The organism is Agarivorans sp. OAG1, assembly GCF_037076485.1.
In the GTDB taxonomy this organism is placed as follows: domain Bacteria; phylum Pseudomonadota; class Gammaproteobacteria; order Enterobacterales; family Celerinatantimonadaceae; genus Agarivorans; species Agarivorans albus.
Genome location: NZ_AP028990.1, coordinates 1,634,513 through 1,865,198, shown reverse-complemented (window position 1 = coordinate 1,865,198; position 230,686 = coordinate 1,634,513). Strand labels below are relative to the sequence as shown.

General features: G+C 43.4%; 219 protein-coding genes, 1 tRNA gene, 1 pseudogene and 1 riboswitch (1 of these 222 only partly in view). Of the genes and pseudogenes, 55 read left to right on the top strand and 166 right to left on the bottom strand.

Annotation, left to right across the window (positions count from 1 at the left end; translation table 11 throughout):
* Positions 1–107: 107 nt before the first annotated feature.
* From OAG1_RS08755 to pspA, 4 genes are all read right to left on the bottom strand, one after another.
* Positions 108–1,580 carry a TyrR/PhhR family helix-turn-helix DNA-binding protein gene (locus OAG1_RS08755; protein WP_338625791.1) on the bottom strand — a complete coding sequence of 491 codons (1,473 nt, stop codon included), beginning with the start codon at positions 1,578–1,580 and terminating at the stop codon, positions 108–110.
* A 260-nt stretch (positions 1,581–1,840) separates the two neighbouring features.
* On the bottom strand, positions 1,841–2,215 hold the full coding sequence (gene pspC / locus OAG1_RS08750; protein ID WP_016402610.1) for an envelope stress response membrane protein PspC: 375 nt from the start codon (positions 2,213–2,215) through the stop codon (positions 1,841–1,843).
* A complete protein-coding gene (pspB, locus tag OAG1_RS08745; protein WP_338625788.1) occupies positions 2,215–2,439 on the bottom strand; it encodes an envelope stress response membrane protein PspB in 225 nt (74 codons plus the stop codon). The genes pspC and pspB overlap by 1 nt, the downstream gene beginning before the upstream one ends.
* 8 nt (positions 2,440–2,447) lie before the next feature.
* The gene (gene pspA, locus OAG1_RS08740; protein ID WP_338625786.1) at positions 2,448–3,116 is read right to left on the bottom strand and encodes a phage shock protein PspA; all 669 of its coding nucleotides are present in this window, start codon (positions 3,114–3,116) and stop codon (positions 2,448–2,450) included.
* A 171-nt stretch (positions 3,117–3,287) separates the two neighbouring features.
* Between pspA and OAG1_RS08735 the strand changes: the two genes are divergently transcribed.
* From OAG1_RS08735 to OAG1_RS08710, 6 genes are all read left to right on the top strand, one after another.
* Positions 3,288–4,268 (top strand): sigma 54-interacting transcriptional regulator, encoded by a 981-nt coding sequence (locus OAG1_RS08735; protein ID WP_338625784.1) that lies wholly within the window; start codon positions 3,288–3,290, stop codon positions 4,266–4,268.
* A gap of 72 nt (positions 4,269–4,340) precedes the next feature.
* Positions 4,341–5,939 carry an ABC transporter substrate-binding protein gene (locus OAG1_RS08730; RefSeq protein ID WP_338625782.1) on the top strand — a complete coding sequence of 533 codons (1,599 nt, stop codon included), beginning with the start codon at positions 4,341–4,343 and terminating at the stop codon, positions 5,937–5,939.
* Positions 5,940–5,942: 3 nt separating this feature from the next.
* The gene (locus OAG1_RS08725) at positions 5,943–6,908 is read left to right on the top strand and encodes an ABC transporter permease subunit (RefSeq protein WP_338625780.1); all 966 of its coding nucleotides are present in this window, start codon (positions 5,943–5,945) and stop codon (positions 6,906–6,908) included.
* On the top strand, positions 6,895–7,782 hold the full coding sequence (locus tag OAG1_RS08720; protein WP_152781047.1) for an ABC transporter permease subunit: 888 nt from the start codon (positions 6,895–6,897) through the stop codon (positions 7,780–7,782). The genes OAG1_RS08725 and OAG1_RS08720 overlap by 14 nt, the downstream gene beginning before the upstream one ends.
* On the top strand, positions 7,782–8,789 hold the full coding sequence (locus OAG1_RS08715; RefSeq protein WP_016402617.1) for an oligopeptide/dipeptide ABC transporter ATP-binding protein: 1,008 nt from the start codon (positions 7,782–7,784) through the stop codon (positions 8,787–8,789). Before OAG1_RS08720 ends, OAG1_RS08715 begins: the two co-directional genes overlap by 1 nt.
* A complete protein-coding gene (locus OAG1_RS08710; protein WP_016402618.1) occupies positions 8,782–9,561 on the top strand; it encodes an ABC transporter ATP-binding protein in 780 nt (259 codons plus the stop codon). The genes OAG1_RS08715 and OAG1_RS08710 overlap by 8 nt, the downstream gene beginning before the upstream one ends.
* 9 nt (positions 9,562–9,570) lie before the next feature.
* On the opposite strand, the gene OAG1_RS08705 is transcribed toward OAG1_RS08710, so the two are convergent.
* On the bottom strand, positions 9,571–10,434 hold the full coding sequence (locus tag OAG1_RS08705) for a PEP-CTERM/exosortase system-associated acyltransferase (RefSeq protein ID WP_227981214.1): 864 nt from the start codon (positions 10,432–10,434) through the stop codon (positions 9,571–9,573).
* A gap of 294 nt (positions 10,435–10,728) precedes the next feature.
* Here OAG1_RS08705 and fabV point away from each other — a divergent pair, with 294 nt between their 5' ends.
* Complete coding sequence (gene fabV, locus OAG1_RS08700) at positions 10,729–11,931, top strand: enoyl-ACP reductase FabV (protein ID WP_152781049.1); 1,203 nt, start codon at positions 10,729–10,731, stop codon at positions 11,929–11,931.
* 52 nt (positions 11,932–11,983) lie between these two features.
* On the opposite strand, the gene OAG1_RS08695 is transcribed toward fabV, so the two are convergent.
* The 6 genes from OAG1_RS08695 to OAG1_RS08670 form a co-directional block, all read right to left on the bottom strand.
* On the bottom strand, positions 11,984–12,343 hold the full coding sequence (locus OAG1_RS08695; protein ID WP_016402622.1) for a DUF2850 domain-containing protein: 360 nt from the start codon (positions 12,341–12,343) through the stop codon (positions 11,984–11,986).
* A gap of 67 nt (positions 12,344–12,410) precedes the next feature.
* A complete protein-coding gene (locus OAG1_RS08690; RefSeq protein WP_338625771.1) occupies positions 12,411–14,279 on the bottom strand; it encodes a SurA N-terminal domain-containing protein in 1,869 nt (622 codons plus the stop codon).
* 84 nt (positions 14,280–14,363) lie between these two features.
* Positions 14,364–14,636, bottom strand: coding sequence for a nucleoid-associated protein HU-beta (hupB, locus tag OAG1_RS08685; RefSeq protein ID WP_016402624.1), 273 nt, complete (start codon positions 14,634–14,636; stop codon positions 14,364–14,366).
* A gap of 212 nt (positions 14,637–14,848) precedes the next feature.
* Entirely contained in the window at positions 14,849–17,197 is a 2,349-nt protein-coding gene (gene lon, locus OAG1_RS08680; protein WP_163133485.1) for an endopeptidase La, read from the bottom strand.
* Positions 17,198–17,322: 125 nt separating this feature from the next.
* The gene (gene ruvC / locus OAG1_RS08675; RefSeq protein WP_338625766.1) at positions 17,323–17,844 is read right to left on the bottom strand and encodes a crossover junction endodeoxyribonuclease RuvC; all 522 of its coding nucleotides are present in this window, start codon (positions 17,842–17,844) and stop codon (positions 17,323–17,325) included.
* 6 nt (positions 17,845–17,850) lie between these two features.
* Entirely contained in the window at positions 17,851–18,594 is a 744-nt protein-coding gene (locus OAG1_RS08670) for a YebC/PmpR family DNA-binding transcriptional regulator (protein ID WP_338625764.1), read from the bottom strand.
* A 395-nt stretch (positions 18,595–18,989) separates the two neighbouring features.
* Here OAG1_RS08670 and OAG1_RS08665 point away from each other — a divergent pair, with 395 nt between their 5' ends.
* The 3 genes from OAG1_RS08665 (at position 18,990) to OAG1_RS08655 (ending at position 23,166) form a co-directional block, all read left to right on the top strand.
* On the top strand, positions 18,990–19,454 hold the full coding sequence (locus OAG1_RS08665) for a hypothetical protein (RefSeq protein ID WP_338625762.1): 465 nt from the start codon (positions 18,990–18,992) through the stop codon (positions 19,452–19,454).
* Positions 19,423–20,616, top strand: a complete 1,194-nt coding sequence (locus OAG1_RS08660; RefSeq protein WP_016402629.1) for a hypothetical protein — start codon at positions 19,423–19,425, stop codon at positions 20,614–20,616. Before OAG1_RS08665 ends, OAG1_RS08660 begins: the two co-directional genes overlap by 32 nt.
* A gap of 75 nt (positions 20,617–20,691) precedes the next feature.
* Complete coding sequence (locus OAG1_RS08655) at positions 20,692–23,166, top strand: EAL domain-containing protein (protein ID WP_338625760.1); 2,475 nt, start codon at positions 20,692–20,694, stop codon at positions 23,164–23,166.
* Positions 23,167–23,235: 69 nt separating this feature from the next.
* Here OAG1_RS08655 and aspS read toward each other — a convergent pair whose 3' ends face one another.
* Entirely contained in the window at positions 23,236–24,996 is a 1,761-nt protein-coding gene (aspS, locus tag OAG1_RS08650) for an aspartate--tRNA ligase (RefSeq protein ID WP_338625758.1), read from the bottom strand.
* Positions 24,997–25,243: 247 nt separating this feature from the next.
* Here aspS and cmoA point away from each other — a divergent pair, with 247 nt between their 5' ends.
* A complete protein-coding gene (cmoA, locus tag OAG1_RS08645) occupies positions 25,244–25,972 on the top strand; it encodes a carboxy-S-adenosyl-L-methionine synthase CmoA (protein WP_338625756.1) in 729 nt (242 codons plus the stop codon).
* 59 nt (positions 25,973–26,031) lie between these two features.
* Here the strand turns inward: cmoA and OAG1_RS08640 are convergent, their stop codons facing one another.
* Both OAG1_RS08640 and OAG1_RS08635 read right to left on the bottom strand, forming a co-directional pair.
* Complete coding sequence (locus tag OAG1_RS08640) at positions 26,032–26,451, bottom strand: HIT family protein (protein ID WP_338625754.1); 420 nt, start codon at positions 26,449–26,451, stop codon at positions 26,032–26,034.
* 58 nt (positions 26,452–26,509) lie between these two features.
* On the bottom strand, positions 26,510–27,949 hold the full coding sequence (locus OAG1_RS08635) for a hypothetical protein (protein ID WP_338625752.1): 1,440 nt from the start codon (positions 27,947–27,949) through the stop codon (positions 26,510–26,512).
* Between the two features lie 146 nt (positions 27,950–28,095).
* Between OAG1_RS08635 and chrA the strand changes: the two genes are divergently transcribed.
* Complete coding sequence (chrA, locus tag OAG1_RS08630) at positions 28,096–29,262, top strand: chromate efflux transporter (protein ID WP_338625750.1); 1,167 nt, start codon at positions 28,096–28,098, stop codon at positions 29,260–29,262.
* A 43-nt stretch (positions 29,263–29,305) separates the two neighbouring features.
* Here chrA and OAG1_RS08625 read toward each other — a convergent pair whose 3' ends face one another.
* Positions 29,306–31,171: a methyl-accepting chemotaxis protein gene (locus OAG1_RS08625; RefSeq protein ID WP_338625748.1), complete on the bottom strand. Its 1,866-nt coding sequence runs from the start codon at positions 31,169–31,171 to the stop codon at positions 29,306–29,308.
* Between the two features lie 108 nt (positions 31,172–31,279).
* On the opposite strand from OAG1_RS08625, the gene OAG1_RS08620 reads away from it, so the two are divergent.
* The 5 genes from OAG1_RS08620 (at position 31,280) to OAG1_RS08600 (ending at position 36,368) form a co-directional block, all read left to right on the top strand.
* A complete protein-coding gene (locus OAG1_RS08620) occupies positions 31,280–32,002 on the top strand; it encodes a hypothetical protein (RefSeq protein WP_338625746.1) in 723 nt (240 codons plus the stop codon).
* 120 nt (positions 32,003–32,122) lie between these two features.
* Positions 32,123–33,097, top strand: a complete 975-nt coding sequence (gene cmoB, locus OAG1_RS08615) for a tRNA 5-methoxyuridine(34)/uridine 5-oxyacetic acid(34) synthase CmoB (protein ID WP_338625744.1) — start codon at positions 32,123–32,125, stop codon at positions 33,095–33,097.
* 72 nt (positions 33,098–33,169) lie between these two features.
* Positions 33,170–33,883 (top strand): RimK/LysX family protein, encoded by a 714-nt coding sequence (locus tag OAG1_RS08610; RefSeq protein ID WP_338625741.1) that lies wholly within the window; start codon positions 33,170–33,172, stop codon positions 33,881–33,883.
* Positions 33,884–33,888: 5 nt separating this feature from the next.
* Positions 33,889–35,412, top strand: coding sequence for an inactive transglutaminase family protein (locus tag OAG1_RS08605; protein ID WP_040307570.1), 1,524 nt, complete (start codon positions 33,889–33,891; stop codon positions 35,410–35,412).
* The gene (locus OAG1_RS08600; RefSeq protein WP_016403408.1) at positions 35,412–36,368 is read left to right on the top strand and encodes an alpha-L-glutamate ligase-like protein; all 957 of its coding nucleotides are present in this window, start codon (positions 35,412–35,414) and stop codon (positions 36,366–36,368) included. The genes OAG1_RS08605 and OAG1_RS08600 overlap by 1 nt, the downstream gene beginning before the upstream one ends.
* 75 nt (positions 36,369–36,443) lie before the next feature.
* On the opposite strand, the gene purF is transcribed toward OAG1_RS08600, so the two are convergent.
* The 10 genes from purF to fabB form a co-directional block, all read right to left on the bottom strand.
* Entirely contained in the window at positions 36,444–37,967 is a 1,524-nt protein-coding gene (gene purF, locus OAG1_RS08595; RefSeq protein WP_016403409.1) for an amidophosphoribosyltransferase, read from the bottom strand.
* Positions 37,968–37,981: 14 nt separating this feature from the next.
* The gene (locus tag OAG1_RS08590; protein ID WP_016403410.1) at positions 37,982–38,473 is read right to left on the bottom strand and encodes a CvpA family protein; all 492 of its coding nucleotides are present in this window, start codon (positions 38,471–38,473) and stop codon (positions 37,982–37,984) included.
* A 77-nt stretch (positions 38,474–38,550) separates the two neighbouring features.
* A complete protein-coding gene (locus OAG1_RS08585) occupies positions 38,551–39,123 on the bottom strand; it encodes an SPOR domain-containing protein (protein ID WP_338625736.1) in 573 nt (190 codons plus the stop codon).
* Between the two features lie 2 nt (positions 39,124–39,125).
* Positions 39,126–40,397, bottom strand: coding sequence for a bifunctional tetrahydrofolate synthase/dihydrofolate synthase (gene folC / locus OAG1_RS08580; RefSeq protein WP_338625734.1), 1,272 nt, complete (start codon positions 40,395–40,397; stop codon positions 39,126–39,128).
* A 1-nt stretch (position 40,398) separates the two neighbouring features.
* Positions 40,399–41,331 (bottom strand): acetyl-CoA carboxylase, carboxyltransferase subunit beta, encoded by a 933-nt coding sequence (gene accD, locus OAG1_RS08575; RefSeq protein ID WP_152781081.1) that lies wholly within the window; start codon positions 41,329–41,331, stop codon positions 40,399–40,401.
* Positions 41,332–41,465: 134 nt separating this feature from the next.
* On the bottom strand, positions 41,466–42,254 hold the full coding sequence (gene truA / locus OAG1_RS08570) for a tRNA pseudouridine(38-40) synthase TruA (protein ID WP_152781083.1): 789 nt from the start codon (positions 42,252–42,254) through the stop codon (positions 41,466–41,468).
* Positions 42,255–42,395: 141 nt separating this feature from the next.
* The gene (locus tag OAG1_RS08565) at positions 42,396–44,735 is read right to left on the bottom strand and encodes a FimV/HubP family polar landmark protein (protein WP_338625728.1); all 2,340 of its coding nucleotides are present in this window, start codon (positions 44,733–44,735) and stop codon (positions 42,396–42,398) included.
* A 184-nt stretch (positions 44,736–44,919) separates the two neighbouring features.
* Positions 44,920–45,945, bottom strand: a complete 1,026-nt coding sequence (locus OAG1_RS08560) for an Asd/ArgC dimerization domain-containing protein (RefSeq protein ID WP_338625726.1) — start codon at positions 45,943–45,945, stop codon at positions 44,920–44,922.
* Positions 45,945–47,069: a 4-phosphoerythronate dehydrogenase gene (locus tag OAG1_RS08555; protein WP_338625724.1), complete on the bottom strand. Its 1,125-nt coding sequence runs from the start codon at positions 47,067–47,069 to the stop codon at positions 45,945–45,947. The genes OAG1_RS08560 and OAG1_RS08555 overlap by 1 nt, the downstream gene beginning before the upstream one ends.
* Positions 47,070–47,181: 112 nt before the next feature.
* Complete coding sequence (gene fabB / locus OAG1_RS08550) at positions 47,182–48,399, bottom strand: beta-ketoacyl-ACP synthase I (RefSeq protein WP_338625722.1); 1,218 nt, start codon at positions 48,397–48,399, stop codon at positions 47,182–47,184.
* Positions 48,400–48,513: 114 nt separating this feature from the next.
* Here fabB and mnmC point away from each other — a divergent pair, with 114 nt between their 5' ends.
* Positions 48,514–50,556, top strand: a complete 2,043-nt coding sequence (mnmC, locus tag OAG1_RS08545) for a bifunctional tRNA (5-methylaminomethyl-2-thiouridine)(34)-methyltransferase MnmD/FAD-dependent 5-carboxymethylaminomethyl-2-thiouridine(34) oxidoreductase MnmC (protein ID WP_338625720.1) — start codon at positions 48,514–48,516, stop codon at positions 50,554–50,556.
* Between the two features lie 66 nt (positions 50,557–50,622).
* Here mnmC and OAG1_RS08540 read toward each other — a convergent pair whose 3' ends face one another.
* The gene (locus OAG1_RS08540) at positions 50,623–51,195 is read right to left on the bottom strand and encodes a DUF922 domain-containing protein (protein WP_194164089.1); all 573 of its coding nucleotides are present in this window, start codon (positions 51,193–51,195) and stop codon (positions 50,623–50,625) included.
* A gap of 289 nt (positions 51,196–51,484) precedes the next feature.
* Between OAG1_RS08540 and OAG1_RS08535 the strand changes: the two genes are divergently transcribed.
* Together OAG1_RS08535 and OAG1_RS08530 are read left to right on the top strand one after the other, a co-directional pair.
* Positions 51,485–52,531: a response regulator gene (locus OAG1_RS08535; protein WP_040307574.1), complete on the top strand. Its 1,047-nt coding sequence runs from the start codon at positions 51,485–51,487 to the stop codon at positions 52,529–52,531.
* Entirely contained in the window at positions 52,528–53,499 is a 972-nt protein-coding gene (locus tag OAG1_RS08530) for a diguanylate cyclase (RefSeq protein ID WP_016403422.1), read from the top strand. Before OAG1_RS08535 ends, OAG1_RS08530 begins: the two co-directional genes overlap by 4 nt.
* 66 nt (positions 53,500–53,565) lie before the next feature.
* Here OAG1_RS08530 and OAG1_RS08525 read toward each other — a convergent pair whose 3' ends face one another.
* The 5 genes from OAG1_RS08525 to prmB form a co-directional block, all read right to left on the bottom strand.
* The gene (locus tag OAG1_RS08525) at positions 53,566–53,724 is read right to left on the bottom strand and encodes a hypothetical protein (protein WP_016403423.1); all 159 of its coding nucleotides are present in this window, start codon (positions 53,722–53,724) and stop codon (positions 53,566–53,568) included.
* A gap of 46 nt (positions 53,725–53,770) precedes the next feature.
* Positions 53,771–54,988, bottom strand: a complete 1,218-nt coding sequence (locus OAG1_RS08520; protein WP_338625713.1) for an ATP-NAD kinase family protein — start codon at positions 54,986–54,988, stop codon at positions 53,771–53,773.
* A complete protein-coding gene (locus tag OAG1_RS08515; protein ID WP_338625711.1) occupies positions 54,981–55,493 on the bottom strand; it encodes an elongation factor P hydroxylase in 513 nt (170 codons plus the stop codon). Before OAG1_RS08515 ends, OAG1_RS08520 begins: the two co-directional genes overlap by 8 nt.
* 80 nt (positions 55,494–55,573) lie before the next feature.
* Entirely contained in the window at positions 55,574–56,662 is a 1,089-nt protein-coding gene (aroC, locus tag OAG1_RS08510; protein WP_152781102.1) for a chorismate synthase, read from the bottom strand.
* Between the two features lie 11 nt (positions 56,663–56,673).
* Complete coding sequence (gene prmB, locus OAG1_RS08505) at positions 56,674–57,597, bottom strand: 50S ribosomal protein L3 N(5)-glutamine methyltransferase (protein WP_152781104.1); 924 nt, start codon at positions 57,595–57,597, stop codon at positions 56,674–56,676.
* Positions 57,598–57,660: 63 nt separating this feature from the next.
* Here prmB and smrB point away from each other — a divergent pair, with 63 nt between their 5' ends.
* The gene (gene smrB, locus OAG1_RS08500; protein WP_338625707.1) at positions 57,661–58,185 is read left to right on the top strand and encodes an endonuclease SmrB; all 525 of its coding nucleotides are present in this window, start codon (positions 57,661–57,663) and stop codon (positions 58,183–58,185) included.
* Between the two features lie 47 nt (positions 58,186–58,232).
* Here the strand turns inward: smrB and OAG1_RS08495 are convergent, their stop codons facing one another.
* Both OAG1_RS08495 and sixA read right to left on the bottom strand, forming a co-directional pair.
* Positions 58,233–58,442: a DUF1107 family protein gene (locus OAG1_RS08495; protein ID WP_016403429.1), complete on the bottom strand. Its 210-nt coding sequence runs from the start codon at positions 58,440–58,442 to the stop codon at positions 58,233–58,235.
* 185 nt (positions 58,443–58,627) lie between these two features.
* Positions 58,628–59,092: a phosphohistidine phosphatase SixA gene (gene sixA, locus OAG1_RS08490; protein WP_338625705.1), complete on the bottom strand. Its 465-nt coding sequence runs from the start codon at positions 59,090–59,092 to the stop codon at positions 58,628–58,630.
* A gap of 159 nt (positions 59,093–59,251) precedes the next feature.
* On the opposite strand from sixA, the gene OAG1_RS08485 reads away from it, so the two are divergent.
* Complete coding sequence (locus OAG1_RS08485) at positions 59,252–62,038, top strand: insulinase family protein (RefSeq protein ID WP_338625703.1); 2,787 nt, start codon at positions 59,252–59,254, stop codon at positions 62,036–62,038.
* A 341-nt stretch (positions 62,039–62,379) separates the two neighbouring features.
* On the opposite strand, the gene fadJ is transcribed toward OAG1_RS08485, so the two are convergent.
* Both fadJ and fadI read right to left on the bottom strand, forming a co-directional pair.
* Positions 62,380–64,503 (bottom strand): fatty acid oxidation complex subunit alpha FadJ, encoded by a 2,124-nt coding sequence (gene fadJ / locus OAG1_RS08480; RefSeq protein ID WP_338625701.1) that lies wholly within the window; start codon positions 64,501–64,503, stop codon positions 62,380–62,382.
* Positions 64,503–65,810, bottom strand: coding sequence for an acetyl-CoA C-acyltransferase FadI (fadI, locus tag OAG1_RS08475; protein ID WP_338625699.1), 1,308 nt, complete (start codon positions 65,808–65,810; stop codon positions 64,503–64,505). The genes fadJ and fadI overlap by 1 nt, the downstream gene beginning before the upstream one ends.
* A 180-nt stretch (positions 65,811–65,990) precedes the next feature.
* On the opposite strand from fadI, the gene OAG1_RS08470 reads away from it, so the two are divergent.
* The 6 genes from OAG1_RS08470 to OAG1_RS08445 are packed head-to-tail and all read left to right on the top strand — an operon-like array spanning position 65,991 to position 72,715.
* Entirely contained in the window at positions 65,991–66,947 is a 957-nt protein-coding gene (locus OAG1_RS08470; RefSeq protein WP_016403435.1) for a MoxR family ATPase, read from the top strand.
* Positions 66,947–67,861, top strand: a complete 915-nt coding sequence (locus OAG1_RS08465; RefSeq protein ID WP_016403436.1) for a DUF58 domain-containing protein — start codon at positions 66,947–66,949, stop codon at positions 67,859–67,861. Before OAG1_RS08470 ends, OAG1_RS08465 begins: the two co-directional genes overlap by 1 nt.
* A complete protein-coding gene (locus tag OAG1_RS08460) occupies positions 67,854–68,399 on the top strand; it encodes a DUF4381 domain-containing protein (protein WP_338625696.1) in 546 nt (181 codons plus the stop codon). The genes OAG1_RS08465 and OAG1_RS08460 overlap by 8 nt, the downstream gene beginning before the upstream one ends.
* Positions 68,392–69,396, top strand: a complete 1,005-nt coding sequence (locus OAG1_RS08455; protein WP_338625694.1) for a VWA domain-containing protein — start codon at positions 68,392–68,394, stop codon at positions 69,394–69,396. Before OAG1_RS08460 ends, OAG1_RS08455 begins: the two co-directional genes overlap by 8 nt.
* Positions 69,389–71,125 carry a VWA domain-containing protein gene (locus OAG1_RS08450; protein ID WP_338625692.1) on the top strand — a complete coding sequence of 579 codons (1,737 nt, stop codon included), beginning with the start codon at positions 69,389–69,391 and terminating at the stop codon, positions 71,123–71,125. The genes OAG1_RS08455 and OAG1_RS08450 overlap by 8 nt, the downstream gene beginning before the upstream one ends.
* Positions 71,126–72,715 carry a BatD family protein gene (locus OAG1_RS08445; protein ID WP_338625690.1) on the top strand — a complete coding sequence of 530 codons (1,590 nt, stop codon included), beginning with the start codon at positions 71,126–71,128 and terminating at the stop codon, positions 72,713–72,715.
* A gap of 14 nt (positions 72,716–72,729) precedes the next feature.
* Here the strand turns inward: OAG1_RS08445 and OAG1_RS08440 are convergent, their stop codons facing one another.
* Positions 72,730–73,014, bottom strand: a complete 285-nt coding sequence (locus OAG1_RS08440) for a DUF406 family protein (protein ID WP_016403441.1) — start codon at positions 73,012–73,014, stop codon at positions 72,730–72,732.
* Positions 73,015–73,167: 153 nt separating this feature from the next.
* Here OAG1_RS08440 and OAG1_RS08435 point away from each other — a divergent pair, with 153 nt between their 5' ends.
* The 4 genes from OAG1_RS08435 (at position 73,168) to OAG1_RS08420 (ending at position 76,507) form a co-directional block, all read left to right on the top strand.
* Complete coding sequence (locus OAG1_RS08435; RefSeq protein WP_016403442.1) at positions 73,168–73,734, top strand: sigma-70 family RNA polymerase sigma factor; 567 nt, start codon at positions 73,168–73,170, stop codon at positions 73,732–73,734.
* Complete coding sequence (locus tag OAG1_RS08430) at positions 73,703–74,449, top strand: DUF3379 domain-containing protein (protein ID WP_084681985.1); 747 nt, start codon at positions 73,703–73,705, stop codon at positions 74,447–74,449. Before OAG1_RS08435 ends, OAG1_RS08430 begins: the two co-directional genes overlap by 32 nt.
* Positions 74,450–74,747: 298 nt before the next feature.
* Positions 74,748–76,019 (top strand): outer membrane protein transport protein, encoded by a 1,272-nt coding sequence (locus tag OAG1_RS08425; protein WP_338625685.1) that lies wholly within the window; start codon positions 74,748–74,750, stop codon positions 76,017–76,019.
* A 95-nt stretch (positions 76,020–76,114) separates the two neighbouring features.
* On the top strand, positions 76,115–76,507 hold the full coding sequence (locus tag OAG1_RS08420) for a MerR family DNA-binding transcriptional regulator (protein ID WP_016403445.1): 393 nt from the start codon (positions 76,115–76,117) through the stop codon (positions 76,505–76,507).
* On the opposite strand, the gene OAG1_RS08415 is transcribed toward OAG1_RS08420, so the two are convergent.
* The gene (locus tag OAG1_RS08415; protein ID WP_016403446.1) at positions 76,504–77,088 is read right to left on the bottom strand and encodes a thymidine kinase; all 585 of its coding nucleotides are present in this window, start codon (positions 77,086–77,088) and stop codon (positions 76,504–76,506) included. The genes OAG1_RS08420 and OAG1_RS08415 overlap by 4 nt on opposite strands.
* Positions 77,089–77,107: 19 nt before the next feature.
* Positions 77,108–78,688, bottom strand: coding sequence for a Na+/H+ antiporter NhaC family protein (locus tag OAG1_RS08410; RefSeq protein ID WP_338625682.1), 1,581 nt, complete (start codon positions 78,686–78,688; stop codon positions 77,108–77,110).
* 57 nt (positions 78,689–78,745) lie between these two features.
* Positions 78,746–78,916: riboswitch (Lysine riboswitch) on the bottom strand.
* A 176-nt stretch (positions 78,917–79,092) separates the two neighbouring features.
* On the opposite strand from OAG1_RS08410, the gene OAG1_RS08405 reads away from it, so the two are divergent.
* A complete protein-coding gene (locus OAG1_RS08405; RefSeq protein ID WP_016403448.1) occupies positions 79,093–79,500 on the top strand; it encodes an H-NS family nucleoid-associated regulatory protein in 408 nt (135 codons plus the stop codon).
* 54 nt (positions 79,501–79,554) lie between these two features.
* Here the strand turns inward: OAG1_RS08405 and galE (OAG1_RS08400) are convergent, their stop codons facing one another.
* Complete coding sequence (gene galE, locus OAG1_RS08400) at positions 79,555–80,568, bottom strand: UDP-glucose 4-epimerase GalE (RefSeq protein ID WP_338625678.1); 1,014 nt, start codon at positions 80,566–80,568, stop codon at positions 79,555–79,557.
* 47 nt (positions 80,569–80,615) lie between these two features.
* Positions 80,616–81,293: a 7-carboxy-7-deazaguanine synthase QueE gene (queE, locus tag OAG1_RS08395; RefSeq protein ID WP_338625676.1), complete on the bottom strand. Its 678-nt coding sequence runs from the start codon at positions 81,291–81,293 to the stop codon at positions 80,616–80,618.
* Between the two features lie 66 nt (positions 81,294–81,359).
* Between queE and queC the strand changes: the two genes are divergently transcribed.
* Positions 81,360–82,016 carry a 7-cyano-7-deazaguanine synthase QueC gene (gene queC / locus OAG1_RS08390; RefSeq protein WP_220721095.1) on the top strand — a complete coding sequence of 219 codons (657 nt, stop codon included), beginning with the start codon at positions 81,360–81,362 and terminating at the stop codon, positions 82,014–82,016.
* 86 nt (positions 82,017–82,102) lie between these two features.
* Positions 82,103–82,597, top strand: coding sequence for a rhombosortase (gene rrtA / locus OAG1_RS08385; protein ID WP_338625672.1), 495 nt, complete (start codon positions 82,103–82,105; stop codon positions 82,595–82,597).
* On the opposite strand, the gene pyrF is transcribed toward rrtA, so the two are convergent.
* From pyrF to OAG1_RS08340, 9 genes are all read right to left on the bottom strand, one after another.
* Entirely contained in the window at positions 82,586–83,284 is a 699-nt protein-coding gene (gene pyrF, locus OAG1_RS08380; protein ID WP_338625670.1) for an orotidine-5'-phosphate decarboxylase, read from the bottom strand. The genes rrtA and pyrF overlap by 12 nt on opposite strands.
* Positions 83,285–83,289: 5 nt before the next feature.
* Positions 83,290–84,459, bottom strand: coding sequence for a lipopolysaccharide assembly protein LapB (lapB, locus tag OAG1_RS08375; RefSeq protein WP_338625668.1), 1,170 nt, complete (start codon positions 84,457–84,459; stop codon positions 83,290–83,292).
* Positions 84,459–84,749 (bottom strand): lipopolysaccharide assembly protein LapA domain-containing protein, encoded by a 291-nt coding sequence (locus tag OAG1_RS08370; RefSeq protein ID WP_016403455.1) that lies wholly within the window; start codon positions 84,747–84,749, stop codon positions 84,459–84,461. The genes lapB and OAG1_RS08370 overlap by 1 nt, the downstream gene beginning before the upstream one ends.
* A 94-nt stretch (positions 84,750–84,843) precedes the next feature.
* On the bottom strand, positions 84,844–85,128 hold the full coding sequence (locus OAG1_RS08365) for an integration host factor subunit beta (RefSeq protein ID WP_016403456.1): 285 nt from the start codon (positions 85,126–85,128) through the stop codon (positions 84,844–84,846).
* A 112-nt stretch (positions 85,129–85,240) separates the two neighbouring features.
* Positions 85,241–86,914: a 30S ribosomal protein S1 gene (rpsA, locus tag OAG1_RS08360; RefSeq protein ID WP_016403457.1), complete on the bottom strand. Its 1,674-nt coding sequence runs from the start codon at positions 86,912–86,914 to the stop codon at positions 85,241–85,243.
* 104 nt (positions 86,915–87,018) lie between these two features.
* Complete coding sequence (gene cmk, locus OAG1_RS08355) at positions 87,019–87,699, bottom strand: (d)CMP kinase (RefSeq protein ID WP_152781144.1); 681 nt, start codon at positions 87,697–87,699, stop codon at positions 87,019–87,021.
* Positions 87,700–87,913: 214 nt separating this feature from the next.
* On the bottom strand, positions 87,914–89,245 hold the full coding sequence (locus OAG1_RS08350) for a sigma-54 dependent transcriptional regulator (RefSeq protein WP_338625660.1): 1,332 nt from the start codon (positions 89,243–89,245) through the stop codon (positions 87,914–87,916).
* Positions 89,246–89,247: 2 nt separating this feature from the next.
* Complete coding sequence (locus OAG1_RS08345) at positions 89,248–90,291, bottom strand: ATP-binding protein (protein ID WP_338625658.1); 1,044 nt, start codon at positions 90,289–90,291, stop codon at positions 89,248–89,250.
* A gap of 105 nt (positions 90,292–90,396) precedes the next feature.
* Positions 90,397–91,878 carry a sigma-54 dependent transcriptional regulator gene (locus OAG1_RS08340; RefSeq protein WP_152781150.1) on the bottom strand — a complete coding sequence of 494 codons (1,482 nt, stop codon included), beginning with the start codon at positions 91,876–91,878 and terminating at the stop codon, positions 90,397–90,399.
* A gap of 326 nt (positions 91,879–92,204) precedes the next feature.
* Here OAG1_RS08340 and pseB (OAG1_RS08335) point away from each other — a divergent pair, with 326 nt between their 5' ends.
* Genes pseB (OAG1_RS08335) through OAG1_RS08290 form a run of 10 tightly spaced genes read left to right on the top strand, consistent with a single transcriptional unit; the run spans position 92,205 to position 101,047 of the window.
* Positions 92,205–93,206 (top strand): UDP-N-acetylglucosamine 4,6-dehydratase (inverting), encoded by a 1,002-nt coding sequence (gene pseB / locus OAG1_RS08335; RefSeq protein WP_338625655.1) that lies wholly within the window; start codon positions 92,205–92,207, stop codon positions 93,204–93,206.
* Complete coding sequence (gene pseC / locus OAG1_RS08330; RefSeq protein WP_338625653.1) at positions 93,203–94,351, top strand: UDP-4-amino-4,6-dideoxy-N-acetyl-beta-L-altrosamine transaminase; 1,149 nt, start codon at positions 93,203–93,205, stop codon at positions 94,349–94,351. The genes pseB (OAG1_RS08335) and pseC (OAG1_RS08330) overlap by 4 nt, the downstream gene beginning before the upstream one ends.
* Complete coding sequence (gene pseF / locus OAG1_RS08325; protein WP_338625651.1) at positions 94,348–95,043, top strand: pseudaminic acid cytidylyltransferase; 696 nt, start codon at positions 94,348–94,350, stop codon at positions 95,041–95,043. The genes pseC (OAG1_RS08330) and pseF (OAG1_RS08325) overlap by 4 nt, the downstream gene beginning before the upstream one ends.
* On the top strand, positions 95,044–96,561 hold the full coding sequence (gene pseG / locus OAG1_RS08320; RefSeq protein WP_338625650.1) for a UDP-2,4-diacetamido-2,4,6-trideoxy-beta-L-altropyranose hydrolase: 1,518 nt from the start codon (positions 95,044–95,046) through the stop codon (positions 96,559–96,561). It begins immediately after the preceding gene.
* Positions 96,562–96,564: 3 nt separating this feature from the next.
* On the top strand, positions 96,565–97,611 hold the full coding sequence (gene pseI / locus OAG1_RS08315) for a pseudaminic acid synthase (protein WP_338625649.1): 1,047 nt from the start codon (positions 96,565–96,567) through the stop codon (positions 97,609–97,611).
* 22 nt (positions 97,612–97,633) lie between these two features.
* Positions 97,634–98,047 carry a hypothetical protein gene (locus tag OAG1_RS08310; protein WP_338625647.1) on the top strand — a complete coding sequence of 138 codons (414 nt, stop codon included), beginning with the start codon at positions 97,634–97,636 and terminating at the stop codon, positions 98,045–98,047.
* Between the two features lie 43 nt (positions 98,048–98,090).
* Positions 98,091–98,930: a methyltransferase domain-containing protein gene (locus OAG1_RS08305; RefSeq protein ID WP_338625645.1), complete on the top strand. Its 840-nt coding sequence runs from the start codon at positions 98,091–98,093 to the stop codon at positions 98,928–98,930.
* On the top strand, positions 98,930–99,694 hold the full coding sequence (locus OAG1_RS08300) for a phytanoyl-CoA dioxygenase family protein (RefSeq protein WP_338625643.1): 765 nt from the start codon (positions 98,930–98,932) through the stop codon (positions 99,692–99,694). The genes OAG1_RS08305 and OAG1_RS08300 overlap by 1 nt, the downstream gene beginning before the upstream one ends.
* Before the next feature lie 4 nt (positions 99,695–99,698).
* Positions 99,699–100,358, top strand: coding sequence for a hypothetical protein (locus OAG1_RS08295; RefSeq protein ID WP_338625641.1), 660 nt, complete (start codon positions 99,699–99,701; stop codon positions 100,356–100,358).
* The gene (locus OAG1_RS08290; RefSeq protein WP_338625639.1) at positions 100,355–101,047 is read left to right on the top strand and encodes a WbqC family protein; all 693 of its coding nucleotides are present in this window, start codon (positions 100,355–100,357) and stop codon (positions 101,045–101,047) included. Before OAG1_RS08295 ends, OAG1_RS08290 begins: the two co-directional genes overlap by 4 nt.
* Here OAG1_RS08290 and rffA read toward each other — a convergent pair.
* From rffA to OAG1_RS08180, 22 genes are all read right to left on the bottom strand, one after another.
* Complete coding sequence (gene rffA / locus OAG1_RS08285) at positions 101,004–102,158, bottom strand: dTDP-4-amino-4,6-dideoxygalactose transaminase (RefSeq protein WP_338625637.1); 1,155 nt, start codon at positions 102,156–102,158, stop codon at positions 101,004–101,006. The two genes, OAG1_RS08290 and rffA, sit on opposite strands and share 44 nt — an antisense overlap.
* Entirely contained in the window at positions 102,155–103,840 is a 1,686-nt protein-coding gene (locus tag OAG1_RS08280) for a hypothetical protein (protein WP_338625635.1), read from the bottom strand. Before OAG1_RS08280 ends, rffA begins: the two co-directional genes overlap by 4 nt.
* A gap of 60 nt (positions 103,841–103,900) precedes the next feature.
* Positions 103,901–106,774 (bottom strand): 6-hydroxymethylpterin diphosphokinase MptE-like protein, encoded by a 2,874-nt coding sequence (locus OAG1_RS08275; RefSeq protein ID WP_338625633.1) that lies wholly within the window; start codon positions 106,772–106,774, stop codon positions 103,901–103,903.
* Positions 106,775–106,786: 12 nt separating this feature from the next.
* Positions 106,787–107,116 carry a hypothetical protein gene (locus OAG1_RS08270; RefSeq protein WP_338625631.1) on the bottom strand — a complete coding sequence of 110 codons (330 nt, stop codon included), beginning with the start codon at positions 107,114–107,116 and terminating at the stop codon, positions 106,787–106,789.
* A complete protein-coding gene (fliS, locus tag OAG1_RS08265) occupies positions 107,113–107,520 on the bottom strand; it encodes a flagellar export chaperone FliS (protein ID WP_338625629.1) in 408 nt (135 codons plus the stop codon). The genes OAG1_RS08270 and fliS overlap by 4 nt, the downstream gene beginning before the upstream one ends.
* Positions 107,521–107,540: 20 nt before the next feature.
* Entirely contained in the window at positions 107,541–108,968 is a 1,428-nt protein-coding gene (gene fliD, locus OAG1_RS08260; RefSeq protein ID WP_338625627.1) for a flagellar filament capping protein FliD, read from the bottom strand.
* A 12-nt stretch (positions 108,969–108,980) separates the two neighbouring features.
* Positions 108,981–109,403: a flagellar protein FlaG gene (locus OAG1_RS08255; protein WP_338625625.1), complete on the bottom strand. Its 423-nt coding sequence runs from the start codon at positions 109,401–109,403 to the stop codon at positions 108,981–108,983.
* 79 nt (positions 109,404–109,482) lie between these two features.
* Positions 109,483–110,298 (bottom strand): flagellin, encoded by an 816-nt coding sequence (locus OAG1_RS08250; protein ID WP_338625623.1) that lies wholly within the window; start codon positions 110,296–110,298, stop codon positions 109,483–109,485.
* A 557-nt stretch (positions 110,299–110,855) separates the two neighbouring features.
* Positions 110,856–111,674 carry a flagellin gene (locus OAG1_RS08245; protein ID WP_338625621.1) on the bottom strand — a complete coding sequence of 273 codons (819 nt, stop codon included), beginning with the start codon at positions 111,672–111,674 and terminating at the stop codon, positions 110,856–110,858.
* Between the two features lie 211 nt (positions 111,675–111,885).
* A complete protein-coding gene (gene flgL, locus OAG1_RS08240; RefSeq protein ID WP_338625619.1) occupies positions 111,886–113,100 on the bottom strand; it encodes a flagellar hook-associated protein FlgL in 1,215 nt (404 codons plus the stop codon).
* Positions 113,101–113,106: 6 nt separating this feature from the next.
* On the bottom strand, positions 113,107–115,080 hold the full coding sequence (flgK, locus tag OAG1_RS08235; RefSeq protein WP_338625617.1) for a flagellar hook-associated protein FlgK: 1,974 nt from the start codon (positions 115,078–115,080) through the stop codon (positions 113,107–113,109).
* Positions 115,081–115,087: 7 nt separating this feature from the next.
* On the bottom strand, positions 115,088–116,098 hold the full coding sequence (flgJ, locus tag OAG1_RS08230; protein ID WP_338625615.1) for a flagellar assembly peptidoglycan hydrolase FlgJ: 1,011 nt from the start codon (positions 116,096–116,098) through the stop codon (positions 115,088–115,090).
* A gap of 1 nt (position 116,099) precedes the next feature.
* On the bottom strand, positions 116,100–117,200 hold the full coding sequence (locus OAG1_RS08225) for a flagellar basal body P-ring protein FlgI (RefSeq protein WP_338625613.1): 1,101 nt from the start codon (positions 117,198–117,200) through the stop codon (positions 116,100–116,102).
* A gap of 24 nt (positions 117,201–117,224) precedes the next feature.
* Positions 117,225–117,899 (bottom strand): flagellar basal body L-ring protein FlgH, encoded by a 675-nt coding sequence (gene flgH, locus OAG1_RS08220; protein ID WP_016402472.1) that lies wholly within the window; start codon positions 117,897–117,899, stop codon positions 117,225–117,227.
* Positions 117,900–117,925: 26 nt separating this feature from the next.
* On the bottom strand, positions 117,926–118,714 hold the full coding sequence (gene flgG, locus OAG1_RS08215) for a flagellar basal-body rod protein FlgG (RefSeq protein WP_016402473.1): 789 nt from the start codon (positions 118,712–118,714) through the stop codon (positions 117,926–117,928).
* Between the two features lie 16 nt (positions 118,715–118,730).
* Positions 118,731–119,477: a flagellar basal-body rod protein FlgF gene (flgF, locus tag OAG1_RS08210; RefSeq protein ID WP_016402474.1), complete on the bottom strand. Its 747-nt coding sequence runs from the start codon at positions 119,475–119,477 to the stop codon at positions 118,731–118,733.
* A gap of 155 nt (positions 119,478–119,632) precedes the next feature.
* Positions 119,633–120,970, bottom strand: a complete 1,338-nt coding sequence (gene flgE, locus OAG1_RS08205; RefSeq protein WP_016402475.1) for a flagellar hook protein FlgE — start codon at positions 120,968–120,970, stop codon at positions 119,633–119,635.
* A gap of 32 nt (positions 120,971–121,002) precedes the next feature.
* Positions 121,003–121,674 carry a flagellar hook assembly protein FlgD gene (locus tag OAG1_RS08200; RefSeq protein ID WP_016402476.1) on the bottom strand — a complete coding sequence of 224 codons (672 nt, stop codon included), beginning with the start codon at positions 121,672–121,674 and terminating at the stop codon, positions 121,003–121,005.
* 10 nt (positions 121,675–121,684) lie between these two features.
* Complete coding sequence (gene flgC, locus OAG1_RS08195) at positions 121,685–122,104, bottom strand: flagellar basal body rod protein FlgC (protein ID WP_016402477.1); 420 nt, start codon at positions 122,102–122,104, stop codon at positions 121,685–121,687.
* Entirely contained in the window at positions 122,104–122,502 is a 399-nt protein-coding gene (gene flgB, locus OAG1_RS08190; RefSeq protein WP_016402478.1) for a flagellar basal body rod protein FlgB, read from the bottom strand. The genes flgC and flgB overlap by 1 nt, the downstream gene beginning before the upstream one ends.
* A gap of 183 nt (positions 122,503–122,685) precedes the next feature.
* Positions 122,686–123,510: a protein-glutamate O-methyltransferase CheR gene (locus OAG1_RS08185; RefSeq protein ID WP_016402480.1), complete on the bottom strand. Its 825-nt coding sequence runs from the start codon at positions 123,508–123,510 to the stop codon at positions 122,686–122,688.
* 12 nt (positions 123,511–123,522) lie between these two features.
* Positions 123,523–124,434 (bottom strand): chemotaxis protein CheV, encoded by a 912-nt coding sequence (locus OAG1_RS08180; protein WP_016402481.1) that lies wholly within the window; start codon positions 124,432–124,434, stop codon positions 123,523–123,525.
* Positions 124,435–124,602: 168 nt separating this feature from the next.
* On the opposite strand from OAG1_RS08180, the gene flgA reads away from it, so the two are divergent.
* From flgA to flgN, 3 genes are all read left to right on the top strand, one after another.
* Positions 124,603–125,283 carry a flagellar basal body P-ring formation chaperone FlgA gene (gene flgA, locus OAG1_RS08175; protein WP_338625604.1) on the top strand — a complete coding sequence of 227 codons (681 nt, stop codon included), beginning with the start codon at positions 124,603–124,605 and terminating at the stop codon, positions 125,281–125,283.
* Positions 125,284–125,360: 77 nt separating this feature from the next.
* Positions 125,361–125,684 carry a flagellar biosynthesis anti-sigma factor FlgM gene (gene flgM, locus OAG1_RS08170; protein WP_016402483.1) on the top strand — a complete coding sequence of 108 codons (324 nt, stop codon included), beginning with the start codon at positions 125,361–125,363 and terminating at the stop codon, positions 125,682–125,684.
* 7 nt (positions 125,685–125,691) lie between these two features.
* The gene (flgN, locus tag OAG1_RS08165; protein WP_338625601.1) at positions 125,692–126,111 is read left to right on the top strand and encodes a flagellar export chaperone FlgN; all 420 of its coding nucleotides are present in this window, start codon (positions 125,692–125,694) and stop codon (positions 126,109–126,111) included.
* Between the two features lie 201 nt (positions 126,112–126,312).
* On the opposite strand, the gene OAG1_RS08160 is transcribed toward flgN, so the two are convergent.
* From OAG1_RS08160 to OAG1_RS08150, 3 genes are read right to left on the bottom strand one after another with little or no spacing between them, the layout of a single operon-like run.
* Entirely contained in the window at positions 126,313–127,059 is a 747-nt protein-coding gene (locus tag OAG1_RS08160; RefSeq protein ID WP_338625598.1) for a FlgO family outer membrane protein, read from the bottom strand.
* Between the two features lie 58 nt (positions 127,060–127,117).
* Entirely contained in the window at positions 127,118–127,594 is a 477-nt protein-coding gene (locus tag OAG1_RS08155) for an LPP20 family lipoprotein (RefSeq protein ID WP_338625596.1), read from the bottom strand.
* Positions 127,575–128,159, bottom strand: coding sequence for a FlgO family outer membrane protein (locus tag OAG1_RS08150; RefSeq protein WP_152781209.1), 585 nt, complete (start codon positions 128,157–128,159; stop codon positions 127,575–127,577). Before OAG1_RS08150 ends, OAG1_RS08155 begins: the two co-directional genes overlap by 20 nt.
* A 108-nt stretch (positions 128,160–128,267) precedes the next feature.
* On the opposite strand from OAG1_RS08150, the gene OAG1_RS08145 reads away from it, so the two are divergent.
* Complete coding sequence (locus OAG1_RS08145; RefSeq protein ID WP_338625593.1) at positions 128,268–129,410, top strand: flagellar assembly protein T N-terminal domain-containing protein; 1,143 nt, start codon at positions 128,268–128,270, stop codon at positions 129,408–129,410.
* A gap of 75 nt (positions 129,411–129,485) precedes the next feature.
* Positions 129,486–129,561, top strand: a tRNA-Arg gene (locus OAG1_RS08140).
* 232 nt (positions 129,562–129,793) lie between these two features.
* On the opposite strand, the gene OAG1_RS08135 is transcribed toward OAG1_RS08140, so the two are convergent.
* The 9 genes from OAG1_RS08135 to galE (OAG1_RS08095) all read right to left on the bottom strand — a co-directional run bounded on the left by OAG1_RS08135 (position 129,794) and on the right by galE (OAG1_RS08095) (position 136,161).
* Positions 129,794–130,048, bottom strand: coding sequence for an Arm DNA-binding domain-containing protein (locus tag OAG1_RS08135; protein ID WP_338625591.1), 255 nt, complete (start codon positions 130,046–130,048; stop codon positions 129,794–129,796).
* 87 nt (positions 130,049–130,135) lie between these two features.
* Positions 130,136–130,423 carry a hypothetical protein gene (locus OAG1_RS08130; RefSeq protein ID WP_338625589.1) on the bottom strand — a complete coding sequence of 96 codons (288 nt, stop codon included), beginning with the start codon at positions 130,421–130,423 and terminating at the stop codon, positions 130,136–130,138.
* A gap of 20 nt (positions 130,424–130,443) precedes the next feature.
* Positions 130,444–130,623, bottom strand: a complete 180-nt coding sequence (locus tag OAG1_RS08125) for a hypothetical protein (protein ID WP_338625587.1) — start codon at positions 130,621–130,623, stop codon at positions 130,444–130,446.
* Positions 130,624–130,648: 25 nt separating this feature from the next.
* The gene (locus tag OAG1_RS08120) at positions 130,649–130,804 is read right to left on the bottom strand and encodes a hypothetical protein (RefSeq protein WP_338625585.1); all 156 of its coding nucleotides are present in this window, start codon (positions 130,802–130,804) and stop codon (positions 130,649–130,651) included.
* Entirely contained in the window at positions 130,804–131,178 is a 375-nt protein-coding gene (locus OAG1_RS08115) for a hypothetical protein (RefSeq protein WP_338625582.1), read from the bottom strand. Before OAG1_RS08115 ends, OAG1_RS08120 begins: the two co-directional genes overlap by 1 nt.
* 1 nt (position 131,179) lies before the next feature.
* On the bottom strand, positions 131,180–131,575 hold the full coding sequence (locus OAG1_RS08110; RefSeq protein ID WP_338625580.1) for a hypothetical protein: 396 nt from the start codon (positions 131,573–131,575) through the stop codon (positions 131,180–131,182).
* A 1,272-nt stretch (positions 131,576–132,847) separates the two neighbouring features.
* Entirely contained in the window at positions 132,848–134,011 is a 1,164-nt protein-coding gene (gene galK, locus OAG1_RS08105) for a galactokinase (RefSeq protein WP_338625578.1), read from the bottom strand.
* Between the two features lie 11 nt (positions 134,012–134,022).
* Positions 134,023–135,084, bottom strand: a complete 1,062-nt coding sequence (locus tag OAG1_RS08100) for a UDP-glucose--hexose-1-phosphate uridylyltransferase (RefSeq protein WP_152781218.1) — start codon at positions 135,082–135,084, stop codon at positions 134,023–134,025.
* 57 nt (positions 135,085–135,141) lie between these two features.
* Positions 135,142–136,161, bottom strand: a complete 1,020-nt coding sequence (gene galE / locus OAG1_RS08095) for a UDP-glucose 4-epimerase GalE (protein WP_338625574.1) — start codon at positions 136,159–136,161, stop codon at positions 135,142–135,144.
* Positions 136,162–136,778: 617 nt separating this feature from the next.
* On the opposite strand from galE (OAG1_RS08095), the gene OAG1_RS08090 reads away from it, so the two are divergent.
* Complete coding sequence (locus OAG1_RS08090; protein WP_338625572.1) at positions 136,779–138,560, top strand: long-chain fatty acid--CoA ligase; 1,782 nt, start codon at positions 136,779–136,781, stop codon at positions 138,558–138,560.
* A gap of 42 nt (positions 138,561–138,602) precedes the next feature.
* Here the strand turns inward: OAG1_RS08090 and OAG1_RS08085 are convergent, their stop codons facing one another.
* The 11 genes from OAG1_RS08085 to OAG1_RS08035 all read right to left on the bottom strand — a co-directional run bounded on the left by OAG1_RS08085 (position 138,603) and on the right by OAG1_RS08035 (position 150,238).
* Positions 138,603–138,986 carry an ATP-binding protein gene (locus OAG1_RS08085; RefSeq protein ID WP_338625570.1) on the bottom strand — a complete coding sequence of 128 codons (384 nt, stop codon included), beginning with the start codon at positions 138,984–138,986 and terminating at the stop codon, positions 138,603–138,605.
* Positions 138,987–140,885 (bottom strand): nucleoside-diphosphate sugar epimerase/dehydratase, encoded by a 1,899-nt coding sequence (locus OAG1_RS08080; protein WP_338625568.1) that lies wholly within the window; start codon positions 140,883–140,885, stop codon positions 138,987–138,989.
* A gap of 26 nt (positions 140,886–140,911) precedes the next feature.
* A complete protein-coding gene (locus tag OAG1_RS08075; RefSeq protein WP_338625565.1) occupies positions 140,912–142,087 on the bottom strand; it encodes a DegT/DnrJ/EryC1/StrS aminotransferase family protein in 1,176 nt (391 codons plus the stop codon).
* 79 nt (positions 142,088–142,166) lie between these two features.
* The gene (locus OAG1_RS08070; RefSeq protein ID WP_338625563.1) at positions 142,167–142,787 is read right to left on the bottom strand and encodes an acetyltransferase; all 621 of its coding nucleotides are present in this window, start codon (positions 142,785–142,787) and stop codon (positions 142,167–142,169) included.
* Positions 142,784–143,395 (bottom strand): sugar transferase, encoded by a 612-nt coding sequence (locus OAG1_RS08065; protein WP_338625560.1) that lies wholly within the window; start codon positions 143,393–143,395, stop codon positions 142,784–142,786. Before OAG1_RS08065 ends, OAG1_RS08070 begins: the two co-directional genes overlap by 4 nt.
* A complete protein-coding gene (locus OAG1_RS08060) occupies positions 143,396–144,532 on the bottom strand; it encodes a glycosyltransferase family 4 protein (RefSeq protein WP_338625558.1) in 1,137 nt (378 codons plus the stop codon).
* A complete protein-coding gene (locus OAG1_RS08055) occupies positions 144,529–145,638 on the bottom strand; it encodes a glycosyltransferase (RefSeq protein ID WP_338625556.1) in 1,110 nt (369 codons plus the stop codon). The genes OAG1_RS08060 and OAG1_RS08055 overlap by 4 nt, the downstream gene beginning before the upstream one ends.
* Complete coding sequence (locus OAG1_RS08050) at positions 145,635–146,714, bottom strand: glycosyltransferase (protein WP_338625553.1); 1,080 nt, start codon at positions 146,712–146,714, stop codon at positions 145,635–145,637. Before OAG1_RS08050 ends, OAG1_RS08055 begins: the two co-directional genes overlap by 4 nt.
* Positions 146,711–147,802: an O-antigen ligase family protein gene (locus OAG1_RS08045; protein ID WP_338625550.1), complete on the bottom strand. Its 1,092-nt coding sequence runs from the start codon at positions 147,800–147,802 to the stop codon at positions 146,711–146,713. Before OAG1_RS08045 ends, OAG1_RS08050 begins: the two co-directional genes overlap by 4 nt.
* 47 nt (positions 147,803–147,849) lie before the next feature.
* Positions 147,850–148,944: a glycosyltransferase gene (locus OAG1_RS08040; RefSeq protein ID WP_338625547.1), complete on the bottom strand. Its 1,095-nt coding sequence runs from the start codon at positions 148,942–148,944 to the stop codon at positions 147,850–147,852.
* Positions 148,937–150,238 carry a lipid II flippase MurJ gene (locus tag OAG1_RS08035; protein ID WP_338625545.1) on the bottom strand — a complete coding sequence of 434 codons (1,302 nt, stop codon included), beginning with the start codon at positions 150,236–150,238 and terminating at the stop codon, positions 148,937–148,939. The genes OAG1_RS08040 and OAG1_RS08035 overlap by 8 nt, the downstream gene beginning before the upstream one ends.
* 281 nt (positions 150,239–150,519) lie before the next feature.
* On the opposite strand from OAG1_RS08035, the gene OAG1_RS08030 reads away from it, so the two are divergent.
* Entirely contained in the window at positions 150,520–151,161 is a 642-nt protein-coding gene (locus OAG1_RS08030) for a hypothetical protein (protein ID WP_338625542.1), read from the top strand.
* 107 nt (positions 151,162–151,268) lie between these two features.
* On the opposite strand, the gene ppiC is transcribed toward OAG1_RS08030, so the two are convergent.
* Both ppiC and OAG1_RS08020 read right to left on the bottom strand, forming a co-directional pair.
* On the bottom strand, positions 151,269–151,547 hold the full coding sequence (gene ppiC / locus OAG1_RS08025; RefSeq protein ID WP_152781237.1) for a peptidylprolyl isomerase PpiC: 279 nt from the start codon (positions 151,545–151,547) through the stop codon (positions 151,269–151,271).
* 115 nt (positions 151,548–151,662) lie between these two features.
* Positions 151,663–152,829 carry a nucleotide sugar dehydrogenase gene (locus OAG1_RS08020; RefSeq protein ID WP_338625536.1) on the bottom strand — a complete coding sequence of 389 codons (1,167 nt, stop codon included), beginning with the start codon at positions 152,827–152,829 and terminating at the stop codon, positions 151,663–151,665.
* Positions 152,830–153,027: 198 nt separating this feature from the next.
* On the opposite strand from OAG1_RS08020, the pseudogene OAG1_RS08015 reads away from it, so the two are divergent.
* Positions 153,028–154,153, top strand: a pseudogene (locus OAG1_RS08015) (IS3 family transposase).
* Positions 154,154–154,179: 26 nt separating this feature from the next.
* On the opposite strand, the gene OAG1_RS08010 reads toward OAG1_RS08015, so the two are convergent.
* The 70 genes from OAG1_RS08010 to gyrA all read right to left on the bottom strand — a co-directional run bounded on the left by OAG1_RS08010 (position 154,180) and on the right by gyrA (position 229,547).
* Entirely contained in the window at positions 154,180–155,394 is a 1,215-nt protein-coding gene (locus OAG1_RS08010; protein ID WP_338625533.1) for a hypothetical protein, read from the bottom strand.
* Positions 155,372–156,355: a polysialyltransferase family glycosyltransferase gene (locus OAG1_RS08005; protein WP_338625531.1), complete on the bottom strand. Its 984-nt coding sequence runs from the start codon at positions 156,353–156,355 to the stop codon at positions 155,372–155,374. The genes OAG1_RS08010 and OAG1_RS08005 overlap by 23 nt, the downstream gene beginning before the upstream one ends.
* 85 nt (positions 156,356–156,440) lie before the next feature.
* Positions 156,441–157,733 carry a hypothetical protein gene (locus OAG1_RS08000; protein ID WP_338625528.1) on the bottom strand — a complete coding sequence of 431 codons (1,293 nt, stop codon included), beginning with the start codon at positions 157,731–157,733 and terminating at the stop codon, positions 156,441–156,443.
* 51 nt (positions 157,734–157,784) lie between these two features.
* Positions 157,785–158,609: a glycosyltransferase gene (locus OAG1_RS07995; protein ID WP_338625526.1), complete on the bottom strand. Its 825-nt coding sequence runs from the start codon at positions 158,607–158,609 to the stop codon at positions 157,785–157,787.
* Complete coding sequence (locus tag OAG1_RS07990) at positions 158,606–159,514, bottom strand: hypothetical protein (RefSeq protein WP_338625523.1); 909 nt, start codon at positions 159,512–159,514, stop codon at positions 158,606–158,608. Before OAG1_RS07990 ends, OAG1_RS07995 begins: the two co-directional genes overlap by 4 nt.
* Positions 159,507–160,565: a pseudaminic acid synthase gene (pseI, locus tag OAG1_RS07985; protein ID WP_338625521.1), complete on the bottom strand. Its 1,059-nt coding sequence runs from the start codon at positions 160,563–160,565 to the stop codon at positions 159,507–159,509. The genes OAG1_RS07990 and pseI (OAG1_RS07985) overlap by 8 nt, the downstream gene beginning before the upstream one ends.
* Before the next feature lie 10 nt (positions 160,566–160,575).
* Positions 160,576–162,075 carry a UDP-2,4-diacetamido-2,4,6-trideoxy-beta-L-altropyranose hydrolase gene (gene pseG / locus OAG1_RS07980; RefSeq protein WP_338625518.1) on the bottom strand — a complete coding sequence of 500 codons (1,500 nt, stop codon included), beginning with the start codon at positions 162,073–162,075 and terminating at the stop codon, positions 160,576–160,578.
* A gap of 10 nt (positions 162,076–162,085) precedes the next feature.
* On the bottom strand, positions 162,086–162,769 hold the full coding sequence (gene pseF / locus OAG1_RS07975; RefSeq protein WP_338625516.1) for a pseudaminic acid cytidylyltransferase: 684 nt from the start codon (positions 162,767–162,769) through the stop codon (positions 162,086–162,088).
* Positions 162,769–163,932 (bottom strand): UDP-4-amino-4,6-dideoxy-N-acetyl-beta-L-altrosamine transaminase, encoded by a 1,164-nt coding sequence (gene pseC, locus OAG1_RS07970; protein WP_338625514.1) that lies wholly within the window; start codon positions 163,930–163,932, stop codon positions 162,769–162,771. Before pseC (OAG1_RS07970) ends, pseF (OAG1_RS07975) begins: the two co-directional genes overlap by 1 nt.
* Before the next feature lie 8 nt (positions 163,933–163,940).
* Positions 163,941–164,954, bottom strand: coding sequence for a UDP-N-acetylglucosamine 4,6-dehydratase (inverting) (pseB, locus tag OAG1_RS07965; protein ID WP_338625511.1), 1,014 nt, complete (start codon positions 164,952–164,954; stop codon positions 163,941–163,943).
* Complete coding sequence (locus OAG1_RS07960; RefSeq protein ID WP_338625509.1) at positions 164,944–165,705, bottom strand: 3-deoxy-manno-octulosonate cytidylyltransferase; 762 nt, start codon at positions 165,703–165,705, stop codon at positions 164,944–164,946. The genes pseB (OAG1_RS07965) and OAG1_RS07960 overlap by 11 nt, the downstream gene beginning before the upstream one ends.
* Positions 165,706–165,707: 2 nt before the next feature.
* Positions 165,708–166,367: an HAD family hydrolase gene (locus tag OAG1_RS07955; protein WP_338625507.1), complete on the bottom strand. Its 660-nt coding sequence runs from the start codon at positions 166,365–166,367 to the stop codon at positions 165,708–165,710.
* A complete protein-coding gene (locus tag OAG1_RS07950; RefSeq protein WP_338625505.1) occupies positions 166,351–167,970 on the bottom strand; it encodes an aldolase catalytic domain-containing protein in 1,620 nt (539 codons plus the stop codon). Before OAG1_RS07950 ends, OAG1_RS07955 begins: the two co-directional genes overlap by 17 nt.
* 181 nt (positions 167,971–168,151) lie before the next feature.
* Positions 168,152–169,261, bottom strand: coding sequence for a UDP-N-acetylglucosamine--undecaprenyl-phosphate N-acetylglucosaminephosphotransferase (gene wecA / locus OAG1_RS07945; RefSeq protein WP_338625503.1), 1,110 nt, complete (start codon positions 169,259–169,261; stop codon positions 168,152–168,154).
* Between the two features lie 39 nt (positions 169,262–169,300).
* Positions 169,301–170,272, bottom strand: coding sequence for a Wzz/FepE/Etk N-terminal domain-containing protein (locus tag OAG1_RS07940; RefSeq protein ID WP_338625501.1), 972 nt, complete (start codon positions 170,270–170,272; stop codon positions 169,301–169,303).
* A 57-nt stretch (positions 170,273–170,329) separates the two neighbouring features.
* Positions 170,330–173,134 carry an SLBB domain-containing protein gene (locus OAG1_RS07935; RefSeq protein WP_338625499.1) on the bottom strand — a complete coding sequence of 935 codons (2,805 nt, stop codon included), beginning with the start codon at positions 173,132–173,134 and terminating at the stop codon, positions 170,330–170,332.
* 198 nt (positions 173,135–173,332) lie between these two features.
* Positions 173,333–173,842: an outer membrane beta-barrel protein gene (locus OAG1_RS07930; RefSeq protein ID WP_338625496.1), complete on the bottom strand. Its 510-nt coding sequence runs from the start codon at positions 173,840–173,842 to the stop codon at positions 173,333–173,335.
* A gap of 262 nt (positions 173,843–174,104) precedes the next feature.
* On the bottom strand, positions 174,105–175,064 hold the full coding sequence (locus tag OAG1_RS07925) for a DHH family phosphoesterase (protein WP_338625494.1): 960 nt from the start codon (positions 175,062–175,064) through the stop codon (positions 174,105–174,107).
* 14 nt (positions 175,065–175,078) lie between these two features.
* Positions 175,079–175,687, bottom strand: a complete 609-nt coding sequence (gene cysC, locus OAG1_RS07920; protein ID WP_338625492.1) for an adenylyl-sulfate kinase — start codon at positions 175,685–175,687, stop codon at positions 175,079–175,081.
* Between the two features lie 32 nt (positions 175,688–175,719).
* Complete coding sequence (locus OAG1_RS07915; RefSeq protein WP_338625490.1) at positions 175,720–177,447, bottom strand: SLC13 family permease; 1,728 nt, start codon at positions 177,445–177,447, stop codon at positions 175,720–175,722.
* The gene (gene cysN, locus OAG1_RS07910; protein ID WP_338625488.1) at positions 177,447–178,868 is read right to left on the bottom strand and encodes a sulfate adenylyltransferase subunit CysN; all 1,422 of its coding nucleotides are present in this window, start codon (positions 178,866–178,868) and stop codon (positions 177,447–177,449) included. The genes OAG1_RS07915 and cysN overlap by 1 nt, the downstream gene beginning before the upstream one ends.
* Positions 178,869–178,970: 102 nt before the next feature.
* On the bottom strand, positions 178,971–179,876 hold the full coding sequence (gene cysD, locus OAG1_RS07905) for a sulfate adenylyltransferase subunit CysD (protein ID WP_016401676.1): 906 nt from the start codon (positions 179,874–179,876) through the stop codon (positions 178,971–178,973).
* 249 nt (positions 179,877–180,125) lie between these two features.
* Positions 180,126–181,199: a dTDP-glucose 4,6-dehydratase gene (gene rfbB, locus OAG1_RS07900; protein WP_338625485.1), complete on the bottom strand. Its 1,074-nt coding sequence runs from the start codon at positions 181,197–181,199 to the stop codon at positions 180,126–180,128.
* Positions 181,200–181,220: 21 nt separating this feature from the next.
* Complete coding sequence (gene rfbA, locus OAG1_RS07895) at positions 181,221–182,090, bottom strand: glucose-1-phosphate thymidylyltransferase RfbA (protein ID WP_338625483.1); 870 nt, start codon at positions 182,088–182,090, stop codon at positions 181,221–181,223.
* A gap of 34 nt (positions 182,091–182,124) precedes the next feature.
* Positions 182,125–183,126 carry a response regulator gene (locus OAG1_RS07890; protein WP_338625481.1) on the bottom strand — a complete coding sequence of 334 codons (1,002 nt, stop codon included), beginning with the start codon at positions 183,124–183,126 and terminating at the stop codon, positions 182,125–182,127.
* A 220-nt stretch (positions 183,127–183,346) separates the two neighbouring features.
* On the bottom strand, positions 183,347–184,120 hold the full coding sequence (locus tag OAG1_RS07885) for a VacJ family lipoprotein (RefSeq protein WP_338625479.1): 774 nt from the start codon (positions 184,118–184,120) through the stop codon (positions 183,347–183,349).
* A gap of 161 nt (positions 184,121–184,281) precedes the next feature.
* Positions 184,282–185,553, bottom strand: coding sequence for a c-type cytochrome biogenesis protein CcmI (ccmI, locus tag OAG1_RS07880; protein WP_338625477.1), 1,272 nt, complete (start codon positions 185,551–185,553; stop codon positions 184,282–184,284).
* Positions 185,553–186,023, bottom strand: a complete 471-nt coding sequence (locus OAG1_RS07875) for a cytochrome c-type biogenesis protein (RefSeq protein WP_338625475.1) — start codon at positions 186,021–186,023, stop codon at positions 185,553–185,555. The genes ccmI and OAG1_RS07875 overlap by 1 nt, the downstream gene beginning before the upstream one ends.
* Before the next feature lie 2 nt (positions 186,024–186,025).
* Entirely contained in the window at positions 186,026–186,556 is a 531-nt protein-coding gene (locus tag OAG1_RS07870; RefSeq protein ID WP_016401681.1) for a DsbE family thiol:disulfide interchange protein, read from the bottom strand.
* Positions 186,557–188,566: a heme lyase CcmF/NrfE family subunit gene (locus OAG1_RS07865; RefSeq protein WP_338625473.1), complete on the bottom strand. Its 2,010-nt coding sequence runs from the start codon at positions 188,564–188,566 to the stop codon at positions 186,557–186,559.
* Between the two features lie 11 nt (positions 188,567–188,577).
* Positions 188,578–189,072 (bottom strand): cytochrome c maturation protein CcmE, encoded by a 495-nt coding sequence (gene ccmE, locus OAG1_RS07860; protein WP_016401683.1) that lies wholly within the window; start codon positions 189,070–189,072, stop codon positions 188,578–188,580.
* Positions 189,069–189,275, bottom strand: a complete 207-nt coding sequence (gene ccmD / locus OAG1_RS07855; protein WP_016401684.1) for a heme exporter protein CcmD — start codon at positions 189,273–189,275, stop codon at positions 189,069–189,071. The genes ccmE and ccmD overlap by 4 nt, the downstream gene beginning before the upstream one ends.
* A gap of 4 nt (positions 189,276–189,279) precedes the next feature.
* The gene (locus tag OAG1_RS07850; RefSeq protein WP_016401685.1) at positions 189,280–190,032 is read right to left on the bottom strand and encodes a heme ABC transporter permease; all 753 of its coding nucleotides are present in this window, start codon (positions 190,030–190,032) and stop codon (positions 189,280–189,282) included.
* Positions 190,033–190,065: 33 nt separating this feature from the next.
* Positions 190,066–190,731, bottom strand: a complete 666-nt coding sequence (gene ccmB / locus OAG1_RS07845) for a heme exporter protein CcmB (protein ID WP_016401686.1) — start codon at positions 190,729–190,731, stop codon at positions 190,066–190,068.
* The gene (gene ccmA / locus OAG1_RS07840) at positions 190,731–191,366 is read right to left on the bottom strand and encodes a cytochrome c biogenesis heme-transporting ATPase CcmA (RefSeq protein ID WP_016401687.1); all 636 of its coding nucleotides are present in this window, start codon (positions 191,364–191,366) and stop codon (positions 190,731–190,733) included. The genes ccmB and ccmA overlap by 1 nt, the downstream gene beginning before the upstream one ends.
* 315 nt (positions 191,367–191,681) lie before the next feature.
* Complete coding sequence (locus OAG1_RS07835) at positions 191,682–192,107, bottom strand: DUF2802 domain-containing protein (protein WP_338625469.1); 426 nt, start codon at positions 192,105–192,107, stop codon at positions 191,682–191,684.
* Entirely contained in the window at positions 192,108–192,596 is a 489-nt protein-coding gene (locus OAG1_RS07830) for a chemotaxis protein CheW (protein ID WP_016401689.1), read from the bottom strand.
* Positions 192,597–192,734: 138 nt separating this feature from the next.
* The gene (locus OAG1_RS07825; protein ID WP_338625466.1) at positions 192,735–193,547 is read right to left on the bottom strand and encodes a chemotaxis protein CheW; all 813 of its coding nucleotides are present in this window, start codon (positions 193,545–193,547) and stop codon (positions 192,735–192,737) included.
* A complete protein-coding gene (locus OAG1_RS07820; RefSeq protein WP_016401691.1) occupies positions 193,544–194,329 on the bottom strand; it encodes a ParA family protein in 786 nt (261 codons plus the stop codon). Before OAG1_RS07820 ends, OAG1_RS07825 begins: the two co-directional genes overlap by 4 nt.
* The gene (locus OAG1_RS07815) at positions 194,329–195,252 is read right to left on the bottom strand and encodes a flagellar motor protein MotB (RefSeq protein WP_338625463.1); all 924 of its coding nucleotides are present in this window, start codon (positions 195,250–195,252) and stop codon (positions 194,329–194,331) included. The genes OAG1_RS07820 and OAG1_RS07815 overlap by 1 nt, the downstream gene beginning before the upstream one ends.
* 1 nt (position 195,253) lies before the next feature.
* Positions 195,254–196,000, bottom strand: coding sequence for a flagellar motor protein (locus tag OAG1_RS07810; RefSeq protein ID WP_338625461.1), 747 nt, complete (start codon positions 195,998–196,000; stop codon positions 195,254–195,256).
* On the bottom strand, positions 195,993–197,117 hold the full coding sequence (locus tag OAG1_RS07805; protein ID WP_338625459.1) for a chemotaxis response regulator protein-glutamate methylesterase: 1,125 nt from the start codon (positions 197,115–197,117) through the stop codon (positions 195,993–195,995). Before OAG1_RS07805 ends, OAG1_RS07810 begins: the two co-directional genes overlap by 8 nt.
* Before the next feature lie 25 nt (positions 197,118–197,142).
* A complete protein-coding gene (locus OAG1_RS07800; RefSeq protein ID WP_338625457.1) occupies positions 197,143–199,284 on the bottom strand; it encodes a chemotaxis protein CheA in 2,142 nt (713 codons plus the stop codon).
* Between the two features lie 11 nt (positions 199,285–199,295).
* Complete coding sequence (locus tag OAG1_RS07795; RefSeq protein WP_016401696.1) at positions 199,296–200,036, bottom strand: protein phosphatase CheZ; 741 nt, start codon at positions 200,034–200,036, stop codon at positions 199,296–199,298.
* Between the two features lie 13 nt (positions 200,037–200,049).
* Positions 200,050–200,433 (bottom strand): chemotaxis response regulator CheY, encoded by a 384-nt coding sequence (gene cheY, locus OAG1_RS07790; RefSeq protein ID WP_084681816.1) that lies wholly within the window; start codon positions 200,431–200,433, stop codon positions 200,050–200,052.
* 127 nt (positions 200,434–200,560) lie between these two features.
* A complete protein-coding gene (locus OAG1_RS07785; RefSeq protein ID WP_016401698.1) occupies positions 200,561–201,280 on the bottom strand; it encodes an RNA polymerase sigma factor FliA in 720 nt (239 codons plus the stop codon).
* Positions 201,273–202,166, bottom strand: a complete 894-nt coding sequence (locus tag OAG1_RS07780) for a MinD/ParA family protein (protein ID WP_016401699.1) — start codon at positions 202,164–202,166, stop codon at positions 201,273–201,275. The genes OAG1_RS07785 and OAG1_RS07780 overlap by 8 nt, the downstream gene beginning before the upstream one ends.
* The gene (gene flhF / locus OAG1_RS07775) at positions 202,156–203,583 is read right to left on the bottom strand and encodes a flagellar biosynthesis protein FlhF (protein WP_338625450.1); all 1,428 of its coding nucleotides are present in this window, start codon (positions 203,581–203,583) and stop codon (positions 202,156–202,158) included. Before flhF ends, OAG1_RS07780 begins: the two co-directional genes overlap by 11 nt.
* A gap of 37 nt (positions 203,584–203,620) precedes the next feature.
* Positions 203,621–205,732: a flagellar biosynthesis protein FlhA gene (gene flhA / locus OAG1_RS07770; protein WP_016401701.1), complete on the bottom strand. Its 2,112-nt coding sequence runs from the start codon at positions 205,730–205,732 to the stop codon at positions 203,621–203,623.
* A 98-nt stretch (positions 205,733–205,830) separates the two neighbouring features.
* Positions 205,831–206,958: a flagellar biosynthesis protein FlhB gene (gene flhB / locus OAG1_RS07765; RefSeq protein ID WP_338625448.1), complete on the bottom strand. Its 1,128-nt coding sequence runs from the start codon at positions 206,956–206,958 to the stop codon at positions 205,831–205,833.
* A gap of 18 nt (positions 206,959–206,976) precedes the next feature.
* Positions 206,977–207,756, bottom strand: coding sequence for a flagellar biosynthetic protein FliR (gene fliR, locus OAG1_RS07760; RefSeq protein ID WP_338625446.1), 780 nt, complete (start codon positions 207,754–207,756; stop codon positions 206,977–206,979).
* Positions 207,756–208,025 carry a flagellar biosynthetic protein FliQ gene (locus OAG1_RS07755; protein WP_338625444.1) on the bottom strand — a complete coding sequence of 90 codons (270 nt, stop codon included), beginning with the start codon at positions 208,023–208,025 and terminating at the stop codon, positions 207,756–207,758. The genes fliR and OAG1_RS07755 overlap by 1 nt, the downstream gene beginning before the upstream one ends.
* A gap of 16 nt (positions 208,026–208,041) precedes the next feature.
* Entirely contained in the window at positions 208,042–208,785 is a 744-nt protein-coding gene (gene fliP / locus OAG1_RS07750; RefSeq protein ID WP_338625442.1) for a flagellar type III secretion system pore protein FliP, read from the bottom strand.
* Complete coding sequence (gene fliO / locus OAG1_RS07745; RefSeq protein ID WP_338625440.1) at positions 208,775–209,179, bottom strand: flagellar biosynthetic protein FliO; 405 nt, start codon at positions 209,177–209,179, stop codon at positions 208,775–208,777. Before fliO ends, fliP begins: the two co-directional genes overlap by 11 nt.
* The gene (gene fliN / locus OAG1_RS07740) at positions 209,179–209,550 is read right to left on the bottom strand and encodes a flagellar motor switch protein FliN (RefSeq protein WP_016401707.1); all 372 of its coding nucleotides are present in this window, start codon (positions 209,548–209,550) and stop codon (positions 209,179–209,181) included. Before fliN ends, fliO begins: the two co-directional genes overlap by 1 nt.
* Before the next feature lie 17 nt (positions 209,551–209,567).
* Positions 209,568–210,596: a flagellar motor switch protein FliM gene (gene fliM, locus OAG1_RS07735; protein ID WP_016401708.1), complete on the bottom strand. Its 1,029-nt coding sequence runs from the start codon at positions 210,594–210,596 to the stop codon at positions 209,568–209,570.
* Positions 210,597–210,605: 9 nt separating this feature from the next.
* Complete coding sequence (gene fliL / locus OAG1_RS07730; RefSeq protein WP_338625437.1) at positions 210,606–211,115, bottom strand: flagellar basal body-associated protein FliL; 510 nt, start codon at positions 211,113–211,115, stop codon at positions 210,606–210,608.
* 83 nt (positions 211,116–211,198) lie between these two features.
* A complete protein-coding gene (locus tag OAG1_RS07725) occupies positions 211,199–213,271 on the bottom strand; it encodes a flagellar hook-length control protein FliK (RefSeq protein WP_338625435.1) in 2,073 nt (690 codons plus the stop codon).
* Positions 213,272–213,368: 97 nt separating this feature from the next.
* Positions 213,369–213,812: a flagellar export protein FliJ gene (fliJ, locus tag OAG1_RS07720; RefSeq protein WP_338625433.1), complete on the bottom strand. Its 444-nt coding sequence runs from the start codon at positions 213,810–213,812 to the stop codon at positions 213,369–213,371.
* A gap of 32 nt (positions 213,813–213,844) precedes the next feature.
* The gene (gene fliI / locus OAG1_RS07715; protein WP_338625431.1) at positions 213,845–215,188 is read right to left on the bottom strand and encodes a flagellar protein export ATPase FliI; all 1,344 of its coding nucleotides are present in this window, start codon (positions 215,186–215,188) and stop codon (positions 213,845–213,847) included.
* A complete protein-coding gene (gene fliH, locus OAG1_RS07710) occupies positions 215,166–216,227 on the bottom strand; it encodes a flagellar assembly protein FliH (RefSeq protein ID WP_338625429.1) in 1,062 nt (353 codons plus the stop codon). Before fliH ends, fliI begins: the two co-directional genes overlap by 23 nt.
* A gap of 2 nt (positions 216,228–216,229) precedes the next feature.
* Positions 216,230–217,264 carry a flagellar motor switch protein FliG gene (gene fliG, locus OAG1_RS07705; RefSeq protein WP_040307146.1) on the bottom strand — a complete coding sequence of 345 codons (1,035 nt, stop codon included), beginning with the start codon at positions 217,262–217,264 and terminating at the stop codon, positions 216,230–216,232.
* Positions 217,254–218,948, bottom strand: coding sequence for a flagellar basal-body MS-ring/collar protein FliF (gene fliF, locus OAG1_RS07700; RefSeq protein WP_152781330.1), 1,695 nt, complete (start codon positions 218,946–218,948; stop codon positions 217,254–217,256). The genes fliG and fliF overlap by 11 nt, the downstream gene beginning before the upstream one ends.
* A gap of 42 nt (positions 218,949–218,990) precedes the next feature.
* Positions 218,991–219,335 (bottom strand): flagellar hook-basal body complex protein FliE, encoded by a 345-nt coding sequence (gene fliE / locus OAG1_RS07695; protein ID WP_152781332.1) that lies wholly within the window; start codon positions 219,333–219,335, stop codon positions 218,991–218,993.
* Between the two features lie 72 nt (positions 219,336–219,407).
* The gene (locus OAG1_RS07690) at positions 219,408–221,621 is read right to left on the bottom strand and encodes an EAL domain-containing protein (protein ID WP_338626419.1); all 2,214 of its coding nucleotides are present in this window, start codon (positions 221,619–221,621) and stop codon (positions 219,408–219,410) included.
* A 223-nt stretch (positions 221,622–221,844) separates the two neighbouring features.
* Positions 221,845–223,071 carry an HDOD domain-containing protein gene (locus tag OAG1_RS07685; protein WP_338625420.1) on the bottom strand — a complete coding sequence of 409 codons (1,227 nt, stop codon included), beginning with the start codon at positions 223,069–223,071 and terminating at the stop codon, positions 221,845–221,847.
* A gap of 158 nt (positions 223,072–223,229) precedes the next feature.
* The gene (gene aroA / locus OAG1_RS07680; protein ID WP_152781338.1) at positions 223,230–224,510 is read right to left on the bottom strand and encodes a 3-phosphoshikimate 1-carboxyvinyltransferase; all 1,281 of its coding nucleotides are present in this window, start codon (positions 224,508–224,510) and stop codon (positions 223,230–223,232) included.
* Between the two features lie 16 nt (positions 224,511–224,526).
* The gene (gene hisC / locus OAG1_RS07675) at positions 224,527–225,636 is read right to left on the bottom strand and encodes a histidinol-phosphate transaminase (protein WP_338625417.1); all 1,110 of its coding nucleotides are present in this window, start codon (positions 225,634–225,636) and stop codon (positions 224,527–224,529) included.
* A 9-nt stretch (positions 225,637–225,645) separates the two neighbouring features.
* Positions 225,646–226,734 carry a 3-phosphoserine/phosphohydroxythreonine transaminase gene (gene serC, locus OAG1_RS07670; RefSeq protein WP_338625415.1) on the bottom strand — a complete coding sequence of 363 codons (1,089 nt, stop codon included), beginning with the start codon at positions 226,732–226,734 and terminating at the stop codon, positions 225,646–225,648.
* Positions 226,735–226,841: 107 nt separating this feature from the next.
* Positions 226,842–229,547, bottom strand: a complete 2,706-nt coding sequence (gene gyrA, locus OAG1_RS07665) for a DNA topoisomerase (ATP-hydrolyzing) subunit A (RefSeq protein ID WP_016401723.1) — start codon at positions 229,545–229,547, stop codon at positions 226,842–226,844.
* Positions 229,548–229,752: 205 nt separating this feature from the next.
* Between gyrA and ubiG the strand changes: the two genes are divergently transcribed.
* The gene (gene ubiG / locus OAG1_RS07660; RefSeq protein WP_016401724.1) at positions 229,753–230,475 is read left to right on the top strand and encodes a bifunctional 2-polyprenyl-6-hydroxyphenol methylase/3-demethylubiquinol 3-O-methyltransferase UbiG; all 723 of its coding nucleotides are present in this window, start codon (positions 229,753–229,755) and stop codon (positions 230,473–230,475) included.
* Positions 230,475–230,686 carry the 5' end (the start) of an HAD-IA family hydrolase gene (locus OAG1_RS07655; RefSeq protein ID WP_338625411.1) on the top strand. The gene runs 463 nt beyond the window's last position, so 212 of the gene's 675 nt are visible here — the first part of the coding sequence; the start codon lies at positions 230,475–230,477; the stop codon falls past the right edge of the window. Before ubiG ends, OAG1_RS07655 begins: the two co-directional genes overlap by 1 nt.

Here is a 230,686-nt window from a genome sequence, read left to right as displayed (position 1 = left end):
CGAAACAAAGCAGTAAGCTGAAGACGAATTTAACAGTTTGCAGATATAGCTAGGTAGCCACCGAAAGCCTTAGCTTCGGTGACTAACGCTAACATACTAAAGTATGCTTAATTATCTAAGTCGGTTTTGTTACGAATATTGTGTTCACGTAATTTATTGGCGATGGCGGTATGAGACAGGCCTAACTTTTTCGCTAATAGTCGCGAACTAGGGTGCTGAGGATAATGATAACTTAACAGCAGGTGTTCGAACTCCCCCATGGCAGAGTGATAATCTTGCTGCAGCAAGCTCTCTATGCTGACATTGTCTACCACTTTTTCATGATGATATTTAATGTCACTCACTTGCCATTTTTTCATACTGCCAATATCCAAGGAGTCTTGCAGCACTTGATAAAGCTGAGGAATATTGCCCGGCCAACTTAAAGAACTTAAGTAGCGCTTTACTTCTCTGCTTAGAGGTGGCGGAACTTCTTGGTGTTTAGCGTACTGAAAATCCAACCAAGATTGCGCCAATGGCACAATGTCTTCTTTTCGCTGACGAAGTGGCGGAACATTAATGCTATTTTTAATTAGCGAGTAATAACAGTCGCCTCCCCATAGCGCAGCCAATTGTTCAGGCGTATAGCGGCTAGAAAACAGCAGGTGTTTAATCCCAAGCTGAGGCGCGCTTAAAGAGCTAACCGCATCTTCAACTTCGCTGCTTTTAAGCTTTTCGATATTGCTTAACAACACCGTATTGGGTTGTTCAGCTGCAATTTCTGCTAGTTGCTCAGACAAACTATATTCTTGGTTATGACAGCTCACCGCGTGAAAGCGCTCATCACTGCCCATAGAAAGCTCGTTTAACAAACGTGCTAAAAAGCGCTTGCCAACTCCCGCTTCTCCGAATAATAGTGTTGGCATTGGGTGTTCAACTAAACGTTTTAAGCTATTAAGAACATTGCTGGTCTCATCGCTAGTTGCAACTAAACGCCCTTCACTAATCCCAAGTTCAATTTGCGATAAGTCGAAGCTAGCCTCTAACCAATGGGCTGACTTAAACAGCATGATCGCGCCGGGTAGATGCGAAAACAGTGCAGTTTCTGACAGCGGAATAATATCAGCCATGTAGACTCGGCCGCTCAGCTGAATTTCTACTAGCTCTCGCTTACCGGAACCACTACCAAACCAACGTTGGACACTAAATCCACGCAAGAATTTGCTTATATCGCTGTTGGTAAGAGGATGAGGAGTATCACCGCAGGATTGCTCAAAAGCCTGATTAAACTGGCGAATTTCTCCAGATTTATCAATCAGCACCACTGGGTAAGGTACGTTGTCTAATAAAATTTGAACTTCTTTGTGTTCAACTTCAGAAGGTAAGGCCGACACAATACGCGCATCAGAAACACCATTGAGGCAACGAAATTCACTAAGCAATTGCTGTGTTAGAGGAAGCTCTAATTCGGTAAGGTGAAGAAACAAGTGCCCAGTGTCGACACTCTGCATGGCTTGTAGCGCTAAACCATGTTTAACTAAAACGCCGAGAACCGCGCTAAAAACTTCGGTGTTTTGTTGGCAGTTTAACTCTATGCGCATGTTGTTGCCGCTTGCTCTTTTAGTGATGCAGACAGCAGCTGTAGGGCCTGTAAAAACTCACAGCAACACCACATACCGCCTTCTCCAACTATCCATACTAAACGCAAAAAGCACTCCTATTTCCCTATCGGACCAGTGAGTTAGACTGTCCAATTGTGTATATACTTCTTTAGTCTAACCAAAAAAGTAAGCTTAACCCAAGCGTCATTTAACATTCACTTGAGTTAATTTGAACTAGGTATTTGCAAGATGCGCTTGAATTAGAGGTTTTTAAACTGACTATGAAGCTCGAAATCTCGTGCTGTGACCACTTTTTCTACTTTGCGTAAACGCTGTTCGAAATCATCAAACTGGTGCTCTAGCTCGCTAACTGCTTGACTAGGCGTTTCGCCACGTTGCCACACTTTTGACTTAATGGTTACTCCCTCATCCCCTCTTAAATTACTGGGGCGTTTATCCATAAACAACCACGCTGCACCATAGATAATAAAAAATAGTCCGAGGTTAGTAATTGCCAAAGTCACAGCAATGATTCGAATTAACCATGTTTCGGCGCCAAGGCTATGTGCTAAACCAGCACACACCCCTGCAATTTTTCCTTTTTGTGGGTCGCGATATAGCGGTTTATCAAACATTAGCGCTCCCTCCAATGCGGCACGCTTTCATCTAAAATATTCTCTAAAGCATGAATGCGCGCTGACATATCTTTGGCTCGAGTAGCTAAAGTATTTAGCTGCTCGCGCTCTTGTTCACTAATTCCATGTTCTACCTGACGCTTACTCTTGTAATGTAAAATAAGCCACAGTGGGGCCACTATGGCCATAAACAAAATTAATGGCGTCACCAATACGGTAAGCATAAATTCTCCTATTTTTGCTCTAACTTGGCTTTAAGCTTGTCTAGCTCGTCGGCAATTTCAGCGTCAGCACTTAACTCAGCAAATTGCTTGTTTAAGTCAGGGTTGTTATCGCCTTCCTTACCAAATACTTCTGCGCGCGCTTCAAGTTGATCGATCTTAGCTTGAAACTGTTCAAATTTTTCTCGCGTTTTTAACGCGCGTTCGTTATCTAGCTGCTGTCTTACTGCATGGCGGTTTTTGGCTGTGGTTTGACGAGCTAATAAACCAGCTTGACGATTTCTTGATTCGCTTAATTTAAGCTCTAGCTGCTCAATCTCTTGCTGCAACTGCAACAAACTATCGTCCACTAAGCCTAGTTCTTTTTGCTGCTGCTTAATTGACTCTTGTAAGTGTTTTTTCTCAACTAATGCCAAGCGTGCTAAATCTTCTCGCTCGCGGCTTAAGGCAAGTTCAGCTTTATCCTGCCAATCTTCAGCTTGCTCTCCTAAATGCTCAATTTTACGTATCAGCTGTTTTTTATCGGCCAATACTTTTGCTGTACTAGCACGCACTTCCACCAAGGTGTCTTCCATTTCTTGAATGATAAGGCGTAGCATCTTTTGCGGATCTTCAGCTTTATCCAACATGGTGCTGATGTTGGAGTTAATAATATCTGTTAAGCGGCTAAACATTCCCATGGGGACTCCTAATAATGTCGAATAAAAATCAATGTATGTTTTCGAGATAATTGTTTACAAGTCGCATGCCAAGTTATCAAGCAACTGATATTTATGACTTTTATAGATAAATGACAAAACTCAATAATGACTATATAGTTATATCAACCAACTTTTAGTCAGAGAGACCAAATGGATTCCCCTAGCCTATTAGGTAAGGCACCTAGTTTTTTGGAGGTGTTAGACAAGGTATCACTCTTAGCTCCGCTAAACCGACCCGTTCTGGTTATTGGTGAAAGGGGCACCGGTAAAGAGCTGATTGCTGAACGCTTACATTTTTTGTCGGAGCGCTGGGACAAACACTATTTAAGCTTAAACTGCGCAAGCTTGAACCCAAACTTGATTGAGTCTGAGCTATTTGGGCATCAAGCCGGCGCATATACCGGGGCATCTCAACAACGTATTGGCCGATTTGAACAAGCAGATAAAGGCACCTTGTTCTTAGATGAACTGGCCAACATGCCAAATGAAGTGCAAGAAAAGCTATTACGCACTATCGAATACAACAAAATTGAACGCCTTGGCAGTAATAAATCAATTGAGGTAGATGTTCGATTAGTGTGTGCCACTAACCAAGATCTGCCAGAGTTAGTAGAGCAAGGGGATTTTAGAGCGGATTTGCTAGACCGATTATCTTTCGCGGTGATTACCTTGCCGCCATTACGCCACCGCGTCGAAGATATTCAACTATTAGCCGAGCATTTTGCTCACAAAATGGCTAGAGAGCTCAATTTTTCCCAGGTCCCTAGTTTTAGCCCAACGGTGCTAACACAATTAAATGATTATTCTTGGCCTGGCAATATTCGTGAACTTAAAAACGTTGTAGAGCGAGCGGTGGTAGAGAACAGTGATAACCAAGGTTTAGTTGATGCATTAAACCTAGACCCTTTTGCTTCGCCATGGCGCCCACTAAAGCAAGCTCCACAAGATTCGCCAATTGGATCCAAGCAACTCGATTTTAATCAACAAGTGGCCGACTTTGAGAAGCAATTAATTAGTGAAACCTTAGCAAACCATCATTACAAACAAACAGCCAGCGCTAAAGCCTTACAGATCAGCTACCATCAACTAAGGGGTTTGATCAAAAAACATCACATTAATACTCAAGGCTAAGCCTTTCATTGGTTGAGATAAGCAGATGGTTAATGGTAAATTATCAAGCAGTTATCAGGATATCAGCTTCTCATGAATGCATTCTCAATTGGCACAGTGATGTGTCTGGCTTTTTTGCTACTTGGCTGTGACCAGCAAAAAGACGTAAAAAAGCTTGGTTTAGTCTATTGTACCGAAACCGCACCGCATACTTTTAATCCACAACTTGAAAGCTCAATCAATGCGATTGCGGTGACATCGCGACACCTTTATGACCGCTTAGTTGAAGTTGATCCCATTACTCAGCAACTGGTTGGCGGTGTTGCTAATAACTGGCAGGTAAGCGAAGACGGGCTGCGTTATCGTTTCTATTTACGCCAAGGTATTCATTTTCATAAAACCGATTACTTTAGCCCATCGCGCAACTTAAATGCCGATGATGTGATGTTGAGTTTCGAACGCATTCTAGATCCCGAACATCCACTTTACATCTTGGCTAACGGCGATTATCCCTTTTTCAATAATATTGGCTTTGGCAGCAATATTCGTAAACTCACTAAGCTGTCTGATAGCAGTGTTGAATTTGAGTTAAAGCGACCAGATGCGGCATTTTTGGCAAACCTGGCCAGCGACTATGCTGTAATTCTATCAGCTGAATATGCCGATAAACTCAGCCAATCAAACCAACTTGTGCTGCTCGATCAACTGCCCATTGGCAGCGGGCCGTTTTATTACGTTAACCAGCGTAAAGACCACTTTATTCGATACTACCGCCATTGGTTACACTGGCGTGGTGCGCCGCCGATGCAGCAGTTGGTATTTGATATAACCCCAACCTCTTCTATTCGCTTAGCCAAGTTGCTCACCGGTCAATGCGATATTATGGCGCAGCCAGCAGCAAACCAGCTTGAAGTGCTTAAAGCCCGTGAAGAACTGTTGGTCTCGGTGCAGGCTGGACTCAATGTTTCTTACTTAGCATTCAATACTCAAAAGCCTCCTTTTGCCGACGTACGAATTCGCCGAAATGTAGCTGGGCTGGTAAATAAGCAGCGGATTCTAGACTCGGTCTATTTATCAACTGCAGACATTGCCAATGGCGTGCTTTCTCCTTCTTCTTGGGCTTACCGCCATCAATCTCGTTCACCAGAGCAAGACCACCTGGTTTACCCCTACATTGAAAAAGCCAAGCAACAACCCATAGAGTTATGGGTATTAAATGAAGCTAAAAGCTATAACCCACAACCACGAAAAACGGCTGAATTAATCCGAAACGATTTGGTGAATGATGGCTATCAAGTCAACGTGCGCCTGTTAGATTGGCAAGTATTACGCCGTTATTTGCGCGCGCCAGAAGTAAACTACGATTTATTATTGGTTGGCTGGTCTACCGATAACAGTGACCCCGATGACTTTTTCAGACAGCAATTCTCATGTGATGCGGTAGAACAAGGGTATAACTTTAGCCGTTGGTGTAATGGCCACTTTGAACAGCTACTCAATGCTGCAACCGCTTCTCCGCGCCTTGCCGACCGAGTAAGAAACTATTACAAAATCCAAAAAATAATCGAACAAGATGTGCCTATTTTACCTTTAACCCATGCATTAAAAATGTATTCCTATAATGACAGCGTTCACGGTATTACTTGGAACCCATTTGGAGGCGTTTCGTTCAACAACGCCTATAGGAAGTAAGCCATGCTCCGATATTTGATTCGCCGCATTAACCTACTGGTGATTACTTTCTTAATCATCAACTTGATTGCTTTTATTTTTCAGCAGAATCAAAACCTGTTAGTTGAGTCCGATGATTTTTGGTTTAAACAATACGCATTGTTTGTTTTGCAAAATATCAATGGTGACTTGGGTGTATCCAGCATTAGCGGCAAGCCGGTATTTGATGAACTGGTGAGTTTTCTCCCTGCCACCTTAGAGCTTTGTTTTTCTGCTTTTTTGCTGTCGTTTATTATTGGGATACCGCTAGGTACCTTAGCCGGAATTTACCATCAGCACTGGATTAGAAACCTAATTTTAAGTGTGACAATGGTGGGTTACAGCATTCCGGTCTTTTGGCTTGCGCTACTCCTAGTCATGAACTCCTCGTTAATACTGGGATGGTTCCCCGTATCAGGGCGTTATGACTTGCTGTTGGAAATTCCTCAAGTAACCGGTTTTGGCATTATTGACGTGATGTGGTTAGAGCCTCAAGCCCGCTGGCCAGCACTAATGAGCATATTAAGCCACTTAGCTTTGCCTACCCTAGTACTGGCTGTAGTGCCCACTACAGAGGTTATTCGCCAGCTATCCAACTCTATGGCTAAAGTAATGAGTGAGAATTACATTAAAGCCGCTGCTACAAAGGGCTTGTCGAAATGGCAAATAGTCACTCGCCATGCCTTACACAACGCGCTCCCCCCTATTCTTCCTAGCTTAGGTTTGCAATTTGGCAACGTGCTAACTATGGCAATGGTGCTAGAAGTGGTATTTGCGTGGCCGGGCATTGGGCGTTGGTTGATTTCAAGCATCTATCAGCAAGACTACATTGCCATTCAAGGTGGCATGTTAGCTGTAGCAACCTTAGTGATTATCACCTTTGTTTTAACCGATTTGTTTACCGCACTCATCCACCCACTGCGTCGAAGAGAAGTTTATGCTCAGCACTAATGTATTTTCTGAAACGACTATTTCCAGTGCCTTGCAGCAGGTACTGATCCGTTTTAGAGATAACTCTGTTGCGATGGTTGGTTTTTGGGTGTTACTTGGCTTTTTAGTGCTGGCCTTGTTCGGGCCGCTGATTGCGCCCTACCCACTGGATTATCAAGGTGACAACTTATTACAACCTCCATCTTGGAATCAACAGGGCCATGTAGACAACTTTCTAGGCACTGATGACTTAGGCAGAGATCTACTCAGCCGCTTAATCTATGGTTGCCAATTAACCTTTGGTGGCGGCTTTATAGTAGTAACGCTTGCCGCTTTAATTGGTATTCCCGTAGGCATTCTTTCTGGCATGAGCCGTGGAATTAAATCGAGCGTGCTACACCACGTAATGGATACCGCGTTATCGATTCCTTCCCTGCTAATTGCAATTATGGTGGTGTCTTTTCTCGGAACCGGCTTAGAGAATACATTGATTGCGATTGCCCTAGCGCAGATCCCGCAGTTTATTCGCTTTACCTATATTGCCGTTTCAAGCGAAATTCAAAAGGAGTACATTACGGCGATTCGCCTAGATGGTGCTACTAACTACCGTATTTTGAAAAATGGAGTGCTCCCTAATATTGCTGACTCAATTGTCTTTCAAATTAGTCGCAGCTTTTCCTCATCACTTATCGATATTACCGCCCTTGGATTTATTGGCATTGGAGCTCAGGCGCCACTACCAGAATGGGGCGCCATGTTAGGTGGAAGTAAAGATTTACTCTTTTCTGCGCCTTGGACAGTGACCCTACCCGGCTTCGTCATCATGACCAGTATTCTTAGTGTGAATATGGTAGGTGAAGGTTTACGCCAAGCGATGATTCAAGGAGTCGACTAATGGCTTTACTAGATATTCGCAACCTAACTATTGAAATCAACACACCCGCAGGAATAGTTAAAGCGGTAGATCGAGTTAGCCTTACCATGGCAGAGGGCGAAATAAAGGCCTTAGTCGGTGAGTCTGGTTCAGGCAAAAGCTTAATTGCCAAAGCATTATTAGGGGTTACGAAACCCAGCTGGACCATCAAAGCCGACCGCATGCGCCTGGGTGACGTAGACCTAATGTCCTTAACTACCCGCCAACGGCGCAAAGTGCTAGGCCATGAAATTGCGATGATATTTCAAGAACCTAGCTCATGTTTAGACCCCTCGGAAGAGGTTGGTAAACAAATTGAGGAAGCCATTCCCTGCCACAATATTAAAGGTGGATTTTGGCGACGTTTCCAGTGGCGAAAAAAGCAAGCGCAAGCCTTACTGCATAAAGTAGGTGTTAAAGATCACCACAAGGTAATGCGCAGCTACCCTTATGAGCTATCGGATGGGCTTTGCCAAAAAGTTATGATTGCCATGGCCATTGCAGGGCAGCCTAAGTTATTAGTTGCCGATGAACCAACTACAGCCATGGAAGTAACCACAGCCAGCCAAATATTACGCTTATTACACAAACTAAATAAACTGAATAACACCGCCATTTTGTTGATTAGTCATGACTTAAACACACTGTCCGACTTAGCTGACACCATCAGCGTAATTTATTGCGGCCAAATGGTAGAAGTGGGTCGTTCTGATCAAGTGGTAGGAAGTTCTAGGCACCCTTATACCTCAGCTTTACTTAGCTCAGCACCACAATTTAATAAACCTTTTGAGCGCAAAGCATTTTTACCTGGCCTACCCGGCTCAATTCCCGCTTTACAACACTTGCCGATTGGCTGTCGACTTGGCCCGCGTTGCCCAAAAGCGCAGCGAAAATGTGTTACTCAACCCAAACTTAAAAAGGTGAAAGGTCATCAATATGCTTGCCACTACCCTTTAAACTTAGAGAAAAAGGTAAGCAATAATGGCTAATTTGCTGCACGTAAAAAACTTATCTCAACACGTTTATGTTCACAAAGGTTGGTTGAGCAGGCAACGTTTTGCAGCCATCGATGACATAAGTTTCGAGCTAAACATGGGTGAAAGCTTAGCGATAATTGGTGAATCCGGTTCTGGTAAATCTAGCTTGGCAAAAGTATTAGCAGGCATCAACAAACCGAGTAACGGGGATATTTTTGTTAACGGCGAGGCTTTAAAGTTTGGCGACTACACCCGCCGGTGCCGCTTAATCAGAATGATATTTCAAGACCCAAATAGCTCGCTCAACCCGCGTTCTAACATCGGTCGAATTTTGTCTGCACCACTTATTCTGAATACAGCGCTGTCGCAACAAGAGCAACAGCAAAAAGTAATTGCTACCTTAAAATTAGTGGGTTTATTAGAAGAGCACGCCGAGTTTTTCCCCAGTATGCTATCTAGTGGTCAAAAACAGCGTATTGCGGTTGCTAGAGCGTTAATTTTAAGCCCCAAAATCATTGTTATTGATGAAAGCATTGCAGCCCTTGATGTCTCGGTGAGAGCGCAAATCATTAACCTATTACTAGAGCTTCAGCAACGATTTGCAATCAGCTATATCTTTGTATCCAATGACTTAGGGTTAGTTAGACATTTTTCAGATAAGGTACTGGTGATGCAACAAGGCAAAGCCGTAGAATTTAAGCATACCGAAGAGTTCTTTACTCAGCCCGAACACGAGCTGAGTCAACGACTGATAAATGCCTATCAAAATGCCTTTCGTAAGTAGCGAAAGGTATTAAGAATTACCTCGATACAGAATACTTTCTTGCGCCCCCACCACTTGTGACATAGAAAGAGAAGCATTAACTTCGCGCTCAATCATATCCATTAATGGCCTTAAGGTAATGGGCAAATCACTGCGGATCTTTTCAGCAGTAATATAGTATGGCGCGCGTTGTCCATGGTACTCAACAACAGGGCCAATTTGTTGAAATTTAATGCCCAACAGCGCGGTGCTTCGAGCTAAGCGAGGCTCCATCATCACATAAGCATGTTTGATATTATGGCGCTCTACCAACACTGTAGCGGCTAGATACATACTGGCGGTGATAAAAGGAAAGCAGCGCAACTCTTCTTCATAGAGCTCGTTGATGTTAATCCCGCCCACCGCTGAGTCTTTAAATTTGTCGGCTTTACGTCGTCTAAATGTTGCTCTTAATGCTAAACGGGAAATTTCACAAACGTCTTCTCGAGCAAAATTTTGCGGATGTAATTCCTCATCGGTAATAGCACCTTCGCAATATTTTTCCAGAGGTAGTAATTGCTCGCCTGACGGGGCCACAACTCGTACGGTACTAGCGTAGGTATTTGAAGACTTGTGTCGCACTAAGCAATAATCAGAGTAATCGTCAAATTCATCGCGTTCAACTTTTTGCGGGTTAACCGGCTCAAAGCCTAACTCTTCACAATAAACATCGTGACGAAGGTGATAGACACTTTCTACATCTTCGTCGCTGAGCGCAACAAGTGGATGAAAATAGGTTTCATAATGCTTGGCAATCTCTGCAGCTTTCTTTTTAGCAGCATGCTGGGTGGTTTTACTGGTGGGTAAACCAACCACCTTTCCTTTAATGCTGGTCGGCAATATTTTACTTTTCAAAAGCTTAACCCTTATTCCCTTAAGTGTCTTGAGTCTTATTTTTTTATCGCGTTATGTTATTGATACTACCTAAATAAGATAATGTATAGTTCTTTTGATAATAAATTTACATCGCCTAAGATAGTGTCTATAAACTAACGACACAATAAAACTTAATTCCTCCCTATTTAACTGCTCTGATCAGCTAGGCTAAATGCAACTTTAGCGGTAAACATGCTAGAATCACTGCATTTTTTAGCGCTATAACATTCATGTATTCAGCGCCTTATTATCGGACACCTTAAAGGAATTAGTATGATCATCAAACCCAAGATCCGAGGCTTTATCTGTACCACCACTCACCCGGTAGGCTGTGCGGCTAATGTACAAGAGCAAATCGATTACACCAAACAGCAAGGCAAAGTAAGCAATGGTCCTAAGCGAGTATTGGTGGTTGGTTCTTCAAGCGGATATGGTTTGTCATCGCGCATCGCGGCAGCTTTTGGTAGCGATGCCGCAACTATTGGCGTGTTTTTCGAAAAACCAGCCACTGAAAAGAAACCTGGTACTGCTGGTTGGTACAATGCTGCTGCATTTGACCAAAAAGCGCATGAAGCCGGCCTTTATGCTAAAAGTATCAATGGTGACGCATTCTCACATCAAGCAAAACAAGCCGCTGTTGACTTAATTAAACAAGATCTTGGACAGATTGACCTTGTGGTTTACTCGCTAGCCTCTCCAGTTCGTAAATTACCTGACAGCGGAGAACTGATTCGCTCTAGCTTAAAACCTATCGGTGAAACTTATACAGCAACAGCTGTTGATACCAATAAAGATACCATTATCGAAGCAAGCGTTGAGCCTGCAACCGAGCAAGAAATCGCTGATACGGTAACGGTAATGGGTGGTGAAGACTGGGAGCTTTGGATTAAATCCTTAGATGAAGCCGGCGTGCTAGCGGAAGGTTGTAAAACCGTTGCCTACAGTTACATTGGCACCGCGCTAACTTGGCCAATCTATTGGGATGGTGCCTTAGGTAAAGCGAAAATGGACCTAGATCGCGCTGCAACAGCTCTTAATGAAAAACTAAGCAGTAAGCAAGGCTCAGCCAACGTTGCAGTGCTTAAGAGTGTTGTTACCCAAGCAAGTTCCGCAATTCCTGTGATGCCTTTATACATCTCGATGGTTTTCAAAATCATGAAAGAACAAGGTCTGCACGAAGGCTGTATGGAGCAAATCTATCGTTTATTCAATGAACGTTTGTACCTAGAAGGTGAACAAGCTCCTGTAGATGAGCAGAATCGTCTGCGTTTAGATGATTGGGAATTACGTGAAGATATTCAACAAGCTTGTGTTGACCTATGGCCACAAATTACCACCGAGAACCTGAAAGAACATACTGACTATGAATACTATAAAGCGGAGTTTTTGAAGCTATTTGGCTTCGGCGTTGAAGGTGTTGATTACGAAGAAGATGTTGCAACAGCAGTGCCGTTTGAAGTAGTAACCTTAGACTAATAACTAGCTTAACAACCACAAAAGCCCTTAACAGTTGCTGTTAAGGGCTTTTTTAATTAATTCTTTGATAACGAATACGCCCTGCTCTTGGCAAGTATGCATCCAATGTTTGACCATCTTTTGAAATGCGGTATTCAATCACTTTATCCGCTGAGGTCACCACCACGCGATTACCATTTATCTTGTATTTGGTCGCTACCCGGCTGCCAGATTTAACTTGGCCATCCTCTGAGAATACAAGGCGTTCTTTCTTGCCATAAAAATCATGCTCTGCTTCCCAAGTACCTACAATAGGATTTACTTTAAGCTCAGGCTCTATGCCAACCAACTCTGGATAAGCAAAGTAAACAAAAGACGTCACGCCTAAACCGATACCAAGAAGTGCTATAAGCAGCACAATGGATTTCTTCACATTGTTCTCCAAAACTAAAAAAGGACGTAAAACGTCCTTTTTTCAGTATCTTACGTAAGCACTAAGCTTACAACAAGTTTTGGATTTCTGCTTTGCTTTTTAAGACATCAATCAATACTTGATAACTTGCTTCAGTTTTAACATTGCTAAGTTGTTGTAACCATTGATTAGTTTCACTGGCATCAACGGTTTCTGCTTCGTTAACTGCTGTTAATTGAATAACCAGTTGGTCACCGCTCATCGTAGTAATGCGGCTCGCTACTTTTTGCTCTGAAGGTTTTGCCATCATAAATAAATGACGTACCACTTGAGGCTCAAAGTCTTGGCTATCACGAGCTACCTTAAACTTAGAATCCAGTTTAAGTTGCTGCTCATACAACAAAGCATCTATGCCTTCACCACTCTCAAGCGCAGCAATTAGGCTATCTGCATAATCTTGTGCGGCCTTTGTTGAACGAGACTGAGTAAGTGCAGTGTTAATTTGTGCTTTAACCTCTTCATAAGGTTTAACTTCTGAAGCTTGGTGAGCCATAACACGAACAACAATTGAACTGTTGTCTGACAACTGGATTGCATCACTATTTAAGCCTTCAGCGATGAAGTCTAAGTTAAATAGTTGATTAATTACCTGAGGCTCGCCTAAGGCACCATTAGCACTAGCGCGAGTTAAACCTTTAACAGTTTCAACTTCTAAGCCCGTTTCGCTAGCAACATCAACTAATGAATCTGGAATTTCGAAAGATACTTCAGCAAGACGCTGAGCTTGCTCATAGAACGCATCTTGTGCTTGTTCTTGTTGCAGGCGCTGACTAATTTGCTCTTTCACTTCTTCTAAAGGTTGCGCTTGAGATTCTTGAACATCTAGCAATTTAATAAGGTGATAACCAAACTCTGTTTTAACAACTTCACTTACGTCACCGTTATTAACAAGTGCGAATGAAGCAGCATCGAACTCAGGAGCCATTACGCCACTTTCAAACCAATCTAGTTCACCACCTTCCTGACCACTAAAAGTATCTTCAGATTCAGCAGCGGCTAGCGTAGCAAATTCTTCACCTTGATTGATTTTAGCTAACAGCTCTTCAGCTTTAGCTTCATCAGCAACCAAAATATGGGCAACTTTACGCTTCTCTGGTTGTGAATAAGTTAACTGATTTGCATCGTAAAATTGTTGAATGTCTTCTTCGCTAACTTCTATGCTTGCAGCAATTTTCTCGGCATCAACTACGATGTACTCAACATCTACCGACTCTTCAGTACGGAAAGTGTTTTTACGTTCTTCGTAGTAAGCCAGTAAGTCTTCTTCGCTTGGCGCTTCTTGGTTAGCAAACTTAGCAACAGGAACCGTAACGTAGCGCACGTCACGAGTTTGTTGATTTAGCTTAACCAGCAACTCAGCTTCACTTGGTAGCGCAAACTCACTACCTAACAAAGCTTGCTGCAATTGACGACGGGTTAAGTCGTTGCGAATCATATCGCGAAATTGAGCAGGTTGGAGGTTGGCGCGGTAAAGAACAGCTAAGTAACGCTCGTTATCAAAACGACCATCAACTTGGAATTCTTGCATGCCTAAAATTTGTGATTTAACTTGCGCGTCGCTTACGCGTAAACCATAGCTTTCTGCAGCTTGGTCTAACAAGCGCTCACCAATCATTCGGTCTAATACGTTGCTTCTAAACTGGGCCATGTAGCTTGGGTCAGCAGCTAGTTGATTAAACGCAGCACCAAATTGGCTTTCTAAGCGGGCACGCTCATTTTGATAAGCTTGATCAAACTCTGCTCGGCTAATGGACTCACCATTAACTTCAGCTGCTAATTGCTCACTAGGGCTTGCGATGTAGCTACCTACACCAGCCAGAGCGAAAGATAATATGACCAAACCTAGGATGATTTTGGCTACCGGACCTTGGCTTCCTTCACGGAGCTTTTCCAACATGCTTAATTACTCTTTACCACATTAAATAATGAAAAAGCGCATCGAATGGATGCGCCTTTGACAGATCGCAATTGCGTCTGACAGTTAGTTTACAGCGTCTTTTAACGCTTTACCTGCTTTAAACGACGGTACGTTAGCAGCGGCAATTTGGATCTCTGCACCAGTCTGAGGGTTACGACCAGTACGGGCTGAACGTTCTTTAACTTGGAAAGTACCGAAACCTACCAAAGCAACGTTGTCGCCTTCTTTAAGTGTATCTGAAATCGCGTCAATGAAAGAATCCAGCGCACGACCTGCAGCGGCCTTAGAAATGTCAGCGCCTTCAGCGATTTTGTCTACGAGTTGAGCTTTATTCACAATTGGTTCCCCTTGTTGTTATTCCTTTTCTTCTCACCGCAGGGAAGCTTCCCTAATAATCGCGGCTCAGAATGAGGTTCGTCAGTCTACATTTAGTTAAAATATACCATCAATATTGTTATCAACGGCTTCCTTGCCAGCCTTAGGCTATAGCCCTTGAACAAGGCTGGCAAGTACTATTTCACCATTGAATATCGTTTATTTGCATTGACTCAAGCTTTTACTTCAAAGCCTTCAGGATTTTGCTCTAAAGCCGCTTCCAGAACCTGCTCAATCCAGCGAACTGGAATGATTTTAAGGTCGCCAATAACATTTTCTGGTATCTCTTCTAAATCACGTTCATTTTCTTGTGGAATAAGAACGGTTTTAATTCCGCCGCGATGCGCAGCCAATAGCTTCTCTTTCAAGCCACCAATCGGCAATACTTCACCACGTAAGGTAATTTCACCGGTCATCGCGACTTCAGCTTTTACCGGATTGCCGGTTAGGCTAGAAACTAAAGCAGTACACATTGCAATACCGGCACTTGGGCCATCTTTTGGTGTTGCACCTTCCGGTACGTGTACGTGAATATCACGTTTCTCATAGAAGTCGCTGTTAATGCGCCACTTATCCGCGCGGGCTCTGACCACAGTCATGGCTGCTTGAATAGACTCTTGCATCACATCACCAAGAGAACCGGTATAGCTAAGTTTACCTTTGCCTGGCACCGATGCTGTTTCGATAGTTAACAAGTCACCGCCCACTTCAGTCCAAGCAAGGCCTGTTACCATACCAACACGGTTGTTCTCATCGGCTTTGCCATAATCACAACGCTGCACACCAAGGTACTCACTGAGGTTATCTTGGCGTATTTCTACTTTCTTGGTGTCTTTGTTTAGCAAAATTTCTTTTACTGCTTTGCGACACAACTTTGAGATCTCACGCTCTAAGCTACGCACACCAGCTTCACGGGTGTAGTAACGAATAATGCCAATGATAGCGCTATCTTCGATAACTATTTCGTGCTCTTTCAAACCATTGCGCTTGATCTGTTTGCTAATTAAGTGCTGTTTAGCAATATTGAGTTTTTCGTCTTCGGTATAGCCCGACAAACGAATCACTTCCATACGGTCAAGCAATGGACCAGGAATATTCATTGAGTTTGAGGTAGCAACAAACATTACATCTGATAAGTCGTAATCGACTTCAAGATAATGATCGTTAAAGCTATTGTTTTGCTCTGGGTCTAATACTTCTAGCAATGCAGAGGCAGGGTCGCCGCGCATGTCAGATGCCATCTTGTCAATTTCATCAAGCAAGAATAGTGGGTTCTTCACCGCCACTTTAGACATTTTTTGAATCAACTTACCCGGCATAGAACCAATATACGTTCTACGGTGCCCGCGAATCTCAGCTTCATCACGCACGCCACCTAAGGCCATACGTACGTACTTACGTCCGGTTGATTTGGCGATAGATTGGCCCAGTGAGGTTTTACCTACACCTGGAGGACCTACCAAACAAAGGATAGGACCTTTAAGTTTGTTGACTCGGCTTTGCACTGCCAAGTATTCCAAAATACGTTCTTTTACTTTCTCTAAACCGTAATGGTCTTGATTAAGCACCTGCTCGGCTTTGGCTAAATCACGCTTCACTTTTGAGCGTTTAACCCAAGGAACACTAAGCATCCAATCAACATAACCGCGCACTACAGTGGCTTCTGCCGACATTGGCGACATCATTTTAAGCTTGTTGAGCTCGGCAAGCGTTTTCTCTTTTGCCTCTTCAGGCATTTTTGCTTCATCGATGCGTTGAGAAAGCTGCTCAAACTCGTCTTGACCATCTTCCGACTCACCCAATTCTTTTTGGATGGCCTTCATTTGCTCATTTAAGTAATACTCACGCTGGCTTTTTTCCATTTGCTTTTTCACACGTCCGCGGATCTTTTTCTCAACGTGTAGCAAATCGATTTCGGACTCCATCATTGCCATTAGGTATTCAAGACGTTCTGGAATACTGGCAATTTCAAGCACCGACTGTTTGTCTTCTAACTTGAGCGGCATGTGAGCAGCCATGGTGTCGGCTAAACGCGCCGCATCATCTATGCCAGAAACAGAAGTAAGCACTTCAGGCGGAATCTTCTTGTTTAGCTTGATGTAGCCTTCAAATTGGCTAATGGCAGAGCGCACCATTACTTCTTGCTCTTTTTCATCGGGCTGTGCAGATACTACATACTCAGCAGCAGCCACATAGTATTCTTCTTCTTGAACAATTTGCTCGAGCTTAGCGCGCTGACTACCTTCTACCAGTACTTTAACGGTACCATCAGGCAGCTTAAGTAATTGAAGAATATTAGCAACGGTACCTACTGTGTATAGGTCGTCAACCTGCGGGTCGTCATTGCTTGCGTCCTTTTGAGCCACTAGCAATACTTGCTTGTCTTGGCTCATTGCACTTTCTAAGCAACGGATAGATTTTTCACGACCAACAAACAATGGAATAACCATGTGCGGATATACCACCACGTCGCGCAGCGGTAATACGGGAATTTCGAAACGTTCTGAACGCTCTAAGGTCATGTCGTCCTCTTTACCTTAGCTAATAATCTCTATCAGCAATATATTGGGTCAAACTTGGTGGTTTCAATTAGTTACGCAGAATAATTCAAAAAAAACTTCTGACTGTTGTTTTTTCATACAATAAATTAGCGTAGTCGACGCCTCACTGTACCTCGAACTTTACCCGCCATACCAATTAAGCCTTGTCTGGTATGGCAATGACATAAAGCGACAGCAAGGGCATCAGCTGCGTCTGCTTGTGGGCTTGCCGACAAGTTTAGAAGTTGGGTCACCATGTGTTGAACTTGTGATTTATCTGCTGCTCCAGTTCCTACCACTGCTTGTTTTATTTGCCGCGCCGAATACTCTGCCACAGGCAAGTCTTGGCTTACTGCTGATACAATCGCCGCGCCACGAGCTTGACCAAGCTTTAACGCTGAATCAGCATTCTTGGCCATAAAAACTTGTTCTATGGCAAACTCGTCGGGCGAGAATTGAGTGATAATTTCACTCACTCCAGCGTGGATTTGTTTTAACCTGAGCGGTAAATCTTTTTCATTGGTGCGAATACAACCACTGCCCAAATACTCTATTCGTCCATGGGCTTGTTTAACAAGTCCGTATCCGGTGATCCGCGAGCCGGGATCAATGCCTAAAATAATGCTCACGGTTAATTAAAGCTGCGCTGCAACATCATCGGATATCTCGCCGTTGTGATAAACCTCTTGAACATCGTCATCATCTTCTAGCATGTCTATTAGCCGCAGCAGCTTAGGTGCGGTGTTTGCGTCTAGCTCGGCCTGTGTTGATGCAACCATGGTAACCTCAGAGTTAATAGCCACGATACCAGAGGCATCTAGTGCATCTTTAACTCCGCCAAACTCCTCTGGGCTCGTATATACATCAACGCTTCCATCATCGTGGCTTAGTACATCATCGGCACCAGCTTCCAAAGCCACCTCCATAATTGAGTCTTCGTCACTGCCTGCTGGGTAGGATATCACCCCTTTCTTTTCAAAAAGATATGAAACGCTACCATCGGTGCCAAGGTTGCCACCACTTTTGGAAAAAGCATGTCGAACACTTGATACGGTGCGATTGCGATTATCAGTCATTGTTTCTACTAAAACCGCTGTCCCTCCAGGCCCATAGCCTTCGTAGATAACAGTTTCCAACTGTTGTCCGTCGAGTTCACCAGCACCTCGTTGTACTGCACGATTAATGGTGTCGCGCGTCATATTGTTCGACAAAGACTTATCAATAGCGGCACGAAGTCTAGGGTTAGCATCGGGATCAGAGCCTCCCTCTCTAGCAGCTACTGTTAGCTCTCGAATAAACTTAGTAAACACTTTACCGCGTTTAGCATCTTGAGCAGCTTTACGGTGCTTAATATTGGCCCATTTACTGTGACCCGCCATCGAATTCCCCTAAGTTTGGTTTAACCAAGATGATAAACGCTAAGAATATGACAAGCCTAGGATTAATTAATTGAACAATGATCTAGCTCGATAAAGAGCTTTAAGACTGAAGACATAGACATGAAACAAACTAATCGGCCGTTTTAGCTGAAAGCACAAACCACATAAAGTGTAATGTCATTCATATATATTACATAATTATGAGATAACATTTAACTTAAGAAACACCCTTTCTATTGATAATTCTAATAAAAATAATAACAAGCCAAGACTTCCTGTTGGATATTTAAACAATGCTAAACAAAAAATCATTTAGCTTAACTTATTGAAAAAATTAGCCTATATTTAAAGACATAATCTTTAACACAATAGTTATGAGCTAACCACGGAAGGCTATGATTGTAATTTATTGGCGCAAATTATCTCAGTTTTTAAAACGGCAGGCGATTGCTGTAAAAATTGTTGCGTTATTCTCTTTAGTCAGCATTAGCATACCCATTCATGCCGAGGTGTGGCTACTTACTCACTCAAGCCAACAGGCTGAGCTAAGTGCTAAGCAGATCCGTGCCATTTTCTCACTAAGACAAAAAAACTGGCCTGATGGTCAAATCATCGAACTGGTCGTTATGGATGACAACAACGAGTTACATAAACAGTTTTGTTTAGACGCACTCAAATTGTTTCCCTATCAGCTAACCCGAATTTGGGAACGCCAAATTTACACGGGTACCGCTATTGCTCCAACCATCGTGAACTCTGAACAAGAAATGTTAGACACCATAAAAAATAATCCCAACGCTATTGGATACACCAGCCAAGAGGTGAGCAATGAAGAACTTCATTCTACTGTTGTTGACTAGCTTAAGCGTTGTCATTTTTCCCGCTCAGGCTAAAGGTAAACTCTCTTGGGGCGGCTTTGTGTCTGCCAGTTATATCGACGTAAACGCAAACAATTATTACGGTTATAACTCTGGTGATAGTGGCCCATTGTTCGAAGCAGGTCTTCGAGGCTTTTGGTATATCAACCCAAATTGGTCTGTTTCAGGATTAGTGATTGCCCAAGAGAGCGGCGATTGGTTCGAATCTGGTTTAGATGTAGATTATTTAAGCCTTAACTACAAAGTTCCTACAAACGAAGACTGGGAAGTTGGCTTTAAGTTTGGCCGTTTCAAAATTTCCAACGGAATTTATGGTGAAACCCGAGACGTGCCTTTTACTCGCCCCAGTATTGTACTGCCGCTATCGGTTTACCCGCACATCCTTAAAGAACAGAGTTTAAGGGCCGATGGCGTAAGGCTAGACTTAGACTATTTCACGCTAAGTGGCCAACAATACACATTCGCGGCATCCATTGGTAAAGAAGCCTTTGATGAAAGCTTTAGTCGGCGCTTTTTTGGGCAAGACCAAGGGGGCACTTTTGAAAGTGAGTGGAATAGTTCAATACACTTTTCAGCTCGCCCCAACGCCAATTGGTACTTGGGCCTAGAGTATCGTCGTTTAAAAATGCACTTAAAAGACTCGATAGATTTAGCGCCACCGGCTAGTCCGGTGCGTTTACCCTTCGATTTTACTATTGATACCGACCAATACATTGCTTCGCTGCAGTATTCGCAACAGCGCTACGAACTAACGGGTGAATTCACCATGCGACGTGGTGGTACTTATGCTGAAGGAAAAAACGATGCTGCTAAACCCTTAGCGCCAATTTTTGACGGCAGCATCGATATGAATGCCTATTATCTGCAAGGTATTTTCATTGTAAATCAGCAGTGGAATTTGCTCGCTCGCTACGATAACAGCCATTTTATCGATGATGACATTGAAACCAACTTGCGCGATCTCGAAGATTTTACCATTGGAGCAACGTGGAATTTCCATCGTAACTTTCAGCTAAAACTGGAACACCATTGGTTTGTAGGAACCTCAATGCTTCCCCCTGTTCGAGACCTAAACCCCACTCGAACCAACAATCCTGAACGGTATTGGCGCTTGTTTGCAATGCAACTAAGTTACCGCTTTTGATATTTCACTCTATGCTTAGTAAGTAAGCAATTAATTAGTCACTTATTGCCTTATGCTAAATCAATGGAATAGCCAATGAAGTTAAGCAAGTTCCCCTTGGTGGATCTAAAAAATCGCTACGTTAGCGTGCGACTAAAACTCACTTTGGTGCTCATTCTCGCGGCGGGCATTGTTGTCTCTATTTTTGGTTTAACCGCAATGGAGCACTATCAAAAACAACAAGCCCAATTAAAATTAAGCTATTTAGATAACTACGCTTTAGAATTCAACGACCAAATAGAACGCTTAAGCGATAGCATCACATACATTTTTGAAGCTCAAACCCTTCTGAGCCAAGCAGAAAGCATGCAAGACCTGGAACGTTACCTAAATAGGCAGTTACCAGATTTACAATGGTTAATGCCAATTGCTAACGGTTGTACGGTATTTGCCATAGATAATTATGCCTGTAGCGTACTTGACTCTCCTCCTCCCAAAGAGCTACTTGAACAAGTCACCTTGCGCTCTAAACCAATGCGCCTCATCGAATGTTTCGAAGTATGTCATTTATGGATTTCCCTGCCAATTAGAACCCGCAACGCGGAGCAAGGGGTTTTAGCCTTTCAACTTGAATTAGCAGATGCCTTAATTAACGTAACCCAGCGTGATGATATTGAGCTGGCGATAGTCGATTTAGACCGTCCTTTATACAAAAGCATATTGTTAGCCACCAATACTCAGGTATTAAGCCAGCAATGGTTCGACAGCGCCATAGAGTATCGGCATCACGACAATATGGAGTTTAAAGTAGAAGATAAAACCATTGTTGGTAAGCTCTACCCCATTAAAGACAGTTCAAATAGTACCCTTAAGTTGGTGATTCTAAAGGATTGGAGCGAACAAGTTTTCTTACAAACTCGCTTCGAAAACCAGCTAACTATGCTGCTATTGTTTACCATGGCCCTGGCCATTGCGATTGGCCTTTTGCTGATGCGCCGCCCACTGAGTAACCTGCGCTACCACACCGCCAGCTTACCGACTATTTTAGAGAACGAAAGCTACAAGCCACAAAACAAGTTACACCTATTTAATGATGAATTTGATTCCTTAGACCACATATCCATTGAGCTTGCCAACAGCTTTTCAGAAATGCGCTCAAGCATCGCGGCTAATACCAAAGTTCTTGAGAAAATGGCCATGGAAGATCCACTCACAGAGTTGCCTAATCGAACGGCTTTTTTGAAGCAACTTAGTGAAGCATTAGAAGAAGCAGCTAAGCAAGGCGAAGAGCTCAGCCTGATTTACATTGATCTCGACAACTTCAAAACCATTAACGATACCTTAGGCCATGACTTTGGTGATTTACTATTAGTACAAGTGGCCAAGCGCATTATGCGACTCAGTCAATTCGCTTCAAGTACGTTCCGACTTGGCGGCGATGAGTTCACTCTACTTATCAATCAAAAAGACAAAGACAGTGTATTGGGCTTTGCTTATAGCCTGGCTCAAGAGATATCTCGCGACATTACTATTTCCGGTATTTCGATGAAAGTGACTCTAAGTATTGGTATTGCCACCGCCAAGCAAGCCGAATACGAGCCGCAACTGTTAGTAAAATATGCTGACTTAGCCATGTATTCTTCAAAACGTAAAGGTAGGAACTGCTGCACCCATTTTGATATTGAATTAGCTCGTCAGAACGACATGGTGTTCACCATCGAGAACCAATTTCAAAATGCCATGAGTAACAATGAACTAGAGCTATACTTGCAACCACAAGTGTCTATGCAACACCAACGAGTCACCGGTTTTGAATTATTACTCCGCTGGAATCACCCTACTCAAGGTCTGATGAATCCCGGACAGTTCCTCGATACCGTTGAATCAGGCCGCCACATACTGCCGTTGGGTTACTGGGTAATCGACAAATCTTTAGCCTTGCTTGAAGAGCTTACAAGCAAGGGCTACGAAGAGTTAACCATTGCCTTCAATATCAGTGGCCGACAATTTGAAGATAAACACTTCGCTCAAAAACTCATCAGCAAATTTAAAACCGTAAACGTAGGCAGTAATTACCTAGAACTTGAAATTACCGAAAGTGTTGCAGTACAAAGCTACCAGCAAGTTAAATCCCAACTCAATGAAATTAGAGCCGCGGGTATTCGCGTAGCCTTCGATGACTTTGGTAAGGGCTTTACTTCACTCAGCTACTTAAGCAACCTAGCCTGTGACAAAATTAAGTTTGACCGTGAGTTTGGTCATAACGCCATTACCTCTGTGTCTACCCAAAATATTGTATTAAGTATGCGTACGCTAATGGACACTCTCGATTACGAAATACTGGTAGAGGGAGTGGAGACTCTAGAGCATGCCAATTGGCTAAAGAAAAATGGCTTTGACAAAGTACAAGGTTACTTCTTTGGTCGACCGCAAACTAAGCAAGAAGCCTTGGCCTTTTATCAACAATGTAACGAGAAAGGCGCATTATTGGATAAAGATGGCAATGTTTTGCACTTGCATCCCTTGTTCAAAATCCCTCAATCGCCGAGTCACTCTAGTCACAGTAGTTAACTGGTTTTTAAGGGTTAATCGATACAAAAAAGGCGAGCTAAATGCTCGCCTTTTTTACTTTGCTTAAAACTATTCAGGCAGTTTTACATTTAATGCTAACTCTTCGAGAGCTACCGGGTTAGCTGCACTAGGTGCACTAGTTAGCGGACAAGCCGCAGTGGCAGTTTTAGGGAAAGCCATCACGTCGCGAATTGAGCTTGCACCGGTCATTAACATCACTAAGCGGTCTAAACCAAAAGCTAAACCTGCGTGAGGTGGAGCACCGTACTGTAGAGCTTCTAACAAGAAACCAAACTTTTCTTGTGCTTCTTCATCACTAATACCTAGCACTTTAAAGGCCGCAGCTTGCATATCTTGTTTGTGAATACGTACACTACCACCACCAAGCTCACAGCCATTAAGCACCATATCATAGGCATTAGATAGTACACCTGCTGGAGACGCGGCCAGTTGCTCGGCCGATACACCAGCTACAGGAGCCGTGAATGGGTGGTGAATCGCGTGGAATTGACCATCCACCTCTTCAAACATTGGGAAATCGACAACCCAAAGTGGCTTCCACTCATCAGATACTAGGCCTAAGTCTTCACCCACTTTCAAACGAAGTGCGCCCATGGCTTCACATACAACGTTAGCTTTATCTGCGCCAAATAAAATCAAGTCACCATCTTGCGCACCACTGCGCTCAACAATGCCTTTGGCAACTTCTTCGTTTAAGAACTTAAGAATAGGAGATTGTAAGCCCTCAAAACCTGCAGCTAAGTCATTCACCTTCATCCAGGCAAGACCTTTAGCCCCATAAATCCCAACATATTTGCCGTAATCATCAATTTGCTTACGAGAAAGTGTTGCGCCACCCGGTACACGTAATACCGCTACACGGCCTTTTTCGTCATTTGCAGGGCCTGAGAATACTTTAAACTCAACATCTTTAAGCAAGTCAGCAACGTCTACCAACTGCATAGGGTTTCGTAAATCGGGCTTGTCTGAACCGTACAAACGCATTGCTTCTGCGTAAGTCATTTGCGGGAACTCGCCAAGATCTACGTCTAACATCGAAACAAATAGCTCACGAACCATTTGCTCAGTAACAGCCATTACTTCGTCTGAGCTCATGAATGAAGTTTCAATATCAATCTGCGTAAATTCCGGTTGACGGTCAGCACGTAAATCTTCATCACGGAAACATTTTACGATTTGGTAGTAACGATCCATGCCCGACATCATTAGCAATTGCTTAAAGATTTGCGGTGACTGAGGCAAGGCAAAAAACTGGCCTTTGTGAGTGCGGCTTGGCACCAAGTAATCACGCGCGCCTTCTGGCGTAGCTTTGGTTAGAATTGGCGTTTCAATATCTAAGAAGCCATTGTCTTCCATAAAACGACGAACAAAGCCGGTTACTTTGGCGCGGAACACCATACGCTCGCTCATTTCAGGGCGACGTAAATCCAAGTAGCGGTATTTTAAGCGCTGCTCTTCCGAGTTGTCTTGATTGCTATCTAACGGCAATGGTGCTGAACGGTTTAAAATCTCAAGCTCTAAACCTAACAACTCAACTTCACCAGTACGCATATCGCTATTTATCTGGCTATCTGGACGAGCACGCACACGACCTTTTAGTCGAACACAAAACTCATTACGCAAGCTATTTGCTGTGCTAAATACGTCTTCACGATCGGGATCAAACACCACTTGCACAATGCCTTCACGGTCACGTAAATCGATGAAGATCACACCGCCCAAATCACGGCGTCGATTTATCCAACCCACTAAATTTATTTCTTGATCAACTAGCTCTTTGGTTACTTGTCCACAGTAAACAGTGCGCATTTGGCCTTTCCCGTTTTACGTTTTAAAATTTCAGCGAATAATCATCTTGAGCAAAGCACTTGTTAGCTTTGTTCAGTGAAAGGGCGATAGTATAAAGGAAAGCGACTACAAATAAGAATAGTGATAGAGCAATAAATCTAGCGAAGGACTTAAATTTGCCAAAGACAAGCAGGAATTTGCTGGTTACAATAGCTCGCTTTACGATTATTAGCGCTTAATTCACACACGTTTTCTACGAGACTCCGCCATGCAAGGCAAAGATAAACTTTTCTCTCAACCCATTACTCAGCTGGGCGAATTTAAATTTGATGATCAAGTTGCGGAAGTATTCCCCGACATGATTCAACGTTCTGTGCCTGGTTACAGCAACATTATTTCCACCATTGGACACTTAACTGAACAGTTCCACCAGCCTAATAGCAAGCTGTATGATTTAGGCTGTTCTCTAGGTGCAGCCACACTTGCGATGCGCCGTGCGGTAAAACAAGAAAACGTAGAGATTATTGCCGTAGATAACTCACCTGCCATGGTTGAGCGCTGCCAAAAACATTTAGATGCTTTTCGTGGCTCTGTGCCAGTTGCCGTTATCTGCGAGGATATTTGCGATATTGAAATAAGTGAGGCGTCTGTAGTAGTACTTAACTTCACTCTGCAGTTTGTTGCCCAAGAACAACGTTTAACGTTGCTGAAAAAAATTCACAAAGGCATGAAGGCTGGCGGAATATTAATAGTGAGTGAAAAATTTCATTTTAGCCAAGCAAGTATTCAAGGCTTAATTAGCGAACTTCATCTAGATTTCAAGCGAGCCAATGGCTACAGCGAATTAGAAATCAGCCAAAAACGCAGTTCTTTAGACAATGTATTGGTACCAGATACCATAGAGCAACATAAACAACGTTTTGCTGACGCAGGTTTTTCGGCCAGTGAACTTTGGTTTCAGTGTTTTAATTTTGGCTCATTGGTGGCCATTAAGTAACTCTGAGCCAGTTAGTCGAGCCTGCTCTTAAATAAAAGCAGGCTCTAGCTATCATGTCCTTAACTCGCCAATAAGGCTGAGATTTTATCAGCAAAAGGTTGCAGGCTTTCATTGTCCACCATATTTCTAGCATGGCTACGCGCTTCGGCTAAAGAGCCAGGAATAATATGGAAATGAATATGAGGAACCGTTTGCCCAGCAGCTGCACCATTAAATTGCACTAAACTCACGCCTTCAGCATCCATGGCCTGCTTAACCGCATTTGCCACTTTTTTCACCGTTTTAATGGTGGCAGCAGCGGCGTCATCAGACAGGTCGAGTAAGGTCTCGGCAGCTTCTTTAGGAATAACTAAGGTGTGGCCATCTGCTTGCGGCATAATATCCATAAACGCTAAGGTGTGTTCATCTTCATAAACTTTTAAGCAGCTCATTTCACCACGTAAGATTTTGGCGAAGATATTGTTGTTATCGTAACTCATAGTCTTTATTCCTAAATATTTTATATAGTTAGCAAGGTACTAAAGGAAGTGTAAGGCATTATTGCACACCTAAATCTTCTAACAAGTAAGCTTGGTCAAAATACCGTTCGCCTACAAAGCTTATGGCGTGGTCACCAAAGCGACGCAAACTGCCCGGTTGCTTTACTCCCATTGGCCAAAAAAACCAACGCTCCAAGCGCTGCGAGCCATAAACATAGCCCTGCCTATCAAATACGCTTTGTGTCAGATCAGCTTTAGCCAATAAATTTAGTTGTTGCCAAGCTAAAGACTGGTACTCAATGGTTTTTAGCTCAGTATTTTCTTCGGCCGGAGCTAATCCCACAATTTGATGCGTATCGGCACTAATGCTAATGCGCATTTTAGTTTGAGCTTCCACCCTATGCATCAATACTGGCTCTTGGGCACTATCTTGCAAAGCTTGATACGGTTGGCCATTTGGCAGCATGAGGGTATACCAGCAGCCACAAAGATGAATACTATCGTAAGCCAGTATGTCTAAGTGAGGTGTTAAGTGAATACGAAAAATAACTGCATCGTGCTGCCCTGCTACCCAATCAACAGCGCTAAGTTTAGGGCGTTGTTTAAACCACAGAACATAATTAAGTTGAATGGTGGTTTGCTGCTGATATCTGCCATAGCTAATAAGTGAAAAACTAGTGGCTATATCGGTATCTACTTGCAACTGTTCGCCCTGCCAAGCTGGCTTACCGGGCAGGTTGTCTTGACTCGAATTTTCAATTAGCCACTGTGGCGCAAACTTATTCAGCAAGTGCTGAGCTTGCTGCTCATTGCTTAACTGTCCTAAGTGATTAAGGCTTAAAGGTGTAGCCAAGCCATGTTTAAGTGATTTAGGGACATAAAGTACTGCTTGGTCTTGCTTAAATCCAGAATAGGCTTTTAGTGAAGCTTTCTGCCAATGCGCTTGTAAGCTCTGCTGTTCTTTTTTAACGGCACTAGCAAATACTTTGGAGCTAATAGGATAAATGCCAAAAAATTTTGCGGTATCTGAGTAATCATCATCTGATAATAAGCTACCTATTAGTTCTGAGCTTTTTGCTGCTTGAGCTAAATATTGCTGCTTAGCTTGCTCCACACAGCTATCAATAAAAGTACTTTGTGAATACTCTGGATAACGTTGCTTCCATTCACTCGTTTGTTGACTAGTTAAGTTCCGCCACTCTAGCAATAAACCCATTTTAGCGGCATCGCTCATATAGCTGATAAGATCTTGCTGGCCAATATTTAAGCCACTATCTCGCTCATTAATAAAGCTGTAAATAAACCGGTCGTAGCGCAAACCAGGATGCTTGGGTACACGCTTGGCATTGAGCGTTCCAACCTCGCTGCTAAGCAAGTGGTCTAAGTCAGTTAAGGCCCCTTCACAAGAATACCACTCAGGCTTAGTACTACAGGCTTGCATCAGCAAGATACCGAAAATTAATAGCCAATGCTTTAAGGCACTATTATTAGCATTCATGAAAAACGACCTATTCCTTTATTTCGTTCAATGCCAATTAAGCTTATTTCACTGCAGCAACTAAGTACATGCTAAACAATTTGCTAGAGGAAATATTCCTGTAACAAAAGCTTCATAAAATCTGATTTTTGCTTATTACATTAAGAATGATGACAGCAATAATAGAAGTATTTATCACCTTTCTTCGCTTGGGTTTAGTCAGTTTTGGTGGCCCTGCTGCACATATTGGCTTTTTTAAACAAGAGTTTGTTGATAATCGAAACTGGATGAGTCAGCAAGAATATGCAAACTTGGTTGCTTTAAGCCAGTTCCTACCCGGCCCAGGCTCTTCGCAAGTGGGTTTTGCTATAGGTTTGCGCCGAGCCGGAAAGCTAGGTGCAATAGCGGCTTTTATTGGCTTTACACTGCCCTCTGCAACCCTAATGACAGCCTTGGCTCTAGCGGCAAGCTATAGCAATAATACCCCCTTAGTGTTGGGGCTAATCGCAGGTTTAAAAATTGCGGCTTTGGTTGTTGTTGTGGATGCTGTGCGCCAAATGTACGGTCAGTTTTGTAGTAATGTATATTTAAGTTGTGCTTGTTTTATCACTGCTTCTGTTTTGTTACTGCTTCCAAACTTGAGTACTCAATTACTGTGTTTGGCTATTGCGGCAATTGCCGGTTTGTTCTTACACAAGAAACTACTCGCGCTTAAGCCCTTAGAACCCAAACAAAATAAATCATCCGGCACCGTTAAACTGCCTTACTTAGTGGTATTTGGTGCTTTGCTTTTACTGGCCTTTTTAGACCTGCCACAGCTAGTGGCCAGCTTTAGTCAATTTTATCAAGCAGGCAGTTGGGTATTTGGTGGTGGTCATGTTGTTCTGCCACTACTACAACAAACATTGGTTAACGAAGTAAACCAAGAACAGTTTTTAACCGCCTATGCAGCGGCCCAAGCTGTGCCAGGCCCAATGTTCACCATTGCGAGTTACCTTGGGGCAATAGTTGGCGAACAAAATCCTCTTGTTTATGCCTTAGTTGCCACAATAGCAATTTTTCTACCTGGTTTTCTGTTGGTTTTGGCCTTTGTTGATGCCTGGCAAGCCCTAGCCAATCAGGCGAAATTTTCAGCTGCAATGCAAATGGTGAACGCGGCAGTGGTTGGGTTACTTGTTGCAGCGCTATATCAACCTATTTTCACCAGCGCTATCCACTCTAACGTAGAAGTAGTATTAGCCTTGTTAGGTTTTTGCTTGCTGCGAGTGTTTAAATTGCCGCTGTATTTAATGTTAATTTGCCTTGGCGGCGCAGGGTTAGTATTTTTGACTTAAACCCAAAAGGCCTGCTTTCGCAGGCCTTTTAATATTGAAGCACCTATATTTTAAACGCGCCCACTTCTTTATGTAACTTGTCAGCAATTTCATCTAACTCGGTCGCCCGCTGCGAGCTACCAGCAGCTTGTTCAGCGAGCTCTAAAGACGCATCTTGAATGCCTTGAGTATTGCGCCCAACCTCTTCGGTGACCGCTCTTTGCTCCTCAGCAGCACTAGAGATCTGCGTGGCCATATCACTAATGTGAGTAATTGAGTTAGTAATATTCTCCAGCATTTCTGCAGCTTTAGTGGCTTCTTCAACGCTTATTTTTACTAACTGCTGACTTTCGTCCATGGTTTGAACGGTGCTATGGGTATTGCCCTGCAAACGCTCTAACATCGCTTTAATTTCTTCAGTTGAACTTTGTGTACGTTGCGACAAATTACGTACCTCATCAGCAACAACGGCAAATCCGCGCCCTTGCTCGCCGGCGCGTGCAGCCTCAATAGCAGCATTTAACGCCAATAAGTTGGTTTGTTCAGCAATACCCTGAATAGTCGATAAAATATCGCTAATTTCCTGGGTATTTCGCTCAAGCTCTTGCACGGTTTCTGCCGCACCATCTAGCTGACCAGCCAAGCTATTCACTTGCTGTTGGTTTCGACCAATTAATACTTTGCCTTGCTCACAAGAATCGGCGGATTCACGCGCAGCTTCAGCCGTTTGTTCAGCATTGTTAGCCACTTCATTGGCAGTTGCAGCCATCTCATTAACAGCGGTTGCTACTTGGGTCACTTCAGCTTGCTGGCGTTCAATCTGCAAGTTAGATTCACTGGTTGAATTATTGGTAAGCGCCGCCGCTTGCTGCAATCGATCTGCGTCTTGGGCGATATCTTTCATCAGCTCATGTAATTGGTCGATAAAGCGGTCAACGCCATCTGCTAGCGCGCCTATCTCATCATTACGCTGCATGTTAATTCGCTTGGTTAAATCGCCGTCACCCGATGAGAGCTCACTAATTGCCTCGCCTAAAACTTCAATTGGTTTCAACATCGCAGAAATCACTTTAAGCATTACCACAGCAATGATGACAAAAAGAATGACCGCAAAAATCACCGAACTTTGCACCATGGCCTGAACGGGCGCCAATGCTAATTTCTTGTCATAAACAAACATCAAGTACCATTCGGTACCTTCAATTGGGCTTATACTTACAAAGCTATCTTTGCCGCTAACTTGTAAATCACTCAATTCGGCTGTGCGGGCAACTTGCTCAATAAAACTCGCACTAAGCTCAGGAGACAACTCTGTAGCTTTCTTAAGCACCATGTTGTTATCACCATGGATCACCACCAAACCTTGCTGGTCAACAATCACCGGATAAACTTGTTCGCTGGCTAGGTTTAACACGCGTTGAGTCACCACATCTAAACCTAAATCACCAGCGTAAACGCCACCACTGACTCTTTGTGCCACCGATATAACCATTTGCCCAGAAGTGGCATCAACATAAGGGTCCGAAACAAACGAACCATTAGCCTGCGCGCCCTTATACCAAGGTCGGGTTCTTGGATCGTATCCATCTGGCAGGGTTTCGTTCGGGTCATGCATGGTCATTTCGCCTTGGCTGCTGCCAAAGTAAAAATAAATGAAATCGCCACTTTGCTTGGCTTGCACTAAATCAGATACAAAGCTTGATGAATTTGGGTCCGACGACATCCCTCTTGCAATCGCAAGTTTAGAGTCGAACCACAGGCTTACTTGGTCGGTAGCTGCTTGAGCTAACTGCTTTGCATCTCCCGCAATATCTAAACGTGTTTCTTGAGATAAGGTTCTTGCTTGGAACCAAGCTTGCACACCACTTAACACCGCTAACAGGATTAAGATTGTTAAGATTAAACGTTGTTTAATCGATAAATTACCCATCAATTACCCCTTGCCAGCTTCCTGCTGTATTTATTGTTGACCAATTGTCTTGTTACTTTGAATTTGTGCTAGCATCATTGTGTTCACACTAACCCTATGTATTTAATTATGATTTTTATAGAAAGAGTTTTAGCCTCAGTTGCGTTACTTAGCTTTAGCGTTCAAGTTCAGGCCACTGTGCAAGTGGAGCAACTGGATTATGACTCGCTGCTCATCAATGATTGTTCTCAGTCTGCTGTCACCATCAGCGCTACTCAGTCATCTGTGATGACTCAGCTTGAGATGCTTTCAGCTGAAGCGCGCTCTACAATTAATGATAGTATCTTGGTGGCTACTCTTCCCTCTTTAAATATCGACGCACAGCAACAAAACTATAGAACTTATTCACCTAACAACAAAAAGATAAACTTCAACTCAAGTAAAAGTGCTCACTTCCCCATATCTTACGCTTGGCAAGAGCAAAGTTTTGAGTGGTTTAGCGCTTATAATTCTAACCAAAGCCAGCTAAAACTGGCCCCCTACTTAGCACTTGCCCGATATCAGGGACAAACACTGGCACTAGCAAGTATCAGTAGCAAAGATAACCAACAGCTACTTAGCGCTCTAAGTGATGATTTCATCGCTCAACGTAGCCCTTTAGTTTTATTTGTTAGAACACATGAGCCGCTAAATAACTCCGCTATCAAGGCATTTCACCAGCTGGGCATGCGCCTTCACTTTAAAGATCAACTCATCATCGCAAGCAAAGCTATAGATGCCTGTGATAGCGGCAATTGGAGAGATGAAAACGGGCATAGTATAAATTGGATAAAAATCGACAAGGTGAATTAGAACAATTAGTGAACAAATGCCCGTTTTAGCTAAGTATCTTTAGCGCTTTATCACCAAAAAGCGCTAAAGCTTGCTACAATTAGCCGCATATACCTTCGTAATATCAAGCTCTTGTAACCAATGATAGACTTCTCTGACTTTTACCAAATAATTGCCAAAAATCGCCTTAAGCATTGGCTTTATACACTGCCCGCTCAATTAGGTGATTGGCAAAAAGAACATGCTCATGGCGACTTCCCACGCTGGCAGCGTGTACTTAATAAATTCCCTCAACAAACAACTGCTCACATAGAACTTAAAGATAAAGTCAGTATTGGTAAAGCCGAAGAAATGCCTGAAGGTGAGCGTAAAAAAATTGAGAATTTACTGCGCCACTTACACCCTTGGCGTAAAGGCCCATTTGATGTTTATGGGATTAGTATCGACACAGAATGGCGTTCCGATTGGAAGTGGGAGCGCATCCGTAACCATATCTCTCCACTTAAACATCGCTATGTATTAGACGTGGGTTGTGGCAGCGGTTATCACATGTGGCGAATGCTAGGAGATGATGCAGAGTTTGTAGTAGGCATCGACCCTTCAACCCTATTCCTCATGCAATTTGAAGCCATTCGCAATTTTGCCAACAATGACCAACGCGTTCACTTGTTGCCTTTAGGTATTCAAGAGCTCCCTAAATTGCGCGCCTTTGATACGGTATTTTCGATGGGAGTGCTTTATCATCGCCGCTCACCAATGGACCACCTTATTCAATTAAAAGAACAACTGCATAAAGGTGGAGAGTTAGTACTTGAAACCTTGGTTGTTGATGGCGACGAAAACCAAGTACTAGTGCCTGCTGGCCGGTACGGGAAAATGCCCAATGTTTGGTTTTTGCCAAGTACCGCAGCCTTAAAATTATGGCTAGAAAAAGTCGGCTTTGTTGATGTACGAATTGTCGATATTGACGTTACCTCAACCAAAGAACAAAGAAGTACCTCATGGATGACTCACGAGTCACTCGAAGACTACTTAGACCCAAATGATAATTCGAAAACTGTAGAAGGGCTACCGGCTCCCAAACGTGCTGTTTTAATTGCAATTAATCCAGACTAAACAGTTTTCATACGCTATGCTAAAACAAACACTTAAACCGCAGTTTTTACTTTTGCCTAATGGATTTGAACTATGAAAAAGCTTTCGATAATTTCATTGTCTCTTGCACTTACCGCTTGTGCGAGCCAACAAGCCTCTCAATCTAACGACCAAACTCTAGAACAATTATCAGCGCTTTCGGCTCAGCAGACTTCAGTGTTAAGCCAATGTGAGTCAATTTCTGAGCAACTAGAAGCTCAACAACAACGTTTTGATCAGCTTGAAGATAAAGTGGTAGCAATAGCCCCAGTGCCAGTTGCGACTTCCAAATCAACCCCACAGAGCTGCAGCAAGCAAACAAGCTACAAGCTTGGCAACAAAACCGTGTTAGGTGAATCTGAATGGGTAAGCTTAGAAGGGCAAAAGAATGCCTTCCAAGCACGTATTGATACTGGTGCGGCAACGTCATCACTTAATGCCACCGACATTGTGAAATTTGAACGTGATGGTAAGAACTGGGTACGTTTTAACATGCGCCACAATACGCTTGATAGCGATATCATTGTAGAGCGCCCAGTAGTGCGCACTGCAGAAGTCACTCAATCATCAACCAACAAAGTAGATAAACGCCCAGTTGTTTCGATGTTAGTTAAATTAGGTCCAATTTCAGAAAAGACCCAATTTACCCTAACCAACCGCAACCACCTTAGTTACCCAGTGCTACTAGGACGTAGCTTTCTAAAAGATATAAGTGTGGTAGATATAAGCCAAAAGTTTACCCAAGCGAAGCCGACATTTAAGGATTAATGCCCATGAGTTCTCGCAACATATTTTACTTTATTGTCACCCTGTGCATGCTGATAGGAATAAGCATGACACTCTACCGCCATGTTCAATTTGAAGTGCCTTGGTTTCCTGGCGAAAAGCGCCAGATTTGGTCAATTGAAGCCAAGGTAGAATTTGACGCCAAAGGCGAAAGCGTTGAAGCAGTGCTTGCTTTACCATTAACCCAACGTGGTTATACACGTATTCATGAATCAACAGCGTCATTAGCTTATGGTTTATCTTTTGTAAACGACCAAGATAACCCTCGCGCCATCTGGACTAAGCGCACAGCCGACGGCCACCAAGAAATGTACTATAAAGTAGACTTCTTGGTAGACCCTAAAGCGGCAGATATTTATCAGCCGAAAATGCCTGATACACCGTTTACCGAATATCCAGAACCCTACTTCACCGCTGCTAATCACTTAGCTAAGCAAGCCGAAGAAGTTTCAGCTGATGCCTATAGCTTTACTCGCGAGTTAATTAAAGCTCTGACCGGTGAAACTGCCAGTAAAAGCCAAAATACCGGTTTAATTTTAGATTACAAACCTAAAAACCGTTTAGTGGTAGACCTATTAAATAATGCCGATGTGCCTGCACGTATTGTTCGAGGCTTACAGCTAGAAGATGGCCGCCGCCGTCAAGGCATTACTGAATACATTCAGGTTTTTAAAGACGAAAATGACTGGCAGATTTTTGATTTAGCAACCGGAACTCAAGGCCGGCCAGACAACACCCTATTGTGGGAATACAATGGCAATAGCTTGCTAGAAGTTGTTGGCGGTAAAGACTCACAAGTGACTTTCTCAATGTTACTGGTTGAGCAAAGTGCCCAATCAGCCGTTGCCCCTAAAATCAGCGAAGCTGATTTTCTTAACTTCTCAATTGATAGCTTACCTTTAGAAGAGCAAGCGCTATTTAAAGGCATTTTGCTTATTCCAATTGGCGTATTAATGGTGGTTTTGCTACGTGTACTTGTTGGCCTTAAAACCTCGGGTACCTTTATGCCAGTGCTAATCGCCATGGCATTTATGCAAACCTCACTAATGACTGGTTTAATCGGATTCCTACTGGTAGTTGGAACAGGCCTAGTGATTCGTGGCTACCTCTCCCATCTGAATTTGCTGCTGGTATCGCGAATATCCGCGGTGATTATTACGGTGATCGGTATTATCTCTATCTTCAGCGTAATGAGTTTTAAAGTAGGCTTAACGGAAGGTTTGAAAATCACCTTCTTCCCAATGATTATTCTTTCGTGGACCATCGAACGGATGTCGGTGCTGTGGGAAGAAGAAGGCCCTAAAGAAGTAGTGATGCAGGGTGGCGGTAGTTTACTAGTAGCCGTTCTCGCCTTCCTAGCGATGAACAACGAATACGTTCGCCACTTAACCTTTAACTTCATGGGCATTCAATTCATTGTACTAGGTATTATTTTGATTCTTGGTAACTACACTGGATACCGCCTATTAGAACTACGTCGCTTTAAGCCTCTCGCGGATAAGGAGGGCTAATGCTTAGTCAATTCACTAGCCCTTTTAAACTTGCCCGCAAGGGCATCATGGGGATGAACCAACGCAACACTGGCTATATCGCCCGGTACAACCCGCGTAAACTTTATCCACTAGTCGACAATAAACTTAAAACCAAGATTATTGCTCAGCGAGATGATGTCACCATACCAGCACTTATTGGCGTAGTGCGCACTCAACACGATATTCAATCAATCATTCCCTTACTGCACAAACACCCTGGCTTTGTGATAAAGCCAGCTAAAGGCTCTGGTGGTAAAGGTATATTGGTTATTACTAAGCAAGAGTCTGGGGTGTTTTTTAAACCCAGTGGAGCACCCGCTCATGAAGAAGATGTGAAGCGTCATTGCTCTAACATCTTAGCCGGTTTGTTCTCACTTGGCGGCAGCCCCGATGTTGCAGTAATTGAAGCACTAATTGAGTTTGACTCATGTTTTGATGGGTTTAGCTTTGAAGGTGTGCCAGATGTTCGAGTAATCGTTTTTCAAGGTTACCCGGTGATGGCGATGATGCGTCTATCTACAGCAGCTTCAGACGGTAAGGCTAACCTACACCAAGGCGCTGTAGGTGTTGGTATCGATATCGGTTCTGGGCGAGCTTTACATGCAGTTCAATTTGATAGGCCGATAGAAAAACACCCTGATACAGACCGACCACTTAAAGAATTAGTGGTTCCTCATTGGCAGCGTTTGCTTGAACTGGCATCTAGTTGTTATGAGATGTCGGGAATGGGTTATTTAGGTACCGACATGGTACTGGATAAATCGAATGGCCCAATGCTGTTAGAACTTAATGCCCGACCAGGCCTGGCTATCCAAATAGCCAACGGCGAAGGTATTTTGCCTCGTCTTAAACTTGTAGAAAAGATCATTGCCGAAGGCATTGAACGCAATCCGCTCGAGCGAGTTGAGTTCAGTAAAACTGAATTTTCTAGGTAGATTTGCACTTAAGACCAAAAACAAAAAAGCACCCATAATGGGTGCTTTTTTTATTCTAGAGCAATATCAAAAGTATTAGCTACCTTCATTATGCAACTCTAGGTTTGCTACTTCTTCGTGAGCCTGAACAGCCTTTGCATCATTGTTACGTAGCTGATCCAAGTAGTTCAAGTAGTCTTGGTCAATATCGTTAGTTACATATTTCCCGTTGAATACTGAAGTTTCAAAAGTTTGGATCTCAGGGTTACTTTCACGACAAGCCACAATTAGGTCTTCTAAGTCTTGGAAAATAAGACCGTCAGCGCCAATCAACTGGCAAATTTCGTCAACTTCGCGGCCATGAGCAACCAACTCGTTAGCCGAAGGCATATCAATACCATATACGTTCGGGAAACGGATTTCAGGAGACGCTGAAGCAAAGTAAACTTTGTTTGCGCCTGCTTCACGAGCCATTTCAATAATCTGCTCAGAAGTGGTACCGCGAACAATCGAGTCGTCAACTAACAGTACGTTTTTGCCTTTAAACTCTACATCAATCGCGTTCAATTTACGGCGAACCGATTTACGACGCTGGGTTTGACCCGGCATAATAAAGGTACGGCCAATATAGCGGTTTTTAACGAAACCTTGGCGATACGGTAAATCAAGATGCATGGCAATTTGTAAAGCCGTGTCACAGGATGTCTCAGGAATCGGGATCACAACATCAATGTCTAAATCATCCCATTCGCGTGCAATCTTCTCGCCTAACTTGGTGCCCATGTTAACGCGAGCGCCATATACCGAAATTTTATCGATGATTGAATCAGGACGAGCAAAGTATACATACTCAAAAATACATGGGTTGTGAGCCGCATTTTCAGCACATTGCTGAGTAAATAACTGACCATCTTCAGTTACGTACACCGCTTCACCTGGCGCTACGCTGCGCACAAACTCAAAACCAACGGCATCAAGTGCAACACTTTCTGATGCCACCATGTATTCCATTTTCTCTGGATTTTCATCGCTGGTTTTCTTACCCAGTACCAAAGGACGAATACCGTTAGGGTCACGGAATGCCACCATACCTTGGCCAATGATTAACGCAGCTACAGCGTAAGCACCACGAATTTTCTTGTGTACACGGCTAACCGCGGTGAACACTTGTTTTTCGCATAACTCATCTTCCACAATGCTATCTAGCTCATGGGCTAGTACATTAAGCAGCACTTCTGAATCAGAGGTGGTGTTGATGTGACGTCGAGCGCGCTTAGCCATCTCTTCGCGTAACTCTTTAGCATTGGTTAAGTTGCCATTGTGTGCCAAGGCTAAACCAAAAGGAGAGTTAACATAAAAAGGCTGAGCTTCTGCTGCACTAGAGCTACCAGCGGTTGGATAACGCACGTGACCAATACCCAAATTACCACGTAAACGCTGCATGTGTTTAACTTCAAACACATCTCTTACCAATCCGTTGGCTTTGCGTTGTTTAAACATACCTTCGGTAATAGTAACGATACCCGCAGCATCCTGACCACGATGCTGTAAAACTGTTAGCGCATCATAAATCGCTTGGTTAACGGGACTAGCACCGACAATGCCGACAATACCACACATGAAGCTTTTCCTTATTAAGATTGGTAGTTATGTAAAAAACTAGAAGAATCTTTTAAAAACTCAAAAAACCATTGAACAATCACGGTGAATTCGGGAATCAATAACGACCCTTTCCACCATGAGGATTCTGGAAAACCGGTAAACGACAATACAAACAGCAAAGCGCTTACCACTAATGCCCCTCGGATAGCCCCAAAACAGATCCCCAGCACCCTATCGGTACCGGTTAAACCCGTTGAGTTGACCAAGTGACTAAATAAGTAATTAACCAGCGCACCAAGTACAAGGGTGGCTATAAACAGCAAAACAATGGCTACGCCACTGCGATAATAGGGATTTTCAATGAGAGTGAAGTAACTGGATAGGTCGTGATAAAACTGCGATGCGATGAAAAAAGCCGCTACCCAAGAGACCAGCGACAGGGCCTCTTTAACGAAGCCGCGAACCAAGCTAATTAATGCCGACAATACTATTACGCCGATGATGACGTAGTCTACCCAAGCCATAAATTTTCTACTTGTTGAAAAACGCTGCGAATTCTACCAGAAACAAAAATAAAATGCGTGCTTGTATTTTTTCATACTTACTTAAACAAAGGATCAAACTCGCGAATTTTTCCGCTTAAGCCTGTGAGTTCCTTCAATTTACTTTGTTGCTGTTCTAATGTTTTTTTAGATACATTGGGCCCCACAAACACCCTATTTAGCTCCCCTTCTACAGCGGGTTCTGGATATGAGTGAGCTTGAAAACCGGCTTCTCTTAGCTTTGCAACCAAACGCGTAACATTTTGAGAGTTTTTAAACGTGCCCAGTTGAACAATATAGGCCGGCTTAGCAAACTCAAGCTGTGGTGTATCCACTGGCTCAGTGGCTGGCTTTGTTTCACTAACTGTCGAAGTGCTCGTTGCCTGTTCCGAATTAGCTGTTTGCTCGGTGCTACTTTCATCACCTGCAACCTCAGCAGCGACCAACTCTTGTTCATTAGGCAAATCGATAAGCAGAGGGGGGAGTGAGTCAACTTTTGGCGCAAAAGGGATCGCATTGAACTCTTCTTCAACTCGCGTTTTTTTTCCATCAAGAATATCAGGAATAATGATTACTCCCAACGCGACCAAGAAGATGGTGCCCACTAAGCGGTTTTTAAACTGTGCAGTCAATGTTAACTCTCTGCTGTTGCTGAAGAAGACAATTCTAATATCTCGGCCACGGTAAAAAAAGAACCAAACACAATTAACATGGTGTTATCGTCTAATAGTTTGAGGGCAGCAGAATAAGCCTGAGCCAATTGCCGGTAACGAGTTAAGCTTGCTTGAGAGGCAAAGCAACTCGCCAATGCACTACCATCGTCACCGCGAGGTCCCGCTAAACCGCTAATATGCCACTGCTCTACCATGCCAACTAAAGGTTGTACCGACTGTTGCATATCTTTATCACCCAGCATCGCACACAGCGCAATAATTTTACGGCCATTAGCTAGCGAGGGTAATTGAGAGGCTAAGTAGTTAGCAGACTGCGGATTATGTGCCACATCTACCACGACCAGAGGCTTGTCAGAAATAACTTGCAAGCGACCAGCAAGCTGCCACTGTTTGATTGCTTTTGACAAATCGTCGCTAGGTATTTCAAGCCCAAGGTGCTCTAAGGTAGCAATAGCAGTGCCCGCATTCACTAAAGGCAAACGAGGATAAGGCAGACCTTGGTAGTTCAATTTTACACCACGATAAGTCCAGCTATCTGCCTCTTTTTCCAGCTGATATTCTTTCCCAGCGGCTAGTTGATTACAGTTGAGTTGTGCCGAACATTCCAAGACGCTGGCAACTATATTACTGTCCCCTACTACCACTTTACCGTTTTCACGAAATATACCGGCTTTCTCGCGACCAATTTGCTGTATGTCGTTACCCAACCAATCTACATGGTCAACTGCAACGGTTGTAACCACACTCACATCAGGCTCGACAATATTGGTAGCATCTAAACGTCCGCCTAAGCCGACTTCTAAGATGACGTAATCCAAAGACTGCTGGGCAAACATCCAAACGGCAGCAAGAGTACCAAACTCAAAATAACTTAAACTGGTTTCTTGGCGAAGCTCTTCAATGGCAGAAAATGACTGGCAAAATGCTTCGGCTTCGGGCAGCTGACCGTTTATTCTGACTCGCTCTCGATAATCCAGGATATGTGGAGAGCTATAAACTCCGACTTGATAACCTTGCGCAACTAAAATCTGTTCAAGTAGCGCGCAGGTAGACCCTTTACCATTGGTGCCGGCCACCGTAATCACCGTAGCATCTAAATGGCGTAGTTTTGCGTAGTCAGCCACTTTGGCAACCCGCTCTAAACCTAAATCAATCGCGCTATGATGCTGAGCTTCTAAATAACAAAGCCAGTCTGCAAGAGACCGGCTTTGAGCTTCTTTCTTAGACGACATATTATTCTTTTTCGTTGGCAGAAATAGTCGGTCCTAAATCTTCATCAGCATCGATAGGCTCAACTAACACCTCGGTATCCGTGCTTACAATGCCCATCATTTTTGAAGCCATTCCAGCAATGCGGTCACGCATGTTACGGCGGTCAATAATGATGTCGATAGCGCCTTTCTCCAGCAAAAACTCACTGCGTTGGAATCCTTCAGGTAGTTTCTCGCGAACAGTTTGTTCAATAACGCGAGGACCAGCAAAACCAATTAACGCTTTTGGCTCGGCAATATTAATATCACCCAGCATTGCAAAGCTGGCAGATACACCGCCCATGGTCGGATCCGTAAGCACTGAGAAATAAGGTAAACCTTTTTCACGCATTTTAGCCAACGCCGCCGAGGTCTTCGCCATTTGCATTAGTGAGAACAAGGCTTCTTGCATGCGCGCACCACCACTAGCTGAAAAACAAATCAAGGCGCGGTTTTCTGCTAAACACTTATCTACTGCGGCTACAAAGCGTGCTCCCACTACCGAGCCCATAGAGCCACCCATATAGGCAAACTCAAAGGCACAAGCCACTACAGGCAAACCCTTCAGCTCACCTTTCATTACTACTAATGCGTCTTTTTCACCAGTATTGCGCTGAGCGCTAGCAATACGGTCTTTGTACTTTTTGCTGTCTTTAAACTTAAGCTTATCGCGAGGCTCTAGCTCAGCCGCTAATTCTTCGCGACCATCTTGGTCTAAGAAGGCTTCTAAGCGGTCACGAGCGCCAATCCGCATATGGTGGTCACACTTGGGACAAACATTGTGGTTACGTTCTACCTCTGCACGGTATAAAGTTTGCTCACAGGAAGCACACTTGGTCCATACACCTTCTGGAATATTGCGTCGCTTACCAGAAGCACTTTTACTTTTCGGAAGAATTTTCTCTAACCAACTCATCGGGAACCTTACTTCTCAATAGGCGATAAAATCGCCGTGATAACAGAATGCATTGAATGGCGGCAATTAAACCACAATTGGCCAAAATATTTTACATAAAACTGGTCTAACCCTTCATTATCGTACAGTTTTTTTTAACTTGCTGGCAAAAACAACGGTCCGATGGGCAAATTCGGTAAGTCAAATTCTTCGGGATAATCAACTTGCACCAAATACAAACCAGCGGCTTTGGCAGTGGCTGCAGCTTGAGCGCGATCTTTTACTGCCAATAACTCAGCAATCCATTCTACTGGTCGCTCTTGCTGGCCTACTTTCAATAAACTACCAACAATATTTCGAACCATGTGATGTACAAAAGCATTGGCTTTAATGTCCACCACTACATAATCGTTGTAGCGGCTCACTTTTAGATGTTCAACTCGGCGGAATGGACTACGGCTTTGACATTGCACCGCACGAAAAGAGGTGAAGTCTTGTTCCCCTAGCAGCGCTTGCCCTGCTTGTTCCATCAACTCTATATCTAGCGGCTGATGATAAAAGCTCAAGCCTTGATTAAGGATTGCTGGGCGAAATCGGCTGTTATAGATAACGTAGCGATAGCGACGGGCAGTAGCGCTAAAACGCGCATGAAATTGGTCGCTAACCGGTTTAGCCCAGCGCACGGCAACATTTTTTGGCATGTTAGCATTTACGCCTAATGTCCAAGCAGCCATTTTGCGCTCAACGGGGGAATCAAAATGCACTACTTGTCCGGTTGCATGGACGCCGGCATCGGTTCTACCTGCACATTGCACTTCTATCGGGCTATTAGCCACGATAGATAGGCTAGATTCTAATTCTTGCTGGATTGATTGAACGTCTCGTTGGCGTTGCCAACCAAAATATCCGGCACCATCATATTCGATGCCTAAAGCGATGCGCATAAATTACCACTGATTGTATCTTTGGCGGCTATGATAAAAAAATGACAGCACAAAGTCACCGCTTTATCAGCACCCTCTGTTGAATAGCAGATACAAAAAAGGCAGTGATAAGATCACTGCCTCTTTCCGTATAACTAAGTTTTAGCTAAAACGAGAAAGTAACTCCTCGGCTTCTTTCTTCAAACTTTTATCTTCGCTAATTAGCACTTCTTGAAGAATTTTCTTAGCGCCATCTTGATCGTCGATCTCCAAATAGGCTCTCGCTAAATCAAGCTTGGAAGCCATTTCGGCATTTGCGTCAACATCAACGGCAGGTTGCTCTTGCGGTAGTACATCTGGGAACGAATCAAGCTCTACGTCCAGGCTTGGGCTGTCATATGGATCGGCTTCGTCAGTACTGTCTTCGTCTGCATCATTTAAAAGCATATCGATGTCGACAAATTCTCGTTCTTCGATGTCGCTACGAGAAGGAAGTTCATCTTGTTCAGTTGCTTCAGCATTTTCATTGAAGGCATCTGAGCCAAAACTGGCAAACATGCTATCAATGTCATCATCAGAAACTTCATCTTCTTTATCTTCCGTATCGTCACTAAGCGAATCCATGGATAGCTCAGCCGTCTCTTCCTCAGCGAGAGGCTCGAGCGCTAGGCCTTCAAGCTCGCTTTCAAAATCACCAATATCGGTAACGTTATCGGCAACTGCTTCAGCAGCTTCCTCCGCAGCCTCAATAGATGGGTCTTCAAGTTCCAGTTCGGTTAAATCAACAAAGTCATCATCTAGGTCAAAGGCTTCTGGCTCTTCGACAGCAGAACTTTCAGACTCCGCAGCGTCACTTATTTCCTCGGCAGCACTTAATGCTGCTAAGTCAGCGGCGGCGTCTTCAAGCGTTCCTGGTTCACCTTCTAAATTCTCAAACTCATCTTCTAGGCTAGCAGTGGGATCTTCAAGCGTAGTTAGCTCGTCTTCGTCTAGTTCTGCTGATAAATCAATGTTGTCTAAATCGACTTTTTCTTGCTCACTAACTTCCGATAACTCAGCTTCCATTTCTTGCTGCTGTTTAAGCGCATCTTCAAATGAAAGCTCATCGTTATCAGCCGGACCTTCTTCGCTCACTTCAAACAAGTCTTCCTCGTCATCCATGGCTAAGGCAGCTGCAAGGTCATCGGCACTAATTACCGCATCAGGATCTTCTTCCGCTGGGCTGTCTTCCTCAAGTGCATCATCTAGCGAAGGTACAAGGTCGTCAGATTCAAAGGCATCTAAAGCCGCCATTTCACTGTCGTCTAAAGAAATCTCACTAATCGGGTCAGCTTCTTCTTGCGCAGCAGCAAAATCTTCAAAGCTAGCTTCTTCAATTTCGGGCTCTAAATCATCGGTATCATCTTCAAACGATTCAGGCTCCGGGATTGTTTCATCAACACTTAGATCTGGCTCATCTTCTTCAAACTGACTATTTAAGTCTGCGGTTTGTTCATCTTCAGGCTCTAAGTTGTCGCTAAATAGCTGTGAAAACTCATCATTTTCATCATCCATCATATTGATGGTTGATTCAGCCATTTCCTTATCTTGCTCTTCTAGCTCTTTTTTGGCCTTACGTCTAAACAGCAAGGTAATCACTAGTGCAATAAGCAGAATTGGAATAAAAATCACTAAACCAATATTTAATGGCGAAGAAAAGAAGCCCGAGCTGCTTTCTTTGTCCATCTCACTGGCGTCAATTTTGGGTTTTTCTAGCAGTTGCAATATTTGAGTTTGATTGCGACGGTTTTCGTTTAGCTCTTCACGAATACTGGCTAGCTCGTCACTTAGCTCTTGAATGCGCATTTTCATGCGATGGTTTACTTCAGCCAAACCTACCATCTGCTGGCTAGATTCATCCATTTGCTGTTTTAGTACATCAAACTCTTGGCGTTTTAACTGCTCTAGCTCATCAATTCTCGTTTCTAGGCGATCACGTAAGGAGTCTAAATCTTTTTGGGTTTTTTCTAAGGCTCCTGCATCTGCCATTGGGCGAGCGGGAGTAACCGCCTTAGGCGTAGCAACTGGCGTAGTTGTGGTGGTAGTTGTTTGTGCCGCCGGCTTATTTACAACCACTTTAGTGGTTTTCTTCGGCGCTAAGGCTCTTACTGCAGCTTGATGGTTAACCGCTTGCGCTTCTTCAAGCGTAGGAAGCGAAAGGTAGCTACCGTTGATAATGGAATTAATATTGCCGTTATTAAAGGCTTGAGGGTTTTTGTTCAATATTGCGAACATCATTTGATACACGCTGATTGAACGGGAAGGACGATTTAAACTCGCAATAGCCCATAAAGTGTCATTGCTGCGCACCGGCCCATATGTTTGTTGTTCAGGTTCACCAACAACTTCGTCTGGCCCCACTAACTCAACATAAAAGGTACCCGTTTCTTGTGCGATGGCTGTACTGAGAGTTGAAAATGATAAAACAGCCGACAATGCAACGAGGGAAATCTTCCGCCCCATAGTTTTTCCTTGTTTTCTTCCTGGAGACTGAATCGCTTCAATCCTTTGTTATTGCTTTAATATAACCAGCTAACAATCAGCGATCTAGCGAAACAACTAACAGTTTACGCCTAGATCGCATTTTACTACGCTTTTCCTCAACTAGAGTTATCGGCGCATTGACAATTATCTAAACATAAATCGCTTAAATATATTGTTTTATTAAAGTTTCTGCGATTAAAGCGGCGTTCGCTACCACACCTGATTGCGGGTTATTGGCCATTAAAGTTAAGTTAACACCATTTTCTGTATTTAGATTTTGGCGTAAACGACTTAGAACTATCGATTCGCTGTTTGCAATGTTACTTACCGGCGTAACAAGTTCATCCTCTACCAGTTCAAAGGCTTGGTGGTTCGTTAACCATTCTTTAATGCTTAGCAAATCTAAGGAATAGGTTCCGTACAAATGCAGTGACAAAGTATCGCCGTAGAATACCGGAACATGTTGCGCACTTACATTGATGTTAAGCTCATGAGACTGCAACATAGCTCGACACTGTTCACTTAACTCAGCCTCAAATTGGCTAGCACCCAGTAATGCTTCCTCGCCCTGCTCAGGCAATAGATTAAACGCGAGTTGTTGAGCAAACAGTTTAGGCTCAACCGGCAAACCGTTTAGCAAACGCGCTGTTTGCCCTGCTAGCTCATCAACACCCGGCTTACCTTTATTCGCCGCGCTCAGCATAGCATTTACTTCTACTCGATCTAACTCTACATCTTGTTGGATTATGTGCAGTAACAAGGCTAGTTGTCCGGCTAAACTACTTGGGCAATTTAACCAACGCTCAGACAAACCTTCAGCCACTTGCTCAGGGTTAACCGCGGCATGCACCCATGAGTAAGCCTCTTGGTTAGCATGCACCATGTCAATAATCACACAACCAAGTTGGCGGGCTTGCTCAGCCATATCAACGGCAGCTTCTTCACTAGAGAGCAACCAAGCCACACTCACCTCCGACCAATTAACTAACTGTGCTTCAGCAATTTCAAGGCTTTGACCTTGCCACTTTAAGCGACTTTCCTGCTCTTCTTCGTCGAGCTCTTCTGCTACGTCGATGTTTAAAGGGAAAATCTGCGCAGCAGGAAACTCTCGTTGCTCTAGTAGGCTTAGCAACTGCTGACTTTGCTCACTTTCTGCTCCGATAATTGCGACATTATGAAACTGTTGCATTACTTGTTCTCTTGAATGTAAAAGCCAAGCGCACCTAGGTTTGCTTGCTTATGTTGATTAACCACCTGCAAGGCAGAAAACTCTCTGCGTTGCGGATAAAATTTGCGGAGCTTATCAAACCCTGAAGGGCTTGCTCCATGCTGGCGAAAACGGCGATCGTCAGCAAAAATGTTGTAAACCAGTTGGGTCAATTTTGTTAGCTGAGAATCACTTAACTCCCCTTTGAGGGTAATCTGCGAAAACTCAGGCTCAGGTAACAGCTGCTCACTTAAATCGTTAGCTTCAATCTTTAATGCTTGGCACATGGCTTGGTACACCATACTGGTGCCACGCATTTTCCCCTCTAAGCTATAACCAGCAATATGCGGAGTGGCAATAAAGGCATGCTTCACTAACGGCTCAAGTATAGTGGGTTCACCTTCCCATACGTCCAATACCAATAGCGGTGATTGCCCTTGCGCTGCAAGTTCTAGCAAGGCTTGGTTATCTATGACCTCCCCACGACAAGCATTAACCAAAATCTGCTCTGGTGTGAGTTTGCTAAGAACCTGTTGATTAAACAGATGATATGTGGGGTGCTTACCCGTAGCAGTAGATGGTACGTGTAAACTAATAACGTTGGCACCAAGCACCTGCTCAAAGCTTACCGAATTATCGAGAGCTCCTTGCTCAGCAAGTGGTGGATCATAAAGCATTACTTGCATACCTAAAGCTGCAGCACGCTTTGCCACTTGTGAACCGGTGTTTCCGGCACCAACAATCGCAATGGTTTTTCCCGCTAGTGATTGCTGGCGATACTCAGTGGCTGCTAGCAACGCAGTTGCTACATACTCTCCTACGGCAATCGCATTGCAGCCTGGGGCGCTAGCAAAAGCAATGCCTCGCTCAGCTAAGTAGTTTTGCTCTACATGTTCGGTGCCAATGGTGGCGGTACCAACAAACTTTAGTTTGTTGGCTTGAGAAAGTAGCTGCTGATTTACCTTGGTCACTGAGCGAACTAATAAGGCGTCAGCATCAACTAGCTGCTGCGGCTGCATAGTTCGGCCATCTACAGCCACAACTTCACCGTGTTGGCTTAAAATTTGTAGAGCAAAGGGGATATTTTCGTCGACAACTATCTTCATTGCGTATGCTATTGGAGGCTACCTAATTTTTGAGGTGGGCAATCTTACCACGCGTTATAAATTCCATAAAAAAAAAGCTGCCTAAAGGCAGCTTTTTTCAAACAAAATTGATTTAGTCTTGGAAACGTTCGATTACAAGCGTGGCGTTAGTACCGCCAAAACCAAAGCTGTTAGACATTACACGATTTAACTTCGCGCTCTTGGCTTCATTAGCCACAATGTTCAAACCTTCGGCTTTTTCATCCAAGGTATTGATGTTAATGCTTGGTGCAACGAAGTCATTTTCCATCATCAGCAAAGAGTAAATGGCTTCGTGAACACCTGCCGCGCCTAATGCGTGACCAGTCATCGCTTTAGTTGCGCTAATTAATGGGCTGTTGCCACCAAACACTTCTTGAATTGCACCCAACTCTTTCACATCGCCTACTGGCGTTGAAGTACCGTGGGTATTTACGTAATCAATGTCACCTTCTAGCCCTTGCATAGCTTGACGCATACAGCGCACTGCGCCCTCACCAGATGGCGCAACCATATCGTAACCATCAGACGTTGCACCATAACCCACTACTTCACCGTAGATTTTGGCGCCACGAGCAAGTGCATGCTCAAGCTCTTCAACCACAACCATACCGCCGCCGCCAGAGATAACAAAACCATCGCGGTCTGCATCATAAGTACGTGAGGCAAGCTCCGGGTTGCCGTTATATTTAGTCGACAATGCGCCCATAGCATCGAATTCCATGGCTAGGGTCCAGTGAAGCTCTTCACCGCCACCAGCAAAAACAACGTCTTGCTTGCCTAATTGAATAAGCTCTAAAGCATGGCCAATACAGTGAGCACTGGTTGCACAAGCACTGCTAATTGAATAGTTTACGCCCTTGATTTTGAACGGTGTCGCTAAGCAAGCAGAAGTGGTGCTCGACATGGTTCTAGGTACCATGTAAGGACCAACACGACGTACGCCTTTGGCGCGTAAAATATCAGCCGCTTCTACTTGGTTTTTAGACGACGCACCACCAGAGCCAACAACTAAGCCGGTGCGCTCGTTTGATACTAAGTCTTCAGCTAGCTTGGCATCTTCAATAGCTTGTTGCATTGAAAGGTAAGAAAATGCTGCAGCGTCGCCCATGAAGCGCATGGTTTTGCGATCAACATGCTCAGCTGGGTTAATTTTTAAATCACCCCATACTTGGCTACGTAAGTTTTGCTCGGCAAACTCAGGTGAATGGGTAATTCCCGATTTACCTGCTTGTAAGGATGCTAATACTTCTTCTTTATTGTTACCGATACTAGATATAATGCCTAGCCCGGTGATAACTGCTCTTTTCATCAGATGGTCTCACGGGTTGTATTTGCTGCTATGTTACCGATTTTGCAGCCTAATCTGGTCGGATGAGAGTACACGTGTACGCTTAAATTTTCTAGTAAAACTCGAGGTAAAATTTTGTCTTCATCGGATAATGTGAATAACACCACAACAGCCACGATTCATTGGAATCCAGAAGGTACCCCTGTGGCTACCGATTACGACGATGTCTATTTTTCTGTAGACAATGGTTTGGCCGAAAGCCGTTACGTTTTTATTGAACAAAATCAACTCACTGAGCGCTGGCAAAACCATCAAAGCCCTAGCTACGTTATCGCCGAGACCGGCTTTGGCACTGGCTTAAACTTTTTGGCAGCATGGCAGCATTACCAGCAATTTCTCGAAACAAACCCCGATACGGCGTTAACTCGACTACATTTTATTAGCTTTGAAAAGCACCCTTTATCACTAAACGATCTAAGCCAAGCCCTAAAACAATGGCCTGAACTTAAAGAGTTCAGTGACCAGCTAATTGCATTCTACCCTCAAATTATGACGCCAGGATGTCATCGAATTGCCTTTCACCACCCGGTCCCCATTACCTTAGACATTTGGATCGGCGATGTGCACCACAATCTGCCAGAAGTCCCGAACATCAGCGGAGGCTTGGTTAACTCTTGGTTTTTGGATGGTTTCGCTCCCAGCAAAAATCCTGATATGTGGACGCAAAAGTTATTTGAGTACATGGCTCTACTTTCGGCTGAAGATGCTTCCTTAGCCACCTTTACCGCAGCAGGCTTTGTGAGAAGAGGTTTGATTGAAGTAGGCTTTGATACGCAAAAAGCAAAAGGTTTTGGCCGAAAGCGTGACATGTTAGTGGGCCGTTTTAAACAGCAAACGGCGCCTCAAAGCCTAAACTCCCGACTATATAGCCGCAATGGGATAAAAGCGGGAGAAGACCTCGCTATTATTGGCGCGGGCATTGCTGGTGTTAGCCTCGCTTATGCCTTAGTTAAACGTGGAATAAAAGTTAGTTTATATGAAAAAAACAGCGCAGCTGCTTTGGAGGCCTCCGGCAACCGACAAGGCGCAGTGTATCCTTTGCTTAGCCCTAACCAACCGCACGTTAGTGAGTTTTTTCAGCATGCCTTTAATTATCATCATCAAGTGTTGGCGCAATTGGCACAACAGCAGCTAGAAGTTGAACACGATTACTGCGGCTTATTGCAATTGGCTTATAACGAAAAGTCTCAAGCAAAAAATCTCAATATTGCTCAAGCTGGCTACCCTAAAAACTTGGTTTACCCGGTAGATAAGGCTACCGCCAGCGAGCTGGCTGGTGTGAGTTTAGATGATGAAGCTTTATTTTACCCTCACGCAGGCTGGGTGAATGCAAAACAATGTGTGCAAACCATTCTAAAAGCAGCGGAGCAATCTGGTCTGTTAAGTGTGCACTGCGAGCATGAGTTAAGCGAATTTGAACTCGAAAACCAAGGCTGTAGACTACATTTTGGCTCACAGGTAAAACAACACAACAATATAGTTTTCTGTCAGTCTCACCATCTATTGAATTTGCCCCAAGCGGAGCAGCTTCCCATCACCCCTGTGCGTGGGCAAGTCAGCCATATCGAAACCACGCCACAATTAAGTAAGCTCAGTAAAGTATTGTGTTACGAAGGCTACTTAACACCTGCCAACCAACAGCAGCATTGCATTGGTGCCAGTTACATTCGCAATGATTTAAGCCTTGAACTAAAAGCCAACGAAGCAGAGAGCAACTTAAAGGCAATTAGAAAGTGTCAGCCCCAGCCCTGGAATGAACAATTAAAGCTGGCAAATATACCAGGCCGAGCAGCAACCCGCTGCGCAGTGCGCGACCACTTTCCATTGATAGGCCAATTGCCAAATTTAGAGCAATTATTTAGTGAGCAATACCAACAGCAATGGCAAGAGGTGAATCCACCAAGTTTTGGTGGAGTATTTGTTGCTATTGGTTTTGGTTCAAGAGGAATATGCAGCGCACCATTCGCTACGGAGTTGTTAGCCGCTCAACTATGTAACGAACCGATACCACTTAAGCAAAGTACTTTAAATTGCGTTCATCCACATCGTTTTTGGAACCGACGTTTAGTAAAAAAGCGCCCTTTAGCCTTAAATTATCGTGAATTCAAAAATATATAAGCGCGTAGAAATAGCATTCTCATTGGCCAAGTTAACGAAATAGTCTTGGCCAAAATTGCTTATCACTTAAGGTATTGTTAAACCTAAAGACTCACCGTGCCGCGTTTGGCGCTGATACGTACGAACCTTCTGTTGTGCGCTAGCTAAAGCCGCTCTGCCTTTGGCATTGATTAGCGCTTCTAGTTTGTCGCACTCTGTTGCACTTAAGCCTTGAGTTTGCTGAATAAAGCGGTCAACACTTTGTTCTATTAAACGGGTGATTTTTTGGTGGTACTGCTGAGCAGCTGCAATATAGCCAATCCAAGATTGCTGGGCTGCGAAATCTGCATTACTTTGGCTTATCCAACGAGGCATCACTAAATCAGCACTTAGCTGTAACTCCGGTTGGAGGGCCTCACAACGGTCGTTACGAATTTGCACCTTAGGTGTCCAATTCATTCGATATTGCGCAGCAATACTGTAACGATTTCCTTGTTTTTGGGGACCTTGCGCTTTCAGCTGATTACGTAATTGGTTTAAATCATGAGCGCTAACATCATAATACTCTATACTACTTTGCACCGAGGCAGACTGTGCGCATACAGAAAACAGTATACAAACGGCCACTACTCCTTGCCTGATCCATCTTGCTGGTTTCACTTTAGTTCCTCTAAAAGTCCACTTCCGTTTACTAGCTTTAAAGCTAATTAATAGATTTATTTTTATATTTTGACCCTGCAGCATAACAGACAGTCAGCACAAGTTTGAAACTTTAACTAATAATCAATAACTTCTCGACTAAACTTATCTTTACACCGAACTACAGAACAGTTTTTGTGAATCACCTCAAAGCGCGGCATACAAATCTCTGTTTTTTATCAATTGAGACTTAGCAAGGTTGGCATTTAGCTTCATACTGTCAGCATACAAGGAGAGTTAATAGTAAATTATGTCGTTACCAATTCTCATATGCGATGACTCCAACCTCGCAAGAAAGCAAATGGCCCGCAGCCTTCCACCAGGCTGGGATGTAGAGATAAGCTTCGCCAAGCATGGCCAAGAAGGGGTTGACCTGATCCGTCAAGGTAAAGGAGACGTGGTTTTCCTCGATCTCAACATGCCAGTAATGGACGGATATGAAGTACTAGAAGAAGTGCAGAAGAACGATTTACCGGCACTGATTATTGTGGTGTCTGGAGATGTTCAACCCGAAGCCTATACCCGAGTTAAACAACTTGGTGCCCTCGACTTCATTAAAAAGCCTACTAACAAGGCTAAAATTGGTGAAATCTTGGTTGCCTACGGCATTGTTGAATCGCAGCAACTGCTTGAGCTTGAAAACGACTTAGCCGCTTTAGATAAAATGCCGGCACCGGTCAACGATACGCTTTCACCAAAAATTGTCGACTTTAGGGACCATTACCAAGAGATTGCCAACGTAGCGATGGGGCGAGCAGCTGACTTACTAGCGCGCTTACTCGATGCATTTATCGTTTTACCTATCCCTAACGTTAATATTCTTGAAACCAGTGAATTGCATATGGCGCTGACTTCGGTTGAAGAAAACGAAGCGATGTCGGCGGTTTGCCAAGGCTTTATTGGCTCTGGTATCGCCGGAGAAGCCCTGCTTTTGTTCCACGATTCTAGTTTCGCTGATATGTCTAAGCTTATGAATTATCAAGGCGAATTAGATGACAATGGGCAACTAGAAGTGCTAATGGACATTGCCAACATTCTTATCGGAGCTTGCCTGAAGGGAGTATCCGACCAACTAGATGTTGGCTTTTCACAAGGCCACCCAGTGGTATTGGGACAACATTGTAATATCGGCGACTTAATAAACAGTAATACCCAACGCTGGCAAAAAACTTTGGCAATTGAAATCAACTACACTATTGAAAAGCACAACATTCAATGTGACTTATTATTGCTGATTACTGAAGATTCGCTGCCAACTCTAAATAACAAAATTTCTTACTTATTTGAGCACCAATGAGCCAACATCAAAATGAAATGAACGAGTTCCACTGGATGCTGGACATGATACAAACTATCGATGTCGGACTAGTGGTGCTCGATAAAGACTACCAAGTACAAGTGTGGAACAACTTCATGGAAACTCACAGTGGCTTGCGTCCCGACCAAGCCCAAGGTAAAAAGCTGTTCTCGTTATTTCCGCAGCTTCCAGAAGATTGGCTGCGCCACAAAATTGATTCGGTGTTTTTTCTAAAAAACCGAGCATTTACCACCTGGGAACAGCGGCCGCACGTATTCCCCTTTAAAAACTATCGCCCAATCACCGGTACGGTAGATTTTATGTACCAAAACATCACCATCATTCCGCTTACGTCATTAACCGGTATTGTTACTCATATTAGTTTAATTATTTATGATGTTACCGATAACGCAGTGAATAAACTTGAAGCGCAGAAGGTCAATGAAGAGCTAAAAATACTAAGCCGTACCGACAAGCTTACTCAGTTATACAACCGAGGGTACTGGCAAGATAGATTAGAACAAGAGTTTAATCGCTTTGTACGAAACACCGCACCTAGCTCTCTAGTGATGTTTGATATTGACCACTTTAAACAAGTGAACGATACCTACGGTCATCCGGCTGGCGATAAAATCATTACTTTAGTGGGTGATACATTACGCAAGGTTATGCGTAAAACCGATATTGCAGGGCGTTATGGCGGCGAAGAATTTGGCGTTATTTTAACCGATACAGATTCAGAACATGCCAAAATCTTTTGTGAACGCTTACGAACCGCGATTGAGGCCTTAAAACCAGTAGTAGATGGAGTGGAAATTCCATTTACTGTGAGTTTGGGAGTGGCAGAGCTAGATGATCAAACTGCCAGTGCTAAAGACTGGTTAGCTAATACCGACCAAGCCTTATATCAAAGTAAACACAACGGTCGAAACCAAACCAGTCTGTTTGCTCATAAAACACCTGATTAATACTCAGGTAAACAAACTAAAAAAGCAAAGCCGAAGCTTTGCTTTTTTTATTCTTAACTTAATCACTTAGGCTACAGCAGAAACAACTTGCTGTTGACTATCAGCAAATGAAATAGCATCGCGCCATAAAGCCTCTACCTGCGATTGCATAGTTTCGTCTGTTTCACCGTCAAAGTGAGCATCCAACAAGGCAATATGCATTTGTGATTTTAAGCAATGCACCATTGGGCGACCGCTTAATTCAGTTAGTGTTGCAACAACCCCAAGATGATCACTTAGGTATTGAATAACATTTTTTGGTGGAGCATTTAGATTTGTGTCGTGGCTGTTCAGGTAAGTCTGCAGCAGGGTGACATAATTCTTGAGCATCGGTAACCTCATTTTCAGGGTTCGATACTCGATACATAATATAATCTCGGTAACCAGTAATTACCTTGATGCTTCCAGATAAGTTCTTATCTAGTTCTGTATCGCCAGTATCAACAATCAACGGGCGTCCATGCAAAGATTTAAGTTTAGTTTTTGTTGCTACAACTACAATATTTTCCCGGCCAAGCTTGCGAATAACCGCAGGACTTAGTTGTTGATTGCCACGGCCAAATAAATGTCCCTGACCACCAATGGGTGTAATCAATAGCTTAGTTTGTACGTTGCTTATTCTATTAATCAGCTCAGCTTCGGTCAAATCCTCTTGGACAATTTGGTGATCTTTAACCAAATCTACTCCCAGAAGAGTATTAGGCAGTGATAACTCCTGCATAATAGCGGCTACAGTGGAGCCTGATCCTGCGATAAACTGCTCATCTTCTAACAACTCTATCACTTCGGCGGCAATATCCTGTAAAACCAGCTCTTCAGATTCAATACCACCTTGCTTAACCGACTGAACATAACGCAATTCATCAGGCACGATCATCTCGCCAAAACACTTAGCACGCACTCTTCCTTGGCGAAAAGCTTGCTCGTCGATATCCATTACATCGGCGCTTTTAAGGCTTAGCATTTCGCCTTTAACTAGCTTCTCGATAACAATGCCACTAGCGGCAGGCGTAACGCCATAAACGCCAGAATGAATCTTACAACCAGCAGGAATACCTAAACACTTAGTCCCCTCACCCACAGCACTAAGCACGTCTCGAGCGGTACCATCTCCGCCCGCAAACACCAGTAGCTCTACACCAAGCTTAGCCAGCTGCTGCGCAGCTTGTTGAGTATCAAGCGCATCTGAGGGTTGATTAGCTTGATAAATCACTTCATGAGGCAAGGATAGCTTTTGACACAAGTCTTCACCCATTTCGCCTGAGGCGGTATAAACAATAAATGCTTGCTGAACTTGGCTTAGCGCCTGCAAAGCTTGTTCGGCGCGCAAGTTGGCTTTTTTTGTTGCACCCTTAGCAAGTGCCTGTTCACTCACCCCATCAGAGCCTTTTAGCGCAACGCTACCACCAACACCAGCAATGGGATTTACAATCAAACCAAGTTTAATCATTTGCAACCTCAACCAATGCTTGGTTTGCCTTGTTTAACACCGTCATGAATTTTTGAGCCCTTACTGGGAAGCCTTGCTGCAAATATAGCTGATACTGCTCCTCAACCGCAGCAGCAAACGCATGGCGGTCACTTTGAAAGCCAGATAAGTTATCAACACTCACTTGAAAAGTACGTCCTGCAGCACGCGCTAGGCCACACTCCACGGCTTGTGGCTTATATTCCACTTTTTCAAAGTCCAATTGCTGCTGTTGGTTTCGCCCATCTGCCTTATACCAATAGCCATAATCTTCTAACTGTCGGCGCTGCTCACCGGCAATGCACCAATGAGCAATCTCGTGTAAGGCACTGGCATAAAAACCATGAGCAAACACTATTTGGTGCTTAACCCTGCCTTCTCCTGCTGGTAGATAAATCGGCTCTTTTTCTCCAGCAACTAGCTCAGTATTAAAATCAGCAAAGGTTTCATTAAACAGTAAAATAAGCTGCTTTACGTCATCCAGCATCGCTATTCTCTCGTTCTCGCTATGCTACAAAAAAGCCCCTAAATGCAACATTTAAGGGCTTACTGTTAAAGGCTATATGCTTAACGTAGGATCGGCGTTTCTGTCGCTACAGCGCCGTTTTGGCCGCGCTGGCGTAAACAATGATCCATTAACACAATTGCTAACATTGCTTCAGCAATCGGTACTGCGCGAATACCAACACATGGGTCGTGGCGCCCTTTGGTCACAACTTCTACCGGCTTGCCATATTTATCGATAGTTTGCCCAGGTACAGTAATACTTGAAGTGGGTTTTAAGGCAATATGTGCAACAACATCTTGACCAGACGAAATGCCCCCCAACACACCACCGGCATGGTTAGAACTAAAGCCTTCAGGCGTCATTTCATCGCGATGCTCACTACCGCGTTGGTTAACTACCGCAAAGCCGTCACCAATTTCTACCGCTTTAACTGCATTAATGCCCATTAGTGCATGCGCAATATCAGCATCTAAACGATCAAATACTGGCTCACCTAAGCCAACTGGAACTTGTTTAGCAACAATACTTAAACGCGCGCCAATTGAATCACCTTCTTTTTTCAGCGCTCGCATAAACTCATCAAGCTCTTCCAACTTGCTTTCGTCAGGAAAGAAAAACGGGTTCTGCTCGATTTGAGAGAAGTCGATATTCTCAGCTTTTACTGGGCCGAGTTCACTTAAGTAACCGTGGATCTCTACACCGTGATGTTGCTTCAAATATTCTTTAGCGATTACACCCGCCGCTACCCGCATAGCGGTTTCACGCGCAGAAGAGCGACCACCACCACGGTAATCTCGGGTACCGTACTTTTGATGGTAGGTATAGTCTGCATGGCCGGGGCGGAACATATCTTTAATATTGGAGTAGTCTTTTGAACGCTGATCGGTGTTCTCAATCATTAAGCCAATCGAGGTACCGGTAGTCTTTCCTTCAAATACACCTGCAAGAATTTTAACTTGGTCAGGTTCACGACGCTGGGTGGTATAGCGTGATGTACCCGGTCTACGACGATCCAAATCTTTTTGAATCATTGCTTCGTTAATTTCTAGTCCCGGTGGACACCCATCAATAATACAACCCAGTGCAACACCGTGGCTTTCACCAAAGGTTGTTACGCGAAAGAGCTGGCCAATGCTGTTTCCTGCCATTAATTCTATCCTTACTGTTCAAATTGCGAGCGGCAAGCAAGCAATTGCTCGCGGCTAATAATAAATACTCCGTGCCCGCCGTTGGTAAACTCTATCCATGTAAACGGAACATCGGGAAACTGTTGCTGCATATGCACTTGGCTATTGCCAATTTCTACAATTAACAAACCATTTGGAGTTAAGTGATCTGCGGCATCAGCCAAAATCTTTTTAGTTAACTCTAAGCCATCAAAACCCGATGCCAAGCCTAACTCAGGCTCATGCATAAACTCATCTGGCAAGTTACTCATGTCTTCAGCATCAACATAAGGCGGATTGCTGACAATTAGATCATAAGTATGCCCTTTCAACTCGTTTAAGCCATCAGACAAAATAGGCGTAACTTGTTGCTCTAAGCCATGCCCTTGAATATTAATCTCGGCTACAGCTAGGGCGTCTTCCGAAATATCAACCGCGTCTACTTCTGCTTCGGGGAAAGCATAAGCGCAACCAATAGCTATACAAGCGCTGCCCGTGCATAAATCCAGTATCCGCTTAGGCTCTTCTACCAACCACGGCGAGAACTGGGTTTCAATAAGTTCAGCAAAAGGAGAACGAGGCACAAGCACTCTTTCGTCCACGTAAAACTCTAAACCAGCAAACCATGCTTTATTGGTTAAGTAAGCCACAGGTAAGCGTTCTTGAACACGCTTAACCACCAGCTCAACCAATAAACTACGTTCTTGACGAGTTAAACGCGCATGCCTTACCTCTGGATCAACGTCCAATGGTAAATGAAGACTAGGCAATATAAGTTGTACAGCTTCGTCCCAAGCGTTGTCAGTTCCATGACCATAGAAAACGCCAGAAGCATTAAATCGACTCACCGCCCAGCGGATCATATCTTGAATAGTATGTAACTCATCGATTGCTTCTTCGATAAATATCTTTTCCAATTTGGCCTCCAGATTAAGTACAATCACCCACTATATGGCTTCAGGCACAACTGATAATAAAAGATGAAAAAACCAACTGACGAAGATTTCGCTGCTTTCAAAGAAGCGCTCAAAGGCGTTCGCCAGATAAAACAAGATAAAATAAGTCTTGAGCCCACTCGAATCAAGCAAAAAAGCCAACAAAGGGAAAAACAGCAACGTGCGGCCTTAAATAATAGCCAATTCTTCTTTTCTGATGAGTATCACCCTTTACTACCTGACGAAGGGCCAATGCGCTGGCAAAGTGATGAATGCGATCCCTTTGAGCTAAAAAAGCTCCGTCGTGGAGATTATTCCCCGGAGATTCTACTCGACTTACACGGCCTTACTCAGCTACAAGCAAAACAAGAAATCGCCGCGTTAATTATTGAGTGCAAGCAACAGCACTACCACGTTGCCTCCATAATGCATGGTCATGGTCAACAAATTCTCAAAACTAAAGTACCGCAATGGTTAGCACAACACCCGGAAGTGCTCGCCTTTCATAAGGCTCCCAAGGTACACGGCGGCTCTAGTGCGCTGCTAGTGTTAATTAGTTCTCCAAACTAAAAAACCACTCCGAAGAGTGGTTTCTACTTTCTAAACAAAGCCTATTGTTAAGCGGCTTTATTCTTAAATTCGTCGATGTGTTGGTTCACTTCTGCCACTGTTTGCCGGTGTTTAGTGGTTTTGTGATTTGCCAACGTTTCTAATTTACCATTTTTAAACTCGTATGCCCCTCGTCCTTGAATATACAAGCGTCCTTTAAAAAACGCTTTAACGTAACGGGCAATTTTAACTGGAGAATAACGGGAAAATATTTTCATTCATTATGTCCACTGCTGTTTTGACAAAACGAATACTACTAGGAGATATTGGCGAATTCTAAGGAAATCGGCAGCAATTCACTGTTCCGCGAAGAAGATCTCAAAAGCACAAAAAACTGGGAACCTTTGAGATTTAGAGCAATACACCAACAGTAAACAGCTAACCGGTTGATAAGTTTGTTTTACTACAAGCTTATTGGGTGTTGCAGTGAGATAAAGCTGTTTTCTTGCCCTACTTGCAACTCAGCAACAGCCGCAGTGCTAAATAATGGAGCACCAGCTTCAGCCACTAAGCCTTCAACAATAAAGCCCACTAGCGGCAAATGGGATACCACTAGTAAATTACCTTGTGGTTGCTCTAAAGCAAGTTCGTTAATTAAGCTCACCACGGCTACTTCGTCACCAGAGGGCGTTAGCTCGTTTAATTCGATCACTTTAACCGCTTCCGGTAAGCTTTTAGCCAAGCGCTGCCATGTTTGCTGTGCACGCAAATATGGGCTCACTAATACATAATCTAATTGTGGTAGTTTATCCGCTAGATACGCCCCCATTTTACCTACTTCATTTAAGCCAGATTGGTTTAGTGCTCGCTCGCTATCGCTAGCAGCGAACATTTCGGCTTCACCATGACGCATGATAAATACTTGCATAAAAGGGCTCTTCTTAATTAATTGAGACGTGTTAAACGTCTAAGCTTACTAATTTTGGCTGCTAATTTAATTGATATGCCACAAAACATCCATCAGAGTTTGCAAGACCAAGTTAAGCGACTGATAATCATACTATCGCCATAAACAAGGAATGTTGCCTTGCGCACTAGCCCTAACGATCCAAAACAATATCGTTACATAACTTTAGACAATGGTCTTAAGGTCTTGTTAGTACAAGATGAAACAGCGCAAAAATCTGCTGCTTCTCTCGCAGTAAATATTGGCCATTTTAACGATCCCAAAAACCGAGAAGGTTTAGCTCACTTTTTAGAGCATATGCTTTTTTTGGGAACAGATTCTTATCCTAAAGCAGGTGAATACCAAAGTTTCATAAACCGCCATGGCGGTAGCAATAACGCGTGGACAGGCACCGAACACACCAATTACTATTTTGATATTGATAACGAGTGGTTTGACGAAGCGCTTGACCGCTTTAGCCAGTTTTTCATCTGCCCGTGTTTTAACCCAGAGCTGGTTGAGCGTGAACGACAAGCGGTTAACTCTGAATACCAACTAAAGATTAAAGACGACGTACGCCGCATTTACCAAGTACATAAAGAAACGGTAAATCCCGATCATCCCTTTAGTCAGTTTTCTGTAGGTAGCTTAGATACCCTTAGTGATGGTGAAACATCGATTAGAGACGACCTAATCGCCTTTTATCAACAGCACTACTCGGCCGATTTAATGTCGCTAGCAGTGCTTAGCCCCCACGAGCTTGACCAAAATGAAGCCCACGTGCGGCAACTCTTTTCCGCAGTTCCAAAAGTTGCTGTAAATAAGCCTAAAATAGCCCCCTTTTATTTGCCAGAAAACCTGGCATTAGAAACCCATATTCAGCCGGTTAAAGATCTTAAAAAGCTCACTTTATCTTTTGGCTTTGGCGACATGGATTCACTATATCGACAAAAGCCTCTCACTTATCTTGCGCATATTTTAGGTTATGAAGGGCCCGGCAGCTTAGTGGCTCTATTGCGCCATGCCGGTTTAATTAACTCTATGGCTGCGGGTGGCGGAGTCAGTGGCAGCAATTTTAAGGATTTTTGCATTAGCTACTCCTTAACCGATGAAGGTTTAAACTGTATTGACTCAATCATCGACGCGAGCTTCAGTTACTTGGAAATGATTCGCCAACATGGTTTACAAGCTTGGCGCTACAGCGAAAAACAGCAAGTATTTGAACGGGCCTTCCTTTATCAGGAAAAATCACGGGCTATCGACTTAGTCTCTCACTTAGCCATTAACTTACAGCATTATCCCGCAGACGATGTTATCTATGGCGATTACGCCATGGAGAACTACGACCAAGCTCTTATCTCGCAATGCTTAAAACAAATTGTCCCTGAGAGAATGCGTATTACTTTGGTATCACCCAATGTTAAGGGAGATAAAATAGCTAAGTGGTACCACACCCCCTATTCGGTAAAACCCATTGAACCAGAGCGCATTAAACGCTGGCAATCACCAGGTGAGTTAGAAAGTTTGCAACTACCGGCCAGTAATCCATTTTTGTCTTTTAACCAATCGCCTTTGGTTGAGCCACAAGAACAAGAAGCTGAACCTAGATTGCTGTTTGATAAACCTGGCTTTCGCTTATGGTTTAGCAACGAACCGGAATTTAGAGTCCCTAAAGGGCATTTGTATGTGTCTGTAGATTCAAAACATGCGGTAGCTTCGGTGCGCAACATAGTTTGCACGCGCTTAATGGTAGAGTTGATGCTAGATCATCTCAGCGAGATGACTTACCAAGCCGAGATTGCTGGCATGTCTTACCAGCTCTATGCCCATCAAGGCGGCTACACCTTGCATCTATCCGGATTTAGTGACAAACAAATCTTGCTACTCAAGATGATCATGAATAACCGTTTATTTGGTCATTTTGAGCGTAAGCGCTTTGGAATAATTAAGCAGCAGTTAGCAAAACACTGGCAAAACCAGATGCAAGTTAAGCCGATTTCTCAACTGTTTAGCGAGCTAACTTCGTTGTTGCAACCTAACAACCCGCCGCCTAGCGCCTTACTCGAAGAGCTAGAAGACGTTCAATTAGAAGAGCTGCCCGACTTTGTGGCCAAGCTTTATCAAAACATTCATATAGAAATGTTGGCTTACGGCAATTGGTCGGAGCCAACAATTGAAGAGCTGGGTGAGTTTATTCAGCAAGAAATATCCCCTGATACCAGCCCTTCAAAGGAAACACCAAGAAAGCTTATTAGCATTAAAGATCAGGGAAGCTTGTTATACGAAATTAATTGTCAGCAAAATGACTCGGCGCTAATGATTTATTACCAAAGCCGAGACTTAAGCCCTGAGAGCATTGCCTTGTTTACCCTAAGTAACCACATTATGACCTCAACCTTCTTTAATGAGTTACGCACCAAGCAGCAGCTAGGTTACATTGTGGGAACTGGCAACTTGCCGCTTAATCGCCACCCCGGCATTATTTTCTATGTGCAATCACCACATGGACAACCGCAAACACTGCTCGATGCCATTAACGACTTTTTGGATGAGTTCCCGGTGCTGATGTTTGAGCTAAGTGACGCGCAATGGCAACAAAGTAAACAAGGGCTAATTGCCCAAATACTAGAGCGCGAAAGTAATATGCGAACCCGTGCTCAGCGTTTTTGGGTAAGCATCGGCAACAAAGATTTGACCTTTAACCAGCGCCAGCGTGCAGCGGAATGCATTGAACGGCTTGAGCGGGTTGACCTTGTCCGATTTATGATGAGCTTAAAAAGTAAGCAGCGAGACCGGGTTATCGTATACAACCATGGAGCAAGTGAGCAGCAAGCAGAGCCTTTAAATACCCACCATTTAGAGACCGTGCGAGTAGTTAAAAGCCGTAGTGAGTTTCAGAGTGATTCAGCAATTTATTGCTATAACTAAAAGAGATGAGAAACTATAAACAGTGAAGGCTAGATTAAGCCTTCATTCTGCTATCGTTAAAACCTTGGCTGCGCTTTACGTTAAGTTTTTGATGCGTCCATAGCAGTGGCATACACAGTGGCCCAAACAATAAGCCCACCAATGTCCAACGCCATCGCGGCAAAGAAAACTTAATAGCTTCCACGTAGAAAAATAGCCCAAAACAGACTGACAACAACAAAACGAAAAGCATACTACTCGCTCTAATACAGACAGGGTGAAGATGTTAACAGAAATGTCTTAATTACACTAAAGCCAAGGCGAATTATTCACCTTGGCTTTTGTTATGCTTACTTTACAATTTAAGCGTAATAGCTTTGGCCTTTATCAGCCATTGCAACCAAGGCTTCGCAAGGTTTAAAACGCTCACCGTAGCTTGATTCCATCGCTTGAAGCTCTTTCACCAAGTTAGCAATACCAATGCTATCCATAGCGCGGAATGGTCCACCTAAGAAAGGTGGGAAGCCAATACCAAAAATAGCACCTAAATCACCATCTCGCGCACTACGTATAACCCCTTCATCTAAGCAGCGCGCTGCTTCATTAAGCATCATATAAACACAACGCTTAGCCAAGGTAACAGCATCGAGTGAGGTTTTAGGTTTAACACCCAGTACTGAGTACACCTTCTCGTCAACTTGCTTAGCTTTGGCTTTTTTACCTTTGCCGTAGAGATAGAAACCTCGACCGTTTTTCTTACCTAAGCGCTTATCATCGATAAGTTTGGCAAATGCATCTGGCGCTTTAAAACGCTCACCTAGCTCAGCTTCGAGAATCGGAGCAATTTTGGAACCTACATCAATGCCTACTTCGTCAAGCAAGGTCATTGGGCCAACCGGGAAGCCGTAATCTAGTAGCGTTTTATCTAAATGTTCAATGCTCTGCCCTTCTAGCAACAACATGGCGGCTTCATTCATGTAAGGCGCAAGAATACGGTTTACGTAAAAGCCTGCGCCATCTTTCACTACAATTGCAGTTTTACCTTGCTTACGAGCAAACTCTACCGTATCGGCAATGGTTTGCTCATTAGTGCCAGCATGCGGAATAATTTCAGCCAAAGGCATTTTTTCTACTGGACTAAAGTAATGCAAGCCAATCACTTGCTCTGGACGCTCAGCTTTAGCCGCTATTTGCCCAATAGGCAATGAAGAGGTATTGCTGGCAAAAATCGTTTTTTGATTACAATTGGCTTCAATGTCAGCCACCATTTGTTGCTTAAGCGCTAAATCTTCAAATACTGCTTCCACCACAATTTGGCTATTTTGCATGCCAACAAAATCGGTTCCGCCGGTAATGTTGTTCATTTGCTGTTGCAGCTGGGCATTAGTGATAAACCGGCGTTTACGCTTTTTATCTAACAACTTGTAGGCGTAATTTAGGCCGCCTAACACACCCTTTTCGCTAATATCTTTAATACGAACTTGTGCATTAGCTTTGGTCGCCGACACAAAAGCAATGCCCGCTCCCATTAAACCACCACCTAACACAGCAACTTGATTAATTTTTTGAGGCGACACACCTTCAAACAAGCTTTCTTTTTTCAGTTCATTCGACGCAAAAAACAAGCCGCGCAACGCTGCTGATTCAGGGCTTTTCACTAAGTCAGCAAAACGCTTGGCTTCTTCTTGATAAGCGGCCTCGGTGTTTTTCTCTATCCCTGCTTTAACGCAGGCAATGATCTCGTTAGGCGCTGGGTAATTCCCACGCGTTTTACTCATGGTTTGCTTGGTTACCTGAGAAAACAACACATTACGACCAACCGGGTTACCTTCCAATAACTTTGAAATGGTACTTAGTTTAGGTTTTGGTTTACGTTTAGCTTTACCAGCATACTTCTTGGCAACATCTAGCAGCACGCTGTTAGGTACCATTTCATCCACTAAGCCACTCTTAAGGGCTTGCTTAGGGCGTAACTGTTTGCCAGTAAGCATCATCTCTAAGGCTTTTTGAATACCAACTAGCTTTGGTAAGCGTTGAGTTCCACCGCCACCGGGTAACAGACCAAGTTGTACTTCAGGCAAGCCTAGGCTGGTTTTATCGTCGTTACTACATACTCGATAATCACAGGCTAAGGCGACTTCTAAGCCGCCACCTAAGCACGGTCCATGTATAGCAGCGATAACCGGAAACGGTAGCTTAGCTAAGCGGGCGAAAACTTTGTGTCCGTCTTGTGAAAGCTTTTGCGCATCTGCGGCTGTATCACAACTGTCCAACATGCCAATATCAGCGCCGGCGATAAACGAATCAGCCTTTCCGCTGTACACCACCATACCAGTAAGTTGAGACTGAGAAGCTAGGTCATCCAATATGGCATCCAGCTCGGGGCCAAATTCGGCTTTTAAGGTGTTCATGGTTTCACCATGTACATCAATTTTTAGCAGCGCAATATTCTCTTCAATCGTTAAGGTGAAAGTTTGCTGTTCCATTATTCAACCTCCAAAACCATTGCTGCGCCCAAACCACCTGCCGCACAGGCAGTGGTTAACCCTAAACCACCACCGCGACGACGAAGTTCGTTAAGCATTTGCGTAATCATTCGCGCACCAGTGGCGGCAAAGGGGTGACCATAAGCAATTGAGCTACCCATTACGTTAAACTTCTCCATGTCAATTTCACCCAAGGCTTTCTCTCGGCCAATAGACTTAGCAAATTCGTCACTGGCAAACATTTTAACGTTCGCTAGCGTTTGAGCGGCAAAGGCTTCGTGCATTTCAATTAAGTCTAAATCTTGCAAACCAATACCTGCGCGGTCTAAAGCAATTGGGGTTGCGTAAGAAGGCCCCATTAACATGTCTTCCCACACATCGATGCCAGCAAAGGCATAACTCTTTATGTAACCTAGAATAGGTAAACCTTGCTCTTTGGCTTTGTCTTCTCGCATAAGCAAGACCGCGGCGGCTCCATCGGTAAGCGGTGTAGCGTTAGCTGCAGTTACCGAACCATGCTTGCGGTCGAATACTGGTTTTAGTTTGGCCAGTTTCTCTTCACTTGAGTCACCGCGCACATTGTTGTCACGGCTAATAGAGGTTTTAAAAGGCTCGGGGTAAGCGGTCATTACTTCTTCGTCCAACTTACCTTCTTCCCAAGCTTGGTGCGCTAAGCGGTGTGAACGTGCAGCTAACTTGTCTTGGTCGGCGCGTTTAATACCATGCGTTTTAGCCATTTGCTCTGCAGTTTGCCCCATGGAAATACCGGTTGAATACTCAGCAACTGCTGGAGGAACTGGCGCTAAGTCTTTAATTCTTAGCTTTTTAATAATATTCCAACGCTGCCCTGCACTGCGGGCTTTAGATAGCTCAAGTAAACTGCGAGCTAGCTTTTTGCTCACTCCAATAGGTAACACTGAAGATGAATCTGCACCACCAGCAATACCACAATCAATTGTGCCAGCCATAATGGACTCAACTACGTTAACCGTTGCCTGAAAACTAGTAGCACAAGCCCTAGAAACACTATATGCGTCGGTAGACACATCTAATGGAGTACCCAAAACAATTTCACGGGCAATGTTTGGCGCTGCAGGCATTTGTACCACTTGACCAAATACCAGTTGTTGAATTTCTTTCACGTCTAGATCTACACGCTTAATTAATTCATTAACCACCATTTTCCCAAGATCTACGGCTGGAACATCATGATAGGCTGTGGCTTGACGCGCAAATGGAGTACGCAAACCCGCAACTACTGCTATGCGTGCGCCATTCGCCGTTTGTAAAGATTGTTGTTGGTGCATTCAATTTATCCTTAACGAGTTAAGAGGTCAGACCTCATAAGCTTTATATTAACCATTTCTTCACATAATTCAAACAAGCGATTAAAACTAGTAGTAAGCCGTCAAATTTAAAGGAAATTTTTTGAGCCTAACTGAAGAGTGTTTTATCATCCGCATGCGATGAACAATTCAGAGGATCAAATGAGTAACAACACACTATCGGCCATTAGAGATTACCTTAACCAAAGCATAGTTGGCCAAACTGAATTTATTAATCAATTACTTATCGCTTTATTGGCCGACGGGCACATATTAGTAGAGGGTCCTCCAGGCCTTGCTAAGACCCGAGCGGTTAAAGCACTATCGGAATGTATAGAAGGTGATTTTCATCGAGTCCAGTTCACCCCAGACTTATTACCTGCAGATTTAACCGGTACCGATGTGTTTCACCCAGAAACTGCCAGCTTTAGCTTTCAAAAAGGGCCTATTTTTCACAACTTAGTATTGGCGGACGAAATTAACCGTGCCCCTGCTAAAGTGCAATCGGCTTTACTGGAAGCCATGGCCGAGCAGCAAATCACGGTAGGTAGCAACAGCTATAAGCTGCCCAAACTGTTTATGGTAATGGCTACTCAAAACCCGATTGAGCAAGAAGGTACTTACCCACTTCCAGAAGCGCAACTAGACCGCTTTATGTTCAAGCTGTGTTTGAACTACCCTGATGCAGAAAACGAACTCAAAATTCTGCAGCTTACTGAACGTGAAGCCAAGCAAGTGCACTTACGTCAGCCAGAACCGCTCACTCAACAAAAACTATTTGCCCTGCGCCGAGCGATTATGGAAGTACATATTGCGCCGCAGCTAAATCAATATATCGTTGATTTAGTGGTAGCCACTCGCCAACCAGAGCGCTACACCGACGAATTTAGTCAATGGCTAGAATTTGGTGCCAGCCCGCGTGCCAGCATATCCCTAGCCCGCGCTGCGCGTGCTAAAGCATGGCTTGATGGTCGAGACTTTGTTAGCCCAGAAGATATCCAACAATTGGCTTATCCGGTATTACGCCATCGCTTATTGCTTAGCTACCAAGCACAAGCCAAAGGGATTCAAGCCGATGCGGTTATCCAACGTTTGCTTGAATTGGTGGCCTTTGCCTAATGGATACCATTAGTCGCCAATCGCCAGTCAGTTTACAAATTGAGCAGTTGATAGAAGCGCGCGCCATTCATTTAAATATGCCTCCTTGGCGCCAAGTAAGCAGTAGCCGCCATGGAAATCGCTTAAGCAAAGTTCGTGGGCGAGGCATGGAGTTTGACGAAGTGCGTCATTATCAACCAGGAGATGACATTCGTTGCATCGACTGGCGAGTAACGGCGCGTACCGGTAAAACCCATACCAAGTTATTTAGAGAAGACCGCGAGCATCCAGTGTTTATCTTTCTTGATTTATCACACTCCATGTATTTTGGCAGCGGTGACAAACTTAAGTCGGTATTCGCTAGTGAGCTGGCGGCCTGTTTAGGTTGGAATGCTCAACAACTGGGTGAGCGCGTGGCCTTAACTCTGCATTTAGGTGAGCAGGCACACAACCAAAAACCAGCAGCCAGTAAAACCCATTGGTTAGCCCAGCTACAAAGCATCGTGGATGTGCACAATCAACAATTTGCCGCCTTAAGTGAGCAGCAACTACAGGACTCGTCGCCAACTCACAATCTTGAGACTTTATGTCAGTTAGTAAAAACCGGCTACCAAGTACATTTAATTAGCGACTTTTACCATTTCGACAAAGCAGCCTCCTTGCATTTACAGCGCTTAGCTAGCCATAACCAAGTGTTTGCTTGGCAAATTAGCGACCCTTTGGAGCAACAGCTGCCCAAAGCGCATACCGCAATGCAACTGCAAGTAAGCAATGGCAACAGCGAGGGATATTTGCAGCCAGATAACAAAGCATTTAGGCAACAATTTAAGCGTTTAGCCAATCAGCGCCAACAACAGATTGAGCAAATGCTGCAACAAGCTCGCATTCCTCATCAGCATTTTTCAACAGCCTTAGAGTGGCAGGACTATGCCTGAGCAAACTAATCCTCTAGTTGATTTAAAAGACATTATTTTACCCACAACTTACGAAACCGCCCTACCCGCCATTGGTTGGTGGCTACTTGGTGTACTGGTCATACTTTCACTTAGCTTGCTGCTATTTGCAGCTTGGCGTTTTTGGTATTTAGATAAACCTCGACGTGAAGCATTACTTAAGCTCAAGCAACAACCAGCCACCTTGGCAGAGCTCAACGTATTAATGAAGCGCTTGGCCTTGAGTTATTACCCGCGCCAACAAGTCGCTTCGCTAAATGGTCAAGCGTGGTTAGCCTTTTTAGACAGTACTTCACGAAAAAACCAAGCTGAATTCTCAGAGCTACAAGATGTTTGGCAGCAAGCCTTGTACTCAGCTACCCCATCGGATTCTGCCCAACAATGTATTCAACTTGGCGAACAGTGGATTAAACAGCTAAGACCGCCGCTAAATGTGGCTAGCTTGTTTGGCTTTGGTAGGCATCAGCAAAACACCAAACAGCACTTTAACGGCAAAAATAAGGGAGGCCGCGATGTTTGAGTTTGTCTGGCCTTACATATTTGTGCTTGTTCCTCTGCTTTGGCTGGTAGAAAAATTCAGCCAAGCCAAGCAACAACAAAGCGAAGTATTATTAAACAGCAGTTTGCCTTTTACCCAACAGCAAGCTGCTTTGGAAAAAACCAATAGCCCACTAAAAATTGGCCTTAAATGGTTAGTTTGGATTTTGTGCATTACTGCATTAGCGCGTCCAGTGTGGCTAGACGATGAAGTCCAAGGCTTAAATGAACAAGGTCGCGATTTATTATTATCGGTTGATATGTCGGGCAGTATGCAAATCAAAGATATGCAACTTGATGGTGAAGCCGTTGACCGGCTAACAGCCCTTAAGTTTTTGCTCAGCGAATTTATTGAACAACGCCGCGGCGACCGTTTAGGCATGATTTTATTTGCCGACCACGCCTATTTAGCCAGCCCACTAAGCTTTGATTTAGACAGTTTGCTAATTCAAGTAAAAGAGCTAGTACACGGTTTAGTTGGCGACAGAACCGCGATTGGTGAAGGCATTGGTTTAGGTATTAAACAACTAATGAACCACCCAGCAGAGCAGCGGATCCTTATTCTACTTACCGATGGTCAAAATACTTCCGGCTCGGTTGATCCAATGCAAGCGGCAGAAATGGCAGCCAAGAATCAAGTGGTGATTTACACCATTGGTGTGGGCGCCGACGAGCTTTATCAACAAACCCTATTTGGCGCACGTAAGATAAACCCGTCGCAAGATCTCGACGAAGGTGCGTTGATAAAAATAGCTGAAATGACTGGTGGTCAATATTATCGAGCACGCAGCACCGAAGATCTTTCGAAAATTTACCAAGAGATAAATGCCTTAAATCCAATCTCAGAAGCTCAGCAATTCTACCGTCCGCAATACGAGTTGTATTATTGGCCCTTGGCGTTAGCAACCTTGCTATTAGTGGCTAGTTTAGCCAGCCCTATGCTAATGCGCCGTTTTAATCAGGAGGCAAGCAATGTTTGATATAAGCTTATTGCGTCCAGAATGGCTATTGCTTAGTCCACTTTTATTACTGCTGTTGTTTAAAAAGCAGCAGCGCGAGCAATCTGCTTGGAGCAAACTACTTAGCCCAGGCATTGCTAAATATTTGGTGGACTCTCCAAAACAAAGCAAAAGCTCCCAATGGTCTTTAGCCGGCTTACTGGCTCTGATTCTAATAGCCTTAAGTGGCCCAAGCATTATTAGTGACAACGTACCACTCTACCGAGAAGGCTCTGCCCGCGTGTTAATCATGGACATGTCCTACTCGATGCGAGCGCGAGATGTAAAACCTGATAGAGTTGAACTGGCGAAGTACAAAGCACTAGATTTACTCGAGCAATGGAAAGATGGTGAAACCGCACTTATTGCCTATGCGGGCGACGCATTTGTACTTAGCCCCTTAAGTAGCGATACCAATACGCTTGCCAACCTAGTTCCCCACCTAAAACCAGAGTTAATGCCCGCTCACGGTTCGGCCCTTAACCTCGCCATTGAGCAAGCTGCCGAATTAATAAAACAAGCAGGCTACGCGCAAGGCGATGTAGTAGTGATTGGAGACGGACTTACAGAACAGCAAATGCAGTTAAGCTTAAGTAGCTTGCAACTACATAATTTACGTTTTTCTATGTTGGCCTTAGGCACCGAAGAAGGAGCGCCCATTCCTATAGAAGATGGCAGCATGCTAAAAGACCAATATGGCAGCATTGTTATTGCTAAGTTAGAAGCAGATAACTTCCTGCCCCTTTGCCAAAACACCGGCGGTATTTGCCAGCTGATTAGTGCTGATAATAGCGATATTGAGAAACTGAGTTCCTTACGTAGCCGCAGTTTTGATAGCGAACAACAAAGCAACCAACAAGCGCAGGTGAGAAAAGATATTGGCTTTTATCTGCTGCCTTTTATTTTATTGATGCTACTAAATAGCGTGCGCCGCGCAGAGCTATTGCTAGTTAGTTTGTGTGTTAGTATTTTTGCCCTACCAAAGCCCGCTCTGGCTAACTCGGTGTGGACAAATCAAGCTCAACAAGCACAACAAGCTTTTGAAGAAGAACGCTATGGCGAAGCTGCTGAGCAGTTTACCGACCCAAGTTGGAAAGCCTCAGCTCTATACAAAGCTGGTAACTATCAAGAGGCGCAAGCACTGTTTGCTCAAGATGGCAGCGCCAATGGGTGGTTTAACCAAGGAAATGCTCATGCTCAACTTGGTGATTATCAACAAGCGATAGAAGCCTATGAGCAAGCCTTAGTGTTACAAAATGACTTCCCTGCCGCTCAACATAATAAGAAATTGATTGAAGACCTGTTAGAACAACAGCAACAAAACCAGCAACAGTCAGAGCAACAAGATTCTAGCGATACTGATCAGCAATCAGAGTCGGATTCGTCTCAACAACAAGGTGACCAACAGCAGGACGATTCCCAAGCAGAAGAGAATCAAGACCAACAGTCGCCTTCTGAGCAACAGTCCGAGCAAGAGCAAGAGTCTGAACAGCAACAACAGGCACAAGCCGGCGAAGAACAGTCAAATGAAGAACAAGAGCCTGAGCAAAGCGCTCAAGCCAATAACTCGCAAGGTGAACCGAGTGACCAAGAAGAGTTACAGAAATGGCTCGAGGATCTGCCTAATGACCCAAGTTTGTTGCTTCGCAATAAAATGTACCTTGAATATCAAAAACGTCGTCGTCAGCCTAGTAATCAGGAGAACTGGTAAGTGAAAGCGCTTAGTGTATTTTTTATTCTTTTACTTAGCTTTAATGCTTATGCCACGACTAAAGTTACCGCTTCGGTTAGTCAAAACCCTGTGGCAGTTGGACAAGCCTTTACGCTAGAAATAGTGGCTGACGATACCTTAGCAGCCAGTGAATTTGACTCATCGGTATTGTTAAGGCAAAAGTTTGTAGTAGGCAGTACTTCAACTAGCCGCCAACACACCAGCATTAATGGTGAATCATCTACCCAAACTCGCTGGACCACTACCCTATTGGTGCGCGAAGAAGGTAATTACCTTATCCCTAGTTTTAATATTGGTGGGCAAAATACAACGCCAATTCAACTAAAAGCCAAAACCATTGCAGCCATAGAGCCAAGTAAAGACCAGGTACGTATGGAAGTAAGCTTGGATAATGCCCAGGTTTACATTGGCCAGCCAGTAACCTATACCGCCAAGATATGGGTCGCCAATAGCCTAGACCAAGCCAATATTATCGCGCCCAGCATGCTCGGCGCCAAAATAGAAAAGCTAGGTGACGACAAGCAAGATTTAGAGATAATTGATGGCAAACGTTATCGCACCCTTACCCGTCATTGGCTAGTTACCCCAGAAAAGGCCGGTGAATTTGAAGTAAAAGGGCCACGTTTAAGCGGCTTAGCCAACGACATCAACCGCCGAGCAAGGCCGGTAGACATTGCCGCGCAAACCTTGTCTTTAGAAGTAAAAGCACCACCGGCAAGTTTTCCTGGTACGTGGCTACCCTCTAATGACTTATTGCTATATGAAGAAATTCAACCACTGCAAAGTGACTACCAGCAAGGCCAAGCTTTTACCCGTATTATCAACTTAACCATTGCTGGAATAACCGAAGATCAACTACCGGAAATTGATATTGATTATGGAGAAGATTTTCGGGTTTACCCAGAAGCGTACCAAGACCGCACCATAGTTAAAGATGGAATAGTGTTTGCGCAGCGCAGTTTAAATGTGGCACTGATTCCAGTAAACGAAGGCGAACTTACTCTCCCTGGCTGGTCACTACCTTGGTGGGATTTAAGCAAAGATCAACAAGCCAGCGCCGATATAGCACCGCGAACCATTACCGTAGTGGCAGCGCCGGTAAATCAGCAGCTGCAATCATTACCGAGCAATCAACAAGTTCTCCCTGAAGTGCAAGAAAAACCTAGCACCTCATTGTGGACTTGGTTTTTCGCCCTTGCATGGATAATTACCCTAGCGTTGTTGGTATGGGTGATAAAACGTAAAAAAAGCAATGCCAAACAAGAGGCTCAACTAGCGCCAGATGCTAGCGCAGTACATTTAGATGATGACTATTGGACACAGTTTGCTGCGGCCTGTAAAGCGGGCCAAAAGCTGCAAGCTGAACAAGCACTAGCTAAGTGGATAAATAAGCAGCAGCTAACTAGTAATTTTGCCGCTCTACATAAAGAAATTAGCGCCGCGAACTGGGCGAGCGATGATAAAACAGACTTTGATTTACTCGCGTTTTTCCAGCAATGCCAAGCGTTAAAGAAGCAAGGCCAAGGAAAAAAAGAGCGAGAAGAAGGGCTCTCCTCACTCAATCCTTAATATAAAAATACCGCTTAGCGATTTAAGCCTAATTGAAAGATTAGGCTTTCTGCTTGGCAGCAAAAAGTAAACGAAGCAGCCAGTTTAAACCCGCCTTCAACAGCGGTAACTTCGCTGCTAATCTCACAAGGATCAGACTCTGCCTTGCGAGCTTTGTCTACTAAAGCGTTTAAACGGGCTTCGGCTTGTTGTTGCTCGGCAAACACTTCTTCAACTTGTGCTGTACATTCTTCGCCGTCGATAACCGCACCAACATCAACACAACAACAAGTTTTAGATTCTTCTAACTTAGTTTTCATCTATTTTCCTTTCATTTACAACAGGCCTTAGTTATAACTCTTCAATCTAAACCAAAGCGAAATCAGGTGTATAGTGTGTACCATAGACCAAACAAGGTCTCTTTGATGCGTATCATAACAGATTAGCCTTCGACGTTTTATCTAGGAAATTACATGGTTGTTGATTTTTTTCGAAAGAAAAACCAAACCGACTCGGTCATGTCGGATATGGAAGCAAAACAAAAACGTTATGAAGCCTTAGTACAGGCTTACAATAAGGATGTTTACCGTTACGCCTACTGGCTAGTAAAGGATAAGCATATCGCCGAAGACATAGTTCAAGAGACCTTTCTTAGAGCTTGGCGTTCACTCGACAGCCTTAAAGATGAAAAGGCAGCCAAAGCGTGGTTAATTACCATTCTTCGCCGAGAAAACGCCCGTCGCTTCGAGCGAAAACAGTTTAACTTGGTGGATATCGAGGATCATTCAGTTGCCGATGTAAATGCTACATCTACCGAGCAACAAATTGAAAATGAATGGTTACGCCGCCAAATAGATAAACTGGCACCTGAATATAAAGAACCGCTGCTACTCCAAGTGATAGGTGGATTTAGCGGTGATGAGATTGCCGATATGTTAGAGCTAAATAAAAACACAGTAATGACACGGCTTTTTAGAGCAAGAAATCAGCTCAAAGAAGCCCTAGATAATGACCAAGAACGAGGACAAAGCAATGGATGAGCTAGAATTTCGCCGTCAGTTGTATACCAATCCTCGAGAGCGTAGCGATACGCTTATACAGGAAGCAACGCGCACGCCTAAAAATAAAAAACTGTATGACGAGATGCAGCAGTTTGAGTGTAAGTTAGAGCAAGCACTAAACGTAGATGTGCCAGACGCGCTTGCAGAGCGACTAATACTGAGCCAAAGCTTCGACGATTCGCAACTTGAATACCGCCGCAAAACTCGAGTACATATTGCTATGGCTGCATCCATTGCTTTTGTAGTGGGTTTAAGTTTTAGCTTAGTTAATTGGCAACTGCCTACCGGGCAAGTAAATATGGGCCAAGTAGCTTTAGAACATGTTTATCACGAAATGCCTTATACCAGCGGTGTTGATGAACAACCAAGCCTGCAAACTATTAATGCTAAATTAGCCCGTTATGGTGCAAGCTTTGACCAACTTCCTGGCGAGGTTGTGTATGTTAACCACTGTGCTTATGCAGGTGCTCCAGCTTTTCATATGATTATGAAAGGAAAAATGGGCTCAAACATAAATGTGTTTGTAGTGCCTAAATCCACCGAGTTGCAAGCGGTTGAAAGCTTTGCCGATAAAAAGATGCATGGGATGGTTTCTAAACTATCTAATGCCAACCTTGTCGTGGTGGGTGAACGTAACGAACCTATTGAAAAAGCACTTGATACGCTCACCGCAGATTTAAATCAATCTATCTGATTTAATTAAAATAAAGTCAACTCCTATTGTCTTATCAATGGGAGTTGATTTTTTTGTTTGTGAACTAGCAATAAAGCTCAACAATCCCGCTTGATGTTTCGAAACAATCATTTATATTTCTTAGCTCACCAAGATTAAACAAGTGTTTAACTTTTGTGCAGCAGCTCCAACTTTTGACACAAAGCAGTAACAAACGCTTAACAATTATTTTATTTACTTTTAATCTGGTCAGAGGTCAGCGCTCTTACTAAGACCCATACATAACTAAACGTTTAACCCCGTAATTAGAGAGGGAACGATGAAAATAAGGAAATTACCACTCGCGCTTCTTGCCGCGTCAGCTACATTTACTGCCGCCCATGTAAACGCAGCCGGTTTTCAACTAGTGGAACACTCTGCTTCGGGGCTAGGCCGCTCGTTTGCGGGTGAAGCTGCTATTGCCGATAACGCTGCCGTTATGGCACGTAACCCTGCTGCAATGTCGATGTTCGACACCATTGCGGTATCAGGTGCTTTAAGTTATATCGCGCCTGACGTTTACGTTAGAGGTAATTCAGGCGTTGATGATATTGACCAAGCCTTAACCAATAACGATGTAGTACCAGGTGCAGCAGTACCGGCTGGCTATTTCATCCAACCGCTTAATGACAAGTGGGCCTGGGGTGTAGGCATGTTCTCAAACTTTGGTTTATCTACCGAATACCCAGAAGATTACCCTGCAGGCTCTCTTGCTGGTCAAACTGAACTAATCACCCTTAATTTAAATCCAAATGTCTCGTACCGCATTAATGACCAATTTAGCGTTGGTGCTGGTGTAAACGCCGTTTACGGCACTGCTAAATTAGTGCGTAATTTTGGAATTAATGAAGCTGGCTTTCCTGAAAACGGAACTGCCGCTTCATTGGAAGGTGATGGTTGGGGTTTTGGCTGGAACATCGGCGGTATGTGGGAAGTAAATGAAGACCACCGCTTCGGTATTAGCTACCGCTCAAAAGTGGACCTTAAGTTTAAAGGTGACTACCACTCAGACATCCCAGAAGGGCTAAGTGATAACCCTTACGGAACCGGCGGGCAAACCATTGGTGGTGAGTTAACCCTAAATCTTCCAGACATTTTTGAAGTGTCTGGTTATAACCGCTTAAATGATGCCTTTGCCGTTCACTACAGCTATGTTTGGACTGGTTGGAGTACCTTTCAAGAAATTGACGCCACCTCAGAAGGCATTGGCAGCGTACTAAACAAACCAGAAAAGTTTAGTGATTCTTACCGCGTTTCGTTTGGTGGAACTTGGTACCTAAACCCTGCTTGGGAATTACGTGCTGGTATGGCCTTTGACCAAAGCCCTTCTCGCACCCACAAAACCATCAGTATCCCAGACAATGACCGCTACAACTATGGCATTGGCTTTACTTACCACTTAAGTGAAAAGGGCAACTTAGATGTTGGCTTTACTTACATTCAAGGCAAAGAAGGTGCTTTCGAAGAGGAGCTCAACGAAGAGGTTTCTATACCGTTTGTATCAAAAGGCGATGCTTACATTGCCGCTATCCAATACAACCACAGCTTTTAAGCCTTAATGAGCAGCCGGCAACACGCCGGTTGCTTGACCTAAGCTTAAGTTTCACCCACGCTTCAGTTATTCAACCACACATACTGAGGGCAGCCATGGTAAATACCCCTACCCCCTATTCAATTAGCGAACTAGCCCAAGAATTTACCATAAGCACTCGCAGCATTCGCTTCTACGAAGATCAAGGCCTATTGCAGCCGGTTCGCGATGGCACTAAGCGGCTTTATTCCAAACACGACAAACTTCGACTCAAACTCATTTTACGCGGCAAACGATTAGGCTTTTCTTTAAAAGAGATAAAAGAGCTGTTCGATTTATATGACGCCAAGCTAAGCAGTAGCAAAGAGGTAACAGGATTAATTGACAGTATTAAACTAAGAAAGTTGAGTTTATTGCAGCAGTTAGAAGATATTCAAGTGGTTTTAATGGAGTTAAAATCAGCAGAGCGCCGCTGTAACGACGCTCTTAATAAGCTAACTAAAGATTAATGCTCCCCTGCATTACCTTGAATAAAGTGCTTACGGCATAACGAAACATAACGCTCGTTGCCACCAATTTCAATTTGCTGCCCTTCACTCACTACCTGGCCATGTTGGTCAATACGAGCATTAAAGTGGCCTTTATTGCCACACCAGCAAATGGTTTTAAGCTCTTCGAGCTTATCGGCTAAACACAGTAAATGGTAAGCACCTTCAAATAGCTCCCCCATAAAGTCTGTTTTTAAACCATAAACCATTACCGGTATGTGCAAGTCATCAACCACTCTAGCTAGTTGATACACTTGGTCTTTACGCAAAAACTGCCCTTCGTCCACAATAACGACATCTTGCTTGTTTTGCTGATTTTTAGTGCTTACCAATTCAAACAAGTCCTGCTCTGCACAAAAGGTTTCAGCCTCTAAGGACAAACCTACTCGAGCTTTAATGGTACCCACACCATCGCGGGTATCCATTGCAGGGATCAGCGCCAAAGGATTCATACCGCGCTCTTGATAATTAAAATGAGCTTGAATAAGTTGGGTTGATTTTCCCGAATTCATAGCGGCATATTTAAAATGTAGTGAAGCCATTTACAGCGCAGTTCCTTGTTTATTTACTGTTTAGTGCCAAAGCTGAATTTTGCTGGCGATGGTACAAAGTTGCGATAGTAATGGCAAACAATAACAAACCAACTGCTAGTGAAGCGATCACACTTCCGGTCATTCCCATTACCAAGTAACAGCTAATGCTTATTTTGGCGACTAACAATGCGTAAGGCAGCTGCGTGGCTACGTGGTCAATGTGGTGACAAGCTGCACCGGTGGATGACAAAATGGTGGTATCGGAGATAGGCGAACAATGATCACCAAATACCGCACCCGCTAATACTGCAGACAACATAGGCAGTATTAAGCTCACATCACTGGCTACTGACATATCGGCAGCAATTGGCAACATAATGCCAAACGTGCCCCAGCTAGTACCAGTAGAGAAGGCCATTAAACCCGCTAATACAAATACTAACACTGGCAAAATAGCTGGGCTAATCGCGCCATCTAATTTAGAGGCTAGGTACTTGCCGGTTTCCATATCGCCGATTACGCCACTAATAGACCAAGCAAACACCAGAATAAGAATGGCTGGGCTCATAGCCTTAATACCCACCCAAATGGCATGAGCAAGCTGAGACAAGCTAAGCTGTTGCTTAAACGCAAACCCCACGCTCACCAATAAGCCCACTACGCCACCGGTGACCAAAGACAGGGTTACATCGGTATTCTCTAATGCGGCTAACAAGCTAAAGGCTTGTCCTTCTTCCAATGCCGTAGCGCCTGTAACCACAAAGCTAGCAAATGTCACCAAGGTTAAAATAGCGATAGGTAATACTAAACCAAGCGGTGAGCCGTTATCGGCTTCAAAGTCATGGTTCACACTACCTGCGGGTATACCCTTGCTCTCATCAAACAATTGCCCCTTCTCAGCATTTCTCTCATGCTGCTTCATTGGACCAATATTAATATTGAAATAAGCAACCACTAAGGCCATTAGCAAAGCAAACACAGCGTAAAAGTTTAGTGGGATCATCGTGGCAAACGCAGCCAGCGGAGTGATGTCAGTAATATTGTGAGTAACCAACAAACCACCGACTAAGGCAATAATATAAGCCCCCCAACTCGATAAAGGCATAAGTACACACATTGGTGCAGCCGTTGAGTCAAGCAAGTAAGCGAGCTTGGCGCGTGATACCCCTACTTGGTCAGTAAGCGGACGCGCAACACTGCCCACCGCTAAACTGTGGAAATAGTCATCGACAAACACCACAAAGCTTAACAAGGCAGTGGTAACAGTAGCATGACGCTTGGTCTTAATCCGTTTTTTAGCCCATTCTGCAAAGGCTGTGGTTGCGCCAGTAGCAGTCATTAAGCTAGTCATAGCGCCTAGCAGCAGCAGGAAGATAATGATTTGCAGATTCCACCAGTTTGGCGCACCGTCATCCCACGCTAAGCCTGCTGCAAGCTGTGACAAATAAATGCCAGAATCTAAAAAAGAAAAGTTACTGAGTAACAAAGCACCCGTGATGATGCCGCAGCTAAGTGCAATAATTACGCGTCTAGTTGCTAAGGCAACCAACAGCGCAATCACCGGTGGAAGAATAGATAAAAATGAATCGGTATAAGAAATGGTTTGCATGTTTTCTCTGTTTTTAAATTCAGAGAGCAAATTGAGTGACTAGAAGCCGATAGGCTTTCACTCTGTAGCTCTCCATAGTTGGACTATGACAGTGTCGTATCTATTAAATCCGACACCAGTAATTAGCCTTGATAATGCTAGTTACTTCGGCGCGGGCCCCTTTCATACAGAATCATTGGAATCACCCCACTCTGCACTACTTTTGACCAGCGCTCCTCTACAATATAGCGTTAAGCGCTGCATTATACCCAACAATACGGCACATTCAACCAAAACCATTGGGCAGCTAAAACTATAAGTAGCAACTAATACTGTTTATTTAAGTTTAGTTTATTGACAAGTTTTATTTAGTAATTAATATTTTGTAATAGATTAACCAATACTAATAAATAGATAGGATTAACATGAGCGATTTCGTTAAGGTATTTTTAAACGCAAGAAGTCTTAAAGCTGCTACAAAAGAATTATCAATTGAACAATTAGAAGATAGCTACAATAAACTTAAAGTCATTTTAGATGAACGCTTCGCACAACAAGCTGAAGAAGAGAAACAACAGCAAGAAAAACGCGAGAAGCTAGAGAAATATAAAGCATTACTCGAACAAGATGGTATCGACCCAAGTGAATTACTATCGATGATTGGTGACGCGCCAGTAAAAGAGCGAAAGAAACGTCAACCACTGCCAGCTAAATACAAGTTTGTTGATGAAAATGGCGAAGAAAAAACCTGGACAGGCCAAGGAAGAACACCTTCTCCGATCCAACGTGCAATTAAAAATGAAGGCAAAACTAAAGAAGATTTTCTTATCTAGTTATCATCTAAATTAAAAAAGGAGCCTTAAGGCTCCTTTTTTATTCCAGCAATATTAAGAGGCAAAACCATTTGGATTGCCTTGTTGCCAGCGCCAAGAGTCTTCAGCCATATCATCCAAACTTAATTCAGCCTGCCAAGATAATTCCTGTTTAGCTAAGCTAGGATCTGAATAACATGCAGCAATATCACCTGGGCGACGAGGTGCTATTTTATAAGCAATTGATTGTCCCGATACCTTTTCAAACGCAGCAACCATTTCTAGTACGCTATAACCTTGACCAGTTCCTAGGTTGTAAGTAACCAACCCAGCCTTAGCATCAAGTTTGTTTAGCGCTTTTAAGTGGCCTTTTGCCAAATCCACTACGTGAATGTAGTCACGAACTCCCGTACCATCTGTGGTATCGTAGTCATCGCCAAATACACTTAACTCAGCTAAACGCCCTACAGCCACCTGGGTAATGTAAGGTACTAGATTATTTGGAATACCGTTTGGATCTTCACCAATTAAGCCTGACTTATGAGCTCCAACAGGGTTGAAATAACGCAGTAAAGCTATGTTCCAGCTATCATCAGATTTATATAGATCAGTCAGCATCTCTTCTACAATTAACTTAGAGCGCCCATAAGGATTGGTAGCTCCAGTAGGAAAATTCTCCAAAATAGGGACTGTGTGCGGGTCACCATATACAGTAGCAGAAGAGCTAAAGACTAAGTTTTTAACCTTATGCTCAGCCATTACTTCACATAAGGTTAAAGTTCCAGAGACATTATTTTGATAATAATGTAGAGGAATAGTAGTTGATTCGCCAACTGCTTTTAAACCAGCAAAATGAATAACAGATTTAAACTTATGCTTAGAAAATACCGTGTTTAACTCTGATTTATCCCGAATATCTACCTGATAAAATGTGGGGCGTTTTTGGCAAATTGTCTCAATTCTTTCGATTGATGCAGCATGAGAATTACAAAGGTTATCTACAATAACCACTTCTTCGCCTTGGTTTAATAATTCAACCACTGTGTGGCTACCTATATAACCTGCTCCACCCGTAACTAAAATAGTCATAATAATCCTTTATAAGATAATATATTTGGCTAGCTCTATCGGAGCTGCTATTCAATTCCAATAAACTTATGCGTTTGTAAAGACAAGCGCCAATTATTTTCAATACAAGCTTGAATACATAACTCGGTAGCTCTTTGCTGTTGGCTAATGGGTTGCAAACACACCAATACATCTAAGTTACTAGTCATACCAGTTAATAAACTTTTTAAATTAGTTAAGTCTCGCTCACGGGCTACCGGGTGTTTAATTTCGTTCGCTCTGTGTAAGGCTTGTTCAATAACAACTTTACCGCCTTTCATATCAACCTTTGGAGAAACCGTTACCCATGCTTTGGCTGCGGCCTTTACTGGATAGGTGCCGCTAGTTTCAATTTGCACCGAATAACCCGCCGCTATCAAGGTATTGGTCAGCTCATGCAAATCATAGATACACGGCTCACCACCGGTAATAACAATATGTTTCGCTTGATAGCGAGTTTTAAACTGCTCTAAGAGTTGATTAGGCGTGAGCATTGCCCAACGAGCAGTGTCTCCGCTGGCGCCAATAATTAGCTCGGGTTGCACACGGTCAGACTCTAAAACTTGCCAGGTATGTTTGGTATCGCACCAAGAACAACCAACATCACAGCCCTGTAAACGAACAAATATTGAGGGAACACCAGTATGAAACCCCTCCCCTTGGATGGTTTGAAACACTTCATTAACAGGTAAAGCAAGAGATGCCATTTGTATCCCAGATCATAATAAGCGAAAATCTAAGGCAGTATTAAAACATATTTTAAAGAGCAAATAATGAAAGAAAAAGCGGTAGTGATTTATTCAGGTGGAATGGACTCGTTCACTGTTCTCCATAAAACCTTGCAATTGGGCCTACAACCTTATGCTCTTAGCTTCAACTACGGTCAGCGCCACGTTAAAGAACTGGAATATGCTCAAAAGGTAACTGAAGAGCTTGGTATCGAACATAAAATCGTAGATATCACTGCAATCAATCAACTGCTTGCGGGTTCCTCACTCACTTCTGACATTGATATTCCGGAAGGTGATTATCAAGAAGAATCGATGAAATCAACGGTTGTACCAAACCGCAATATGATTTTGCTGTCTCTGGCTATTGGCTACGCCGTGTCTATAGGTGCCAAAAAAGTATTCTATGGCGCGCATTCTGGCGACCATGCAATCTACCCCGATTGTCGCCCAGAGTTTGTGAAGAAGATGAATGACGTAAGCCTAATAGCTAACTACGAGGCCGTAGAAGTCATTAGTCCCTATCTAGAGCAATCGAAAATAGACATCTTAAGCGATGGTTTAGCCATGGGTTTAGATTACGGTAAAACATGGACCTGTTATAACGGACGCGAGCAAGCCTGCGGAAAATGTGGAGCCTGCCAAGAACGTCTAGAAGCCTTTAAGCTAAACGCTGTTACAGACCCTCTAAGCTACGAATAAACATGCTCAAATATTTTGTGAGCCGATTTTGGTTCCTGCTTATTGTAATAAGCTGCTCGTGGTTTTTTCTTGCACATACCGAACTAATGAGTTGGAACAAACAGCTAATTAGTCAGGGAGAGTATTGGCGCATTGTGTCGGGTAACTTAAGCCACAATAACCTTATTCATTGGCTAATGAATGTTGCAACCTTGGTGCTGGTGTATTTTGTTTTTGATGACCGATTATCTAATCAGCACTTCATGTTGATTAGCATTAGCTTATGTCTAGTAGGCGGTGGGCTATTATGGTTTGCTAAATATGATGAATATGTAGGACTCTCGGGCTTAATCCATGGCTTAATAGCCTACGCGGCAATGGCTGATTTATTCACCGATAAGAAACGCGTCGGTGCCATCATATTGACAGGCTTAAGTGCGAAACTACTCATGGAGCAATTATACGGCGGTGACCCGTGGGTAACGGATTTGATAGGCATCGATGTTGCCATCGATGCCCATCTATTATTTGCGGTACTTGGGATTAGCTTTGCTTTGCTGCTTTGGTGGCCGTTATGGCGAAGCTATAAGCTAAGCACTTAGCTCTGCGTTAATAGTGGTTAGTACCTCTGCAGGTGAGTCGGCTTGAGTAATCGGCCGGCCTATAACCAAATAGTCAGAGCCTGCAGTAACTGCTTCAACCGGTGTCATAATCCTTCGTTGGTCGCCTTGCGCACAGCCTGTAGGTCTAATTCCTGGGGTTACCAGCGCAAATTCTTCACCAAGAAGCGATTTTAGCATTTTGGCTTCATGAGCTGAGCACACCACTCCATCTAAGCCAGATTGTTTAGTAAGTGTCGCCAAACGCTCTACTTGCTGCATTGGGCTAAGCTCAATACCCAGTTCTAATAAGTCAGATTGGTCCATGCTGGTTAACACAGTTACTGCGATCAACTTAGGTCGTTTATCACCATAAGGTTCTAACGCAGCTTTTGCCGCTTCCATCATTCTACGGCCGCCACTGGCGTGCACGTTAACCATCCATACACCTAACTCAGCAGCTGCGGCTACTGCTTTAGCCACTGTGTTAGGAATATCATGAAATTTTAGGTCTAAGAACACTTCAAAGCCTTTGTTGTGAAGCTCCTTTACCAACTGTGGGCCGAACAAAGTGAACATTTCTTTACCCACTTTAAGACGACATGAGCCCGGCTCCAATTGCTCTACAAATGCCATACATTGATCGATATCTGCATAATCGAGGGCAACTAATACCTTTGGGTCTTGCATTGTTTCTACTCTCCGTCTAATCCCACTATTGGTTTCACCGTGCCCCAACTCTTACATGATGGACAATGCCAATATATAGAATGAGATGAAAAGCCACAGCGTCGACACTGATAGTGAGGTTTAATCTTTAATTGTTGGGTAACTAAGCCACGCAAAACTTGCAGGCTTTGTTTAGCTTGACCTTCTTCAGCAGAAGCGAGATGAAGGCCCATTAAGTGATGAAATCCTTTCATGGTAGGGTTGCGTTTCAGCTCATCTACCAACAAATCCTGAGCTTGCTCTGCGCCGTGCGCCTCCCGATAAATAATCGAAAGCTCTACCACTACGCTAGCAATACTTTTTATTGATAAGCAGTATTCTAAAAACTGCTGATAGTACTCGGGCTTTGCCAAATTATCACTACAGGTTTTGTATAGAGATAAAGCATCGGAGGCAAAGTCGATATCTTGCTCTGGGATCTTATTTAAATTTTTAAGTGCTGCTTTATAATCGCCTTCTGCATTTTGAATTTGGGCTAAATGCAAACTAGCTCGCACACACTTTTTGTCTGCGCTAAGCGCTTTTTTGAGTAAGGCTTGGCTTTTTGAAAGCTTCCCGGCAGTTTCTAACTCTTGCGCTTGCTCGCAATAAAAATGCGCAATTTGACGATTAACATCACTCAGTTCTTTAGGGTCTATTTTTTTGGCCACAGCAATCGCTTGCGGCCACTCTCGAGTTTGTTGATAGATGCTGAGTAATTGTTTTAAGGCTAACTGGCGGTAATCTGGTTCTTCTTGCAATTCAATGAGCAAAGCTTCTGCTCTATCAAATAAGCCTGCAGCTAAATAATCTTTTGCTAACTGTTGTAGAGCGAGGTTCTTTTGGTCTATGTCGATGCCTTCTCGGGCAATCAAGTTTTGGTGAATTCGAATAGCTCGGTCAACTTCACCACGCTGCCTGAATAAATTTCCGAGTGCGAGATGGGTATCAATGGTTTCTGAGTCTACTTGTAGCAGCTCTACAAACAGGTCTACTGCTTTATCAGATTGATTAGATAAAAGGAGGTTTAAGCCTTCTACGTATTGCTTAGATACGTGATTTGCTTGCTGTTGCTGATTTTGCCTAACGCTGCGCTGCCCCATGTACCATCCATAAGCGGCAGCTACTGGTAACAACAAAAACAACAAGCCTAGCATTAACTATCCTTGACCGTCTCGTCTTGCAACTTATTTAGTTGTTTTTGCTGCTTAGCTAATCGACGCTTCAAGCCAGCGCTTTCTAAACGAATACGAGTATAAAAAGCCAACAAAAATAAAAGACAAGTAATAAAGCCAGCTATGAACAAACCAGCCATAAGCCATGACAAGCGCATATCCGATTCGGCAATAAGGTAATTTACACTTACTACTTCATCATTTTGCGCGCCCACAGCAAGTGCAGTAACGAACAGTACAACTAATAACAGCGTTGAGAATATTGCTTTCACATAACCTCCCAGAGCCAAACAAAAGCTAGGGAAATTATGCAGCAATCACGTTAATTTAACCAGCCAAGATCACCTAATTGTAAAAGAAACAATACTATAGGCCAGCGTTTACGCGCTCTCGCAACTCTTTACCAGGTTTAAAGTGGGGAACATGCTTCCCAGACAACTCTACCTTTTCACCTGTTTTAGGATTTCGGCCCACTCGGGGTGCACGGAAGTGCAGTGAAAAACTACCAAAACCACGAATTTCAATTCTATCGCCTTCCTGTAATGAACAGGTCATTTGCTCAAGAATTTCTTTAATTGCCGACTCAATTTCTTTACTGGTAAATTGAATATGTTTACTAGCGAGTATTTCAATCAAATCAGATTTAGTCATGGATTCTCCAAGCCATTGATAAAGGGAACTAATACCAGTGTAGATAAAGAAATGGGGGGGAACAAGTCCCCCCCAATATTCAATCACATAAATCTAAAAAAAGATTTAAAGATTATTCGCCTTTAAGTGCAGATTTGAATGCATCGGCCATAGCGTTACCAATCTGAGCGTCTTCTTTCTTGTTCAGAGTAGCCATTGCTTCTTTCTCGTCCGCTTCATCTTTAGCACGGATAGAAAGGCTGATTACACGGTTCTTACGGTCAACACCAACGAACTTAGCTTCAAGTTGGTCGCCAACAGAAAGAACAAGTGATGCATCTTCAACACGGTCACGGCTAACATCGCCAGCACGTAAGTAACCTTCAACGCCACTTGCTAGTTCAACAGTTGCACCTTTAGCATCAACTTCAGTAACAGTACCGTTAACTAAAGCACCTTTCTTAAGGTCAGCTAGGTAGTTGTTGAACGGATCTTCAGCAAGCTGTTTAACACCTAGGCTAATGCGCTCACGTTCTGCGTCAACTTGTAGTACAACAGCTTCGATTTCGTCGCCTTTCTTAAAGTCGCGAACCGCTTCTTCACCTTGAGCATCCCAAGAGATGTCAGATAAGTGAACAAGACCGTCAATACCGCCGTCTAGGCCGATGAAGATACCGAAGTCAGTGATAGACTTGATCTTACCTGAAACTTTGTCGTTCTTATCATGAGTGCTAGCGAATAGCTCCCATGGGTTAACTTTACACTGTTTCAAACCAAGTGAGATACGACGACGTTCTTCGTCGATATCCAATACCATAACTTCAACAAGGTCACCCACGTTAACAACTTTAGATGGGTGGATGTTTTTGTTAGTCCAATCCATTTCAGAAACGTGAACTAGACCTTCAACACCGTCTTCGATTTCAACAAAACAACCGTAGTCAGTTAGGTTAGTTACGCGACCTTCAAGACGAGCACCTTCTGGGTAACGGTTAGCAATTGCTACCCATGGATCTTCACCCAGCTGCTTAAGACCTAGAGATACACGAGTGCGCTCACGGTCAAACTTAAGTACTTTAACGTTGATTTCGTCGCCAACATTAACAATTTCGCTTGGGTGCTTAACGCGTTTCCAAGCCATGTCAGTGATGTGTAGAAGACCGTCAACACCGCCAAGATCAACGAATGCACCGTAGTCAGTAAGGTTCTTAACGATACCTTTAACTTCTTGACCTTCTTGTAGGTTCTCAAGAAGTTGATCACGTTCAACACTGTTTTCAGTTTCGATAACAGCACGACGAGAAACAACTACGTTGTTACGTTTTTGATCTAGTTTGATAACTTTAAATTCAAGCTCTTTACCTTCTAGGTGAGCAGTATCGCGCACAGGGCGAACGTCAACTAGTGAACCAGGCAAGAATGCACGGATGGTGTTAACTTCAACTGTAAAGCCACCTTTAACTTTACCGTTAATGATACCAACAACCGTTGCTTGCTCTTCGTAAGCACTTTCAAGTTGGATCCACGCTTCGTGACGTTTCGCTTTTTCGCGAGAAAGAACAGTTTCACCGAAACCATCTTCTACAGCGTCTAACGCTACGTCTACTTGCGCGCCTACTTCAATTTCTAGTTCGCCAGCAGAGTTTTTGAACTGTTCTGCAGGGATAGCAGATTCTGACTTAAGGCCAGCGTCTACTAGAACCATACCGTTTTCGATACCTACTACAGTACCTTTAACAATCGAACCAGAACGGAATTCTAGGTCTTGAAGTGACTCTTCAAAGAGTTGAGCAAAAGATTCAGTCATTATTTAATTACACATATAAGAACGTCCACTTAGCAATCCGGCTAAATGGGGTTAATAATAAACACCTAATTCATCCTTGGTATAGGTGCGCCAAATCCCAGAGATTACTGGGTTAATTTACTGTCGATATAATCTATCGACATTTTCACCACTTCCTCAATAGAAAGTGATGTAGAATCAATAACTAACGCATCTTGAGCAGGAACTAAAGGCGCTACACTACGATTTCTATCGCGGTGGTCACGTTCTTCAATTTCGCTCAAAAGGTGGTCAAAACTAACACTAAAGCCTTTTTCTTGCAACTGATTATAGCGTCGCTGCGCCCGTTCTGCTGCACTTGCATCTAAAAAGATCTTCGCTGGAGCGTCAACAAAAACAACCGTTCCCATATCTCGCCCATCGGCAATCAAACCAGGCTCTTCTCGAAATGCGCGCTGGCGTCGTAATAAAGCTTCGCGTACTCGCGGAAATGCAGCAACTTTTGAGGCGGCATTGCCAGCTGTTTCTTTACGAATTTCCAGGGAAACATCTTCCCCTTCCAAAATGACTAAAGTATTGCCTTCTTTAGCTTCAAATCGCACATCAAGGTGAGCAGCTAAAAGACTTAACGCTTCTTCATTGTCTAAAGCTACTTCATGATGCAAAGCAGCTAAAGCCAAGACTCGATAAATGGCTCCGCTATCCAGAAGTTGCCATTGATAATGCTGAGCTAGCTTTTGGCATAAAGTGCCCTTACCAGAACCACTAGGCCCGTCAATTGTCACCACTGGAACGTTTTGAGTCATGAGTCCTCCATAATGTCCAAAGCAAAATGCGAGTTCTTATCGGGGGATAGATAAGAACTAAAAAATTCGGCGGCATTATACGTGAAAAGCCAGCAATAAGCCTCACTAATTTATTAACAAAAAACAAAATAAACCGAACGCTTATCCCACTTTTAAACAAAAAGCAGTATATCATCTGGATATACTGCTTTTTGTTAATAGTGTCTGCTATTTTTTAGGCGGGGAGCTCTACACCAGAATCTTTGATGCGCGCCAACTTATAGCGGAGTGTTCTAGGACTAATACCCAATTTTTCCGCGACATCCTTACGCTTGCCATGACACGCTTTAAGTGTATCTAAAATGATTTGTTGTTCTTGTTGGCGTAACTCATTACCTAAAGGTTCATTTGCCAGTGAAGACTCAACCACGGGTTCAACCTGTAATGGCTCTAACTGATTTTCTATGACTAAGCAGTCACTATCAATCACATTACCGTTGGCTAGAATTAGCGCCCTTTGCATAACATTGTCTAGCTCGCGCACATTACCAGGCCAGGAGTGATTGAGTAATTTATGCTGCGCACTTAAGCTCAGCTCATAGTTTTGTGCACTATGGCGATTGAGCAAATGCGTCGCTAAAGGCAATACATCACCTTTACGCTGCTCTAGTGGTAGCCAGTTTAAAGGAAATACATTTAATCGATAATACAAATCTTCTCTAAACTGCCCTAGTCTAACTATTTCTCGCATATCTCGGTTGCTGGTAGCAATCACGCGAACATCTAGCTTTATCATTTTACGGCTACCCAAGCGCTCAACTTCGCGCTCTTGTAACACTCGCAGTAGCTTAGCTTGTAAGCCAAGATCCATTTCACTAATTTCGTCTAGCAAAATAGTTCCGCCTTGCGCCTGCTCAAATTTACCAGGACAAGCTTTGATGGCACCAGTAAAGGCACCTTTCTCGTAACCAAACAACGTTGCTTCGAGCATATTTTCCGGGATGGCTGCACAGTTTATAGCAACAAACTCATGTTCTTTACGTGGTGAACAGTCGTGAATATAACGTGACAATACCTCTTTACCCGCGCCACTTGGCCCGCTAATCAATACCGATGCCTCAGAAGCTGCCACTTTCTGGCTTAACTTTAATAACGCTTCGGTAGAAGCATCACCATAAACAGGCTCGCGCTTTTCTACCTTAATAGAAGGTGCATAGCGGCCAACCTGGTTTAACAATACTTCTGGTGAAAAAGGTTTTGATAGGTAGTCAATGGCACCATCGCGCATTGCCGAAACGGCATCGTCAATTTTGGCGTAAGCGGTCATTAACAAAACCGGCGTTTGAGGCCATTTTTGTTTGATATTTTTAAGTAGACTTAAACCATCCATGCCACTCATTTGCACGTCACTCACCACTAGATCAACGGGTTCTTCTGCTAAGACAATGAGTGCAGACTCTGCACTATCCGCTTGTTCACAGTGATATCCCGCTAATAGCAAGGTATCTACCAATGCTTCTCGCAAACCGGCATCATCTTCAACAATAAGGATTGTAGATTGACTCATGGTTATTGCCCTCCTACAGCAAGATCATGATGGTGTGCCTCAGGAAGTGGTAGACGCACTGTAAAACATGAGCCTTTTGAATTTGATTCAAGCTCAATGCTTCCGTGATGCGCCTTCACGACAGAGTTCACTACCGCTAAGCCTAAACCTGTTCCGTTTTGCTTAGTGGTATAAAAAGGTTCAAATATCTTATGTTTGCTCGCTTCATCTATCCCACCAGCGAGGTCTTCGACACTAATGAGAAGCTCCTCACCAGAACAGCTGATGTGTACTTTTAGCTCACTTTCCTTAGCACTTAACTGCGCGGCATTTTCGACCAAATTAGACAAGGCAGACACCAAGGCGTTAGCATTCACTAGAACTTCTGCATGTGGTGCACTTACTACGCAGGACAATTTAACCTGATGTTGACGCACGCAAGCCTCAGTAGCAGCTTGCAATTGTTCTATGATTTGCTGAGCACTGACCTGATTAACCACCATCTTTTCGCCACTTTTTGCAAACAACAACATATCGTTCACTTGTGTTTCTAAGTCATTAAGGCGGTCCATCATTTTATTCTGAAAGTTATCGCGGGCGTTATCCGACAAGGTTTTATTCGATAAATTCGAACCATAAAGCATGGCAGCGGAAAGTGGCGTTCTAATTTGATGAGCTAGTGAGGCCACCATATTTCCTAACGCAGACATACGCTGCAACTTGGCAACATTGGCTTGTAGTTGGCGAGTATGTGTCATATCGGTCAACACAATGAGCTGACCTTGAGTATCTTGTAAAGGCGAGAGACTTAGTTTTACCCGCCTGCCATCAACCAATGAGAGTTCGTGTCCATCATCGGCCTTTGGCGAGAACAATCTTGGTACTGCCTCTAACCAACGTTGTTGCTCTATATCATCTCCCAGCAATTGCTTAGCCACCGGATTTGCCCTAGAGACAAAACCTTTATTATCAAGCAATACTAAGCCCGATGGCATAACGTCGAAAATCTGCGACAAGTTATGCTCAGATAAGCTGGTTGGCTGTTGTTGAAGTTGCACTGAGGGCATGAAATAAGCTCCGCGTCATAAAACCGTTAACAGTGCTTATCAATCAATATTCGTGCCATATAAAAAAGGCTCTGAATTCAGAGCCTTAACATAAGATTAATGCGTTTAGCTATCTTTGTTCAAACCGTACTTACGCATTTTTTCAACCAAGGTTGTTCGCCGCATCCCCAGTTGTTCTGCCGCTCTAGCAACCACACCATCTTGTTGCTCAAGCGCTTGGCGAATTAAATCTACCTCTAGGTCAGCCAATAGCTCTTTTAGGTTAACTCCTTCATCAGGGAGCTGCTGTACCGCTCCCCAGCCTTCTTCATCGAGCTCCTGATCTTGCTCCCCATCAGGAAATAGCGCTTCGGGGCTTGGATCAGAAAATACCGAGGCATCTTCATCGCTAAAAATAGCTAACAGCGCATCGCGTTCAGCCAGCTCAGGGCTGTAATTAGGCTCAAAGGTTTCGGCATCAATATGACGATACTTCGGTGGCAAATCGTTTACGTCGACAATTTGGTCAGGATGCAAAATTAGAAGGCGTTCGACCAAATTGGATAACTCACGTACGTTACCTGGCCATTGATGCTGCATTAAGGACTCAACTGCGCGTTGGGTAAACCTAACCACTGCCGAATGTTCGTCTTCATGACGATTTACCAACTCTTGAAGCAGCAGAGGAATATCATCTTGGCGCTCTCGCAACGAAGGCATTTCAATGGGGAATACGTTCAAGCGATAATATAAATCTTCTCTAAACTTCTCTTGCTCAATCATCCGCTCTAGCTGGCGGTGCGTTGCCGCTACCACTCGCACATTTGCGGTAATCGCTTTACTTCCACCCACTCTCTCAAACTGACGCTCTTGCAGTACACGTAGTAATTTAACCTGCATAGGCATTGGCATGTCACCAATTTCGTCTAAGAACAGCGTGCCACCTTCGGCCAATTCAAAGCGGCCTTTGCGCATAGCAAAGGCGCCAGTAAATGCGCCTTTTTCATGGCCAAACAATTCACTTTCAAGTAAATCGGGCGGAATAGCACCACAGTTAATTGGCACAAATGGCCCTTCGCTGCGTACTGAATGGTCGTGAATAGCTTTAGCTACCACTTCTTTACCCGTACCCGATTCACCGAGAATAAGTACATTAGCCTCTTTAGTTGCCACCTGTTCTATCAAGTGACGAACTTCTTGAATAGCGATACCTTTACCAATCAAGTTCTGGCGTAAGCGCTCACTTTTAGCAGGGCTCGCTTTACCAGGTAGATGAGTTAAGTATGCGTCACAGTGATGTAGCAACTGAGTAAGCTGCTCATAATTAAAAGGCAGATCTAAATGGCCAATAAGGTTAGGTAACACCTCAACGGTGCTGCCCTCACCTACTGTTAAAAATGGACAATGAGGATGTTTAGCAATAATGCTTTGCACATCCTCTAACTGTTTACTGATTAGAACAACTTTATCTGCATTACTCGCCAAAGCACTTAGCTCGTCGGTATTGCACACGTTAAATTGTTGGCCAATAAAACCAAGTACCGTTTCTAGTTGCTTAGCTCTCTCTTGGTCACTTTCACAAACTAAAACGCTATTGGATGCTTGCATCCCTATCCCCTGCAAAAAATAAGCTACCTTGCGACAAACTTATGGCTAGTTACCCTATTAAATGATTGTAAACAGGCGTCAAAAATACGCAAGGCATAAGCAGTAAAAGCGACAAAAATATGACGCAACTTTGATTTATGAATAAACCAAGGCTTACTAAGCCCTGAGATCTTAGATGATGTGTAGAATTAGTGAGCTACTACTATAAAAGTTCGGTGATTTTTCTAGCCAAGTTCATAAATGGAGCATTTATTGCTTATCGTAACAGTAACGGAAGCTTATGATTTGTATAAGTGTTCTATTACTAACGAATATATGGAATCGTTATGTTTGATAATAAGTCTATTTTAATTACTGGCGGCACAGGTTCATTTGGTAAAAAGTACACCAAGACCATTCTTGAACGCTATAAGCCTAAACGCCTCATTATCTATTCTCGTGATGAGTTAAAGCAATATGAGATGCAGCAGCATTTTAACGACCCATGTATGCGATATTTCATTGGTGATGTGCGAGATCGAGAACGCTTAATACAGGCCATGAACGATGTAGATTATGTTATTCATGCGGCAGCACTAAAGCAAGTACCCGCCGCTGAATACAACCCTATGGAGTGCATCAAAACAAACATTCATGGTGCCGAAAACGTAATTAAAGCCGCTATCGAAAATAACGTCAGCAAAGTGATTGCGCTTTCAACAGATAAAGCCGCATCACCAATTAATTTGTATGGCGCAACCAAGCTTGCCTCAGACAAGCTTTTTGTTGCAGCGAATAACATGGTGGGTCAAGGACAGACTCGGTTTGCGGTTGTTCGCTATGGCAACGTTGTTGGTTCCAGAGGCTCAGTTGTTCCATTCTTCAAACAACTCATTGCTAATGGTAGTGACCACTTACCAATCACTCATGAGGATATGACCCGTTTTTGGATTACTCTCCAGCAAGGCGTTGATTTTGTACTTAAAAATTTCAGCCGCATGTACGGAGGAGAGATATTTATTCCCAAAATACCATCGGTGCGAATTGTTGACTTGGCGAAAACCTATGCGCCGGATCTACCGATTAAAATTATCGGTATAAGACCCGGAGAAAAGCTACACGAAATCATGTGCCCTGGTGATGACTCCCATCTCACCATTGAATTTGATGACCATTACGTCATTTGTCCTAGTATCAAGTTTTACAACGATGAGCACAACTACTCGAGAAACCTCATCGATGAAGTGGGCAAACAAGTAGAAGCTGGATTTGAGTACCACTCAGAAACCAACCCAGACTATTTAAGCCCTGAACAAATCTTAGCTTTTGATAAATTGGCAGAGATATGATTCCTTACGGAAAACAGAATATCTCTGAGCAGGATATTGAAGCTGTTGTTGAGGTTCTGCGCTCAGATTACTTAACCCAAGGACCTTGCGTTCCTGAGTTTGAGCAGGCTCTGTGCGATTTAAGCGGAGCTAAATACGCTCTTGCCACAAATTCTGCAACCAGCGCTTTACATATAGCATGTAAAGTACTTGAGGTGGGAAATGGCGATATTGTTTGGACCAGCCCAATTACTTTTGTGGCCTCAGCCAACTGCGCACTGTATTGCGGTGCTCAAGTTGATTTTGTTGATATTGATCCCGATACCTATAACTTGTGCCCTAATGCTTTAGAACAAAAACTAGAACAAGCGAAACAGCAAGGGAAACTACCAAAGGTCATAATCGCAGTGCACATGTGTGGTCAGCCTTGTGATATGCAAGCTATTGCAGCACTTGGCAAACAATATAACTTCAACATTATCGAAGACGCTTCTCATGCTATTGGCGGACGCTATTTAAACGAGCAAATTGGCAATTGTAAATATAGTGATATCACCGTATTTAGCTTTCACCCGGTGAAGATAATCACTACCGGCGAAGGAGGCGCAGCGTTAACTAATGCCCCCCTATTACACAAAAAAATGCAGTTGCTACGTAGCCATGGAGTGACCCGCGACCCGCAATTGATGGATCAAGCCCCTGATGGAGATTGGTATTACCAACAAGTCGAACTAGGCTTCAATTACCGAATGACCGACCTTCAAGCTGCGCTAGGTAGTTCACAATTAAAGAATGTCTTTCCTTGGATAGCACAGCGCCAACAGTTAGCAAAACGCTATACAAAGGGCCTGAGTGGGCTTCCATTAGATTTACCTTTAGAAATAGAAAAAGCGAGTTCAGCTTGGCACCTCTACGTTATCCGCTTACATGACGCCAGCAAACGAAAGCAGCTTTTTGCTCATTTAAGAAAAAATAAAATCAACGTTAATGTTCATTATATTCCCGTTCATCTACAACCCTATTATCAGGCGCTTGGCTTCCAAGCGGGAGACTTTCCAGAAGCGGAAAACTATTACCAGCGAGCAATAAGTCTGCCACTATACCCAGGCTTATCTGACTCACAACAAGATTATATTATGCAATGCTTGGCCGAGGGGCTGCTATGAAACGTATTGCGATTATTCCTGCTCGTGGTGGCAGTAAGCGGATACCGAAAAAAAACATACGACAGTTTCACGGCAAACCCATAATCGCCTATAGCATTCAGAGCGCTTTAGAATCTAAATGCTTTGATCAAGTCGTTGTATCCACTGATTCAACAGAGATAGCGACCATCGCCAAAAGTTATGGTGCTTCAGTTCCTTTTCTGAGGCCAGCAGATCTCAGCAATGACTTTGCTGGTACGGTTGAAGTCATTCAGCATGCGCTCAGGCAACCTTCGATTGAACAAGAGCCAGCTTTCGTTTGTTGTATATACGCAACGGCTCCATTTGTGCAAGCTTCTCATCTACGTAATGGCCTTGAACTGCTAATCCAGCAAGATAGCGATTATTGCTATCCTGTGTGTGAATACCCAAGCCCAATTCAACGCGCCTTAGCCGTGGATAACAATGGCCACATCGCGATGGCTAAACCAGAGGCAGTCGCCACTCGGTCGCAAGATTTACAAGCGCATTACTACGATACCGGGCAGTTTTATTGGGGTACCTACAATGCCTTTATCGAAGCTAAACCCATTTTAAGCTCTTTGGCCAGTCCGTTAGTCTTACCAAAAGGTTCCGTGGTGGATATTGATGACCTAGATGATTGGCGACTGGCCGAATTGATCTATCAGCATCGAATATTAGAGGAAAGCTAAGTGCTTGTGCTTATTCGCGCTGACGCATCACCCATAATAGGCACCGGCCACATTGCGCGCAGCCTAAGCCTTGCCGAGCTTTATAAATCTCTAGGTGCAGAAGTAAAGTTTATTTGTAAAAACTTTACAGGAAGCCTCATAACTCAACTTGAAACACTTGGCTATCCGGTTGAGCGCCTTTCCATTTCTGAACAGTCCCCCTCGCAAACGGGGTATGCCCAATGGCTCGGCGGTACTCAAGAAGATGACCTAGAACAAACTAGGCAGTTTATTCACTCTCTAAACTGCAGACCTGATTTACTGATTGTCGACAACTATAGTTTAAATAAAGTCTGGGAAACCCCATTAAGCGACTATGTAGAAAAAATCATGGTTGTAGACGACCTAGCCAATCGCTATCACGACTGTGACATCCTCGTTGACCAGTCTCCACAACGTAGTGAGGCTGACTACCAAGACTTAGTAATGCCACACTGCCAACTGTTATTGGGTAGTGATTTCAGCATACTAAATCCCTCTTACTTAACATACCGACAACAAGCATCATTCAAGCGAAGATCATACTCTTCGATAAATCGGCTACTACTGAATTTCGGTGGAAGTGACCTAGATAACTTAACCCTGAGAAGCTTGCAGCTATTAGAAAAATCTCAACTAGCCGATGACGTGGTTTTGGATGTGGTCGTCGGAGCTGCTTACCAACAGATCGCTAGTCTAAATTTAGCAGCCCAATCAAGTCGATTCCATGTAGAGGTAAATCAAGCGGTAAAAGATATGCCACAGCGCCAACTAGCGGCCGATATTGCTATTGGTGCAGCTGGTGGCTCGGCGTGGGAACGCTGTTATCTCGGTTTACCGACTATTTGCTTTTGCATGGCAGAGAATCAGCGGGGTAACACTGCAGCTATGGATGCTAAAGCGGTTGCAGTTGTAATTCCTGAGCTTACTCAACAAGAACTCGACCAAGCCTTAGTCACAGTAGATAAACGCTACCAAAGTTTGTCTGCTGCAGCGCAGGCTTTAATCGATGGGCATGGAACAGAGCGCATCGCGTTTGCGGCCCTAACTACCTCAAATAATAAGGGTCGAGCAGTCAAACTCCAGCGAGCAGTTCACGGCGATGCAGAACAATTGTATCAATGGCAATCACTGCCTCAAACCAGACAATATGCAAACTCACCTGAAGCGCCACTTTGGCCAGAGCATCTTAGTTGGTTTGAGCAAGCATTAGACAACTCAGACGAATACATTTTCCTAGCCAAGTCGGGTAAAACTGCTTTGGGCAGTGTACGGCTCACTCGACAAGCTAATCAAAGCATGTTGATTTCCATATACTGTGCCCCCGCATACTATCGCCAAGGCAACGCCTATGCGATGCTAAGGCTAATAAGAATGTGTTTCCCAACGGTAAAACTTGAGGCGCAGGTCAAAGAGAACAACTACGCCTCACAAAATCTATTCAAAAAGTCAGGGTTTCAACAAGTTAAACCAGATTACTGGATCCAGGAGCAAGGATAATCAATGAACGAATTTTCGATTGCAGACCGTCAACTAGGTCAGGCTTTTTCGCCCTATATCATCGCGGAGCTGTCAGCAAACCATAATGGTTCTTTGGAAAAAGCCTTGGACACTATGGTCGCGATAAAAAACGCCGGCGCGGATGCAATCAAAATCCAAAGCTACACGCCTGACACAATGACGATAGATAGCGAGATGCCAGGTTTCCTTATTGAAGACGGTTTATGGAAAGGCCAAAGCCTCTATCAATTGTATTCCAAGGCCTACACCCCTTTTGATTGGCATCAAGCATTATTTGATAAAGCAAAACAACTTGGCATTACCTTGTTTTCCTCTCCCTTTGATGAAAGTGCGGTGGACTTGCTCGAATCACTATCATGCCCAGCTTATAAGATTGCTTCCTTCGAACTGGTTGACCTACCGCTGATTAGCTACGTCGCAAAAACCGGCAAACCCATGATTATGTCAACCGGCATGGCAAGCTTAGAAGAAATATCCGAAGCCGTCGCTTGTGCACGCGACAACGGCTGCGATGAATTAGTATTGCTACATTGTATCAGCGCCTACCCCTCGCCCATTGAGCAAGCAAACCTAAGCAGCTTACAAGGACTTTCCAAGAGATTCGATTGCTTAGTTGGCTTGTCGGACCACAGCATTGGTCATACTGCGGCTGTTTGTGCAACGGCGTTAGGTGCCAGTGTAATTGAAAAGCATGTAACACTAGATCGTAACGATGGAGGTCCAGACTCATCATTCTCTTTGGAGCCTGTAGAATTAAGCCAACTGGTTCAACTAAGCAAACAAGCCCACGCCTCATTAGGTGAAACCAGATTAGAAATACAAAAAAGCGAGCAAGAAAACCTGCGTTTTAGGCGTTCAGTCTATTTTGTTGAAGATCTAGATGCTGGCACAGTAATTGAATCTAAACATTTACGTAGAATCAGACCTGGTTTTGGTCTTCCCCCCAAGGCATTTGATCAATTGATTGGCAAGACGGTAACCCAAGATGTAGTGAAGGGAACCCCGACCTCTTGGGATTTGGTTAATTAAATTTTATATAAAAGGAATGGATATGTCAGAACAAATCAACATACAGCAGATAATGCAAGACTCATCCCAAGACGCAGTTAGCTTTGCAAAAGAACGCTACAACTACGATTTAGATTTTTCTGATTCTAGCGTCACGCTGGTGAATAACATCATAAGTGGCATAGACGCAATCTCAATTGATGACAAAGAGCTTTTCACGCTATCCTACATATTTGGCGCTTACGTGGGCGAAGTCTTTATCAAACAGGTCGGTGGTGCGTGGCTATTTCAAGAGGAAACAGAGGACGAACCGCCACAAACCTTTGTCAAAATTAATGAAAACACCATCGCCTTTCCTAGCAAGGTTTACCACTTACTGATAGGCACGGAAGATCAAGCTTTGGATGAATACTTTGCTGAGCTTGTCGTGAGCCATAAAGAAATTAGCACTCAATAGCCACCCCAGCAGGCTTATCACACAAAGCGTATAGGGTCATAGCATGAAATCAATCACTCGAGACAAAATCTTAGAATCAAACCAAAAGGTACACTCACTGCTGGTTAAGAGCGGAGACTACCAGCAGAGCCCCCACTTCAAAGAGGAAAACCAGGCAAAGGTCCGCTCCATCTTACAAAAGCTAGCCGGTAGTTTGCACAGCACCACTAGAATGGTTGACTTTGGTTGTGGTACTGGCTTCATCATTAACTTGAGTAAAGACCTGTTTGATGAAGTACATGGCGTTGATATAACGCCGGAAATGATGGCGCTAATTGACACTTCAAGCAATAACATAATCTTGACCGAGTCCACGGCTGAGCAGACACCCTACCCAAGCGAGCATTTTGAATTTGCTACCGCCTATTCTTTCATGGACCACCTTGAAGACCTAGAGAACTTCTTAGTCGAGGTTTATCGAGTGCTGCAAAAAGGAGGGGTGTTCTATTCAGACCTAAACCCCAATCGTGAGTTCATACAGGCCATGAGCCAGCTCGAAGCCAATGAAGAAGCCACATCCCCGTTGATGCGACGAGAGCTCAAAGCGGCTTTGCATAATGGAGAACACTATGCCCAAGAGTATGGAATCGACCCGGAAACCTTAGAATGTGCTGAGCCAATTAAAACAGTGGAAAAGGGTTTTTTAGCTAAAGACATTACTAGAGTGGCTAAAAAAGTTGGCTTTAGCGATTGTCGCATTGAACTAGACTGGTACGTCGACCAAGGTACCATCATTCATCAACACTCTAATCAAGCGGCTGAAGAAATCGATAGCTACCTGCGCTCAATTCTTCCCATGTCGGCACATTTATTCAAATACATCCGAATTGTGTTAACTAAGTAATGATCGATAAAAACTTACAAGAGCGCTTCAACCAAGAAGGATTGGTGCTAATTCCATCTGTCTTTTCCGGTACTGAAGTGGCAGCGCTCAAAACAGAACTGCTAGCGGCCACTCTCGAAGATTACGCCGATCCAGTCAAGCATTTCGATAAAGGAATGGTGCACAATTGCATGCTGAGAGGTAAGCATATGTTGGCACTACTGGATAATCCCAAGATCTACAACTGTGTCACCACACTGCTTGATCCTTGCGCCATTATCTATGCTTACCAGGCTTCCACACTGATGGCGAAGAGTAGTAACTACGGAACTCGAATGCATGTTGATTGTCCACGATTCATACCGAACTATATGACTAACCTCGGACTTATACTGCCGCTCGATGATTTTACTTTAGATAATGGCGCGACATACTATCTACCAGGCTCCCACTTAAGCGAAAACATTCCAAGTGAAGACAATTTTTACCAGCAAGCACGAAGAGCAGTATGCCGTAAAGGAGACTTGATACTGTTCAATGCCCGCTTAGTACATGCGGCTGGTGCCAATGATACCGAGCAGGAGCGCTGTGCGCTAACAATCAATTTCTGCCGTTCCTATATGCGTCAACGCTTTGACTTTCCTCGGCTTATGCCAACTGAGCTGATAGAGACTCTAGGCGACAGGGGCAAGCAATTAATCGGTATGAATGTAAGAATGCCCAGCTCTTTGGAAGAGTTTTACCTCCCCGAAGAACAACGACTCTACCGTGCAAATCAGGGTTAAAGTAATGGTAAAGCTAGTAATTTTTGGTACAGGTGATTTGGCTAGACTACTAAGTCATTACGTTCAGCAAGAGCAAGCCTACGATTTAATCGGCTATACTGCAGACCAGCAGTACTGCTTAAGCGATAATTTTGCCAATAAACCAGTGATCGCATATCAAAATTTACGAGCCCACTTTCCAGATAGCGATTTCAAAGTACTGGTTGCTGTCGGATATCAAAGCTTACGCGCCAAAGCTAGTGTATTTGAGAAAGTTAAGGGCGATGGCTACTCACTGGCAAACTTTATCAGCAACAAAGCAATAGTTGACCCAACGACGACTATAGGAAGCAACAACATTGTTTTTCCAGGTGCGAACGTTGAGCCATTTGTAAGTATTGGCGACAACAACATCCTGTGGAATCAATCTCATATTTGCCATGACAGCCACATAGGTAGTCATAACTTTTTTGCTGCTAAAGCGCTTATTGGTGGAAAAACAACAGTGGGTAACGGCTGCTTTCTGGGCTTCAACTCAAGCGTGCTCCAGGAACTAGACGTCGCTGATGAAACCCTACTTGGCGCGGGAGGCACACTAGTAAACTCCAGCCAAAAACACACTCAGTACCTTGGCCTCCCCGCAAAAGCCATAAAGAGTCACAAACCGACAGGCATAACTGTATGAAAACGGTAGCGATCCTCCAGTCCAACTACATCCCGTGGCTGGGCTACTTCTACATTATCTCCCAAGCAGATGTTTTTGTTCTCTATGACATCGTCCAATACACAAAAAATGATTGGCGGAACAGAAACCGTATTCTAAGCAGTAGTGGCCCACAATGGCTGACAGTGCCTGTAGCACATTCAAACTTAGAACAAGCTATTGATTCGGTGACCATAGCTAAGCCCCAGTGGGCAAAAAAACATTGGAGAAGCATTGAGCAAAATTACCGAAAATCGCCCCTCTTCGAACAGTGTCACGCAGGCTTTAAGCAAATATACAACCAGCATTGGGAGCGCTTAACTGACCTAAATCAGGCGCTTATCAGGGAAGCTTGCGACTGCTTGGGCATCTCAACCACGATTATCAATGCGAGAGAGTTACAGCCCAACGGGGATCGGAACGAAAAACTGGTAGATATTTGCCTTAAGCTAGAAGCAAGCAATTATCTTTCAGGGCCAGCGGCGAAGAACTATATTGAGCCGCAGCTGTTTCACGAGCAGCAAGTGCAACTAGATTGGGTAGATTACTCTCCCTTGGCACCGCTTTGCCCAGCTAACAGCGAAAACTTTTCTATTCTTCACACCATATTCAACAATTTGGGACAAGCTAGACAGCTACTCGCTGAGCACTCGTCTCAAAAAATGCGCTAACCTGAGCAATAACCTGTTCTATCTGCTGCTGATCCATATTGTAAAACAATGGTAACCTAACCAAGGTATCACTAACCTGACTAGTGTGCTGGTCAATTCCGAAAAACTCGCCGTATTTAAGTCCAGCTGGAGAGCTATGCAGCGGAACATAGTGAAATACGGCTGCAATTCCCCGCTGGTTTAGATAACCAATCAGCTCATCTCGTAAAGACTTTGATTGCACCCTCAAGTGGTATATATGAGCGTTATGCTGGCATTGTTCGGGAATACTTGGCAGAGTAACTTGCCAACGCTGACTGAAGGGGCGAAATGCCTGGTCATAAGCCTGCCAGATAGCTAGTCTACGAGCCCGCACTTGCTCAAAGAATTGCAATTGTCCCCAAAGATAGGCAGCTTGCAACTCGCAAGGCAAATAACTGCTCCCCAAATCAACCCACGTGTACTTCGCTACGTCACCACGAAGAAAGCGGCTTCTATTAGTCCCTTTCTCTCTTAAGATCTCAGCGCGTTCGGACAGTGACGGGTCATTGACCAATAACAAACCGCCTTCCCCTCCACTTGTGTAGTTTTTAGTTTCATGAAAGCTGAAAGCTGCGAGATGACCGATTGTTCCACTTGGGCGGCCTTGGTAACTACTCCCCAATGATTGGGCTGCATCTTCAATTAAGTAGAGTTGATGTTTTGACGCTAACTCAAGCAATCGCTCCATGCGACAACAAACCCCTGCATAATGAACTGCTACAATGGCACGCGTCTTTGGAGTGATGGCTTGCTCAACTTTCGCTTCATCGAGGTTTAAAGTATCTGGTCGAATATCAACAAACACCACTTTGGCACCGCGTAATACAAACGCATTTGCCGTGGATACAAAAGTGAATGATGGCATGATCACCTCATCGCCCGGGCGAATGTCCAATAATAAAGCAGCCATTTCCAAGGCGTGGGTGCAGCTTGGAGTTAGCAAAGCTCTTTGACAGTCAAGCTTCTGTTCAAACCATTCTTCACACCTCTTGGAAAACGGTCCGTCGCCGGACATTTTCTCTCCATTGAAGACCTGTTCAACAAACTCTAGCTCACTCCCAACCCGTGCTGGTTGATTAAAAGGAATCATTCACATACCTCGCGCTGGCTCGCTTCTAATAGCTCGCAGTCGATAAGGATTTGCTTAAAAGAGCACTCTCGCGTAGTGATTTGCTGGTACTCTTCCCGTGCTAGTTGCTGTTGACTAGCATAGAACTCGCTGTCCAAGGCACATATTTTGGTGTACTCAAACAACTCCTCAATAGAAGCAAAAGAAAACTTATCCTGCACCCACCATGCCACATCGCTATAGGCTCTTGCCAAAGCCGCAACGGGAACGCCGGCTCCCATAGCCATGACGGCGCCAGTTCCCCCCCCCATGCGATCGGGGTTAAGAAACAAGTCAGTACTAGCAATTAAAGACGCTAAATCCGATGTAAACGAGACAAAATGAAAGCGTTCTGGCATGCCAATTTGATACTCAGCAAATTGCTCGGCGTCAGCACCTATCACCACCACATCTATCTGAGAATTGCTACTCAGCAAATTGTGCAGCAAATCAAGGAAACTCTGATCTACTTCCTCACTTATCCTCAAGCCAACCAAGCTGATTAAGAATTTAGCTTCAGGAAAGCCCACACTAATTCGTTCTAATGCTTTATAGGAAAAAGGCTTAGGGTAAGATCTCGAAAGCTCCAGTGCATTTTCCCCGCGCGAATCCACGTAGCCATCCACCGGGTGGTTTAGAAACAATGGCTGGGTAAATAAAGTAAGCGGACTTCCTGAAGAGGTGGGGTGGGTAATTATCGGAAAACTCTCTCCTGCCATTCTTGCCACAGCATCAGCGAAAAGATTGCTATCAGAGACTGACATCAAAAGCTTAGGCGGGGTTTCCACCAGCTTGCTAGCTAGGATGAACTGCTGTTGCTCTTCGATCAATTGATAGAATGGAATCTCAACACCGGAATAAGTAATTCGGTTTAAGGGCAAGCCATTCCTGGTGACGACTCTTTTTTCTGGTAAAAGAGTCACGTCGATCCCCGCCCCATTGTATTCTTCAAGCTGGTTAAAGCCCACCGCTCCTAGAAACATTACGTCAGTTTGCTCTGATGGTAGAGCTGCTAAGTTAATGATACTGACCTCAAAACCCAGCTGAATATAAGTTTTGGCCATATTCAGAGCCAACAAAGTCGGCGCGTGCTTCAAACCAAGGAATTGATTAGTAACTAAGACAATTCGCTGGTTTGAACTTTGAGTCTCACAGGGCTGGCTTGCTGGCTGATTAATCGCCCCCATTAACGCATCATTGCGCTTACGGTGTCGTTCAAGCTCTGCGTAATACTTGGAAAAAACTTTCTTATATACGCGATTTAGGCAGTAATATTTGAACTCTTCTGAAAACATAACTCGGTTTACAAAAAAGAATCTGCATAGCTGCCAATACAGAAACCAATGTTTCTGAACAGAAAGCTCTGCTCTACTGAGGTACTCTACTATCCCCTCTACTGCTTGTTTTCGGTCACCATAAAGTAAGTGGATGGATAGTAAACAAAGATAGAAATCCTCAGACTGATTAGATAAACGTTCAACCTCGGACAGTACAAGGCCAAAAATCCGATTCGACTCATCATTTTCTTGGCTTGACTGCTCATCTAGCTGAGCCAAAAAGGCCTGTAAAGTTTTAGCCACTCGATTCGCCGTCACTGGCCCCGATACACTAGCCATTACTTGCTTTAGAACTTCACTCTGCTCAATCAAAGTGCTCAAATTCATGTAGGGCTTATCTCCGTAGGTTTTAAGAGGGCTCACACCCAAATTGACTCACACTAACAACTAATCACTAAAGCTAGCACCAGCCAATGGTGCTGCTGTTTGATCAAATTCACCGTAATGCTCAAGATAAAAATCTTTCGCATCGTCTAAGTAATTCTTCCAAACTTCAATCGCTTCAGCCAAACGAGACATACACAGCGCTTCATCTTCATCAGAAAACGCCAAGCGAGTCATATATGTGAGACAAAACGCTCCGCTACCTCGAAGTAAAAAATAAAGCAAAGAATGGGGGTCTTCGGACGCTTTCTTAAACAATCTTCCTTGCTCTGCCATCATTTCGAGTGTTTGCTCCCAGCTAATGCATGGCTCATCCCACAAGGCTCGTATCGGTTCAAAACTATCAATGAAGTTATCTTTACGATAAAAACCTTCAAAATCTTCAACACAAGAACCAAGCTCTCTTCGATAAGCTTTACTGGCAAGTCGATGCTTAAATCCCGTCTTATCCAATGCATTATTTAATAGCAGCACGGAGTCAGGTTGTAGCGGCATGGTTCCTTCTATATACGCTCCATCACTAGTGTTATAGCACTCAACTCTAGGAAACTCCGCCAGCGAGGTTGCAATAATCTCCGCAGAAAATTTAAATTCATGTTTGGTATAAACCTCGCTTTCAAAATTTCCTTTCACTCTAAACCCAATACCATGACGGCCATAATCATATAGTTGCTCTCCATCCTTCTTATAGTATGCAGAGTGAACACTGTGGTGCTTCGCCAAGTCCTTAAAGCCTAAGTCAACACCAAACAGATAAAGTTGTTTAAACCCTAGTTTAAGCAGGGAAGAAATAGCGCAATTAGACACTGTTGGATAGGAATATAATATACCTTGGTATTCCGCAAAGCTTTCGTCCATACGGCCGTATGCCACAGTGGAAGCCTCCCCCAACTTCATACCCAAGAAGCAATCTTTAAACATGGCAGCAACATTAGGATGGACACCACAAACCGATAATAAAGAGATCTGCTTTAACCATTGCTTATCAGGGACTTGAGAAATCCACAGTGTTGTTGCATTAGTTTGCTCAACTTCCGCATGGAAATCGGGTTGGATACCCAACTCATACAGCGCCTTTAAGCTTGTTCCACAAGACACAAGGATCGCTTTATCACGGTTTTCTTTGATCACCTCTACGCAAGAGTCCAGAGACGGCCCATTACCGATGACAAAAACCGGCGTTTCAGCTAACTCTTCAGTAATATCCTCTGGCTTATCTTTAAGTAAAACGTGCGTAGAACTTTGCTTTAATAGATGGTTAGTATGAGTAATATTGAACAGTGAATGATCATAGTACTCCATGATATTGGTGAGGATCTGAAATTGCTCACGAGTGGCTCGAATACTCTTATCTAGCTCCTCATCAAAATAGCTCGTGAAGAAAAAAGTATATGAGAGAATATTAATGCCTTGAACATGCATCCGCAGATGGATGTCATTAAACATATTACTGCCATCATCACCAATATTAAGGTAAATGTGGCGCTCTTCTTCATCCGCAACTCGGAGTATTTCGGCCCAGTCTATCGTAAATAAAGACGCATAGAAAAAGTCCCAGCTAGGTTCATAAAGAATGAAGTTATCAACTTTATGCTGAAGCAGTAGCTGTGAGACTTGGTAGCCCAAACCACAGCCATACATAATGAAAGAAGGTATCTTCTCTGGCAACTGTCGGCTATCACTGGGAAGCTTCTGAACTAGAGCGCGAAGTTCATCGGAATATTTGTAATGTAAAAATGGACTTGGCTTTCGCAGAATATAACGAGCATCGAGTGTTTCGATTCTTGGTGATTTCAGGTAATGCTCAAAGAACTGCTCAGACTCTCCTTTAGGCGAACGTTGGAACAAAACATCACCGCTCACCGCATGGAATAAATTAAGCTCACCATCTGGCATGCTAAACAGTTTCCACTGGCTCAACTCATAATTTTTAAATGCTTCGGCAATATCAGGAAAACGCTTTTCTAATGCGGCAAAATTTCGTTGAAAACGACTAGAGACTAAGGCCTCTTCAATAACACTCTGACTAGATGTTTCAGATTTCGAGTACCAATTAATCAACGGTAAAGTGCACTCATACTGACGATCACGACTGATTGCTTTAGGCGCAAAGCTAGAAAAACTAGCTAAGCCCACTTCACCTTTAGCAACAGCTAGTTCAAGTTGGTTAAACTCGCTATAGCTATAGTGGCGTTGCAGGCAACACTCCACAAGTTGGTGCTGCTTAACCCACTCATCAATGTGAGAGAAGCTCTCTCTACCTTCAACCCCGCCAACCATGGCAACTTCGCAGCCATTCTGGCTGGCATAACGTAACACCGACATCCAGTTAGCACTGTACAAAGAAATATGCAAAAGTTCGAGTGATGGCTCAACTATAAGCAAACGCTTCCATGGCTTTAGTGATAACAACTTATCAATGTGCAGCCCCAAGCCACAACCTAATACAATAAGGCTGTCACAAGTCTCTGACAAAGGCTGATAATTATCTGACAAACCGGGAAAATAACTGTCAAGTTTGGCTCCTGGAGCGGGATCAAATGTCGGATTAGGAGTCTGACTAAGCTGACGTTGAGCTTGCAAAGCTTGTTTAGAAAAACTAGTGACTTGCTGCTCTACATGAAGAGAAGGATTGACGTGATACAGCGCCCTCCCTTTGTAATTGTTACTTACATTTAGGTGCTTGGTTCGGGTCACAAAAGGAGCGTATTGCTTAAGAATATAAGCGCCGACCAGCTCAGATAATGAAGGGAAAAGCGTAGAAAAAGCTTTGAAGTTTTGAGCAAAACGACGCTTAGTATAAGCGCCCATATTGGCTTCTAGCTTAGATTGAGTCTCTTCGTCAGTATGAATCTGAAAATTGACGTTAAATAGCATGCAGACCTCAGATTAGGTATTTTGATTGTACGCCGAGCTAACTTTCCTCCCTCTACGCATTTTTCCAAGCTTTTCACTTGTCTGTTGTTTTTCAAGCGCTAAGGCTTCAAATACTTGTTTCATTTGAGCCACATAATCAACAATCAGCTGCTTATGCTCGCTAGGCATGTCTTCTGTGCCAGTGCTAAAAAACGATTCGACTTGTTGTGCGTGCGATTCTAACCTTGCTAAGATTTCTTCTTGATCAATGAGGCCTTCGACAAGATCTTCTTTTAACTTAACCAACAACACACTTGCTTGTTCAATTTGAGCTTGCAGTAGATTGAGAGAGCGGTCACTCATCGTTGGTTATAAGCTTCAATTTTTGCTGACTCTGGAATTTGATCCCATGCCGATTTAATTGGTAGGAATATTTCCATCACCTCAGCAATAATCGTTGCATCATTGTTGATGCTAGCTTCAGACAAACGTTCGAGCATAAAGTTATACAAATCTTGTAAATTGGTAGCTATTTCACCACCTTTCTCATGGTCCAATGTATCTCTAAGAGAAGTAATGATGGAAGTTGCCTTAGCAATTGGTTTAGCTTTGCTAGAGATATCATTACGCTCTATACAACCTTTGGCTACTGACAGGTTTTCTAATGCAGTTTGCATTAAGAGCTGAGTAATCTGATGCGGATCGGCAGTAGCTATTTGATCTTTAATACCTACTTGTCGATATTGATTAATTCCATGTTTGTACATGCATTACATCCTATAAATTATTAGCCGAGCTGGCCCATTATATAGGACATCTGGCTATTAAGCGCACCCATGGTTTGGTCGAATGCGGTGTATTTGGCTCTTAACGTTGACTCATACTCAGCCATTCGCTCTTTCAAAGCAAGGTCAGCGTAGTCAAGGTCTTTAAGTTGTGAGCGAGTTGTATCTTCACGCGAGGCTAACACCCCGCCAGTTTGCTCATAACTTTTGGTAAAGTCGTAAAAAGTATCGACTATGCCATTTTCTCCTGCAAAAATCTCGCCAAGTTTATCTAAATCACCATCTACCCACTCTTTCAATTGACCTTCATCAAGCGTTAATTGACCACTTTCATCCATCTCAATACCAAGAGCATAAAGGGTAGTTACACGTCCTGGCTGACTTGGGTCCTCAAAGCCAGTAGTGCTCATTTTACCTAAACTGTACTTCATTGAGCGGAACATGGCATCACCACTAAGCTCTTTACGACTACTGTCTTCGCCTTCTAATACCTTATCCGGCTTACTGTACTTGTCGATTTCTGAGATTATTTTGTTGTATGCGTCAATAAAACTACGAACACTTTCAACTGCCGCGTCATCGTCAGGTTTTATTTCGAGTGTAGTAGAGGAGCTAGTCAAAGTATTGACGTCTATAGTCACGCCAGAAATAACATCACTGAAAGTATTAGTATTGCTAGTAGCCTCAATACCGTTTACTGATATGCGCGCTTCCGAAGCGCTTTTAGTTACTTGAGTATTACCAATTAGAGCATCCAAGTCACCATTAGCGGTACCACTTGAGATTATCCGCAAGTCATTTGGGTTACCATTAGCTGGATCAGCATCATCGTCAGCACCCGATTTTGAGGAGTCGAACACCAGTTGAGTACCAGTTCCAGTGTTGATTAAGTTCGCGCTTACACCAAAGTTTTCGCCTGCTTCATTTACCGCCTCCCGTAATTGTGACAAGGTCATGCCTGCGGTAACTTGAACAGTGAACGTTTCTTCATCGGTGCCAGAACCTGCTGCAAAAGTTAATTCACCCTCGGTATTAGCAATAACTGTAGAACTAGACGCGTATTCAGTTTGAGTGGCTACTCTTGAACCAGATGCAAGAGATAGCACCTCAACGTCATAACTGCCATTTGTAGCATCATCCCCAACCGTTACTCCGAATGGTCCACTATAACTCTCTCCACTAACATTACTCCCACCGACAAAAGCGGAGCGAGGGAAAAATGTGGTGGGCTCCTTGGCTTTGTCTAAAATACCAAGAAACGAACTCATAGCTGACTTAATTGATCCAACTGCTGAAAGGGTTACATCGAGCGATTCACGCCGCTCTTGAAGTCGTGCTTCTTGAGGTACTTTAATTGCATCAATAGAAACTTCAATTAAGGCCTCTAAATCCAAGCCACTACCAATACCTGCTGCTGTAATACCCGTCATAGCACAACCCTTCTATACAATTTGATCTACAAACAAACCCGTGGTTTGTCCGATAGCATCTTGGAACTTTCTTAAACGCTCTTCAAGTTGACGGTACTCTTCTGTCGGGATTTCTCTAATTAACTCATCAGTACTTCTATTAAGCACTGAAGTGAAAAATTGACCATCTCGCTCATCAACTACAAATTTTACGTCACGGTCTTGCACCTCGAGTAGTTGATTCAGCGAACTAACTACATCTTCTACTTGAGTTCGGTCTTCCGTTTGACGTTCTTTTTGCTCAGCTTCTTGCTCAGCCTTAATCTTTTGCTGCTCTTTTTGAAGCGATAACTGTGCCACTTCCATTTTTTCAGCAGCACTTACTTTCTGCTCTTTGCCAACGGCCAAACCAGTAGTGAGGTTTGAAGCAGAAATGGTACTTACATTGCTATCCATAAACCAGACTCCTTAAAACAAAGCAAGCCACACTTATTAGTATAAGTGCGGCCGCGTGTTTCTTCTATTATTTTGTCTATTATACGAGGGCTAACGCAGCCTGTGGACGTTGATTTGCCTGTGCCAAAATAGAGGTACTGGTCTGCTGAAGAATCTGAGATTTCGTTAACTCAGCAGTTTCTTTGGCAAAGTCAGTATCTTTAATTCGTGAACGTGCGCCGCTAACATTCTCTGAAATGTTCGACAAATTACGAATCGTAGATTGGAAACGGTTTTGCAACGCACCTAAGTTAGCACGTTCCGAATCCACCGACTTCAAAGCAGAATCAATTGCCGCCATTGCTGCAGAAGCGCCACCAGCAGAAGATACGCTGATACCACTTACGCCTAGTCCACCGGCAGTGATAGTGGTATTGATCGCTACATTGATTTTCTCACCAGCGTTAGCACCAACCAAGAAGTCTGCGCTGTAGGCACCGTCTAAAAGCTTAGTTCCCCCAAAGTTGGTAGTATCACCAACACGAGTGATTTCTGCTTTTAATTGACTCACTTCAGCTTGAAGTGCTGCACGGTCATCACTGTTGTTTACACCATCTTGTGATTGAACAGCGAGAACTCGCATACGTTGAAGCATATTGGTTACTTCATCCATTGCGCCTTCAGCTGTTTGTGAAACAGAGATACCATCTTGTGCATTCATCACTGCACGATCCAAACCTTGGATTTGCGATGTCATGCGATTAGAAATTTGTAGACCTGCTGCATCATCTTTTGCACTGTTAATTCTGAAACCAGAACTTAAACGCTGATAGGCAGTATCTAAAGAATTACCAGAATTGTATAACTGGCGCTGTGCGTTCAATGACGACACATTGGTGTTGACAACTAATGCCATAATTTGAGCCTCCTAAGAAATCGCTCATCCTGATTGAACTATGTCAGGACGACCTAAACCATTTGTTAGTTGTTGAACCCCTGATTTATGAACTGTAAATCAAGACAACTTAAAAATGGACCAAAGTTTTATTAACTTCATATTTGTTAGCGGCAATGGAGGAAAAAGCTTTAGAAAAAAAGAGGAAATAAGCGGAATTTTTTTGCCGCATTTACGGCAAGCCTTGTAAACACTGGCTTTAGGGACCAGAAAAAACTTCTTAACTCAGCTAAAAAACGATACATTTATAATCATTGAGCAATAATTGAACGTCAAATTATTGCTATTAATTATTGGCACGCACATTGCTTTATTATACTCGCAGTCTGAACCGCTGCGAAAAAAAGGCCAAGTGAGTATGCATCACTTGACCGTATCGCTCGAAACGATAGGAGATTGAGAGCGAAACCAAAGCGCAACTTATTATTGGTATGGAATTGAGCCTCCTAAGAGTATTAATTGCGCTACTGCAGTCTGAGGACGGTGGATTGAACCCCCACCGTCCTTTCTTTTTTATATTATCCAAGTAGTGATAGTGCAGCCTGAGGACGCTGGTTGGCTTGAGCCAAAATAGTTGTCGATGTCTGCTGTAGAATCTGGTTACGTGTCAATTCAGCAGTTTCTTTGGCAAAGTCCGTATCTTTAATACGCGAACGTGCTGCGGTTACATTTTCAGAAATATTAGACAAGTTGCGAATGGTAGATTGGAAACGGTTTTGCACCGCACCAAGGTTTGCTCGCTCTTCATCAATGACTTTAAGAGCTGAGTCAATAGCTGCCATGGAACCACTTGCTCCGGCAGCGGAGCTAACCGAAATCGTTCCAATACCCAAACCGGCTTGCGTGACCGAAGTGGCAATCGACACTTGAATATTCTCACCAGCATTCGCACCCACTAAAAAGTTTGCACTGTAAGAACCGTCAAGCAGCTGAATTCCACCAAACTTAGTAGTTGTACCAACCCGACTGATCTCAGCTTTAAGCTGGCTTACTTCCGCTTGCAATGCTAGTCGGTCGTCTGTGTTATTAACACCATCTTGAGACTGAATGGCGAGAACACGCATGCGTTGTAGCATGTTGGTTACTTCATCCATCGCACCTTCGGCAGTTTGCGCTACTGAAATACCATCTTGGGCGTTCATTACCGCACGATCCAGACCCTGAATTTGGGTGGTAAAGCGGTTTGATATTTGTAGGCCTGCCGCATCATCCTTGGCGCTATTAATACGAAAACCTGATGATAAACGCTGAAACGATGTATCTAGACCATTACCTGAGTTGTAAAGTTGACGCTGTGCGTTAATTGATGACACATTAGTATTTACGTATAAAGCCATGATATTTCTCCTATCTATATATTAACCATTTATAGGTTTTATTAGTTGTCAGTTATTTTTTGTTTCTGACTTACCCTATATAACGGCAGCGCTTCAATATTCTTTAGCATTTATTTTTATTTTATTTACACACCCTAAGCGTCTAAATAAAAAAGGTTGCTTCAATATTGAAGCAACCTTTATAACGGCTGATAGAATATAAACTTTAGTGTTATAGGTAATTAAATAAAGATAATTGGCTAATTCTGCTATACGAGGAGTAAGAAGTGTTTAGAGCAAGCTCAGCTTTTTGTAGGTTGCTTACAGCCTCAGCGAAATCAACCTCGCTGAGGCTTGCTCTTGATTGCTGATTAATCACATCCATAGAAGCAGCAGCAGAGCGCACTGAATCCAAAGAGTTACCCCTCGCACCAAGGGATCCTAAAGTAAGGTTCACACTTTCCAACGAATTATCTAAACCTACCAAGAAATCAGATTGCGCCTCCAAAAAGTCACTTTCCTGGAAATTGGGCTCTTCCAAGGCAATAATAAAATCAGATAGCATATTCAATATATTATCTTTCTCAGGCGGAGCTAATTCAAATGACTCGTTAGCACTACCTGCAGCAGTCGACACTGTAATTTCAAGCCCATTAAAGTTAATAGGTTCATTAGGTACATAGTTACCAGTTACGGGAGGAACTAAAGATGCACCAACACTATCCAAAATCTCATAAGTATCTGGCACACCAGCGGTAGTTTGCACCTGGTATGTATTATTTGCTGGTGTAATAGGATCGTAATTTAATTTATGAAAACTGTCATAAGCGCGCTGGTCATTAACTACCGATGTAATATTAGGTGTTAGATCATTAGTTCCAAAACGTTTAAATACATTATCAAAAACCTCCTGCCCAGTATCATTACTTTGAATATATACCGAAGAAGATACTTTTAATTCATTAACTCCCGCATCACCCTGATAATTATAATCAGTTCCATCATACACATAGGGTTGTTTTTGGGTTTGAAAGCCCGAAAATACATAACTACCATCAGCGTTTTGACTGTTCATAAAATCTAGCATTTGGTTTTGTATCTGACGCAACTCCTGTGCGAGCGAAGCACGTTCAGTGCTACCATTAATACCATCGCCTGACTGAACCCCCAATACTCTTGCTCGCTGCATGGCATTGATCATCCCATCCAAGGTTGACTCTTCGAAGTTAAGCGCATTTTCCAACAAGGTGCCATTCTTTAAATGCTGCTCTGTTAAGGTTATTTCCGTGGTCAAAAACATGGTTTTACTCATGTCTGAAGGACCATCAGCAGCTGTTAGCAACTTCTTATTAGTGATAAGATGTTGGTTCATCTTCTCAACTTGTTGCTGAGAGTTAAGCACACCATTTAGTGAGTTTTGATACAAGTTAATACTGGAAACTCGCATAGTTTATTACCTCACTGAGCTTAGTAGAGTTTGAAAGGTTTCTTGCGCCGCACTAATTACTTGCGCTGAAGCTGCATAAGCCTGTTGGAATCGAATCAAATTTGACGCTTCTTCATCCAAATTAACGCCAGAAATTGAATTGTGCCGCTGGGTACTTTGTTCTAGTAAGGAGTTAGCTGCCGATGCTGCCACCCTCGCCTCACTAGTCTTACCACCAACAAAACTTACCACGCTGGCATAAGCATCGTTCATCGTCATTTTGTTGTCGCCACTGGTGGCTAAACTTTTACGTACCAAATCCTGCTGCTGCAAATCAACGAGACGCAACGCATTGTAGTTATCGTTAAAACCATCGGTATTGTAACTCATGGTGAATACATCACCTTCTTGTACATCACCATCTATATTTATTTCGTAACCGGGTGTTAATGCAGGCACTGCGTTAGCAAACAGTTGTTGACCAGCACTGGCAGCCGGTGCGGTGGCCATTAATACGCCCAAACCATCATAAATTTCATAGTCACCTGCAGCATTGATGCGCACTTCAGCTGGGCCATTCACACCATACCCACCTGGCAGCGTGAAATCAGAGGTCGCGGGATCAGTATCGTAAATGGAATCAATAGACACCGTAGCGTTACCGCGGTTATTTAGTTCTCGCTCAACTCGGATAGGCGACGCTAAGGCTAATTTTTCAGGTTGGCTCATACTCACTGTCATTGAAGCTGCAGCATCTCGCACCGGTTGAATAAGGTGTCGGTCACCAGCAGCAAAGGGACCAGAAGAGAAATCCCAATCCATACCATCAAGTTGAAAATTAGTTGGAGGGATAGTCCCTGCAATCACCGCGTCAATGGGTTGGTCACCATCATAGCGCTGAACTTCAAAGGTCGTCGCAGAAGTAAAAGTAACTCGGTAATCGTAAGGAGTAACTTCGCTACCACTGCCAGCAATAAAACTTCCACTTATAGTGCCAGCAGTAGTATTGGTAGAAAACTCTTTACCATTAAAAGTTGGCAAAGTGAAAATGTCTCCACCAATATCGCCATTTAAATCCATACCCAATCTGTTTTGAGTATTAAACGCATCTGTCATTGCTATCGACAACTGACCTAGTTGGTTACGACTAGTATCTAAAGTGGTTTTACGGTATTCCATTAATCCGCCAATGGTTCCGCCTATATCCTCACGGCCAATGATGCGACTAGAACCTGCCAAGCTTAGAGTCATCTCTTTCTGAGTGCTATCTGGATCACCATCTACTATAGCTAGCTTAGTATGGTCATCTTGCAGCACCAAGGCTTGGCCTGAGCGCATAAACACCAGAGTTGAACCGTCGTCTTGAACAATAGTATTAATGTCGATGAGTTCAGCTAGTTCCTTAATCGCTTGGTCGCGTTTATCTGATAAAATCGCATTATTACCGTCGAGAGGACTACCACCTGCTGCGATAATTTCTTTATTAATCTCAGCAATATTTGTAATTAAGGTATTTGCTTCTTCAGCTTTTTCAGTTATGTCTTGACTTAGATTCTTCTCTTGAACTTGATATTGTTCATTTAAGGTTCTGTAGCGATCTGTTAAGGCATTAAATTGAGACAATGCTAGCTCTCGAGTCGAAAGCGCTGTGGGGTTATCAGTTGTTGCGTGCAGCTGAGTAAAAGTATCGTCAAACTTGCTACTTAAGGATAGTGAGTCATCACTAAGGATTGCATCAATGTGGCTCACCGACTCAAGGTAGGCATTACGGTTTGCAAAGGTAGAGGTATCACGAAACATTTGTGCTTGCGCAAATCCATTTAACACCCGCTCAGTATAACCTTCGCGAACGCCACCTAAGGTATCAGCAGTGTAAAAGGTGCGCTGTAAGCTGTAACCAGGAGTATTAACATTGGCAATGTTGTTACCAGTGGTCATCAATAAACGTTGATGCGCGGCAACCCCAGAAGAACCAATAGTAAGTAGGTCGTTCATTGCCATAGCTTAGTTACTCCCCTTCAACCGCTTGTTGACTAAATTCCGCAAAATGTTTGCCGTCTAAAATCTGGCCAATCTTATTGGCATATTGAGGATCGGTAGCATAACCAGCAGCTTGCAATTCTTTAGCGTACTGCTTTGCATCCATGCCGTTGGCCAAAGCTTGCTGGTAACGCGGGCCTTCCACAAACGATAAGTAGTCTATAACACTCTCTTCAAATGAGTCATATGAGCGAAAGGCTGCTCGTTCTTGATTGGCTTGACCATTTCTATACTCTAAAGTGTTCACTACTGCCTTATCTCCCTGCCAGCGATTATCTGCTTTTATCCCAAATAGGTTGTGGCTACTTGAACCGTCACTATTAGCGATAACCTTTTTACCCCAACCCGACTCAAGCGCAGCCTGTGCAACAATTGCCATCGGTTCAATGCCTTTGTCAGCGGCCAACTTTTTGGCTACGGGCAAAATTGCTTGAATAAACTCTCCAGGAGAGGCAAAACTTTGCCGACTTATTGCCGCTGCTTCCTCAGCTTTTTCACTAACGGCAGCGCTGGCATTATCTTTTTCTAAAGTTTTGCTACTTGCGGCCGTTACACTAGTCGATTGAGCAATATTCTTGCCAGTTGTATCTGAGGCATTTAAAGAACGCTGTTGAAGATCAATATTTTGACCACCACGCAATACAGATGCTGGCGTAACATTGGCTGCAGCGGGGTCGAGCTGGGCCACTATTAGATCGGCAAGCCCTAAGGCACCAGAAGAAGATAATTCCAATGCCATTTGGTTATCATGCATATCTCGGTAAGTTTGGGTGTGGCGATTATTTAAAGGCGTATCACTTTCAAACAATTCATTACTCTTACGCATCTGTTTCATCAACATCTGCATAAACAAAGACTCAAACTGACTGGCAACTTGCTTTAGTGCCTTGTTCGGATCTTTTTGAGCAGCACTTCTTAGCTCATCTAAACTGGCTAAGTCGTGGTAGTTTGCTGATTGTTTGACTGCGTCCATTGCCATGTTAAATCACCAACAACTCGCCTTGAATAGCGCCAGCTTGTTTTAGCGCTTCTAAAATAGAGACCAAGTCACCAGGAGCAACCCCTACCCGATTAACAGCACGCACTAAGTCATCAAGCGATGCGCCGGGGTCAAAGTTGAACATTCTTGAGTCTTCTTCCGTTGCTTCAATTGTGCTCACGGTAGTTTCTACCGTCTCTCCATTGGAGAATGCATTAGGCTGAGAAATTAACGGGGTTTCGGCAATTTTAACGGTTAAACCACCGTGAGTAATCGCAGCAGGTAACAAGCGAACGTCTTTACCGATTACAATGGTACCAGTGCGCGAGTTAACAATAATTTTGGCTGACTCTGAGGCAGGTTCAAAGGTTAAGTTTTCTAAAGTAGATAAGTAGGCAACACGCTGACCAGGGTCACGTGGAGCGAATACTTGTACAGAAGCTGCGTCCATTGGCGTAGCAGTATTGGGGCCTACTAAGCCATTAATGGTATCAGCTAAACGTTTTGCAGTAGTGAAATCCGAGCGCTTAAGGTTAAAGGTGATCGTATCGCCGCTCATAAACGGCGAAGGAACCGAGCGCTCTACAATTGCGCCGTTTGGAATGCGGCCAACAGTAGGTGTATTAGAAATCACCTTAGAGCCATCAGCTCCCTCTGCGCCGAAACCACCTACAATTAAACTCCCCTGAGCCAAGGCATATACTTCGCCGTCGGCACCTTTTAGAAAGGTTTGAATTAAACTTCCGCCACGTAAACTTTTCGCTTCACCAATGGCAGACACGGTAATATCGATAGTTTGCCCAGGCTTAACAAAAGCGGGTAATTCGGCATGTACAGCCACAGGCGCAACGTTCTTAATTTTTAAGTTAGTCCCCGGAGGAACCGTAATCCCAAAGTTACGTAACATTGTTGCAAAAGACTGCTTGGCAAAGTCACTATTTTTTTCACCAGTACCAGGCAAACCTACCACTAAGCCATAACCGGTTAATTGGTTAGAACGCACACCGGCAATGTTTGCTACGTCTTTAACACGTGCTGCATTTACCGAATTTGCTACTAAGCATAAACCCAAGCTCAATATTACAATGCTTCGTTTTAACATAAGATTACTCCTAAAACTCAGGGCTTAGAATGGCCAAACAGGGCCATTAAAGAATTTAGATAACCATCCCTGATTAGTGGTATTAGCAAAATCGCCGGTACCACCGTATTGAATGCGTGCATTGGCAATGCGTAACGATGTAATAGAGTTATCTGGTGCTACGTCTTCAGGGCGTATAATGCCCGTTAAGCGAATATACTCATTACCGTTATTCAACATTAGCCATTTTTCGCCGCTAATTATTAGATTGCCGTTGGCCAATACTTGAACAACATTAACCGAAATATTGCCATTTAAACTGTTACTTTGAGCAGCGTCGGCTTCACCTGTAAAATCGCTACTTTGACTTAAACCAAGTTCTATTGGATTACCGTTAATTGTAGCTACACCACCAGGTACTGTGATTTGGTTTAGATTTAAGTTCTTGTCTTTAGCCAACTCGTTACTGGCTGACTTGCTAGCCTGAGTACGCTCAGCTAGGGTCACCACAATAATGTCACCAATTCGATGGGCTTTTTTATCTGAATACAGATTATTAGCGCCATTTTCGGTGAATAGTGAACCAGTAATTCTTGCTTCTACGGCCACATCTTCTGGATATACCGGCGCAAACTCAGGATCATCTGGCACTACGGCGGTGTTTACACTGGCGCAGCCAGCCATCGCCATACAGGTTGCTACTACCATTAGTTTATTCATGAGCAATCCCTCTCTCTAAACTTTGATTACAGTTGTTGCGTTGCGAAGGTCAACATTTGGTCTACGGTTGAAATTACCTTTGAATTCATCTCGTAAACCCGTTGCGCCTCAATTAAGTTAACCAGCTCCTCGGTCACATTCACGTTTGATGTTTCTAAAGAACCTTGGCGGATAGCGCCTAAACCATTCTCCGATGCAATACCATTTTGAGGAGCACCACTAGCACCTGTTTCTAAATACAAGTTTTGACCACGAGGCTCTAATCCAGAAGGATTAACAAAGTCAGTTATGGTAATTTGGCCAATAACTTGGCTGTCGGTTTGTCCAGGTAAGCGAACACTTACCTCGCCGTCTTCACCCACGGTAAAGCTCTGAGCATCTTCTGGTACTTGAATTTCTGGCTGTAAAGGGTAGCCAGAGCCAGGCGTAACAATAGTGCCTTCATCGTTAAGACCAAATTGGCCATTACGGGTGTAAGCTGTTGTACCGTCGGGCATCAAAATTTCAAAGAAACCACGCCCATCAATCATTAAATCAAAGGCGTTATCAGTAGTTTGCACATTACCTTGGTCATGATTTTTTTGAGTGGCAATAACTTTAGCTCCGGCACCAATCATTAAGCCCGATGGCATTGTGGTGTTTTGAGACGAACGGCCACCCGGTTGGTTAATCGTTTGGTAAAGCAAGTCTTCAAATACTGCGCGACTTTTTTTGTAACCGACAGTACTGGCATTGGCTAAATTGTTTGAAATAACCGATACGTTGGTTTGTTGGGCATCTAAGCCAGTTTTACTGATCCATAATGCGGGATGCATAATACGCTCCTTATACCTAGCTTAATCGCAACAAGTTATTGGTTGCTTTTTCGTTTTCTTCAGCGGTTTTCATCATTTTTATTTGCATTTCAAATTGACGTTGCATGCTGATCATATGTGTCATTTCTTGCACTGGGTTCACGTTACTTCCCTCCAGCGCTCCCTTAACCAACTCAACGGTGGCATCGGGCTGATAAGGTTGACCATTAGTGGCACGAAATAAACCGTCATCGCCTTTAGTTAACTCGCCAGCAAAAGGATTGCTTAGCTTAATACGGTTAACTTCTTCCAAGGCATCGGCAGGTGCGCCTTCTGGTCTAATCTCGATGGTGCCATCTTCGTTAATTTCTAGCTTTTCAACAGGTAGGGGAATAATAATTGGCGCGTCTTGATTACCTAATACGGGCTGCCCTTGCATGGTTTGTAAAACACCAGCGGCTGAAATGGTAAAGTTACCATTTCGAGACAACGCTTCATTACCATCCTTGTCTTGGACCGAAATCCAACCTTCACCTTTAATCGCCACGTCTAAATCCCGACCAGTGGTTTTTAACAGACCATCGGTAAAGTTTTGAGTTGGGCGCTCGGTCATAGCAAATACCCGAGATGGCATGCCCGGGCCGAAAGCCTGCATAGAGCGTGCATTCTCTAAATCGGCTTTAAAGCCTGTGGTATTTGCATTTGCAAGGTTGTTACCACGTACCGCGAGCGAGTGCATGTTTTGTTTTGCACCGGTCATCGATATATAAAGTAGTTGGTCCATGTCTATTTCCTACGTCAATTAGCTGACTCAAAGGAAACAAAGCAATTAGAATGCCAGAAGATAAGAATGAGAAACAAGAAGAAAAAAAGGTAATTAAATCAATAAAATAAAAAAGGCAGTCAAGACTGCCTTTTTGATCAAACGCTAGTTGACTATTAACGTATCTGAATAATAGTTTGCTGTAGCGTTGAGTTAACTTCTAAGGCACGAGAGTTAGCCTGGAAGTTACGCTGAGCACTAATCAAATTAACCAATTGTTCCGTTAAGTTAACGTTAGCTTGTTCTAAAGAAGCAGAGTTGATTTTACCGAAAGTCCCCGAGTTACCTTCACCGGCAATCGCTTCACCACTTAACTGGGTTTGCTGCCATGAAGTATCACCGATTTGCGCTAAACCTTGGTTATTGGCAAATTTAGCAACCGATACTTTAGCAATATTGGTTGTTTGCCCATTACTGTATGAGGCAACAACCAAACCATCTGGGCCAATATCAATACCTGTCAATTTACCAACGGTAGAACCATCTTGCGACAAACTAGATACTTCAAAGGCTGAGTTGTACTGAGTTGGGCCATTTAGGTTAAAAGTAATGGTTTGCGTTGGATCTACAGAACCCGTTACCGGATCCCATACACCACCAGGGCCGTTTGGTGGAGCAGTACCAAGCGCTACAGTCTCAATAATAAGTGGCGCTGTAGATGCTAATGCACCGGTATTATCAAAAGTTAAAGTCGCTGATGCAGGGATATTTGGATTAGGGTTACCCGCGTTAGGGGTATTAGCTGTACCACCTGCAACATCTACTGGCATACCGTCAATGTATATCAACTTGTGCCATGTGTTAGCCGTGGTGTCATCTTTAATAAAGAAGGTCTCAGCAACATGCGAGCCACCTTGCGAATCATACACCGTCACCGAAGTGGCAGAAGTGTAGGTATTGCTGTCGGTTGGGTCGAAATCGCCTATGTCGTGAGTAGTACCGCTCGACGGCAAGTTAAAGCTCATATCAACTTGGCTTGTCATGGTTGGGTTACCTACTTCAGCACTAATTTGAATTGCGCTGGTTGCAGCCATACTCACCGCTGAAGGCGTGCCGCTGTTGTTCACGGTATAACCTTGTAGGTATTGACCTTGCGAGTTAACAATAAAGTTATCAGCGTTTAACTTAAACGCACCCGCACGAGTAAACTCTCGTGTTTGAGTGGTTAAGTCTGATGCGGTAACAAAAAAGCCTTCGCCACTGATCGCCATATCTAAGGCATTCTGGGTAAAGTTAAGACTACCTTGGTGGAATTGCTGAGCTACATCCACAGTTTTAACACCATTACCTACTGCAGTACGAGCATTTGAGAAAATCGATGTTGCATACACATCGGCAAACTCAGCACGCGACTCTTTAAAACCAATGGTGTTGACGTTAGCAATATTGTTCGCCGTTACGTCAAGATCCTTTTGCGAGGCATTGATGCCGCTTAGAGCGATATTAAATGACATCTCTCAATCTCCTATCGTTTTACTATTCTTTGTTAGGCCTTGGCTACTTCGAGAACATCGCTCATTGCAATGCCACCTAAGCCTTCTAAATTGACGACTACGCCAGATGTGCCACCCGCTAAGCTCACGCTACCTACGCTTGCATATGTTGCGGTGGGTAAACTGATCTCTTTACCGCCCTGAACACCATTAACTTTAATGTTGTACTTACCTTCTGGCATTGGATTCCCATTGGAATCGGTGCCATCCCAAGAGAATGGCATGTTGCCACTTCCCTCACCTAAATCGATAACTTTGACGACTTCACCCGCCGCGTTTTCGACCGAAACTTTTACATTGGTTGTTGCTGCACCAGTTACCGCTACACCGTCAAAACCAGTACCACCGTTATGTCCGTAATCTAGCGGGACTAACACTTTCTGGCCCACTAAAGTTGACGCCTGCAAGGCAGCCGATGAATTCATGATCGAGTTCATGGTGTCAAACTTAGTACCAAGCTCAGCAATCCCCTCGGAAGTCTGAAAGCTTGCCATTTGCGCAATCATCTCAGCGTTATCCACGGGTTTACTGGGATCTTGATACTGCAACTGAGTAGTAAGCAGTGAGAAGAAATCTTCTTGCCCCAATGACTGATTATTATTGCTCTCTGGAACAACCGACTCTGGTTGCCAATAATTATTTTGTAACGGATCAATAGTAGACACTGGCTACTCCTTAACTTTTACCCAGATTTAGCGTGCTATTTAGCATTTGCTTAGCGGCTTCAGTTACTTGAACATTAGCCTGATAGGAGCGAGAAGCGCTCATCATGTCGGCCATTTCTTCAATAACGTTGACGTTTGGCTTGAAGATATACCCTTCTTCATTAGCCATGGGGTGTTCTGGGTAATACTCTTTACGTAACGGAGCATCTGATTCAACTATGCCCGCTACTTTAACTTGTGCAGATTCAACTTGTGCTTGAGATGCTTTATTTAACTCAGCCTCAAACACTGGTTTTCTTGCTCGATACGTTTGATCGATACTTGAACTAATACTGTCGGCATTGGCTAGGTTACTGGCAGTAGTATTTAAACGTACCGACTGCGCCTTCATGGCCGAAGCTGAAATATCAAAAACATTAAAAAAGCTCATTATTGACCTCCCTTAATTGCATTACGCAAGCCACTAAACTTGCTTGAAAGAAAGTTAATACCTGCTTGATATTCCAGGCCATTTTGCATAAATGCAGCTTTCTCTTTTTGTACATCAACGGTATTACCGTCACCGGTGTCTGGTTGATCCGGCACTTGAAAGCCTAGTTCGGCAAACTGGCTGTTACCGCCGCTGATGTGGCGCTCATTAGTAATGTGCATTCCACCACTCTGCTTACTTTTAGCGGCAGCAAATGCTTTATTAAAATCTATATCTCGTGCTTTATAGTTAGGTGTATCAGCATTAGCAATGTTACTTGCAATCACTTCAGAACGGCGGGCTCTTACACCTACAGTATGCTGATGAACGCCTAATGCTTTATCAAATGTTATTGCCATATACACCTCGTTACACTTCCACGAAGAATATTTAGCAAGAGCTGTGCCAGAGTTTTTTTGACGCTTTTTGTTCAGCTAACTAAGGAACTTAGTTGTATTGGTATGCTAGATAACAGTGGCAGGGTGATGCTAGCGGCAAGTAAAGCGGCAACTATTGCCATTTACTGCCGCTTCGGGTTTAGCTTATTTTAGTTGATAAACAATGCCGGGATGGCAACGCAACATATTAAAACGATCGGTCAGGCCGGTAATAGACTCAGAGGCACCCAACATTAAATATCCATTAGGGTTTAATGCTTGAGCAAACTGATTAAGGATCTTCGATTTCACATCAGCGTTAAAATAAATCAAAACATTACGACAAAAAATGATATCGAATTTACCCATTAACGCGTAACTATCTAAGAGATTAAGCGGCCTAAAACTAACATTTTTACGCACTTTATCATTAACTCGAAATCTGCCGTCGGTAGTCGCTTCAAAAAACTGACGTTTACGCTCTGGCGATAAACCGCGCGCCAAAGCTAAAGTGTCATACTCACCACGCTTACAATGTTCCAGCATTGACGGTGATATGTCAGTCCCCACTACCTGCACCCCCATGGGTAAAGTTCCTGGGCGTTTAGCTTGGTACTCCAGGGAAGTCATCATAATAGAGTAAGGCTCTTGGCCAGAGGAGCTCGCCGCTGACCAAATCTTCACTGGCCGAGATAACTTAGTGAACTCCGGCAAGAGTTTGTCACCGAGCAATTGAAATGGATAAGTATCCCTAAACCACAGAGTCTCATTAGTGGTCATGGCATCCACCACGGCCGCACGTAAATCGCGCTCACGTAGGCTCATGGCTTTTTGAACTAGTTCGGTAAGGCTTGCTACAGAGTACTGAGCCATTAACGGCGATAAACGGCTCTTTACTAAGTATTGCTTGTTGTCACCTAATACAATTCCGCACTGCTTTTCTAGAAAGCCACAAAACTGTTTATACACATCATCGGTTATGGTTCTCAATGCATCCACACTCTATAAAGATTGACGAACAGCGGCAGCTAATTCATCTGGATTAAATTTAGCAATAAAGGCGTTAGCGCCAACTTTATTTACCATAGCTTGGTTGAATACACCACTTAAGGAGGTGTGTAAAATTATGTGTAGACCTTTTAAATCTGGATGAGAACGAACTTCCGCGGTTAAGGTGTAACCATCCATTTCTGGCATTTCAATATCAGAAATCACCAGCGCTATTTGATCGGTAATTGGACCATCTTTTGCCATAGTGGTTAACAGCTCGAGTGCTTCTCGTCCGTCTTGGCAAAGTAAGGCTTCTACCCCTAAGGAGGTTACCGCGCGCTTAACTTGGTTTCGCGCCACCGAAGAATCGTCAACCACCAATACTTTTTTGTCTATTTGAACGTTTGCGGCTGCTTCTTCAACAATCTCTTTGCTTACAGTGGTATCAACCGGAGAAATTTCATCGAGAATCTTTTCAACGTCTAAAATAGAAACTAACTCTTTTTCAACCTCTGTTACCGCTGTCAGGTAGTTGAACTTACCTGCCCCTTTTGGCGGCGGCAAAATGTCTTCCCAATTCATATTTACAATACGCTCGACCGAGCCTACTAAAAAGCCCTGCACAGAACGGTTGTACTCTGAAATGATGATGAAACACTTGGTCACATCTTCTATTGGACGCCCACCTGTGGCTGAACTTAAATCAATGACCGAAATAGTTTGGCCACGAATATGTGCCACACCTCGGATAACAGGATTTAGTTTAGGCAGCGCGGTAAGTGGCGGACATTGTAAGACTTCTTTTACTTTAAATACATTAATGCCATAGCGCTGAGACCCATTTAACCTGAATAACAACAACTCTAAGCGATTCTGTCCTACTAGCTGCGTCCGCTGGTTTACCGAATCTAAAATACCCGCCATATACTTATCACTCCTTAGAAAGGGGCATCAACCTTGCTTAACCCCTGTATACTATCGCTTAATCTAACTTAATTGTCGTTTTTTTGACACCAAGAGGCTTAACATCGACTTGTTAAGCATAGACAAAAAAGCCAATTGTTACTTTGCTTTATCGGTATCATATCGGAAATGTTGATAAAAATTGCTGCTTCACTCGTATTATTTTGTTTTAGTCTTACTGCTCACACTAGTGAGCTGCACTCGCAGCTTGAAAAAGCAGCAGTAGATTTTGTTTATTCGCAGATAACTCACGACAATAGTCAAAAAATTGAGCTAACCGCTAATCAATTAGATGAGCGAATCGCGATCCCCGACTGTTCAACGCCTTATCGTTACAGTTTAGCCAATGGTGAAGTTCGGAGAAACACCAGTGTATTAGTTACTTGTGATGAACACGCAAACTGGCGCCTCTATATCCCAGTACGCAAACAAGTATTGCTTGCCGTGGTAGTAGCAGCCTCCCCCATTCAGGAAGGGGCCGCCTTAACTAACGCGCAACTTACCACTAATTTTTTACCCGAGAATCGCTTACGCGGCAGTTACTTCACAGAGCTAGGGCTCTTAGTTGGTGCTAAACTTAGGCGAGCAATGCGTAAAGACCAAATTATAACTGGGCGCGATATTTGCATAGTTTGCAAAGGTGATGCTGTTACCATCTCCGCCAATGCAGGTGGGCTGAATGTAACGACCCAAGGTACCGCTTTGTCTAGTGGCACTATCGGTGATACCATTCGGGTTAGAAATAATCAGTCTCAGCGTCTGGTCACCGGCCGAGTAAAAGCGATTGGAATAGTTGAGGTAAAACTTTAATTTTTTTCTAAAGTTTTACCAAAGCAAGCCGATAGCTTTATTGAATACGAAAAATTGATTAACTGTGGGGCGCCATTATGGCTTTAAATATTAACAACTTAGGTGGAAACCGTCCTAGTCAACTAGACTCAAATCGAGTTGCTGACAAAGGCACAAAAGAAAGCGCTGAACAACGTTCAACCGCTGGTTCTGCTGCAGCCCAGGATTCAGTTATGCTTACAAACGAAGCACAACAACTAAACCGTATTCAGCAGAATTTGCTCAGTGATTCAGATAGCAGAAGCTCGAAGCTCGAATCAATCAAGCAAGCGGTGGCCGATGGTACTTATCAAGTAGATGCCAATAAAGTTGCACAGAAAATGGGTGACTTTGAGAGTGAGTTTAATAAAGCGCTTGGATAATTAGCCTATGATCGCCCCACTACTGAATACTCAAGAGCAGCAACTCACCTTGCTGCTTTCTCTTTTGGAGCAAGAAAAAATTGCTCTTGAACAAGATGATACTATTGCTCTTTATGCTGTTGCTGAGCAAAAAGAACAAGCATTGGCGCTAATAGCGAGTGCCGATGAAGAGATCGCAGCGTCACCCAATATAGAACAGCTGAATTCAGACCCTCAATTTGTTCAACAAGTAGATACCATCAAAGGTTTGCTTGCCCAATGCCAGGAACGCAATCAGCTAAATGGCGAAATAATTAAAGCCAGCAATGAAAAAGTCAAACAGCTAAGTGCCGTAATTGACCAACTGCAAAACCAAAATGCGTCTACCTATGACAAACTAGGTAAAAAGCACAGTTCACAACGAATGGGTAAAGGCTTTAAAGCTTAAGTTCCTCCTCGTTTCCAAAAACCTCTATAACCCAAGTTAATTGGGCATTTAGTGGTTACCTAAATATAATTGAATTTGCACTTCTGAATGCTCTACTGTTGTTATTTGGAAAAGTGCTGCTTGTAGTAGTTACATATTCAAAAACAACAAAACCCCAGCCAAGGCTAGGGTTTTGCGTATAACAGTAATAGACGAAATTAACTAACCACGCTCACCCATCGGCATCTTAATTTTACTGGCCTGCTTACGCGACTCGATAATCATTACCCCGTCTCGCTTAACTGGTGCAGGTACTTTGCTTTGATACACTTCATTGGGAATAAGCTCTTGAGCAGAAGCAACCACTACTTTTGATTGAGCGCCAACGATCCGAGCGTTCACCAAAATACCTTTATTTGATTTGCTAAAAGTACCTACGAGCAAGTATTCAATGGGTAAACGCTTAGATAACTCTTTTACGTTGCGGCTATATACAAAGTCCCCTTCTGGGGTAATGCGAATAAAACCAGTGGTTTTATAATCAATCACCGAAAAGCCACTTTGTTGCATCTCGTAAACAAAGCTTTCAGCTAACTGCATACCAAATAAATCAGTGGTGCGAAGGTTATCTAAAGGAACAAACGAAGCCACCCCGATTGGTGTATCAGCATTCACATAGTGAGAGCTTGAGACTAAGCGTTGCGACATCAGGTTTACATAATCGGTAAGTGAGTGCTGAACATCAGGGTCACTCATATCTGGGCTGGCGGGGTTAAGCGAACGGCTTTGCATTCCACTTAAAAACAACTGGCCGTTCTCATCTACAACACCTTCCATGTAGTGAGCATTGTGAGTATGTGCGGCGTGATGCTTTGAGCCATCGTACACTACAACTTTTTGCATTGATGGGGAACTAGAGCACCCCACCAGCATTGAAGTAGCCAAGGCTACTAAAGATATACCTTTCATGTCGATTCCTTAATCGTCTATTACGCTTTAAGTATCGGCCAGAAAGGTAAAATCTTTACTAAAAATGAACGGTTTTTTGACTCTCAAGATGACGAGTTGGCGCCATAGACATAGTAACGCGGTACACTTCTCGGAAATCAAGTTGCAACTCAGTGACATATACATCGTCAACTGCGTAGGCATTAATCACCTTAGCACCACGAATTACCCCGGCAACCGAGGCGGCTAAACGCTCGTTACCAAGCACCATATCGCTGACTGTTGCGGTGCTATCGATATGTTGGCCATACACTTGCTCAGAAAGCTCTCTATAAGCATCTAACTTAGAGGCTTTCATTGCGCGTAATTGTTTAGCGCTCATGTCTGCGCCACGTTGCTGACTAATAGGCGCATAGCCAACAGCATTAACCACGGTAAAGTCACCCGGAGGCTCATAAGTCCATTCAACTTGTTTAACTTGGGTTGTTGGCGTACAAGCTAGCAACAACAAAACCGCCAAACTAATAAACCACGCTCTAAAGTACAGATTGTTCATGACGCTGCAAGCTCCCATTTACACTAGTCACACGCGGTGAAGTTGCCCCCGCCATATTGGGGATAAATTGATAAGCAGCCGACACAACCGCTTGGCTAGATAGCTCCACTAAACGAAGATTCACATGCCTACCCGAAGTGGTTCGCTGAAAACTGCCAACCACCACGTAGGTAATTTCCATTTCAGTTCTCAGTAAATCTGCATCTCGCGATAAAGAAAATTCGCCGAAACCTGGGTCCATTTGCAAACGTCCAGTAAGGCGTGGCTCTACCATATTTACGCCTTCACGCGATAAAGCGGCAAACATTGCCTCTGCCACTTGCCGCCCAAATCCATCGCTCGATTGCAAGTTGTCTAAATCCACCACCGTGCTTATGGCCACAGAGTCAGTTTCAGTTAAATCCACGTCATCAGTTAGCTGTTGAGACAGGTTGTCGACATGCACATACAAAGCGGCATCTTGCTGCTCTCGCGGCTCCACATAAGGATAATTAGAAACATGATGTAAACTGGTATTGCATCCTTGTAGCGTTACCAGCAAAATAAATAGTGTCGTATATCGCATATCAATCTCCTCCGACTTCCCTGTTCCAAGCAATAACCGTTCCAGTCAAAAAAATAGCGTTTTATTTTGGGTATAGTTATTGCTTACTCCGAAACATAGGAGGGCCTTATGAAACAGATAATTCTTTTAGTTGGGATGCTAATTAGCATGTCGACACAGGCAATATGGTACGAGGCTAAGGGCCAAGCCACCATCGTAAACAACGACTTTGAACAAGCCAAAAGCTTAGCCACCCAAGATGCGGTTAAGCAGCTTCTGTTGTATTCGGGGGCGTCTGTTACCAGCATCAGCAAAGTCTCTGGCGGGCAACTCACGCTTGATCAAATTGAAGTGGTCTCTAAAGGCTCCTTGCATAACCTAACCGTATTAGACGAAGGTAATCACGGCCAGCAGTACTATATAATTTTACAAGCCGACGTATTCCCGGCTACCAGCCAATGCAAAGCAAGCGGCTATAGCAAAAACATGTTGCTACTCCCTCCCTTCTTAAAGCAGCAACATCAAGCGCGTGTGGGCCAACTACAAGAGCTATCACCAGCAGTTGAGCAACGCACCTACGACATCGCTCGGCAGGTGGGTAATCAGTTCAACGTAAAGCCCCCACCAAAGTTACCTTTAAACTATTACAAGCCAGGAGAACATAACTACAAGGGCATTAAAGATGTTGCCGATCGTTATGGCGCACAATATTTGCTTGGCTTAGAAATCGAGAACATTTCGCTAGACCAAGTGCACAAACCTAAATTTATTAACCTTAGTTATCCGCAACGTTACTTTGTGGTGAATGTCAGGGTATACAACGCCATTGATTTAGAAGAAATATACTACAAGCGCTTTTCGGTAAACGCGCCATGGGAGTTTGACGCCAGAGAAGTGATATCCCCCCACTCTGCCGAGTTTTGGTTATCGGCCTATGGAGAAACGGTAAACGCGACCTTGCAACAAGTGGTTACCGAAGTAGATGCTCTACTGGCTTGCCAACCCTTACAAGGCAGCGTGGTAAAAGTACTTGGGCCAGACCGCTGGCAAATAAACCTAGGGAAAGCAAATCAGCTTAACCGCGGCATGTTGTTAAACTTAATTCATCAAAACTATCACTGGGGAAACTGGGACATTCCACGCCAAGAGCAAATAATGGCTGACAGCATGGTAAGAATTGAGCAAGTGTATCAAGAGAGTGCCATCGTGGTAGCGGTTGACCCAAGCATGACGGCAAATATTCAACTTGGTGACTTAGTAAGCAAACAGTAAGGCTTTGCTTTTCATAAAGTTAAAGCTGAGTATAATGTACCCGCACACTAAACGAGGTGTGCGCCTTACTTTAGTGTCCCCTTAGTTCAGCTGGATAGAACAAGGACCTCCTAAGTCTTAGACACAGGTTCGAATCCTGTAGGGGACGCCAGTATCTGCCGCGAATCAGCGCGTCGGACGGTATCGAAAATCGTAGTGGTTCGAATCGTGCTCTAGCTAGGAACCGCAAACGCGAATGCCGCTTTTAGATAGGTAATCTTTTTGTTGAGCGCCCCCAGCGACTTTGCAGATTCGGATTCGCTCAATGCCTTCACAGCGTCGTCTACGGTTGCGTCCTTGGTTTTGGCTTCAAACTTATCCGCCCCCAATCCAAGAAGTTCATCTCACATGGAGCGAGCGGCCTTGCGCGCAGCTTCGAGCGACACAGTACCGAACTTGCCGATAGTTTCCGACTTGTAGTAAGGCTTTAACCGCGACGGTGTTTGCTTGTGCTTGCCAGTGTTGTACTTAAATATGAATGATTTGGTGTCTGCTGGCGTGATACGAACAAATAAACCCTTAACTGAACCGCGCCCGTTGTCGGCTAGCATATACGGCGATTTCTTAGGTTCTAATTTTGCAATATCTGATTCAGTCATTATTACTAGCTCCTCTCGATCAAAAAAGGCAGCTAATTGCTGCCTCTCGGTCGGTGGTGTCGACGTCGACACATATGTAGCTGTGCGTTAGCAACTCTCGCACAGTGCGTTATATGCTAGGCATATGCTTTTCATTAATATCTTCGTTTGAGTCGCATTGATTTCGAAATATTTGGCGCTAAACTCATTTTCCAGAGCAACCCAAGGACACGTATATGTTGTGCCGCTAATTTGGGTCATTTGATATAGCTCATTAGCTGCCTCACCATCCCCATCGCCGTCATTCAGTATCAACAACGTAATTTTGCTCTTGGCTTTGTCCTTGTTTCCGTAGACAATTTCGTCATAAATTGCTTTGCTTGTGCTAGTTTCCATCGATTGAGCTCTTGGTGTTGTTATGCGTCTGGGTTGCAAAGGAAGCACACACCGCCCTTGTAACCGCGATATTCAGGTACGAAGTTTGTTCCGCCGCAGCGTTTGCAATTTTTATTAACATGGAAAGGTACGAATGCTTTCGGCTTATTCGCATCACGCCTTGCAATAGCGTCTTGAATCATTTTTTGGGTTGGGTCCATGCTATGCTCCAGTTGATTTCATCGATTAAGCTTCTTTGGCTTTACGTTTAATTACCGCCTGCGTGATAAATGCTGTTACCACTACCGCTAACGCTGCTGCACCTAACTGATGCTTGGTGAATAGCCACGGAGCTGCAAATACGGCGATCAATCCTAAGGCTTTGATTAGTTTATTTTTCATTATGCAGCCCCTGTGATGCTTTTGAATTTACGGTCAACTTCGATTAATTCAGCGCGAGGAAATCTCTCTAGCGTGGCTTTGTTGCCTAGGAGCAATTCGTGGAATACGATTGAATAAGGCTCGATACCGTCTTCGTCTGCAATCTTCTTGGCGTATTGCAGAACCCAGAGAGTAGAATAGCTACCAGCAAGTGCATCAGACGCGCCTTTAGTAGCCGCATGTAGCTGTTGCCACATTTTATCGGTCACAGTATTAAGTGTCATTTTACGACTATTAGCGTTTTCAAAACCAAGAATAATCATGTTCGCTTCGGTGAATGCTTTTAGCTGGTCGATATTGCGCGTTTTGCCAAACAATTTCTTTAATAATTTCATGTTATGCCCCCATTTCGAAAATTGAATCGAGGTCATGTATGCGAAGGTTGGCTTCTATTTGAATCCAGGTAGGCTCGGATATTGCCTCCAGCGATTTCTCGTTAGTCCCCATCATCCGATCGAAGAATGAGTAGGCATCCCAGTTGCCCACATCACGAGCTATTTTCTTTTGGGTTGCGAGAGCCAGCTGTAGGCTTATTGCGCCTTTGCCCTCATTGATGTTAGAGGTTGCCAGATTCACGGCTCTTAGTGATTCATAGCTCAGCATTGCTACCCATCTTCGAGCTTCTTCGCGGCGCATCATTCCGAAGAACGTTGCGTGATTCACGATTGCTCTCTTGGTGATGAAGTTTCTATCAAACGTATTAGCTGCATAACCCAGAATTTTGTCTAACATGTGCTTTCTTCTCTTTTGGTTTTAGTTAAACTCCTTGTAATTCAATGGCCTAGCCCTGCCTACCTTTCTAGTAGACCACGCCTCATAGGGACGCCACAAGTATCATTGCATCACCGAGGGACGCCAGCATGATGTAATTGTCATACAATATTTTGACTTATTTTTGGTATCGCTTCCATCCAAAATTCGCATAACTAGCGCATAGCAGATATTCGATAATCGTATAACTGATATAGATCCCAGAACCCAAGGGAGAGAGAATGTGTGATGGGGTATTCCGATGTATTAAGAGAGTAGATGTCTGGTAATAGTTGGATGATGCTCAGGTCAAGCCGCACTACGTGTTCCACCTATCGGTCGGCGTAGTACGCTAGATAGGTCTCTAATGAGCTAGGCTAGAGCCAGTGTCGACGGCTTGGTATGGCGTCCTACGGTGCACTACGCCCCTAGCCGCTTAAGTCGACGCGGTGTCGACGGCCTATCTTCTCCATCCTGTAGGGGACGCCAGTATCTGCGTAACAAAGTATGCTCTAGCCCACGTTTATGTGCGTTGTACCTAGCTGTGACATAATTGATTTACAGCACACTTGGCTTTTTTCTATCGATATAGCTACGCAGCCTCCTTCGCACACTCACTTTCCGCAGCTTTGCGGGCTGCGATAGCCTCATCCTGTTTTTTAAAACACCCTAAATGCTTGCGTTTCCCTTCGACAATTATATGAGCCATCCATAGTGCATCTCGTTTGTGAAAACTTACACCCTTCATGTTCTTACCTCGTCAATCTACATTATGCGTGCCTTGAAAGTGAAACTAGCTCACTAAGTTGATTACAGTGCTTTATAAGCCATTAGTAACGAGCAAATACTTAGATAGCCACACACTTGTTACCAATGCATTCAACTTATTTGACGCTAAAGCCACCCACAGAAAATGAGCTAAAGCTATTACCGTAGTTCCTTCACTGTTGGCTGCTAGTTACAATTTTCTTTTGGACACAAAAAAGCCGCCCTTGGGCGACTTCCTATCTAGCTATTTTCATCAGACTATCCTTCTGACAACACAGATATTACCACGCAGCCCTTTGCTCAACTATGTATAGTTCATATACGCTAGGTGAATCACATAATGCAATGATATCAACCACCTAGCCTGAGTCGTTACACCGAACCTCCTATCGACTCACCCGCTGATTATTACCTTGCCCACCTTTTCACTTCCAGGAAACAAAAAAGCCTCGAGCAAGTCGAGGCTTTTGCATGAACACTTAGAGGTTAAATAGCACCAGCCCCAGGCATTGCTTTACACACATATATGCTTTCTTTTAGCCCTGTTAATGCTTGGTATTTCTGCTCAACCGCTTGGCACACATCATCCACTAAAGCAGGTGGTATCAAGGCCACAATACAACCACCAAAACCACCACCGGTCATGCGAACGCCGCCTTCTGCGCCAATCACTTGCTTAACAATGTCTACAAGACCATCTACTTCCGGCACCGTAATTTCGAAATCGTCACGCATAGAGGCATGAGACTGCTCCATTAGCACACTCAGCTTCGCCATGTCGTTGGCTTTTAACGCTTCCGATGCAGCCAATGTGCGGGCATTTTCAGTAATTACGTGACGCGCACGTTTCGCCACAATAGGATCGAGGCTCGCAGAGTTCTCTGCAAACATTGTTTCACTAACATCACGTAAAGAACTTACCCCTAAACCATTAGCAGCAGCTTCACATTGCTCACGACGAGTATTGTATTCACTATCTACCAAGCCACGTTTTTTGTTGCTGTTAATAATAACAACCGCCATCTCTTCTGGCATGGCTACCGCTTTGGTTTCTAATGAACGACAATCAATAAGCAAGGCGTGGTTTGCTTCACCTTCGGCTGAAATAAGTTGGTCCATAATGCCGCAGTTACAACCAACAAAGTTGTTTTCAGCTTCTTGTCCAATTAAGGCAAGTTGCTGTTGCGACACATCCAGTTCATATAGCGTTTTAAACGTTTGGCCAATAACCACTTCTAACGCGGCCGAAGAACTTAAGCCTGCACCTTGTGGCACATTACCACTCACCGCAATATCAGCACCTGAAAAAGTGAAACCTTTGTTCAGCAATACTGAAATAACCCCACGAATGTAGTTAACCCACATTAGGTCTTGGTCAAATTCTAAAGGTTGGCTTATATCAAACTCGTTAACTTGATTACCGTAATCTACTGATACCACCCGCACAATACTGTCTGTACGTGGAGACGCAGCCACTACTGCTTGGTAATCAATAGCGCAAGGTAATACAAAACCATCGTTATAATCGGTATGTTCACCGATGAGGTTTACCCGCCCAGGTGCTTGTATCAGCTTTGCAGGTGTTTGCCCGGTCATTTCAGTAAAGGCACTAGCAACCTTATCAATGAGTTGTTGTTGGCGATCTGTCATTATCGGCTCCTTTACTGATCTTGTTCTTTGTAATGTACGTCACTTAGGTCACGAAGCTTTGCAGCCGCTTGTTCGGCGGTTAAGTCACGCTGGCTTTCTGCTAGCATTTCGTAGCCCACCATAAACTTGCGCACACTGGCGCTACGTAATAGCGGTGGGTAGAACAAGGCATGTAATTGCCAATGTTCTGTAGATGTGTCCCCTTCCTTAAAGAAAGGCGCATAATGCCAACCCATTGAGTAAGGGAATGAACACTTAAACAGATTGTCATAGCGACTAGTCAACTTTTTAATGGCAAGAGACAAGTCGTCACGTTGCTCATCAGACAGTTCGCTCATTCGGCGAATATGCGCTTTAGGCAGTAGCATCGTTTCAAACGGCCATGCAGCCCAATAAGGTACTACAGCCAACCAATGCTCGGTTTCAACAACCGTTCGTACACCATCAGCTTGTTCTTTTGCTGCATAGTCAACTAAAAGGTTGCTGCCGTGTTGCTGGTAATACTCTCGTAAATGCTTGTCTTTACGCTCAATCTCATTCGGTAAAAAGCTGTTGGCCCAAATTTGGCCATGAGGATGAGGCTGAGAACAGCCCATGGTTTCACCTTTGTTCTCAAAAGCCTGAACCCATAGGTAGTCTTTACCAAGCTCTTCGATTTGCTCATTCCAAGTGTCGATAACACCTCGAATAGCGGGTACCGAAAGCTCGGGTAAGGTTTTGCTATGGTCGGGAGAAAAACAAATCACTCTACTTAAACCACGAGCTTCCATACTGGTAAACAAGGGATCGGCTGACTTAGGCACGTCGGGAGAATCCGTCATCAATGCCGCGAAGTCATTTCCAAATACGTAAGTCCCCTTATAATCTGGGTTAACATCACCAGAAATTCGGGTATTACCTGCACACAAAAAACAGCCTTCGTCATAGCTAGGAAGCTCAGCTGTAGACGGGGTTTCATCTTGGCCACTCCACGGGCGCTTAGCACGATGCGGAGAAACTAAGATCCACTGTCCCGTTAACGGGTTGTACCGACGGTGCGGATGCTCTGTTGGGTCGAATTGAGTGTCTAACATGAGATTTTCTTACTCCATAAAAAGCACCCACAAAAGTGCTTTCTGTTTTCTTAACTTTTACTGGTCGTAACCTTTAGGATTATTTGACTGCCAATTCCAAGTATCAGCGGTCATGTCATCAATGCTGCGAGTGGCTTTCCAGCCTAAAACTTTTTCCGCTTTATCGGTGGCGGCCCAGCATTCAGCAATGTCGCCATTACGGCGCGGGCAAATTTGGTAAGCGATATCTTTACCGCAAGCTGCGCTAAATGCTTTTACCATTTCAAGCACAGAGCTGCCTTTACCAGTTCCGAGGTTGAAGATATGTAAACCGGCTTGCTCACCAATTTTGGTTAAGGCTGCAACGTGACCATCAGCTAAATCCATAACGTGAATGTAGTCGCGAACGCCAGTGCCATCGGGGGTTGGATAATCATCACCAAATACTGACAAACTCTCTCGGCGACCGACCGCAACTTGCGCAATAAACGGCATTAAGTTATTTGGAATACCTTGAGGGTCTTCACCCATTAAGCCACTAGGATGAGCGCCAACAGGGTTAAAGTAACGCAGTAAGGTAACGCTTAAATCTGGCGCTGCGAGTTGAATATCGCGGAAGCACTCTTCCACCATAAACTTGCTTCGGCCATAAGGGTTAGTCACATCACCGGTTGGAGTATCTTCGTTGATTGGCATAACACTTGGCTCGCCGTACACCGTAGCCGAAGAGCTAAATACAATGCTTTTTACGCCAGCTTTACGCATCACATCAATTAGTACTAACGAACCAGTTACGTTATTGTCGTAGTACTCATAGGGCTTCTCAACTGACTCACCCACTGCTTTTAAGCCAGCAAAATGAATGACAGAGTCAATATTATGTTCGCTAAAGATCTTTTCTAGTACCGTGCGGTCTCGCACATCACCTTGGTAGAAAGCAGGTTGTTGTTTGGTTAAGGTTTCGATTCGCGCAAGTACTTCACGCTTACTGTTACATAGGTTATCTAGAATAATGGGGGTTAAACCAGCATTAATCAGTTGTACACAAGTATGACTGCCAATGTAGCCCATACCGCCTGTAACCAAGACCTTATTCATCACGTTCTCCAAAATCTGTACAGCTTATGCTGCACCCAGTTCTACAAAAAACTGCTTAAACAGCTTCGAATAAGTATATTGAAGCACGAAAGGGTAAACGTTTCCACTTTTAAATATAAAGTAATTTAATTATTGGCAAATTTTGCGATTCAGCACAAAGTAAACAGCCTAGCATCGTCTTACAAGCACCAACAATCATAGCCTTGAGCAACCAATAGCCACTGCGGCAAAACAGCTTGCCAGCTCTGTCACTTAGCCACTTCAGCAATCTTTTAATATGTTTCTTTGTGGGTAATAGCTCTCACCAAGGGAAACTATTACCCTCAACCACTTATTGCAACACATTAAAGACAACGTTTACCTAACTATCAGGATAGCAGTAAATGACATAATTCGATTATGTTTCCTTTAGATATGAGCAGCACCTAGCTTTTGTATAAAACTTGGCCATATAGCCAATTTGTCATATTGATATGCGGTAATTACCCACAATTTCACTATAAAACCCAAATAATATTTCGGTTCTGTTTAGCTTACACTTGTTCGCTCAAATAAAACTACCTAGAATAGCCCCCCTAATTATGGCTATTCGCCCTCATCCTCATAAAGGTAATTACATGCAGCACATCGTTAACTTGCTTAGCCAACAAGCTGAGCAACAGTTAGATCAGGTTGCGCTAAAAATTTGGCGCAACCAAGCTTGGCAGTGTTTTACATGGAAGGATTTCTCGCAGCAATGGACGCAAGTAGCAAAAGGCTTAATTAAACTAGGTCATGAAGAACAGCAAGGCGTGGCAATTATGTCACCCAACATGCCTGAATGGACTATCACCGATTTAGGCATTTTAGCGGCGCGCGGTTGTGTAGTGCCCATTTACCCAACCAACACGCTAGAGCAAAGCCAATACATTTTAGAGGATGCGGGCTGCAAAATATTATTTGTGGGCCAGCAAGAGCAAATAGAGATAGGCTTAAAGCTGTTAGATGCAGGACAAATTGAAACACTTATTTGTTTTGAAGAAAGTCCGCTCACTCAACAAGAAAACGTATTGAGCTGGCAACAGCTACTTTGTTTAGGTGGAGCAGACGAAGCGCAAACGCTGTTATTGCGTCAACAAAATCAACAAATGAGTGACCTTGCAACACTTATATACACCTCTGGCACTACTGGTGAACCCAAAGGTGTAATGCTTGACCACGCTAACTTTGCAGCAGCTTTTGCCATGCATGACCAGCGCCTAGATGTTAGAGCTAGCGATGTATCACTAAGCTTTTTACCGCTAAGTCACGTATTTGAGCGAGCTTGGACTTATTACATCTTGTATCGTGGTGCGAGCAATATTTACCTAGAGGATCCAGCTCAAATTCAAGAAGCATTGCCACGTAGCCAAGCAACCCTAATGTGCAGTGTGCCGCGCCTCTATGAAAAAATCCATGCTGCCGTTTTGCAGAAAGTTGCCGCGGCCCCAAAAACTAAACAAGTGCTATTTAATTGGGCCTTAAGCGTGGCTCAACAGCGGTTGGCTGCAAAGCAAAGTAATCTAACACCTAGCCTGCTGCTAAAGGTACGCTATGCGCTTGCCAACAAACTTGTGCTTAAGAAACTTCGCGCAATATTTGGCCCAGCTAGGTTACTGCCCTGCTCGGGGGCTAAATTGGCAGACGACATTAACAGCTTTTTTCAAAGCCTTGATATCCCTATTAACTATGGCTATGGCATGACTGAGTCCACCGCTACGGTATCTTGTTACAGCCAAACTAAAAAGACCATCGGCAGCATTGGTCAGCCTTTAGAAGCGCTACAGGTAAAAATCTCTGAGCAAGGAGAGATTTTAATTAAAGGTGACACCGTAATGCGTGGTTACTTTAATAAACCACAAGCCACTGCCGACACCATTGCAGATGGTTGGCTACATACCGGCGATGCAGGAAAGCTAGATGCGGAAGGTAACCTAGTGTTAACCGAACGAATTAAAGAGCTAATGAAAACCTCTGGAGGGAAATACATTGCCCCTCAACGAGTAGAAGGCGCTTTGATCCGCGAACCTTTATTTGAGCAGGTTGCCATTATTGCCGATGCACGCCATTTTGTTTCAGCCTTGATTGTTCCAGCTTTTGAAGCCCTAGAGCTACACGCTAAACAACTAGGTATTAAATGGCAGCATCGAAACGAATTGCTTGAGAATGCAGAAATCAAAAACCTTATTCAAGCTAGACTGAAGCAAGTACAAACCAACCTGGCTAGGTTTGAGCAAGTAAAACAGTTTACCCTACTGCCACGCGAATTCTGTATGAAACAAGGTGAGCTAACACCCACTTTAAAACTGCGACGAGCAGTGATTGAGAGCCGCTTTGCTGAGCAAATAAGCGCAATGTACGCGGAGCCCAAAACAGCATAATGCTTCGAATAAAAAAGGCGCTGTTAGCGCCTTTTTTATTTCCTAATCTTCCCAGTTATCGCGCATCTTTTTTATCACCGAGTCACTTACATCATGAATATTGGGAAAACGGCCGTTACAACATTTTACTTCTAATACAGCTTTATACTTAAGCGCTAAGTCGCGATAAGCTTGCATCTCCCACTGCTTTACAAAAGTATTCGCCACCACCACATTATTGCCCAAGGCTAATTGCTGCTCTGTTTGTTGCTGGCACCATTGATGGGCCAGCCCAATATCTTCGGCGCGATAATTATATGTGCCTTGTTTATCAACAAAGTACATATCGGCTTCTAGATGAACAGCATCTAAAGTGGCGGCTAAGGTAGACTTGCCGCTACCCGGTAAACCTCGAATTAAGGTAAGCGTTAGCGACGAGCTGCTCAATTACGAAACAGCCTTAAGCTTTGGCTTATCTTGCTCTTGGCAATAGGCCAAAGGTGCTTGTTTTAATAATGCGATTACCGCTTGCTCGTCCATGGCTTCACACGCTTGGTTTAGCTCATCAAACAAAGCCATCAACTCTGCCCAAGGCATAAAGCTCTCGTTGGCTGTAAGAATACGTGGGTGATCGGTTGGTCGCTCATCATCGCCCACCAGCAACTCTTCATACAGCTTCTCGCCAGGGCGCAATCCAGTATATTTAAGCTCAATATCACCATCAGTATTGGCTTCATCCCTTACCTCTAAACCAGAAAGGTGAACCATGCGTTTAGCAAGCTCAGCAATTTTCACTGGTTCGCCCATATCCAATACAAAAACCTCGCCGCCCTTGGCCATTGATCCTGCCTGAATTACCAACTGAGCAGCTTCTGGAATTGTCATAAAGTAGCGAATAATGTCTGGGTGAGTAATGGTTAAGTCTTCGCCTTTACGAATTTGTTCTTTAAACAAAGGAATAACCGAACCAGATGAGCCCAATACATTACCAAAACGCACCATGCTAATGGTAGTTTCTGACTGGTGTTCAGCTAAGCTCTGCATCACTAGCTCTGCCAAACGTTTGGTTGCTCCCATTACATTGGTTGGTCTAACCGCTTTGTCGGTTGATACCAATACAAAAGTGCTTACCTTTGCTTTAATTGCGGCTTGGGCGATATTGTAAGAACCAAACACATTGTTACATACGCCTTCAACCACGTTTTGCTCAACTAAGGGCACATGTTTATATGCCGCAGCATGATAAACCGTATCTACATTATTAGCCTGCATCATGGCACTTAAACGTGGTAGATGCTGAACTGAAATCATCAATGGCACCAGTTCAACGTTAAGTGCTAAGGCTTCACAACGTTTTATTAGTTCACGTTCAATTTCATACAAAGCCACTTCTGAGCGCTCAACAAGCAACAAACGCTTGGGTCTATATTGGATGATTTGACGACAAAGCTCTGAACCAATAGAGCCACCAGCACCACTTACCAATACGGTTTTATGGCGAATAGAACTGTCCATTAAATGAGAATCAGGACTTACCGCTTCGCGCCCCAATAAATCTTCAATTTCTACCTCTTTGATCTGATCAACTTTAGCTTCACCGGTCACCAAATCATTTAGACGAGGAACCGTGAGTACTTCGGTATTTAAATCAGCTAGAGAAGTAAGAATTTCAGAACGACGCTTTTTACCAGCGTTTGGAATGGCCAATAGAACCTTGCTGACATGGAAGCGATGAATCAACATTGGTAGTTGTTGAGGAGGATAAACGGTTAAACCGTGAATCAAGGAATGACGCAGTTCTTTCTTATCATCAATAAATGCTACCGCCTGAAAATCATCTCCTTGGCCGATAGCTTGTAATAACTGGCGACCACTATCTCCAGCACCAAAAATAATCACATTTTGTTTAGTACTGTTTTCTATCCACACAAATAAGTAACGAATAGCAAAGCGCACTCCGCCACACATAATTATGCCAAAGGCTAAATAAATGAACGGGGCTGTACGAGGGATCACTGCTTGTAAGTAAAATGAGGTGACAATCATTAAAAGTGTGGCACTGGCAAAACTAAACAAGATTGCTTGTAAGTTCTTCTCATTGATGTAACGAAGCACTGCCCTGTAAAGGCCAAAATACCAAAATCCCGCCAGCGTTGTAACAATCACCGAGCCAAAAGTTATCCAGGTTGGCGTGTCAAAAAAGTAATGGTGGCTCTCAAAGCGAACCCAAAGTGCCCCCCAAAAAGCTAAACTTAAAAAAACTATGTCGAGCGAAAAAATCAGCGCAACTTTTTGTCGACGGCTTGGCCGCTCGAATAAACTCATCAAATTAAATTGCGGTAACATCTAAATTCCTTTTTAGACAAATCCAGTCAAACAGCTATCTCTGAAGATATACGGCTTAAGCAATCTTCAACAAGGTCGCATAAATGCTGCATATCCTGCGTAGTAATGGTTGGGTGAACCATGAACATAATGGCTGTATCACTTAAGTGTTTAGCATTAGTTAATGGTCGCTGCGGCCTCACATCTAAGCCGTCAAACGCCTTCTCTAAATACACTTCTCCGCAGCTACCTTGCATACAAGGCACTCCTGCTGCATTTAGTGCGTCAATAATTTGATCGCGACTTACTATTTGTTGATTGCCATCAACAAACACATAAAACTTATAAAAGGCATGTTGAATATGCTTGGGGGGCTGGGGGATTGTAATAAAAGGATATTCAGCTAAGCATTTAGCCAGCTGCATCGCATTAGCTTGACGCTGCTTTTGCCAATCGGCCATGCGAGTCAATTGAATACGACCGATAGCAGCTTGCATCTCAGTCATCCGCCAATTGCTACCAATACTCTCGTGTAGCCAACGAAATCCAGGCGGGTGCGCTTTATTAAACACGGTATCGTAAGACTTACCATGGTCTTTATACGACCACATTTTTTCCCACAAAGCCTTATCATTGGTGGTCACCATGCCACCTTCACCACCAGTAGTCATAATTTTATCTTGGCAAAATGACCAAGCAGCTACATCACCTAATCCACCCACTGGTTTACCGCGATAAAGAGCACCGTGGGCTTGCGCGCAATCTTCAATCACATACAAATTATGCTGTTTGGCAAGCTGGTTGATTGTGTCCATCTCACAGGGCCAACCCGCAAGGTGCACACAAATAATGGCTTTAGTTGCTTTGCTAAGAACTGCGTTTATGCTTTCTGCGGTGATATTTTGGCTGGCTAAATCAACATCGGCAAAAACAGGTTTAGCGCCAACATTTACAATCGCACTAGCCGAGGCAATAAAGGTTCGCGAGGTAACGATCACCTCATCGCCTGAGGTAACGCCTAAAGCACGCAGGGCTAGCTCTAACGCTAAGGTGCCATTTGCTACAGCGACTGCGTGGTTGGTTTCAGCCCAAGCAGCAAACTCTTTCTCAAAGGTTTTGCCTTGGGTACCAGTCCAATAGTTAACTTTATTTGATAGCAGTACATCACTTACAGCTTGAGCTTCCTGCTCTGTAAAGCTTGGCCAAGAAGGTAAATCTCGCATTTTTACTTTTTTTAGTCCTTTAAAACACCTTCCCTATATTGCTGTAAAACTACTCAATCTACAACTTTAGTAGTGTGAATTAAGGTGTTTTAGCTGGGTTACCGAACACTTTTTCAGCAGACTTCACATCTTTTACCACTACCGCGCCAGCCCCTACCAACACTCGCTCCTTAATGACAATTCCCTGAATAACGCAGCTGCCAATTCCTAACATACTTTCGTCTCCCACACTCACCTCTCCGGCGAGATGAACACCTGGGCAAACATGTACACAATCACCTAACTGAACATCGTGATCAACTGAGCTATTATGATTTATAATATTACCGATACCTAAACTAACCCCTACACTTATTGTTGAATTAGCCATTACCACACTCCCCTCACCAACTTGCACCGAGGCACACACATGGGCTTTAGGGTGAATCAGTATCGGTAGTTTAAGGCCTAACCGTTGAAGCTGCTGTAAACGGCTCAAGCGTGTGGAATTATTGCCAATAGCAACGTGCACGGCGTAATCAGTATTGGTGGTAACAAAGGTGAGCATCTCAGCCCAACCGCCAATCACTTGGCAACCTTCGGTTTCGCCAAGCTCTTGCCAGCGCTCGTCAAACAAACAAATAGTTTGATAACCCAACTGCTTAGCTAACTCCACCACAACTTTGGCGTGTCCTCCGGCTCCATAAATAGCTAATTTCATGATTCACTGTTCCCAGTAAATTTGCTCATAGTTACCTCGCCTTCTGCGCTCACACCTTCTTTCACAAACACCTTTTTCACGGTAAGTATCAGTATTTTGATATCCAACATAAGGGAGCGATTATTAACGTACCAAACGTCCAGCTCAAATTTCTCCTGCCAGCTTAATGCATTACGGCCATTAATTTGCGCCCAACCGGTTATCCCAGGTTTTACGTTATGTCGCTTTGCCTGTTCGGGCGAGTACAGGGGTAAATACTCCATAAGCAATGGACGTGGCCCCACAAAGCTCATTTCACCTTTTACAATATTCCACAACTCTGGCAGTTCATCGGCGCTACTTGCTCGAAGTGCACGACCAAATGAGCCTAGTCGTTCTGCGTCAGAGAGTAAGTTACCTTGAGCATCTTTATCATCGCGCATGCTGCGAAACTTAATCATATTAAACGCTTTACCGTGTAAACCAGGGCGCAGCTGAGTGAAAAAAATCGGTTTACCAAGCTTTGAGGCTACCTGCCAGCAGAGCAACAAAAATAACGGAGACAATAACACCAACAAAATTGCCGCAGTGATCCGTTCAAAAAAGGAAAACACCTTGTCCTTAAACAACTATCTCTCTCCATCCATGTATTGCAAGATTTGTTGATTAACCAAACGAACGTCGTAACGCTGCTCTGCTAACTGACGGCTTTCTGCAGCTTGTTGAGTAAGCAGCTCAGGTTGCTCGAAATAACGTGTTAGAGCCTCAACTAATGAATCGACACATTGTGGCTGCACCAAATAACCATTCAACCCATCCGTCACGGTTTCTCTGCAGCCTGGCGCATCGGTGGTAACAATTGCCCGACCGCAACTCATTGCTTCCAAAACCGTTCGGGGCGTACCCTCACGGTAAGATGGCAGAACATAAACATGGCATTGAGCAATTAAGCCTGCCACATCCTCTATTCGGCCGTGATACTTAACAGTACCTTCTTCAACCCAAGTATCTAAATCGGTTTGAGCAATCGCGCTCGGGTTATCATCAATCCAACCAGCCAAATGAAAAACACATTGGTAACCTTGTTGTTTAAGCTTTTGGGCAGCAGCGGCGTATTCTTCAACACCTTTATCTTTAAGCAGCCGAGCAATTAACAAAAAGTGTATTTGGGGATGTTGGCTATCTATTACAGGTAATTTTAGCAACGGGAAACGCGCTAAATTAATCCCAGAGCCATTAATTAGCTTGGTTTTTTGCTTTGGAACTAAGTCCTTATCAACAAACAACTTACGATCATCTGGGTTTTGAAAAAACACCCCTTTTGAGCAGGCTAAGCCTGATTTATACAAAAGACTAACCAAGTAATGCAGCACTTTTTGTTTAGTTGTATTCTGCTGAGTAAATACGTAACCCAAACCGGTAATCATCGAGTAAACACTTTTTACACCAGCAAAGCGCGCAGCAAGCGCTCCATAGATAACCGGCTTAATGGTATAAGCAAGCGTTTGCTGAGGTTTTAGTCTGCGAATTAAACGAAATAACGACAACACACTGGCAGCATCTTTTAATGGATTTAAACCAGTACGCTGCAAGGTATAAACATGCGGTGTAATGCCAAGTTCAACCAGGGCTTTTTTCTGCTCTAGAGAAAAGTCAGGCGCTGCGATATGCACTTCTTTACCCTGTTGTAGAATCGCTTTAAGCAAGTCACCACGAAAGCTTAAAATGGAATCAGCAAAGCTGGCTATGACAAGTACTCGGCTCATCTCTGTAGCTCCGCCCGTTGGTAAGCTTCTAGGTAGCGCAGACTAATATCACTTATAGAAAACTCAGCTAAAACCCTGGACTGATTATCATTGGCCATTCTTTGTCGTTCAACTTGATTAAGGGCGACAATACTCTCAACTGCGATTTGCAAGCTTTTAGGGCTTTGCGGGGGCACTACCCACTCAGGTTTACTCAATATAAATGCCGCATCACCTACATCAGTAGTAATGCAAGGCAATGCATGGCTCATGGCTTCAACCAGTACATTAGGAAAACCTTCAGTTTTGGAAGGCAATACAAAAACATCTATATCTTGATAGAAGCTTGCCATATCACTTACTTCACCAAGCAACATGCATTGCTCTTTAGGAAATTCATAGCGTGTAAGCATTGCCTTTAGTTCGTCATTTTGAGCATTAACATCACGGCCAGCAATTTTCAGACAAATCGTGGCATTTGCCCGACAAACAGGCGCAAGTGCTTCAATTAGGTTTGCGTAATCTTTAGCGGGGTGCCAGCGCCCAGCCGCGCCAATTACGCTTACAGACTGGGCTTGTACTCTTAATGAGTCAACTTGTTCAAACTGATAGCCATTAGCAATGAATTGCATCTTATCGGCAGGGTAACCATAAGCAATATGCTGCTGAACGCTGCGCTGACTACAGCAAATTATCTGCTGAGTTTTACGGGCGACTTGCCTACCTAACCACAGTGCGATACGGGTACTCATTTTTTCATCTTGGTATTTATCTAGCGAGTGATGAATGCCCATAAACAGAGGGAGTTTAGAGGAAAATAGTTGTTTATATAAGCCAGCTATTGCATTAGCGTGATACATCCAACTTTGAATTAAAGATACATCATACTGTTTAACTAAGCGGTGCAACTTAAACACAGCAAGTAACATACTCACTGGCCCCTTGGCGTTCAAGCTAACAAATTCTACCCTACTATCTTGTTTAATTAGCGAACGGTTCTTAATTGAAGCTTGCATCAATGCAACAATGACATGCTTATGCTGCGGCTGGTTATTAACCAAATTCGCTAACATTTTTTCAGCGCCACCGGTAAGTGCAAAATTCGTAATGAAATGAAGTATTGTCACAATATATTCTCAAAAAATGGTACAAAGCCTTGTGTGCCCAATAACTTACTCTGGCTGTTGCTTGGCGGATTAAGGATAAGCTGGGCTAGCGCTTTAGCATCCCCTACTGGAAAATAATTTTGTTGCGGCAATAACTCAATAGCGCCTCCAGGGCAGTCACTGGATATACAAGGCACACCCAAAAACTGCGCCTGAACCAAGGCATTAGGCATTCCCTCAACCAGTGAACTCAATACAAACGACTGACAATGTTTCATATAGTTAAATGGATTACTCTCAAACCCAGCTAGCGATATAATTTCGCTTAGCCCTAAATCTTGAACCAAAGCCTCAAGCTTTTCGCGCAAAGGGCCTTCTCCCAATATGATCAAACGGGTTACTTGCTGCTTTTGACACAAAGCAATGGCTTTGATTAAGGTCTCGTAGTCTTTCTCTGGAACTAAGCGCCCCACAGCTAAAACATAAGGCTGTCCATCTGTCACCCATGGGTGTTCGCAGGGCGCTAGGGATTGATTATTCACCATATCTTTATCTAATGGGTTGGCCAATACTTGAATAGCCCTATCCAGGTCGAAGTAATTGCTAACATCGCAAGCAACATACTTTGCTGGTGCAATCAAATAATCGGCTCTCCGATAAGCGTACTTGGCGCTATTTTTTACCCAAGCGCGTTTTAACCATGAAGATATACTTAGTAGGTTTGTAGAAGGACAAGATGCCTCTCTGGCAACCAACTTACACTTTACCCCACTCAAACGAATTGCCCACAACATCGAAAAAGCCAAATGGCTTTGCGAGCAAAACACCACTTTAGGTTTTATTCTTTTCAGTTGATTAGCCAACAAAGGAATGGCTTTTAAAGACGATGGTTGGCCCACGATGTGACAGCTTAGCCGATCATCTAACTCTTGCCTAAATGGACCTTGATCATTTAATGAAAGAAACTCAACAGACCAATAAGACGCCAATAAATTCGCTAAAGTAACAGCTAGGCGCTCTGCTCCCCCTTGGTTGAAACTGGAGCTAAAGATAAGGATGTCGCAACCGTTACCTGGTAACTTAGCCAATGGGCTCATTGTTGTTCATTCCTTTGGTATTGACACATAGCGGCGGCGACCATTACTGCGATAAACATTAACCAGCTTCGGCTGTACCATACGTTTGAAGTAGAGAAAACCACACCTATATGCACTAGCATTAAACAGCCCCAAAGGCTGAAAGGATAAATACGAGTAAGATTAGCAAGGCTGAACAATACAAGCAGAAGACCCAAGGCTGCTAATAAACCGGCTTCAGCACCTATATTAAGTAAGGTATTGTGAGCATTCACTTCACGTTGCGCATTGCCCTCTCGGCCAATTCCTAAAGGATTAGTCGCAATTATCTCTAAATATTCAAACACTACATCTAAACGAGAGGAATCTTTACTAACTAGCTCTTGCTGACTAGAAGGGGATAGTCGATCTAGTGCTCTTGAGTTGATGCTATCACCTAGGTTTGCTTGAAAAGCAACCAATACAAACAATAAACCAGAAATAACAAAGCCTAATTTAGCTCGAAAAGAGATCATTGAATAGAACCCCAAAATAACGAGGGTATATAGTAATAAGCCACTTCGAGAAGCAGTAGCCAATACGGTAAACAACGTAAATAAAACAACTACAGACTCTTGCCAAGTAAAACCACTACGACTATTTCGACACAATAGTACTCCAGCCAATGAAAACACCAAGGCTCTTGCACCATCATTAGCGTCCCCAGCAAAACCGGCTGCGCGATAATCCAAATTAGAAAAGGTGCCTGGATTAACAACATCTCCCCAAATTGAAGCGCAAGCAAGTATTAACGATATCCAACAAGCACGCTGTACCGTTGCCAAAGAAACTGTACTAAACCAATTGAATAGCACCATCAACCAAATCAAATGAAACCAAGGAAAAGCAGCATTAGACAAATTAACCGGTGGGCTAGCGATAAATGACAGACCGTAGCATGAGTTAACTAACAACATGCTAAGTAGCAACCATTGTGTTTTAGGGAATACGTGAAAGCGCTTATCAAATAATGCAAATAAAACCGACACTCCGAGCATGCCAAGCAATGCGACATAAGAAAAGCCGGGAATTAAACGGGTTAAATACAAATCCAACGCGGACAAGTGCATGGCAAACACTATCATTGAGAGCCAATTAAGTACCTGCCTAAAACTCACTATGCGTTACCCTTAAACAACAGGCCTTCCCATTTATCATAAATAATATCTGGGTGATAACGTTTATTAGCTAAGTAAGCAGCCTGCTCTCCCCACGCCAGCAACTCATTGTCAGGCGATTCGAAAATGCGCAGCAGCGCTTCACTTAAGGCTTTAACATCCTTAAGTGAAACCAATAAACCAGTAACTTCATGCTCAATGATATCTTCTGGGCCAAATAAGGTCTTATAACTCACTACCGGCAGACCCATTGCCTGCGCCTCAAGCAACGCCACCGGAAATCCCTCCCTATAAGAGCTCATAACAAATACGCTAGCTTGTTGCAGCTTTTCTTTTACTTTATTAGTTGGACCATGCATGGTTACACTGGACTCTAAACCTAATTTTACAATGAGTTCTGACAGCTGCGGCTGATATTCACCAGAACCGTAAATATCTAATGGCCATCGTTTATCTTCAGGGATGAGTGCCAGCGCGTGTAAAGTATCTTGTAAGCCTTTTTCCGGAGTTAGGCGGCCAATAAACACTAACTTCTTAGAGTTAACTTGCGCTTTAATTGGGGCATCTAAAGTAGCAATAGCGGTACTATTACCAATAACTTGGTAACCTTGCGGCCGCCAGTCTGCTAAGGCTTTTCTAATGGTGTCTGTTTGTAGTACTACTTCATCAAAACGAGCGTAGCAATAACGAGTGAGCCTTTGCCACAATGGGCCATGCCTTTCAATTAGAGGATTGCTCACTTCACCACAGTAAATCTCAACCCTTGTCCCTCTAGTAGCAAAAAAAGCTAAACACGCTAAACGATGAGTAAATACCATTAAACGCTCTACGCCATGGGACAATACATACCGCCTAATAGCTTTTATCGTAAGTATGTTCTCAATCAAGCCCGCACCTTTAAAGTGGAAGTGTTGCTGATGACGAAGTGAGTGAATAGCTAACTTAGGGCTTACCTCAAAAACAGGTGAACTAACAAATAAAGTCGCTAAAGCAATATCATGATTGTTATCGGCAAATTGAGAGGCCAGTTCGCAAGCGACTCTCTCCGCACCGCCTTGAGCGAGGCCAGGAACCAAAATAGTAAGTTTAGCCAAGGTGCTCAGTCCTTAATTTTCTATTAGAAGATGGAAGCAAAATATCTCGCAGCAAAAAGGCCAATAGGCAGACAGATACCAAGTAGATAATTGATGTGGTTAAGGCAATGCCGCTAAGTCCAAACCAACGGCTCATCAGGTAATCCAGCACAATATTTAGAAAGAAAGCCGTAAGATTGATCAGCAACATCACTCGCGCTTTGCCCAAACTAACAACGCATCGAGAAAGCACCATTCCAACCAAATACAACGGCACCAATAAGGTATAGAGCTGAGCTACTCTTACCAATTCTGAAGTCTGTGTGATATCTACTTCACTGCCTTTAAACATAAAAGGAATAACAAGAGGTAGGATGATATAAAGGGCCCCAGCAACACAAGTTCCTAGTACTGCCGCCAAGCCAATAGCCTTAGTAAGCCGAGCCTTGAGTAAATCTTTACTTTCGATCCATTCAGCCATGTGTGGTATCAACATGCTACCGATGCTCATTGCCAATACGCTTTGAGCAACAGCGACAAATTTGTAGGCATTACCTAATACACTCACGCTCCCCTCACCAAGTTGGCTAGCAAAGCCCAAATCGATCAAGGGTAAGGTTGCGAGAAGGCTTGAGCTTAAAACCAACCACAAAAACTCTTTAAATAATGGTTTAGTGCTATGTTTTGCACCTGTTGAGTAGAGTTCTCGACCTAATTGACTCAAATGCCAATGCTTAAATACTAAGATGAAGAAATGCAGCAGGTAAGCGAGTAAGAGAGCCAAGGCAATGTAAGAAATAGTGAGAGTTTTACCTGCTAGCATAACTACGATAACTACCGTTAGGCCGAAAGCCGGCATTATCAGTTGAGATGCCCCCAAAAAAGCTAACTGTTTTTTAGCGGTAAGTGATGCGATTAAAGGTGCCTGCAGTAAGCCAGCCGCGACAATCCCCACAAAGCTAAAGTAAACCAAAGGTTCAACTTGAGAAGGGCTATAAATAAACCGAGGTAAAATATATCCTGACAAAAACGCAAACAATATGGTTAGCACGACGGACAAGAGTGAAAACTGGCGGTAAAAATGGTTGAAATTGAATTGATGACGTTTTAGAAAAGAAGCCAATAAACTATTCAAAGCTCCGGTTACAATACTGATAACAAACATCGCGATAGCAAATAACAATAAATAGCTATCTAACTGAGCATTAAAACCTACTTCCCTAGCAAATAGAATATCTCGAAAAAAAGCTAAAGCTTTACCTAACACCGACAACATCGATAAAAGTAAACCCGTTAGCAGTAACTTCTTAAACACTTAGCTCTTCCATTACAGCAGCACTAACCTATATAGCCAGCTTAACTAAAATCCTTTTAGTTAATAGCGCCTTAGTACATTAATACTGCTACACTAACACTGATTGTTTTCACGCCCAAAGCAAAAAGTTGTTAAATACAGGTTAAAGCGTCAAGTCGTGAAGCAACTACCAAAACTATGTATTTGGTACAAGGGCTAGGCATTAATACCAGCATTAGAAACTAAGATATTCAGCAATTTTCATGTAAAGCGCTGAGAGACTCAATAATCAAGGAAGATTAATGACTAATTATTTTGTGTTTATCAATCAACTCAAGCGGACTGTAATCGCTAGTGTGATTTTTATCGGCTCACTTAATCTCATTAGCTGCGCTAATACTGCAGAAGGCGCAGGGACAGGTGCTTTGGCAGGCGCTGCTGGCGGGTTGGTATCGGGCTTAATTTGGGGCGGCGATCCTTTGGAATCAGCCGCGAGAGGCGCAGCGGTAGGTGCAGCATCAGGTGCTGCTGTAGGTGCAGTGCAAGATGTGAAACAAACCTCTGCAAAGGAAGCACCACAACAAACTACTGAAATCAGCTCCAATCAACTACCAAGCAATGAACAGCTTATAGCCGCTATTGGCGAGCCCGCTGTTGACGGCATAGTTGCATTAGCTAAATGTGATTACTCTAGCGCGTTAAGTAAAGCTAAGTTATCTAAGGCCGCCAGCGAGCCACATTACCAAGAAGCAGGTGTATGGTTAGAAGCACTAAGCTACGCAGAGACTGGGGATGTCGAAAAACTAAACGCCAGTTATGCCGAAATTATCAAGCTAGATAAACAAGTGAGCAATGTACTAGAAGCCCAAACTGAACTGTCAGAAAGCTTAGGCAAACTGAAGCAGATTAGACTTGAGCACAACCTTCCTGAAAGCTGCTCATAGTTTCAACAGGTACTTCATCAAGCTGAAATGAATAGTCCTAAAAGGGATAACTATGAAGCTAGATCTTCAAGCCTAAAGCTAACTATAATCAAAAAAGCAGTCGAAAATTAAGTTCGATAAAGCACTTTAACCACATGCCAGCCGTGCTTAGTTTTTACTAGGTGCGGCACAAGTATTTCGCCACTAAAGCATACCTTGTCAAACTGCGGCACCATTTGTCCGCGCCGAAACTCACCTAAATCACCACCCTTTTTTCCTGAAGGACAAGTAGAGTACTTTTTGGCTAAGGTTTGAAATTTCGCGCCCTTCTTAAGCTGCTTGATTATATCTTCAGCTTGCTCTTTATGTTTAACCAAAATATGTAAAGCTGCTGCTGTTCTAGCCATAATTACTCCAAAGAAAAGGCGGATTATACTCTACCTCACCCGCTGTTGAGCCAAGCTCGAACAAAAAAAGCCAAGGCTCAACCCTTGGCTCTAGCTTCAGAACAAATCTGTAGACTTAATCACTACCAAACAGATCGCGAGTATATACTTTATCAGCGATATCTTTGATCTCGTCAACCATTCGATTTGCGATTACAACATCGCAATCTTGTTTAAACGTTGCAAGATCACGATAAACCTTAGAATGGAAAAAGTCTTCTTCTTCCATCACCGGCTCGTAAATCACCACCTCAATACCTTTAGCTTTTATCCGCTTCATTATTCCCTGAATACTCGAAGCTCTAAAGTTATCCGAGCCCGACTTCATGATTAAGCGATACACCCCTACTCGTTTAGGGTTACGCTTTACTATTGATTCGGCAATAAAGTCTTTACGAGTAGTATTAGCATCAACAATGGCGCCAATAATGTTATTAGGTACATCTTTATAGTTGGCCAGTAACTGTTTAGTATCTTTTGGCAGACAGTAGCCACCATAACCAAAAGAAGGGTTGTTATAGTGATTACCAATACGTGGATCTAAGCCTACGCCTTCTATAATATGGCGGCTGTCTAAACCATGGGTTTCGGCGTATGTATCTAACTCGTTAAAATAGGCCACGCGCAGCGCTAAGTAGGTGTTAGCAAACAATTTTATTGCTTCTGCCTCGGTAGAGTCTGTTAACAGTACGTCGATGTTTTCTTTTACCGCACCCTCTACCAACAAATCGGCAAATACTTGCGCACGTTCAGACTCTTCACCCACCACTATACGAGAAGGGTGTAAGTTATCGTGCAGCGCCCTGCCCTCTCGCAAAAACTCAGGAGAGAAGATGATATTATCTACACCAAATTTTTCCCGAACCGATTTGGTGTATCCCACTGGCACTGTAGATTTAATTACCATCACCGCTTGCGGGTTAATCTCTAATACATCGGCAATCACCGCTTCAACCGACTTAGTATTAAAGTAGTTGGTTTCTGGATCATAGTCGGTAGGGGTCGAGATAATCACATAATCAGCGCCTACATAAGCCTGCTGCTTATCCAAGGTAGCTGTGAAATTGAGAGTTCTATTTGTAAGGAAGTCTTCAATCTTTTTATCGACAATCGGCGATTTTTTGTTGTTCAGTAAAGCAACTTTTTCAGGAACAATATCCACTGCTACCACCTCGTGGTGCTGTGCAATCAACAATGAATTTGATAAACCTACATAACCTGTGCCAGCAACTGCAACTTTCATCAACAAACCTCTTCAAACAGGGGGGGCTAGAGTAACTGAATACTATTACACTCTTGTCACTGAGACTACCTTATTACAAGAACTTAGCGACGACTCGCGATAAAGCTTATCGCTAATCACTAGCACCCAATGATAAGGCCTGAAAACACCCGACACTTTTAATGGTAAAAATGTAACTTAACTATAAAAAAGCAAACCATAACCAAAGGCACACGCTATTCAGCTGAGTTCAAACAAGAAGCCGTTTACCAAATTACTGTTCACGGTTATCCCGTTGCGGATGTCGCAGAGCGCTTAGGCATAAGCACCAAAGCTTTATATAACTGGATGCGTACCTACACAAAACCGCCTAAACAGCCTGTTCAAGAGAAAGATCTTCAAGCCGAAGTTGCTAGACTTAAGCGAGAGCTGAAACGTACACAGCAAGAAAGGTACATCTTAAAGGAAGCCGCCGTGTTCTTTGCAAGCGAGTCAAAGAACGCTACCGTTCATAAAATCTCGTAGCAACCATGACCCCGTTCGGCTGCGGTGTCGGGCTTTGCAGGTGCTCCTAGTGGTTATTATGACAGGCTTAAGCAGCCACTAAGCCAACAAGAAAATGCAGATAGAAAACTTCTAGGCCAGATAAAACAGTTCTGGATTGAGAGTGGCGGACATTATGATTATCGAAATATTCATAAGGATTTACTTGAAGCTCGTATTACCTGTGGCCGCGACCGAGTGTTGCGACTAATGCTTAAAGCAGCGTTAGAAGCACAGCGTATCTATAAGTCGCCGAAGAGCTGTTATGGTGCTAAAGCAGATATTATTGCAGCCAATACGCTTAATCGTGAATTTGCTGTTGCGGAGCCTAATCAATAGTGGATCGGCGACATCACCTATATCCATACTCAGGAATGCTTCCTGTTCCTTGCAGTGGTGATGGACCTCTACGCTCACAACATTGTTAGGCGGTCTATGGGTGAACGTATGACAGAAAACTTAGTGCCTAATGCCTTAACCACTTCGTATTGGCGGCAAAAGCCAAACAATACCGTGAACCGACATACAGATCAGGGCTCTCAATACTCCAGCCGTAGCTTTAGAATACTACTGACTAAATTGGATATAAAACCCAGTATGAGCCGCAGGGGAAACTGTTTGGATAACGCTGTAGCAGAAAACTTCTTTAGTAACGGAAGAAAAAGTACGAAAAACTAAGTACAAAACGAGAGATCAGGCCAGGCAAGCTATATTCCACTATATCGAAATATTATACAATCCGAACCGCCTACATACTAACAATGACCGTATGTCTCCTGCTGACTTTGAGCAGAAATATTGAAAGAACCTAGGAAGTGTCTAGGGTTCTCAGCTTTTACCGTCATTTACTCTTCGCATTTGTTTCGAGGTCACATAACAAAAGGTTATTATCCAAGCCCAAGCTACGCCATAACGAGTATGAAAGATACCAGCCATAGTGCCACTAGTACCAATTAAAAAAAGTAAAAAAACAAAAAGCTCAGCCCCCCTAAAAGCCTTTTTAGAAAACAGCACAACAAATAAAAAGAATACAATCATAAAAAAAATTCCAAACCTAAAACCAAGAAGTGCATATAACATATCAAAAGCCCCAAACTCAGAAGCCCAATAACTCTTATCGGGGAAACCGGTAAAAAAGAATTTGAAATCATATAAACCATCATACAAATAGCTAATCATCTCAGCTCTGTGGGTATATGTATTGCTTTCTACTAAACGATTACTATCGAAAACAAACGAATGTAACATAGGTGAAGATGACACTACGAGCACAGCTAGACATAAGACACAAAAGGTAAATACTAATTTAAGATATGGTGAGACACTTGCTTTAAACACAAATGAAAAGAATGAAAAAAAGAAAAGTACAATCGTAAGTTTATTCTGAATCAACAGCAAACAAACACCACAGAAAAAATATGAAACAAACCGCCTATGAACAAGAAAAAAAAATGAAATGAATATTAACAAGAAGGATGACTGAGTTGGACTACCATTAAGACCGAAAGGTCGAGAAGACAGATACTTATAATGCCCCCCCTCTGAAAAAAAAAGCCAAACACCTAGGCTTGGATAAAGCATCTGCAACATTATGAAAAACAATGAAATATATAAATAAATCGACAATATTTTAACAGTTATCAACCGAGAAAAAGCCACATCTTGCTGCCGCAAACAAAACAATACTAACATTGGGCAAAAGTAAACAAGGAATTTAAAACAATCAAAGTAAGAGGCGAACTTCGACTCTCCAATATATACTTGATACGTTGTTATAACGGATGCCAAGAAAACGAGGAGTAGAATAGAAACTAAAAATCGTTTAAAAAAAACAACCTCCGCTCTCTTGCCAACCAAAACAACCTTAGGTATGCAAATAGGAATAAAGCACATCAGCATAACCGACAAAATTATTAATGAAGGACCCACAACCTCCGATAGAACACCTGGAGTAAAAAGAGAAAGGATAAAAATGATTCCGGCAAAAGTAAGCACAGCCGTTCTACTAACAACACTAACGTTAGGATTTATATTTCCGTACATTACTCACACCTGAAAAAGCCTGGTTCCATAACTTAAGCCTTGGAGACAAAAATCCGCATTCTACTTCAAAAAAATCGTAATACACATAGACTTCATGCATATCATTTAACGCGGCATAACTTAGTAAGGACGAGCCAATTCCATGCACTTTAAGCTCTTTTCCGAGAAGTAGGTCTAACTCAATAATCCTAGTGTCACTTAGAATCTCCAATTCAATATTAAACCTGCGAGCTATTTCCTTTACTGAATCTATAATCTCTAAGTCTTGAACCGGGTGGAACTTCACAGCTAACTCTTGCCCAGTGAAGCTAGAGAAGAACCAAAAAATAAACTTTGAAAAATCTGACTTCTTTACAACCCCTTGCTCTACAACAGCATCCAGTAAAAGTAGTTGTTTAAACTTAAGAACTTCAAGGTTAACTTCCAAAGCATCCAGAGAGGAGGGCTTCAAAACCAACCGGCAGTTGGAGTGTAAGAAAGATTTTTTGGTAATACAAAAGTGAATAGACCGTTCAATACCAATAGACTCATACAAATATGTATACTTTGAAGTCCTAGTAACTTTAGAACGTTTGAACCACTTATTTAATAAGTAATTAAATGCTTCATAAATGAAATTATTATAAAAAGGGAAACGCTCAGCAAGACTATTGATTGGCAGATAAGCATCCATGCCGTCCTCAATATAATGCACCTGCTTACAAGATTTATTCGTAATGAATATTTGATAGAGAGGGTTTCTACAATGGGGAGTAAAATAAACAAAATCATCACCTCCAGTTGACTCCAACAGAAACTCGTCAATTGTTTTGATATATTCCTCGTTGCGTAAAAAATGAAAATTACACGCCTTACGAATGGAGTTAAACCCATGATAGTAGATATAATCTGGGATATGTATCTTTGTTATACCATCACCTAAATCTAACCCTCTGCATAAAGCTAAAATGCATTCACCCACATCCAAACCCAGCCTATTTTTAACCAACAAGTAGCTTAAATAGCATACATTGCTATGTATATGAAAAACATATTTCAAGATATACTTACCCCAAAAAGTTAAAAACAATTATCACCAAGACTAACATAGGCAAAAAATCCAAATGAAAAAAACTCAACCCCAGCTTTTTCCTAGCTTTAATTGAACAAAAAGGATAATAAAAAGACAAATAAGAACACATAAATGACAATGGAATAGATGCAACCCCAAAAGCCCCATTGAATATCGAGAAAAACGCAAAAAACAACGGAATAGTAACCAACATACCGATATGAGAGATAACGTTTACGTGTGATATCAAATACAGTTGATTATACATAGAGGTCAGCCTTTCTATTATCGCAAACCCAAAAAGAACAAGCCAGATATCAGGAGTGAACCTAACATCATTAAGATTTTCTAGCCAGAGCCCTAAACCTAGTACTAATATACATAACATAGACATAAGGAACAGTGAGAGATTAAACCTTTGGTAGACTCTGCCTCTAACCCATTCGCGTTGACCCCGAGCATAACTCTTCGACAAAGAAGGTAGCGATGTATAAAAAACAACTCGAGAAAAGTTTTTAATCTGTTCCATTAGTCTATCAAGAATCAAATAAACGTTAGACAAATCAACGCTGTAAATATTAGCTATCATGACATTTACAGTTTGCAGAAAGCCACTACCTAAAACTCCAGAAAAAAACTCTCTCTTAGAACAGAAAATCAACTCATCATATCTATGATAACCATTTTGTTCACCTGAATTCGACGCATTACCATCGGCAGTTCCAGTTAACCGGCTAAAAATCCGAAAATTAGAATAAAAAAGAGCTAAAAAAGCCAAAAACTGAAGCATTGATACTGCTAATATACCACCATCTAACAGTATAAACACAGCGGTAAGGAAAAGTAGTAAAAGATTTATAATCGCCTCATTGAACTTAATCACATTAATCCGATTAACACCTATAATATATGAGCGATAGTAATTACCTTTAAGATATACGACAGACGATAGTAAAAAAAACAGAGACGAAAATAGAAAGTCCAAACTAAAATCACTTTCCTTAATCAATTTATAAAGGGCAAAAAAATAAAATATAGGCAACAACACACAAGCTACTAGGTTAACCTTCGAAAAAACGACTTTGACCCCTCGCCTCAATGAAGCTCGTTCTCTATTACTTTTACATTGAGCGACATGACGGGAGACCGTTACAAGCAGTCCAAAGTCAAAAATATCTCTCACTCGAGTCAATACCCCTAATAATAGCCACAGCCCGAGCTCGTCAGCCTGAAAGGTACTAATAATAAGCGGTAGTAACAATACCGTATTCCCTGCTTGAATCACCATACTAGCCCAACTAGTGAACACATGGGAACTATATAACTTATTAAAAATCAACTACCTAGCCTTTCTGCGATTTACCTTGTATGCGAGATCCAGCAAAAAAGTTCCAAAGACCCTAACCGGAAACCTTATTGATAGGTTAATTACCAGGTGTCGGAATTTTATAAACTTCCTATTATAAAAAAAACAAAACATTTTAGCCTCTTTAACCGCGTACCCAAGTCCAGAGCGCCTAGAGCCGATATCATTCACACGAACATCAACAAGCACGTCTGATAAATTATGAAACTTGGCCCCATTGCTAAGCAATTTTAGCCAAAGAGGATAATCTTCCATTCCAGTGTAATCCATATTATACCCACCAGCCTCTATAACCTTTTGCTTTCGATAAATAACGGTTACATGGTTCACTGGTGATAAATACTTAGACTGTTTAAGAATATCAGCATGCTTCATTTTAACAATTCTATTTGATAGTACCCCTGTTTCATTAAACTCCGATATTTGCCCACCTAAAACATCAACATCAGGGTTATGCTTTAAAAATCTCAACTGCTTTTCAAATCGGTCGGCTATACAAATGTCATCTGAATCCATTCTACAGACCCAATCATAGGAACAATGCCCCAACCCTATTTGCAATGCATGCGCTAGCCCCTGATTTCGCTCCAGCTGAAAAAATTTAACATTAATTACAGTCGAAAACCTGTCAATAACTTCATAATGCGACTTTGTAAGAGTACCATCGCCGATTAGAACAACCTCTGAAGCTTGAGTTGTTTGTTCATATAAACTATTCAAAGCTTCAGCAAAAAATATTACATCATCTTTTGCATAGACAGACATGAGTACGCTAAATTCGTTACCAGAGCTATTCATAAAACTTCCTCGACATGCTTATCCCAAATCTCTCTTAACTTTTTAGAAAAAGCCTTTTCAATAGCCCTAGTCTTAGTAGTGCCATAGGAAAAACTTTTAAATCCTAATAAAGCTGATCCTACAATTAAAGTCGTACTATTGACACCTACTAGAGCTTCAATAGCTGACTTGTTTTCTACAATAAAAGATTCACTATGAACATTTTCAACCACTTTAAATCCCTTATAATCAAACATTCTATCCCCAGGGTGTTTTAACACAAGAAGTTCCAGATTAAAGTCTTTATAAACTCTATCTAGCATTGAACTGTACTCGCAACTAGATATAACGCCCATATCAATATAAGGCTGAGAACAAAATACCACATACTTCTTTTGCCCTAGCGGAGACTTCAAGTCTCTCGGCAAACAATTGGCCACATCAAAAATCCCGTTTATGACCTCCGGCTTCAACTCTCTTTCTAAAATAGAATGGTACACTTTATAGAATCCCATTCTTTTATAAAGCTTCAAGTATAAATAATAAACAGGAAAAGCTAAGAACATTTTAACCAATCCTTTCTCCCGAACAGCAGACTTATAGAGGTGAACAAAGCTAGCATAGCTACCGATCCCATCGTCTATACAGATATAATCTACTACATTCTTTAATGCTCTAATGCTATGTTTATAACCACCGGCTACAATTACTACATCGCCATCACAGTTTAAAACGAAATCTTTTAATGATATATCAATTAAACTATTTTCAGAAACCAAATACCTAGCAATTTTAGAACCACTTGACCAGTAGCCACTAAATAAAATCACACAATCTGAGTGGCTAGATAAAAAGTTCTTATAATAGATCCAAGCATTTAGTAATTGAAAATCTGACTTGACGTATAAAACTGTTTGATTATTCATTGGGAAGGATCATGTCAGCTTTAAGTGCCGTACCTTTATTCATGTCTACTCTTGCAAACTGACCGATAATTCTATCTAAATGCTTTGGTTCCATTCCAAATCCAGGTCTAATACTGCGTACATGTTCTTCTGTTAGTACTTCTCCTTTTTTCACATCTTTAACTATGTACAAAGAACGACGGAACTTTACGTTTCCTTTTTCAGCTTCCGTTCTTTCGTAATTGACCTGACCCATTGCTTGCCACGCTGTTTTTGAGTCTTTACAAAGCGCAGTAAGCTCGTGAGGTTCGAGAGAAAAGCTATCATCAGCTCCGCCTCCGTTTCGATCCATAGTCACGTGTTTCTCTATCAAGCAGGCACCCAAAGTCACAGATGCAACAGCAGTAGCATTATCAATCGTGTGGTCAGAAAGACCAGCTAAAACATCAAAACGCTCAGCAATATCAGCAATCGTCTTCAAATTATATTGGTCAGCAGGGGCTGGATAACCACTCACACAATGCAACACAACTAACTCTTTACAACCATTATCTCTCGCCGTTTTAATTGCTTCTGCAATTTCTTCTTCGTTAGCCATTCCTGTTGAAATGATCATCGGCTTACCCGTTTGAGCTACGCGCTTAATCAACGGTAAATCAATCACTTCAAAAGAAGCAATTTTGTAAGCTGGGGCATCCAGTGACTCTAATAAATCGACAGCCGTAAAGTCGAAAGGAGAACTGAAAATAGTAATCCCAAGTTCTTTTGCCTTATCAAATAACGGTTTATGCCACTCCCATGGCATATGCGCGTTTTTATAAAGCTCATAAAGAGTCTGCCCATCCCATAAGCCACCACGAATTTGAAACTCTTCACTATCGCAATCCATAGTAATGGTTTCATGGGTATAAGTTTGTAGCTTAATTGCATCTGCACCTGATTTCTTCGCTTCTTCCATGATCTGAAAAGCGCGATTAATGTCACCATTATGATTTGCCGACAATTCAGCAATAATATAAGGAGCGTAGTCAGGACCTATTTTTCTACCGTCAATTGAAATATATGCTTTCATCAGAATCTCATTAAATTGGTTTACGAATAAACGTCTCAGAGTTTTGTTGTGTATAGTTCGCTTTTTTGAACAACTTCTGAGAAGCTTTATTACACTCTAATACAGTCGCTTGCAATGTCAGTTCTGGGTGTATGACATTTGCCATTGTTAATGCAGCTGTTGCAACTCCTAAGCCGTAAGCTTCAGGGGCAACAAAGATTGATACTAGATAATTTTTAGGCTTAAGTTTATCTAATCGTAATACACCTAATTTTTTTCCTGTTGTCTTATCTTCAACAAGATAAAAAAAGTCAGTGGTTGTGGCTAGCTTTCGCTTCATCCAACTTTGGTGACCTTCCCATGTAGGAATATCAGTATTCAATGCAAATTCACGAGTTTTAGGGTGACATTGCCAATCATAAACGGTTTTGATGTCCTCATGAGTGGCAAATACAAGCTGCAGATTTGAATGTTCACTTGGTTTAATGAGCTGCTGAATTTCTAGGACTAACCTTCGAGTCCCTAAGCCATCACACAATTTTAGATTCGACATAAACAGCTCATGCCATTGAACCATTGCCTGTTGATAGGTCACTAAAAGCCGGGATTCAATATCTTCCAAAGACACTTTCATAATGGCTTTGTGTTGAAGTAATTGAGCACAGATCGTTTTTTGATTATCGGCTAATGGTATCAATATACTGGGTAAACCAAGACAAGCTCGCTCCCAACTTGTCGTACCAGGAGCTCCAATCGCTATATCATGCTTAAGCATTAAACCAGCCATGTCGGCTTCAAAATCTTGATGTTGGACATTACTGTGTATGTCGCACCATGACTTAACCTGTTGGTAGTGTGGCCCTCTAGGGCTTAACAACACCGTAAAATCAGCACAGACTTTACCAACAAGGCTAACCAATGACTTTAAAGTAGCATTGGGGTTGTCTACCCCCCCCATAGAGATGAGAACTTTAGGTTGAGTTTCAGAGAGTACCCGCATGTAAGCAAGCTCTCTCAATGAAGCAAACCGTGGGGCTAATATCGCATACTCACTTCCAACTAAAGCCCGAGCAGAACCTGAGTACTCAACAGGCTTACGTCCAAGAGTCTGATCGACAATTAAATCAGCATCATGCTCTCTAACCAGATCATCAATAACGACTAAAAAACAGCTCATTGATTGCTTAACAAGCTGTTGCCACTTGTTGCAAATAGCATAATGATCCGTTATCACTACATCAGCGCAGCCTGCTGTTTGGATAAAGTCTAGCGCATCCTCTGAACTTGTTCTTTGCAACCAAGCCCCATAATCTGCATCATGCTGAGGTTGACTAGGCTCATTAGGCGGATTTAACTTTATTACCTGAAAGCCACGTTCTTCAATGTATGAGATCATGTCACCTGGCTGTGGTAAGCATGCAAAAGAGATTGAATGACCGAGTTTTTTCAATGCATCAGCAAGTACTAAACAGCGCATGACATGACCACTACCAATCCAAACTGACGCGTCCGCTCTAAAGATAACTCTCATAAAAACCTAATTATTTTAAAGCTGAGTATAATGCCTCAGCTAGATCCCAATCTTCGTTTGTATCTATATCTTGCACTCGGTTTCTCGGTAATAGAACAACACTAGAATGCTTAGCGAATATTGCTTTTTTCTCTAAAAACGCATCAGTCTTTCCCCAATAGAACTGACCGGCATCATGATAGGCTTCTTCAAGATCTTGAGAGCGTACTTGTTCATTTTCAGGAGAAAACATTGCTACCTCCCCTCCTGACGAAATTTTGAACGATCTTTGAATCGGGAAGGGAAAAGTCGCAGCACTAAAAACAAACTCAAATAAGCCTCTATTTAACTTATCGAAACCTTGTGTAAGATATTCCGGTGTTACAAAGGGAGCTGTCGCGTACAAACAACAAACCGCATCTACAGTCCAGCCGTTATCTATGCACCAAGTAATAGCGTGATGCATCACATCCATGGTCGTTGCATAATCATCAGATATGTTAGCAGGGCGCAAAAAAGGTACCTCTGCACCATACTGCTCAGCCACCTCAGCGATCTCAGTATCATCCGTAGAAACAATAACCTTATCAAAGCAACCCGAAGAAACTGCAGCTTCAATAGAATAAGCGATCATAGGCTTACCATGAAAAGGCTTAATGTTTTTACGAGGAATACGCTTGCTGCCACCACGTGCAGGGATAATTGCAATTTTCATTATTTATTAGTCAAGACCTCAGTGACTAAACGTACAACTGTATTTTGTTGTTCTTCCGTCATACCGTGGAACAATGGTAGTGAGATTGCTTCTTGGTAGTAGCGCTCTGACTCAGGAAAATCTCCGTCGGTGAAACCCATAGCTCGGTAATATGGCTGAGTATGAACCGGAATATAGTGTAAATTAACACCAATACCGTTTTCACGTAAGGCATCAAAAACCTGCTTATGTGTTAACGATATTTCATCCAACTTCAGGCGTATTACGAATAAATGCAGACCTGAGTACGTGCTTTCTAACTGATACGGAAGTACTAACGGCAATTCTGACAATAATTGATTATAACGTTCTGACAGTATATGGCGTGCTGCAACAAATTCATCAAGTCTTTGCATTTGAGTTACACCCAACGCAGCTTGAAGCTCCGTCATTCGGTAGTTAAAGCCTAAATCGACTTGTTGATAATACCAGCCACCGTGAGAAGCCCCGTCCATCAGTTCAGGGGCTCGAGTGATACCATGGCTACGCAACAATGCCATTTTATCAGACAGCTCTTTCTGATTGGTTAACGCCGCGCCACCTTCCGCCGTCGTCACAATCTTCACCGGGTGAAAACTGAAAACTGTGATATCAGAATACTCACAGTTACCAATTGGTTGTTCATGGTATTTACCACCAATAGCATGAGAAGCATCTTCAATAACTTTAAAGCCATATTCTTTCGCTAATTTAGCAATAGATGCCATATCACAAGGCTGACCACACAAATGAACAGGTACGACAACTTTTGGTAGCGTTCCATTTGCTTTAGCTACGACTAGCTTTTGCTCTAACTTTTCAGGGCACATATTGTAAGTTGCAGAATCAATGTCAACGAAATCAACTTTAGCTCCACAGTAAAGACCACAGTTTGCAGATGCTACAAAAGTCACTGGTGTTGTCCACAACCAATCACCTTCGCCTAAGCCCAAAGCTAAACAAGCAATATGCAGAGCGGATGTTGCACTATTAACTGCGAATGCATATTGAGCACCAGTATGTTTTGTTAGCGCTTTTTCGAACGCAGGCACTTGAGGACCTTGCGTTAAAAATTCAGACTTAAGGACATCAACAACACTATCAATATCTTGCTGAGTGATATCTTGCTTGCCGTATGGAATCACCGTTTTACTCACACTGTAAATTTAGGGTCAACATGTTCTTTAATTAGATCTCGCAATCCTTCAATGGTTTCCCACTCAGTATTAGTGCCTGAGTTATATTTGAAACCAAAAGGTACTTTCTCTGCTTTATGGTGATTCATGTACTCATCTTCTGTATATGTAAAAGAGACAGAAGGCAAGATCGCGTAATAACGACCTAAATCAATTGTATTGAGAGAATCAGTATCAGTAATCATTTCTTCATGAAGTTTTTCACCTGGGCGAATGCCAACAACTTTAGTTGGGACATCAGGGGCAACTGCTTCAGCGATATCTAGAATTTTGTATGAAGGGATCTTAGGAACAAAGATCTCACCACCCAAATGGTTTTCAAGTGCATACATGACCATATTCACGCCATCTTGAAGAGAAATATTAAAACGCGTCATATCTTCATGTGTAATTGGCAGTACACCTTCTTCTTTTTTTTGCATAAAGAATGGAATAACCGAACCACGAGAGCCCATAACATTGCCATAACGTACGACACTGAAACGAATGTCTTTAGAACCTTTAATATTGTTCGCAGCAGCAAATAACTTATCTGAAGCTAACTTCGTTGCACCGTATAAGTTAATTGGAGCACACGCTTTATCGGTCGAGAGAGCAACAACATCTTTTACATTACATGCTAATGCTGCGCTAATTACGTTTTCCGCACCATCAATATTAGTACGGATACATTCAGTTGGATTATATTCAGCCGTATCTACTTGTTTAATGGCAGCAGCATGAATAATAACATCCACACCTTCACAGGCTTGAATCATACGATTACGGTCACGAACATCACCGATGAAAAAACGTAATTGTGGGTAACCTTTTTGAGGATAGTTTTGCTTTATTTCGAACTGCTTTAGTTCATCACGAGAAAAAATGATGATTTTCTTTACATCTTGGTAACGCTCCAAAATCGTTTTAATGAACTGTTTACCAAATGATCCTGTGCCACCTGTAATTAATACTGTTTTGTTATTTAACATGAAAGTCTCTATTTTTTTTCTGCAATTGTTTTGACTGCCTAACATTAACCAAATCTTCCGGCGTATCAACAGCCAGAGATCCAGCCTCAATTTCAACCATATCAACCACGTAGTCTGATTCTAGAAAACGTAGTATCTCAATATCCTCAACTTGCTCAAAGCATGTTTTTACTTTGTTGCTGTAGAAAAAGGCTAACTGTTCTTTAGAGAAAGCGTAAATACACACTTGTTTATAGCCAAACTTATATTCACTAGTTTTAGTCTGAGGAATACCTGCCCGGCTCATGTAAAGTAGTTTACCAGATTGGCTGAACGTGACTTTAGGTACAGTAAATGAGCGAAATTCTTGCTCTGAAGTAATGGCACACATGGCATTTGTCACATTGCCGCTCTTCAAGAAGGCCTTAATCACTATATTGATATCATCTGGATTGATAAGTGGCTCGTCACCCTGAACATTCACGATGAAATCACAGTTAAGCGTTAAGTTGGCTTCCGCCAGTCTATCGGTACCCGTTAAGCAACCAGAGCTTGTCATAACAACTTGACCACCAAAGGCTTCAACGGCACTTTGGATACGGGCATCATCGGTTGCCACGTATACATTTTCTTTATCCACAGCCAGGCAGGAACGCTCCCACACGTGCTGTATCATTGGTTTTCCACAAATATCGACTAGTGGTTTACCCGGGAATCGACTCGATTCGTAACGTGCAGGAATGACGACAGCAAAGGTTTTTTCATTACTCATGATTAGAATCTCACAGTTGAAAAGTCATCGATAATCAAGTGCTGCTGCAATTGACACCGTTCAATCATCTTCTCTTTTACATTGGAATAAGGCGCGTAAAATACAAAGTCGATGTGATTCTGTTGAGCGGATAACATATCAGACTCCGCATCGCCAAACATGACTGCATTTGTGCTTTGTTCTTGCTCAAGAATACGCTGGATAAGCTCAGCTTTTGGTGTAGGTGAGCCAAACACACCATCAAAGTGAACATCTAACCCTCGCTGAACAAGTACATCTCTTAGCTCACTTTGCTCAGAGCCACTCGCGACATATCGTTTGCCTTTGCACTGCTCAAGAAACATCATAAAGCTAGGGGTTAGCTTTGCAGTTAAATATAAGGTACGGCACTGTTTGGAAAAGTCTACCAAAATCAGCTGCTCTAGCTCACTTCTTTTGTCATCTTCTATAGTAAGGATGCAATCTAAAAAATGGGCAACATGGTGAAAGCGAGACTTACCGAAGTTATGGCGAAAATAATTGACACACTCCACAATGAGATCTTGAGCTGAAAAATGCGCCTCTAGCGCATTTTTCATAGCTTTGATTTTCAATTGGTTGGAATCTAAAATGACCCCATCACAATCAAAAATGTATACCTCGTAATCACTTAGCTGGGGCATAAACAGAGCCTTTAGCAATCGGGTAGCTTGTTGGAGTCAAAGAGGTAATTTCTAGGCTTTTCTCATGAGCGTGATAAAGGTTCAATATGTCTACCATCTCTTGCTGACGAACGTCATCTTGAGCATAACCATCAAAACCAACCACTAAAATTGCAGTTACGTTTGATTCTAATAAAGCACCAAGAACGTAGGCCGTTGTGATGTCATAGGGTGTAATCGTGTAAGTGCCTTGAGTTGCAAACGTCTCTTTTACAACTTCGAGTCCGTAATCAATTAAGTTCACCCCTTCAAGCTCTGACAACTCAGAAGCCGTAAAGCGGCACTTTGGAAGGATGATTGGTTTATCTAACCCTTTATAGAGCTTTGACTCTGATAAGAACTTTGAGTTGTGAGAAATTGCGTAGTAATCAACTAGCTCAGGAGCAATATGCGCAGATGCATTGATTGAGATAACAACCGGTTGAGTGTTCTTAATGTACATCTCAATTGCTGATGCATATTTCTCTGTATTTGGTGCATTTGCAATGATGAGGACATTTTTGCCATCAAAGAGACCTTGTGCATCTTGGCTTCCAGTTACTTCAGCTTTGCTGTCGGAGAAGCTCAGCGCAGTATCAAGTACTGCACCGTTGTACGATGTGGTGCCCTCTAACTTGCTAAGGTAGTCAATCGCACCAATGATTTCGTCAGTACCGTAATGCGTACTAGATAACAGATTCTGAATGTAAGTTGGATGTACATCATTTTGAGCTCCCAAGAAGTACAACAAGTTGCTTCCCCAACCGTATTCTTTTTGCATCGCCTCAAAGTAACGAATAACCAATTCATAGATTGGTTTTGGTCGGTATTTTGAATCATCTTTATCAAGGTAAGCCAGCAAGCTTTCTGTTTGCGTGTTACCTGCTCCGCGCCCCATACCTGTTATTGTCGTATCTAGCCAAGAAACCCCCCCCTCCATTGCTGAGAGTGTGTTGTCTAAACCTTTGCCCATATTGTTGTGAGTGTGGATACCCATGGGGCCAGTCCAGTGAGTACGAAGCGCTGTTACGATACGCTGAACTTCTTGGCTATCCATATTGCCCAGTGAATCAGCAAAATAAAGGACATCTAAACCTTCCCAAGTGACTGCTTGGCGTGCTTTATCTGCAATCACATCGTCGGGTTTACCACCAGCTTGCATAAGGTTGAAGCCAACGATGTAACCCAGTGTTTTTAGGTGAGCAACTATAGGTGCTGAGAACTCCACTTCATTGAAGTGTGCTGCGACACGTACTAAGCCAACTTTACTGTTAGCCGCTGGCACGAATAGCGCATCAATTGCTTCTTCGATTCGCATACCAGATTCAAGGATAGTCTTAGCATCAACCATCACGCCATAAGTTGGGCCTTCAGGCAAAGTCAAGGTATTGATGAAATCCTCGGTAGTGTAAGCGAATGCGCCTAGAAACCCCAACTTAGCGAAATTACGCAAGCCCAGCTCAACGTAGTCAATGTTCGCGCTTGCTACGCTGTTCAGATATTGGTTTACGACTTCTGCGTCAAAGTCCCAATTGTTGTAATAACCACCGTCACGAAGTGTACAGTCTAAAATTGAAAAGTCCATGGTGCTTCTCTTTTTATAATTTTTAATATTACGTCACAGCCTTTTTCATAATGCTGAGACACTTTTAATTTCAGATACCTGATTTTCACTAATTCATTGCAATCTCATGTTTACGTTACTATTGCTAACCAGCCCCAACAGGTTGATTTAATTATTGCATAGTCTTTTTCCAAACTCTTTATTACTTAGTTTTGGACAGTTTTAATTTGTTAACCCGTCGCATTCGTCTAAAGGCTTTTACTCGTCGAAAAGCAATTAACAAACGCCACACATGCTTTAGAGCCATTAAGTAACCTGCGAACACCACCAAAAACAAAGCAAAAGAAAACCAATCGGGAGCATTAAAGCAATTTAGAAAAACACCTACCATAGAGATGCTAAAGCTAATTAAGGTAATGCAAATAAGTGTTTGTCGAGAGGTAAACCCTGCGCGCATAAAAATGTGGTGTAAATGATCTCTGTCTGGCTTAAAGGGAGATTGCCCTTTACGTTTACGCCGAATCATTACTCCAGCCATGTCCATAAGCGGGATAGCAATAACCCATAAGGCGGTAACAGGCTTAAACGCAGGGCTTTCGCCTTGTGAACCAATGGCTAAAAGCCACACCACACTTAAACCAACAAACATAGAGCCTGCGTCACCCATGAAAATTTTACTTCGTTTGGGATTATCCGCTCTAGTAAGGTTAAATATAAGATAGGGAATTAGCGCAACTACAAGGCAAAGTGCGATCCAAGATTCCAGCACAAAACCTTCCAGTATAAAAAGCAAAGACAGAGACAACATGCTGGTAAAGGTTACACCGCCCACTAAACCATCAATGCCGTCTACCATATTATAGGCGTTAATAGCACCCATTATAGCCAAATATGTAAAGGGTACAGCAGCCCAGCCTAGGTGAATATCGCCCATTACTAATAAGTTGCCTAGGTTTTCTATGCGGTCGCCGCTTGCAAACATCATCACACTAGCGGCGACTATTTGGCAAAACATACGCAAACGAACGCTTAAGTCATATTTATCATCTAGCATTCCTACAAGCAAAATGCCGCCAGATGCTAACAAAAAATACTTGAACGAAATGTCATAACCTTGAGCAATAACCAGAAGAGACATTACAAAGCCTACATAAACTGCAATCCCACCTATAAGTGGAATTGCACCTACGTGCAACTTTCGCTCATTTGGTTTATCGACCAATTCATGCTTTATCGCAATGGGTTTTAGTACTTTAATCGCAGTGTATGTGCCTAAAAAAGCAACTAACAAGGACAATATAAAGGTGCTCATAACGACTCACCAAGACTCTTAAAACGAATAAGACAACAACTAGGCATCAACATTTCCCTTAGCAAAGTGACGAACCAGCGCCAGCATTACACCCAGCATACCGCCTAACAAGGTACCTAATACACAAATGAGTGCACGTTTAGGTTTTACTTTTTTCTCTGCGATTACCGCTGGATCAACCACTTTAAACACAAAGTCATCATTAGCTTCAGCGAGCATAAGGGTTTTAGTTTGTTCTTCAATCAGCTGATAAAACACCGTTTGCATTTGCGCTACCGAAGTTTTATCCAGCTGTTCTTTTAAGTAGATAATATTGGCTTTAGTTTCATGCTGAGCTCGTTGTTGCATTACTTGGTTAATGTCTTTAATCAACCAACTAACCCATTGTTGAGCTACGACTGGAGAAATATGCTCTGCTGCAATCGTGATCAGGCCTGTTTCTTTGTCTGTTGTTATGCTTAACACCTCTCTTATAAATACCCCATGACTTTCTTGCATAGAGGGCTCAACAGGGTTAGGTGCCTTAACTTCACGTGTCCAATTATTTGTTTGCGCATCATAGACCTCAGGATCATAACTCAACTCACCACTAACTGGATTCCACCCTTTTGCAGCCATTAAGTCGTTTTTAATTTGGTACTTATCCAAAAAATCTTTAAAGAATTGTCGAGACTTTAAAACCTCGATAGCTAGAGTAGTTTGATCAGTACCCGTTCTACCACCAATGTTAATTCCAGCAAAAGAGGCTAAGCTACCAAACTGTGAAGCCATGCCACTAAGCTTATTACTTTCTTGGTCAGAAGCTGCTAATAAAGCATTGGCACGGTAGATGTTAGGCTGGTTTATGGCGAATATTACAGCGCCAATAGCAAATACAAGAGTACAAGCAACAATTAGCCATTTACCGCGCCAAATAACTGCGAACAGTTCACGAATATCAATTTCATCTTCTGCTGCTTGCTCAAAATAAGCAGGTGAGTGTGCTTGATGTTGCTGTACTTGCTGAGTCATAAATCTCTAATATTCTGTTAATTTAATACTGGATAAACAAAGTTTCAGATAAGTCTGTTATTTCTGAATAGCATTGTATGCCACACCAATTTGATACAAGATTTGCGTAGCCGCTGTCCAAGTACTCAATGCATCACGGTAATCGGTGTCAATAGGCACAACAATGGTATCGCCAGGCTGCAAAGGTTGTTTATTATTCTTAAACCAAAATCCAGACTCTGGTTTATAAACTGAGCCGTTAGCTCTCACTACAAAGATCCTATCTTCATCAGCTTGTTTTTTAGCACCACCTGCAAAGTTAATATAGTCTTTAAAGCTATATGCTTCATCCAATAGGTAAGAAGTTGAAATTTGAACTTCGCCCATAATTGTAACGGTGTTTCTATACTGAGGCACATAAAGCATGTCTTCATCTTCTAACATGAAGTCTTTGGCGCTGTCGCCGAGTAGAATAGATGGTAAGTCCACCACCATTCTGCCAAGTGCTTTAGTTCCGCTCATTTCTTGAATAAGCGCTAACTGTTCTGTTGGGCTAGAAGATGACGTAAAACTACCTGGACCAGTTTGGCGAAGGCTCTTTTTGGCGACCTCCTGGCGAATACTTTCTGCGTAAGCATCTATTTGACTTTGTTCACGCAACCGTAAAGCTTCGCGAGTGAACACTGCACCATCTTGATGAGCATACTCAGTCAATCCTCCGGCCCGAGCTATCACATCTCCAAGTGTCTCCCCTCGTTTTATTACATACGTACCAGGAAAACGAACTTCGCCTTGTAAACTTACCGTGCGTTGCTTACGCAAATTAGGCACTGCCAATACATTTAGCCTATCGCGAGCTTGTAAAACTAGATTTTGTTCAGGGACTCGAGCGATTACATCATTAAGATCAAGACGTAGCAAAGTAACATCGGCATCAGCATCTTGCACAATAGTTCTTGTTAATTCGCTGTGAAGTGCATAGGCACCATTTTTCAAGCCACCCGCAGCATCAATTAAATCCTTTACCGTGTTTTTATTAGTTATTGGGTAAATGCCAGGAAACTTCACTTCACCAAAAATCTCAACAACCTTTAACTCACGATTTATGCTCGATTGTTCCTGTAACATTATCAGTATCGGAGCCAATAGCTTTTCACGAGTCGATTTAAGCACTTTCTCTACTTCGTTAACCGACATATTGGTAATACGCGCTATTCGCTCTATATCAGTTTCAGTTTTAGAATCTTCAATTCTTCCTGAGGTGCTTCCCTGATTCCCAGCTAAGCTTGCTTCATTTTGATTAAAAGTACCCGCAGGTCTGTTTGGTAAAGTGGCGGTTTGAGTTTGCTGACTGTATTGACTAAGTTGAGCATTTTGTTGGGGTTGCTCACCAACAGTTTGGTTAGCCAACTGCTCGGCGGTTTCCATCTTAGCATTAAGACTTGCTGCATCAGCACTTAACAGGTCTTTCTCTTTAGCACCAATTTGAAAAGCTTCACTGAACAGTTCTAAGTTATATTTAGTAAAAACTAGAATTTCGTCTTCTGGCTTTAGAAGAATGTTGTCTGCTGAGTGCTTTTGGTTGATTGCTTTCTCTAGATCCACTTGTAAAATCGTTATTGAACGATCTTTATCTTTGCGCACAACCAAGCTGTAATTGAGGTCGCTGCTCGTATTTAAACTTCTTTGTACACTAGGAAGCAGGTCAGAAATGCGCAGACCTTTCCGCCACTGGTAGCGGCCGTCTCGTGCTACGTTACCTTTAAGCGATACATAGTTTGGTGTTCTTTTATCGACTTGTTCGATAGTTAAAAAATCACCGTTTTGAAGATTCCTTTTGAGATCTGAGCTGTCGTTTAAATCAAGGGTCAATAGATCAATTAAACCTTCACTGGTGATACGCTCAAATCTAGCCGACGTTTTAAATGCTTTAGTTGTATAACCGCCAGCTAATGAAATCAGCCCTTTTACCGTTTCTTTGCCACTAATTTCGTAAATAGCAGGACGAACAACTTCACCTTCCACGCTTACAGTATCACCGAGAGGGCCAACAAAAATCACATCGCCGCTACGTAACTGGAGGTCGTTACTGGTATCACCTTTTATCAGCAGATCGTATAAGTCGAATTTACTCACCAATTGGCCATCACGCAATAAGCGAATATCTCGCAGGCTACCTTGTTGATTAATACCGCCACTCGCATATAGCGCGTGAGTTATAGTAGAAAGAGAGCTCACCAAATATTTACCGGGTTGGTAAGCATCACCCAACACAAACACTTCAACAGTGCGCAACTCTCCCATAGTGACATTGCTACGAACACCGATTTTCTTTTCATTAATCTGTTGCGTAATCAGCTCTCTAACTTCGTTAAATGTTAAACCAGAGACATTTACGGGGCCGAGTTCAGGAAAACTAATACTTCCGTGGCGATTTACTCTAAATTCAAAGCTACTATTTTCTTTACCGAATAGTTGCACATTTAATGTATCACCAGGCCCTAAGCGATAGTTATCAGTAACGGGGATGTTATTAAGTGGGGCAAACGTCGTTGGTTGCGTAGCAAAAACATCTAGGCCAAAACGTTGCAGTTCTGCGGTTTCGCCAGCACTATTTTTGTCAGCAAGCGCTTGTTGCTCAGCTTGTAAGTCGCGCTTTTGCGGTAACTGAGGGGTAATGTTTTGCGGTGATTGAGGTTGAGTCACCGAAGAATGAGAAAGCTGTGATATATCAACACCGTATTGTCTGGCTAACGCTGCTTGTTGATCAGCTGGTAGGCTCTTGAGCATTTGAACTTGATCAGGGCTAAGGTTCATTGCTATAGAAAACTGAGATAACCCTAACAACCAAACTACAATAAGACTTCTAAGTCCAAATTTCATTCTTTAATCTTCTCTTTCACAATCAACAAACTTAGCCAGAAATAACACAATTAATAACGTGCTCGATAATACTTCAATTCACTTCTTTACGTAAACTTACAATTGAAATTAACACCCGAGTAATTCCACAAAGTCATCCATTTGATTAAAATCTATACGTCGCTCTATTTAATCTCAACGCAATAACCTTACTAAAAATCAAAATCGATATTGAAATGCTAAGTTGATCCCACCAATTTTCGCTTTGCTTGAATTTAAGCTACTTAAATACTCTATAGTTACTGCACTATTTCGGCTAAACGCGTAGTGAGCCCCCAATCCGAAACTCGTTCCACTTTCTGAACTACTCGCTACATTTTGTTGATCTAATTTTGCTATTGAGCCACCTAACAATGCATACATTGCAGTTTGCTCAGTGATAGGTAGATTACCTTTAACTAATAATGAGCCCAAGCTATCAATAGATATCCCCCCAGAACGGCCAATAGAGACGCCATACCTTCCTTCCAGAGCTAGATAGTCATTAAAGAAGTGTCCCACTTGGGCCTGTAATACCCATGGTTTGCCTTCACTGCTTGAGGCACCATCAGAGTTATATTCAGTAGAAGTATAAGAAAAAATAGCCCCTGCGTAGGTATTGGCATGGGAGGCGGCGGAAGTTAATAGAAATATAAGAAAACAGAAACAAATTTTTAAGCGTTTCGACACTACCACGGAGCGATTCCCTGCACTATACAATAATGGGGGAAAAGTATAACACAGCAATTTTATGGATAAATACCATCAGTAGTCCAACAGTTTGATATTCAAGCGCTTTACAGTGGTTTAAATACTATTAATTGGTTTAAAAACAGCAGCCTAGATCACTGAAAGGCCTTTCTGGAAAAGATGGATATTTTACCTATTTTTGACACAGCACAAATGTAAAAACCAATAACTGCTTAAATAACCAACAGAAAAACTAATTTAGCTAAGAATAATACCTTTCTATGTCGCCAATAAGCTGCTTTAGTAGCTCATTGTCAAAATTATTAATTCCAGCGGCAGCTTCTCGCCCTCCACCTGATTTATAATTACTACAAATGCTCCCTGCTCCATGTTTTTTATCTAGAGGAGCGCGCAAGCTAACTACTGCTGTTTGACTATCAATTTCGGTTAAAACCAAATGCGCCAGTGAGGGATGTTGGTTTGCTTGTTGATTACCAAAAACGCCGCTTATCCGTCTCGCCCAAGCCGCGTTAGGTAAGATAGTTACTTTTACAATAGAGCTTTGGTAGTGAGCTTTTACGCTGTTGGCAAGATTCATGTCTTCTTGATAAGCATTTTTTAGCTGATGATAGGCAGATTGGCTATCGGCAATAGCTTCAAATGGGGAAGTATATTCAAGCAACTGTTTAAATAGCGTAGCAGGCTCATAATGAAGATCGGCTAGCGCAGCACCATAGCCGTTGTAATTAACTAAAGTACCTAGCTCTTTCAATTGCTCGCTTTGCAATTCGCTTAATTGAGCTTGCTGACACAACACATCAGCTTTCGCGATTAGATTGTCACCATATGCAGCAGCAATTGCCCAATGGTGGTATTTTCCCTTTAGCTTTTCGTCTACCAATAGTGCAGTACAAACATCCGCATCGGTATTAATATCGACTAGCAGATTTGGGTGTGTTGGTATGTCACCGGGGCGATGATGGTCAACATAATGCACATTGGCGCCAACATCTAAGGCTTGCACTAATCCTTCTTGGTTTTTTTCCATAGAAATATCGAGCACGGTGACTTGATCATTGGACCTAAACTCAAAATCATTCATCAACTGATTTTCACGCTTAACACCTGTAAGCAAAATACTGTTTCGGGGCTCGTTTAAACGAAGCTGAATCAGAGAAATAATGCCATCGGCATCACCGTTGAAAATATCTATGTGTCGCAAACTAAACCTCGTCGCTACGCCTTAACAATACCCGCATCAATTAGCGCATTAACCACAAACTCTGCACATTGCTCAACCGACTTACCATCGGTTTCCACGTGTACATCCGCTTTTTCCGGCGCTTCATAAGCTGAGCTAATACCGGTAAAGTTTTTAATCTCGCCGCTGCGTGCCTTTTTGTACAAGCCTTTTGGATCACGCTGCTCACACACTTCTAAGGGTGTATCAATAAACACTTCAAAAAATTCGCCATCACTAAGTTGATTGCGAACTAAAGAACGATCCGCTTTAAAGGGGGAAATAAAAGCGGTAGAGACCACTAAACCAGCATCTACAAACAGCTTGGCTACTTCACCAATACGGCGAATGTTTTCTACTCGGTCAGTGTCTGAAAAACCTAAATCACCGTTTAGCCCATGGCGAACATTGTCACCATCCAGAACATAAGTATGAACACCACGTTGATACAGTAAGTAATCAACTGCGTTAGCAATAGTAGACTTGCCCGAGCCACTTAAACCAGTAAACCAAAGTACGCAGGGTTTGTGGCCTTTTTTCATAGTGCGTAATTCTCGATTAACACTATGATTATGCCAAACAACATTCTCGCTCTTTTTATCCATAACTCGCCTACTCTGCTATCTAAATAAAATCACTATAAAGGAAAAACTATTGGTACCAATATTAAAACCACTAAGCCATAAACCAAGGCTACCGGTAAACCTAATTTAACAAAGTCTCGTAAACTATATCGACCGGCGTTATACACCATTAAATTAGTTTGATATCCATAGGGGCTTACAAAGCTAGCACTCGCTGCAAAAGCTACCGTCATTACAAAGGTCATCGGATTAGCTCCTAATGCGTTAGCCAAGCCATAAGCTAAAGGAAACATTAAGGCTGCCGCAGCATTATTGGTAACCAACTCGGTAAATATCCAAGTTAGTAGGTACACTGCCACTAAACTCAGCATAAACCATTGGCCACTTAAGCCGCCGTTGAACAAACCCTCAAGCAACTCAACTAAACCTGCATTGTGCATAGCCTGTGACAATGCCAAAGCTGAGGCTACTATTAACCAAATTTCTTTGGGAAAACGGCGTACTAATTCACTGGGAGTTAAGCACCTGAAAAAGATTAAACCACCTAACAAAACAACCATCGCTTTAAATAGACTAACCAAGCCAATCGCTGCTGCACCCACGGCTAGAACAAAGCCACCAATTGCAATAAGTTCTGAAGCACCATTTAGACGAGTATCGGGCTCTACCCCACTTACCACGATAAAGTTTTTGCTTAGGTTAGTTCGCGACTTAAAATCGGCGCCGACAGCCAACACTAAAAAATCTCCGGCCTGCAGGGTTATTTCGCCTAGCTTTCCTGATACTCTTTCGCCATCTCGCTTAATGGCTACAACCGCTGCATCGAAGCGGGCACGAAATCCGGCGCCTTTTAAGCTTTTCCCCACCAACATGCTTTCTGGGCGAATAACTACTTCGGTAAGATTAGAGCCCAATAAGCCATTTGAATCTGCAAAGGTTTGCAGCCCGGAGAACTGATTAAGTTGCATAACTTTTGTAACGTCGCCGCTAAAAATAAGCCGGTCGGCTTGTTGCATCACTTCGGTAGGCGCTACAGGGCTAATCAGTTTTCCATCTCGAACAATTTCCACAAGGAACAGAGACTCCAAGTGGCGCAGCCCGTTTTCTTCAACACTCTTACCAATTAAGGCTGAATCCGCTTGAATTTTGGCGTCAATAAAGTAGCGATGATAATGATTTTCTTCACGCTTGTGATCGGGTAAATAGCGTGAAAAAAACGCCAAAGTAAAACCACAAGCCACCACGGCAACCAAGCCTATTAAAGTAAAATCAAAAAAGCCTAAACTTTCACCAGTGCTCTCAAGCAACAAGCTGTTTACGATAAGGTTGGTAGAGGTGCCAATTAAGGTAAGCGTCCCGCCCAAAATAGCCGCGTAAGATAAGGGCAACAATAAGCGGCTAGCACTGTGATACGGATTATTACGAATTGGCGCCAATAAGGTGGCAACTACCGCTGTATTATTTAAGGCAGCAGAAGACAACACCGTGGTGGAATATAATCGAAGCCAAGTAGAACGAAGCGATGGTTTAATGATGGAGGCCGCCAGCACTCGCAATAATCGTGTTTTTTCCAAGGCTATCGAGCATAACATTAAAAGAACCAAGGTCATTAAACCTTGATTCGATACACTAGCTAACAGCTGATCGCTACTGACTAAATCAAGCACGAACAGCAGTAGCATTACCCCGCCAAAGATTTTGGCAGGATACTGCTGATAACGAATTAAAGACGCAATGGTGCCAATGAAAATCACTAGCACCAATATGGCCTGAATGCTCATTACTTAAGTAATTCGCTTAAGTCTTTAGCATCCCAATGCGGGAAGTGTTTACGAACTAGCGCATTAAGTTCTAATTCAAATGCAGAGAACTCTTGCTGCTGCCCGGCTTCTTCTAAACTCCCCTTTGCGGTAATAATACCGGCACCTACAGTTACATTAGAAATACGATCAATAATAATAAATGAACCAGTACCTTTGGCTTTGTTATAGGCATCAAAAGCAACTTGCTGGCTAAATTGAACTTGGCAAGAACCAATCTCGTTTAAGCCTAGGCGAACAGCTTCTTGCTCTTCTAAAGTATTCACATCTATTTGGTGCTCGATCTTAGCGATAGAGCCTGAAGTAGTTTTAGACGCTAGTTTAAAATCGTATTGTTTGTTAGCAATCATTGGCTCTTCGGCCATCCAAACAATGGTCGCTTCTGCGCTGCTAGCTACCCAAGGTTTATTGTTGCTATGTACCAGCATGTTTCCGCGACTTGCATCAATTTCATCTTCTAAAGTAAGAGTTACCGCCATAGGCGCGTAAGCTTCATCAATTTCACCATCAAAAGTGACAATGCTTTTCACTTTCGAGGTTTTGCCTGAAGGTAACGACGTTACTTCATCGCCTTTGCGCACAACGCCAGAGCTGATCGTGCCGCAGAACCCACGGAAGTCTAGATTTGGACGATTAACGTATTGAACAGGGAAGCGGAAGTCATCAAAGTTTTGTCCGGCACTAATTGGCGCACTTTCCAACATACCCATCAAGGTTTCACCGTGATACCAAGCGCTTTGTTCACTGCGCTCTACCACGTTGTCACCATTTAAGGCAGAAATTGGTACGAACTTGATGCTATCGATATTCAAATTCTCAGCAAACTTTTGATACTCTGCTTTGATCTCTTCAAAGCGAGCTTCTGAAAACTCAACCAAGTCCATTTTATTAATAGCAACAATTACTTGCTTAATGCCCAGTGTTGATACAATAAAGCTGTGACGGCGAGTTTGTACTTGCACGCCATAGCGGGCATCAATCATTACAATAGCTAAATCACAGTTCGACGCGCCAGTTGCCATGTTACGGGTGTATTGTTCATGCCCTGGCGTGTCGGCAATAATAAACTTACGCTTTTCTGTAGAGAAATAACGGTAAGCAACATCAATGGTAATCCCTTGCTCACGTTCCGACTGTAAACCGTCAACCAATAGCGCTAAGTCAAACTCACCATCTGTGGTGTTAAAACGTTTTGAATCATTTTTGATGGTTGCTAACTGATCTTCAAAAATCATTTTTGAATCATGCAGTAAGCGACCAATTAAGGTGCTTTTACCATCATCAACGCTACCACAGGTTAGTAAACGTAGTAGCTGTTTCTGTTCATGTTGTTGTAAGTACTCTTCGATATCTGAAGCAATCAATGTTGATTGATGAGACATGGTATCCTCGCTTTCCTAGCTTTCGCCAGCGTCAAAATTCTTGTTCTGTTCCCACCCAATAACTTGAGCGGGTAAATACTGTTTAGAAGCCTGCTATTTCCTTTAGAAATAACCTTCCATTTTCTTCTTCTCCATTGACCCAGCACTATCATGGTCAATCACGCGACCTTGTCGTTCAGAGGTTTTAGTCAACAGCATTTCTTGAATAACTTCAGGTAAAGTTGTAGCTTCCGACTCTACGGCTCCGGTAAGTGGGTAACAGCCTAAAGTACGAAAACGTACCATTTTGTGTTGAATTTCCCCTTCTTCAACTGGCATACGCTCATCATCTACCATGATTAAAGTGCCGTCACGCTCAACGACTGGGCGCTCTTGAGACAAGTAAAGAGGAACAATTTCTATGTTTTCTAGATAGATATACTGCCAAATATCTAATTCGGTCCAGTTAGATAGCGGGAATACTCGAATGCTTTCGCCTTTGTTTACTTTAGAGTTATAAGTATTCCAAAGTTCAGGACGTTGTGATTTTGGATCCCAACGGTGGTTTTTATCACGGAATGAATAAACTCGCTCTTTAGCTCGTGATTTCTCTTCATCACGACGCGCGCCACCAAAGGCAGCATCAAATTGATATTTGTTTAATGCTTGCTTTAAGCCTTGAGTTTTCATTACATCAGTGTGCACTGCACTGCCGTGAGTGAAAGGACCAATACCCATTTCAAGACCTTCAGGATTCTTATGCACTAGCAATTCGAAATCGTATTTTTCTGCCATGCGGTCGCGGAACTGGATCATTTCTTTAAATTTCCAGTCGGTATCTACGTGCAGTAATGGGAAAGGAATTTTTCCGGGGTAGAAAGCTTTACGCGCTAAATGAAGCATTACCGCGGAGTCTTTACCCACAGAGTACAGCATTACCGGGTTGTCGAATTCAGCCGCTACTTCACGGATGATATGGATACTCTCGGCTTCTAATGCTTTAAGATGAGTTAAGTTATAATTTTCCATTTAGTCTTCAGCTCTTAATTCGTTATATCGTTATAGAATATAAAACAAGCTCAGACTAACTGATAAAGCTGACTACTACTAGTAACCGCGCTATAACATTATGCTACTTTTAATAATCTGAGGTTCTAAGAAGATATAAGTCTATAAGTATAGAGAGAATGCAACTGGAGCTGAACTCTTCGTTTCTATTTTAAATAACCTGTATAGACATTAAGAAAGCACATTGTTACGAAATTAAACCTACTCTTTCTAGAGTGCTTTTAACCAATCTTGAGCCTTTAGATACCAATCAATGGTAAGCTCAATGCCTTGTTCAAAAGATACTGCTGGCTCATAACCCAATTCTTGTTGAGTTTTTCTGGCGTCAATAGCATATCTGCGATCATGCCCGACTCTATCTTCAACAAAACTTATTAACGATTCAGCATTACCTGCAATAGCAGCTTTAGCCAAAGGATACTGCATCGCCAATCTAGATGATTTTCTGAAACGTTGGTTTAATAATCGACAAACCAACTTTACGATTTCGATGTTGGCCCATTCATTATTGCCGCCGATATTATAGTTTTCCCCTATACGCCCCTTATCTAGGACCAACTCGATACCTCGAGCATGGTCTTCTACAAAGAGCCAATCTCGAACTTGCATACCATCACCATAAATAGGTAACGCTTTGTTACTTAGTACATTAGTGATAACTAATGGGATAAGTTTTTCTGGGAAATGAAACGGACCGTAGTTATTTGAACAATTAGAGGTTGTTACTTCCAAACCGTAGGTATGGTGATATGCTCGGACTAAGTGATCGCTAGCGGCCTTGCTTGCAGAGTAAGGTGAGTTGGGGGCGTATTGAGCATCTTCTGCGAAAGCTGGGGCATTGGGCTCAAGAGATCCGTATACTTCATCTGTACTAACGTGATGAAAGCGATGTGGTAACGGCGGTATACCTTGGGCAATTGGGTGGTCAATCCATACTGCTTTAGCCGCTTTAAGTAAACTATAGGTTCCGATAATATTGGTTTCAATAAATGCATCAGGTTCAGTAATTGAGCGGTCAACATGAGACTCTGCAGCAAAATGTACAATGGTATTAAGCTCTTCTTCAACTAACAAACTCTGCACCAAGTTGGTATTACAAATATCTCCCTGCACAAATTTAAAATTATCGTGGGTCTCTACATCAGAAAGACTTGCTTTATTTCCTGCGTAAGTCAGAGCATCCAAAACAACAAGTTGATCATTGGGGTGATGCTGTAACCAATAGCGTACAAAATTGGCACCAATGAACCCGGCACCACCGGTTACCAATATTCGTTTACTCATATCTCTTTTCACTATCAAAACTTATGACACAAGTGCATTTAGGTACTTGCCATAAGCATTATTTAGCATTGGTGCTGCTAAGGCTTTTAGCTGTTGTACGTTAATTAAACCCAGCCGGTATGCAATCTCTTCTGGACAACACACTTTCAAACCTTGTCGTTTTTCCAAAACAGCAATAAACTGAGCGGCTTCTAGCAGTGAATCATGAGTCCCCGTGTCTAACCAAGCACTACCACGACCAAGCAGCTGAACTTGCAATAAACCTTTGTCCAAATATAAGTTTATAAGATCTGTAATTTCTAGTTCACCGCGCTTAGAAGGTTTAAGTTGTTTAGCTAAGTCAACGACTTGATTGTCAAAAAAATAACAGCCCGTAACTGCAAAGCTAGACTTAGGTACTTCTGGCTTTTCCTCAATAGACAACACCTTTCCATCTTTATCAAATTCCACAACTCCATAGCGCTCAGCATCGGTGACATGGTAACCAAACACACATGCTCCGGTACATTGTTTGGCCGCAGAACTTAAAGCTAAAGGCAAGCCCTGTCCGTAAAACAAGTTATCCCCCAACACTAAACATGCGGCACAGTTATCAAGAAAGGTCTCAGCAATCAATAGTGCTTGAGCAATACCATCGGGCGTATTTTGCTCAGCATATTCAAATCTTAGTCCCCACTGAGTTCCATTACCTAAAAGCTTTTTGAAACGAGGGAGATCGTCGGGAGTAGAGATAATTAGGATGTCTGTAATTCCAGCTAGCATTAATGTAGCTATTGGGTAATAGATCATAGGTTTGTCATAAACAGGCATTAACTGCTTACTAATCACTTGCGTAATCGGGTATAAACGAGTCCCGGACCCTCCAGCCAAAACTATTCCTTTACGTCGCAAAACAACCTCTAACAAAAATCATAAAGCATTAATTTTAGCTTACCGGAAACAGTTTTAAGTTAATACGATCGTCGGCCAAGTTTTTAAAGCGCAAGCTAAAGCCTATGTCGGAGAGTTTTCCGATGCTTTCTAAGTAATGTGCATCGGCGTTGAGACCTAAAGGCATTCCGGGATGAGCCGCATCAAAAGGAGTTGGTGCATCTAACAACCCCGCATTGGCAAACAATACTTGATCGTGCTCTATCACACCATACAAGCAGGCAACTGGTGCCCGTAGATCGGCCGCTTTAATAATACGGTTAAGCGTACTAAGGGCTTCGCTGGGTTGAAGCGCTGTAGGGTCATTAACCAAAAAGCGATTCCACATATCTTGGAAAAAGCCATTTATAATGACCGCGGCAACCACTCCTTCATCACCTAATAAGCAAATATCAACCACCAAAAAACCTACATGATGCTCGTCAATTTGTTTAATAATGGGAAACAATGTTTGCCCTTTCAGTCGATAATGACAAAAGAACCCGATGATTTCTTGGGTGTTCTCTGGAAGGATTTCATTCAATACCATGCTCGCTTGAGCATCATTGGCTTTAAAGTGGGCTTTATGTTCATCGAACTCAGCAAATTCCATTTGCAGGCTGTGCTCGTTAGCCATTGAAAGATTAGCAAGAATGGTGTCAGTTAACTCATTAAAGTCGGTAAGCGGTTTAACTAAAAAGTCACTAGCACCGAGCTGCAATACCTTACGCAAATCGGCCATGGTGCTTTTACCGGAAATAACCACAACACTGCCGGGGAAGTTGTCTAAGCGTTGCAGCAGTTCCACCCCATTCATGCGCGGCATGATGAGGTCCATTAAAATAATATCGTAATGTTGTTGATTGATAGCATTAAGGGCTTCTTGTCCATCTCCTACAGCCCCAACCATTGCGCCTTTTTGAGTTAGAAACGCGAGCAACTGCTGACGAAACACCACTTCATCTTCTACAACTAAAATTGAGATCCCGTATAAAGGGTTATCGTCGCGCTCCAGCACTCTCTCCAAATATCCTTATTAATTAATACGTTAATAGCATTTAAGTGGTCTAATGTGTTGATAATATAAGCAAAGTAACAGCAACGCCAGCAAGCGTGTATAAAATTTATACCACACAAAGGTATGCAAAAAACCAAATCCGGGTTGGCAGCGCTAACACTAGCAGCAGAAGCCGTTAGGTGCGCTGAACGATGCTACTTACAAGCATAGTTCAGCTTAATTAATAATCTTCTAACTCGTCTAAATAATCTTCTAAAGCTGAATCGATATCTTGTTTTGAGGATGTTGGCGGCTTACCGTTGTAGAAGCGATATAAGCGATACTGTAAGTAAGCATCTTTAACAAAGGTATAGCTGTCTAGCGAGTTATCCAATAGAGGTTCTTGCTCAATAACTGACGCACGCTTATACAGGCCATCTAGGCCCCACTTAATCACTTGCTCGGCAAACGTTAAGTTGGTTAATGGCGATGCAAATGCGTCTACCCAGTCGCCGACTTCTTTACGTACTGTGGTTGGCCCAAGTACAGGCAACATCACATAAGGCCCTTCTGGCACCCCGTAGAATCCCATCACATCGCCGAACTCTTCAATGTCTCGTTGTACACCGGAGCGCCCCATTAGGTCGAAAATGCCAAAAATACCAAAGCTGGAGTTAAACAGAAATCGAACTAGATTATTAGAAGCACGTTCTACCTTACCTTGCAGGAGGTGGTTAGCAAAACTAGCAGGCTCTTCCAAATTACGAATAACGTTATTCATGGCTTCGCGAATACCAAAAGGTAAGTACTCGGCGTATACATGTGTTACAGGACGATAAAGAGGCTTATCCAAATAATTATAGTTGAAGTTCCACATGCTTCGATTGAAGCTCTCGAAAGGATCGGAGAAGTCTTGATAAGGCTCATCAAAAGCCTCTACTTCATTAGCCATTGTGGTAGATGCAGTAGACAACATAACAGCAAACATCAAAAAAGCTGTAACTACTTTACGCACTCAGACCCCCTTCCTTGGTCAAATACCTATCGCAAATCAACTCACCAAATAATTTGCGAATACAAATAAAAAAAGGTTGCTAAGCAACCTCTTTTTATTATGGCATCTATGTTAAGAGCTGAATAGTAAAAACTATTAACACTTACAATATTAATACATAATTATAGGGGGGTATCGATAAGCAAACTTATTGCTTGTTCTTCACCCTGAGAGATAGCAGAAGATTGCCCTTCCCAATCACCTTCAATGGTTTGCACATTGTTATCGTAAGATAGACGAGCGGTAATATAAAAATCGCCTTGCTGAGAAAGCTTAAGACCTTCCATCATGCTATCGCTGTCCGACAAATTTACCGTTACAGGAAAACGCGGATGCGCTACTTTTTTGGCCGCTAAAGGCATTGGCGGGCCATTCACAGACTTAGCGAATACAAACAAGAAGCTTGAGCCTGGCACTTCCAACCCTTCTTTCACATCTACAGTGATGCTGTAGCTAGGACCACTTGCTGGATTGTTTTCAACCACCGCTTGCTCAACAGCCGGGGTTTGTTCCGCAGCTGGCGCTTGCTGTTGAGCTATTTGCGCTTCGGCAAATTCAATACTTTGTTGCAGCATTTGATAACGCTCAGAATCAGCATCAACCAAACTTAGCATTCTCTGCCAGCGATCAATAGCCAACTGAAACTGCTGTTGCTCGAGTGCCATAAAAGCATACAAGGACCAAAGCTCTAATTGACTAGAGTCTTGCTGTAGGGCTAATACTAATAGTCGCTCAGCGCGCGCTTGTTCACTGGGTTCACCACTGTAGAACAAAGATTGCGCATAAACAGCTATAATATTGGCACTTTTTGAATCGCGCATATACGCCTGCTCTGCGGCATCGGTCATAATGTCTAAACGATTTAGGGCTTGGCCAACTTTAGCTAATAAAAACCAGCCGCGTGTATCACTGGGGTCATTATGTAACTTGGTACGCAAGCCTAAAGCGAAGTCATTTAAGTCTTGTTCGCTTACCTCACCACCTTGACCAAGTAGCACCTTGTTACTCAGCTCTGGCATTTTTTGCACAATCGCTTGCCAGTCTTGAACCTTTTCAGCACTGCCTAGTTTGATATACATTCCAATGGAAATAGTCACCACAAAAACCACACCGGGAAGCGCAACCCAAGGGGAAATGGCACTGCGTTTGGCATTTGTTTCTTCGGGAATATCATCCAACAAGTTATGCTGAAGTTCGCTCACTAACACTGAGCTATCTTCCGCTAAGCCTTGCGCATTCTCTTGTTCAATTTCAATTAATCTATCTTTGTAGAGAGTTTTATTTAGTTCTGTTTGAGTCACCGAGCGACTGTCTCGTTGTCGCCACAAAGGCAATACAACAACCGCCACAGCCATCAGGGTTAAAACGGCAGCAGCCAACCAAAATACTGTCATTATTTTTCTTGCTCCGTTTGTTTAATTAGCTGCTCAAGGCGTTCTTGTTCGGCCAAATCTAGCGCAGGTTTTGCGTCTTTTCTTCTTCGGGCTAGTCGCCACACAGTAAACCCGCCAATCAATATAATTAGTACCGGTGCTATCCAAAGGGTAAGCACCGCCGGAGTAAGTGGTGGGTCGTAGCGCACAAAGTTTCCATAGCGCGCTACCATATAATCCAATACTTCTTGTTTATCACTGCCCGACTTCACCATTTGGTAGGTTTTCTCGCGTAAGTCTTGAGCAAGCCCAGCGTTAGAATCTGAGATGTTATTGTTTTGACATTTAGGGCAACGTAACTCACGTGTTAACTCTCGAAACAGCTCTTCCTGTTCTGGGTTATCAAACTCGTGAGCTGAAATCGCAGCGTTTGCCAATATAGGAAGGCTAAGTAACAGCACCGCTAAAAAGCTTTGAAAAGTTTTCATCATGATTAATCCAAACCAGCAAATATTGGCGCAAGCTCTGCTTGCCAATTACGCGCGTTTACATCACCCACATGGCGATAACGAATTACGCCTTGGCTATCGATAAAATAGGTTTCTGGAGCACCATACACACCAAGGTCTAATGCCAACAGGCCCTTGCCATCGTACAAATTCACTTGATAGGGGTTACCGAGTTGCTCCAACCACTTTATCGCTTTAATTCGATCGTCTTTGTAATTTAAGCCAACAATCTTAACGCCTTGTTCAGCCAAGGAGTTCAGAAAGGTATGTTCTGCGCGACAGGTAGGACACCAGGTAGCCCAAACATTTAGCAACAAGGGTTCACCCTTAAATATCGCAGCATCGTGTTGCTTATCTTGCTGATAAATATCTTGCAAAGTGAATTGGGGAACCGGCTTGCCTATTAATACAGACTCAAGCTCGGTAGCGTCACTGTACAATCCGCGATATAAAAACACTGCCATAAACAAGAAGGCGATAAGAGGCAGTAAAAAATAAAAAATACGTTTATTCATTTAAGCTTCCTCTGCCAAATCAGTGCTTTTACTACTTGCACCTTTTACAGGTGGCTTGCCACTTAACTGCTCTTGCTTAACTTTGAAACGATAGCGTTTATCCGACATGGCAAATATACCGCCAATTGCCATAATAATTGAGCCGAGCCAAATCCAACGAATGAAGGGTTTGTAATATAGGCGCACTGCCCACGCTCCACCGGGAAGCTGTTCACCCATTGCTGCGTATAAGTCACGCCATAAGCCTGCATCAATAGCAGCTTCTGTCATCATGTTTCGTTGTACCCGATAGAAGCGTTTTTCTGCGCGTAAGGTTGTTGCTAAGTGCTCATCTTTATATACGTCTATCACCCCAACATGGCCTTCATAGTTTGGACCAACTAAAGGCTCAACCTGTTTGAAGTGGAAAGAGTATGCAGCAAAGGTAACCGAATCACCAGGCTCTAAACGCAAGTCACGTTCAATACTGTAATGGCTGGTTAAAGCCACGCCAATTACCGTTACCGCAAGACCTAAATGGCCAAGTACCATTGCCCAATGAGAACGACTGAGTACTTTCAAACCTTTGGTGAAAGTGTGGCGATGAGTAGCACGCAAATATACCTCTAGGGCTGTACAGCTAATCACCCAAAACGATAAGGCAAGTGCCATGTATGCCAAGGCGTAGAACTTCGGCGCTAGCATTACCAATAATGCAGCAGGCACCAATAAACTAAATGCAGCTAAAGCCAGCAGCCAACCTTTAAGGGGGCGAATATCTTGGCGCTTCCACCGCAGCAAAGGACCAATACCCAAAGCAATAGCAAAAGGCACAATCATCCAGCTAAACATTCGGTTAAAGAAGGCCTCACCAATTGAGATACTGCCTAGGCCAATTTCTTTGTGGATAAGCGGCAATAAAGTACCCAACAATACCACCACTAAGGCGGCCACTAGTAAGATGTTGTTGATTAACAAGAAGGTCTCGCGAGAAAATAAACTATAGGTTCCGCGACTTTTCACCTGTGAGCCACGAATAGCAAACAGCAATAAGGAGCCACCAATCACCACCAACAAGAAGCCTAGAATAAACAAACCACGAGCAGGATCGCTAGCGAAGGCATGCACCGAGACCAATACGCCGGAGCGAACTAAAAAGGTTCCTAATAAACTAAGAGAAAATGCCGATATAGCCAGCAACACCGTCCAGGATTTAAACACCCCTCGCTTTTCGGTTACCGCTAACGAATGCAGCAGCGCAGTACCCACTAACCACGGCATAAATGAAGCATTTTCTACTGGATCCCAGAACCACCAACCGCCCCAGCCTAATTCGTAGTAGGCCCACCAACTTCCTAGTGAGATACCTAAAGTAAGGAAAATCCAAGCCGCCATTGTCCAAGGGCGAGACCATCGAGCCCAAGTGGAATCTAAACGTCCGGCCATTAGAGCAGCGATAGCAAAAGCAAAAGCCACCGAAAAACCAACATAACCCATGTATAAAAGAGGAGGGTGGAAAATCAATCCTACATCTTGCAGTAAAGGATTCAAATCTTGTCCATCAACCGGGAAAAATGGCAAAGTTCTGTCGAAGGGATTTGAAGTAAGCAAGATAAACAGGTAAAAACCTACACATATCATCCCCATTACCGCCACTACCCGCGCAACGGCGTCGAGCGGTAAGCCGCGACTGAACATTGCTACTGCAGCGCCCCACCCCGACAAAATCATCGCCCACAGCAATAATGAACCTTCGTGCGCTCCCCAAACAGCTGATAAACGGTAGTAAACCGGTAACTGGCTGTTGGAGTTGTTAGCCACATAAGCTACCGAGAAATCATTTATAGCAAATGAGTAGCTCAAGACCACAAAAGACAATGTGACGAAGGCAAACTGCGCTAGTGCTAAAGGCCGAGCAAGTTTCATTAATGAAACACTATTTTTACTCGCGCCCCATAGCGGGTATACACTTTGTAAAATAGCTAACGCACAAGAAAGAATTAATGCGTAATGTCCAAGTTCCGGGATCATAGTTACCGTCTCTAGTGTCCAGAGCCTTTAAGCTGGGCTTCTGTATATTCTGGTTTAAAGTGTTCCATACCTTCTAGTGCTTCAGCCACTTCCTGTGGCATGTATTCTTCGTCGTGCTTAGCGAGTACTTCAAAAGCATTTACGGTTGTTGCATTGGCTAATTCACCTTGCGCCACAATGCCTTGTCCTTCTCTAAATAAGTCTGGCAGAATGCCTTCATAGTTAATGGTTACAATACCACCGCCAGCATCACTCAGCTTAAAACTAACTTGCAAGCTAGTTTGCGAGCGCTCTACCGTACCTGGTAATACTAAGCCACCAATTCTTAAACGTTGGCCTACTTCGGGTTTAATCTCGTCTTTTCCTTTGCCATTTACCAACTCGGAGGGAGTGTAAAATAGATCGATATTCTGTTGTAACGCAAACAGCAATAAGCCGATAGAAGCCCCCAAACCAATTACAATTGCCAGAACAATCGTTAAGCGTTTTTTACGTCTTGGGTTCATAAGCGTTCAGTTACCTCTTTTGCTGCTTCAACTCGTTGCTGTCGCGCAGATTGGCGCGCAACAGATTTAAAAATGGCATTTCGTTTAACAATACTGTCTATCACTATACCTACCATGGCTAGAGCGCTTACCCCAAACGCAAGCCACACATAAAAACCATAACCACCCATAGCAAAAAAATCTGCGACTGATTCAAATTGCATCGTGCTACCCCTTTGCTTGAATATGGCGTTGAATAAGTTGTTGTACCCATGGTCTACGTTGCTCGCGTCGCAACAGTTCAGTTCTAAAGCGAACCAAGCTCACCGCGCCAAGGAAAAATCCAAAGGCTAGAATATTAAGCAGTAAAGGCCATAGCATTCGAGAATCGATAGAGGGTTTATCAAACTTGGTAATGGTTGCGCCCTGATGCAGGGTATTCCACCACTCTACTGAGTAATGAATAATAGGTAAATTAATCACACCAACAATGCTAAGAATGCCTGCAGCGCGACCAGCCATGGTTTTATCAGAAAAAGCGTTATACAGGGCAATAACCCCCAAATATAAAAACAGCAGTATTAACTCTGAAGTAAGGCGCGCATCCCATACCCACCAGGCTCCCCACATTGGTTTGCCCCAAGCTGCACCGGTAAACAAGGCAACAAAAGTAAATACCGCGCCAACTGGCGCTACAGCTGCTACATACATATCAGCTTGTTTAATTTGCCAAACTAAACCAATAAAAGCTGCTATGGCCATTGATGAGTATGCGCCCATCGACATAATTGCGGAAGGCACATGAATATAGATAATTCTAAAACTGTCGCCTTGTTGGTAATCGGCAGGTGCAAATAAAAGGCCCCACACTAAACCTACAGAAAAACACACAATGGCAAAAATACTAAACCAAGGCACAAATTTTCCTGCTAGGGTGTAACTCGCCTCAGGTTTTGCGTATGGATGTAACCATTTCCACATAATGGTATTTACTCTCTCGGTCTTATTCTAAATCTAGTTAATGCTTACTCTTAGCGCTGCAGCCGTGGCAAAAGGAGCCAAGGTGAGAGCAAGTAAGCTTATGGCGCCCATGATCGCTAAATGCCCGGCATAGGGCAAGCTTAATGACGCAGCTTCAATCGCAGATGTCGCAAAAATCAACACTGGAATATACAAAGGCAAAACTAACAAGCTAAGTAAAACGCCCCCTTTGCGTAAACCAACAGTTAAGGCGACCCCTACAGAACCAATTAAACTCAATACTGGGGTCCCTAGTACTAAGGTGTAAAAGGTAGCTTGGAAACTTTGCCATTCTAAAGACAGTAACACTGCCAAAAGAGGCGAAAGCAATAAAATAGGCACACCTGTTATCAGCCAATGAGCCACGATTTTAGCCAAGGCTATCAAGGCTAGCGATGAGCCACTCATCAGCATTTGCTCTAAAGACCCATCTGCAAAATCATCTCGAAATAAACGCTCCAAAGACAATAACGAAGATAACAGCGCAGCCACCCACAAAATACCCGGCGCTATTTTGGCCAATAACAAGGGCTCCGGCCCTACTGCGATGGGGAATAAGGTAATAACGATGAGAATAAACCACAGCGGGTTAAGCACATCTGACTTTTGCCGAAAAGCGGCTAGAAGCTCGCGCTTAACAACAGTAGTAAACGCATGCATTAAAGCGCTTCCTCAAAGGCCGGTTTAATCTCTAAGATTCGATAATCGGAAGTAGGAATATTTAACTCTTGATGAGTCGTTAACAACACCATTCCTCCTTTTTGAGCATGAGACAAAATAACTTGTTCCAAATACGCGACGCCTTGTTTATCTATCGCGGTAAATGGTTCATCAAGGATCCACAATTTGCGCGCAACCAGCCACAACCTAGCCAGCCCGACTCGGCGCTGCTGACCTGCTGAAAGATGAGCAACAGCTTCTTCTTCTAATCCTGCTAAACCTACACGGGTTAACAAAGCGTAAAGCTGTTCTTGTTCCATGCTTTCGCCAGCCAATCCTAGATAAAAACGTAAGTTTTCTACTGCACTTAGTTCAGCCTTTACCCCAGCATGATGGCCTAGATAAAGACACTGTTGATGGTATTGCTCAGCCTGCTGAGAAATGGCTTCTTCTTGCCAAAAAATCTCTCCGCTTTCGGGGCGTGACAAACCGGAAATCAATCGCAATAAACTGGTTTTACCGGCGCCATTTGGCCCGGCAACTTGCAAAATTTCACCCGGTGATAATGTGAAAGACAAGTCGTCGAACAATACTCGTTCTTCACGTACACAACACAGTCCATTAACCTTTAACATTCAACTATTTTCTTGCCCAACACACAGGCTAGGATGTTAACACAGCTAAGCCTAAAAACTAGATTGAGCATAAGGATTAACGCCATGTTTACAGCGCTTTGCAATACAAGTAACAAAAACATAGCCTGTTTGTATATTGCGGTATTTCAGTTGAGCGCTAACATGCTCACGCAGTTTATTTGAATTGATGAAGCCATAAATAGAAATGTAAAAGAAGCGAGGAAAAAACCAAGAATTTGAATCGGGCTAATGAGGTTAAATCATTGAGTGAAAACACGGACAGCTAAACAAAAGCATTCTCTAGCTATAACCAGCTTAACTCACTTGCCCTTTCATTTTATTGCGCAAACTTAGTAGCAATTCAGCTTCAGCTTTTGGCAGCTCACACTCGCGCATAACTTCTTCTAAATCTGCTCCTAATTCAACCAGCTTTACCGCTCGAGTATACAATTTGCTGTCGGGATCTTGCGATTGGATTTGAGAAGTACGAAGAAAAGCCTGCTCTACTTGTTCACTTTGCCGTTCTAACTCACCCACCAGAGAGGCATTGGCTTGATGAATTTCTTGCAGTTGCTTTTCAACCACTCGATGTGACTGAAGAAGATTTTTGGTGACTACCTCTAAGCTTTGCATTTTTTGCTCATTGGCTTTCAATTGCTGTTGTGCCTTGTTGCTGAACCAAATAGCACCAACAAGGCAAACAACGGTTGCCACTAGGGCAATCAGATTAATCCAATCCATTTATAGTGAGCTTACTTCGTCCCACTCTTCATCAGAAAGCAGTTTATTTAGATCAACTAAGATGAGCAATTGTCCGTCGCGATTACTCACACCTTGGATAAACTTAGCGCTTTCTTCAGTACCCACATTTGGCGCGATATCAATCTCAGACGAGCGCAAGTAAACCACTTCTGCAACACTATCAACCAAGATGCCAATCACTTGAGATTCTGCTTCAATAATCACAATTCGAGAATTTTCTGTGATATCAGAAGACGGCAACCCAAAACGTGAACGGGTATCAATAACCGTAACTACATTACCGCGCAAGTTAATAATACCTAGTACATAATTTGGCGCACCAGGCACTGGGGCAATTTCGGTATAACGCAATACTTCTTGTACCTGCATTACGTTGATGCCATAGGTTTCACTTTCTAGCTGAAAAGTCACCCATTGTAATACTTCATCTTCGGCAATATTTTCTGCGATGTTACGCTGCTCGCTCATCTGCGTGTCCTTTTTAGTATTCGTGAGTCCTATCGGATCTCGCAACTCATATTATTCAGTATATATCATATGTTATAAAACTAAATGGCAGATTTTCCTACCTTTTCAACTTGAGAAGCCTATCGGGCTCTCAGATTTTTAATGTCCTTCGATATCCACCCCATCTGCGAGCATTTGTTGTAGTTCTTCAACATGCAACAAGGCACACATTTTTTGCTTTACCATTCCGGCTAACCAAGGTCTTTGGCCAGGCGTTGAACGCCATTTAACGTCATCTCGATTAAGCCTCTCAGTGCCAAATAGTTTTTCACAGCTTAAGCCCCAAGCACTTTCACCTAACATCACTAAATACTTATAGTCTGGCTCAAATGGCTGGTTTGGCATCACCCATTTAGCGGTATCAACAACACTGAGCTTTTCTTCGCGTTCAATCATAATCCCGGAAAACCACTGAGGCTTACCAAACAACGGACTCACTTCGCTTATTCGGTGAATACCTCCAAGCTGAGTAAGCGGCACACCAAAAGTTACCCCTGCCACTTCAAAAAACAGCACCTGAAAGTCGTTATCAGTGTCAATATTTTGCCATTCTGCGGCTGTTGGCTCTTCTTGCGGAGCAAGGGAGGTTTCGGTTTCGACCTCAATTTCTTGCTCTTCTACCGGCTGTTCTAGTTCCTCAACCTTTACCTCAACTTCAACCTCAGGCGCTTGTTCCGGCAACTCTTTTATGGGCAGCAATACCGGTTGCGCTTCTGCGACAGCAGCCACCCGCTGCTCGGCTTCAGCAAACAACTCTTCCAATGGCTTGGTTTGCGGCTCCAGGTGTTGTGCTGCTTTTTCTTGAGCTGCTGGTTTTACTTCGGGACGTTTTTCTGGCTCGGGCACAGATTCAGTAAGTAATGAATCAAAGTAGTCGCCTAGTGCTTCTTCCATCAACTTGTCACTGTTCATAATAGCCCCTGCTCATCTGTCATTTGCAGTAAATGCGCTAATAATGTTTGATAAGCAAAAACGCCGCGACAGTTCTTAATATGATAAGAAGGTGGAGTGTGACGAAGGCTAGCGTCGCGAAATTTAGTGTCGATGGGGATAACCGAATTCCAAATATTTTTAGGGTAAGTTTCTTGTAGTTCTTTAAGCGCTGCTAATGACGCTCTGGTGCGCTTATCATACATGGTTGGAACCACAGTGTAGCGCAAGGGGCCGGGGCAAGAGCGCTGCATAATCGCTAAGGTTTTAACCATTCGCTCCAAGCCTTTAATTGCTAAGAACTCGGTTTGTACTGGCACTAACACCCTGTTACTAGCAGCTAAAGCGTTCACCATCATTACCCCTAATACTGGCGGGCAATCAATTAACACATGGTCATATTTATCTTCAACGCGAGATAAGATGCGTTTGAGAATTAGGCCCATACCTTCACGTTGACCTAGCACTTTATCTAACGTTGCTAAAGCCATACTGGCGGGGATAAGGTCGAGATTATCAAATGCTGTGGCCTGAATACTATGGGTAACCATCGCATCATCAATTTGGCTGTTTTGATAAAGCTCGTAAAGGGTGCCTTGCACACTATCAACATCAAAACCCAAATAACTGGTTAACGAAGCATGCGGATCGGTATCTAACAACAGAACGCGTTTACCCTGCTGCGCCAACAAACCGGCAAGCGAAATTACCGTAGTGGTTTTACCTACGCCACCTTTTTGATTGGCTACTGTCCAAACTTTCACTATTCTTCCTGCCTTGTTGTAAAACGTACCCCGCCGCCTTCTAAGGGCACGGCTAACATGGTTTCACTGTCTGGTTGTTTTTTCGGTTCTGCTTCCCCTTTTTCCGGTTCTTCAGGACTTACTTCAGCCTTTGGTTGCCATAAAGTTTTCGCTAAGGCGATGACTACCCTTCGGTTCTTGCGACGACTCGTACTCGTTTCGTCGGGAGCAAACTCAGCATAAGCCTCTAATGCCATTCTAGCAGGTGCTACTCCCCTAGCTTGCAACTCTCTTAAGACCCGTGTTGCTCGCGCTGCAGATAACTCCCAGTTGCTAGGGTAAAGTTCGCTATCAATGCTGTCTTCATCAGTGTAACCACGAACTCGAATATAGTTATCAACTTGACGTAACTTTTCTGCCAACACATCAATAACCTGAGCAGCAGGTTTGAGTAAGTACGCACTGCCACTAGCAAAAAACAGTCGACTATCCAGCTCTATAGTGAGCCATTGTTCATCATAACTTATTACTATATCGTCGGTTTTTAGAAAATCTTTAAACTCTGTTGCCAGTTGCTCAGCCAGCTGAATAAATCCTTCATCGTCAGCATTGCTTTTATAATCGCTAGTTGCTGGAGTTGCTTCGACACGTTTAAAGACTCCCCCATCTAATATAGATTGTCCGCCAGATAAAATGCCGGCCTCTGAGGAACCTTCTAAGTCGATAGCAGCAATTTCTTGATTTGAGACTTTATCAGTTTCGAAAAGTGAAATAGCTTGCTGCAATCGGGTTTGTAATTCGGGATATTCATTTTCATTAGCAATGGCCATGGCATACAAAACAACAAACAAGGCAAACATTAGCGTCATATAATCGGCGTAAGACACCAGCCAACGTTCGGTACTTGCGTTACGCTTTGCCTGCGTGGCGTAGCGATGACGCATATTAGCTAAGTTCCGTATTAAAGCTATGCAAGCGTCGTTGCACTTCCATACTATTGGCACCCTCTGCAATAGAGACTAAGCCGGCGAGAGTCATCTCTTGGTATATTGCTCGCTCTCCTGCTAAAGCACGAAGTTTGTTAGCAATGGGTAAAAACACAAAATTGGCGAACCCTACCCCATAAATGGTGGCAACAAATGCCACGGCAATTCCTTGACCCAATTGCTCAGGGCTAGTTAAAAAGTCCATGGCTTGAATTAGCCCCAATACCGCCCCGAGAATACCAACGGTTGGGCAATACCCTCCCATCGCTTCAAACACCCCAGCTTGTTTTTCTAAGCGATTTTGCTCGAGATCGATTATATCTTCTAGCGACTGCTTTAACTGCTCGGTTTCAGCGCCATCTATCAACATTTCTAAACCTAATACACTAAAGGCATCGGCTTGTTGTCGATGTTTTTCTAACACTAGATAACCATCTTTACGAACTGTGTGAGACCAACTTAAAATTAGCTGAGTTTGCTTTTTAACGTCAAGTTGTTGATTTTGCCAAACTCGCGGAATGGATTTTATAGCTTGAACAAATTGAGAAGCAGGCGTTTGCAGCATGACCGCGCCAACCGTACCACCTACAACAATAATAAAGGCATGCAAATTAACCAGATCTGAAAAGCTACCACCCGCTAAAGAATGACCTAAACCAACAGCAGAGAAGGCGATAAACACGCCAGCAATGCTAAGTTTATCCATTCCCTATTTCCGCTACAATCGCTTCACAAAAGCGATCAAGAGGTAGTTGTTCGGACGCTAAACCAGCACTAGCAACCGCTTGAGGCATACCATACACCACGCAACTGGCTTCATCTTGCGCCCAAATGGTAGAGCCCTGCTCTTTTAGTAAGCGCGAGCCATCTCTGCCATCGGCCCCCATACCAGTAAGTATCATCGCTAATACATTAGACTGGTGACTCTTTGCTAGTGAGGCAAAAGTAATATCAACACACGGTTTGTAATTTACTTTATCGTTACCATCAATAACCCGTAAACGACCGTAAGATCCGCGACCTTCCACCAACATTTGCTTTCCACCTGGTGCTAAATAAGCCCAACCAGGGCGTAACTCGTCACCGTCCTCTGCTTGTTTAACATTGATTCTCGACAAGCTATTGAGTCGCTGAGCAAAAGCCGCAGTAAAAGTAGCCGGCATATGTTGAACCAATAGAATCGGTTTAGAAAACCCAGCAGGTATTTGAGTAAGAATGGTTTGTAGCGCAACGGGGCCACCAGTGGAAGTGCCGATAGCCACTAACTTATAGCGTTTGCCTGAAGGCTTAAAACGGGCGGTAGCTCGCTCTTTTGGTTGAGGAGCTGAAGTAGTTGGCGGTGTTTTTACAGCAGGTCTTGTAGCTGTGCTAGGCCGAACAGGAGTGCTTGGAGCCGGTGCGCTAACACTTCGACGAGCACTAACACGACGGCGAGCAATAGCTTTAACTCGCTGCTGAAGAAGGCTAACGGCTTCTTCTCTATCACGTGCTATGTCTTCAAATTTTTTAGGAATAAAATCGAGAGCGCCAGCTTCTAGGGCATCAAGAGTGGCCTTTGCGCCTTCGTGAGTTAGTGAAGAAAACATAAGCACTGGGGTGGGATTCTTCGCCATAATTTCACGAACGGCAGTGATACCATCCATTACCGGCATTTCTATATCCATGGTCACTACATCGGGTTTTAGACGAGCAACCATGTCGATGGCTTCACGGCCATTTTTCGCGGTATCGACCACTTCTAAAGAAGGGTCCGCGTTGATGATCTCGCTTACCCGGCGTCGGAAAAAGCTCGAATCATCAACTACAAGTACTTTTATTGCCATGTTAGATTCTTCTTAAAGGCTAGGCTTAAATCTTACGAGCGTAGCGTTTCAACAGGCTTGGAATATCAAGAATTAAAGCAATACGGCCATCACTAGTGATTGTCGCACCAGCCATACCTGGAGTACCTTGCAATAATTGGTCTAGTGCTTTGATCACCACTTCTTCTTGGCCAATCAGATTATCAACAACAAAACCGACTTGTTGTGGGCCAATTTGTACGATAACCACGTGTCCTTGAGAACTGCGCTCTCCAGATTGACCATTTCTAATTAACCAGTCTTGTAAGTAAAATAGCGGAATTGCCTTGTCACGAACAATCACAGTTTCTTGACCGTCAACTACGTTAGTTTTGGTAAGGTCTAGGTGGAAGATTTCATTCACGCTAGTCAGTGGTAAAGCAAAAGTCTGCTTGCCAACGTCAACCATCAGAGTTGGCAAAATAGCCAAGGTTAACGGTACTTTAATCTGTAGTGTAGTACCTTGCCCCAACTGTGAATCAATATCAACTGAACCATTAAGTTGGGTAATGCTGGTTTTCACCACGTCCATACCCACACCTCGACCAGAGATGTCTGAAATCTCAGTCTTAGTAGAGAACCCTGGCGCAAAAATAAGACTATAAGCATCTTTATCTGGCATGCGAGCAGCGGCATCGGCATCAAGCACGCCGCGCTCAATCGCAATAGATTTTAGCTTATCGGCATTCATACCAGCGCCATCATCCTCGATTTTAAGCAAGATATGATCGCCCTCTTGTGAGGCTGATAGGCGAATAACACCGGTACGAGGTTTACCCGAAGCAACTCGATCGTCTGGCATCTCAATACCATGGTCAACAGAGTTTCGAACTAAGTGAACCAATGGATCGGCCAGCGCTTCAACTAAGTTTTTATCTAGGTCGGTATCTTCACCCACCAACTCTAGATTAATGTCTTTTTTCAAGCTTCGCGCTAAATCTCGAACTACTCGAGGGAAACGGCCAAACACTTTTTTGATTGGCTGCATGCGGGTTTTCATTACCGCACCTTGAAGATCAGCTGTCACCACATCCAAGTTAGCGGTGGCTTTAGACATATCCTCATCATTACTATTAAGGCCCAAACTCACTAAGCGGTTACGTACCAATACCAACTCGCCCACCATATTCATAATATCGTCTAGAGTGCGGGTATCTACGCGAACGGTTGTTTCGCCTTGAGGTACAGCTTGCTTGGCTGGCGCTTTTGCAGGCTCTTGTTTAGCTGGAGCGGCCTTAGCAGCAGGTTTGGCCGGAGCTGCCGGTTTAGCAGGCGCTTTAGGGCTAGCTTCAATTTTTGCAGCAGGCTTAGGCGCAGCTTTAGCTGCTGGCTTAGCTGGAGCGGCTTTAGTGTCTGGTGCTTTGCCTGCACCATGTAGCTGGTCTAGCAGTTTCTCAAATTCATCATCGCCAATTTCATCAGCATTTGAACTATGCTTCGCTACTTCTGGCGTTTTAGGGGCAGCCGCTTGTCCAGCACCTGGCGCCTTAGAACCATGCAGTTCATCCAACAGTTTTTCAAATTCATCATCTGAAATATCACCATCGCTGGAAGCTTTATCAGCTGGAGCGGCGGGAGCAGGTTTTGGTGTTGCGGCCGCAGCAGGTGCGGCTGAGCCATGCAGCTCATCAAGCAAACGCTCAAACTCGTCGTCGGTAATTTCGTCAATATTGCCGGCATCGGCACTTGGAGCCGCAGCTACTGGCTCTGGCTCTGGCTCTGGCTCTGGCTCTGGCTCTGCAGCCACTTCGTCAGCAGACTCTGGGCGAGACAATTGATGTAAGCTTTCAATTAGTTCAGGAGACGCAGGTGTTAAGGGCTCACGTGCTTGAACTTGAGCGAACATATCATTAACTGAATCTAGCGCTTCAAGAATCACATCCATTAGCTCAGGTGATACGCTTCTTCCACCATTGCGCAAGGTGTCAAAAATGTTCTCAGCTCCGTGACAAACATCAACCAGTTCGGTCAATGACAAAAAGCCTGCTCCACCTTTAACTGTATGGAAGCCACGAAATATGGCATTTAACAAGTCACTGTCATCTGGACGTTTTTCTAAATCAACCAGCTGTTCAGACAGCTGCTCAAGGATCTCCGCCGCTTCTACGAGAAAGTCTTGTAAGATGTCTTCATCTACATCAAACGACATGCGCTACTCCCTTAAAATCCTAAACTAGACAACAAGTCATCAACATCATCTTGGTCGTTAACAACGTCGTCCCTTTGCTCTTTATTTAATATTGGCCCTTCGGCTTCGATAGCAGATTTCGTCACTTTTTTATTTTCTACTACTTCGGCGTTCTCATTTCCAAACAAGGTAAGCATTTCAACCAGACTTTCTTCCACCTCTTGCACCAAGGTGATTACCTTACGAATCATCTGACCGGTTAAATCTTGGAAATCTTGAGCCATCAATATTTCGGTTAACATGCTACGTAGTTTATCGGCATTTGCTGAAGAACTATTAAGGAAAATATCGATTTGGTGACATAGCGCCTTAAATTGGCCGATTTCAATTCTTCGTTCCATCAAACTTTGCCATATAGGCATGATACTGTTGATTTCGTTAGTTAATTGATCGGCAATTGGAAGGCCAGACTCTACTGCGTCCATGGTTTTATTGGCCGCTTGATCGGTCATCTCTATCACATAGTTCAACCGCTCTTTAGCGTCTGGTATTTCTTGATTAGCTAACTCGTTAATTCGAATATCGAGTTTAAATTCATTTAAAGAGTCATGAAGCTGACGAGTGAGCTGCCCAACCTTATCAAATAGCAGGTTAGCTTTTGGAGCACAAAGCTCACTAACAAGTTGATTCGCCTCGGCGACATTTCCTTCTTCAAGTAGCGCAACCAAAGATTTGGCGTCGGCTAGTGAAATAATCGGAGTATCTGTGCTCACGCATCTTCCTTTCTTATTGTAGTCTTTCGAAAATCTTATCTAGCTTCTCTTTTAGCGTGGCTGCAGTGAAAGGTTTAACAATATATCCATTTACGCCGGCTTGAGCAGCTTCGATGATCTGTTCACGTTTTGCTTCGGCAGTTACCATTAAAACAGGTAAGTGAGACAAACTTTCGTCGGCACGAATATTTTTCAATAGGTCGATGCCTTCCATTCCGGGCATGTTCCAATCAGTTACTACAAATTCGAAATCGCCGCCTTTAAGCATAGGTAATGCGGTATTTCCGTCATCGGCTTCATGAGTATTGTTGAAGCCAAGATCTCTAAGTAGGTTTTTAATAATCCTTCTCATCGTTGAAAAATCATCAACAACCAGAATTTTCATATTTTTATCCAAGGTACGTCCCCCAACAGGATGTTTTACAAGCCACTAAATAGGCCAAAAATTTATGTAATATAGATATTATGCCTTAATAAACACAATTTTAGTCCATCTTTTACAAGAAATGTAAGGATGAATTTCTCTATTGTGTCCAATCTCGCATTCGAGTTTTAACTCGAGCAAGCGCTTGACTATGAATTTGACTGACTCGGGACTCGCTTACGCTCAATACTTCACCAATTTCTTTTAGGTTAAGTTCTTCATCATAATAGAGGGACAAAACCAATGCTTCTCTCTCTGGAAGACCTTTAATACATTCGGCAAGAGATTGTTGAAAGCGTTGATTGGCAAAACCTTCAAAGGGTCGGTTTAGTTCTCGACTTTCTTCACTTGATATGACGTCTTCACTCACACCTAGATCATCGATACCTAAAATGCGTCCGCAATTTACATCAGACAACATTGAGTGATACTCACTTAAGCTTACGCCAAGCTTTGCAGCAACCTCGGCGTCTTTTGCGTCACCGTTTTTTTCTTTCTCGACTTCAGCGATTGCATCACTGATGGCGCGGCTGTTTTTATGTACCGAGCGCGGAACCCAATCGCCACGACGAATTTCGTCAAGCATCGAGCCACGAATGCGGATGCCGGCGTAGGTTTCGAAGCTAGCCCCTTTAGAGCCATCAAAGTTACGCGCGGCTTCGATTAGGCCAATCATTCCTGATTGGATCAAGTCATCAACAATCACGCTAGCCGGAAGCCTAGCCATTAGGTGATGGGCTATCCGTTTGACCAAGTTTGCATGGCGCTCCACCAAAACATTAGTGTCATTAGCGCTGGCATAAGCGGCAACTTTATTCACTAAGCTGTTCTCTATTTTTACGTTGTCCAAACTCGAGAAGGTTCTCGATGAAAAATTCTAAATGCCCACCTGCTTGTTCAGGAATTGGCCAAGTAGAAGCTTTACTTGCTAGTGAGCGAAATGCCAAAGATGCAGGAGACTTAGGGTAGGCTTCTACCACTACTCGCTGCTTCCTTACGGCTAAGCGCACGTTATTGTCATAAGGAATACAAGATACCAATTCGAGTGTAGCATCCAAGAAACGATCGGTAACTCGAGTAAGCTTAGCAAACAATTCTTGGCCTTCGCGTAAGCTACGAACCATATTTGCTACCACTTTAAATTTGTAGACACCGTGCTGGTTTGAAAGCAGCTTTATGAGCGCATAAGCATCGGTAATAGAGGTTGGCTCATCGCACACCACCACTAATATATCTTGTGACGCTTTGGCAAAACTTAGCACCATGTCGGAGATGCCCGCTGCAGTATCAACCAACAACACATCAATAGGTGTTTTCATACTGCTAAAAGCACGAATAAGTCCGGCGTGTTCCGCAGGACTGAGTTCCACCATTGATTGAGTACCAGAAGTAGCTGGTGCAATTAAGATCCCATTGGGCCCTTTAACTAATACTTCATCTAAGGTGCATTCACCGGATAGAACGTGAGAGAGGTTTTTAGTTACACGTAAACCAAGCAGCACATCTACATTTGCTAGGCCTAAGTCGGCATCCAGAACCATTACGCGCTTACCTTGCGCAGCCATGGCTATGCCCATGTTAAGAGTGACGTTAGTTTTACCTACGCCCCCTTTGCCGCCAGTTACAGCGATGACTTTCACATTGTTTTTTTGTTGCATCATTCTTAAGCCGCTAGCTTGGTCAAATTCATTGTCTTTAGAATACATCTGAAACCTTTTGTTGTTCGGTTTCACTAAACCAGAAATGTTGCTGGCTTTGCTTATCGATAACCGATAATGCTTGTTCAATTAATTGGGTAGGCGCAGCTACCGCAATATCTTCAGGCACTTGTTGCCCGTGAGTAACGTAACTTATTGGTAAGGCGTGGCGCAAGGTTACATTTAACACTTCGCCTAATGCTAAACTTTCATCTAATTTGGTAAGTATGGTACCAGCTAAAGGAATTCGCTGAAATTGGTTCACAGTTTCTTCAATTACCTGACGCTGCGCGTTGGCCGACATCACCAAATAGTTACGAATGTTCACGCGGCTGTTTTTTACTAGCTTGTCTAATTGTTCGTGTAAGCGAAGATCTCGTTGGCTCATGCCAGCGGTATCAATAAGTACCAACTTTTTGTCTTTAAACTGATAAAGCAACTGTGAAAGCTCTTCTTCATCATTGGCGACACGTACGGCGCAGCCCATAATTTTGCCGTAAGTAGCAAGTTGTTCATGAGCACCAATACGGTAGGTGTCTGTAGTAATCATCGCCACACTTTCGGCGCCATGGCGCATTGCAAACTGTGCTGCTAACTTGGCGATGGTGGTTGTTTTTCCTACACCCGTTGGGCCAAGCAACGCAATAGCCCCACCCTTTAACAAAATCTCATCTTGGCCAACCGGTAGTTGATTGACTAATAGTTCACGTAAATGCTGCCAGCCTTCCTGAACGCCGAGCTCTTCGGGAATGTATCCTGCTATTTGGTCGGCCATATCTTCATCAAAGCCAACTAGCTGCAACTGCTTAATTAACATCGCGCGAACCGGTTCTTGGCGCTCTACTTCCTGCCACATTAGTCCAGATACTTGATGCTCAAGCAACTTGCGCATGGCGGCCATTTCTTTTTTAAGCTCACCAACTTCGTTGCCTGCAGCAGCTGATGCTGAGCTAGCTGGTTGTCCACCAAGAGACGTATTTGTTGGTTTATTTGATATGGAGCCTTGCTGCGCCCAACCTTGTTGTTGAGCTAAAGAGCGTGGCGCCTGAACGGTGCGAGGGCGCTGCTGTTGCTGCTTTTGCTGAGACTGTTGCAAGTTTTCTTGCTGACGCTTTTGATGGCGCTGCATAAAGTTGGTTAGGTTATCTTTCAAACTGGCATTTTCGTCAAAATCATGACTTGGATGCTGTTTTGTTGGCGCTTTTTTGGCAGCGCCAGCATTCATAGACGACAAATTGACGCTATCTTCAGGCAATGCTCTATCGTTTTTAGGCGCAGCTTGTTTAGCGCTAGAAGGTTCAACCGCAGCAACAATCTCGATGCCACCGGTTACCTTTTTGTTAGACATGATAACTGCATCGCTGCCAAGTGTTTCCTTCACTTCGGCTAGTGCGGTTCGCATATCTTTTGCAAAAAAGCGTTTCATTTTCACTGTTCACCTTCCTTTTGCTAATTCGCTGAAGCTACTGCCCCACTGAACTCACAATTCGTATTTGTTTATCTTCTGGCACTTCTTGATAAGACAGAACCCTTAATGCAGGCATTGCTGTTTTAACAAATCGAGACATGCTTGAACGCAGTATGCCCGAGGTTAACAAGATAGCGGGTTGACCGGCCATTTCTTGGTTTTGACACGCCTCCGTTAATGATACTTGGAGTTTCTCTGCCAAACCTGGCTCCATACCTGCGCCATCGTTTCCTGCCGCTTGCATAGACTGATGCAATATCTGCTCCAAGTCTGGAGACAAAGTAATTACTGGAAGTTCGGCCTCGCTGCCAATCAATTCTTGAACGATTAAACGTTTTAACGAAATACGACAGGCGGCGGTAAGAATATCGGGGTCTTGGCTCTTAGGCCCATATTCAACCAAGGTTTGAACAATGCTGCGAACATCACGAATAGGCACACCTTCATTAAGTAGGTTTTGCAGTACCTTAACCACCGTAGACAAAGTCATAGTGTCTGGCACTAGGCCTTCAACCAATTTAGGCAAGCTGCCACCTAGCATATCAAGTAGGTTTTGAACTTCTTCGTGGCCAAGTAGGCTGGCAGCATTGTTAGTAAGAAGCTGACTTAAATGGGTTGCGACAACCGTGGCGGAATCAACCACCGTATAACCCAATGTTTGTGCATGTTCGCGCTGCTCAGTAGCTACCCAAGCGGCTTCCAAGCCAAAGGCAGGATCTGTGGTAGCTTGGCCTTCAATTTTACCAAATACTTGGCCAGGGTTAATAGCCATTTCGCGGTCGTGGAACACTTCCGACTCACCGTAAGTCACGCCCATTAGGGTGATTCGATACTGGTTTGGGCCCAAATCTAGGTTATCTCGAATATGCACGGCAGGGACCAGAAAACCCAAATCTTGCGATAGCTTCTTACGCACGCCTTTAATACGCGCCAATAATTCGCCGCCTTGAGATTTATCCACCAATGGAATTAAGCGATAGCCTACCTCAAGACCAATCACATCAACCGGTTGAACATCATCCCAACCTAGCTCTTTTGGTTCACTGCTCACATTAGAACTGGAAGAAGCAGGTTGTAATGCAGTCTCGGCAGCTTTCTTAGCATCGCCTTTATGTCGCATCCACGCAGCACCTAAACAGACCGCTGCACAACTCAAAAACGCTAAATGAGGCATGCCAGGCACAATGCCCATAATGAAAAGAATCGAGCCACAAATAATCATTACTCGTGGATCTTTGAACATTTGCAAGCTTACCTGCTCACCCATATCCGCTTCGGTATTTTGGCGAGTAACCACTAAGGCAGCAGCGATAGACAATAGTAAAGACGGGATTTGCGCAACTAAGCCATCACCAATGGTCAGTAAGGTGTATACCTCTGCAGCTTGAGCGAAGGTTAGGTCATGCTGGGCCACACCAATAATGAAACCGCCTAAGATATTGATGAATAGAATCAATATGCCGGCTATGGCATCACCTTTAACAAACTTACTAGCACCATCCATTGAACCATAAAAATCAGCTTCGTTGGTTACGTCAGCGCGGCGTTCACGGGCTTGTTCTTGGTCGATAATGCCAGCATTTAAATCAGCATCAATCGCCATTTGCTTACCGGGCATGGCATCCAAGGTAAAGCGCGCGCTTACTTCTGCGATACGGCCTGCACCTTTTGTTACTACTACAAAGTTGATAATCATCAAGATCAGGAATACCACCAAACCAACAGCGTAGTTCCCGCCAATAACCACTGAACCAAAAGCTTCAATTACATTACCAGCAGCATTCCCACCGTTATGCCCTTCTAACAAAACGACTCGAGTAGAGGCAACGTTCAAGGCCAAACGTAATAAAGTAGCAATTAACAACACGGTAGGAAACACCGCAAAATCTAGCGGGCGCTTGGTATAAACAGCAACCAATAACACCACTAAGGCAAGAGAGATATTGAAAGCAAACAGAATATCCAATAGCCACGCGGCCATTGGTAAAACCACCATGCCTAAAGTAGCTAGCACTACCATAGGCGTGCCAAAGCCCTTTATAACATTGACATCAACTTTTTTTAGATCTTGAAGCTTAAAGCTGGTGAGGCGATTGATGATTTCCATAAATGACGAAATACTGACTTCCTAACAACTGATGAAACGAGAAAAGCAATAACTGAGCCAACCACATAAAACACTCCAAGTAAGTGCTGAAACTGAGGTTAATATCTCAAATCATCTGGAATAGGTAGATCATCAACAACCGGTTTAGGACGCTTGCCTTTACCTTTGCGGTATTGCTCAAGCTGGAAAACAAAAGCAAGTACTTGTGCCACTGCAACGTACAAGCCTTCAGGAATATCATGGCCAAGTTTAGTTGTGTGATACAAGGAACGAGTTAAAGCAGGCGCTTGCATCACTGGTACATCATAGTGACGTGCAATTTCGCGAATTTTCATGGCTACTTCATCTACCCCTTTAGCCACTACTTTTGGCGCTCCACTGCCATTGCTGTCGTATTTTAGCGCTACAGAAAAATGTGTTGGGTTGGTAACAACAACGTCCGCCTGAGGTACGTCGGCCATCATTCGACGAGCAGCCATTTCCATTTGTAAGCGGCGAATACGCCCTTTTACTTCAGGGCTACCCTCCATGTTTTTATGCTCGTCTTTTACTTCTTGCTTAGACATTTTAAGCTGCTTGTTGTGATTCCAAATTTGATAAGGCACATCAATGATCACAATAATAATCAAGCTACATACTAAAGCTAACAGCATCCATTGCAGCATATCCAAGGCATTAACAATTGAACCAGGAATAGACTGCATGCTAAGCGTAAGAATTTCAGCAAACTTCCATTGCAGGACAAACCATACTACCCCGGCAATCACCAACACTTTAGCGACGCTTTTGATGAACTCTACAAAAGCTTGAATGCCCAACATTCGTTTAAAGCCTTGAATGGGCGACATTTTACTGGCTTTTGGCCTAGCAGCCTCCCAGCTAAATGGCATGCCTCCTAATAGAGTATTGCCAATAAGCGCGGCTAAAGTAATAAAACCCATGATCCATATAAGTGGTTTAAACAATAACCAACCCATAATACCTATGTTTTTTAGCATAAAGTTTACGTCAAAAACTTCTTCCCGACTCATCACAAAAGCGGTTTGGAAAACCTTGACCATAGATTCAGCCAGCATACCGCCAAATGCCATGATGACTAAAGCTGCGCTAATAAGTACTGCAGCAGTGCCTAACTCTTTAGAACGGGCTACCTGCCCTTTGTTACGGGCTTCTTCGAGTTTTTTCCCTGTGGGGTCTTCGGTTTTTTCTTGTTCGTCGTCTGCCATAGTAACTAGACCATTGGTTTAACAACCAATCAGCAGCATGTCACATGCCAAGCTGCGGCCAACCTCCCACTGACGTTCAAAGTGCGCCAAAAACCCACCAATAGTGAGCCAAAGAATGAATAAACCAAACAACATACTTACCGCAAAACCAATACTAAAAATATTCAGCTGCGGCGCTGCTCGCGTCATAATACCGAAAGAAAAGTTAACCAGTAACATTGCAACAACAGAGGATATAGATAGCGCTAAAGCAGCCAAAAATAATTGTGAATACCAGCCTGCTAGCAATTGATAATCCAAACTACTTAAGCCACTCATGCCCACCGGTAGTGTTTCAAAACTCATAGCGATTAAAGTAATTAACTGCAAATGGCCGTCGATGGCCAGAAACAATAAGGTAGCCAAAAGTAAATAGAATTGACCAACAACCGGTGTACTTTGGCCGTTATTCGGGTCGACCATGGACGCAAAACCCAAACTGGTTTGCATCGCAATAATTTGCCCACCAACCACAAAGGTTTGCATCAATAATTGTGAAATAAATCCAATGGCGGCGCCAATCAGTACCTGCTGCAAAATAACGATAACAGCTTGAAAAGAGAAAACTTCTATTCCAGTCACTTCCGGCAAAATAGGCACTAAAGCAAAAGTGATGGCTAAAGCTAGTAACAATCGCACCCGAGTTGGAACTGATTTACCACCAAAACTTGCTAATACCATCAGCATCGCGGCTACTCGAGTAAGCGCCCATAGATACTGGCCAATCCAGGCCATCACTACACTGGCTGGAAACTCCATTAGCCAACAACCTGAGGAATCATATCCACCATGGTAAAAAACAACTCCATTAGTTTCTCGGTAAACCAATGACCAGCGACAATAAGCGCTCCTAGGGTAACCAATAGACGAGGTAAAAAACTTAAGGTTTGTTCGTTAATTGAGGTGGCGGCTTGGAAAATAGCGACTATTAAACCCACCAACAGACTAGGAATAATTGCAGCTGAAACCAATAGCATCACTTGGCCTAAGGCAAGGCGAAATACATCCACAAAGACTTCCGGTTCCATCTATAGGCTCCTACGTCTATACGCCAAAACTATTTGCAAGTGTGCCCATCACCAAGCTCCAACCATCTACCAACACAAACAGCATTAGCTTAAATGGCAAAGATACAATCATTGGCGACAGCATCATCATACCCATTGCCATCAAGATACTGGCAACCACTAAGTCGATAACCAAGAAGGGAATAAACAACATAAAGCCAATTTGGAAAGCGGTTTTAAGCTCTGAGGTAATAAAGGCAGGAATAAGTACATTAAAGGGTACCTCTTCCGGTGAGCCCACTTCCACTTTGGCAATTTTAACAAAGGTTTCCAAATCCGTTAGCCGGGTTTGCGCCAACATAAACTCTTTGAGCGGCTCTTTGGCTTTTTCGAAAGCCTGCATCGAAGTAAGGTCTTCACTTAAATATGGTTGAACAGCCTGAGTATTTACTTCATCGATTACCGGCGACATAATGAAAAAGGTCAAAAATAAAGCGATGCCAATAATTACTTGATTTGACGGGCTTTGTTGCAAACCCATGGCTTGCCTTAAGATAGACATCACCACCACGATGCGGGTGAAGGATGTCATCATAATCACTAATGCAGGCAAAAATGACAGCGCGGTCATCAAAGCCAAGACTTGTAAGGTCACCGAATACTCTTGTCCACCATCTGGATTAGTAGTCATAGTGATAGCCGGCAAAATACCTTCCTGAGCAAAGCTGGGTGCAACAACACCAAGCAACAAACTTAGGCAAATAAACAGCTTACTTTTCATTTTTAGCCAACAATCCTTGTAACTGTTTAGTGAATGAGCCACTCATCTTATTCGGCTTGGCAACAATGGGTTTATCGAGCTTATCCAAAAGATTTATAGATTGAGCAGTAACACCAATTAAGTACTGCTGTTCACCAATTTCTACCACCATCACCCGCTCTCTCGTACCTAAAGCTAAGTTAGTGACCACTTTAGACTGGCCACCAGCAAACTGGCTAAGCCGAGTCTTCTTTAGTACCCATGCACAAACAAAAATAGTGACTAAGACTAAAGCCAAAGACATTACCCACGAAAGCAGTTCAACTTGGCTATTGGGAGGAGTAGTGGTTTCTTGTTCAGCTAAAGCTGGCAAACTAATGCCAGCTGCAATGATGAATGCGAGGACTTGTTGCATTACTTGAGCTTTTTAATACGTTCGGTTTGGCTAATAACGTCGGTAAGGCGAATACCAAACTTATCATTTACAACAACCACTTCACCATGCGCAATCAGTGTTCCATTAACAAGAACATCCAACGGTTCGCCGGCAACCCTATCTAGTTCTACCACTGAGCCTTGGTTAAGTTGTAACAGGTTACGGATGCTAATATTGCTGCGGCCTACTTCCATGGAAATAGTTACAGGAATGTCCATAATCGAATCAAGCTTACGTTGCTCTTCTTCGGTTATGGGTTTTGATTCATCGACAAAGTCTTCAAGCGGAGCAGGCTCGGCTTCGGCCATTGCTGCTGCCCACTCATCAGCCATATCATCTTGATCACTCATATTTTATCCTTATTACTTTACTCGTCGCCCGGTGATGAACGGCGGCTACTTACCACCATTTCAAGGTCACTCTTCACAGTGTCTGGACGTTTTAACTGAGTATCAATTTTCAGTGCCATTTTTTCTTTTTGTCTACCAAGTTTAACTCGGTAACTAGGTAAATCTTCAACATATAACATAGCAGTTTCAGGCATCTCAACCGGGATAATATCACCCGCTTTGAGATCCATTAACTGACGCAACGTTACGTCAGTTTCTAGCAATTTGGTATGTAAACCCACTGGCACATCCATGATTTCATCACTTAGTGCTGAGCTCCAACGCTGGTCGGTGTCTTGTTTATCACTTTGCACACCCGCATCTAAGAGCTCTCGAATCGGCTCCAACATTGAATACGGCATAGATATATGGAAGTCGCCCCCGCCGCCATCCAGTTCAATATGAAATGAACTAACAACAATCACTTCAGTGGGGCTCACGATATTGGCCATTGCCGGGTTTACTTCTGAGTCCAAATAATCGAAGCCAACATCCATTACTGGCGCCCAAGCTTCTACATAGTCTTCAAAAATAATTTTAAGCAGCATTTGAATAATGCGTCGCTCGGTAGGTGTAAACTCTCGGCCTTCAATTTTGGCATGATAACGCCCATCTCCACCGAAGAAGTTCTCTACCAAAATGAACACTAAACGTGCTTCCATGGTGACTAATGCAGTACCTTTTAAAGGTCGAAAACGAACCATGTTTAAACTGGTAGGAACAAATAGCGTGTGAACGTATTCGCCAAACTTAATCATTTGCACGCCATTAATCGAGACTTCCGCTGTGCGGCGCATCATATTAAATAGGCTAATTCGCATATGCCTAGCAAATCGTTCATTAACCAACTCAAGAGTTGGCATTCGTCCACGAACGATTCGATCTTGAGAAGAGAAGTCAAACTCCACCACACTGCCAGACATTTCTGGCTCTATGATGTCCTCTTCTATGTCATCAACACCATGTAATAGCGCATCGATCTCGTCTTGGCTTAATAAATCGCTCACGTTGGTCCTTTATTGCATTACAAAGCCGGTGAATAGGATTTTTTCTACCACTACTTTACCGGTTATCTCTTTTAATGCTTTTTGTGTCTCAGTTAACGAATTCTCGCGAATTTTGTCTTTGCCTTCTTGAGTTGATAAGTCTTCTACGGTTGCAGAGCTAAATACACTCAATAAGGTCCCTTCAATCAATGGAATATGAAGCTTGGCGGCTTCTTCATTGGCAGTACCACGAACCAATAATTGTACTTTAATTTGTACTAAGCGATCTCGGTGGTCGCCCACAATATTAAATACGAATGGTCTAGGCATACCTACATATAAGGCTGTATGAGTAACTGAAGACGTTGCTTCCTCTGCTGGTTCTGCTGCAGCTGGGGCTTCATCTGAGTCGCCGCCCATTAACAAAAAGCCAACCACACCACCAATCACCAACACGGCTACAATAGCGATGATGATAATTAGCTTCTTTTTACTGCCACCTTCACCATCTTCTACTTTTAATTCTGATTCTTCAGCCATCTACGCTTCCATGAAATTATCGCTAAACTGCTTTTATTATTACATAGTTAAGAGGCGCTTCAACAGCATCTCATAGAAATAAACTAGGCATAAAAGTCAATGCCATCACTGTTTGCTTGATTCGCCAGCAATGCGCTCATGTCTTGCTCAGTAGTATCATCAACCAGCTCGCCGTTGGTCGATTGTCCACCAGCCATTGTTTGCCCTCCACCTTGTTGAGAAGCGCTGCCTTGATTTTGTTGGCTAACCTGATTTTGCCCCAGTTCGATTCCCTGTTGCTGCAGCATTTCTCGTAAACGTGGCATTGTTTGTTCCAAAGCTTCACGCGCTTGCGGATTTTGTACTTGAATTTGTACCGAGACTTGTTGGTCTTGATTCATTTGCAAGCGAATTTGCATGCTTCCTAGCTCCGCAGGGTCTAAACGAATTTCAGCCTTTTGCATGCCCTGGCTCAACATGTATTGTACCCGTTGGTTTAACTCAGCTGGCGCTTGGTATTGCGCAGGGTTCAAACGTTCATTGAACTGCGTTGCTTTATCATTAACTTGGTTAGCTTGCTGAGCTTGTTTTAGTGCAGCCTCATTACTTCCCTGCTCTGCCCGAGCCACCACGTCGGCGCCCGAAGCAGCTCTAAAAATACTGTGGTGCTCTTGTGGTCGAGTAGCTTCAGCTTGGTTAGGTAATCCCTGATGCTGAGTCTGTGATGACTGCTGTTCCTTATGCTCGGAACCATTTCCACCGCTCGAATGCTTGCTACTCGCAGCAGCAACATTTGCGCTGGCAAGTTTATCGCTTTGCTGGGCAACATCTGCAGCGCTAACTTTACTGTTAACGCTAGTATTAGTGCCCTGCTGAACAGCGACGCCAACTTTAAGCTCGTCGCTTACTTTATTAGTTTGCTGAGCAGCCACAGCTTCGCCGCTTAATTTAGCATTCAGCTCTTTCGCCTTCGCTTCCTCTTGGTCTACATGAGATTTAGCCGTTGAATGATTAGCTTGAGCTTCACCTTGCTGTTTTAAGCGGTTTTGCTCTGCTAAAGATAAAGGCTTTTCAGAAGCTTTGTCTTGTGCAGCACTTAGGGATTTATCCGCGAGAGCTTTTTCTGTAGTGCTAGAAGCTAAGGCTTCAGACTCTTTAGCCTTAAGCGCTTTTTGCTCATCACTTTGACTAACAGTAGCAACAACTTTGTCTAATGGCGCTTTTTCATTAGCGCTTGAAGTCAAACGCTCACCCTCTTTAGCACTTAAGGTTTTGTTATGCTCACCCGCTAAAGTTGGTGCATTTTCTTTGTTAATTCGCTCATTGCTTGAGTCAAGCTTTTGGTCTTTATCAGCAACTTTTTTGGAGTCCACAGGTTCACCGGCGAGCTGTTGTTTATTGCTGCTTTGTTCCTGCCCAGCGGTGGCTTTGTCAGTTGTTTCTGATTTAGTAGAGTTCTGAGTATCTACTGTGGCTTCTTTTGAGTTAGCTGTATGAGCGTTTTGTGAGCCAGCAGTTGCTGCGATATCTACTTTAACGGGTTTAGCTGTAGCACCTTGCCCATCGCTCACTTCGTTACTGTCTTTAGCATCGCTCGAAAGTGTTTTAGTTGCTTCTGTTTGAGTAGGCGGCAACTCTCTGCCGCTTTGTGTTGTTTGATTAGCTAGCGTTTGCTTATCGGCAGCTAGCTTTTCGTCACTAACTGCTGTTTTCTCTTGTTTTAAGGAAGAGTCACTATCAACAAGCGACTGTTTTTGTTGATTTTTACTTGAAGCTTCTGTGCCAACGGATTCGTCATTACTAGACTCTTCAGCGATAGTAATGTCTTTACTGTCAGAGGATTTACTACCGTTAACTAGCTCTGTCTCAGCAGTTTTTTTAGATTCACCTTGGTTTTTATCAATACCATCGGCCGCTTGCTTGGCATTATCCAACTGTTTTAATAAATCGCTAGGACTTTGAGCTTTACCAGCTTCAGCATCGTCACTAACGTTATTTTTCGAGCCTGATAGCTGCTTTTCAATCGCTTGCTTTACTGGGCTATCAGCCTTTGGGAGATTCTCTAACTCTTTGACTAGTTTGGCAAAATCGTCACTTTTTTCAGAGGGACTAAGCGCTGCACTTCCTAGTGAAGAAAACTGTTTGGCATTGGCTGTGTCGGTTAACAGTAATTCCATATATTTGCTTACCCTTGCGATAAAAATATTTGTTTCACGACCCACATATTGAAGGCGCGCTAGCATTATCTAAAATTCAAAGCATTAAACGTGCCGATTAGCTCGCTTGACCTCGAAGATGTGCATATAGCGCATATTCATCTAATAGTTTTTGCTCTTCACGTGCTTGTTTATGCTGTTTTTGTTTTACTTGTTTATCAATCAGCAATTCCATAGCTTTGCGCTTGGCTTGCAAATCTAGCCATTGTTTACGCTTCAACAACACGTTCTTTTTCACCTGTTCAATGCTTTTCCCCTGCTGAACGCTGGCTTGTTCAAGCTTTTGAATAAACAATTGATATTGGTGAAAACTGTCCGCATAAAAACCGTCAACTCCCTTAGCTAAGGCTTGCTCGAGATAGGAGCGTCGGTAGTCTTCGAGATGTGCAAGTTGTGCTTCAAATTCGCTAAGTTGCTGTTGTGCTTCGGCCATGTCTCGGGCGGCGTCTTGCTCTTGTTCTTGCAAGCGTTCCACCATTAAATATAAAGCTCGCCTTGCCATGCCCATCTCCTACTAAGCTAAACCTTAGTTGCTTATAATGGGCCTTGCGCGTTGATGTTAGCCATTTGCATGGTGCGTTCCATCCGCGTCAGACTTTCGTCATAAGCTACTACTTCTTTCATCTCTTGCTGCAAGAACTGGTCCATGTGTGGTTTCATAGCGATGGCTAAATCAATGCGTTTATCTGCACCGCGTTGGTAGGCGCCAATAGCAATAAGGTCTTGGTTTTGCTGGTAAGAAGCATTGAGCGATTTTAGCTGGCGAGCCAGTTGCTGATGCCCTTCACTCGTGACTGCAGGCATTACCCGACTGATTGACTTTTCGATATCAACCGCGGGGTAATGGCCAGAGTCGGCTAACTCGCGCGACAATACAATATGTCCGTCAAGAATAGCTCGGGCGGCATCGGCAATCGGATCCTGTAAATCGTCACCTTCGGTAAGCACGGTAAAAAAGGCGGTGATAGAACCTTGCCCTTCGCCGCCATTACCGGCGCGCTCCACCAATCGAGGAAGCTTGGCAAAAACTGATGGTGGGTAACCTTTAGTGGCTGGCGGCTCACCAATGGCTAATGCTATTTCACGCTGGGCTTGGGCGTAGCGGGTTAAAGAGTCCATTAGCAGTAAAACATTTAAGCCTTGATCGCGGAAGTACTCGGCAATAGTTAAAGTAGTGTCACAGCCCTTCAAACGCATAAGCGGTGAAGCATCGGCAGGCGCAGCCACCACAACCGCCCGTTGGCGGCCGTCTTCACCTAAAATGTCGTCAATAAACTCTTTTACTTCTCGGCCACGTTCACCAATTAAACCTACAACGACTACATCGGCAGTGGTTCCACGCGTCATCATGCCCATGAGTACACTTTTACCCACACCAGAGCCGGCAAATAGGCCCATTCGCTGACCCTGACCTACGGTAAGTACCGAATTAATCGAACGAACTCCAACATCCAATGGTTGTTTAATTGGCTTTCTTGCCATGGGGTTTAAACGCGCGGAGCTAAGGTTGGTGGTTTGCTTGCAATTAATATCACCCAATCCATCGAGTGGTTTGCCTACGCCGTCAATTACTCGGCCAAGTAACTCCATACCTACTGGTATACCGTGGTGTTCATGCATTGGAATAACTCGAGCACCAGGCAGCACTCCAGTAAGCTGTTCACTGGGCATGAGGAAAAGCTTATCGCCAGAAAAACCAACTACTTCAGCTTCTAAAAAACCGTCAAGTGTTTCTACTGAACAAAGCGAGCCTACAGGCGCGCGACAGCCAACGGCTTCTAAGGTTAAGCCAACCACCCGAGTCAATTTACCCGCAACCGTTGGCGCATTGCGAACATGCTCAGTGTTATAAGCTTTAAGTCGTTGGCTCAGCGTCATCGTCTTGACCATTTTGGCGAATAAAAGACTGTAGGCTTTGTTTAATCACTTCATTCATATCTACAGATACCGAAGAAAGATCGTTTTCAATTAAACAGTCACCTTGCGTTAGGCTACCATCTGCTAATAATTGCCAGTTTTTCTTTGCTTGCGTTTCTGGAGGAAATACAGCTTGAATCACCGCCATGTCTTCTGGGTGTAGATGAATGCGAATATGTTGGTTTTGCAAAGGCAGCGCAGCTACTGCTTGCTTAACGGTTTTGGCGATTATGCTCGGGTTAGTCACCAGCTCCGCTTGAACAATCTCTGCCGCAAGTTTAGTGGCTAGCTCTACCACTTGTAGCTCAACCTCTTCATCAATCTGTTTATTGGGCTGATGAAGCTGATCGATAAGCCCTTGCCAACGACTGCTTAACTGATCAATTTGTTGCTGCCCTTCGCTTAAACCTTGGCTTAAGCCCTCTTGATGGCCTTGTGCCTTACCTTGTTCCAAGCCTTCTTCGTGGCCGGTTAGCAAACCTTCTTTGTGACCTTCCGCTTTGCCTTCTGCTTTGCCCTCTTCATAAGCAGACTGTCGAAGCGCTTCCAGCTCTTCAATTGTCATCGGCTCAAATTGAATTTCAGGCTCTTCTTCAACGGGCTCTTCGTTGAACCACGCTGGCTTCATATTAAATACGTTGCTAGTAGGCTCTTCTTCAACATGGTGGGGATCGGTGAAGTCTGGGAGAGGCCACGCTATATCATCTTCTGGCTCAGAGTCCGCCTGTTCATTACTTGGCAGTTCATTATTTGGCTGTTCAGCCGCTATATTTTGCTGTTCTGCTGCATCGGCTAACATCGCGTCAATCGCCGCTTGTTCGTCACTTACATCGCTACTTTGTTCTTCTTCTGCTGGCGCTTCACCGGCTGGTGAAGCATCATTTTGCTCTAAAAGCGCAGCTATCTCATCTTCATCCATCATCTCGCTGGACGCTTCAATTGGAGCGTCTTGCGCGAGATCTTCGCTCTCTTGTTCTGGCGTTTTATCTTGGTCGCTCATGTTTATAAGAACTCATCTCCACCGCCGCCGCCAATCATAATTTCACCGGCTTCTGAGAGGCGTCGAGCAATCGACAGAATTTCTTTCTGGGCAGTTTCAACTTCACTAACCTTGATTGGTCCCATGGCTTCAAGGTCATCTTTAAGCATTTCTGCGGCACGTTTAGACATGTTATTAAAGATCTTGTCTTTCAGTGAGTCGTCGGCACCTTTAAGTGCTTTTTGCAGCAACTCACCCGGAACATCACGCAACAAGGTTTGAATACCACGGTCGTCGATATCCACCAAGTTTTCGAATACAAACATGAGATCTTGAATTTGTTGCGCCATCTCTTCGTCGCTTTCGCGAATAGAGTCCATCAACATGCCTTCCATATTGGTATCTAAGAAGTTCATAATGTTTGCAGCAGCTTTCAGGCCGCCCATCTTGGCAGCTTGAGCACCAGCTTGACCAGCAAACTGTTTCTCCATGATTTCGTTCAATTCGGTTAGTGCCGCAGGCTGAACTTCTTCAAGATTGGCAATACGCATCATTAGGTCTAAGCGCACTTTATCTTGGAATTGCGACATAATCTCAGCAGATTGCTCAGCTTCTAAGTAAGACAAAACAATGGTTTGGATTTGCGGATGTTCGTTTTGAATGATGTTAGCTACCTGGCGAGCATCCATCCATTTCAAGGAATCAAGGCCTTTAGCGCCGCTACCCATGATGATTTGGTCAACTAGGCTAGACGCGCGATCTTCACCCAATGCTGCGGTTAAGGCATTACGTACGAAGTCTTGACTACCAATACCAATATTGGTGTATTTTTGGATGTCATCAATAAACAAGCGATGAACCGCAACCACTCGGTCGTGTGAAAAGTCTTCTAATGATGCCATTGCCATACCTAAACGCTGAACCTGCTTTGGCTCTAGGTGGCGGAAAATGGTAGCGGCATCGTCTTCATTGAGGCTCAGCATCAAAATCGCTGCGCGCTCAATACCACTCATATCACCGAGGACTTCCTCTGGATTTACTTCATCTTCATTTGGCATCGTTAATTACCCAATCTTTAATCACCATCGCCGCTAGGTCTGGCTCATTTGCTACTAGCGCTCGAACCGCTTTTAGCATGTCTTCATCTTTATGTAAGTCTGGCAGTTTAAGCTGACCATCGCGAATACCAAAGTCTACTTCGGTATTATCTGCCGAGATAAGCTGTAAATCATCGTCATTTTCGTAAGCGGCTAATGCTGCATCTAAATCAGTTTCGGCCTGCTCATCTTCTTCACCGCTAGATAGAATGCGATTCAGCATTGGGCGAACCACAGCAACAATCAATACAATTAATACCAGTACGCTGCCTGCTATTCGCATTGCTCGCCAGAACCACGCTTGCTCCCAAACCGGTAAATCAGCTTCGGTGAAAATTTCTGGGCGAGAAAACGGTACACTTACCACTTCTAAGGTATCGCCGCGGCTTAAGTTAAAACCTACACCGCCTTGCAATAAACGGCGGATGCTGGCTATTTGTTCAGCCGAGCGCGGCTCACGGGTTGTTTCGCCACTGTCAGAAACTTGACTGTTGTAATCCAAAGCCACCGATACACTCAAGCGTCTCAGGGTTCCCACTTGAGAGCGAGTATGGCTAATGGTGGTATCTAGCTCATAGTTACGGGTAGATTCTTTATGGCTGCTGCCTGATTGAACTTGATTGTTGGCAGCTCCCGCTTGCTCTGGAATTTCTGCTGGCAGTGGAGGTTGATTAGTTAACGCACCAGGGATGCCAATAGCGCCGGCACCAACGTTGTTATCTTCGATGGTGTATTCACTGCGCACAGCAGGCAAATCTGGGTTAAAGCGTTTTTGAGTTTGTTCAACGGCCGTAAAATCAAGCGTAACATCTACTTCAGCCGTGTAATTGCCCACGCCCACGATTGGGATCATGATGGCGTCAATTTTGTCTTTATATTCTTCTTCGCGCTTACGCTCCATCTCAAATTCTTTGCGAGTGCGTGAAGATAGCGGGTCTTGGCTACCCGAGTTTAATAAGCGACCATTTTGGTCGGTTACAGTAACACGAGTAGGCACTAAGCCTTGAACTGCGGAGGCTACAATATCGACGATGGAGTCAATTTCTTCCTGCTTAAGGCCATTTCCGCCACGCAAGTTAACCACCACGGTAGCAGACGGTTTTTGCTCACGGCGGGCAAATACGTTGCTTTTAGGAATGGCGAGCAGCACTTGCGCCTTGTTCACCGATTTCATTTGCTCGATGGCGGTAGCTAACTGGCGCTCGCGGCTAAGCTTTAGTCGCTCCCCTTCTAAGCGTTGGCTAACACCAAAGCCCATATCGTTTAGTAAAATTTGCTCACCAGCAGGCGCCGCTTCGGTAAGTCCAGAGCGGCGTAGTTTAAGTTTAATATCTTGATATTGCTCGGCATTCACTAACACAGTGTTGCCTTCAATAGTGTAAGGAATTTTTTGGGCGTCCAAGAAGTCGAGGGTCTCTACCAACTCGCTAGTATTCATATTACCCAGCGGGCGCATCTCGGGCTCTTTAGCCCACATCAATAGGAAGACAGCCATTGCCAAACAAATAGCCAAAGCCAAAATCATGATGATTTGACGCAGCACGTCACCGTTGCTTAAAAATGATAAGGCAGAGCTTTGCTGCTCGGTAGCCTCTAAGCTATCACCTTCGCTATCTGAACCTAGTAGTGCCGGTTCTTGACTCATTGCGTTACTTCCTTCGCTAGCCACAATATTCTCCTAGCCACATTAAACCGGCATGGACATGATTTCTTTATAAGCATCAACTAGCTTATTTCTTACTTGAACCGTTGCATCAAAAGCGATGCTAGATTTTTGAGCGGCAATCATTACATCACCAATGCCCACACTGCGGTCGCCTAAATCAAAGCGGGTTCGCAAGTCATTGGCATTAGATTGCAAGCCATTCACATTATTTATCGCGTCTTTTAGCAGGTTACCAAAATCGCTGTTTACCGAAGAGGTCGTTAACTGGCTGCTTGGCGTAGCAATGTCGTTGGCGATGCCGCCTGTTTTCATTTCACCAGCCATTGATTGCAGTTCGCTAAATAGGTTTGCCGAATCCACTCTCATGATTTCCCTCTACCGCCAGATAAATGGCATTATTCTTAAGATATACAGGGAAAAGCAAAAGCCGCGCCAAGATTAATTAACAACTAATCGAAGGTTCTCTTTTGTAGATGCTTTAGGCAGATAGTTCTTCACAAAATCCGCTTCTGGCTGAGGTCTCGCAAAGAAATAGCCTTGCGCTTGCTCACAACCCATTACCGAAGCAAGGTTGGCTTGAACTTGAGTTTCAATACCCTCTATGAGTACTTGATACTTCATACTGCGGGCGATCATCACCATCGCTTTAACAATGTGTTGATCCGATAAATTATCTTCTAAGCCACTGACAAAGGCGCGGTCAATTTTAAGTACCGTTACTGGCAAATGCTTAAGGTAAGCCATTGAAGAATAACCGGTACCAAAGTCGTCAATGGCAATACCAAAGCCTGCATCACGCATTCGCTGAATACTGGCTTTAGCTTCTGTTGGCTGTTCCATCATCGCCGACTCAGTGATCTCTATACAGATACGCTGTGGATTAACCTGCCACTGCTTGGCATAGTTAATCGCGATTTTCTCTGCATGACCCAGTGATACTGTGGCTGCAGAAAAGTTTACCGATAACTTAAAGCCTTCAGGTAGTTGGCTAGAGAAGCGCGCCATAAAGCGCATAGCATTTTGGAACACCCACTTATCTAGCTGCAGCACCAAACCGGTTTCTTCGGCAACGGGTACAAACTCATCGGGTGAGATGGCGCCGTCTTCGGTAAACCAACGCAACAATACTTCGGCACCAATTACTTTATTGGTTTTTAAACAGTATTGCGGCTGAAAGAATAAATCTAATTCGTTATTGCCAATAGCGCGACGCAACTTAGATTCCAAGGTGAGTTTTACCAAACCTGCTTGGCTTAAATCCGGTCGGTAACGGCAAACACTTACACCCGTTTTAACCGCGTGATTTAACGCGGTAAAGGTATTAGCTAACAGAGTATCGCTATGTAAGGCTTCGCGCCTTGGATGATAGCTGCAGTAACCCACATGACAGCGAGTCAGCAATTGAAGTTGTTCTAAACGCAACCAACCGCGACAGCTTTGCACAATTTGTTTAGCGATTTCGATGACTTCTTTGTCTTTATTCACATTTGGCACAACCACTACAAAGTAATGGTGATACCAGTAGGCTAATTGTGCTTCAGGGTAATGCTTACGTAGGCTTTTTTGTACGCGCTTGGCATAGGCTTCTTTAGTGACTTCGCCTAAGCGCTGACCGAAGTTTTCGAATACTTCGTTTTGCCTTGGGAAATCAAACATTAATACCGATAACGGGGTAGCATCGTCTAACCAGTTAGTTAGTAAGCGAGTGATATGGCGACGATTAGGCAAGCTAGTTACTTCATCATGGTTTTTCCAATAATCAAGTTGCTCGCGCAGTTGTAAGGTTTTGTTGTTGGCTTTTTTAAGGTGCTGCCTTACTAATACAAAGGCTGAGGCCACTATCGAAAGCAATAGCAATACGCCTAGAAGCCACCAGTAAGAAAACTGCCCTGTTTGGCCGCTATTGGCTGCATAAGCCTGCCAGCGTCGATAAGTCTGTTCGCTATAATCTGCCTCAAAAGACAGAATGCCGCGGTTCATTAAATCCACTAAAGGCTGCCAATCTTCACGAATAGCAAAGCGGTGCAGCATGCCATGTTCAAGCTGAAACGCTTGCTGTAAGCGCCATTGAGGATGGGCACGTAAGTTAGCGGCCACTTCATCGCTGCCCGCTAGCAAAGCAACACTTTGTTGCTCAACCACTGATTGCAAGGCTTCAACCAGGCTTGCATAGACGATGATTTTTACATCGGGATATTTGCTTAATAAGGCTTCGTGAGCACTACTCCCGGCAACCGTTGCTACGTTTTTCCCAGCTAATTGTTTCATATTAGCGAAGCGCGCTTGCTCTAGCGGATGAAATAACGCCAGTGGTTGAACCCAAGTGGTTAAGGTGTAATGAACAAAAGGACTAAGACGGCGGTGCGAACTGGCGCTGCTAAGCATGTCCACTTGGCCATGTTGTAAGGCCATTATCGCATCAGTGATATTAGGATAAGCGGTGTACTTGAGTTTTAAACGGGTTTGAAAAGCCAGCTGATTTAGCGCTTCTACCGCGTAGCCTTGAGGAGTACCAGCCTGATCAATAGTCTCCAGCGGCAAACGGTCTGCCACAACAGCAACCCTGATTTCTGGATTATCTTCGAGCCATTGATATTCACTCGCATTGACTATATAGGCGTTCGCGCCTAACGACCAACAACAACCTACCACTAGCAACGTTAAGAATCTAACGAGGCACAACCGCAAACTATTTAGCTCCTAAAAAAACGCTCTGACCTGGCATTCGTTGCACCAAGTTCATAGTCGTGACAGCATACCAAAAAGCTAAGAAAAATAGTTGACCTGAGTGCAACTTAATTCACTAAAACTTAGTTTATTAAGCTCTTGAGTCACAATTTTCAAGAAAGTAAGCAAAATCATATATTGAGCTAGCTCAATTTTGCCCAATCAACGACTGATATTGCTCACTCCAAAGCAGCGCTTGAAGATTTAACTGCTCTACTTGGGTGTAGTCCATGCGCAGTTGTTCAGCTAAACGCTCAGTTTTATACCAGTGCCCTTCCTCATAAGATTTAATGGTCAGTAACATGGCTCTCAACATCGACGGCTGCTCTGAACACAAGGCGTCACGAATGTCCTGATCGAGCGGTAAGCTATACAGAATATCTGTTAGAGGTTTATCTAAAATGGCATCAAGCAAGGAAAACAATCCACATAGAAATGCCGTTTCTTGCATGCTCGGCGATTTGCGCATCGCCACTAGTTCGCAGAACCTAGCCCGATGCACCGACATACGCACCAGCTCGCGCGGCTTGTGGCTTACAGTCATGGCATTGGCTAATAATGCCACTAACTTTCGCAACTGATTATTGCCGATATACACCACGGCTTGCTTAATTGACGCGATGTCTTCGACAATTGGCAAACTTCCAGAATTAACAAAACGCAGTAGCTTGTAGGTTAATCCCGTATCACGTTCAAAATAGCGTACTACTTCATTAATGTTTACGTCTTCACGAGTGGCGGCATAAAACAAACGGGATATCATCAAATAGCTAGCATCAATGTCTTTCGCCACTTGCATTTCAGGCTGACAAAAGTAGTAACCTTGAAAGAAGTTAAAGCCCATTTCTTTCGCTTGTTGATATTCCGCTTGGGTTTCTACCTTTTCGGCCAATAATTTGATGTTTTTACGCGATTTCACGGCCCTAAATAGCGGTTCTAGTTGATCAAACGGCGTACGCTGTATATCAACCTTTATAAGCCGAACAAACTTTAAGTAAGGCTCCCATTCAGGCCGATAAACGAAGTCGTCAAAAGCTAGCCTATAACCACGATGAAACAAGGACTGACAACGCTTATATAGCTTCTCGCTGGGTTTGACATCTTCTAAAATTTCTATCACTACCTGCTTATTGGGTAGCAACTTTATCATTTCAGAATGAAGGCTTTCTTCAGGGAAATTGATTAAGGCTGGTTTGCCTTGAGTGATCGCATTCAAGCCGTCATTTAGCTGAGTGCGGATAATCAGCTTGGAGGTCGCTTCATGTGGATCAATGTCGGGAAAGACATTGTCTGGTCCATCCCTAAAAAGTAGCTCATAGGCTACTACCCGCTGCCGGCGATCGAGGATCGCCTGCCGCGCAGTATAAACATTCATAGTCCAGTTACCGTTTCTGCCGTACTTTATGATGTGGCTTTTTGCCTTTATATTAATAAGCTCAAACTTTTTGCTTGAGCCAAAGTACGGACGTAAAAAAAGAGTCACAAAAGTGACTCTTTTAAGACTAACTAAGTTACCAACACATTTCGATAGTTTTATTCGCTAAGTTGCTGCAAGCGCTCAAAATAATCAGGAAATGTTTTAGAAGTACACTTTGGATCGTTAATTGTTACTGGTGTATCGCTTAAGGCAACCAAAGAAAAACACATTGCCATGCGGTGGTCGTCGTAGGTATCAATCGCTGCGTGCTTCAAACTCGCCGGTGGAGTCACTTCGATAAAGTCGTGCCCTTCAGTTACTGTTGCACCCACTTTTTTAAGCTCGGTGGCCATAGCAGCTAGTCGGTCGGTTTCTTTTACTCGCCAGTTATAAACATTGCGAATGGCGGTAGTGCCTTTGGCAAACAGTGCAGTGGTAGCTATAGTCATCGCTGCATCAGGAATATGGTTCATGTCCATATCTACTGCGCTTAGCTCACCGCTACGAGCGATAATGTAATCGTCGCCCCACTCTATATCGGCGCCCATTGCAGCCAATACATCAGCAAATAATACGTCGCCCTGCATAGACTTTTTGCCTACGCCAGTCACTTTTACTTCACCGCCTTTAATTGCACCAGCGGCAAGGAAGTAAGAAGCCGAAGACGCATCACCTTCAACTAAAAACTCGCCAGCTCCTTGATAGGTTTGCTGACCTTTAACGATAAAACGTTGGTAGTTATCGTTTTCAACTTCAACACCGAAGGCAGCCATCATCTTAAGAGTGATATCAATATAAGGCTTTGATACTAGCTCACCAACAATACTAATTTCTGTGTCTTGTTGGGCATACGGTGCAGCCATTAAAAAGGCCGTTAAGAACTGACTAGATACAGAACCGTCGATGTCGACCTTACCGCCAGCTAAGCCAGTGCCTTTAATACTTAAAGGAGGGTAGTTTTCATTCTTTAGGTAAGTGACGTCGGCTCCCACTTGGCGTAAGGCATCGACTAAGGCGCCAATTGGGCGCTCTTCCATGCGCGGTTCACCGGTTAAGGTAAACTCACCTTGGCTCAAACATAAGGCGGCACACAAAGGACGCATTGCCGTTCCAGCATTGCCTAAGAATAATTCTTCGGCTTGAGCGACCTTAAAAGCTCTGCCTAAACCAGTCACTGTGCAGCGACTACGATCTTCAGAAAGCTGATAATCTACACCAAGCTTTTTAAGTGCATTTAGCATGTGGCGAATATCGTCACTGTCGAGCAGGTTACTTAATACAGTTTCGCCTTCAGCCAGTGCTGCTAATAACAATGCACGATTTGATACGCTTTTTGAGCCAGGTAAATTAATTTCACCGTTGATACGAGAAATAGGCTGTAAAGTTAATTGTTCCATGAATCGAAATCTCTACTTAATTTGAGCCAATTAGCTGGCTTAAAGCTTTAATAAAAGTTTGGTTTTCTTGTTCGGTACCGATGCTTACACGCAGATAACCAGGCATCTGATATGGGCCCACCGGCCTAACTATCACGCCTTTATGGAGTAACTGCTGATAAAGCTCTTGAGCATCGCCACTTGGCGCTAAAAAGCTAATAAAATTCCCTTTTGAAGGAATATAGCTAATAGCATTTTGCTCAAAAAACTCGCTTAACAGCTGCAAACCTTGCTGATTCAACGCGATACTTTGCTTTAAATATTGCTGATCTTTTAGCGCAGCCACTGCCGCCACCAAGCTAAGGCTATTCACGTTAAACGGCTGACGTAAGCGGTTTAGTAAATCTGCAATCTCTGGGCTAGAAATAGCGTAACCAACTCGCAAGCCAGCTAAACCATAAGCCTTAGAAAAGGTGCGAGTAATCACTAGGTTGCTAAACTGCGCTAACCATCTTGTTGAAGGAGCCTGCTCGTCTTCAGACAAATACTCATAATAAGCCTCGTCTAAAACCACCACTACATTTTCTGGCACCTTTTGCATAAAGCCATATAGAGCATCACTGCTAAGAAAAGTACCTGTTGGGTTATTCGGATTAGCGATAAACACCAAACGAGTCTTATCAGTAATCGCTTCGGCCATGGCATCTAAATCGTGCCCCCAGTCTTTGGCTGGAACAACTACCGCTTTTGCGCCTATTGCTTGCGTCACAATTGGGTAAACAACAAAAGCATGTTGTGAGAACACCACTTCGTGCTCGTTGCTCACAAATACTCTAGCAATTAAGTCCAGTACATCATTTGAGCCATTGCCTAAGGTAAATTGCTCAGCAGCCAAACTGTATTTATCTGCTAGTGCTTGTTTTAAATAAAAGCCATTTGAATCTGGGTAACGAGTTAGTTCACTGGTAGCTTTTTCAATTGCGGCCAAGGCCAGTGGGCTCATGCCCAGAGGGTTTTCGTTAGAGGCGAGCTTAACAATGTTACTAATGCCCAACTCACGTTCTAGCTCGTCGGTTGGTTTACCTGCTTGATAAGGGTGTAAACCTTGTATACCTTGATTGGCTAAAGCATGAAAATCACACGTCATGAAAATTCCTTAGCGATTGCGCTGGGCAAAGTCAGCCATAAAGTCTACTAAGGCTTGCACGCCTTCAATTGGCATTGCATTGTAAATGCTTGCACGCATACCACCAACAATTCGGTGACCTTTTAAAGTCACCAATCCAGCGGCTGCAGACTCGGCTAAAAAGGCGGCATCCAGCTCGCTATTCGCTAACTGAAAAGGCACATTCATTTTAGAACGGTTTTCAGGAGCAACGTTATTCTGGTAGAAATCACTACTATCAATGTATGAGTAAAGTAACTCGGCTTTAGCTGCATTTTTCTCAGCCATTGCAGTTAATCCACCCTGTTGCTTTAACCATTTAAACACCAAGCCAGCTAAATACCATGAATAGGTAGGCGGGGTATTAAACATGGAATCACTGCCCGCTAATAAGCTGTAGTTGAAGATATTTGGTGTTAATGGGTGAGCGTTATCGAGTAAATCGTCACGCACAATAGCAATCGCTAAACCCGAAGGGCCAATATTCTTTTGCGCGCCAGCGTAAATTAAACCGAACTTACTCACATCAATAGGTTGCGACAAAATCGTTGAAGAGAAATCGCCGACTAATACCATGTCTCCCACATCGGGGATTTCATCAATGGCAATGCCCTCGATGGTTTCATTTGGGCAGTAATGAACATAAGCGGCATCTTTATCTAATTGCCACTCAGCGCTTGGCTTTACGCTGATTTGTCCTTGCTCATTGCCACTTAGCGCGTCAAATACACTCGCTTGGGCGTGCTTTTCACCCTCAGCGACTGCACCTTTAGACCACTGTCCAGTAGTGATAAAACTAATCGACTTTTTATCACCTAATAGGTTTAGCGGCGCCGCAGCAAATTGACCACGTCCACCACCTTGGCAAAACAGCACTTTGTAGTTATCTGGAATATTTAATAAATCGCGGAGATCTTGCTCGGCCTCGGCGGCCATAGCGATATATTCTTTACCACGGTGACTAACTTCCATCACCGATACACCTAGACCTTGCCAGTTACAAAACTCGGCTTGCGCCTGCTTCATTACCGCTTCAGGTAACATCGCAGGACCAGCACAAAAGTTATAGATTTTGTCCATGCTACATCTCTTACTCTATGTTGTGTGCGACCACTTAAGTGGTTCATATAATCTTTTTAAACTAAAACGAGCGGCTAAAAGCCGCCCGTTGTTTTTATATTTTTAGCTTACTGCTGATCGGGCTCTGCCTCACCAGCATCGTCTGCACTTGGTGCATCCTCGCTTGGTGCTGCATCACTTACCTCAGCCGCCTGCTCGCCTTCGGCTAGCTCTTCTAACTCGTCTTCTTCAATTTCATCGATACGCTGAAGGCCTACCACTTTCTCATCTTCAGAAGTACGGATTAAAGTAACACCTTGAGTATTACGACCCACTAGAGATACTTCATTTACTCGAGTACGCACCAAGGTGCCACCGTTGGTAATTAGCATCATTTCTTGCGCTTCGGTTACCTGAACCGCACCAACCACTAGGCCGTTACGCTCGCTCACCTTGATAGAAACAACACCTTTAGTTGCACGGCTCTTAGCTGGGTACTCATCAAGCTTGGTACGCTTACCGTAACCATTTTCTGTAGCGGTAAGAATATCACCGTCACCAGTTGGCACAATCAACGATACCACTTTCTGGCCAGCATCAAGTGAAATACCTCGAACACCAGCAGCGGTACGACCCATTGGACGCAATGCTAATAGCTCTTCGCCAGTTTCTGGGTCTAGCTTCACAGCGCCAGTTTCACTATCACGTTGCTTCTCGTTAAAGCGAACCACTTTACCTGCATCAGAGAACAGCATAATTTCGTTATTACCGTTGGTAATATCTACGCCAATTAGCTTGTCATCATCATTAAGGTTAATAGCACGAATACCGCTTGATAGCGGACGTTTAAATGCTGTTAGCGGTGTTTTCTTAACGGTACCGTTAGCGGTCGCAAACAAGATGAACTTGTCTTCTTCGTACTCACGTACCGGCAAGATAGCGGTGATGCGCTCATCTTCGGTCAACGGAAGTAAGTTAACAATTGGCTTACCACGTGCTTGGCGACTCGCCAGCGGCAGCTGGTAAACCTTCATCCAGTAAACCTTACCTACCGTTGAGAAACACAGTACGGTGTCGTGAGTATTGGCAACCAGCAATTTCTCGATGAAATCTTCATTCTTCATCTTAGTTGCTGCTTTACCTTTACCACCACGGCGCTGAGATTCGTACTCTGTCAACGGTTGGTACTTAACGTAGCCTTCGTGAGATAGGGTTACTACCACGTCTTCTTCGTTAATTAAGTCTTCTAGAGAAATATCAGCACTGTTGGCAGAAATCTCGGTGCGACGCTCATCACCAAACTGCTCACGCACTTCGATAAGTTCGTCACGAATTACTTCCATCAAACGCTCAGGGCTATTTAAAATGTGGAGTAATTCGGCGATAAGTTCCAACAGGTCTTTGTATTCGCCAATGATTTTTTCATGTTCTAGACCGGTTAACTTGTGTAAACGTAAGTCTAGAATTGCTTGAGCTTGAATTGGTGTGATGAAGTATTGGCCATCACGAATACCAAATTCAGCTTCTAACCAATCTGGGCGAGCCGCGTCATCACCAGCACGCTCTAACATTGCTGATACTGCGCCTAAATCCCAACCTTTAGCCACTAATGCAGCTTTTGCTTCAGCAGGCGTTGGTGAGGTTTTGATTAGCTCAATAATCTCATCGATGTTAGCTAGCGCAATGGCTAAGCCTTCAAGGATGTGGGCACGATCGCGCGCTTTGCGCAATTCAAATACGGTACGACGTGTAACCACTTCGCGGCGGTGGCGAATAAAACACTCGATCATTTCTTGCAGATTGAATATCTTAGGCTGGCCGTTATCCAAGGCCACCATATTCATACCAAAAGATACCTGCATTTGCGTTTGTGAGTACAAGTTGTTTAGTACAACTTCACCCACTGCATCACGCTTAAGCTCAACCACAATACGCATACCATCTTTATCAGACTCATCACGTAGAGCAGAAATACCTTCTAGCTTTTTATCTTTAACCAGCTCGGCCATCTTCTCGATTAAGCGAGCTTTGTTCACTTGGTAAGGGATTTCGTGAACAATAATGGTTTCTTTACCGTTTTTCTCGGTAACTACTTCGGCTTTAGCACGAATAGAAACTTTGCCACGACCAGTGCGGTAAGCTTGAATAACACCAGCACGGCCGTTAATGATACCGGCAGTAGGGAAATCTGGCGCAGGAATAAATTCCATCAGCTCATCAATAGTGATGTCTGGGTTTTCAATCATTGCCAAACAACCGTTAACCACTTCGGTTAAGTTGTGTGGTGGAATGTTGGTCGCCATACCTACCGCAATACCAGAAGAACCATTAACCAATAGGTTAGGAACTCGAGTTGGCAGTACTTCAGGGATTTGCTCTGTACCATCGTAGTTAGGTACGAAGTCTACGGTTTCTTTTTCTAAGTCAGCCAGTAAAGAGTGGGCTAACTTATCCATACGGATTTCGGTATAACGCATGGCCGCCGCAGAATCGCCGTCCACCGAACCAAAGTTACCTTGACCGTCTACCAACATGTAACGCAGCGAAAATGGCTGCGCCATGCGAACAATCGTATCGTAAACAGCACTATCACCATGTGGGTGATATTTACCAATTACGTCACCTACCACACGGGCAGATTTTTTATAGGGTTTATTCCAGTCGTTACCCAAAACATTCATTGCGTAAAGCACCCGGCGATGTACTGGTTTTAAACCATCACGTACATCTGGCAAGGCGCGCCCCACAATAACGCTCATGGCGTAATCAAGATATGAGCTCTTTAACTCATCCTCGATATTGACCGGCGTAATCTCTTTTGCAAGATCGCTCATAGACGACAAAATCCTTCGTTTTTATTGCTTTTTACAATTACTCAGCGTAATCGCAAACTTTACCATAAAATAACGGCCTTAACAGGCTTGATGTCGCTCTTTTCAGTTAGAAAAATGAAAAAACTCAAGAATTGAACAAAAGCTAGTGACTGCAATGAACAAGTTCTTATAATGCCTACAAATACTGACGTGGATTGACAAGTTTATGGAACACCCTCAAAGCAACGAAAATGTTGACCATCAAGAAATTGCACATTTTGCAGGCTTAGCCTCACGTTGGTGGGATAAACAAGGGGAATTCAAAACCCTTCACCAAATCAATCCACTGCGTTTAGATTATATTGAGCGCGGCGCGGCAGGCTTATTTGGCAAAAAAGTACTCGATGTAGGCTGCGGTGGCGGTATTTTAGCCGAAAGCATGGCGGTTCGTGGTGCCGACGTTACTGCTATTGATATGGGCAAAGAACAAATTGAAGTCGCCAAGCTACATGCTTTAGAAACCGGTAGCCAACTTAACTACTTACAAACCACTGCAGAAGCGCATGCCGAAGCCCATCAAGCGCACTACGATGTAGTAACCTGCATGGAGATGATAGAGCACGTACCGGACCCAGGCTCAGTGATTGCGGCTTGTGCCAGCATGGTTAAACCGGGCGGTAAAGTATTTGTCTCTACCATTAACCGAACGCCAAAAGCCTACCTTTATATGATTCTTGCTGCAGAGAAGTTACTAAAAATTGTTCCCGATGGCACTCACCAACATGACAAATTCATCCGCCCTTCGGAGCTACTAGCATGGGCCGACCAAAGCAACTTACGTAGTGAAGCCATTAGTGGTGTGCAGTTTACCCCTATTATTGAAAGCTTTCGCTTAAGTCGAAACGTAGATGTTAACTACATGGTGCAACTAGCTAAACCGGAGCAATAATGAATAAGCAAGCGGCGGTATTGTTCGACCTTGATGGTACCTTACTTGATACTGCACCAGACTTAGGCGCTGCTGCTAACTATGTGCTAGAGCAACACCAACAAGCGCCACTCAGCTTAGCCCAAGCACGCCAGCTTAGCTCTCACGGCGCTATCGGCTTACTAAAGGCTGGCTTTGGCGACCTTTGGGAGCAACAACCCCAAGCTGAATT

Excerpts from the sequence above, each read along its gene's own strand:
- OAG1_RS08525 (WP_016403423.1), bottom strand. The coding sequence starts at position 53,724 with ATGGTGCATTGCTTAAAATCACAAATGCATATTGCCTTGTTGGATGCT.
- fliO (WP_338625440.1), bottom strand. The coding sequence starts at position 209,179 with ATGCAACAAGTCCTCGCATTCATCATTGCAGCTGGCATTAGTTTGCCA.
- OAG1_RS08725 (WP_338625780.1), top strand. The coding sequence starts at position 5,943 with ATGCTCCGATATTTGATTCGCCGCATTAACCTACTGGTGATTACTTTC.
- OAG1_RS08075 (WP_338625565.1), bottom strand. The coding sequence starts at position 142,087 with ATGCGAGATTTACCTTCTTGGCCAAGCTTTACAGAGCAGGAAGCTCAA.
- OAG1_RS08050 (WP_338625553.1), bottom strand. The coding sequence starts at position 146,714 with ATGAGCCCATTGGCTAAGTTACCAGGTAACGGTTGCGACATCCTTATC.
- OAG1_RS08515 (WP_338625711.1), bottom strand. The coding sequence starts at position 55,493 with ATGCTGGATGACGTAAAGCAGCTTATTTTACTGTTTAATGAAACCTTT.
- OAG1_RS08495 (WP_016403429.1), bottom strand. The coding sequence starts at position 58,442 with ATGAAAATATTTTCCCGTTATTCTCCAGTTAAAATTGCCCGTTACGTT.
- OAG1_RS08345 (WP_338625658.1), bottom strand. The coding sequence starts at position 90,291 with ATGCCCTCAGTGCAACTTCAACAACAGCCAACCAGCTTATCTGAGCAT.
- flhB (WP_338625448.1), bottom strand. The coding sequence starts at position 206,958 with ATGGCAGACGACGAACAAGAAAAAACCGAAGACCCCACAGGGAAAAAA.
- OAG1_RS08710 (WP_016402618.1), top strand. The coding sequence starts at position 8,782 with ATGGCTAATTTGCTGCACGTAAAAAACTTATCTCAACACGTTTATGTT.
- cmoB (WP_338625744.1), top strand. The coding sequence starts at position 32,123 with ATGATAGACTTCTCTGACTTTTACCAAATAATTGCCAAAAATCGCCTT.
- OAG1_RS08660 (WP_016402629.1), top strand. The coding sequence starts at position 19,423 with ATGAAGAACTTCATTCTACTGTTGTTGACTAGCTTAAGCGTTGTCATT.
- OAG1_RS08155 (WP_338625596.1), bottom strand. The coding sequence starts at position 127,594 with ATGAACAATCTGTACTTTAGAGCGTGGTTTATTAGTTTGGCGGTTTTG.
- accD (WP_152781081.1), bottom strand. The coding sequence starts at position 41,331 with ATGAGTTGGTTAGAGAAAATTCTTCCGAAAAGTAAAAGTGCTTCTGGT.
- OAG1_RS07865 (WP_338625473.1), bottom strand. The coding sequence starts at position 188,566 with ATGATCCCGGAACTTGGACATTACGCATTAATTCTTTCTTGTGCGTTA.
- purF (WP_016403409.1), bottom strand. The coding sequence starts at position 37,967 with ATGTGTGGTATTGTCGGCATTGTCGGTGCTAGTCCCGTTAACCAAGCG.
- ccmB (WP_016401686.1), bottom strand. The coding sequence starts at position 190,731 with ATGCATGCGTTTACTACTGTTGTTAAGCGCGAGCTTCTAGCCGCTTTT.
- OAG1_RS08635 (WP_338625752.1), bottom strand. The coding sequence starts at position 27,949 with ATGAATGCTAATAATAGTGCCTTAAAGCATTGGCTATTAATTTTCGGT.
- OAG1_RS07850 (WP_016401685.1), bottom strand. The coding sequence starts at position 190,032 with ATGTGGAAATGGTTACATCCATACGCAAAACCTGAGGCGAGTTACACC.
- rpsA (WP_016403457.1), bottom strand. The coding sequence starts at position 86,914 with ATGACTGAATCTTTTGCTCAACTCTTTGAAGAGTCACTTCAAGACCTA.
- pseI (WP_338625521.1), bottom strand. The coding sequence starts at position 160,565 with ATGAAAGCATATATTTCAATTGACGGTAGAAAAATAGGTCCTGACTAC.
- OAG1_RS08440 (WP_016403441.1), bottom strand. The coding sequence starts at position 73,014 with ATGAAAACTAAGTTAGAAGAATCTAAAACTTGTTGTTGTGTTGATGTT.
- OAG1_RS08110 (WP_338625580.1), bottom strand. The coding sequence starts at position 131,575 with ATGTTAGACAAAATTCTGGGTTATGCAGCTAATACGTTTGATAGAAAC.
- OAG1_RS08120 (WP_338625585.1), bottom strand. The coding sequence starts at position 130,804 with ATGAAAAATAAACTAATCAAAGCCTTAGGATTGATCGCCGTATTTGCA.
- flgM (WP_016402483.1), top strand. The coding sequence starts at position 125,361 with ATGGCTTTAAATATTAACAACTTAGGTGGAAACCGTCCTAGTCAACTA.
- OAG1_RS08565 (WP_338625728.1), bottom strand. The coding sequence starts at position 44,735 with ATGGGGCGGAAGATTTCCCTCGTTGCATTGTCGGCTGTTTTATCATTT.
- pyrF (WP_338625670.1), bottom strand. The coding sequence starts at position 83,284 with ATGCAAGACCCAAAGGTATTAGTTGCCCTCGATTATGCAGATATCGAT.
- chrA (WP_338625750.1), top strand. The coding sequence starts at position 28,096 with ATGATGACAGCAATAATAGAAGTATTTATCACCTTTCTTCGCTTGGGT.
- rffA (WP_338625637.1), bottom strand. The coding sequence starts at position 102,158 with ATGATTCCTTTTAATCAACCAGCACGGGTTGGGAGTGAGCTAGAGTTT.
- hisC (WP_338625417.1), bottom strand. The coding sequence starts at position 225,636 with ATGACGTGTGATTTTCATGCTTTAGCCAATCAAGGTATACAAGGTTTA.
- flhF (WP_338625450.1), bottom strand. The coding sequence starts at position 203,583 with ATGAAACGCTTTTTTGCAAAAGATATGCGAACCGCACTAGCCGAAGTG.
- flgA (WP_338625604.1), top strand. The coding sequence starts at position 124,603 with ATGTTGATAAAAATTGCTGCTTCACTCGTATTATTTTGTTTTAGTCTT.
- lon (WP_163133485.1), bottom strand. The coding sequence starts at position 17,197 with ATGACCTTAGAGCGTTCAGAACGTTTCGAAATTCCCGTATTACCGCTG.
- aroC (WP_152781102.1), bottom strand. The coding sequence starts at position 56,662 with ATGGCAGGAAACAGCATTGGCCAGCTCTTTCGCGTAACAACCTTTGGT.
- OAG1_RS08555 (WP_338625724.1), bottom strand. The coding sequence starts at position 47,069 with ATGAAGATAGTTGTCGACGAAAATATCCCCTTTGCTCTACAAATTTTA.
- OAG1_RS08670 (WP_338625764.1), bottom strand. The coding sequence starts at position 18,594 with ATGGCGGGTCACAGTAAATGGGCCAATATTAAGCACCGTAAAGCTGCT.
- rrtA (WP_338625672.1), top strand. The coding sequence starts at position 82,103 with ATGAGTTGGAACAAACAGCTAATTAGTCAGGGAGAGTATTGGCGCATT.
- fabB (WP_338625722.1), bottom strand. The coding sequence starts at position 48,399 with ATGAAAAGAGCAGTTATCACCGGGCTAGGCATTATATCTAGTATCGGT.
- OAG1_RS08305 (WP_338625645.1), top strand. The coding sequence starts at position 98,091 with ATGAAATCAATCACTCGAGACAAAATCTTAGAATCAAACCAAAAGGTA.
- cmoA (WP_338625756.1), top strand. The coding sequence starts at position 25,244 with ATGCAAGGCAAAGATAAACTTTTCTCTCAACCCATTACTCAGCTGGGC.
- OAG1_RS08465 (WP_016403436.1), top strand. The coding sequence starts at position 66,947 with ATGGATACCATTAGTCGCCAATCGCCAGTCAGTTTACAAATTGAGCAG.
- OAG1_RS08450 (WP_338625692.1), top strand. The coding sequence starts at position 69,389 with ATGTTTGATATAAGCTTATTGCGTCCAGAATGGCTATTGCTTAGTCCA.
- OAG1_RS08280 (WP_338625635.1), bottom strand. The coding sequence starts at position 103,840 with ATGAATTTGAGCACTTTGATTGAGCAGAGTGAAGTTCTAAAGCAAGTA.
- OAG1_RS07805 (WP_338625459.1), bottom strand. The coding sequence starts at position 197,117 with ATGGCAATAAAAGTACTTGTAGTTGATGATTCGAGCTTTTTCCGACGC.
- OAG1_RS08405 (WP_016403448.1), top strand. The coding sequence starts at position 79,093 with ATGAGCGATTTCGTTAAGGTATTTTTAAACGCAAGAAGTCTTAAAGCT.
- flhA (WP_016401701.1), bottom strand. The coding sequence starts at position 205,732 with ATGGAAATCATCAATCGCCTCACCAGCTTTAAGCTTCAAGATCTAAAA.
- fliP (WP_338625442.1), bottom strand. The coding sequence starts at position 208,785 with ATGAAAAGTAAGCTGTTTATTTGCCTAAGTTTGTTGCTTGGTGTTGTT.
- fliS (WP_338625629.1), bottom strand. The coding sequence starts at position 107,520 with ATGTACAAACATGGAATTAATCAATATCGACAAGTAGGTATTAAAGAT.
- wecA (WP_338625503.1), bottom strand. The coding sequence starts at position 169,261 with ATGAGCACCTTTATATTGTCCTTGTTAGTTGCTTTTTTAGGCACATAC.
- OAG1_RS08180 (WP_016402481.1), bottom strand. The coding sequence starts at position 124,434 with ATGGCGGGTATTTTAGATTCGGTAAACCAGCGGACGCAGCTAGTAGGA.
- OAG1_RS08275 (WP_338625633.1), bottom strand. The coding sequence starts at position 106,774 with ATGCTATTTAACGTCAATTTTCAGATTCATACTGACGAAGAGACTCAA.
- OAG1_RS08045 (WP_338625550.1), bottom strand. The coding sequence starts at position 147,802 with ATGCACTTGTCCGCGTTGGATTTGTATTTAACCCGTTTAATTCCCGGC.
- flgF (WP_016402474.1), bottom strand. The coding sequence starts at position 119,477 with ATGGACCAACTACTTTATATATCGATGACCGGTGCAAAACAAAACATG.
- queC (WP_220721095.1), top strand. The coding sequence starts at position 81,360 with ATGAAAGAAAAAGCGGTAGTGATTTATTCAGGTGGAATGGACTCGTTC.
- OAG1_RS08080 (WP_338625568.1), bottom strand. The coding sequence starts at position 140,885 with ATGTTACCGCAATTTAATTTGATGAGTTTATTCGAGCGGCCAAGCCGT.
- flgN (WP_338625601.1), top strand. The coding sequence starts at position 125,692 with ATGATCGCCCCACTACTGAATACTCAAGAGCAGCAACTCACCTTGCTG.
- cysC (WP_338625492.1), bottom strand. The coding sequence starts at position 175,687 with ATGGATAAAAAGAGCGAGAATGTTGTTTGGCATAATCATAGTGTTAAT.
- OAG1_RS08160 (WP_338625598.1), bottom strand. The coding sequence starts at position 127,059 with ATGAAAGGTATATCTTTAGTAGCCTTGGCTACTTCAATGCTGGTGGGG.
- OAG1_RS07955 (WP_338625507.1), bottom strand. The coding sequence starts at position 166,367 with ATGCCCCAGCTAAGTGATTACGAGGTATACATTTTTGATTGTGATGGG.
- OAG1_RS08070 (WP_338625563.1), bottom strand. The coding sequence starts at position 142,787 with ATGAAATTAGCTATTTATGGAGCCGGAGGACACGCCAAAGTTGTGGTG.
- OAG1_RS07835 (WP_338625469.1), bottom strand. The coding sequence starts at position 192,107 with ATGGATTGGATTAATCTGATTGCCCTAGTGGCAACCGTTGTTTGCCTT.
- serC (WP_338625415.1), bottom strand. The coding sequence starts at position 226,734 with ATGGACAAAATCTATAACTTTTGTGCTGGTCCTGCGATGTTACCTGAA.
- pseF (WP_338625516.1), bottom strand. The coding sequence starts at position 162,769 with ATGAAAATTGCAATTATCCCTGCACGTGGTGGCAGCAAGCGTATTCCT.
- ccmA (WP_016401687.1), bottom strand. The coding sequence starts at position 191,366 with ATGTTAAAGGTTAATGGACTGTGTTGTGTACGTGAAGAACGAGTATTG.
- flgB (WP_016402478.1), bottom strand. The coding sequence starts at position 122,502 with ATGGCAATAACATTTGATAAAGCATTAGGCGTTCATCAGCATACTGTA.
- ccmI (WP_338625477.1), bottom strand. The coding sequence starts at position 185,553 with ATGACAGTATTTTGGTTGGCTGCTGCCGTTTTAACCCTGATGGCTGTG.
- OAG1_RS08000 (WP_338625528.1), bottom strand. The coding sequence starts at position 157,733 with ATGGTGATTCAAGCAGGGAATACGGTATTGTTACTACCGCTTATTATT.
- OAG1_RS07780 (WP_016401699.1), bottom strand. The coding sequence starts at position 202,166 with ATGTATTCTAAAGACAATGAATTTGACCAAGCTAGCGGCTTAAGAATG.
- OAG1_RS08530 (WP_016403422.1), top strand. The coding sequence starts at position 52,528 with ATGAGCCAACATCAAAATGAAATGAACGAGTTCCACTGGATGCTGGAC.
- OAG1_RS08425 (WP_338625685.1), top strand. The coding sequence starts at position 74,748 with ATGAAAATAAGGAAATTACCACTCGCGCTTCTTGCCGCGTCAGCTACA.
- OAG1_RS08255 (WP_338625625.1), bottom strand. The coding sequence starts at position 109,403 with ATGGATAGCAATGTAAGTACCATTTCTGCTTCAAACCTCACTACTGGT.
- OAG1_RS08715 (WP_016402617.1), top strand. The coding sequence starts at position 7,782 with ATGGCTTTACTAGATATTCGCAACCTAACTATTGAAATCAACACACCC.
- OAG1_RS08145 (WP_338625593.1), top strand. The coding sequence starts at position 128,268 with ATGAAACAGATAATTCTTTTAGTTGGGATGCTAATTAGCATGTCGACA.
- OAG1_RS07960 (WP_338625509.1), bottom strand. The coding sequence starts at position 165,705 with ATGAGTAATGAAAAAACCTTTGCTGTCGTCATTCCTGCACGTTACGAA.
- fliI (WP_338625431.1), bottom strand. The coding sequence starts at position 215,188 with ATGACGCTGAGCCAACGACTTAAAGCTTATAACACTGAGCATGTTCGC.
- OAG1_RS08310 (WP_338625647.1), top strand. The coding sequence starts at position 97,634 with ATGTCAGAACAAATCAACATACAGCAGATAATGCAAGACTCATCCCAA.
- OAG1_RS08520 (WP_338625713.1), bottom strand. The coding sequence starts at position 54,988 with ATGATTAAACTTGGTTTGATTGTAAATCCCATTGCTGGTGTTGGTGGT.
- OAG1_RS08415 (WP_016403446.1), bottom strand. The coding sequence starts at position 77,088 with ATGGCTTCACTACATTTTAAATATGCCGCTATGAATTCGGGAAAATCA.
- ccmE (WP_016401683.1), bottom strand. The coding sequence starts at position 189,072 with ATGAACCCAAGACGTAAAAAACGCTTAACGATTGTTCTGGCAATTGTA.
- OAG1_RS08730 (WP_338625782.1), top strand. The coding sequence starts at position 4,341 with ATGAATGCATTCTCAATTGGCACAGTGATGTGTCTGGCTTTTTTGCTA.
- fliD (WP_338625627.1), bottom strand. The coding sequence starts at position 108,968 with ATGACGGGTATTACAGCAGCAGGTATTGGTAGTGGCTTGGATTTAGAG.
- OAG1_RS07990 (WP_338625523.1), bottom strand. The coding sequence starts at position 159,514 with ATGAATAATCAAACAGTTTTATACGTCAAGTCAGATTTTCAATTACTA.
- smrB (WP_338625707.1), top strand. The coding sequence starts at position 57,661 with ATGAAAAAACCAACTGACGAAGATTTCGCTGCTTTCAAAGAAGCGCTC.
- OAG1_RS08020 (WP_338625536.1), bottom strand. The coding sequence starts at position 152,829 with ATGAAAGTTGCAGTTGCTGGCACAGGTTATGTAGGTTTATCAAATTCA.
- OAG1_RS08560 (WP_338625726.1), bottom strand. The coding sequence starts at position 45,945 with ATGCAACAGTTTCATAATGTCGCAATTATCGGAGCAGAAAGTGAGCAA.
- fliH (WP_338625429.1), bottom strand. The coding sequence starts at position 216,227 with ATGAGCGACCAAGATAAAACGCCAGAACAAGAGAGCGAAGATCTCGCG.
- ppiC (WP_152781237.1), bottom strand. The coding sequence starts at position 151,547 with ATGGCTAGAACAGCAGCAGCTTTACATATTTTGGTTAAACATAAAGAG.
- OAG1_RS08460 (WP_338625696.1), top strand. The coding sequence starts at position 67,854 with ATGCCTGAGCAAACTAATCCTCTAGTTGATTTAAAAGACATTATTTTA.
- OAG1_RS08420 (WP_016403445.1), top strand. The coding sequence starts at position 76,115 with ATGGTAAATACCCCTACCCCCTATTCAATTAGCGAACTAGCCCAAGAA.
- OAG1_RS08430 (WP_084681985.1), top strand. The coding sequence starts at position 73,703 with ATGACCAAGAACGAGGACAAAGCAATGGATGAGCTAGAATTTCGCCGT.
- OAG1_RS08300 (WP_338625643.1), top strand. The coding sequence starts at position 98,930 with ATGATCGATAAAAACTTACAAGAGCGCTTCAACCAAGAAGGATTGGTG.
- OAG1_RS08135 (WP_338625591.1), bottom strand. The coding sequence starts at position 130,048 with ATGACTGAATCAGATATTGCAAAATTAGAACCTAAGAAATCGCCGTAT.
- OAG1_RS07950 (WP_338625505.1), bottom strand. The coding sequence starts at position 167,970 with ATGGACTTTTCAATTTTAGACTGTACACTTCGTGACGGTGGTTATTAC.
- pseG (WP_338625518.1), bottom strand. The coding sequence starts at position 162,075 with ATGAGAGTTATCTTTAGAGCGGACGCGTCAGTTTGGATTGGTAGTGGT.
- OAG1_RS08270 (WP_338625631.1), bottom strand. The coding sequence starts at position 107,116 with ATGAGTGACCGCTCTCTCAATCTACTGCAAGCTCAAATTGAACAAGCA.
- flgK (WP_338625617.1), bottom strand. The coding sequence starts at position 115,080 with ATGGCAATGAACGACCTACTTACTATTGGTTCTTCTGGGGTTGCCGCG.
- pseB (WP_338625511.1), bottom strand. The coding sequence starts at position 164,954 with ATGTTAAATAACAAAACAGTATTAATTACAGGTGGCACAGGATCATTT.
- pspC (WP_016402610.1), bottom strand. The coding sequence starts at position 2,215 with ATGTTTGATAAACCGCTATATCGCGACCCACAAAAAGGAAAAATTGCA.
- pspB (WP_338625788.1), bottom strand. The coding sequence starts at position 2,439 with ATGCTTACCGTATTGGTGACGCCATTAATTTTGTTTATGGCCATAGTG.
- fliG (WP_040307146.1), bottom strand. The coding sequence starts at position 217,264 with ATGCCAAATGAAGATGAAGTAAATCCAGAGGAAGTCCTCGGTGATATG.
- OAG1_RS08150 (WP_152781209.1), bottom strand. The coding sequence starts at position 128,159 with ATGCGATATACGACACTATTTATTTTGCTGGTAACGCTACAAGGATGC.
- OAG1_RS08605 (WP_040307570.1), top strand. The coding sequence starts at position 33,889 with ATGAGTTCTCGCAACATATTTTACTTTATTGTCACCCTGTGCATGCTG.
- OAG1_RS08250 (WP_338625623.1), bottom strand. The coding sequence starts at position 110,298 with ATGGCATTAGTTGTCAACACCAATGTGTCGTCATTGAACGCACAGCGC.
- OAG1_RS08435 (WP_016403442.1), top strand. The coding sequence starts at position 73,168 with ATGGTTGTTGATTTTTTTCGAAAGAAAAACCAAACCGACTCGGTCATG.
- OAG1_RS08225 (WP_338625613.1), bottom strand. The coding sequence starts at position 117,200 with ATGTTAAAACGAAGCATTGTAATATTGAGCTTGGGTTTATGCTTAGTA.
- ccmD (WP_016401684.1), bottom strand. The coding sequence starts at position 189,275 with ATGCAATTTGAATCAGTCGCAGATTTTTTTGCTATGGGTGGTTATGGT.
- pseC (WP_338625653.1), top strand. The coding sequence starts at position 93,203 with ATGATTCCTTACGGAAAACAGAATATCTCTGAGCAGGATATTGAAGCT.
- OAG1_RS07870 (WP_016401681.1), bottom strand. The coding sequence starts at position 186,556 with ATGAATAAACGTATTTTTTATTTTTTACTGCCTCTTATCGCCTTCTTG.
- OAG1_RS07875 (WP_338625475.1), bottom strand. The coding sequence starts at position 186,023 with ATGATGAAAACTTTTCAAAGCTTTTTAGCGGTGCTGTTACTTAGCCTT.
- OAG1_RS08295 (WP_338625641.1), top strand. The coding sequence starts at position 99,699 with ATGGTAAAGCTAGTAATTTTTGGTACAGGTGATTTGGCTAGACTACTA.
- pspA (WP_338625786.1), bottom strand. The coding sequence starts at position 3,116 with ATGGGAATGTTTAGCCGCTTAACAGATATTATTAACTCCAACATCAGC.
- flgG (WP_016402473.1), bottom strand. The coding sequence starts at position 118,714 with ATGCATCCCGCATTATGGATCAGTAAAACTGGCTTAGATGCCCAACAA.
- OAG1_RS08090 (WP_338625572.1), top strand. The coding sequence starts at position 136,779 with ATGCAGCACATCGTTAACTTGCTTAGCCAACAAGCTGAGCAACAGTTA.
- flgL (WP_338625619.1), bottom strand. The coding sequence starts at position 113,100 with ATGCGAGTTTCCAGTATTAACTTGTATCAAAACTCACTAAATGGTGTG.
- fadI (WP_338625699.1), bottom strand. The coding sequence starts at position 65,810 with ATGCACCAACAACAATCTTTACAAACGGCGAATGGCGCACGCATAGCA.
- queE (WP_338625676.1), bottom strand. The coding sequence starts at position 81,293 with ATGGCATCTCTTGCTTTACCTGTTAATGAAGTGTTTCAAACCATCCAA.
- OAG1_RS07815 (WP_338625463.1), bottom strand. The coding sequence starts at position 195,252 with ATGCGTCATCGCTACGCCACGCAGGCAAAGCGTAACGCAAGTACCGAA.
- OAG1_RS08100 (WP_152781218.1), bottom strand. The coding sequence starts at position 135,084 with ATGTTAGACACTCAATTCGACCCAACAGAGCATCCGCACCGTCGGTAC.
- OAG1_RS08590 (WP_016403410.1), bottom strand. The coding sequence starts at position 38,473 with ATGGCTTGGGTAGACTACGTCATCATCGGCGTAATAGTATTGTCGGCA.
- fliJ (WP_338625433.1), bottom strand. The coding sequence starts at position 213,812 with ATGGCAAGGCGAGCTTTATATTTAATGGTGGAACGCTTGCAAGAACAA.
- OAG1_RS07725 (WP_338625435.1), bottom strand. The coding sequence starts at position 213,271 with ATGGAATTACTGTTAACCGACACAGCCAATGCCAAACAGTTTTCTTCA.
- OAG1_RS07810 (WP_338625461.1), bottom strand. The coding sequence starts at position 196,000 with ATGGATAAACTTAGCATTGCTGGCGTGTTTATCGCCTTCTCTGCTGTT.
- truA (WP_152781083.1), bottom strand. The coding sequence starts at position 42,254 with ATGCGCATCGCTTTAGGCATCGAATATGATGGTGCCGGATATTTTGGT.
- OAG1_RS07995 (WP_338625526.1), bottom strand. The coding sequence starts at position 158,609 with ATGAATAGCTCTGGTAACGAATTTAGCGTACTCATGTCTGTCTATGCA.
- OAG1_RS08290 (WP_338625639.1), top strand. The coding sequence starts at position 100,355 with ATGAAAACGGTAGCGATCCTCCAGTCCAACTACATCCCGTGGCTGGGC.
- lapB (WP_338625668.1), bottom strand. The coding sequence starts at position 84,459 with ATGCTAGGCTTGTTGTTTTTGTTGTTACCAGTAGCTGCCGCTTATGGA.
- fliL (WP_338625437.1), bottom strand. The coding sequence starts at position 211,115 with ATGGCTGAAGAATCAGAATTAAAAGTAGAAGATGGTGAAGGTGGCAGT.
- OAG1_RS07800 (WP_338625457.1), bottom strand. The coding sequence starts at position 199,284 with ATGTCGTTTGATGTAGATGAAGACATCTTACAAGACTTTCTCGTAGAA.
- OAG1_RS08620 (WP_338625746.1), top strand. The coding sequence starts at position 31,280 with ATGATTTTTATAGAAAGAGTTTTAGCCTCAGTTGCGTTACTTAGCTTT.
- OAG1_RS08470 (WP_016403435.1), top strand. The coding sequence starts at position 65,991 with ATGAGTAACAACACACTATCGGCCATTAGAGATTACCTTAACCAAAGC.
- OAG1_RS07685 (WP_338625420.1), bottom strand. The coding sequence starts at position 223,071 with ATGAATGTTTATACTGCGCGGCAGGCGATCCTCGATCGCCGGCAGCGG.
- OAG1_RS08690 (WP_338625771.1), bottom strand. The coding sequence starts at position 14,279 with ATGTTGGAAAAGCTCCGTGAAGGAAGCCAAGGTCCGGTAGCCAAAATC.
- OAG1_RS07940 (WP_338625501.1), bottom strand. The coding sequence starts at position 170,272 with ATGACTCAGCAAGTACAGCAACATCAAGCACACTCACCTGCTTATTTT.
- flgC (WP_016402477.1), bottom strand. The coding sequence starts at position 122,104 with ATGAGCTTTTTTAATGTTTTTGATATTTCAGCTTCGGCCATGAAGGCG.
- fliF (WP_152781330.1), bottom strand. The coding sequence starts at position 218,948 with ATGAGTCAAGAACCGGCACTACTAGGTTCAGATAGCGAAGGTGATAGC.
- OAG1_RS08340 (WP_152781150.1), bottom strand. The coding sequence starts at position 91,878 with ATGCAAGCATCCAATAGCGTTTTAGTTTGTGAAAGTGACCAAGAGAGA.
- fadJ (WP_338625701.1), bottom strand. The coding sequence starts at position 64,503 with ATGGAACAGCAAACTTTCACCTTAACGATTGAAGAGAATATTGCGCTG.
- pseI (WP_338625649.1), top strand. The coding sequence starts at position 96,565 with ATGAACGAATTTTCGATTGCAGACCGTCAACTAGGTCAGGCTTTTTCG.
- OAG1_RS08655 (WP_338625760.1), top strand. The coding sequence starts at position 20,692 with ATGAAGTTAAGCAAGTTCCCCTTGGTGGATCTAAAAAATCGCTACGTT.
- fliR (WP_338625446.1), bottom strand. The coding sequence starts at position 207,756 with ATGGAGTTTCCAGCCAGTGTAGTGATGGCCTGGATTGGCCAGTATCTA.
- OAG1_RS08600 (WP_016403408.1), top strand. The coding sequence starts at position 35,412 with ATGCTTAGTCAATTCACTAGCCCTTTTAAACTTGCCCGCAAGGGCATC.
- sixA (WP_338625705.1), bottom strand. The coding sequence starts at position 59,092 with ATGCAAGTATTTATCATGCGTCATGGTGAAGCCGAAATGTTCGCTGCT.
- OAG1_RS08125 (WP_338625587.1), bottom strand. The coding sequence starts at position 130,623 with ATGGACCCAACCCAAAAAATGATTCAAGACGCTATTGCAAGGCGTGAT.
- OAG1_RS08060 (WP_338625558.1), bottom strand. The coding sequence starts at position 144,532 with ATGAGCCGAGTACTTGTCATAGCCAGCTTTGCTGATTCCATTTTAAGC.
- cmk (WP_152781144.1), bottom strand. The coding sequence starts at position 87,699 with ATGACTCAAAACGTTCCAGTGGTGACAATTGACGGGCCTAGTGGTTCT.
- flgE (WP_016402475.1), bottom strand. The coding sequence starts at position 120,970 with ATGTCATTTAATATCGCTCTAAGCGGCATCAATGCCTCGCAAAAGGAT.
- cysN (WP_338625488.1), bottom strand. The coding sequence starts at position 178,868 with ATGTCTCATCAATCAACATTGATTGCTTCAGATATCGAAGAGTACTTA.
- OAG1_RS08720 (WP_152781047.1), top strand. The coding sequence starts at position 6,895 with ATGCTCAGCACTAATGTATTTTCTGAAACGACTATTTCCAGTGCCTTG.
- OAG1_RS08455 (WP_338625694.1), top strand. The coding sequence starts at position 68,392 with ATGTTTGAGTTTGTCTGGCCTTACATATTTGTGCTTGTTCCTCTGCTT.
- OAG1_RS07755 (WP_338625444.1), bottom strand. The coding sequence starts at position 208,025 with ATGGAACCGGAAGTCTTTGTGGATGTATTTCGCCTTGCCTTAGGCCAA.
- OAG1_RS07915 (WP_338625490.1), bottom strand. The coding sequence starts at position 177,447 with ATGAGCATTCAGGCCATATTGGTGCTAGTGATTTTCATTGGCACCATT.
- galE (WP_338625678.1), bottom strand. The coding sequence starts at position 80,568 with ATGACTATTTTAGTTACGGGTGGAGCAGGTTATATAGGTAGCCACACA.
- OAG1_RS08245 (WP_338625621.1), bottom strand. The coding sequence starts at position 111,674 with ATGGCTTTATACGTAAATACTAATGTGTCATCAATTAACGCACAGCGT.
- pseF (WP_338625651.1), top strand. The coding sequence starts at position 94,348 with ATGAAACGTATTGCGATTATTCCTGCTCGTGGTGGCAGTAAGCGGATA.
- fliE (WP_152781332.1), bottom strand. The coding sequence starts at position 219,335 with ATGAGAGTGGATTCGGCAAACCTATTTAGCGAACTGCAATCAATGGCT.
- OAG1_RS08755 (WP_338625791.1), bottom strand. The coding sequence starts at position 1,580 with ATGCGCATAGAGTTAAACTGCCAACAAAACACCGAAGTTTTTAGCGCG.
- OAG1_RS08010 (WP_338625533.1), bottom strand. The coding sequence starts at position 155,394 with ATGTACGGAAATATAAATCCTAACGTTAGTGTTGTTAGTAGAACGGCT.
- OAG1_RS08350 (WP_338625660.1), bottom strand. The coding sequence starts at position 89,245 with ATGAGTCAATCTACAATCCTTATTGTTGAAGATGATGCCGGTTTGCGA.
- cysD (WP_016401676.1), bottom strand. The coding sequence starts at position 179,876 with ATGGAAAATTATAACTTAACTCATCTTAAAGCATTAGAAGCCGAGAGT.
- rfbB (WP_338625485.1), bottom strand. The coding sequence starts at position 181,199 with ATGAGTAAACGAATATTGGTAACCGGTGGTGCCGGGTTCATTGGTGCC.
- OAG1_RS08365 (WP_016403456.1), bottom strand. The coding sequence starts at position 85,128 with ATGACTAAATCTGATTTGATTGAAATACTCGCTAGTAAACATATTCAA.
- pseB (WP_338625655.1), top strand. The coding sequence starts at position 92,205 with ATGTTTGATAATAAGTCTATTTTAATTACTGGCGGCACAGGTTCATTT.
- aspS (WP_338625758.1), bottom strand. The coding sequence starts at position 24,996 with ATGCGCACTGTTTACTGTGGACAAGTAACCAAAGAGCTAGTTGATCAA.
- OAG1_RS08115 (WP_338625582.1), bottom strand. The coding sequence starts at position 131,178 with ATGAAATTATTAAAGAAATTGTTTGGCAAAACGCGCAATATCGACCAG.
- OAG1_RS08130 (WP_338625589.1), bottom strand. The coding sequence starts at position 130,423 with ATGGAAACTAGCACAAGCAAAGCAATTTATGACGAAATTGTCTACGGA.
- OAG1_RS07830 (WP_016401689.1), bottom strand. The coding sequence starts at position 192,596 with ATGAGCGAGCAGCGTAACATCGCAGAAAATATTGCCGAAGATGAAGTA.
- OAG1_RS07935 (WP_338625499.1), bottom strand. The coding sequence starts at position 173,134 with ATGAAATTTGGACTTAGAAGTCTTATTGTAGTTTGGTTGTTAGGGTTA.
- galK (WP_338625578.1), bottom strand. The coding sequence starts at position 134,011 with ATGACAGATCGCCAACAACAACTCATTGATAAGGTTGCTAGTGCCTTT.
- ubiG (WP_016401724.1), top strand. The coding sequence starts at position 229,753 with ATGGAACACCCTCAAAGCAACGAAAATGTTGACCATCAAGAAATTGCA.
- aroA (WP_152781338.1), bottom strand. The coding sequence starts at position 224,510 with ATGGAACAATTAACTTTACAGCCTATTTCTCGTATCAACGGTGAAATT.
- flgH (WP_016402472.1), bottom strand. The coding sequence starts at position 117,899 with ATGAATAAACTAATGGTAGTAGCAACCTGTATGGCGATGGCTGGCTGC.
- OAG1_RS08625 (WP_338625748.1), bottom strand. The coding sequence starts at position 31,171 with ATGGGTAATTTATCGATTAAACAACGTTTAATCTTAACAATCTTAATC.
- OAG1_RS08610 (WP_338625741.1), top strand. The coding sequence starts at position 33,170 with ATGAAAAAGCTTTCGATAATTTCATTGTCTCTTGCACTTACCGCTTGT.
- OAG1_RS08640 (WP_338625754.1), bottom strand. The coding sequence starts at position 26,451 with ATGAGTTACGATAACAACAATATCTTCGCCAAAATCTTACGTGGTGAA.
- flgJ (WP_338625615.1), bottom strand. The coding sequence starts at position 116,098 with ATGGCAATGGACGCAGTCAAACAATCAGCAAACTACCACGACTTAGCC.
- OAG1_RS08735 (WP_338625784.1), top strand. The coding sequence starts at position 3,288 with ATGGATTCCCCTAGCCTATTAGGTAAGGCACCTAGTTTTTTGGAGGTG.
- fabV (WP_152781049.1), top strand. The coding sequence starts at position 10,729 with ATGATCATCAAACCCAAGATCCGAGGCTTTATCTGTACCACCACTCAC.
- galE (WP_338625574.1), bottom strand. The coding sequence starts at position 136,161 with ATGAATAAGGTCTTGGTTACAGGCGGTATGGGCTACATTGGCAGTCAT.
- folC (WP_338625734.1), bottom strand. The coding sequence starts at position 40,397 with ATGTCGTCTAAGAAAGAAGCTCAAAGCCGGTCTCTTGCAGACTGGCTT.
- OAG1_RS08410 (WP_338625682.1), bottom strand. The coding sequence starts at position 78,688 with ATGCAAACCATTTCTTATACCGATTCATTTTTATCTATTCTTCCACCG.
- gyrA (WP_016401723.1), bottom strand. The coding sequence starts at position 229,547 with ATGAGCGATCTTGCAAAAGAGATTACGCCGGTCAATATCGAGGATGAG.
- fliN (WP_016401707.1), bottom strand. The coding sequence starts at position 209,550 with ATGAGTGATCAAGATGATATGGCTGATGAGTGGGCAGCAGCAATGGCC.
- OAG1_RS08665 (WP_338625762.1), top strand. The coding sequence starts at position 18,990 with ATGATTGTAATTTATTGGCGCAAATTATCTCAGTTTTTAAAACGGCAG.
- OAG1_RS08030 (WP_338625542.1), top strand. The coding sequence starts at position 150,520 with ATGACTAATTATTTTGTGTTTATCAATCAACTCAAGCGGACTGTAATC.
- OAG1_RS08535 (WP_040307574.1), top strand. The coding sequence starts at position 51,485 with ATGTCGTTACCAATTCTCATATGCGATGACTCCAACCTCGCAAGAAAG.
- OAG1_RS07825 (WP_338625466.1), bottom strand. The coding sequence starts at position 193,547 with ATGAACAGTGACAAGTTGATGGAAGAAGCACTAGGCGACTACTTTGAT.